Annotated in this window: 211 protein-coding genes, 4 tRNA genes, 5 pseudogenes and 3 riboswitches (2 of these 223 only partly in view); of the genes and pseudogenes, 151 read left to right on the top strand and 69 right to left on the bottom strand. The window is 45.3% G+C overall.

The window, feature by feature from the left end:
* The 22 genes and pseudogenes from QFZ81_RS29550 to QFZ81_RS29445 form a co-directional block, all read left to right on the top strand.
* A protein-coding gene (locus tag QFZ81_RS29550; RefSeq protein ID WP_307605636.1) for a glycosyltransferase crosses the window boundary here: on the top strand, window positions 1-645 show its 3' portion. It extends 345 nt beyond the left edge of the window; the window shows 645 of its 990 coding nt (coding positions 346-990); the start codon falls outside the window, past its left edge; its stop codon occupies window positions 643-645.
* Window positions 646-658: 13 nt separating this feature from the next.
* Window positions 659-1,444, top strand: a complete 786-nt coding sequence (locus QFZ81_RS29545) for a Rossmann-fold NAD(P)-binding domain-containing protein (protein ID WP_307605635.1) — start codon at window positions 659-661, stop codon at window positions 1,442-1,444.
* Complete coding sequence (locus QFZ81_RS29540; RefSeq protein ID WP_307605634.1) at window positions 1,425-2,228, top strand: sugar phosphate isomerase/epimerase family protein; 804 nt, start codon at window positions 1,425-1,427, stop codon at window positions 2,226-2,228. Before QFZ81_RS29545 ends, QFZ81_RS29540 begins: the two co-directional genes overlap by 20 nt.
* A gap of 31 nt (window positions 2,229-2,259) precedes the next feature.
* Window positions 2,260-3,051, top strand: coding sequence for a glycosyltransferase family 2 protein (locus tag QFZ81_RS29535; protein ID WP_307605633.1), 792 nt, complete (start codon window positions 2,260-2,262; stop codon window positions 3,049-3,051).
* Between the two features lie 2 nt (window positions 3,052-3,053).
* Window positions 3,054-3,797, top strand: a complete 744-nt coding sequence (locus tag QFZ81_RS29530; RefSeq protein WP_307605632.1) for a sugar phosphate nucleotidyltransferase — start codon at window positions 3,054-3,056, stop codon at window positions 3,795-3,797.
* Between the two features lie 15 nt (window positions 3,798-3,812).
* Window positions 3,813-4,358 carry a dTDP-4-dehydrorhamnose 3,5-epimerase gene (rfbC, locus tag QFZ81_RS29525; protein WP_307605631.1) on the top strand — a complete coding sequence of 182 codons (546 nt, stop codon included), beginning with the start codon at window positions 3,813-3,815 and terminating at the stop codon, window positions 4,356-4,358.
* Between the two features lie 17 nt (window positions 4,359-4,375).
* A complete protein-coding gene (galU, locus tag QFZ81_RS29520; RefSeq protein ID WP_307605630.1) occupies window positions 4,376-5,245 on the top strand; it encodes a UTP--glucose-1-phosphate uridylyltransferase GalU in 870 nt (289 codons plus the stop codon).
* 20 nt (window positions 5,246-5,265) lie between these two features.
* Window positions 5,266-6,288: a dTDP-glucose 4,6-dehydratase gene (rfbB, locus tag QFZ81_RS29515; protein ID WP_307605629.1), complete on the top strand. Its 1,023-nt coding sequence runs from the start codon at window positions 5,266-5,268 to the stop codon at window positions 6,286-6,288.
* Window positions 6,285-7,145: a dTDP-4-dehydrorhamnose reductase gene (gene rfbD / locus QFZ81_RS29510; protein WP_307605628.1), complete on the top strand. Its 861-nt coding sequence runs from the start codon at window positions 6,285-6,287 to the stop codon at window positions 7,143-7,145. The genes rfbB (QFZ81_RS29515) and rfbD (QFZ81_RS29510) overlap by 4 nt, the downstream gene beginning before the upstream one ends.
* Window positions 7,132-8,082, top strand: a complete 951-nt coding sequence (locus tag QFZ81_RS29505) for a glycosyltransferase family 2 protein (protein WP_307605627.1) — start codon at window positions 7,132-7,134, stop codon at window positions 8,080-8,082. Before rfbD (QFZ81_RS29510) ends, QFZ81_RS29505 begins: the two co-directional genes overlap by 14 nt.
* A 104-nt stretch (window positions 8,083-8,186) precedes the next feature.
* Window positions 8,187-9,053 (top strand): glycosyltransferase family 2 protein, encoded by an 867-nt coding sequence (locus QFZ81_RS29500; protein WP_307605626.1) that lies wholly within the window; start codon window positions 8,187-8,189, stop codon window positions 9,051-9,053.
* A gap of 6 nt (window positions 9,054-9,059) precedes the next feature.
* Window positions 9,060-10,467: pseudogene (locus QFZ81_RS29495) on the top strand (undecaprenyl-phosphate glucose phosphotransferase).
* 82 nt (window positions 10,468-10,549) lie between these two features.
* Complete coding sequence (locus tag QFZ81_RS29490; protein WP_307438800.1) at window positions 10,550-10,675, top strand: hypothetical protein; 126 nt, start codon at window positions 10,550-10,552, stop codon at window positions 10,673-10,675.
* Window positions 10,676-10,821: 146 nt separating this feature from the next.
* Window positions 10,822-11,367 (top strand): dTDP-4-dehydrorhamnose 3,5-epimerase, encoded by a 546-nt coding sequence (gene rfbC, locus QFZ81_RS29485; protein ID WP_307605625.1) that lies wholly within the window; start codon window positions 10,822-10,824, stop codon window positions 11,365-11,367.
* A gap of 153 nt (window positions 11,368-11,520) precedes the next feature.
* A complete protein-coding gene (locus QFZ81_RS29480) occupies window positions 11,521-12,708 on the top strand; it encodes an outer membrane lipoprotein-sorting protein (protein WP_307438804.1) in 1,188 nt (395 codons plus the stop codon).
* A gap of 121 nt (window positions 12,709-12,829) precedes the next feature.
* Window positions 12,830-13,360 (top strand): DUF6036 family nucleotidyltransferase, encoded by a 531-nt coding sequence (locus QFZ81_RS29475; protein WP_307438806.1) that lies wholly within the window; start codon window positions 12,830-12,832, stop codon window positions 13,358-13,360.
* Between the two features lie 11 nt (window positions 13,361-13,371).
* Window positions 13,372-13,830: a hypothetical protein gene (locus tag QFZ81_RS29470; protein ID WP_307605624.1), complete on the top strand. Its 459-nt coding sequence runs from the start codon at window positions 13,372-13,374 to the stop codon at window positions 13,828-13,830.
* Window positions 13,831-13,915: 85 nt separating this feature from the next.
* On the top strand, window positions 13,916-15,280 hold the full coding sequence (locus tag QFZ81_RS29465) for a YecA family protein (protein WP_307605623.1): 1,365 nt from the start codon (window positions 13,916-13,918) through the stop codon (window positions 15,278-15,280).
* 82 nt (window positions 15,281-15,362) lie between these two features.
* Window positions 15,363-16,553: an alanine racemase gene (gene alr, locus QFZ81_RS29460; RefSeq protein WP_307438815.1), complete on the top strand. Its 1,191-nt coding sequence runs from the start codon at window positions 15,363-15,365 to the stop codon at window positions 16,551-16,553.
* A gap of 232 nt (window positions 16,554-16,785) precedes the next feature.
* Window positions 16,786-17,067 carry a CopG family ribbon-helix-helix protein gene (locus QFZ81_RS29455; RefSeq protein ID WP_028553892.1) on the top strand — a complete coding sequence of 94 codons (282 nt, stop codon included), beginning with the start codon at window positions 16,786-16,788 and terminating at the stop codon, window positions 17,065-17,067.
* 3 nt (window positions 17,068-17,070) lie between these two features.
* Entirely contained in the window at window positions 17,071-17,421 is a 351-nt protein-coding gene (locus QFZ81_RS29450; RefSeq protein ID WP_028553893.1) for a type II toxin-antitoxin system PemK/MazF family toxin, read from the top strand.
* Window positions 17,422-17,556: 135 nt separating this feature from the next.
* A complete protein-coding gene (locus QFZ81_RS29445; RefSeq protein WP_307607074.1) occupies window positions 17,557-19,815 on the top strand; it encodes a Tex family protein in 2,259 nt (752 codons plus the stop codon).
* A gap of 650 nt (window positions 19,816-20,465) precedes the next feature.
* On the opposite strand, the gene QFZ81_RS29440 is transcribed toward QFZ81_RS29445, so the two are convergent.
* The 3 genes from QFZ81_RS29440 to QFZ81_RS29430 form a co-directional block, all read right to left on the bottom strand.
* Entirely contained in the window at window positions 20,466-20,972 is a 507-nt protein-coding gene (locus QFZ81_RS29440) for a hypothetical protein (RefSeq protein ID WP_307605622.1), read from the bottom strand.
* A gap of 253 nt (window positions 20,973-21,225) precedes the next feature.
* A complete protein-coding gene (cmpA, locus tag QFZ81_RS29435; protein WP_090818813.1) occupies window positions 21,226-21,390 on the bottom strand; it encodes a cortex morphogenetic protein CmpA in 165 nt (54 codons plus the stop codon).
* 119 nt (window positions 21,391-21,509) lie between these two features.
* Complete coding sequence (locus QFZ81_RS29430) at window positions 21,510-21,863, bottom strand: hydrolase/acyltransferase (RefSeq protein WP_307438824.1); 354 nt, start codon at window positions 21,861-21,863, stop codon at window positions 21,510-21,512.
* 114 nt (window positions 21,864-21,977) lie between these two features.
* On the opposite strand from QFZ81_RS29430, the gene QFZ81_RS29425 reads away from it, so the two are divergent.
* The 4 genes from QFZ81_RS29425 to QFZ81_RS29410 all read left to right on the top strand — a co-directional run bounded on the left by QFZ81_RS29425 (window position 21,978) and on the right by QFZ81_RS29410 (window position 24,540).
* A complete protein-coding gene (locus QFZ81_RS29425; RefSeq protein WP_307438826.1) occupies window positions 21,978-22,451 on the top strand; it encodes a SprT family protein in 474 nt (157 codons plus the stop codon).
* A gap of 19 nt (window positions 22,452-22,470) precedes the next feature.
* Window positions 22,471-22,546: transfer RNA gene (locus QFZ81_RS29420), tRNA-Asn, on the top strand.
* Between the two features lie 8 nt (window positions 22,547-22,554).
* Window positions 22,555-22,643 (top strand) — tRNA-Ser (locus QFZ81_RS29415).
* 154 nt (window positions 22,644-22,797) lie between these two features.
* Window positions 22,798-24,540 carry a methyl-accepting chemotaxis protein gene (locus tag QFZ81_RS29410; protein ID WP_307605621.1) on the top strand — a complete coding sequence of 581 codons (1,743 nt, stop codon included), beginning with the start codon at window positions 22,798-22,800 and terminating at the stop codon, window positions 24,538-24,540.
* Window positions 24,541-24,600: 60 nt separating this feature from the next.
* Here the strand turns inward: QFZ81_RS29410 and corA are convergent, their stop codons facing one another.
* Window positions 24,601-25,530, bottom strand: a complete 930-nt coding sequence (corA, locus tag QFZ81_RS29405; protein ID WP_307438830.1) for a magnesium/cobalt transporter CorA — start codon at window positions 25,528-25,530, stop codon at window positions 24,601-24,603.
* A gap of 149 nt (window positions 25,531-25,679) precedes the next feature.
* Between corA and QFZ81_RS29400 the strand changes: the two genes are divergently transcribed.
* Window positions 25,680-25,751 (top strand) — tRNA-Glu (locus QFZ81_RS29400).
* Window positions 25,752-25,769: 18 nt separating this feature from the next.
* Window positions 25,770-25,851: transfer RNA gene (locus QFZ81_RS29395), tRNA-Leu, on the top strand.
* Window positions 25,852-26,027: 176 nt separating this feature from the next.
* On the opposite strand, the gene QFZ81_RS29390 is transcribed toward QFZ81_RS29395, so the two are convergent.
* Complete coding sequence (locus QFZ81_RS29390) at window positions 26,028-26,981, bottom strand: carbohydrate kinase family protein (RefSeq protein WP_307605620.1); 954 nt, start codon at window positions 26,979-26,981, stop codon at window positions 26,028-26,030.
* 195 nt (window positions 26,982-27,176) lie between these two features.
* Between QFZ81_RS29390 and QFZ81_RS29385 the strand changes: the two are divergent.
* The 6 genes and pseudogenes from QFZ81_RS29385 to QFZ81_RS29360 all read left to right on the top strand — a co-directional run.
* Window positions 27,177-28,112 (top strand): annotated as a pseudogene (locus QFZ81_RS29385) (methylenetetrahydrofolate reductase); the annotation flags it as partial.
* Window positions 28,097-29,380 (top strand): adenylosuccinate synthase, encoded by a 1,284-nt coding sequence (locus QFZ81_RS29380; protein WP_307605619.1) that lies wholly within the window; start codon window positions 28,097-28,099, stop codon window positions 29,378-29,380. The pseudogene QFZ81_RS29385 and the gene QFZ81_RS29380, both read left to right, overlap by 16 nt.
* Window positions 29,381-29,399: 19 nt before the next feature.
* Entirely contained in the window at window positions 29,400-30,344 is a 945-nt protein-coding gene (locus QFZ81_RS29375; RefSeq protein WP_307438836.1) for a spermine/spermidine synthase domain-containing protein, read from the top strand.
* Window positions 30,345-30,444: 100 nt separating this feature from the next.
* Window positions 30,445-33,888 (top strand): methionine synthase, encoded by a 3,444-nt coding sequence (gene metH, locus QFZ81_RS29370; protein WP_307605618.1) that lies wholly within the window; start codon window positions 30,445-30,447, stop codon window positions 33,886-33,888.
* A gap of 226 nt (window positions 33,889-34,114) precedes the next feature.
* Window positions 34,115-34,276: riboswitch (cyclic di-AMP (ydaO/yuaA leader) on the top strand.
* A 118-nt stretch (window positions 34,277-34,394) separates the two neighbouring features.
* The gene (locus QFZ81_RS29365; RefSeq protein WP_307605617.1) at window positions 34,395-34,574 is read left to right on the top strand and encodes a hypothetical protein; all 180 of its coding nucleotides are present in this window, start codon (window positions 34,395-34,397) and stop codon (window positions 34,572-34,574) included.
* Between the two features lie 161 nt (window positions 34,575-34,735).
* Window positions 34,736-35,155: pseudogene (locus QFZ81_RS29360) on the top strand (winged helix-turn-helix domain-containing protein); the annotation flags it as partial.
* Window positions 35,156-35,216: 61 nt separating this feature from the next.
* Here the strand turns inward: QFZ81_RS29360 and QFZ81_RS29355 are convergent.
* Entirely contained in the window at window positions 35,217-35,687 is a 471-nt protein-coding gene (locus QFZ81_RS29355; protein WP_307607072.1) for a collagen-like protein, read from the bottom strand.
* 443 nt (window positions 35,688-36,130) lie between these two features.
* On the opposite strand from QFZ81_RS29355, the gene QFZ81_RS29350 reads away from it, so the two are divergent.
* From QFZ81_RS29350 to QFZ81_RS29340, 3 genes are all read left to right on the top strand, one after another.
* Window positions 36,131-37,156 carry an HD-GYP domain-containing protein gene (locus QFZ81_RS29350; RefSeq protein ID WP_307605616.1) on the top strand — a complete coding sequence of 342 codons (1,026 nt, stop codon included), beginning with the start codon at window positions 36,131-36,133 and terminating at the stop codon, window positions 37,154-37,156.
* Between the two features lie 46 nt (window positions 37,157-37,202).
* Window positions 37,203-37,541, top strand: a complete 339-nt coding sequence (locus QFZ81_RS29345; RefSeq protein WP_307605615.1) for a helix-turn-helix domain-containing protein — start codon at window positions 37,203-37,205, stop codon at window positions 37,539-37,541.
* Window positions 37,542-37,999: 458 nt separating this feature from the next.
* Window positions 38,000-41,257, top strand: a complete 3,258-nt coding sequence (locus tag QFZ81_RS29340; protein WP_307605614.1) for a glycosyl hydrolase — start codon at window positions 38,000-38,002, stop codon at window positions 41,255-41,257.
* A gap of 51 nt (window positions 41,258-41,308) precedes the next feature.
* On the opposite strand, the gene QFZ81_RS29335 is transcribed toward QFZ81_RS29340, so the two are convergent.
* Window positions 41,309-41,992 (bottom strand): hypothetical protein, encoded by a 684-nt coding sequence (locus tag QFZ81_RS29335; protein WP_307605613.1) that lies wholly within the window; start codon window positions 41,990-41,992, stop codon window positions 41,309-41,311.
* A 382-nt stretch (window positions 41,993-42,374) separates the two neighbouring features.
* Here QFZ81_RS29335 and QFZ81_RS29330 point away from each other — a divergent pair, with 382 nt between their 5' ends.
* Window positions 42,375-43,394 (top strand): LCP family protein, encoded by a 1,020-nt coding sequence (locus QFZ81_RS29330; protein ID WP_307605612.1) that lies wholly within the window; start codon window positions 42,375-42,377, stop codon window positions 43,392-43,394.
* A gap of 77 nt (window positions 43,395-43,471) precedes the next feature.
* Window positions 43,472-44,029, top strand: coding sequence for a site-specific integrase (locus QFZ81_RS29325; protein WP_307438845.1), 558 nt, complete (start codon window positions 43,472-43,474; stop codon window positions 44,027-44,029).
* A gap of 200 nt (window positions 44,030-44,229) precedes the next feature.
* Here QFZ81_RS29325 and QFZ81_RS29320 read toward each other — a convergent pair whose 3' ends face one another.
* A complete protein-coding gene (locus QFZ81_RS29320; RefSeq protein ID WP_307438846.1) occupies window positions 44,230-44,601 on the bottom strand; it encodes a helix-turn-helix domain-containing protein in 372 nt (123 codons plus the stop codon).
* Between the two features lie 178 nt (window positions 44,602-44,779).
* Here QFZ81_RS29320 and QFZ81_RS29315 point away from each other — a divergent pair, with 178 nt between their 5' ends.
* The 32 genes from QFZ81_RS29315 (at window position 44,780) to QFZ81_RS29160 (ending at window position 77,195) form a co-directional block, all read left to right on the top strand.
* On the top strand, window positions 44,780-45,214 hold the full coding sequence (locus tag QFZ81_RS29315; protein WP_307438848.1) for a hypothetical protein: 435 nt from the start codon (window positions 44,780-44,782) through the stop codon (window positions 45,212-45,214).
* 188 nt (window positions 45,215-45,402) lie between these two features.
* Window positions 45,403-47,295 (top strand): polysaccharide lyase family protein, encoded by a 1,893-nt coding sequence (locus tag QFZ81_RS29310; RefSeq protein ID WP_307605611.1) that lies wholly within the window; start codon window positions 45,403-45,405, stop codon window positions 47,293-47,295.
* An 86-nt stretch (window positions 47,296-47,381) separates the two neighbouring features.
* Window positions 47,382-48,137: a YveK family protein gene (locus tag QFZ81_RS29305; protein ID WP_307605610.1), complete on the top strand. Its 756-nt coding sequence runs from the start codon at window positions 47,382-47,384 to the stop codon at window positions 48,135-48,137.
* Window positions 48,118-48,765 carry a CpsD/CapB family tyrosine-protein kinase gene (locus tag QFZ81_RS29300; protein ID WP_307438856.1) on the top strand — a complete coding sequence of 216 codons (648 nt, stop codon included), beginning with the start codon at window positions 48,118-48,120 and terminating at the stop codon, window positions 48,763-48,765. Before QFZ81_RS29305 ends, QFZ81_RS29300 begins: the two co-directional genes overlap by 20 nt.
* Window positions 48,766-48,798: 33 nt before the next feature.
* Window positions 48,799-50,235, top strand: coding sequence for an O-antigen ligase family protein (locus QFZ81_RS29295; protein WP_307438858.1), 1,437 nt, complete (start codon window positions 48,799-48,801; stop codon window positions 50,233-50,235).
* On the top strand, window positions 50,232-51,578 hold the full coding sequence (locus QFZ81_RS29290) for a lipopolysaccharide biosynthesis protein (protein ID WP_307605609.1): 1,347 nt from the start codon (window positions 50,232-50,234) through the stop codon (window positions 51,576-51,578). Before QFZ81_RS29295 ends, QFZ81_RS29290 begins: the two co-directional genes overlap by 4 nt.
* A 64-nt stretch (window positions 51,579-51,642) precedes the next feature.
* Complete coding sequence (locus QFZ81_RS29285; protein ID WP_307438860.1) at window positions 51,643-52,446, top strand: glycosyltransferase family 2 protein; 804 nt, start codon at window positions 51,643-51,645, stop codon at window positions 52,444-52,446.
* A complete protein-coding gene (locus tag QFZ81_RS29280) occupies window positions 52,428-53,612 on the top strand; it encodes a glycosyltransferase family 4 protein (protein WP_307438862.1) in 1,185 nt (394 codons plus the stop codon). Before QFZ81_RS29285 ends, QFZ81_RS29280 begins: the two co-directional genes overlap by 19 nt.
* On the top strand, window positions 53,609-54,769 hold the full coding sequence (locus tag QFZ81_RS29275) for a glycosyltransferase family 4 protein (protein WP_307605608.1): 1,161 nt from the start codon (window positions 53,609-53,611) through the stop codon (window positions 54,767-54,769). The genes QFZ81_RS29280 and QFZ81_RS29275 overlap by 4 nt, the downstream gene beginning before the upstream one ends.
* Window positions 54,770-54,796: 27 nt before the next feature.
* Entirely contained in the window at window positions 54,797-55,927 is a 1,131-nt protein-coding gene (locus QFZ81_RS29270) for a glycosyltransferase (RefSeq protein ID WP_307438865.1), read from the top strand.
* A 20-nt stretch (window positions 55,928-55,947) separates the two neighbouring features.
* A complete protein-coding gene (locus QFZ81_RS29265; protein ID WP_307438867.1) occupies window positions 55,948-56,451 on the top strand; it encodes a serine O-acetyltransferase in 504 nt (167 codons plus the stop codon).
* Between the two features lie 73 nt (window positions 56,452-56,524).
* Entirely contained in the window at window positions 56,525-57,271 is a 747-nt protein-coding gene (locus QFZ81_RS29260; RefSeq protein ID WP_307438869.1) for a YveK family protein, read from the top strand.
* The gene (locus QFZ81_RS29255; protein ID WP_307605607.1) at window positions 57,252-57,953 is read left to right on the top strand and encodes a CpsD/CapB family tyrosine-protein kinase; all 702 of its coding nucleotides are present in this window, start codon (window positions 57,252-57,254) and stop codon (window positions 57,951-57,953) included. The genes QFZ81_RS29260 and QFZ81_RS29255 overlap by 20 nt, the downstream gene beginning before the upstream one ends.
* Before the next feature lie 221 nt (window positions 57,954-58,174).
* Window positions 58,175-58,858, top strand: a complete 684-nt coding sequence (locus tag QFZ81_RS29250) for a YveK family protein (protein ID WP_307438872.1) — start codon at window positions 58,175-58,177, stop codon at window positions 58,856-58,858.
* Between the two features lie 258 nt (window positions 58,859-59,116).
* Window positions 59,117-59,761: a sugar transferase gene (locus QFZ81_RS29245; protein WP_307449371.1), complete on the top strand. Its 645-nt coding sequence runs from the start codon at window positions 59,117-59,119 to the stop codon at window positions 59,759-59,761.
* 25 nt (window positions 59,762-59,786) lie between these two features.
* Window positions 59,787-60,695 carry a glycosyltransferase gene (locus QFZ81_RS29240; RefSeq protein WP_307605606.1) on the top strand — a complete coding sequence of 303 codons (909 nt, stop codon included), beginning with the start codon at window positions 59,787-59,789 and terminating at the stop codon, window positions 60,693-60,695.
* 4 nt (window positions 60,696-60,699) lie between these two features.
* The gene (locus QFZ81_RS29235; protein ID WP_307605605.1) at window positions 60,700-62,040 is read left to right on the top strand and encodes an O-antigen ligase family protein; all 1,341 of its coding nucleotides are present in this window, start codon (window positions 60,700-60,702) and stop codon (window positions 62,038-62,040) included.
* Window positions 62,040-62,837 carry a WecB/TagA/CpsF family glycosyltransferase gene (locus tag QFZ81_RS29230; RefSeq protein WP_307607070.1) on the top strand — a complete coding sequence of 266 codons (798 nt, stop codon included), beginning with the start codon at window positions 62,040-62,042 and terminating at the stop codon, window positions 62,835-62,837. Before QFZ81_RS29235 ends, QFZ81_RS29230 begins: the two co-directional genes overlap by 1 nt.
* The gene (locus QFZ81_RS29225; protein WP_307438878.1) at window positions 62,834-63,733 is read left to right on the top strand and encodes a glycosyltransferase; all 900 of its coding nucleotides are present in this window, start codon (window positions 62,834-62,836) and stop codon (window positions 63,731-63,733) included. Before QFZ81_RS29230 ends, QFZ81_RS29225 begins: the two co-directional genes overlap by 4 nt.
* 25 nt (window positions 63,734-63,758) lie before the next feature.
* Window positions 63,759-64,511, top strand: a complete 753-nt coding sequence (locus QFZ81_RS29220; protein ID WP_307438880.1) for a sugar phosphate nucleotidyltransferase — start codon at window positions 63,759-63,761, stop codon at window positions 64,509-64,511.
* Window positions 64,512-64,526: 15 nt separating this feature from the next.
* Window positions 64,527-65,075, top strand: coding sequence for a dTDP-4-dehydrorhamnose 3,5-epimerase (rfbC, locus tag QFZ81_RS29215; protein ID WP_307438882.1), 549 nt, complete (start codon window positions 64,527-64,529; stop codon window positions 65,073-65,075).
* A gap of 19 nt (window positions 65,076-65,094) precedes the next feature.
* Window positions 65,095-66,081 (top strand): dTDP-glucose 4,6-dehydratase, encoded by a 987-nt coding sequence (gene rfbB, locus QFZ81_RS29210; RefSeq protein ID WP_307438883.1) that lies wholly within the window; start codon window positions 65,095-65,097, stop codon window positions 66,079-66,081.
* A 52-nt stretch (window positions 66,082-66,133) separates the two neighbouring features.
* Complete coding sequence (rffA, locus tag QFZ81_RS29205) at window positions 66,134-67,312, top strand: dTDP-4-amino-4,6-dideoxygalactose transaminase (protein WP_307605604.1); 1,179 nt, start codon at window positions 66,134-66,136, stop codon at window positions 67,310-67,312.
* A gap of 16 nt (window positions 67,313-67,328) precedes the next feature.
* Window positions 67,329-68,243, top strand: a complete 915-nt coding sequence (locus QFZ81_RS29200) for a glycosyltransferase family 2 protein (protein WP_307438887.1) — start codon at window positions 67,329-67,331, stop codon at window positions 68,241-68,243.
* A gap of 26 nt (window positions 68,244-68,269) precedes the next feature.
* Window positions 68,270-69,136 carry a dTDP-4-dehydrorhamnose reductase gene (rfbD, locus tag QFZ81_RS29195; protein WP_307605603.1) on the top strand — a complete coding sequence of 289 codons (867 nt, stop codon included), beginning with the start codon at window positions 68,270-68,272 and terminating at the stop codon, window positions 69,134-69,136.
* 64 nt (window positions 69,137-69,200) lie between these two features.
* On the top strand, window positions 69,201-70,091 hold the full coding sequence (gene galU / locus QFZ81_RS29190) for a UTP--glucose-1-phosphate uridylyltransferase GalU (RefSeq protein ID WP_307438891.1): 891 nt from the start codon (window positions 69,201-69,203) through the stop codon (window positions 70,089-70,091).
* A gap of 41 nt (window positions 70,092-70,132) precedes the next feature.
* The gene (locus QFZ81_RS29185; RefSeq protein ID WP_307605602.1) at window positions 70,133-71,509 is read left to right on the top strand and encodes a lipopolysaccharide biosynthesis protein; all 1,377 of its coding nucleotides are present in this window, start codon (window positions 70,133-70,135) and stop codon (window positions 71,507-71,509) included.
* Between the two features lie 12 nt (window positions 71,510-71,521).
* The gene (locus QFZ81_RS29180) at window positions 71,522-72,904 is read left to right on the top strand and encodes a sugar phosphate nucleotidyltransferase (RefSeq protein ID WP_307605601.1); all 1,383 of its coding nucleotides are present in this window, start codon (window positions 71,522-71,524) and stop codon (window positions 72,902-72,904) included.
* A gap of 11 nt (window positions 72,905-72,915) precedes the next feature.
* A complete protein-coding gene (locus QFZ81_RS29175; RefSeq protein WP_307605600.1) occupies window positions 72,916-73,542 on the top strand; it encodes an acyltransferase in 627 nt (208 codons plus the stop codon).
* Window positions 73,543-73,557: 15 nt separating this feature from the next.
* Window positions 73,558-74,730 (top strand): NAD(P)-dependent oxidoreductase, encoded by a 1,173-nt coding sequence (locus QFZ81_RS29170; RefSeq protein ID WP_307605599.1) that lies wholly within the window; start codon window positions 73,558-73,560, stop codon window positions 74,728-74,730.
* 97 nt (window positions 74,731-74,827) lie between these two features.
* Entirely contained in the window at window positions 74,828-75,928 is a 1,101-nt protein-coding gene (locus tag QFZ81_RS29165) for a glycosyl hydrolase (protein ID WP_307605598.1), read from the top strand.
* A 25-nt stretch (window positions 75,929-75,953) separates the two neighbouring features.
* Window positions 75,954-77,195: a glycosyltransferase family 4 protein gene (locus QFZ81_RS29160; protein ID WP_307438904.1), complete on the top strand. Its 1,242-nt coding sequence runs from the start codon at window positions 75,954-75,956 to the stop codon at window positions 77,193-77,195.
* Window positions 77,196-77,650: 455 nt separating this feature from the next.
* Here QFZ81_RS29160 and QFZ81_RS29155 read toward each other — a convergent pair whose 3' ends face one another.
* Window positions 77,651-78,079 (bottom strand): DUF2621 domain-containing protein, encoded by a 429-nt coding sequence (locus tag QFZ81_RS29155; RefSeq protein WP_057305039.1) that lies wholly within the window; start codon window positions 78,077-78,079, stop codon window positions 77,651-77,653.
* A gap of 166 nt (window positions 78,080-78,245) precedes the next feature.
* Here QFZ81_RS29155 and QFZ81_RS29150 point away from each other — a divergent pair, with 166 nt between their 5' ends.
* The 4 genes from QFZ81_RS29150 to ppnP all read left to right on the top strand — a co-directional run bounded on the left by QFZ81_RS29150 (window position 78,246) and on the right by ppnP (window position 82,947).
* Window positions 78,246-79,373: a deoxyribonuclease IV gene (locus tag QFZ81_RS29150; RefSeq protein WP_307605597.1), complete on the top strand. Its 1,128-nt coding sequence runs from the start codon at window positions 78,246-78,248 to the stop codon at window positions 79,371-79,373.
* Window positions 79,374-79,439: 66 nt separating this feature from the next.
* Complete coding sequence (gene purU / locus QFZ81_RS29145) at window positions 79,440-80,339, top strand: formyltetrahydrofolate deformylase (RefSeq protein WP_307438908.1); 900 nt, start codon at window positions 79,440-79,442, stop codon at window positions 80,337-80,339.
* Between the two features lie 189 nt (window positions 80,340-80,528).
* On the top strand, window positions 80,529-82,550 hold the full coding sequence (gene tkt / locus QFZ81_RS29140; protein ID WP_307438910.1) for a transketolase: 2,022 nt from the start codon (window positions 80,529-80,531) through the stop codon (window positions 82,548-82,550).
* A gap of 79 nt (window positions 82,551-82,629) precedes the next feature.
* Entirely contained in the window at window positions 82,630-82,947 is a 318-nt protein-coding gene (gene ppnP, locus QFZ81_RS29135; protein ID WP_307605596.1) for a pyrimidine/purine nucleoside phosphorylase, read from the top strand.
* Window positions 82,948-83,032: 85 nt separating this feature from the next.
* On the opposite strand, the gene QFZ81_RS29130 is transcribed toward ppnP, so the two are convergent.
* The 3 genes from QFZ81_RS29130 to QFZ81_RS29120 all read right to left on the bottom strand — a co-directional run bounded on the left by QFZ81_RS29130 (window position 83,033) and on the right by QFZ81_RS29120 (window position 84,540).
* The gene (locus QFZ81_RS29130) at window positions 83,033-83,410 is read right to left on the bottom strand and encodes a hypothetical protein (RefSeq protein ID WP_307605595.1); all 378 of its coding nucleotides are present in this window, start codon (window positions 83,408-83,410) and stop codon (window positions 83,033-83,035) included.
* A complete protein-coding gene (locus QFZ81_RS29125; RefSeq protein WP_307438915.1) occupies window positions 83,403-83,927 on the bottom strand; it encodes an ImmA/IrrE family metallo-endopeptidase in 525 nt (174 codons plus the stop codon). The genes QFZ81_RS29130 and QFZ81_RS29125 overlap by 8 nt, the downstream gene beginning before the upstream one ends.
* A 205-nt stretch (window positions 83,928-84,132) precedes the next feature.
* Window positions 84,133-84,540 (bottom strand): helix-turn-helix domain-containing protein, encoded by a 408-nt coding sequence (locus QFZ81_RS29120; protein ID WP_307438917.1) that lies wholly within the window; start codon window positions 84,538-84,540, stop codon window positions 84,133-84,135.
* 165 nt (window positions 84,541-84,705) lie between these two features.
* On the opposite strand from QFZ81_RS29120, the gene QFZ81_RS29115 reads away from it, so the two are divergent.
* The 4 genes from QFZ81_RS29115 to QFZ81_RS29100 all read left to right on the top strand — a co-directional run bounded on the left by QFZ81_RS29115 (window position 84,706) and on the right by QFZ81_RS29100 (window position 87,513).
* Complete coding sequence (locus tag QFZ81_RS29115; protein WP_307605594.1) at window positions 84,706-85,125, top strand: ArpU family phage packaging/lysis transcriptional regulator; 420 nt, start codon at window positions 84,706-84,708, stop codon at window positions 85,123-85,125.
* A gap of 529 nt (window positions 85,126-85,654) precedes the next feature.
* Entirely contained in the window at window positions 85,655-86,479 is an 825-nt protein-coding gene (locus QFZ81_RS29110) for a minor capsid protein (RefSeq protein ID WP_307605593.1), read from the top strand.
* A 57-nt stretch (window positions 86,480-86,536) separates the two neighbouring features.
* On the top strand, window positions 86,537-86,935 hold the full coding sequence (locus QFZ81_RS29105; RefSeq protein WP_307438921.1) for a phage holin family protein: 399 nt from the start codon (window positions 86,537-86,539) through the stop codon (window positions 86,933-86,935).
* On the top strand, window positions 86,932-87,513 hold the full coding sequence (locus QFZ81_RS29100) for a glycoside hydrolase family 73 protein (protein ID WP_307605592.1): 582 nt from the start codon (window positions 86,932-86,934) through the stop codon (window positions 87,511-87,513). The genes QFZ81_RS29105 and QFZ81_RS29100 overlap by 4 nt, the downstream gene beginning before the upstream one ends.
* Before the next feature lie 323 nt (window positions 87,514-87,836).
* Here the strand turns inward: QFZ81_RS29100 and QFZ81_RS29095 are convergent, their stop codons facing one another.
* Window positions 87,837-88,502 (bottom strand): DNA-binding response regulator, encoded by a 666-nt coding sequence (locus QFZ81_RS29095; protein WP_307605591.1) that lies wholly within the window; start codon window positions 88,500-88,502, stop codon window positions 87,837-87,839.
* A gap of 93 nt (window positions 88,503-88,595) precedes the next feature.
* Entirely contained in the window at window positions 88,596-89,879 is a 1,284-nt protein-coding gene (locus QFZ81_RS29090; RefSeq protein ID WP_307605590.1) for an NAD(P)-binding domain-containing protein, read from the bottom strand.
* Between the two features lie 202 nt (window positions 89,880-90,081).
* Here QFZ81_RS29090 and QFZ81_RS29085 point away from each other — a divergent pair, with 202 nt between their 5' ends.
* From QFZ81_RS29085 to QFZ81_RS29055, 7 genes are all read left to right on the top strand, one after another.
* Window positions 90,082-91,437: a glucose-6-phosphate isomerase gene (locus QFZ81_RS29085; RefSeq protein WP_307438931.1), complete on the top strand. Its 1,356-nt coding sequence runs from the start codon at window positions 90,082-90,084 to the stop codon at window positions 91,435-91,437.
* Between the two features lie 168 nt (window positions 91,438-91,605).
* Window positions 91,606-92,247, top strand: coding sequence for a YigZ family protein (locus QFZ81_RS29080; protein ID WP_307438934.1), 642 nt, complete (start codon window positions 91,606-91,608; stop codon window positions 92,245-92,247).
* A 61-nt stretch (window positions 92,248-92,308) separates the two neighbouring features.
* A complete protein-coding gene (locus tag QFZ81_RS29075) occupies window positions 92,309-92,950 on the top strand; it encodes a TetR/AcrR family transcriptional regulator (RefSeq protein ID WP_307438936.1) in 642 nt (213 codons plus the stop codon).
* Between the two features lie 209 nt (window positions 92,951-93,159).
* Window positions 93,160-93,384, top strand: a complete 225-nt coding sequence (locus QFZ81_RS29070) for a DUF1128 domain-containing protein (protein WP_307605589.1) — start codon at window positions 93,160-93,162, stop codon at window positions 93,382-93,384.
* A gap of 190 nt (window positions 93,385-93,574) precedes the next feature.
* Window positions 93,575-93,898 carry a hypothetical protein gene (locus QFZ81_RS29065; RefSeq protein ID WP_307605588.1) on the top strand — a complete coding sequence of 108 codons (324 nt, stop codon included), beginning with the start codon at window positions 93,575-93,577 and terminating at the stop codon, window positions 93,896-93,898.
* Between the two features lie 166 nt (window positions 93,899-94,064).
* Entirely contained in the window at window positions 94,065-94,307 is a 243-nt protein-coding gene (locus tag QFZ81_RS29060; RefSeq protein WP_063860172.1) for a spore germination protein, read from the top strand.
* A 19-nt stretch (window positions 94,308-94,326) separates the two neighbouring features.
* Window positions 94,327-94,587 (top strand): hypothetical protein, encoded by a 261-nt coding sequence (locus QFZ81_RS29055; RefSeq protein ID WP_307438943.1) that lies wholly within the window; start codon window positions 94,327-94,329, stop codon window positions 94,585-94,587.
* A gap of 22 nt (window positions 94,588-94,609) precedes the next feature.
* Here the strand turns inward: QFZ81_RS29055 and QFZ81_RS29050 are convergent, their stop codons facing one another.
* The 7 genes from QFZ81_RS29050 to QFZ81_RS29020 form a co-directional block, all read right to left on the bottom strand.
* Window positions 94,610-94,945: a hypothetical protein gene (locus tag QFZ81_RS29050; RefSeq protein ID WP_307438944.1), complete on the bottom strand. Its 336-nt coding sequence runs from the start codon at window positions 94,943-94,945 to the stop codon at window positions 94,610-94,612.
* A 26-nt stretch (window positions 94,946-94,971) separates the two neighbouring features.
* A complete protein-coding gene (locus tag QFZ81_RS29045) occupies window positions 94,972-95,520 on the bottom strand; it encodes a hypothetical protein (protein ID WP_307605587.1) in 549 nt (182 codons plus the stop codon).
* Window positions 95,521-95,528: 8 nt separating this feature from the next.
* Window positions 95,529-95,747, bottom strand: coding sequence for a hypothetical protein (locus tag QFZ81_RS29040; RefSeq protein WP_047681240.1), 219 nt, complete (start codon window positions 95,745-95,747; stop codon window positions 95,529-95,531).
* A 174-nt stretch (window positions 95,748-95,921) separates the two neighbouring features.
* The gene (locus QFZ81_RS29035; protein WP_307438948.1) at window positions 95,922-96,365 is read right to left on the bottom strand and encodes an Hsp20/alpha crystallin family protein; all 444 of its coding nucleotides are present in this window, start codon (window positions 96,363-96,365) and stop codon (window positions 95,922-95,924) included.
* Window positions 96,366-96,465: 100 nt separating this feature from the next.
* On the bottom strand, window positions 96,466-96,759 hold the full coding sequence (locus QFZ81_RS29030; protein WP_029199178.1) for an alpha/beta-type small acid-soluble spore protein: 294 nt from the start codon (window positions 96,757-96,759) through the stop codon (window positions 96,466-96,468).
* A 20-nt stretch (window positions 96,760-96,779) separates the two neighbouring features.
* The gene (locus QFZ81_RS29025; RefSeq protein WP_307438952.1) at window positions 96,780-97,226 is read right to left on the bottom strand and encodes a GtrA family protein; all 447 of its coding nucleotides are present in this window, start codon (window positions 97,224-97,226) and stop codon (window positions 96,780-96,782) included.
* Window positions 97,227-97,233: 7 nt separating this feature from the next.
* Entirely contained in the window at window positions 97,234-98,256 is a 1,023-nt protein-coding gene (locus QFZ81_RS29020; protein ID WP_307438956.1) for a glycosyltransferase family 2 protein, read from the bottom strand.
* Window positions 98,257-98,462: 206 nt separating this feature from the next.
* Between QFZ81_RS29020 and QFZ81_RS29015 the strand changes: the two genes are divergently transcribed.
* Both QFZ81_RS29015 and QFZ81_RS29010 read left to right on the top strand, forming a co-directional pair.
* Complete coding sequence (locus tag QFZ81_RS29015; RefSeq protein ID WP_307605586.1) at window positions 98,463-99,728, top strand: mannosyltransferase family protein; 1,266 nt, start codon at window positions 98,463-98,465, stop codon at window positions 99,726-99,728.
* Window positions 99,729-99,865: 137 nt separating this feature from the next.
* The gene (locus QFZ81_RS29010; protein WP_307449377.1) at window positions 99,866-100,219 is read left to right on the top strand and encodes a VOC family protein; all 354 of its coding nucleotides are present in this window, start codon (window positions 99,866-99,868) and stop codon (window positions 100,217-100,219) included.
* Window positions 100,220-100,295: 76 nt separating this feature from the next.
* Here the strand turns inward: QFZ81_RS29010 and QFZ81_RS29005 are convergent, their stop codons facing one another.
* Window positions 100,296-100,910, bottom strand: coding sequence for a DUF2087 domain-containing protein (locus tag QFZ81_RS29005; RefSeq protein ID WP_307438959.1), 615 nt, complete (start codon window positions 100,908-100,910; stop codon window positions 100,296-100,298).
* A gap of 196 nt (window positions 100,911-101,106) precedes the next feature.
* On the opposite strand from QFZ81_RS29005, the gene QFZ81_RS29000 reads away from it, so the two are divergent.
* The 3 genes from QFZ81_RS29000 (at window position 101,107) to QFZ81_RS28990 (ending at window position 104,218) form a co-directional block, all read left to right on the top strand.
* The gene (locus QFZ81_RS29000) at window positions 101,107-102,645 is read left to right on the top strand and encodes a multicopper oxidase family protein (RefSeq protein ID WP_307438961.1); all 1,539 of its coding nucleotides are present in this window, start codon (window positions 101,107-101,109) and stop codon (window positions 102,643-102,645) included.
* A gap of 66 nt (window positions 102,646-102,711) precedes the next feature.
* Window positions 102,712-103,350 (top strand): futalosine hydrolase, encoded by a 639-nt coding sequence (locus tag QFZ81_RS28995; RefSeq protein WP_307438962.1) that lies wholly within the window; start codon window positions 102,712-102,714, stop codon window positions 103,348-103,350.
* A gap of 1 nt (window position 103,351) precedes the next feature.
* Complete coding sequence (locus QFZ81_RS28990; RefSeq protein ID WP_307438964.1) at window positions 103,352-104,218, top strand: 1,4-dihydroxy-6-naphtoate synthase; 867 nt, start codon at window positions 103,352-103,354, stop codon at window positions 104,216-104,218.
* 463 nt (window positions 104,219-104,681) lie between these two features.
* On the opposite strand, the gene QFZ81_RS28985 is transcribed toward QFZ81_RS28990, so the two are convergent.
* The 3 genes from QFZ81_RS28985 to QFZ81_RS28975 all read right to left on the bottom strand — a co-directional run bounded on the left by QFZ81_RS28985 (window position 104,682) and on the right by QFZ81_RS28975 (window position 107,861).
* Window positions 104,682-105,638 (bottom strand): D-2-hydroxyacid dehydrogenase, encoded by a 957-nt coding sequence (locus QFZ81_RS28985; RefSeq protein ID WP_307605585.1) that lies wholly within the window; start codon window positions 105,636-105,638, stop codon window positions 104,682-104,684.
* A gap of 22 nt (window positions 105,639-105,660) precedes the next feature.
* Window positions 105,661-106,554 (bottom strand): RluA family pseudouridine synthase, encoded by an 894-nt coding sequence (locus tag QFZ81_RS28980; RefSeq protein ID WP_307449379.1) that lies wholly within the window; start codon window positions 106,552-106,554, stop codon window positions 105,661-105,663.
* Window positions 106,555-106,823: 269 nt separating this feature from the next.
* Window positions 106,824-107,861 (bottom strand): LacI family DNA-binding transcriptional regulator, encoded by a 1,038-nt coding sequence (locus tag QFZ81_RS28975; protein WP_307438967.1) that lies wholly within the window; start codon window positions 107,859-107,861, stop codon window positions 106,824-106,826.
* Window positions 107,862-108,001: 140 nt separating this feature from the next.
* Here QFZ81_RS28975 and QFZ81_RS28970 point away from each other — a divergent pair, with 140 nt between their 5' ends.
* From QFZ81_RS28970 to QFZ81_RS28955, 4 genes are all read left to right on the top strand, one after another.
* Entirely contained in the window at window positions 108,002-109,345 is a 1,344-nt protein-coding gene (locus QFZ81_RS28970) for an FAD-dependent oxidoreductase (protein ID WP_307438968.1), read from the top strand.
* Between the two features lie 155 nt (window positions 109,346-109,500).
* Window positions 109,501-109,725, top strand: a complete 225-nt coding sequence (locus QFZ81_RS28965) for a hypothetical protein (protein ID WP_307438970.1) — start codon at window positions 109,501-109,503, stop codon at window positions 109,723-109,725.
* Between the two features lie 91 nt (window positions 109,726-109,816).
* On the top strand, window positions 109,817-111,580 hold the full coding sequence (locus QFZ81_RS28960; protein WP_307605584.1) for a B12-binding domain-containing radical SAM protein: 1,764 nt from the start codon (window positions 109,817-109,819) through the stop codon (window positions 111,578-111,580).
* 299 nt (window positions 111,581-111,879) lie between these two features.
* Window positions 111,880-113,379, top strand: a complete 1,500-nt coding sequence (locus tag QFZ81_RS28955; RefSeq protein WP_307605583.1) for an IMP dehydrogenase — start codon at window positions 111,880-111,882, stop codon at window positions 113,377-113,379.
* Between the two features lie 622 nt (window positions 113,380-114,001).
* Here the strand turns inward: QFZ81_RS28955 and QFZ81_RS28950 are convergent.
* From QFZ81_RS28950 to mnmL, 4 genes are all read right to left on the bottom strand, one after another.
* Window positions 114,002-114,967, bottom strand: a complete 966-nt coding sequence (locus QFZ81_RS28950; protein WP_307605582.1) for a type I phosphomannose isomerase catalytic subunit — start codon at window positions 114,965-114,967, stop codon at window positions 114,002-114,004.
* Between the two features lie 75 nt (window positions 114,968-115,042).
* Complete coding sequence (gene mnmM / locus QFZ81_RS28945) at window positions 115,043-115,621, bottom strand: tRNA 5-(aminomethyl)-2-thiouridylate-methyltransferase MnmM (RefSeq protein ID WP_307605581.1); 579 nt, start codon at window positions 115,619-115,621, stop codon at window positions 115,043-115,045.
* A 31-nt stretch (window positions 115,622-115,652) separates the two neighbouring features.
* Complete coding sequence (locus QFZ81_RS28940) at window positions 115,653-116,240, bottom strand: c-type cytochrome (RefSeq protein ID WP_307605580.1); 588 nt, start codon at window positions 116,238-116,240, stop codon at window positions 115,653-115,655.
* A gap of 81 nt (window positions 116,241-116,321) precedes the next feature.
* A complete protein-coding gene (gene mnmL, locus QFZ81_RS28935; RefSeq protein ID WP_307438981.1) occupies window positions 116,322-117,293 on the bottom strand; it encodes a tRNA modification radical SAM protein MnmL/YtqA in 972 nt (323 codons plus the stop codon).
* Window positions 117,294-117,442: 149 nt separating this feature from the next.
* On the opposite strand from mnmL, the gene QFZ81_RS28930 reads away from it, so the two are divergent.
* The 3 genes from QFZ81_RS28930 to trmB all read left to right on the top strand — a co-directional run bounded on the left by QFZ81_RS28930 (window position 117,443) and on the right by trmB (window position 119,086).
* The gene (locus QFZ81_RS28930; RefSeq protein WP_307605579.1) at window positions 117,443-117,946 is read left to right on the top strand and encodes a WGxxGxxG-CTERM domain-containing protein; all 504 of its coding nucleotides are present in this window, start codon (window positions 117,443-117,445) and stop codon (window positions 117,944-117,946) included.
* Between the two features lie 102 nt (window positions 117,947-118,048).
* Window positions 118,049-118,279, top strand: a complete 231-nt coding sequence (locus tag QFZ81_RS28925) for a hypothetical protein (RefSeq protein ID WP_307438985.1) — start codon at window positions 118,049-118,051, stop codon at window positions 118,277-118,279.
* A 75-nt stretch (window positions 118,280-118,354) separates the two neighbouring features.
* Window positions 118,355-119,086: a tRNA (guanosine(46)-N7)-methyltransferase TrmB gene (trmB, locus tag QFZ81_RS28920; protein WP_307438986.1), complete on the top strand. Its 732-nt coding sequence runs from the start codon at window positions 118,355-118,357 to the stop codon at window positions 119,084-119,086.
* Between the two features lie 71 nt (window positions 119,087-119,157).
* Here trmB and QFZ81_RS28915 read toward each other — a convergent pair whose 3' ends face one another.
* On the bottom strand, window positions 119,158-120,288 hold the full coding sequence (locus QFZ81_RS28915; RefSeq protein ID WP_307438988.1) for an MGDG synthase family glycosyltransferase: 1,131 nt from the start codon (window positions 120,286-120,288) through the stop codon (window positions 119,158-119,160).
* A gap of 4 nt (window positions 120,289-120,292) precedes the next feature.
* Window positions 120,293-120,820 carry a phosphatase PAP2 family protein gene (locus QFZ81_RS28910; protein WP_307438990.1) on the bottom strand — a complete coding sequence of 176 codons (528 nt, stop codon included), beginning with the start codon at window positions 120,818-120,820 and terminating at the stop codon, window positions 120,293-120,295.
* 195 nt (window positions 120,821-121,015) lie between these two features.
* Between QFZ81_RS28910 and QFZ81_RS28905 the strand changes: the two genes are divergently transcribed.
* The 5 genes from QFZ81_RS28905 to rplT all read left to right on the top strand — a co-directional run bounded on the left by QFZ81_RS28905 (window position 121,016) and on the right by rplT (window position 125,143).
* Entirely contained in the window at window positions 121,016-122,194 is a 1,179-nt protein-coding gene (locus QFZ81_RS28905; RefSeq protein WP_307605578.1) for a glycosyltransferase family 4 protein, read from the top strand.
* Window positions 122,195-122,544: 350 nt separating this feature from the next.
* Window positions 122,545-123,780 carry a glycosyltransferase family 2 protein gene (locus tag QFZ81_RS28900; RefSeq protein WP_307605577.1) on the top strand — a complete coding sequence of 412 codons (1,236 nt, stop codon included), beginning with the start codon at window positions 122,545-122,547 and terminating at the stop codon, window positions 123,778-123,780.
* A 226-nt stretch (window positions 123,781-124,006) separates the two neighbouring features.
* On the top strand, window positions 124,007-124,507 hold the full coding sequence (infC, locus tag QFZ81_RS28895) for a translation initiation factor IF-3 (RefSeq protein WP_047681158.1): 501 nt from the start codon (window positions 124,007-124,009) through the stop codon (window positions 124,505-124,507).
* 32 nt (window positions 124,508-124,539) lie between these two features.
* Window positions 124,540-124,743, top strand: a complete 204-nt coding sequence (rpmI, locus tag QFZ81_RS28890; RefSeq protein WP_171692578.1) for a 50S ribosomal protein L35 — start codon at window positions 124,540-124,542, stop codon at window positions 124,741-124,743.
* 40 nt (window positions 124,744-124,783) lie between these two features.
* Window positions 124,784-125,143: a 50S ribosomal protein L20 gene (rplT, locus tag QFZ81_RS28885; RefSeq protein ID WP_028553998.1), complete on the top strand. Its 360-nt coding sequence runs from the start codon at window positions 124,784-124,786 to the stop codon at window positions 125,141-125,143.
* Between the two features lie 64 nt (window positions 125,144-125,207).
* On the opposite strand, the gene QFZ81_RS28880 is transcribed toward rplT, so the two are convergent.
* From QFZ81_RS28880 to QFZ81_RS28870, 3 genes are read right to left on the bottom strand one after another with little or no spacing between them, the layout of a single operon-like run.
* Window positions 125,208-126,308 carry a GerAB/ArcD/ProY family transporter gene (locus tag QFZ81_RS28880; RefSeq protein ID WP_307605576.1) on the bottom strand — a complete coding sequence of 367 codons (1,101 nt, stop codon included), beginning with the start codon at window positions 126,306-126,308 and terminating at the stop codon, window positions 125,208-125,210.
* A 23-nt stretch (window positions 126,309-126,331) separates the two neighbouring features.
* Window positions 126,332-127,567 carry a Ger(x)C family spore germination protein gene (locus QFZ81_RS28875; protein ID WP_307605575.1) on the bottom strand — a complete coding sequence of 412 codons (1,236 nt, stop codon included), beginning with the start codon at window positions 127,565-127,567 and terminating at the stop codon, window positions 126,332-126,334.
* A 26-nt stretch (window positions 127,568-127,593) separates the two neighbouring features.
* The gene (locus QFZ81_RS28870) at window positions 127,594-129,120 is read right to left on the bottom strand and encodes a spore germination protein (protein WP_307439007.1); all 1,527 of its coding nucleotides are present in this window, start codon (window positions 129,118-129,120) and stop codon (window positions 127,594-127,596) included.
* Between the two features lie 517 nt (window positions 129,121-129,637).
* Here QFZ81_RS28870 and ilvB point away from each other — a divergent pair.
* From ilvB to leuB, 8 genes are all read left to right on the top strand, one after another.
* Entirely contained in the window at window positions 129,638-131,383 is a 1,746-nt protein-coding gene (gene ilvB / locus QFZ81_RS28865) for a biosynthetic-type acetolactate synthase large subunit (RefSeq protein ID WP_047681146.1), read from the top strand.
* Window positions 131,380-131,868 carry an acetolactate synthase small subunit gene (gene ilvN, locus QFZ81_RS28860; RefSeq protein WP_057305082.1) on the top strand — a complete coding sequence of 163 codons (489 nt, stop codon included), beginning with the start codon at window positions 131,380-131,382 and terminating at the stop codon, window positions 131,866-131,868. Before ilvB ends, ilvN begins: the two co-directional genes overlap by 4 nt.
* Window positions 131,869-132,022: 154 nt before the next feature.
* Entirely contained in the window at window positions 132,023-133,015 is a 993-nt protein-coding gene (gene ilvC / locus QFZ81_RS28855) for a ketol-acid reductoisomerase (RefSeq protein ID WP_047681140.1), read from the top strand.
* Between the two features lie 317 nt (window positions 133,016-133,332).
* The gene (locus QFZ81_RS28850; protein WP_307449384.1) at window positions 133,333-134,880 is read left to right on the top strand and encodes a 2-isopropylmalate synthase; all 1,548 of its coding nucleotides are present in this window, start codon (window positions 133,333-133,335) and stop codon (window positions 134,878-134,880) included.
* 96 nt (window positions 134,881-134,976) lie between these two features.
* A complete protein-coding gene (locus tag QFZ81_RS28845; RefSeq protein WP_307605574.1) occupies window positions 134,977-136,173 on the top strand; it encodes an aminotransferase-like domain-containing protein in 1,197 nt (398 codons plus the stop codon).
* Window positions 136,174-136,672: 499 nt separating this feature from the next.
* Window positions 136,673-136,963: a hypothetical protein gene (locus tag QFZ81_RS28840; protein WP_307439015.1), complete on the top strand. Its 291-nt coding sequence runs from the start codon at window positions 136,673-136,675 to the stop codon at window positions 136,961-136,963.
* Window positions 136,964-137,034: 71 nt separating this feature from the next.
* Window positions 137,035-137,880 carry a VanW family protein gene (locus QFZ81_RS28835; RefSeq protein ID WP_307439018.1) on the top strand — a complete coding sequence of 282 codons (846 nt, stop codon included), beginning with the start codon at window positions 137,035-137,037 and terminating at the stop codon, window positions 137,878-137,880.
* A gap of 166 nt (window positions 137,881-138,046) precedes the next feature.
* Window positions 138,047-139,126, top strand: a complete 1,080-nt coding sequence (leuB, locus tag QFZ81_RS28830) for a 3-isopropylmalate dehydrogenase (RefSeq protein WP_307439020.1) — start codon at window positions 138,047-138,049, stop codon at window positions 139,124-139,126.
* Between the two features lie 93 nt (window positions 139,127-139,219).
* On the opposite strand, the gene QFZ81_RS28825 is transcribed toward leuB, so the two are convergent.
* Window positions 139,220-140,023: a DUF2935 domain-containing protein gene (locus tag QFZ81_RS28825; RefSeq protein WP_307439023.1), complete on the bottom strand. Its 804-nt coding sequence runs from the start codon at window positions 140,021-140,023 to the stop codon at window positions 139,220-139,222.
* A 298-nt stretch (window positions 140,024-140,321) separates the two neighbouring features.
* Between QFZ81_RS28825 and QFZ81_RS28820 the strand changes: the two genes are divergently transcribed.
* Together QFZ81_RS28820 and QFZ81_RS28815 are read left to right on the top strand one after the other, a co-directional pair.
* Complete coding sequence (locus tag QFZ81_RS28820) at window positions 140,322-140,870, top strand: peroxiredoxin (protein ID WP_047681044.1); 549 nt, start codon at window positions 140,322-140,324, stop codon at window positions 140,868-140,870.
* Window positions 140,871-140,951: 81 nt separating this feature from the next.
* On the top strand, window positions 140,952-141,341 hold the full coding sequence (locus tag QFZ81_RS28815) for a glycine cleavage system protein H (protein WP_307605573.1): 390 nt from the start codon (window positions 140,952-140,954) through the stop codon (window positions 141,339-141,341).
* Between the two features lie 225 nt (window positions 141,342-141,566).
* Here the strand turns inward: QFZ81_RS28815 and QFZ81_RS28810 are convergent, their stop codons facing one another.
* The gene (locus QFZ81_RS28810) at window positions 141,567-142,283 is read right to left on the bottom strand and encodes a TetR/AcrR family transcriptional regulator C-terminal domain-containing protein (RefSeq protein ID WP_307439029.1); all 717 of its coding nucleotides are present in this window, start codon (window positions 142,281-142,283) and stop codon (window positions 141,567-141,569) included.
* A gap of 113 nt (window positions 142,284-142,396) precedes the next feature.
* Here QFZ81_RS28810 and QFZ81_RS28805 point away from each other — a divergent pair, with 113 nt between their 5' ends.
* A complete protein-coding gene (locus tag QFZ81_RS28805; RefSeq protein ID WP_307605572.1) occupies window positions 142,397-143,077 on the top strand; it encodes a DUF6022 family protein in 681 nt (226 codons plus the stop codon).
* Window positions 143,078-143,095: 18 nt separating this feature from the next.
* Here the strand turns inward: QFZ81_RS28805 and QFZ81_RS28800 are convergent.
* The 9 genes and pseudogenes from QFZ81_RS28800 to QFZ81_RS28760 all read right to left on the bottom strand — a co-directional run bounded on the left by QFZ81_RS28800 (window position 143,096) and on the right by QFZ81_RS28760 (window position 155,899).
* Window positions 143,096-143,734, bottom strand: a pseudogene (locus QFZ81_RS28800) (cytochrome P450).
* Window positions 143,735-143,823: 89 nt separating this feature from the next.
* Window positions 143,824-145,785 (bottom strand): glycoside hydrolase family 15 protein, encoded by a 1,962-nt coding sequence (locus tag QFZ81_RS28795; protein ID WP_307439033.1) that lies wholly within the window; start codon window positions 145,783-145,785, stop codon window positions 143,824-143,826.
* A 221-nt stretch (window positions 145,786-146,006) separates the two neighbouring features.
* Window positions 146,007-149,030 (bottom strand): 1,4-alpha-glucan branching protein domain-containing protein, encoded by a 3,024-nt coding sequence (locus tag QFZ81_RS28790; RefSeq protein ID WP_307605571.1) that lies wholly within the window; start codon window positions 149,028-149,030, stop codon window positions 146,007-146,009.
* Window positions 149,027-149,581, bottom strand: coding sequence for a DUF4912 domain-containing protein (locus tag QFZ81_RS28785; protein WP_307605570.1), 555 nt, complete (start codon window positions 149,579-149,581; stop codon window positions 149,027-149,029). Before QFZ81_RS28785 ends, QFZ81_RS28790 begins: the two co-directional genes overlap by 4 nt.
* 121 nt (window positions 149,582-149,702) lie before the next feature.
* Entirely contained in the window at window positions 149,703-149,915 is a 213-nt protein-coding gene (locus QFZ81_RS28780; protein ID WP_052228876.1) for a hypothetical protein, read from the bottom strand.
* 72 nt (window positions 149,916-149,987) lie between these two features.
* A complete protein-coding gene (locus QFZ81_RS28775; protein ID WP_307605569.1) occupies window positions 149,988-150,839 on the bottom strand; it encodes a phosphohexomutase domain-containing protein in 852 nt (283 codons plus the stop codon).
* On the bottom strand, window positions 150,766-152,397 hold the full coding sequence (locus tag QFZ81_RS28770; RefSeq protein ID WP_307605568.1) for a sugar phosphate nucleotidyltransferase: 1,632 nt from the start codon (window positions 152,395-152,397) through the stop codon (window positions 150,766-150,768). Before QFZ81_RS28770 ends, QFZ81_RS28775 begins: the two co-directional genes overlap by 74 nt.
* Before the next feature lie 118 nt (window positions 152,398-152,515).
* Complete coding sequence (locus QFZ81_RS28765) at window positions 152,516-155,383, bottom strand: 1,4-alpha-glucan branching protein domain-containing protein (protein WP_307605567.1); 2,868 nt, start codon at window positions 155,381-155,383, stop codon at window positions 152,516-152,518.
* A 9-nt stretch (window positions 155,384-155,392) separates the two neighbouring features.
* Entirely contained in the window at window positions 155,393-155,899 is a 507-nt protein-coding gene (locus tag QFZ81_RS28760) for a DUF4912 domain-containing protein (RefSeq protein WP_307605566.1), read from the bottom strand.
* A gap of 215 nt (window positions 155,900-156,114) precedes the next feature.
* Between QFZ81_RS28760 and QFZ81_RS28755 the strand changes: the two genes are divergently transcribed.
* Entirely contained in the window at window positions 156,115-156,537 is a 423-nt protein-coding gene (locus QFZ81_RS28755; RefSeq protein ID WP_307439045.1) for a hypothetical protein, read from the top strand.
* A gap of 63 nt (window positions 156,538-156,600) precedes the next feature.
* Here the strand turns inward: QFZ81_RS28755 and QFZ81_RS28750 are convergent, their stop codons facing one another.
* Window positions 156,601-157,374, bottom strand: a complete 774-nt coding sequence (locus QFZ81_RS28750) for a LytR/AlgR family response regulator transcription factor (RefSeq protein WP_307439047.1) — start codon at window positions 157,372-157,374, stop codon at window positions 156,601-156,603.
* Between the two features lie 180 nt (window positions 157,375-157,554).
* Between QFZ81_RS28750 and QFZ81_RS28745 the strand changes: the two genes are divergently transcribed.
* Entirely contained in the window at window positions 157,555-158,184 is a 630-nt protein-coding gene (locus QFZ81_RS28745; protein ID WP_307605565.1) for a hypothetical protein, read from the top strand.
* Here the strand turns inward: QFZ81_RS28745 and QFZ81_RS28740 are convergent.
* On the bottom strand, window positions 158,155-158,796 hold the full coding sequence (locus QFZ81_RS28740; RefSeq protein ID WP_307439051.1) for a helix-turn-helix domain-containing protein: 642 nt from the start codon (window positions 158,794-158,796) through the stop codon (window positions 158,155-158,157). The genes QFZ81_RS28745 and QFZ81_RS28740 overlap by 30 nt on opposite strands.
* 196 nt (window positions 158,797-158,992) lie before the next feature.
* On the opposite strand from QFZ81_RS28740, the gene sigI reads away from it, so the two are divergent.
* A complete protein-coding gene (gene sigI, locus QFZ81_RS28735; RefSeq protein WP_171693012.1) occupies window positions 158,993-159,772 on the top strand; it encodes an RNA polymerase sigma factor SigI in 780 nt (259 codons plus the stop codon).
* A gap of 29 nt (window positions 159,773-159,801) precedes the next feature.
* Window positions 159,802-161,136 carry an anti-sigma factor domain-containing protein gene (locus QFZ81_RS28730; protein ID WP_307605564.1) on the top strand — a complete coding sequence of 445 codons (1,335 nt, stop codon included), beginning with the start codon at window positions 159,802-159,804 and terminating at the stop codon, window positions 161,134-161,136.
* A gap of 101 nt (window positions 161,137-161,237) precedes the next feature.
* Here QFZ81_RS28730 and QFZ81_RS28725 read toward each other — a convergent pair whose 3' ends face one another.
* Window positions 161,238-162,398 (bottom strand): PepSY-associated TM helix domain-containing protein, encoded by a 1,161-nt coding sequence (locus tag QFZ81_RS28725; RefSeq protein WP_307605563.1) that lies wholly within the window; start codon window positions 162,396-162,398, stop codon window positions 161,238-161,240.
* Window positions 162,399-162,632: 234 nt separating this feature from the next.
* On the opposite strand from QFZ81_RS28725, the gene QFZ81_RS28720 reads away from it, so the two are divergent.
* Entirely contained in the window at window positions 162,633-163,646 is a 1,014-nt protein-coding gene (locus QFZ81_RS28720; RefSeq protein ID WP_307605562.1) for an aldo/keto reductase, read from the top strand.
* A 44-nt stretch (window positions 163,647-163,690) separates the two neighbouring features.
* Window positions 163,691-165,199 (top strand): leucyl aminopeptidase, encoded by a 1,509-nt coding sequence (locus QFZ81_RS28715; protein WP_307439062.1) that lies wholly within the window; start codon window positions 163,691-163,693, stop codon window positions 165,197-165,199.
* Between the two features lie 449 nt (window positions 165,200-165,648).
* On the opposite strand, the gene QFZ81_RS28710 is transcribed toward QFZ81_RS28715, so the two are convergent.
* The gene (locus QFZ81_RS28710) at window positions 165,649-166,206 is read right to left on the bottom strand and encodes a hypothetical protein (protein ID WP_307439064.1); all 558 of its coding nucleotides are present in this window, start codon (window positions 166,204-166,206) and stop codon (window positions 165,649-165,651) included.
* 125 nt (window positions 166,207-166,331) lie between these two features.
* Here QFZ81_RS28710 and QFZ81_RS28705 point away from each other — a divergent pair, with 125 nt between their 5' ends.
* Window positions 166,332-167,612: an MFS transporter gene (locus QFZ81_RS28705; RefSeq protein ID WP_307439066.1), complete on the top strand. Its 1,281-nt coding sequence runs from the start codon at window positions 166,332-166,334 to the stop codon at window positions 167,610-167,612.
* A complete protein-coding gene (locus QFZ81_RS28700; protein ID WP_307439067.1) occupies window positions 167,612-168,535 on the top strand; it encodes a Gfo/Idh/MocA family protein in 924 nt (307 codons plus the stop codon). Before QFZ81_RS28705 ends, QFZ81_RS28700 begins: the two co-directional genes overlap by 1 nt.
* Before the next feature lie 812 nt (window positions 168,536-169,347).
* On the opposite strand, the gene QFZ81_RS28695 is transcribed toward QFZ81_RS28700, so the two are convergent.
* From QFZ81_RS28695 to gcvT, 9 genes are all read right to left on the bottom strand, one after another.
* Window positions 169,348-174,399, bottom strand: coding sequence for an OmpL47-type beta-barrel domain-containing protein (locus QFZ81_RS28695; RefSeq protein WP_307605561.1), 5,052 nt, complete (start codon window positions 174,397-174,399; stop codon window positions 169,348-169,350).
* A 117-nt stretch (window positions 174,400-174,516) separates the two neighbouring features.
* Window positions 174,517-176,190 carry an extracellular solute-binding protein gene (locus QFZ81_RS28690; protein WP_307439071.1) on the bottom strand — a complete coding sequence of 558 codons (1,674 nt, stop codon included), beginning with the start codon at window positions 176,188-176,190 and terminating at the stop codon, window positions 174,517-174,519.
* 66 nt (window positions 176,191-176,256) lie between these two features.
* Complete coding sequence (locus tag QFZ81_RS28685) at window positions 176,257-177,132, bottom strand: carbohydrate ABC transporter permease (RefSeq protein WP_307439073.1); 876 nt, start codon at window positions 177,130-177,132, stop codon at window positions 176,257-176,259.
* An 18-nt stretch (window positions 177,133-177,150) separates the two neighbouring features.
* Complete coding sequence (locus tag QFZ81_RS28680) at window positions 177,151-178,092, bottom strand: ABC transporter permease (protein WP_307449387.1); 942 nt, start codon at window positions 178,090-178,092, stop codon at window positions 177,151-177,153.
* Window positions 178,093-178,345: 253 nt separating this feature from the next.
* Window positions 178,346-178,693 carry a helix-turn-helix transcriptional regulator gene (locus QFZ81_RS28675; RefSeq protein ID WP_307605560.1) on the bottom strand — a complete coding sequence of 116 codons (348 nt, stop codon included), beginning with the start codon at window positions 178,691-178,693 and terminating at the stop codon, window positions 178,346-178,348.
* An 80-nt stretch (window positions 178,694-178,773) separates the two neighbouring features.
* Window positions 178,774-180,585, bottom strand: coding sequence for a hypothetical protein (locus QFZ81_RS28670; protein ID WP_307605559.1), 1,812 nt, complete (start codon window positions 180,583-180,585; stop codon window positions 178,774-178,776).
* A 575-nt stretch (window positions 180,586-181,160) separates the two neighbouring features.
* Window positions 181,161-182,642, bottom strand: coding sequence for an aminomethyl-transferring glycine dehydrogenase subunit GcvPB (gene gcvPB, locus QFZ81_RS28665; protein WP_307439075.1), 1,482 nt, complete (start codon window positions 182,640-182,642; stop codon window positions 181,161-181,163).
* Complete coding sequence (gene gcvPA, locus QFZ81_RS28660) at window positions 182,639-183,994, bottom strand: aminomethyl-transferring glycine dehydrogenase subunit GcvPA (protein ID WP_307605558.1); 1,356 nt, start codon at window positions 183,992-183,994, stop codon at window positions 182,639-182,641. The genes gcvPB and gcvPA overlap by 4 nt, the downstream gene beginning before the upstream one ends.
* A gap of 34 nt (window positions 183,995-184,028) precedes the next feature.
* On the bottom strand, window positions 184,029-185,123 hold the full coding sequence (gene gcvT / locus QFZ81_RS28655; RefSeq protein WP_307439079.1) for a glycine cleavage system aminomethyltransferase GcvT: 1,095 nt from the start codon (window positions 185,121-185,123) through the stop codon (window positions 184,029-184,031).
* Between the two features lie 104 nt (window positions 185,124-185,227).
* A riboswitch (glycine riboswitch) is annotated at window positions 185,228-185,333 on the bottom strand.
* 3 nt (window positions 185,334-185,336) lie between these two features.
* A riboswitch (glycine riboswitch) is annotated at window positions 185,337-185,433 on the bottom strand.
* 196 nt (window positions 185,434-185,629) lie between these two features.
* Here gcvT and gcvH point away from each other — a divergent pair.
* The 4 genes from gcvH (at window position 185,630) to QFZ81_RS28635 (ending at window position 188,206) form a co-directional block, all read left to right on the top strand.
* Window positions 185,630-186,019: a glycine cleavage system protein GcvH gene (gene gcvH, locus QFZ81_RS28650; protein WP_307439081.1), complete on the top strand. Its 390-nt coding sequence runs from the start codon at window positions 185,630-185,632 to the stop codon at window positions 186,017-186,019.
* 127 nt (window positions 186,020-186,146) lie between these two features.
* Window positions 186,147-186,740 carry a sulfite oxidase-like oxidoreductase gene (locus tag QFZ81_RS28645; protein ID WP_307439083.1) on the top strand — a complete coding sequence of 198 codons (594 nt, stop codon included), beginning with the start codon at window positions 186,147-186,149 and terminating at the stop codon, window positions 186,738-186,740.
* Window positions 186,741-186,940: 200 nt separating this feature from the next.
* Complete coding sequence (locus QFZ81_RS28640) at window positions 186,941-187,297, top strand: YmaF family protein (RefSeq protein WP_307439085.1); 357 nt, start codon at window positions 186,941-186,943, stop codon at window positions 187,295-187,297.
* A gap of 381 nt (window positions 187,298-187,678) precedes the next feature.
* Window positions 187,679-188,206 (top strand): TetR/AcrR family transcriptional regulator, encoded by a 528-nt coding sequence (locus QFZ81_RS28635; protein WP_307607068.1) that lies wholly within the window; start codon window positions 187,679-187,681, stop codon window positions 188,204-188,206.
* A 101-nt stretch (window positions 188,207-188,307) separates the two neighbouring features.
* Here the strand turns inward: QFZ81_RS28635 and QFZ81_RS28630 are convergent, their stop codons facing one another.
* Entirely contained in the window at window positions 188,308-190,206 is a 1,899-nt protein-coding gene (locus tag QFZ81_RS28630) for a carboxypeptidase regulatory-like domain-containing protein (RefSeq protein WP_307605557.1), read from the bottom strand.
* A 169-nt stretch (window positions 190,207-190,375) separates the two neighbouring features.
* Between QFZ81_RS28630 and QFZ81_RS28625 the strand changes: the two genes are divergently transcribed.
* The 4 genes from QFZ81_RS28625 (at window position 190,376) to QFZ81_RS28610 (ending at window position 192,535) form a co-directional block, all read left to right on the top strand.
* Complete coding sequence (locus QFZ81_RS28625) at window positions 190,376-191,248, top strand: proline iminopeptidase-family hydrolase (RefSeq protein WP_307605556.1); 873 nt, start codon at window positions 190,376-190,378, stop codon at window positions 191,246-191,248.
* Window positions 191,249-191,321: 73 nt separating this feature from the next.
* Window positions 191,322-191,549: a spore germination protein gene (locus tag QFZ81_RS28620; RefSeq protein WP_307439091.1), complete on the top strand. Its 228-nt coding sequence runs from the start codon at window positions 191,322-191,324 to the stop codon at window positions 191,547-191,549.
* Window positions 191,550-191,673: 124 nt separating this feature from the next.
* Window positions 191,674-191,883 carry a hypothetical protein gene (locus tag QFZ81_RS28615; protein ID WP_307605555.1) on the top strand — a complete coding sequence of 70 codons (210 nt, stop codon included), beginning with the start codon at window positions 191,674-191,676 and terminating at the stop codon, window positions 191,881-191,883.
* Between the two features lie 151 nt (window positions 191,884-192,034).
* Entirely contained in the window at window positions 192,035-192,535 is a 501-nt protein-coding gene (locus QFZ81_RS28610) for a DinB family protein (protein ID WP_307439095.1), read from the top strand.
* 56 nt (window positions 192,536-192,591) lie between these two features.
* Here the strand turns inward: QFZ81_RS28610 and QFZ81_RS28605 are convergent, their stop codons facing one another.
* Window positions 192,592-193,023 carry a VOC family protein gene (locus QFZ81_RS28605; RefSeq protein ID WP_307439098.1) on the bottom strand — a complete coding sequence of 144 codons (432 nt, stop codon included), beginning with the start codon at window positions 193,021-193,023 and terminating at the stop codon, window positions 192,592-192,594.
* Between the two features lie 243 nt (window positions 193,024-193,266).
* Here QFZ81_RS28605 and QFZ81_RS28600 point away from each other — a divergent pair, with 243 nt between their 5' ends.
* From QFZ81_RS28600 to QFZ81_RS28560, 9 genes are all read left to right on the top strand, one after another.
* A complete protein-coding gene (locus tag QFZ81_RS28600; RefSeq protein ID WP_307605554.1) occupies window positions 193,267-195,093 on the top strand; it encodes a sensor histidine kinase in 1,827 nt (608 codons plus the stop codon).
* A complete protein-coding gene (locus QFZ81_RS28595) occupies window positions 195,071-196,702 on the top strand; it encodes a response regulator (protein ID WP_307605553.1) in 1,632 nt (543 codons plus the stop codon). The genes QFZ81_RS28600 and QFZ81_RS28595 overlap by 23 nt, the downstream gene beginning before the upstream one ends.
* 466 nt (window positions 196,703-197,168) lie before the next feature.
* Window positions 197,169-198,560: an ABC transporter substrate-binding protein gene (locus QFZ81_RS28590; RefSeq protein ID WP_307605552.1), complete on the top strand. Its 1,392-nt coding sequence runs from the start codon at window positions 197,169-197,171 to the stop codon at window positions 198,558-198,560.
* 78 nt (window positions 198,561-198,638) lie between these two features.
* Window positions 198,639-199,535: a carbohydrate ABC transporter permease gene (locus QFZ81_RS28585; protein ID WP_307605551.1), complete on the top strand. Its 897-nt coding sequence runs from the start codon at window positions 198,639-198,641 to the stop codon at window positions 199,533-199,535.
* A gap of 17 nt (window positions 199,536-199,552) precedes the next feature.
* On the top strand, window positions 199,553-200,443 hold the full coding sequence (locus QFZ81_RS28580; RefSeq protein ID WP_307439108.1) for a carbohydrate ABC transporter permease: 891 nt from the start codon (window positions 199,553-199,555) through the stop codon (window positions 200,441-200,443).
* A 17-nt stretch (window positions 200,444-200,460) separates the two neighbouring features.
* Window positions 200,461-202,584 (top strand): heparinase II/III domain-containing protein, encoded by a 2,124-nt coding sequence (locus QFZ81_RS28575; RefSeq protein ID WP_307605550.1) that lies wholly within the window; start codon window positions 200,461-200,463, stop codon window positions 202,582-202,584.
* Window positions 202,585-202,995: 411 nt separating this feature from the next.
* Window positions 202,996-204,600, top strand: coding sequence for a hypothetical protein (locus QFZ81_RS28570; protein ID WP_307605549.1), 1,605 nt, complete (start codon window positions 202,996-202,998; stop codon window positions 204,598-204,600).
* Window positions 204,582-205,409: a hypothetical protein gene (locus QFZ81_RS28565; RefSeq protein ID WP_307605548.1), complete on the top strand. Its 828-nt coding sequence runs from the start codon at window positions 204,582-204,584 to the stop codon at window positions 205,407-205,409. Before QFZ81_RS28570 ends, QFZ81_RS28565 begins: the two co-directional genes overlap by 19 nt.
* 308 nt (window positions 205,410-205,717) lie before the next feature.
* Entirely contained in the window at window positions 205,718-207,052 is a 1,335-nt protein-coding gene (locus QFZ81_RS28560; RefSeq protein WP_307605547.1) for a redoxin domain-containing protein, read from the top strand.
* A gap of 144 nt (window positions 207,053-207,196) precedes the next feature.
* On the opposite strand, the gene QFZ81_RS28555 is transcribed toward QFZ81_RS28560, so the two are convergent.
* Both QFZ81_RS28555 and QFZ81_RS28550 read right to left on the bottom strand, forming a co-directional pair.
* A complete protein-coding gene (locus tag QFZ81_RS28555; RefSeq protein ID WP_307605546.1) occupies window positions 207,197-208,183 on the bottom strand; it encodes a Gfo/Idh/MocA family protein in 987 nt (328 codons plus the stop codon).
* On the bottom strand, window positions 208,180-209,190 hold the full coding sequence (locus QFZ81_RS28550) for a Gfo/Idh/MocA family protein (RefSeq protein WP_307605545.1): 1,011 nt from the start codon (window positions 209,188-209,190) through the stop codon (window positions 208,180-208,182). Before QFZ81_RS28550 ends, QFZ81_RS28555 begins: the two co-directional genes overlap by 4 nt.
* A 117-nt stretch (window positions 209,191-209,307) precedes the next feature.
* On the opposite strand from QFZ81_RS28550, the gene QFZ81_RS28545 reads away from it, so the two are divergent.
* The 5 genes and pseudogenes from QFZ81_RS28545 (at window position 209,308) to QFZ81_RS28525 (ending at window position 213,087) form a co-directional block, all read left to right on the top strand.
* Entirely contained in the window at window positions 209,308-210,153 is an 846-nt protein-coding gene (locus QFZ81_RS28545; protein WP_307605544.1) for a helix-turn-helix domain-containing protein, read from the top strand.
* 309 nt (window positions 210,154-210,462) lie between these two features.
* Window positions 210,463-211,140 carry an L-serine ammonia-lyase, iron-sulfur-dependent subunit beta gene (gene sdaAB, locus QFZ81_RS28540; RefSeq protein WP_307449393.1) on the top strand — a complete coding sequence of 226 codons (678 nt, stop codon included), beginning with the start codon at window positions 210,463-210,465 and terminating at the stop codon, window positions 211,138-211,140.
* A pseudogene (gene sdaAA, locus QFZ81_RS28535) lies at window positions 211,141-212,029 on the top strand (L-serine ammonia-lyase, iron-sulfur-dependent, subunit alpha).
* Between the two features lie 278 nt (window positions 212,030-212,307).
* Complete coding sequence (locus tag QFZ81_RS28530) at window positions 212,308-212,607, top strand: hypothetical protein (protein WP_307605543.1); 300 nt, start codon at window positions 212,308-212,310, stop codon at window positions 212,605-212,607.
* Between the two features lie 51 nt (window positions 212,608-212,658).
* Entirely contained in the window at window positions 212,659-213,087 is a 429-nt protein-coding gene (locus tag QFZ81_RS28525; protein ID WP_307605542.1) for a C40 family peptidase, read from the top strand.
* A 51-nt stretch (window positions 213,088-213,138) separates the two neighbouring features.
* Here QFZ81_RS28525 and QFZ81_RS28520 read toward each other — a convergent pair whose 3' ends face one another.
* The 5 genes from QFZ81_RS28520 to QFZ81_RS28500 form a co-directional block, all read right to left on the bottom strand.
* Window positions 213,139-214,071, bottom strand: a complete 933-nt coding sequence (locus QFZ81_RS28520) for a TauD/TfdA dioxygenase family protein (RefSeq protein WP_307605541.1) — start codon at window positions 214,069-214,071, stop codon at window positions 213,139-213,141.
* Between the two features lie 25 nt (window positions 214,072-214,096).
* Entirely contained in the window at window positions 214,097-215,440 is a 1,344-nt protein-coding gene (locus tag QFZ81_RS28515; protein ID WP_307439131.1) for an LLM class flavin-dependent oxidoreductase, read from the bottom strand.
* A 26-nt stretch (window positions 215,441-215,466) separates the two neighbouring features.
* The gene (locus QFZ81_RS28510) at window positions 215,467-216,303 is read right to left on the bottom strand and encodes an ABC transporter permease (protein ID WP_307439133.1); all 837 of its coding nucleotides are present in this window, start codon (window positions 216,301-216,303) and stop codon (window positions 215,467-215,469) included.
* The gene (locus QFZ81_RS28505) at window positions 216,296-217,174 is read right to left on the bottom strand and encodes an ABC transporter ATP-binding protein (protein WP_307439134.1); all 879 of its coding nucleotides are present in this window, start codon (window positions 217,172-217,174) and stop codon (window positions 216,296-216,298) included. Before QFZ81_RS28505 ends, QFZ81_RS28510 begins: the two co-directional genes overlap by 8 nt.
* 62 nt (window positions 217,175-217,236) lie before the next feature.
* Entirely contained in the window at window positions 217,237-218,277 is a 1,041-nt protein-coding gene (locus QFZ81_RS28500) for an ABC transporter substrate-binding protein (protein ID WP_307605540.1), read from the bottom strand.
* A gap of 217 nt (window positions 218,278-218,494) precedes the next feature.
* Here QFZ81_RS28500 and QFZ81_RS28495 point away from each other — a divergent pair, with 217 nt between their 5' ends.
* The 6 genes from QFZ81_RS28495 (at window position 218,495) to QFZ81_RS28470 (ending at window position 227,541) form a co-directional block, all read left to right on the top strand.
* Window positions 218,495-219,682 (top strand): helix-turn-helix domain-containing protein, encoded by a 1,188-nt coding sequence (locus tag QFZ81_RS28495; protein ID WP_307605539.1) that lies wholly within the window; start codon window positions 218,495-218,497, stop codon window positions 219,680-219,682.
* A gap of 74 nt (window positions 219,683-219,756) precedes the next feature.
* Window positions 219,757-221,808, top strand: a complete 2,052-nt coding sequence (locus QFZ81_RS28490; protein WP_307605538.1) for a molybdopterin oxidoreductase family protein — start codon at window positions 219,757-219,759, stop codon at window positions 221,806-221,808.
* 47 nt (window positions 221,809-221,855) lie between these two features.
* The gene (locus tag QFZ81_RS28485) at window positions 221,856-222,101 is read left to right on the top strand and encodes a hypothetical protein (RefSeq protein ID WP_307439143.1); all 246 of its coding nucleotides are present in this window, start codon (window positions 221,856-221,858) and stop codon (window positions 222,099-222,101) included.
* Between the two features lie 636 nt (window positions 222,102-222,737).
* Window positions 222,738-222,905, top strand: coding sequence for a hypothetical protein (locus tag QFZ81_RS28480; RefSeq protein WP_307439145.1), 168 nt, complete (start codon window positions 222,738-222,740; stop codon window positions 222,903-222,905).
* A 402-nt stretch (window positions 222,906-223,307) separates the two neighbouring features.
* A complete protein-coding gene (locus QFZ81_RS28475; RefSeq protein ID WP_307605536.1) occupies window positions 223,308-226,706 on the top strand; it encodes a cadherin-like beta sandwich domain-containing protein in 3,399 nt (1,132 codons plus the stop codon).
* 127 nt (window positions 226,707-226,833) lie between these two features.
* Window positions 226,834-227,541, top strand: a complete 708-nt coding sequence (locus tag QFZ81_RS28470) for a DNA alkylation repair protein (RefSeq protein ID WP_307605535.1) — start codon at window positions 226,834-226,836, stop codon at window positions 227,539-227,541.
* An 84-nt stretch (window positions 227,542-227,625) separates the two neighbouring features.
* On the opposite strand, the gene QFZ81_RS28465 is transcribed toward QFZ81_RS28470, so the two are convergent.
* Both QFZ81_RS28465 and QFZ81_RS28460 read right to left on the bottom strand, forming a co-directional pair.
* The gene (locus QFZ81_RS28465; protein WP_307605534.1) at window positions 227,626-228,906 is read right to left on the bottom strand and encodes an aminotransferase class I/II-fold pyridoxal phosphate-dependent enzyme; all 1,281 of its coding nucleotides are present in this window, start codon (window positions 228,904-228,906) and stop codon (window positions 227,626-227,628) included.
* A 5-nt stretch (window positions 228,907-228,911) separates the two neighbouring features.
* Window positions 228,912-230,168: a cysteate synthase gene (locus QFZ81_RS28460; protein ID WP_307605533.1), complete on the bottom strand. Its 1,257-nt coding sequence runs from the start codon at window positions 230,166-230,168 to the stop codon at window positions 228,912-228,914.
* A 250-nt stretch (window positions 230,169-230,418) separates the two neighbouring features.
* On the opposite strand from QFZ81_RS28460, the gene QFZ81_RS28455 reads away from it, so the two are divergent.
* Window positions 230,419-230,686 carry the 5' end (the start) of a DUF421 domain-containing protein gene (locus tag QFZ81_RS28455; protein WP_307605532.1) on the top strand. Its footprint extends 416 nt past the window's final position, so the window shows 268 of its 684 coding nt (coding positions 1-268); its start codon is at window positions 230,419-230,421; the stop codon falls past the right edge of the window.

The following is a 230,686-nucleotide window of genomic DNA, read 5'->3' as shown; positions in this document are numbered from 1 at the left end:
ATTTCTGGAAACGATATTGTCGCTGCTTCTCCGAATACAGGCCTTTCATGGCCTTCAAAGTTATTTTATAAGCTTATTAATAATTTCTCTTATCTAAAGCTTGATTTGAAAACAGAATCAATAAGAATTGTCTCACGTCGAGCATTAAATGCTATGTTAAATTTAAAAGAAAAAGTAAGATATCGAAAAGCACTTTACGCATATACAGGATTCAAGAAGTACCTCATTGCGTATGATCCAATATACAAGGTGAAATCTGATAAATCGAAATTAAATAGAGAAAATATAAGTACAGCGTTTGATGTTATTGTATCATTCTCAAATATAGGTCTTAAAATTTCGCATTATTTGTCTATCGCTTTCTTGCTTTTTAGCTTGTTTATGGCTGGATATGCATTATATAATTATTTCTTTAACAAAAATATTGTTCAAGGCTGGACAACCTTAATGATCTTAATTAGTTTTGGATTTACCGGATTGTTCTTTATTGTAGGTATGCTTGGCGAATATATCTCGCGAATTTTAATCGAGATTCAGAATCGTCCCTTTTATACAACGAGTTCGATTGAGATGTACAAACCTGTTAAATATGTGAACCATGAAATACAGCAGGTTTATAAAGAAGCAGGAGTTGCAAAAGAATAGGGGGATCCCAAAAATGAGTACGGCATTAATTGGATTTACAGGCTTTGTAGGCAGCTCCTTAACTAGACAAACAAGTTTTGATAATTATTATAACTCCAAAAATATTGAAGATATTCGGGGTAAGAATTTTTCTTTGGTGATTTGTTGTGGTGCTCCAGCAATGAAATGGAAAGCAAATCAAGAACCTGAAAAGGATCTTGAGAACATTCAAATGCTCATGAGTCATTTAGCTGATATCGAAGCCGAAGAATTCGTGCTTATATCGACAGTTGATGTCTACAAGATTCCTGTAGGGGTTAGTGAAGAAACTCATGTTATTCTTGATGAATTGGATCCATATGGAAAACATCGCTTTATGTTAGAGGGATTTATACAAAAACAATTTGACAAACACTCAATTATACGTCTTCCGGGCCTGTTTGGAGTTGGCTTGAAGAAAAATGTCATTTACGACTTAATGCACAATAATTGTCTTCATCTTACACATCATAATAGCATTTTTCAATTTTATGACATGTCCCGACTTTGGGATGATATACAGGTAGTGAGACGTAAAGCAGTAAAGTTAGTTAATTTTTCAACCGAACCTGTTGCAACTTATGAAATCGCTCGGAATTGCTTTGATATTGAATTTACGACTATCACGGAAAAAGCGCCTGTTGTTTATGATATGAAGAGTCTGTATTCAAATTTGTTTAATTACGAAAGTAAATATATGCTGACAAAAGAACAAGTTTTTGAAGGTATACGGAACTTGATTAGATTGGAGAGCCTGCAGCATGAAACTGGCAATCTCTAATATCGCTTGGGATACTAAAGAAAATAATAAAATAGTTAATATATTAAAGGATTTTGGAGTGAAGGGCGTTGAAGTTGCTCCGACTAAAGTATGTCCCGAACCTGAGAATGCTAATTCAACATTAATTGTTGAATTTCAACAGTATTGGCAAAGCAATAATTTGGAGTTAGTGGCCATGCAGTCGTTATTGTTTGGAAAACCACATCTTTCAATATTCGGTGATAAACAAGTTGAAACTTTAGATTACCTTCAAACAATAATTGAAATGGCTTCAGCTCTGTCAACCAAAGCGCTTGTATTTGGTTCTCCTAAGAATCGAATTGTAGGAACAATGGATTCTCGTAAAGCACGTGCGAATGCTATCGAATTTTTTTATGCTTTAGGAGACAAAGCTGCTCAAAAAGGACTGTATTTTTGTATTGAAGCTAATCCAATAGCTTATGGTTGTGATTTCTTAACAGAGACTTTAGAAGCATTGAAGTTTGTACAAGAAGTCAATCATCCGGGTATGAAATTGCAGATTGATACAGGAACTATGTTTATAAATAAAGAAGAACCCCGTGATATTCTTGAAAGGTGTCTTCCTTATATCGGTCATTTTCATATTAGTGAACCACATTTAAACCTTGTCGGAAATCATGATCACACATTTATTGCTGATTGTCTAAAAGATTTAAATTATGAAGGTTGGGTTTCCATTGAAATGAAAAACAATGCACTGGAATCAGATACTATTGCAGTTAAAGCTGCTTTGGAGTTTGTAACAAAAACCTATCTTCAATAAACACTATAAAATGATAGGAGAGTTTATAGATATGCAAGTAAATTCGGAATGGGAAGTTCCTAAATATGAACTAACTGAATTTAAACCTAAAGCTCATAAATATTGCGTGTGTATTCCTGTCATTAATGAAGGCGAAAAGATTCAAAAAGAACTAAAGAGATTAAGCCATTTTGCCAGTGTTATTGATATTCTAATATTAGACGGTGGAAGTATGGATGGATCTCTGAACCATGAATTTCTCTTTTCAAAAGGGGTTAGGGCAATCTTAATAAAGAAAGATATAGGTAAGTTAAGTGCTCAACTGAGAATGGGTTTTGCTTACGCTTTATCTGAAGGTTATGAGGGAATCATAACTGTTGACGGAAACAATAAAGATAGTGTGGAATCTATTCCTCTATTTATTGAACAACTCGACAAAGGTATGGACTTCGTACAAGGTTCTCGTTATGTACCAGGGGGAAAAGAAGTTAATACTCCACTAATTCGGAAAATAGCTATCAAACTAATACATGCTCCGTACTTATCCATTATTGCTGGCTTCAAATACACGGATACCACAAATGGGTTTCGTGCTCATTCAAGAAAATTTTTAATGGACTCTAGATTAAAACCTTTTCGAAATGTATTTAGTACTTATGAATTATTAGCATATATCTCTGCAAAAGCACCTCGTTTAGGGTATAAAGTTGTTGAAATTCCTGTTGCGAGAGAATATCCAAAAGGAAAAATACCTACGAAAATTAGTCCTTTACGAGGGAATTTATTATTAATAAAAATTTTGTTTGGGCTTTTATTTGGAAAATACAATCCGAGGAGCGAATAATAATGAAGGGCATCATTCTTGCAGGTGGCACTGGTTCACGCCTTTATCCACTAACCAAAGTAACCAATAAACACTTACTTCCTGTAGGTAAGTATCCAATGATCTTTCACTCGGTAGCTAAACTAAAGCAAGCTGACATCAACGATATTCTCATCGTGACAGGTAAAGATCATATGGGTGACGTGGTAAATCTTCTTGGCAGTGGACGAGAAATGGGGGTTACATTTACTTACAAGGTACAAGATGAAGCTGGAGGAATCGCTCAAGCACTTGCCTTGGCACAACAATTTGTAGGCGATGACAAAATGGTGGTCATTCTTGGTGACAATGTATTTGAAGATAGCATTGCTCCTTTTGTAAATGGCTTTAGGACTCAACATAATGGAGCTAAGATTCTTATTCAATTGGTACAAGATCCTCAAAGATATGGTGTTCCTGAGTTGCAGGGAGACAAGATCATATCTATTGAAGAAAAGCCTAAACTTCCGAAAAGTAACTATGCAGTAACTGGAATATATATGTATGATAGCTCAGTATTTGATATTGTAAAAACGCTTAAACCTTCAGACCGCGGTGAACTAGAAATCACTGATGTTAACAATGCGTTCATCGAAAAGAATGAGCTTACTTACGATATTCTTCAAGGCTGGTGGACAGACGCAGGTACACATGCCTCTTTAGCAAAAGCTAATGAATTGTCAAAAGAATTATTGTTTGGCGAAGAATTTGGAAAACTTAAATTATAGGAGGTGCCTGCACAGATGAAAATTATTTCTACAAAGCTTGAAGGACTATATATTGTAGAGCCCGATGTCTATGAAGACAGTCGCGGCTTTTTTATGGAGAGCTATAGTGGTGCAAAGTTTGCAGAACACGGGATCGAGTTTCCGTTTGTACAAGATAATCATTCCTTATCTGTGGAAAACGGAGTTTTGCGAGGACTCCACTATCAACTGAATCCTAAAGCACAAACTAAACTTGTACGTGTAGCATCGGGTGCTATTTATGATGTTGCTGTAGACATTCGTAAAGGTTCTTCTACATTCGGACAATGGGTAGGAGTTATTTTAAGTGAGGCTAATAAGCGACAGTTGCTCGTTCCACAAGGTTTTGCTCATGGGTTTTGTACGATTGTTTCTAATACACAAGTGCTTTACAAAGTAGATGAGTATTACTCCCCTGAACACGATAGGGGCATACTTTGGAGCGATCGGGCTATTGGTATTGATTGGCCAACATCTAAACCTATTCTTTCTGATAAAGATCAAAAGCACCCGCTGCTTAAGGATGCGGAAATAAACTTTTAAAAATAGGGGAAGCTTTTATGAGGATAAAAAAAGCCATTATTCCAGCAGCTGGACTAGGAACAAGATTTCTTCCTGCAACTAAGGCAATGCCAAAAGAAATGCTTCCAATTGTAGATAAGCCAACTATCCAATATATTGTTGAAGAGGCTGTTGCTTCTGGAATCGAAGACATTATTATAGTCACTGGTAGAGGGAAAAGGGCGATCGAGGATCATTTCGATAATTATTTTGAATTAGAGCAAAATTTGTTTGATAAAGGGAAATTCGAACTTCTGGATGAAGTTCAAAAACCCTCGAAACTAGTGGATATCCATTATATTAGACAGAAGGAGCCTAAGGGGCTTGGTCATGCCATTTGGTGTGCTCGTAAGTTTATAGGAGATGAGCCCTTTGCTGTGCTTCTTGGTGATGACATCGTTGTTTCTGAAACACCTTGTTTAAAGCAAATGATTGATCTATTTGGAGATTATAATTCCTCAATCATTGGTGTAAAACAAGTTAGTGATGAGGAACGTTCGCGATATGGTATAGTTGAGGCAATGGAAATGAGTGAACGGGTTTATAGAGCAACGAAACTATTTGAAAAACCTACTAGCGATGTTACCCAATCAAAACTTGCTATTATGGGAAGATACATTCTTACTCCTAAAATCTTTGATATCTTAGAAACTACTCAAATTGGTCGTGGTGGAGAAATTCAGTTAACCGATGCGATATCTGAATTAAATCAATCCGAAAGCGTATATGCTTATGATTTTGTTGGGACAAGGTATGATGTGGGAGAAAAGTTGGGGTTTATAAAGACTACTATAGACTTTGCATTAGAGCGTCCTGACTTAAAAAATGATTTGCTTGAATATTTAAAGCAGGTTATTGCTACTAAATAAAAATAGGGAGCTATACTGACATGAAAGTACTTGTTACTGGTGGAGCCGGATTTATCGGCAGCAACTTTATACACTATATGCTGGATCATTATCCTAGCTATGAAATTATTAATCTTGATGCATTAACATATGCCGGGAATTTAGAGAACCTAACTTCCATTCAAAACAATAGCCATTATACTTTTGTTAAAGGTGATATCACAAATGCAGAGCTAGTGAACAGTTTGTTCGAACAGGGTATCGATACGGTTGTTCATTTCGCTGCGGAATCACATGTGGATCGCAGTATCTTGGAACCGGATGTTTTCGTGAAGACAAACGTACTGGGTACACAAGTTTTACTTGAGGCAGCTAGAAAATATTCCGTTAAGAAATTCGTCCATGTTTCTACGGATGAAGTCTACGGGACACTTGGTGAAACAGGTCTTTTCACAGAAGAAACTCCTTTATCTCCTAACAGTCCTTACTCAGCGAGTAAAGCAGGTTCGGATCTTCTCGTGCGCGCTTATCATGAGACATTTGGACTTCCGATTAACATTACTCGTTGTTCCAATAACTATGGACCTTTTCAGTTCCCTGAAAAGTTAATCCCATTAATGATTGCGAATGCATTGTATGATAAGTCTCTCCCAGTCTATGGAGACGGTCTTAATATTAGAGATTGGCTATATGTCGAAGATCACTGCAGCGCGATTGATCTCGTTCTACATAAGGGTATCAACGGTGAGGTTTATAATATTGGCGGTAATAATGAGAGAACGAATATTCAAATTATACAAACTATTCTTCGCGAGCTGGGTAAACCAGAATCTTTGATGCAATTCGTGAAAGATCGTCCAGGGCATGACCGTCGATACGGAATTGATGCGACGAAGATTACTGAGGAGCTTGGGTGGAAGCCGAAGCATAATTTTGAGACGGGTATTCATGAAACGATTCGTTGGTACTTGGATAATCAAGACTGGTGGAAACGAATTCAGACGGGTGAATATCAAAAATATTTTGCAGAGCAATATGGCTCACGACTTGGTGCCGGAAAATGAGAATAGTAGTTACCGGGGCTAATGGTCAACTTGGGCAAGATGTTGTAAAACTGCTAAGAGCTAAGCATGAGGTTCACGGTCTTGGGAGAGAGCAACTGGATATTACCAATGAAAGTCAATGTGTAGGGGTTCTGAATGCTTTGAAGCCAGATGTTATCATTCATAGTGCTGCGTATACTGCTGTTGACCTTGCCGAGACGGAAGAAGCAATAGCTTATCGAGACAATGCTGATGGAACTAAGAATCTTGCTGTGGCTGCAGAGAGCATAGGAGCGAAATTTTGCTATATTAGCACGGATTATGTGTTTGATGGTACAGCTATGAATGCATATAGAGAGGACGATAATACCAATCCTCAAAGTGTTTATGGGAAGTCCAAAAGAGCTGGAGAACAGCATGTAGAATCGTTATCATCTAAATATTTCATCGTGAGAACTTCTTGGGTCTATGGTATTTATGGTGCGAATTTTGTCAAAACAATGTTGAATTTGGCTCAAACCCGAGATTCCTTGAAAGTTGTAAGTGATCAATTTGGCTCACCGACTTACACCGTTGATCTTGCCGTATTCCTAGAACAGCTCGTACAGACAGAACTTTATGGCATCTATCATGCTTCAAATGTCGGAGTTTGCTCTTGGTATGATTTTGCCTGTGCGATCTTTGAGGAGAGTGGCGTGAAGATTAAGGTAGATCCTTGTACGACGGAAGAATTTCCGCGACCTGCTCCAAGACCCCGAAATTCTGCTATGGAACATGAAGCAATCCGTGCTAATGGTTTTGAGGATTTGCGACCTTGGCGTGAGGGGCTTAGAGCATTTTTGAAAGAGCTAGGAGAGAGTAAGGATGAAAACCGTTAGTGTTCACATTGTTACTTACAATAGCTCTGAACATATCGATGATTGCTTGGAAGCGGTCCTTAGGCAATCCCATCCAATTGAACAAATCGTAATGATTGATAATGCTTCTAAGGACAATACAATAGAGAAATTAGAAAAATGGTCGGAGAAGTGCATTGTTATTCAGAATTCCATGAACAATGGGTTCGCTGGAGGCCATAACCAGGCTATACGGATGACAGACACGGATTATTGTCTGATCTTGAATCCGGATGTAGTTCTTGAACCAGATTATGTTCTTAACACTATAAAATCATTAAAAAATCATTCTCAAGCTGGTAGTGCGACAGGTAAACTGCTATTCAAAGCAGATCCCACTCACATTGATAGTACGGGGCTAGTCATTAACAAGGCGCGTAGAGCCTTTGACCGCGGCGTGCATCAGCCAAGCGATCAGTTCGTGTATGCTGAAGAGGTCTTTGGTGTATCTGGTGCCGCTGCCATGTATGCTCGTGAAATGATTAATGATATTAGCTTAGATGGCGAATTTTTTGATGAGGACTTTTTTGCGTATAAAGAAGATGTGGATGTTGCTTGGCGAGCGCAGTTACTAGGCTGGAAGGCTTACTATGAGCCAACGGCTATTGCTTATCACGAACGAGGTTGGAAGGAAGGCGGTAGGAGCAGTAAGCCGCTTTTTGTCAGGAGATTATCGTATATTAATCGATATAAAATGATGGTGAAAAACGATCGAATCTCAATGGTGCTGAAGCATATCATTCCTCTGCTAGTGTATGAATGTCTCAGCATTGCTTATGCTCTTTTGCGGGAACCAAAGCTGCTTGGAGCTTGGTCCAGCTTTTTTCGCAAGTATTCAGAGCTAAGGAAAAAGCGCAGTATCATTCAAAGCAAGCAAAAAATAGTGAGTTCTGAAATCAACAGATGGTTTATAAAATAACCCAAGCAAGATTAGCTAAAAGAAGCTAGTCTTTTTTTTAATCTAAAATTTATAAACCCATGTTATAATCAATGTAATGAAATCAATATAAATGAGGTTTTGATGTGGATTTAAGTATTATTGTACTAAATTATAAAACACGCGACTTAACGTTAGCTTGTTTACAATCTGTTTTTTCGTCAGCTACATCTTACATATATGAGGTCATCTTAATCGACAATGCCTCAAATGACGGCATCATCCCTGCGGCAACTGAGCAATTCCCGCAAGTAATCTGCATCGCAAATACAGAAAACGTAGGCTTCTCCAGAGCCAACAACCAGGGGATCCTCATCGCCCAAGGCCGTTACGTCCTTCTATTGAACTCTGACACTATCGTCCAACCAGACACATTAGACGTCATGCTTCGTTTCATGGACGAGAACCCTACCGTAGGAGCCAGCGGCTGCAAAATAGTACTTCCAGACGGTTCACTCGACAAAGCATGTAAGCGGGGCTTTCCAACGCCTTCAGCGTCCTTTTACTATGCATTCGGATTCTCTAAACTATTCCCAAACACACCTCGTTTTAATCAATATCAATTGGGTTATCTTAGTCCTAATGATGCCTATCCAATTGATTCACTAGTTGGGGCTTTCATGCTAATCCGCCGCGAGGCTATTGAGCAAGTGGGGATGCTTGATGAGGAATTTTTTATGTATGGTGAAGATATAGATTGGTGTTATAGAATAAAGGAAGCGGGTTGGGTGAATTATTATTACCCTCGCACTCAAATTGTCCATCACAAAGGCGCAAGTAGTCGTAGGAAGCCTTTTAAGATCATATATGAGTTCCACAGGGCTATGATTTTGTTTCATAATAAGCATTATCGTAAGAAGTATTCCTGGCTAACGAACGCGATGGTTTATGTAGGTGTTGGCTTAAAATTCATACTCTCCTTAGCAAGAAATAAACTACGACCAGCGAGGTGATTTACATTGATTCGACAGAGTCAGGGGTTCTTGACACAACTTTATGCACTGGCCGACTTCATATGTATTCAGCTTGTGTTTTTACTGTCATGGTGGCTGAAATTTAGAAGCGGTTGGATCCCATTTGTTTCTCCTCTTCCATTCAAGCATTACATAATGTGGAGTGTAAGTTACGCGATAATAGCAATTATACTCAGTTATATGATGAACTTTTATACACCTAAAAGGAAAAAGCAGTTCTCTTATGAGGTTTTCAAAATTATCCAAGTTCACATATTCAGCTTGCTGCTGCTGTTAAGTGTTTTGTTCATTTTAAAAGAAGTCGACGTTTCACGTTCTTATCTCTTATTATTTCTAGTTAACAATATCCTTTTCATCAGTTTTTATCGTTATATGATCAAAATTTCGCTGAAACGCGTCCGTCAAAAGGGCTATAATAAGCAATTCATTCTTATTCTAGGTGCAGGCTCACTGGGCCGCCAGTTCTACACCAAGCTGAGGCAGCATCCAGAGCTAGGCTACGAAGTAGTCGGTTTCCTTGATGATTATCAGGAGAAACACGAAGTCACTTACCAGAGCTATAAGCCAATTATCGGAAAGATTGATGATCTGGAGTCCATTCTGAACGATCTCATCGTCGATGAAGTTATTATCGCTTTACCGTTAGATGCGCATCGCAAGTTTGGCAGTATTATCAATGTCTGTGAAAAAATTGGTGTCAAAACGCTTATTATACCGGACTTTTATGATTTCTTGCCGTCCCGTCCTTATTTTGATAATTTTGCTGATATGCCGCTGATTAACGTGCGTGATATCCCGCTAGACGAGTTCCGAAATCGACTTTTTAAGCGAGTTTTCGACATTATTTTCGCCAGTGTGGCTATTCTAATTACGTTACCCGTTATGATTGCATCAGTTATTGCTATTAAGTTAACTTCTCCAGGTCCAATCATTTTCAAGCAAGAGCGCGTAGGTCTAAACCGTAGACGGTTTATGATGTATAAGTTCCGCAGTATGAATGTGTTGGCAGAGAGTGCCTCCAATACGGAGTGGACGGTTGAAAATGACCCGCGGCGAACGAAGGTCGGTACCTTCCTACGCCAAACGAGTCTGGATGAGTTGCCGCAGTTTTTTAATGTGCTTTTTGGGCATATGAGTGTTGTTGGTCCAAGGCCAGAGCGTCCTTATTTCGTGGAACAATTCAAGGAAGAAGTTCCAAAGTATATGGTGAAGCATCATATTCGTCCTGGGATTTACGGGGTGGGCTCAAAGCAACGGTCTCAGAGGAGATACCTCTATCGAGGAACGAATCAAGCATGACATTTTTTATATTGAAAATTGGACTTTTCTATTCGATATTAAAATTATTTGGAGAACGATTATTAATGGTTTTATTAATAAAAATGCGTACTAAAAATTTTTTCGCGTCAACCGCATGATTCGTCAACATCTTCCCCATACTATGCATATACTAAGTATGCGGGGAGGTTATTCTTATGATCGATCATGAAGACGCTTACCAGGATGATCATTTGTCAGTTGGCAAAGGATTGATTGTTGGTGTTGTGTTCGGCTCCCTGATCTGGGCGGCCATTATTGCCAGTGTTGTGTATATGTGGTAAAACGTAATTCATAAATGAAGAGGCTCTGAGGCTATTTATAGCTCCAAGCAGTCTCTTTTTTGTTTTCAAAATGTCGAAATCTGGAAGTTAAAGTGAGACAATTCCAAATAATCATGCATACGTTAGTTACAGAGGTGATCTAGCTGATGAATGTTATTGCCACAAAACTGCCAGGATTATTTATTATTGAGCCTGATGTTCATGGGGATCATCGGGGCTTTTTTATGGAAAGTTATCATCGCGCGAAATTGGCGGAGCATGGAATAGATGTTCCTTTTGTTCAAGATAATCATTCTTTATCTGTAGAAATTGGAGTTTTGCGTGGACTTCATTATCAATTGAATCCTAAAGCACAAACGAAGCTAGTTCGGGTTGTTTCAGGCGCTATTTATGATGTGGCTGTTGATATACGTAAAAACTCGTCTACCTTCGGTGAGTGGGTGGGCGTTACTCTAAGTGCGGCTAATAAGCGCCAGCTTCTTGTTCCTCAAGGATTTGCACATGGGTTTTGTACGACTGAGCCCCAAACTCAAGTGCTATACAAGGTGGATGAGTATTACTCTCCTGTCCATGATAGGGGAATCTTATGGAGTGACCCGATTATTGCTATTGATTGGCCGACAGCTAATCCCATTTTATCGGATAAGGATCAGAAGCACCCGTTGCTTAAAGATGCGGAGATTAATTTTTAGCAGCATTCAAAAGAGCTCATTAGGGCCATTCCATTTGGAGTGGCTATTTTTGTTGCTTTATTTAGCCAAGCCCCAACTCGTCTGCATAATCGGCCAAGTCCCCTCATATGCATGTACTATGTTGATGTTAATCATGAGTGAGGGGATGATCGAATGCGCCGGGTCACATGGGTGGTAGCAGTGGTGATGTGCTTAGCATTGGTTCTCGCGGGATGCGGGATGGGCAAAAAGGATGCAGGATCTATTGTAAAGGATTTGGATCATGTGATCAGCAAGTCGGGCAGCTATCAGGCTTCAGGAAGCATGATTTTGAACACGGGGCAGCAGCCGCAGGAGTATCAGGTGGAGGTGGCTTACTCGCCGGATCATTTCTACCGTATTTCGCTTACGAATGCGGGGAAGGATGTGACGCAGATCGTACTGCGTAATGAGGAGGGCGTGTTCGTGCTGACGCCGCATCTCAAGAAGAGCTTCCGCTTCCAAAGCGATTGGCCGGAGAATCAGGGGCAGGTGTATTTGTTCCAGTCTCTTGCGAAGAGCATAATTGCCGATAAGGATCGCCAATTTACAACAGATAATGATACGTATGTGTTCGATGTTGCAGCCAATTATCAAAATGAGCAGCTGTCACGCCAGAAAATTTGGCTGAATAAGAAGACATTGGCGCCTAAACAGGTTCAGGTGTCGGATGCGAATAAGAATGTGTTGGTTCAGGTGAATTTTACGAGCTTTGAATTCGATGCTAAGTTCGACAAGGATTATTTCCAAATGGAGCGCAATATGACCAGCTGGAATTTGAAGTCTTTACCTACGATGGCTGACGTTGGCGTTACGGATGCCAATCACCCAGCAACAGGTGGTAAGTCTGTAACAGATAAGAATCTGTCAGCAACAGGCGGTCAATCCGATCAAGCTGCAGGCCAAGCTCAAGATGGGCAAAAGGCTGCAGCGACTAAAACAGGTACTGATACGACGAAGCCGACTGCCGCGGCAAGCAAAGCTCAGAGTATCGGTATTATCGAGCCGTCCTACCTGCCGAAAGAAGTGGTGAAGCAGGATATCACGGATATGAAGCTTGGTGAGGACGCAGCGGTCCTTTTGAGATACAAAGGGAAGTACAACTTCAGTCTCATCGAGGTGAGACCACAGGCCAAATCAGTGTCCTTGCAGCCGGGTACGATTGTTGATCTTGGATTCACTATCGGCGTGCTCACGGGGGATGAGAAGAAGACGCTCACTTGGACGAATGACGGCGTAGAGTTCAGATTGTCGACTGGCGATTTGCCTACGAATGAAATGATCAAAGTCGCTATGGCGACTGAGGGGCAGTCTGGGAAATAAGATGATCATAGAATCAATATAAGTCGAAAAAGGGAAGCACTGCTCGAAATGAGCAGGTGTCTTCCCTTATTTTCATTACCAATTTTGTGAAGTATAATGAGTAATAAGAGGTGATGAATGAATGGACTTATTGAATTTATTTGACAAGGATGACGGTCTAACTAAAGAAGATATTTTGAGCAGATTAGAGTTATTTGCCAAAGAGCTTCGTTCTGGAACGACCATCATCGTTATTGGCGCTGCATCCATTATTCTCACGATTGATTCATCTAGGAAAACAACGGATGTTGATATTTTAAATACGACTCGGGTGGCGAGCTATTCAAAGTACGATATTCAAATCGTTAATGAAGGTATACTTTTTCTATGTGAAGATTATCGAGATCGGTTGATATTAAAGGCGGATTTTGGAGGTATTCTAGTGTTCACATTAGGGTTACTGGATGTTGCCTTGGTTAAGCTTGGTCGAGGTTTAGATAAGGATATTGAGGATATAAAAGAAATATTAATATCAGGTGTTGTCTCAATAGAGCAATTTAAATCCAAATATAGAGAGTTTCGTTACGGTTACGGGGGAAGCTTCGAAATTTTAGACAATAACTACTTGGCAGTTGTTGGTGAAAAATACCTATCGAATGATAGGATGTTTTGAGGGGGCTAACCATGGATAAAATGTTATATTTGGATTATCTTCGTCAATATCTGAGCAGCTATGTAAGACGGATGTTTGATATGGAGCTTTCCTTGGAGAATCTAGATAAACTCTTTGAATTCAAGGGAACTGAACGTCATCAGTATCCCTTATATTTCATTTGGATGTTGCCTGAGTATACGGATTGGTACATACAGCATGATAAGCAGTCTTACATACTATTAGGCGATAATTTTGCGCAACATATGAAGGATTTATTTCCATATAATTCGTTTATTTTGACGGACTTATTGAAAGTAGTTCGATTTCCGGAACAAATTCGTTCCGAACAAAAGCTGCTTCAAGCGAAGTTGTCATTAGGTTCAAAAGTTGTACATATTCTGGAAGGAAGTCAGAAATTCCTTTGGAGTTTTATCTCTAAATTAGAAGAAGTGAAGAAGGAAATAGGTGCAACGTTAGCCAATTCTTGAACAAGAAGATTTAACCAACTCCCCATAAAGGGAGTTTTTTTGGTATAATGCAACTTTGGAGTAATTAGTTATTGGAGTGTCTTTGATGAAAACAACGAATAAATTAACAATGGAAGAACTACAACTATTTTGGGAAAATGAAACAGCCTTATTCAGTAAGTATCTTACGGAGGAAGGCAAATTAAAAGCAGAGACAGTAGCAAAGTATGTTTATAGCATACGATTTGTGACGACGGAGTATTTTGTTCGTTATGAGTTGGATTATGCACAGCTGCAGGGCGAAACGATTGTTGATTTTCTGGGTTATTTCTATATTAGCAAAATGCTGAATAGTTCGAAGTCTGATGTCGATATTTATCTTCCGGCTATCATAAAGTGGACGCAATATCTTCTGCAAGCAGCCAAGATTTCGGCTCTGCAGGGGGCTGAGGTATTAGCAGTGTGTAATTATAAGGAGTTTTTCGCTGACAGGTTTGATCAATATATGAATGCGAAAAGTGATAAGGCCATGAAAAAGTGGCTTGATTCCAATGATATCGACGCTTACTTGGCTCAGCAAAAGCCTAGATCCGCATCTGTACAGCTGAAGCCTATTGTGGTTGATAACAATCTACTTGAGCAATGGATGGATAACAAAACCGCTGTGCCTCAAATTGTTGCGGATTTCAGGGAGTTCTTGGCTTTCCTACAGGATGCTAAGAGCATCAAAGTGACGCCGGCCAGACAGCATTTGCCACGGAAGTTTTGGAAAGAGCTCGACGAGAAGCTGCAATGGAATCTTTTTCGCAAACCGACTTTGAATCAGGATCAAGAGCCCTTGTTTCAGTTCTTTTTCTATGCAGCGGAAGCATTAGGGTTGATAGCAGAGCGCAAGCAGCAGTGTGAAGTTACGAATCAGGGCGTAAGATTTCTTGCTTTATCTGATAAGGAACAGGCAGTCGTTCTATTAGATTCGCTTTGGAATAACGTTGAATGGGGAAACTTGCAGGAATCTAACGAGGGCGGTTATCCTGAAGCGATCCAGGCCTTAAGAGAGCCGATTGCGAGTGTGCTAGCAAGTTGGCCTGTTGATCACGAGCATGATGTGCAAAAAGAATGGAAGAAGAATAGGAAATCTGGGAAGCTGCTTGACACTAGTGCAGATGTTTTTCTTCATTCTGTTGTAGCTGTATTGATACGTTTTGATCTGGTCAGTGCGCAGTATTTGCCGGAGTCTGAAATCAAGTATGCTTTTCAAAGAACGCCACGTATCATGACGGTAAAAGATTCGGGTATGCGCGTTTTCCGCTATTTTGCTAATGAAAATGTTCAACCTCAGCAGAAGCCGGCGGTAGTTCGTGTCATCCATTCTACGAATGATCTAAAGGCTGTTTCTGGTAATAGTAAAATCGGACGCAATGACCCTTGCCCATGCGGGAGCGGGAAGAAATATAAGAAATGTTGTTTATAAGTCTGTAAAAGTAAGGTTGACAGTTTTTTGTGATTAGGATTAACATAGGTTTACTTGTAATGGATAAATGAGGTGAACGCTGGTGGATGCTTTTTATCGTCCCACGTGGGTAGAAATTTCGTTAGATGCACTGCGAAGCAACATTGAAGGCTTTCAAAAGGTACTGCCGGCAGGAATGAAACAGATGGCAGTCGTTAAAGCTGATGCGTACGGACACGGGGCTGTTGAAGTATCCAAAGAGGTTCTCGCCGCGGGTGTGGATTACTTGGGTGTGGCGTTTTTTGATGAAGCGTTGGAGCTAAGGAATGCAGGGATCACCGCACCAATTCTGGTACTAGGCTATACGCCTCCAGAAGGGGTTGATAGAGCGCGTGAACTCGATGTGACGATTGCTGTCTATAGTAGAGATGTTCTCGAAAAGCTTTGTTTTCAGGGGCAAATGGAAGACGAGGCGCTACAAAAGAAGCTAAAGATCCATATTAAGCTGGATACGGGCATGGGTCGACTTGGTTTGCACACGGAAGAGGATGCTATTCCATTCATTGAGCAAGCGTTGACGCTGCCGAATGTGGAAGTTGAGGGTCTATTCACGCATTACGCGAATGCAGATGAAGTAGATAAGAGCTATACGATGGAGCAATATCGCCGTTTTGAGCGAATTGTGAGCTATTTTACGGATAAAGGTGTAAAGTTTCCTTATATACATGCAGGCAACAGCGCAGCGGCCATAGATTTGCCAGGTTTGACGTATTCGATGGTTCGTTTGGGGATTTCGATGTATGGTTTGTATCCTTCCGAGGATGTGGATCAAGCGAAAATTGAATTAAAGCCGGTGCTAAGTCTCAAAACAGGGATTGTTCATCTTAAAACGCTGCCTCCAGGCTCTGGAGTTAGCTATGGAACGATTTACCACACTAAGGGCGACGAACAAATTGGGACACTGCCGATTGGCTATGCGGATGGGTATTCTCGGATGCTCTCGGGTAAAGCGGAGGTTCTTGTTCGGGGCAAAAGAGTGCCGATCGTCGGTAAAATCTGTATGGATCAATGTATGATCAATGTATCGGATGTGCCGGAAGTTCAGTCTCTGGACGAGGTTGTGGTGATTGGGGAACAAGACGGAGAGCGCATTACGGTTGAAGATGTCGCTCGTCAGCTCGGTACTGTTAACTATGAAATCATTTGTATGATTTCACATCGTGTTGCGCGTGTGTATGTGCGTGACGGCAAACGTATAGATGCAATTAATCCTCTCATGCGGCATCGCTACTAAAAGTAAAAGTAAGTGTAAAAAATTGCTGTTTCAGATTAATTTACCATTAATTTTTTCTGCTATATGGAGAGGATTTTCTAAATAGGCTATCGAATACTATGTAAGTAGGAATCTTATATCCAAGTGTGTAACATATTTGATATACTAGATGCATATATCTATTGTATAAATTGGTTTTTGGAAAGACATACTGGTAATATTGTCTTTGTATCGTTTCTGGGGGTGCGAGAGTGTGAGCAATGCGCATAATACGAAAAGGATCATGATTAGCTTGCCTGACAATCTGTTGCAAGAAGTGGACGGTATTGTCGAGAAGGAGAATTCCAATCGCAGCGAATTTATTCGCCAGGCAATGAAGCTGTATTTAATTGAACGTAAAAAGCGCAGTCTACGCGAATCCATGCAGCGTGGGTATATGGAGATGGCGAAAATAAATCTCAGCATGGCATCTGAAGCTTTTCAAGCGGAGGAAGAAGCGGACGGTACGCTTGATCGCTTAGTAAGCGGGGTGTAAGCAGTGATTGTGAAACGTGGTGATGTATTTTTCGCAGATCTTTCGCCGGTTGTAGGGTCGGAGCAGGGAGGGGTTCGTCCTGTTCTAGTGATCCAAAATGATATCGGCAACCGCTTTAGCCCAACCGTGATTGTTGCAGCGATTACAGCTCAAATCCAGAAGGCGAAGCTTCCCACGCATGTTGAAATTGACGCGGAAACGCATGGTTTCGACAGAGATTCGGTGATTCTGCTTGAACAAATCAGAACGATCGATAAGCAACGGCTAACGGACAAAATTACGCATTTGGATGAAGAAACGATGCGCAAGGTGGACGACGCTTTGCAGATTAGTGTGGGACTGATAGAATTTTGAATAGGATCAGGAACGGACGAGGGTGATTGGTTCCCTCGTTTTTTGGTTTGTATACATACATAGGAATAAAAATGAATAGAAGTGGGGGAACTGTTTGTGGCAAATACGGAAGAGTTGAAGATAAAGGCTAATGAAATGGAAGAGCAAAAGTTGAGCGAGACAGAGGGAAAGAAGACAAAGGCTAGTGAGTATGAGGAGCCAAGGGAGAAAGTACAGATCTCTGAAGAAAAGAAAGCAGAGATCCAGGAGCGTATCCTGAAGCAGATCTCTGCTGAATTGCAGCTGCCCGCAGGCAAAGTGAAGACAACGATGGGGCTGCTTGATGAGGGCAACACGATTCCATTCATCGCTCGTTACCGGAAAGAGATGACCGGGGAGCTAGATGAGAATCAGCTGCGAGATATCGAGGATCGGTTACAATACTTGCGTAACCTAGAGGATCGTAAGATCGAGGTTGTTCGTTTGATTGATGAGCAGGGCAAGTTAACGGATGAGCTGCGCAAATCGATTGAAGGCGCTGCGAAGCTGCAGGAAATCGAAGATTTGTACAGACCGTTCCGTCAAAAGCGCAAAACGAGAGCGAGCGTTGCCAAAGAGCGCGGTCTAGAGCCGCTAGCGGAATGGATCTGGAAGCAGCCTCGTCAAGGCTCGCTGGAGCAAGAAGCAGCGCGTTATGTGAACGCGGACAAGCAGGTAGGAAGCGCCGCAGAGGCGATTCAAGGCGCAATGGATATTCTTGCGGAGAATATCGCGGATGATGCTAAGATTCGAACTTGGGTGCGTAGATATACGCATGATCAGGGGATTTTACGTTCCGAGGCAAAAGATGCAAAGGCTGAATCTGTATATGAGATGTATTATGCGTATCAAGAGCCTGTTAAACGCTTGCCGCCTCACCGTATTCTCGCGATTAATCGTGGGGAGCGGGAGGAAGTTCTGAAGGTTGGCTTGGATGTTGCCGTCGATAAAATTCACGATTATATGGTTAGGCAAGTCGTAAAAGGTGATTCAGTTGTTCGCGACGTGCTTCGCTCTGTTGTCGAAGACGCTTATAAAAGGTTACTCGCACCTTCGATTGAACGCGAAGTGCGTGGTGAAATGACTGAGATGGGCGAGGAGCAAGCGATTAAGATTTTCGCGGAAAATCTGCGGAATCTGCTGCTCCAAGCCCCAGTCAAAGGGCACGTGGTGCTGGGTGTCGACCCAGCTTACCGGACAGGCTGTAAGCTGGCCGTCATTGACGACACCGGTAAAATGCTTGAAATCGCCGTCACCTACCCGACGCCACCAAATAATAAGGTGGCGGAAGCTAAGGCGAAGTTCAAGCAGTTGATCAGCAAGCACAGCGTCGAGCTGATCGTGATCGGTAATGGGACGGCTTCCCGTGAAACGGAGCAGTTTGTTGCGGAGCTGATTGCCGAGATCAAGGAGCAGAAGCTCAAGTACTTGATCGTAAGCGAAGCGGGGGCGAGCGTATACTCCGCGTCGAAGCTGGCGCAGACGGAATTCCCGGAGCTCGACGTAGCCGAGCGCAGCGCGATCTCGATCGCGCGGAGGCTGCAGGACCCGCTCGCGGAGCTTGTGAAGATCGAGCCGAAGGCCATCGGCGTCGGGCAGTACCAGCATGACGTTTCGCAGAAACGTCTGGACGAGAACTTGAAGGCCGTCGTAGAGTCGGCCGTTAACCATGTCGGCGTGGACCTGAACACGGCGTCCCCGTCCTTGCTCTCGTACGTGTCGGGCGTGAACGCGACACTGGCGAAGAACATCGTCAAGTATCGCGAGGAGAACGGCAAGTTCAGCTCCCGACAGGAGCTGTCGAAGGTTCCGCGCCTCGGCGCGAAAACCTTCGAGCAGTGTGTCGGGTTCATGCGGATTCCGGGCGGCCGCAACCCGCTCGACAACACCCCGATCCATCCGGAGTCTTACGACGTGGTGGATCGGCTGTTCAAGGAGCTGCGCCTGGAACTAGCGCAGCTTGGCTCACAGCAGCTGCTAGCGCTGCTGCAGACGCTGGAGCCAGAGGAACTGGCTCCTAAGCTGGGCGTAGGTGTCCCGACGATGCGGGACATCTTAGACAGCCTGCAGCGGCCTGGGCGAGATCCGCGGGACGAAGTCCCTGCGCCGATCTTCCGTACCGATGTGCTGCAGCTTGAAGACCTTGTGCCGGGCATGGAATTGACCGGCACGGTGCGCAACGTTATCGACTTCGGTGCCTTCGTCGATATCGGCATTAAGAACGATGGGCTGGTGCACATCTCGCAGCTCAAGAACGGCTTCGTGAAACACCCCATGGATGTGGTGTCCGTTGGGGACATCGTCCAAGTATGGGTGCTTAACGTAGACGAGAAAAAAGGTCGCGTTGGCTTGACCATGAAAAAGCCTCAGCAATAAGAATCAGCAGCAGTTGGCAGCGTTATGCTCCCAGCTGCTTTTTTTGTAGGCTTATCGCTGGGCCAATTAGAGCTTCCAAAGGCTGCTAAACCTCAAGTATCTTTGCATTTTCGATAAATAGAAGCTCCTAGGGACCCTTATTCGGGGAAAAATGGGAATATTAATAATGAAATTTACAAATAAGAGCTTGTAGAGACTTCTATTTAAATATTTTTGGTCGAAATTGCTCAAATAACAGCTTTTAGAGACTCCTATTCGGGAACGAGGGGGTTTAGAGTGGGGAGTCACTCGTACGCCCAACCCAGAGGCATTACCGTTATCAACGAATCTCCACATCATCCTTCCTTAAGTTACTCGTACGCCCACCCAAGAGGCGATACCGACATCAACCAAACTCCACATCATCCTTCCTTAAGTTACTCGACGCCAACCCAAGAGGCGTTACCAACATCAATCAATCTCCACATCATCCTTCCTTAAGTTACTCGTACGCCCACACAAGAGGCGTTTTCGACATCAACCAATCTCCACATCATCCTTCCTTAAGTTACTCATAACGCCCACCTCCGAGCGTCATCTCCATCACTTACCCGACATCATCCTCTCCAACAAGTACTCATACATACTCCCCCATATAGGGGCAAATGTGTTTATTTATGAACTCGCCCCACATCCTTTAAAGAGTAAACCATTACATTCCGCTGACCAGCTACAAGAGAGATCATGCCCTCAAGGGAAAGGCGTTTTAGCCATTCTGCTGCGATACGAATATTTACATTGCATTCTGCAGCGACATCCCGCAGTCTAATTTTGCCACTACGACGCGTGGCTATTTGTATAATAAGCTGCTTCCTTAACTCCCACTTGTTGATTTCTAGGCTGGCGAGGGGGGAGAGAGGCGGTATTTCAGCAACTGGCTTCCTCGGAAGCATCACATAAACATTATTTTTCTGAACTACACTTATCTTGCCTTGCACTAATCCCGGTTGCCTTTGAACAATATTGTTCCTGCCCTGCCGCTCTTGAACTACCGCCATCTCTCTTAAATTCCCCCGCTGAACCATCAATTCAGAACCACTCATCCAACCACCAAACCCGTGTCGCCCCAATCCAAGTTCACGCATTTTTCTTAACCAACCTCTTGTTTTACGTGGCATAATAATCGACTCCCCCTTTTTTATGTACGAAAAAAAGCACATCCGAACCGCAGAAATTCTGCGAGATCGAGTGTGCTTCACTCCGATAATCTATTACATTTATTTACAGTATAGAGGGCACATTTCAAATATGCAACCTTTTTTTAACAAATGTTTACTTTTCTCAGCAAGTAGTACGTTGTTCTGTTTTCACTATGTAAATGGACATTGCAAAAAAGCCAGCACCCGCTTCGCGCAAGTACTAGCTCTTTTATCAAAATTTACGCTTGCCCGGTCCGTCCGTCGATTGGGTGTCAGGCCACTCCTCTTGTGAGCGGCGGGTGCGGTAAAAGTACCAGCTATCATTCAGCAATCGGATTTGTCTGCGGTTTTTGTTCTGGAAGGCCCGCATTAATTGATTACAGAGCCATTGCGGCATATGCCCATCCCCTTCTTCGCCATGTAATAATAGCATATGAGGGATTGCTTCGATGGGTGCAGGTCCTTTTGATTTGTGTTACTTTTTTGCTAAGTGCTTTATAATCGCTCTCTTAAAGATTAACCCTCAAATTCCTCTTCATACCACTGTTCCAGCTGGGCTTGAAGCGCGCGAATTTCAGTTAATAAGGAAATAAGCGGATAAGACTTTTCCTGGATGCCAGCAAAGGTATTTTCCAAACGATTAATGTAATCTAAACCTTGAATTAGAGTATGCGCTGTGCCAATCAATTCCAAGTCGTCGCATTCTGCAATAACCCGTGGAAGCTGAGGGACAGAGTCAGCGGTCAATTTCTCTAATTCTTTGTGCAATCTTTGATTCAGAGCTGTCAATTGATATGAGTATGAAGATGGCATTTCAACGAATTCTACTTGTTGTTCGAACTTAAGAATGACATATCGCATTTGCGGCATAAGGGTTGTTCAAATCCTTTCTTTAGAAAGCTTTCGATCTTCTTTTCTACTTGACAGTATAGCCGTACATACGGTACAAATTCAAGTGAGAACTTGTCAAAGGAGCGAATGGGGATGGAGGATCGGGAGCTGCAGCAATGGATCGAGCAGATCTCTATGGCATCGTTTGGGAGGCCTTTTGTACATCAGGCGCGGTTTAACCGGAGATTAAGGTCGACGGGCGGGCGCTATTTTACCAAATCCCATGATATCGAAATCAGTTGGATGCAGTGGGAGACATTTGGACGAGATGAAATTGAGAAAATCATTAAGCATGAACTTTGTCATTATCATTTGCATATATTGAAGCGTGGCTACCAGCATCGCGATCATGATTTCAAAACCTTGCTGGCGCAAGTTGGAGGTACCAGGTTCTGCCGTTCGCTGCCGCGGGCTTCCCAGAAACAGTCCTATAAATACAGGTTGGAATGCGTTAATTGCAAAACCGAATACTTCCGCAAACGCAAAACGGACGTCCGGAAATATGCATGTGGAAAATGTAGGGGAAAATTGAAATCGTATACACTTGACTTACTAACGCCTTCATAATAAAATAAAACTTATTCATTCCCTGATAGCTCAGTTGGTAGAGCACTCGACTGTTAATCGAGTTGTCACAGGTTCGAGTCCTGTTCGGGGAGCCAGTATCTTTGGAGAGGTACCCAAGTGGCTATAAGGGGACCCTCTGCTAAGGGGTTAGACTGCGTAAGCGGTGCGAGGGTTCGAATCCCTCTCTCTCCGTATCCGAATTAGATGGAAATAAGCTCAATGGCATTCATGCCGTTGAGCTTATTTTTGTTAGTTAATTACATTCATTTTTAACAGTTTTCTAACATCTATTAAACTATTTTCCGTTATAATGATCAAAAATAGATTAATGACGGGGGCAAATTCTGTGGCAAAATTGTTATCTATACGTGTACGACTCCTTTTATTGCTATTAGTTCCTTCCATGCTGTATCTAGGCACAAGTGTGTTTTTACTGCAGCAAAGTAAGTCCAATACGGAAGTATTAGCTTCATCTCTTTATGAAACTACGAATAAAAGCACTTCGCTTATCTTGAATGCAGATCGCGATATGTATCAGGCGTTGACGGCTTACCAGTTGTTGGTTTCGGGAACGTTGACTGCGGAAGAGAAGACGAAACAGCTTAAAGCTTTAAAAGACAACATCGATCAAACGAATACAAGGGTTGGACAAGCGGCTGATATAATAAATGCCAAACAGTTGTTACAAACAGCGCATACAGAGACGAAGCAAACCATTGAGCAGAACATAGCTGGCTTTCATACGTCATTTGACCAATGGGCGAAAGAAGCGAATGCCGTTGTTCAGTCGTCGAGTACTGGAAAAGGGATTATTAATGATGCTAAATTAATAGCAACTTTCGAAAAAGGCCGCGAGGGCATGAATCAAATCGGTGAAATTTTGGATGCCTATGCGAAATCAAGTATTGAAGAGATCAAGGCTCAAAATGATAAAACGGCAAAAACGATCTACATATCTATCGCTATGATTATCATTTTACTCACGACAGCAGGATGGATAATTATTAGTAAAATAATGAAAACGATCAGTAGAATCGTGAAGTTAACCGGACAAGTAGCTGCAGGGGATCTTACTCACGAGCCTCAGCAAACGTACGCCAAAGACGAGCTAGGTAAAATCACAGAATCGGTAGATAGTATGGTTTCGAAAATTAAAGGTTTGATCGGCACGATCGCTCACAATACCCAATTTGTACAGGATGCCTCTAACGAGCTTTCGGATAGTTCCAAGGAATCGGCCACGGCTTCTGAGCATGTCGCAATCAGTATTCAAGAGATGACGCAGGACGTCGAAGTGCAGGCAAGAAGCAGCGCAGAAACGAGCCGAGCGATTGAGGAAATGGCCATTGGGATTCAAAGAGTGGCTGAAAATTCAGGCGTTATGGCGGAGCACTCCTCCCTAACTTCTCGTCATGCCGAGCTTGGAAATGACTTGCTTGGGAAGCTGCAGCAGCAAATTGTGAACATGTTGAAATCAGTAGAGCAGCTTTCACAAACCGTACAATCCTTAACACGCAAATCCGATGAGATTGGTCTTATTGCATCGAGCATTACAACGTTTGCGAATCAAACGAATCTGTTGTCACTGAATGCTTCCATCGAGGCAGCTAGAGCGGGTGAGCACGGCAAAGGGTTTAACGTTGTTGCGAATGAAATTCGTAAGCTTGCATCGCAATCTATCGAGTCAGCAGAGGGAATTAATCAGTTGATTCATGAGACGAGAGTAGAGATCGCCAGTGTTTCAAATTCTATGAATGCAACCAAACAGGAAGCTAGCGCGGGATCGAGCATGATGCAGGAAGTGAACCTAAGCTTCCATACCATCATGCAATCGGTGACACACATTGTGACGCAAATTCATGAGACTTCAGCGATTACCCAGCAAATGTCGGCAAGCTCCGAGGAGATTTCTGCGACAATGGATCAATCGGCATCGAGTTCAACGCATATTTTGAACAAATCCCAAGGGGTTGCTGCTGCAACAGAGGAGCAGTTAGCGATGATGCAGAATATTGCTGCTGCCTCCGAACAGCTTAGGTCCGTTGTAGATACTTTGAATGAATCTGTTTCTTACTTTAAAATGAAGTAGCTGCTAGTAGTAAAAAGGCACCTCTGTGATTGATGGTCACGGTGGAGTGCCTTTTTTTCGTTAAAACCAATGCTTACGTTTGAAGTAGTACCACATAATGCCGCTTAAGATGACCATAAGAATCCAGACATACAGATATCCATAATCCCAATTCAGTTCGGGCATATATTTGAAATTCATACCGTAAAGTCCGACGATAAAAGTCAGAGGAAGAAAGATCGTGCTAAAGATCGTTAACGTCTTCATAATCTCATTCATCCGGTCGGACTTCATGCTCATTTGGAGCTCGAGGAGTCCGGTTAGCGACTCCCGGAAAATGTCCAAAGAATCAACGACTCGTGAGATGTGGTCCATGATATCCAGGAAATAGACATCATCTTCTTCACGTGTGTAGGGGAAGGAGTGGTGCGCGATGGCGGAAAGGATAATTCGTTCCTCCACAATGACGCGGCGCAGCTGATGCATAGCCCGTTTGAGTTGGAAAACATCCTGTGCAATGCGAATCCTAGGGTTACGATACACATCCTGTTCCATGCGATCCAAGCGATCGTCAAAATGATCCGCAACGATGGAATAATCATCGACACAACGATCGAGTATCGCATGAAGAATGGCTCCTGGATGCATTAATCGATCTTCAACCTCTTGGCAGGTATGGTAAAGCTGATCTATGAAGGGGAGATTGTCCTTGTATACGGTTATCACAAAATTTGATCCGATCACGATCCCTATTTCCCATGGTTCAAGCTGCTCAGATACCGCGAAAAAGGTTAGAAAAATATGATTTTTATACGTATCCATCTTCGGTCGTTGGTTCAGCTTAATCGCATCCTCAATGAGGAGAGGGTGGCACATGAATAAGTCCCCTAGGACATGTTTGACATCGTCAGGAGAGGGGTTCTCCATTCTCACCCAAGCTACTTCGTTCGGACCGGGAACGCGTACCGTTTCCTCATGGACCGTTCCATGGGTAGATTCATAAATTAGCATGAATGACAAGCACCTCGAGTATTTTGAATTGGTCTCAGCATACCATATTTGCCCATGAGCATTCCAGATTTTGTGCTTGTCAACTACGACAGAATCTATTATAATTACAATTGTCGTCAAAATGGGCTGCAAAGCTTACAGACATTCGTGGCCCGTTGGTCAAGTGGTTAAGACACCTCCCTTTCACGGAGGTAACAGGGGTTCGAGTCCCCTACGGGTCATTTTTACTTTTATACCTCGCGGTCGTGGTGGAACGGCAGACACACCATCTTGAGGGGGTGGCGCTCACAAGGCGTGAGGGTTCAAATCCCTCCGACCGCATCCCAAGTTTATAGAAAAAACCCTTACTCTGTAAGGGTTTTTTTTCTTTTAATCTTCCAGCATACAGATACAGTTCAAGAAATCACCCTTGTTGACGAACTGTTTAGTTTTTCAAGTTTATCAATAACGAAAACAGGAGCTCGCTTTTTAGCGGCTCTTTTTTATTTTCGTTGGACTCATGAGTAATTTATAAAGAACTCATCCTCTTTTATTTTTAAGGGCAGACCCAGGCATGTGTTTTCAGTAGATTCAATGGTCCACCCGGCCACCTTAGTTCCACAAATCACCGCTTCTTTTAAAGAAAGCCCCTTTACCAATCCCATGACTGTACCTGAAAAGAAAGCATCTCCAGCTCCGCTCGAATCCACAAGTTTGACGGGAAAGACAGGTTGATACCCAACTTCTTTGGTTTGGGGATTATAGTAGACAGCCCCTTTTTCTCCTAATGTAACTACCATAGAGCCCATTCCCGTCCGATCAACAAATTGAATAAGCGACTCTAGTTTTTGAGCGATAGTTAAATTCGTGAAATTCAGCTCGAAAAATAGATCTGCTTCAAAATTGTTGCATATAAAACAATCTAAATGATCTAATAGCTCTCTATGATGTAAGATCACGTCTAAGTTACCGGGAACGCCGTAGATCGGTTTCTTTTCTTCTGCAGCTAGCTTGATGACGCTACGGGCAATTTGGAAATTAAGATCTAATTCAAGTGTGATATGGGTGGATTGCCGAATCAGATCTACTCCTTTGCTTGTAATCAACTCTTCTAAAAGAGTAAGATCCGGCATTTGGGAGATGGACCCGGCTAGATCACCTTTTTCGTCCAAGATTGCCAGCCACATGCCCATTCCCAGTTGTTTAGTTTCGATCAGATAATTGGTATTTACTTTTGACTTTTGAAGTCTGCCTATGACTTCTTTCCCAATTGCAGAGGCATCAACGGAGGAAGCAAAACATGTTGTTACATGGAGGTTTGCTAGATTTTCAGCCACATTTCTTCCTACACCACCGTGGACAAACTGAATGTTACCGAGATTTCTAGTAGATGGATGATAATTTTGCTTGGCGAATCCTTTGCAATCTATGAAAATCGTTCCTATTACTAAAACAGAAGGAGGCAGATTCATATTTTCAACCCCTTATACCATTATGGTGTGTGTTACTACTATATGTATATTCGCAATCTTCTAAATACGTAATGTGCATTCTACCAATATTCTATATTTAGGCATGATCATAGCTACTCATCCATACCATTTCGTTTCTATCACATAGAATATAGTAAATTTTAATAGAATAGGGGTGAGAAAATGAAGAAAGGTTCAGATCCTCCTAAGCAAAGGACATTACCGGAGATGGTTCAAGAACAAACGACCATTATTGTGGAATTAGATCCTCCAAGAGATCTGGATTACTCTCTTTTTTTAGAGGGGGCAATAGCGTTGAAAGAGGCTGGAGCAGATGCGGTTACCATGGCAGATAACTCGCTCGCGATGACCCGTATCAGTAATATGGCGATGGGGACACTCGTGAAAGAGCAGGTTGGGATTCGCCCACTCCTCCACGTGACTTGCCGGGACAGGAATTTGATTGCCCAACAGTCTCATATGATGGGACTCCACGCCTTGGGCATTGATCATGTACTCACAGTAACAGGTGACCCTCCGCGCTATGGTGATCTTCCGGATGCCACCTCTGTATACGATACAACTTCAATTGAAATGATACACCTGATTAAAAAGCTAAACGAGGGGACTTCATTCTCGGGTCGTCCCCTTAAAGCACGTGCGGGATTTACCGTTGGGACAGCCTTCAATCCCAATACACGGCATTTAGACAAGGCGGTTGAGAGGCTGGAGAAAAAGATTGCAGCAGGTGCGGATTATGCCATGAGTCAGCCTCTCTTCAGTCATCAACAAATCGAACAGGTCGCACAAGCTACTGCGCAGTTACCTATTCCTATCTTTATCGGGATCATGCCTTTAACCAGCTATCGGAATGCTGAATTTCTCCATCATCAAGTCCCGGGCATACGACTTTCAGATGATGTACTTGCGAAGATGGCTCGCTACCAAGGTGAAGATGCAAGAAAACAAGGAATGGAAATTGCTATGGAACTCGTGGATACCGTTTCCCGCTATTTTAAAGGTATTTATCTGATTACTCCGTTTATGCGGTATGAAATGACGGCGGAATTGACGAGGTATGTGAAGAGTAAGGACCAAGATGGAGGGATTGCTGGATGTCAACCGTCGTAGTTGTAGGAGCGCAGTGGGGGGATGAAGGTAAAGGGAAGATTACCGATTATTTAGCGGAAAAAGCGGGTGTTGTCGCCCGATATCAAGGTGGCAATAATGCCGGACATACCATCGTGTTTGCGGGAAACAAATATAAACTTCATTTAATTCCTTCCGGAATTTTTTATAAGGATAAAATTTGTGTGATTGGAAATGGCGTGGTGATTGACCCAAGGGCGCTTGTTCAAGAGATCGAGTACCTTCATAGTCACAAGATAAGTACGGATAACTTACGGATCAGCAATCGGGCACACGTCATTTTTCCTTATCATATCAAGTTAGATTCTGTCGAAGAAGATGCTAGAGGTACGAATAAGATTGGTACAACGCGCAGAGGAATTGGACCTGCGTATACGGATAAATTCGCTCGCGTGGGCATTCGCATAGCGGATCTTATGGATCCCGGGGAATTTGAACGTAAGTTAAGGCGTAATCTGGAGGAAAAGAACCGGTTGTTTGAAAAAGTCTACTTAGTAGAAGGCTTCGTGATAGAAGATATTTTAGGTGAATACTTGGCCATCGCCGAGATCCTCCGACCCTATGTGACCGATACGTCAGTTCTGCTTAACGATGCGATAGATGCTGGAAATAGAGTTTTGTTTGAAGGTGCCCAGGGAGTCATGTTAGATATCGATCATGGAACCTATCCATTCGTCACCTCTTCCAATCCGATCGCAGGAGGGGTCTGTATTGGCGCAGGTGTCGGACCAACTAAGATTCAGCAAGTGATAGGAGTAGCCAAGGCATATACAACAAGAGTAGGAGACGGTCCATTTCCGACTGAATTAAGGAATGAAATTGGAGACCACATTCGTGAAATTGGTCATGAATATGGAACAACCACAGGTCGTCCAAGACGTGTGGGGTGGTTTGACAGTGTTGTGGTCCGCCATGCTCGCCGCGTGAGTGGAGTAACTGGACTTTCTCTTCATTCGATCGATGTTTTGACTGGCATTAATCGTTTGAAAATTTGTGGGGCATATCAGTATAAAGACGAAGTCATGGAATCTTTCCCGGCTAATCTTAACATCTTAGCAGGCTGCGAGCCCATCTATGAAGAGCTCCCCGGATGGTCAGAGGACATTACAGGCGTCAAGTCATGGGAGGAACTTCCTGCCAATGCGCGTCTTTTCATAGAGAGAATCAGTTTGTTAACGGGGATTCCAGTTTCTATTTTTTCTGTTGGACCAGACCGTGATCAAACGATTGTAATGAACCAAGTATTTTAACTATAAGGGGAGGATATTCGTGATTTATAAAAAAGCGCAGATTATATCGAATAGTAAAATCAATATGTCTAAAGCAAGAGTTGCGTCCCTTCGGGATTATATATCAGAGGATGATGAGCCAGACGGGAAGTATCGCATTTTGCGCCGAATTAAGACGCGCTATCAGCGAATCGCGGTGGTTAAGCTAGCAAGTGGTAAAGTATGGGTCTATGGAGATGGCTATGTGATGTTCGGTACGACAGAGGATGACAACATGTGGGCTGAATCGATGGTCCATATACCAATGGCAGTCGCTAAGCAGAAGCAGAACATTCTGATGATCGGTGGAGGCGGAGGCATTACAACGCGTGAAGTACTCCGTTATCGAGACGTAAAAGCGATTACAGTCGTTGATATTGACTCCACCATGATGGAATTAGGCAAGAATTTGAAGCCGCTGGTGAAGTTCAATAAGGGGTCTTTGCGAAATCCTAAAGTGCGAACCGTCGTTCAGGACGGCAGGGCGTTCGTGGAGAAGAACCAGAAGAAGTGGGATGTCATCATCATCGACGTTCCAGAACCTAGCTATAAGTCTCTTGCGCTCGGCCGTCTCTACAGCAAAGAGTTTTACAGTCTCCTGAAAAAGCGCCTGGCACCAGGGGGAGCCATTACCATAGCGTGCTCCTTGATGTCAGAGATGCCAGAATTCGTCTGGAGTATAATGGCAACGCTCAAAGCAGCCGGTTTTTATGTATTGCCCTATCATTTTGATGTCATGAAGAGATATGGGGAGGACTGGGGGTTCTGCGTAGCGGCAACTAGACCGATATCAAGCTTGAAGATTTCGCTCTCAACCCGCTACCTGACCTCAGCAAGATTGAAGAGAATGTTCCACATCCCTAGCAAGTATTTACGAAAGTGGGGTAAGAGAAAAATCCAGACAGATAGTAACCGAGTGCTGGCTAGCATCCATGAACGACACTGATAACAGTTTCCCGGAAAATCAAGTCCCTGCTGTAATTTGCTAATCTTTTTGCAAATTGAAGCGGGGATGTTCTTTATCTGAAGTGAAAGGAAGATTAACGATGCAAAAACCATCTATTCAAGAACAAATGCAAAAGAAAATTTTGATCCTGGATGGCGCTATGGGGACTATGATTCAGCAGGCGAATCTTACTGCAGATGATTTTGGCGGGGAAGAGCTGGATGGATGTAATGAGGTGCTCGTCCTAACGCGTCCGGATATTATTCTGAACATCCATGAAGCTTATTTGACCGCTGGTTCCGACATGATTGAAACGAACACCTTCGGTGCGACGACAGTCGTACTCGCAGAATATGCTCTCCAACATAAATCGAGAGAAATTAATGTCGCAGCTGCGAAGCTGGCCATTCAAGCGGCAGAGAAATATTCGACACCGGAGTGGCCGCGTTATGTGGCAGGGGCTATGGGGCCTACGACCAAAACGCTCTCTGTCACAGGTGGAGTGACCTTCGAACAGTTGGAAGAAAGTTATTATGATCAGGCGGCAGCCTTGATTGAGTGCGGCGTGGATGCGCTGTTAATCGAGACGTCACAGGATACACGCAATGTTAAAGCCGCCAGCATTGGCGTACGAAGAGCCTTCGAACAGCTCGGTACCCAGCTTCCTATCATGATCTCAGGAACGATCGAACCCATGGGTACCACGTTGGCAGGCCAAAATATTGAATCGTTCTACATTTCGCTGGAGCATTTACACCCGATCTCCATTGGTCTAAACTGTGCAACGGGTCCAGAGTTTATGCGTGACCATATTCGTACGTTATCGCAAATCGCCGATTCGGCCATTAGTTGTTACCCGAATGCTGGCTTGCCCGATGAGAACGGGCATTACCATGAATCGCCGGAGTCACTGGCTAAGAAGATGGCCGGCTTTGCCGAACAAGGCTGGCTTAACATTGCCGGAGGGTGCTGTGGAACGACGCCTGCTCATATTCGCGCCCTAGCGGATACGTTGAGTCAATACTCGCCGCGCCAGAATTACTGCATTCATCCCGCTGCGGTGTCGGGGATCGAGACCATCTATATCGAAGAGGAGAATCGTCCCGTCATGGTTGGCGAAAGAACGAACATTTCCGGTTCCCGAAAGTTCAAACGTCTAATCAAAGAAGGAAAGTTCGAAGAAGGATCGGAAATTGCCAGGGCGCAGGTGAAGAATGGCGCGCACGTCATTGATATCAATTTGCAGGATACCGATATTGACGAGGCTTATGCGATGGAACATTTTTTGCAGGAAGTGGTCAAAAAAGTAAAAGCACCGCTCATGATCGACTCCACCTATGATCACATCATTGAGCTTGGTTTGAAATATTCGCAAGGAAAAGCGATCATCAACTCGATCAATCTGGAGGATAGCGAAGCCAAGTTCGCAGCGATTGTACCTTTGATCCATAAATACGGGGCAGCCGTCGTCATGATCCTCATTGATGAACGAGGCCAAGCCGTATCCAGACAAGCTAAGATCGAGGTCACGGAGCGGGCATATAACTTGTTGACTCATAAATATGGTTTGGAACCGCACGATATTATTTTTGACCCGAACATGTTCCCTGTTGGTTCTGGTGATCCGCAGTATCTCGGTTCCGCTGTGGAAACGATCGAAGGAATTAGACTGATTAAAGCCAAATATCCGGCATGTAAAACGATTCTTGGTCTTAGCAATATCTCCTTCGGTCTGCCTGATGCAGGCCGGGAAGTGTTGAACTCCGTTTACTTGTACCATTGCACCAAGGCTGGACTTGACTACGCCATCGTGAACACTGAGAAACTGGAGCGTTATGCTTCAATTCCGGAGGAAGAGCGCCGTCTTGCTGAGAATCTAATCTATCATACGAACGACGAGACATTAGCCGAGTTTGTCGCACATTTCCGGGTAAAAAAGATAGAGAAGAAAGAAAAAATATCGAACCTCTCATTGGAAGACCGCTTAGGTTCTTACGTAATCGAAGGGACGAAGGAAGGGCTCCTTCCGGACCTGGAAGAAGCCCTGAAGCTATACACTCCGCTTGAAGTCATCAATGGCCCGTTGATGAAAGGAATGGCGGAAGTGGGGCGCTTGTTTAATAACAATGAGCTTATTGTCGCTGAAGTTCTGCAGAGTGCGGAAGTCATGAAGGCGTCCGTATCCTATCTGGAACCTTTTATGGAGAAGGATCAGTCTGCGGTTAAGGGGAAAATCATTCTCGCAACGGTGAAAGGTGACGTTCATGATATCGGTAAAAATCTCGTGGAGATCATTCTCTCCAATAATGGATATAAGATTGTGAACCTTGGAATAAAGGTTCCGCCGGAGCAGATCATTGAAGCTTTTCGAAGAGAAAGGCCCGATGCCATCGGATTATCCGGCCTGCTCGTTAAATCGGCGCAGCAAATGGTTATTACCGCGCAGGATTTGCGGGGCGCAGGCATTGATGTACCGATACTGGTAGGAGGCGCTGCGCTGACCCGTAAATTCACGAAGACCCGCATTGCTCCGGAATATGAAGGCTTGGTCTTGTATGCCAAGGATGCGATGGACGGGCTGAACATTGCTAACCGGTTAAGCGATCCTGAGCAGCGGATGCGGCTCATTCAAGAGCTGAGAGAGAGCAAGGAATCGGATGTCATGGAAGCTGGCAAGAAGGAAGATCATCTGCCGAAGTTGACGCGGATTCATGCCTCTACGATTTCGAAGGACGTTCCGGTTCAAGTGCCACCAGATGTAAAGCGGCACATCATGCGAGATTATCCAATCGGCCACATTATGCCCTATGTGAACATGCAGATGCTGCTTGGCCATCATCTAGGCTTGAAAGGCAAAGTAGAGCGGCTTTTGGAAGAGAAGGATGCTAAAGCCTTAGAGCTGAAAGACACCGTGGATTCTATTCTAAATGATGCTCAGAAAAAAGGGATTATTCAAGCTCACGGAATGTATCGCTTTTTCCCTGCTCAATCTAACGGCAATGATGTCATTGTCTACGATCCGGAGGACCCAAGTAAAGCACTACACACATTTACCTTTCCAAGGCAGGAAACTGAGCCTTATTACTGCTTGGCCGATTACTTGAAATCGGTGGAAAGCGGCCAAATGGACTATGTGGGCTTCCTGCTCGTCACTGCTGGACATGGGATCAATGAGCTTGCCAAGGCGTTGCGCGAAAAAGGGGATTATCTCAAGTCGCATGCGCTGCAGGCTACTGCGCTTGAGGTTGCAGAAGGCTTCGCGGAGCGAATTCATCATATCATGCGTGATATGTGGGGACTTGCAGATAGCCCTCAGATGACGATGCAGGAGCGCTTTGGAGCGAAATATATCGGCCAGCGTTTCTCCTTTGGTTATCCTGCTTGTCCGAATCTGGAGGATCAGGCGCCGCTCTTCGCTCTGCTTACGCCAGCGGATATCGGTGTAGAACTGACGGAATCGTTTATGATGGAGCCGGAGGCCGCGGTCTCGGCTATTGTCTTTGCACATCCCGAAGCACGTTACTTTAACGTCGACAAGGTGTAAGATTCATAACTTGGGGATAGATAGCTTATAAAATAAGAGAAATAGGGTGGCCTTACACTGTTTCACATACGGCTGAAGTGAGTAAAAAGTATAAGCGGATAAGCTCGGAAACGGAGCTTATCCCTGGGGACTGACAAAGATAGGCTCGAAATCGGAGCCTATCTTTGTTTTGGACTAGGATAAGCTCCAAAACGGCTCTTATCTCTCACTGTGGATTGCGATAAGCTCCAAAACCGCGCTTAAAGTATGCAGAAACTGCGGTTAGGCTGGTATAGGCAGGTTGAGAAGTAGATTTCCGAGTTTATGGCAGAGGTGGAATTTGCCAAGGTAGGGCACTTCCAAGCCCGAGTCCGACAGCTAACCTCGTAAGCGTATTGGGAGAGAACCGCTTTCTATCGTGCCTTTCACAGTCCCGTTTATTAACGCTGCAAAGAAGCCCGAGAGTAGAGATTCTCTGCTCTTAGGCTTCTTTTTGTTGTTCAAAAATTTGAGGAGAGTGAACCCTTATGGACGGTTTGCAGTATGTTCATCAGAAACAAGAGGCATGGGGAGATAGCATTTTATGCTTTTTTTATACGGATGATATAGATTCTTTACCTCATTTTTATACGGTTCGGCGTTACAATGTTTCAGGGAAGCATTTGGTTCTGTCTGATCAAGGAGGTGTGTTATGTACAACGATGTAACAATGATTTTATTAATGGCAGTAACATTTCTAGGGTTTTGGGGATTTTTTAAATTTTGTGAAAAAGCGTGAGCTAGGCTTTCGATGAGAGTTTTATAGAAATAAACTTTTAGGAGGCAAACAATATGATTGTTATTGGACTAATTGTATTTGTCATGATTTGCTTTGGATCGCGGCGCCGACGATTATGTAACGAAGCCCTTTGGCATGGGCGAATTTATGGCACGTATGCGAGTTGCCTTGCGGCATATCGCCAAGACACAAGATGAACCCGTGTTGAAACTGGGTCATTTAGTTATTGATTTATCTCAACGTAGTGTAGAGCTGCATGATGAGAAACTCAAATTGACACCGACCGAATACGATTTGTTGAAAGTACTTGCTTTAAATGCTGGACGAGTAATGACACATAAACAATTGCTCAAACAAGTTTGGGGCGGTCAGCAGTATGAATCAGACAGCCAATACTTGAGAGTATACGTTGGTCATTTGAGGAAAAAGATTGAAGAGGATCCGACAAGACCGAAGTATATCCTTACGGAGCCTGGGATCGGATACCGCTTTGCTTGGCAGGAAGGTTGAAAAGAAAGGAAGGCTGTTATTCCCTTGATGAGAATAACAGCCTTTGTTCTTATCGATTATTTTAACAAGTAAATGAGTCAATGAAGCGCAAATCGACACCGAAATACATCCAAGAGAACCCAGTCCAACGGAAGCCTGCGATCGAATGACGTCCGACAAAAATAGGGAAATACCAGAACTGTTGACCGTTGCTGAGCCAGACATAAGTGAAATTAAACAAGCAGCGGGAAATACCTCCCGGATCTACAGCATAAGCGGAAGCACCTGCAGCTTTAAATGGCTTCTGCGGTGTATAAGCTGGAGGTGGGGAAGTGGGGGCTTGCTGCCCGCCTCCTTGCGGTTGCCCAGGGAATCCGGGTTGCCCGGGAAAGCCAGGCTGCCCAGGAAAGCCAGGTTGCCCAGGGAATCCAGGTTGCCCAGGGAATCCAGGTTGCCCAGGGAATCCGGGTTGCCCAGGGAATCCGGGTTGCCCAGGGAATCCAGGTTGCCCAGGACTTCCAGGTTGCCCTGGGAAACCTGGAAGTCCGAACATTCCGCCTAAGCCGCGCGGATCGTAAGCAGGCACCCATGCGTAAGCTTGCGGTACAGGATAGCCATACGGATAAGGAACAGCTTGCGGATATGAAGCAGGATAGGACTGTTCCGTAGTTTCAGGCTGTAATAATTCAGTTTCCAATTCACGAAGCTCTTGTTTGTTGTCTGAAGCCATTGCGTAATTTCCTCCTTAGGTAGAAGCGGATTAGTCGATACTTACTATATGCAGCAGAGTAGACGGATGTCACGGTGTGGATATGGCGTCAGTTGAACATAAAAAAAGCAGGCCAATAGTCCTACTTTTGATGATTTCTAGGAATGGAATAGGTTATTTATCCTACATCTTCCAAAAAAATATGGGATTCTGACCCATAGATTGCACTAAATTTGTCGTATATAATTGAAATTGGTTATATTTTGAAATAATTGGAGCGAGCTTTATTGAGAGAACTAGTGGGTAAGATGTTGAAATACGATGTGACAACAAGCCATGGACTTGTCTTAGTACCAAGTCAATCGGTTCTCAATCAAGAGCATTTGGAGTTGTTTCGGCAGCATCGCATTGACTTTATGGGTATCATTACGACAACCATGCATGAGCATAAGCTTGATTCTGTATCCCCGCCAGATTCTTCCCAACTCCTTGTCCAAAAAGCTTTCCAATATGCCAAGGACTTATTCGAGCGTATTCAATCGCAGAAGAAAATTCCGCTGCTGGAAATCAAGAATGATTTGATTCCTATCATTCTGCAGGCTGCTGAGAACCCCGATTTATTCCAATTATTTCAAGCTGTCAAAGCGAAAGATGAGTATACGCATCAGCACAATATTGGTGTAGGCATACTTTCAACGCTGATTGGCAAATGGTTAAATTTGGCTGACAATGAAGTGGCGTTATTATCGCTGGCAGCTACGATGCATGATGTTGGTAAGATCAAGATTTCACAAGAGATTCTTTTGAAGCCGGGGAAATTAACCTCAGAAGAGTACGACGAAATAAAGCGGCATACGATTCTAGGCTATAATATGCTTAAGGAAACGGTAGGGATTAACTACAGAGTGGCCCTAGTTGCCCTACAGCATCATGAACGGGCAGATGGCACTGGGTACCCTTTGCAATTAAAGGATAGCCAGTTGGATCGAATGAGCCGAATTGTTGCTGTTGCCGATGTCTTTCACGCGATGTCATCGAAGAGGCCTTATCACGAAATGATGCCCTTTTACGAGGTCGTAAGTCGGATGAGGAAAGGGTTTTTCGGAGAATTGGACCCCCACATTGTGTCTGTGTTTCTTACCAATACGATTAATAATTTGATCGGCAGAACAGTGAAGCTAACCGATGGCCGCTCTGGAGAGGTCGTTTATATTAACCCTACGGATGATACGAACCCACTTGTAAAGATTGAGGAGTCATTTCTAGACTTAAGTCGGGAAAGACATATCCATATAAAGGAAGTTGTTATATGAGAGATCGTTTGACAACTAATTAGACATATATAAAGGAAGTTATCGGATGACAAATAGGTTGATTACGGAACATGAAAGTTACGTAAATGTGGAGCTAACCAAGGAACCGGAGCTGGTTTTTCATCAGTTTTATGCGAATTACGGCCTTACACAGCGTGAATCGGAAATTCTTTCACTACTTGTTACCCATGGATACACTAACCGTGAGATAGCTGAAAGTTGTTCCATCAGTGAGAAGACTGTGAAAATACATCTGGCTAATATTATGAGTAAAATTGGTATTGGCTCGATGCGGAAGCTGCTTGCGATGCTTCTGCAGCAGGCTTTAACACTTTCCAATCGAACGAATGAATCAAGTAGAATAACGACAATAGGGATGAGTTAAAGACCCAAGAGAAGACTCCTGAAACAGGAATTCTTCTCTTTTTTTGGTGCGCTCGTATCTTTAGGGTTCAAGTCCCGAATGATGAAAAGTAGTAGTAGCCATAGCTTGAAAAATCCGAAGCACGACAAGCTAGTCGCTACCTATGAGCAGCTTGCAGCGCTTGATATTGTTGTATGGATGGAAGCCTCTCAAATTTTATGTTTGTTAAACCAGGAGAGCAGGTTAAGGCTGTCTTGGCAGGAATGTAGATCCAGAACTAATCCTAGCTAATCCTTCTAGTAAAGAGTGAGTGAATCTCTCAACTACTAGAGGGATTTTATTAGTTTTCTAACGATTTTTGGCGTTTTGCATGATCAATTAACGTTTTGCGTGCATAGTATATGAATGTGGCGGAATTAAAATGTGATTGATTCATATAAAAGTAAGCGATCTTATCATATTCCAGAAGGGGTGAGAAAATGATTAATCCTATTAACACAAATGCAAGCCAAAAGACAATTGATGTCTTGAATTATTTATACACCATTTCAGGTTATCAAACATTGACAGGGATCCATAATTGGCTGGAGGATCCCGATGGTTATGTGAATCAGATCTATAATCTATATGGCGATTATCCGGGGGTCTCCGGCTATGAAATGGGACCCATTGCTGACCAATCGGATGCGGTGATTGCTGCACAAAGACAGAATGTTACAAATTCAGCGAAGGCCTATTTTCAGAATGGTGGCATTGTGACAATGATGTGGCATCAAAACTACCCGCTCACTTCTTATTCTTGGTCAAATGTACAAAGGAGTACGACGGATGCAGAGTTCAACCGAATATGCACGCCCGGTACGGCGGAGTACAACTGGCTTATCTCGGAATATGATAAGGTTGCTGGATTTTTGAAACAGCTCAGAGATGCCAATGTGCCTGTATTATGGCGCCCCTATCATGAAATGAACGGTGGTTGGTTTTGGTGGGGCAAGAAGATGAACTATACGCTCCTATGGGATATTATGTATAACCGTTTTACGAATTTTCATGGACTGAATAATATCATTTGGGTGTGGAATGCCAACGCTCCTAAGAGTCCAGATATTAATCCTTACACCACTCATTTTGTGGGAACTAGTAAGTGTGACGTACTGGGGACAGATTTATATATGTTTGGAGATGAACCGTTTAAGCAGGAATATTATGATGGACTAGAAGCCATTTCTGGTGGAAAGCCGATCGGAGTTGCCGAAATCGGACAATTGTTTCCTATTACCATATTTAATACACAACCTAAATGGGCATGGTTCATGGAGTGGGGGAACTATTTATACGATTACAATACGCAAGCCCAGCGGGACGCCTTATTTACGACCTCCGTCAGCAGAACGCTGAATCGCAGCGAGGTTCATATTATCCCTACGCCACCGCCGACTCCAGATACCCAAGCCCCGTCAACGCCAACGAACTTGACCTCTCCATCCAAAACAGCGACTTCGGCTTACCTAACTTGGACGGCATCTACAGATAATATTGGTGTAACGGGTTATGAGGTTTATACCAATGAAACTATATTAACTGGAACAACTACAGTGACTAACTTCAGTGTGAATGGGTTAACAGCAAATACGTCGTACCGATTTAAAGTAAGAGCCAAAGATGCTGCTGGGAACTTTTCCGCATTTAGCACATCTTTGATTGTGACAACAGATTCGATAAACACTAACTTTGTAAGAGGTATTAATTTCGGAGGGCCTGCTGTCACGATAGAGGGCCAAAACTGGTTAGCAGGAAATAATTCCCTTATTACGTATTCGGCTAATGTAAAAACGTATATAAATTCACCGGCCATTACACCTGTTCCAGCTGTAGACAGTGCTACAAGCACTATGCTCAATTCTAATATATACGCGTCAGCAAGCGATTTTACGGTAACCCAACCGCTGCCAAACGGCAGTTACCAATTATATCTTTGGTCACTTGAGAATTATCAAGCCAATTCTCGTTCCTTCCATGTTTTTTTAGAGGGTGTACAGGTTACAACAGCTCCGATCGGTGGACTTAGTTTAAACAGTTGGGCAAAATACGGACCTTATAGTGTTACGGTGACGGATGGCATATTGAATATGGATGTTCGCCGGGTGACAGGTGATCCCGGGTTGACGGGGATGGCAATCTTATCATCAGCGGGTGCTGATACGCAAGCTCCTTCAACACCGACTAATTTAATTGTCAAATCAAAAACATCTACCTCGGTTAGTCTTTCTTGGACGGCCTCAACAGATAATGTCGGTGTTACTGGTTACGACATATATAACGGTAACACGATAGTCGGTTCAACGACAATACCCAGCTTCACTGTGACGGGATTAGTTGCAGGAACGGCCTACAGCTTTAGTGTAAGAGCTAAAGATGCTGCGGGGAATCAATCGTTAAATAGCGCTTCAATCAGCGTTACAACCTCAAAGGGGGATAGTCTAATCATGATAAATGCAGCGGACTATGGGGCGACGCCTATAGAAGTTACACCGAACTTTGATAGCACAAGCGCCTTAAATAATTCGTTGACACAAGCTGTTACTAGCGGTGTTGAGCTGTATATACCACCTGGAACCTATCGAACGACGGCATCAATAATAGCTAGCGGAAACAATGTTATGATTAGGGGAGCGGGTGGCACGGAAACGGTCATTAAGCCTGATTCTTCTGCTTACGATGCCATCGTAATAGGCAAAAACAGTGCATTTTCAAGCAGCGGGAACTTACGGGATCTAGCTGTCAAGGGTCCAACGGCAAGGCCATCTGGCTTTAAAGCAGGTGTCAAGATTGACGAGATGCGCCAATTCGAGATAAGCAACGTGACGGTTGACAATTATGATATTGGGTTCGACTTCGTCAATAATTGCTTTGGATCGATGACGAACAACCTGCGCACAGGATACGGAGTTAATGTTGGAATTAATTTACGCACAGGAACTCAAAGCGGAAACGATCTGCTGTTCATCAACAGTTGGTTGTATGGGGAAGTTGCTGCTGTCCAAATTGCAAATGATAGTGGGGGCTTCCAGTTTATCGGCGGTCAGTTCTCAAATAACCAAAATTCGGGGACAACGGTAAATGATAATCGCGGTGTAATGACCTTGGGTAAGGATTACATTTCAGGCACAATGGGCGGTGTGGCAAATGTATTTGTCCAAGGTGTCGACTTTGAAGGGCTTCGTTATTGTTGGGCTGTCCGAGGATTCGATCAAATAAGTTTGAGTATTAATTCTTGTGGCATCCAACCTTATGACGCTCCTGCCATTGGTTTTATGAAAATGACGAATGCTAAGCAGTCAAAAGTCACGTTAATGAACCAGCAAATTCGTGGACAATGGAGTGGCTCACAACTGCTTTCAGTTGCCGGACAATATGACGACTGTTCGATTCTTGAATTGAATGGGTGGATCGACGCAACAATAGCGGGAACAGCTTATGTCGGTTCTTCGATTTTGAAGCAATCGCGTATCGAAATGGGGCAATCCATTTTCCGTGCAAATAACCACAATACTCTGCAGTTGGGCAGCACACTGCTTCAGGAAAGCGGTGCCGGCAACTTGCAGGTCTCCGCCGATTGGGGGACGACGTGGAACACAATTTCTCCAACAAGTCTTATCGTTACTGCACCAAATGGAAAAAAATATACAATTGGGGTAACGAACAAAGGAGTTCTAACCGCAACTTTGATTAATTAAAAAAAGAAGGCAGAAATTCACCTGAATGTGAATTCCTGCCTTTTTTTAAATTTAACAAGTAAACGAATCAATAAAACGTAAATCAATGCCGAAATACATCCAAGAGAAACCAGTCCAGCGGAAACCTGCGATGGAAGTGGAACCTACAAAAATAGGATAATACCAGAACTGCTGACCGTTGCTGAGCCATACATAGGTGAATCTAAACAAGCAGCGCGAAATACCTCCTGGGTCTACCGCATAAACGCCTGGGGATTTAACTGGTTTTTGCGGCGTGTAGGCTGGAGGTGCAGATGTGGGAGCTTGCTGTCCGCCGCCTTGCGGTCCGCCAGGAAAGGAGGGGCCTCCTGGTCCTCCTGGTCCTCCAGGTCCTCCAGGTCCGGGAAAGCCTGGTCCCGGGAATCCCGGCTGTTGTGGAAAGCCGGGTTGTGGGAATCCCGGTTGCGGGAATCCAGGTGACATACCGCCTCCAGGAAAACCACCCCCCGGGAAGCCACCTCCCGGGAAGCCACCTCCCGGAAAACCGGGAAGTCCGAACATGCCGCCTAAGCCACCTAAGTTGCGTGGATCATATGCAGGTACCCAACCGTAAGGTTGAGGAACAGGATAGCCATAAGGGTAAGGCATAGATTGTGGATATGAAGAGGTATAGGACTGTTCAAGTTCGGGTTGTTGTGGCACTAATTCAGTATCCAAATCCAAATCGCGAAGCTCTTGTTTTTTGCTTGAAGTCATGAGTGTTATTTCCTCCTTAGGTAAAAGCGGAATAGTCGATACTTACTATATGTAGGAGGGTAGACGGATGTCACGGTGTGTAATGACTTATAGCGGGTAGGTTCTTTTCCTATACTTTCTATTAAAATAGGGGAAATCCCACTGATGCAAATAAATTTGTCGTATATAATCAAAATTTAGTATATTTTGAAATTAGCTAAAATTGAAGATTTGGTAATTCTCGCTCTCAAGGAAAGGGCTTACATTGTTCGCAAACACGAGTGCTCTCTTTTTACTTTTTCAGCACTTTCGTTTATAGGAATTTTATAAAACACTTGTTTTTGTATACATGTAATGATACGATATGTATCGTAGGAACTGAAGAAAATAAGGATGTGTTCCCATGAAGCGTTGGGGCGTATACACAGCAGGTTTTGCCTTTTTCGCATTCGTCGGTTTAGGAGGTTTTCTTTACTGGAAGTATGAGCCTAATCGTCACTTTCAGCAAATGGATGTACCCGTGTTAAGCCAACCTGTCGGAACAGTCATTGTGGAAACGGAAACGCCAGTCACGCCAGTCCATGCGTTGGAAAAAGCTCCAGAGAAAGCTCAATCAGCACCTGAACAGACGAAGAGCATCAAGACATTTAACTTATTAATTCTAGGCATTGATGCCAGAGAGGATGAGAGTTCCAGATCCGATGTAATGATGGTCATGCATATTGTTCCGTCGGAACGCAAAGTAAATATTTTAACTATACCTAGAGACACACGTGTCAACATCGAGGGAGTTGGGTATACCAAGATTAACCATGCTCATATTATTGGTGAATCGAAGGGAGGAAATGAAGAGGGAACGAAGATGGCTCTTCAAACTGTAAGTAATTTTTTGGACGTACCGATAAATTATTACATGAAGACGAACTTTAAAGGATTCGAGAGTTTTATCGATACGATTGGCGGGGTGGATGTTGAAATCGCCAATGATATCTATTTATTCCACGCGAAAAAGACTTTGACCAAAGGGATTCAGCATATCGACGGAAAGCTTGCACTCAGCTTGGCTAGAGAACGATATGCCTTCGCGGATGGAGATTTTGGGCGTCAAAGCGAACAATCGCAAATTTTGAAAAATGTCGCACAAGAATTATTAAAGCCTGAACATATCGGAGACATAGCCAATTTATTAATGAAAGTAAAGAAGGATATCTTGGATACGAATTTTAAGGACGAAGACCTCATTAGCATGGCTTGGTTGTTCAAAGGGTTGAAGGCAGATGATTTTAGGACTGGGCAAATCCCTGGACATAGTGAGACCCTAATGGATCCTCTTGTGAAAATGCCTTTATATTATTGGATTCCCGATACGGTAATGGTAAGGGAGTTAAGTGAGACTTTTTTAAAGGATAAAGGCGGTAATTAGTTTGTATGTCGACCCATGTGAATTAAGATACATTTTGTATCATTCATAAAATATAACCTAAAAAGGAGCGTTGTTGCATGCAAGTTGTACAACCTATTCGTGAGCAAGAAAAGATTGAACAAATGCAAGAGATATTAATTAGGCAGTCGCATAGAGACTGGCTCTTATTTACAATTGGCATTAATTCAGGGTTGCATTTAAGTGATTTGCTAACCTTGAGGGTTCAGGATCTGAAGGGCAAGAATAAAGTTATGATTAGAGAAGAAAAGACGGGTAAAGAGAAAACATTCATGATACACGCCAAACTGGGTGAGTCCATCTTGGAGTATGTGAAATTCATGGATGATAACGATTTTGTGTTTCCATCCCAACGTACAGGCAAACCCATTAAGCGGATCCGAGTTTATCGCATTCTGAATGAAGCGGCTAAGCAAATTGGTCTTCATGATATTGGCACACATACCTTAAGAAAAACGTTCGGATATCACTATTATCAAAAAACGAAAAATATATCTGTCCTTCGTGATCTGTTTAATCATTCGGCTCCATCGGTTACACTGCGCTACATTGGTGTTCAAACCGAAAATCAGATGGAAATCGGTCAGCAGCCAGCAATGAATAAAAAGCATGCTTGACATGATACGAAATGTATCTTAAATTAGGTGTATAGGAAAAAGATCATGGTAGAAAAGATTACATGACCTAGGAAGAGGATCGATTATGGAGAAAAAGGGACAAACCAAGCTTGATATTATGGATGTGCTAAGGCAAACAGGGTTGGATCTACATTTATTTATGCTGTGGGGCGAACGTGATTCCGAGAAGGAACCCTACTCTAATCAAGGGAACGTTCAGCCCGCACAAAGGCAATAAAGCGTCTTGCTTCATCCGGAGACAACTTTTTTCCATCAACAGTTAAAGCAAATTTCTCCATAATCTTTTCATCTGAAAGCTCTAGGTTATCCACGAAATCTCTCACTTCTTCATCAAGAATACGATCAGATTGATTCGTTCTTCCAAGCAAATAGTCTATAGATACATGAAAAAACGAAGCGATTTTATTGATAGTTGTGTAATCCGGCTCTCTACGAGAAGTCTCATAGTGTGATAGCGCGGCTCTTGAAATGCCCAGCTTATTGGCTAGATCTTCCTGGGTAAGTGCATGCTTTTCCCGCAGAAGGGCAATTCTGTCCCCGTATGTCGTCATTTTCTAGTTCCTCACATTTCCTGATGATTAGTAGTATTATTACCGCAATGTTAGACCTATTATACCAGTGTTTTACTAGATATGAAAACGAAAAATGTCGACTTCCTTTGATTTTCTTGATACATAATGTATTTTTTAGAAGGTTTTCCTTCAATTTTACGCAAAGGAAGTTGAAAAAATGGGTGATAACGTTAGGATGAAACGGAAGTTCGATCTCGATGAGGAGCAGCCCAGCTATAGTTTTATTAAGATTGTCCAAATGAAAAAGCAGAGAATGACATCTAAACATACGCCTGTAACACTGTCTGAAATCCATACCAAGGGGCTGAGTTTTCTTTCTTCTTTAAGTATTCCTATTCGTGAAGACATCATTTGGAGCTTCGAACTGCTGCTGAAAGGACTACCCTTTATGGCAGAGGGCATTATTACAGGCAAACAAGCTGTCGAACAGGGGTACTTGTATGAAGCAGCTTGGTGCGGAGGCAAAGAAATTGGGAGATATGTCCTGAAATCCTATATGGATCCACAACCTGATCTTTGCCAAGCCATCCAAAGTTACACTTATTTCTTTGAGAATGCTCCAGACAAGCAGTACATTGATATTTCTTGCTAAACCGAAGGGGCTATTCTAACAGTTTGACCATCAAAGACAATAAAGGGAGCCCTTCTTGATTACCGCTCATTAGCGTCCTCTAGAGGGGCCTCTCTAATTTAAATACCCTTGCACACGTTGTATAGGGTGGTTTGCCCATTCTTTTTATAGATAAACGGGTATTAGTTAATCGGAAAAGGAGATTTATTGTGCGAAATCGGGTTAAATGGGTTTGGATGATAAGCATATTGATGGTACCTGTGGCTTGGTTCATATTCCATGAGCATGAAAAGAAAATCCATGGGAAAGCAGCGGAGAAGAATGAGGTTATTTGGAATCTGGGGCTTGACGATAATTCTTCAAATGAGTTTAGCTCGTATCCGAAGCAGCAAACCTCCGTGGTTGCTGTACCTTCCAACTGGAGTAAGCAAAGTAATTGGAAAGCTATACCTAAGGGTATGAAGCGCGACGTTAATCCCAATATAAGGCTGGAGTTCAAGCTTGCATCTATTCCGAAGTATGGGGCAGAGCTAAGCTTTAAGATCATTCAAGCTGACAAAGCTGTGCCGCAAATGGCCGTATGGTCCAATAATACGATGGTGGGTATGCTGCAGATCGCCGGTGTGGGAAAAACCTCTCTTTCTAAAACTTACAAAGAAAGCTATCAGGTGTACATCCCTAAGGAATTTTTGCGCACAGGATTGAATGTGCTGCAGCTTTCGGCGGTGCGTTGTATGTGGTGCTCGGAAGCAGAAGATTCCTCCCTTTGGTGGGAATGGGATTACTTGAAGCTTGCGGCACTGGAAGAGCCTGCTAAGGAGCCGCTTCATGGCCGGTATGTGCAGATGGGCACGATGGTAGCCGAAGGAGACTTCGGTTATACTGTCAACGCGATTCGACATTTGCCAACGGTCTTGAAGTGGCTGGGTATAGCCTACAGCGGGAATGTCATGCGTACAGCCTTTTGGAGTGATGTGGAGCCTCATCAGTGGCAGGAGTCGGGGTTAACGTATATGCAAACCTTGAAGGATTACAACATGCGTATCGTGGCCGATTATCAAAATACAGCATTTAAGCTTACCGCCAATCAAACGCTTCCGGATGATATCAAAAGAAATATCGATCAATTTTTCCGAAAATATGGCTCGTATATAAACTACTATGAAGTGGATAATGAGCCCGGTTTGTTTAACCGCTCCAAAGCAGTCAATTTAGCCATAGCGGATTATGTAAATTCCATTAAACCGAAGCATGTCTTGACGATATCTCCTGGTTGGGCCTATTGGCCAACAGGCGGACAGCCGGATGGCTGGGAACGGGACGCTCACCAGCGGATGGAGATTGAGCAGAAAACTCAACTTACTAACGGACACAGCTACGGACTCTCGTATGCCGACGATGAGGGAGGCAGCTTTAAGGAAACCTTAAAGATTCTGAATGACGAACATGAGGGACTTGCTAAGCAAATGCTTGTCACGGAGATGGGAGCAAATGATTCACACACGGATAATCCTGACTACGGCTCCAGTCAGCCACATGCATCCGTGTTTGATCGAATTATGCGAGCACACATTGGGTTTGCTGATGTTTTTTTACAGCATGCTGCGTTCTTTCCTGAGTACGGACTCTTCCAAGATAACTTTAATTGGTCGACGCATGATCCGGTTGATACGGCGGCCTATCCTGGAATTAACCAAGAGGATTCGCGATTGAAAACGTATCGACGACTAGCATTGGCGTATGCGACGCATGGCGCACCGCTGTCTTATGACTACTTGAATGCGTCGTCAATCGCGAATAAGAAGGTGTATTTTCGTGCCGTAAACACAGCTACTCTGCCGCTCCTTCCTGCTAAAGGAGCAACCAATAAAATTTTGCTCAATTTTGTGAATTTCGAAACGTCGACCCAAACGATGTATGTGCGCGTCACGATGCCTGAGAAGGGGACCTATGAAGGGGAGCGAATAGGTGCAGGGAAGACGTTCGGATTAGCCAAAACGAACGTGCAGGAAGTATGGGCGGGGCCGGATTTGGACCTCCGGGTAGAACTTGGACCAGGGGAAGCCGTGCAATACATTTTGAACAAAAAAATAGAGAAATGATACGTTGACAAGATACAAATTGTATTGTAGATTAAGGTTACAAGATACATATCGTATCACAAAAATGATTAGAATGGGAGAAACGAATGGAAGCCAAACAGTACATAAGTGTGATCAAACGCCGCCTGTGGGTTATTATCCTGTTTGTTTTGATATCCTGCTTAACGACAGCCTTTATAAGTAAGTATGTGATTAAGCCGGTTTATCAAGCATCTGCAGAACTGATTGTAAATAAAGCTTCACAATATGCTGGCTCCGAACAGCTTAATTTTGATTCTATACGTACGAATATCCAACTCATCGAGACCTACAAGCAAATATTGAAATCGCGTGCGGTGATGGACGAAGTCATCAAGAAGCATCCGAATTTGAATTTAACAGTGAAAGAGCTTAACGAGGAAGTAAACGTCAGCTCGATCAAGGAAACACAAGTCATGACGATTAGTATGAGGGACAAAGATTACGAACATGCGGCTGCGGTTGTCAATGCAGTGGCAGACATGTTTCGCTCCAAAATCCTGACAATCATGAATGTGGATAACGTTACTATCTTAAATGAAGCACAAGAGCAATTTGTAGATCCTATCCCGGTATCACCGAATTTGAAACGTAATTTGCTCGGCAGCTTGATGATATCCCTACTGATTGCAGTTGGTATGGTCATTATGATTGAATTCTTAGATGATACGATTAAATCAGAAGAGGATATCACGAGTTACCTTGGAATAGTTACTCTCGGTTCAGTATCCGAAGTGAAGCGTAGGGATATGAATAAGCAGGAAACTCCGGCTTCTAAACAAGTGAAAGGAGGCGAGGCGTCCTATGCTGCGGCAAAATCATAGTTTCCATCTCATCACTCATGTGAATCCAAGCTCCTACATATCGGAAAATTATCGTGATATTCGAACCAATTTAACGTATTCGACATTGGATGGAGCCTGTAAAACGGTATTGGTTACCTCGGCGACAGCAGGAGAAGGGAAATCCACTGTTCTGAGCAATTTGGCTGTGGCTTACGCGCATGTTGGGAAAAAAGTATTGATGATTGATGCAGACCTTCGTAAGCCAGCCCTTCATCATATCTTCTCAAATACAAACGAGTTGGGTCTCGTACAAGCATTAGAGAACTCCGCTTTGCTGAAGCAGTCGATTAAAGAAACGATGATTCCAAACCTATATCTGCTGCCTTCCGGCCCCATTCCATTATACTCTTCCGAGCTGTTAACCAATGGGATGAGTAATTTGTTACACGAGCTCAAGACACATTTCGATCTGATTTTCATTGATTCTCCACCGGTGTTAACGGTCACAGACACGCAAATTATTGCTGCAGGCAGTGATGGCGTTATACTTGTCATTCGCAATGGAAAAATCAAACGGCAGTTAGCGAAGAAAGCAGTCGATAAGCTGAAGTTCGTGAAGGCAAATATCGTAGGATCGATATTAAACTATACGATTAGCTATGGGTAAATGCTCTTCAAATAACAGCTCTCCGGAGGATCTATGTTGTCAATAAACGTGTTTGGGAACAGAATCAATAAGCGAATAAGTGCCTTCTTCCTCTTTTGCTTTATGATGAGTGTTGCGCTGTTGATTGGTATGGGTAGCGTCTGGATTCCTTTTGAAACTGTGGTTCAAGTCAGTTTACTCTTGGCAGTCCTCTTGCCCTCCTTTCTTCTTGCTCTCTCGTCATCGTCTTGGCTGTTACCATCTATTATCGCAACGTGGGCGTTCTTACCGGAAGTTCGCCGCTTGTTTGACTGGCTGACAGGGGGCTACACTTCGATTTCTCTACTGAGTATAGCGCCATTACTTGTCAGTATGATGATGTTAATACCGATCATTCGTAAGATTCACGAACTGCCAAAGCCGGTTCAAACGACGATATTTTGGTTTGCCATTACGTGTGGATATGGACTAAGTATCGGTTTTGTGAAAAATGGTGTTGCTTCCTTGTTTGATTTAGCCGGCTACATCATTCCATTGCTAATTATCCCCTATATCTACACGTCGAAACTGGGGCAAAAAGAACGAGATAGGTGGTTATCGGCATATGCGAATATTGCCGTTATTGTTGCTTTATATGGTCTCATTCAATACTTAGTTGCACCTCCGTGGGATGTATTCTGGATGAACCATGTGGAAATGAATTCAATCGGTCGACCTGAACCGCTAAGCATTCGGGTATTCTCCACTTTGAATTCTCCAGGACCTGCTGGATTATTCTTGTCAGGCGCTCTGGCACCGATGCTGCTGGAACAGAGATGGCGCGGTTTCTTGGGGTGGTTAGGTGTTGCGCTAGTTGCCATATGCTTAGCCCTAACAATGGTGAGAGCGTCGTGGATCACCCTGGTGATTATACTTGCTACCTATATGCTGACGAACAACTCACGGCATAAATTACGCTCTATCCTGAGTCTACTCGCCTTTGGCGTCGTTATGTATGTCGTTCTTTCAAGACTGCCGGGAGCCGAAGCCATTATGGGCCGTTTCCAAAGTCTAGGCTCTGCTTCAGAGGATCAATCCTTTAATGAGCGCCTAGCATTTTCTATGAACCTTATTCCTACCCTTCTACAGAATCCTCTCGGATCTGGACTAGGGAGTATCGGTGTAGGGACTAAGCTGGAGAATGGGGGGGCATTAGGCACGTTTGGGGATTTCGACAATGGGTTTTGGGCGATTTTCTTAACCTTCGGCATCGTCTTCGGATTCTTTTTCTTCAGAGGTGTCTGGTTGGTTGCTAAGCGAGCTATTGTTGCTATGAAAAGCAAAAGTATCCCCATGAATGGTCCTCGCTTAACACTAGCTGTATTAGCTGGGGCGTTTGTTAGTCTTATTTTTTCAAATGCCTTTACTGGTCTAAATGGTGTTATTCTTTGGTTTTTGGTAGGGGCTGGTCTTGTGGGGACTTACCAGGAGAGTGATGGTGATTTGAAATGATTGGAACAACAGCCTTATACGGATCGGTCTCCCATTTCCTTAAACGAAAAGATAGCCTAGCAAGCTCTCTCAAGACGGTTGCAACTAGCATGCTTATTTTACTTATTAATATGGCGACTGGTGTTGTCTGTGCCAGGTTTTTAGGGCCGGGTGGACGCGGTGATCAATTTGTTATGATATTATGGCCTGGCTTTTTGGCTGCCATGCTGACGTTCGGATTGCCTTCTGCGCTTCTCTATCATATGAAGAAATATCCGGAGAAAGAGGGAGAGTTTTATGTAACGGCCTTGCTGCAAAGTCTGGTTCTAGGGTTGATCGCACTAGCTATCGGTATGACCTTCATCCCGATATGGTTGGACACCTACTCTTCGCAGGTTGTTCGATTTGCACAATGGTCTATGCTATTGTCACCCTTGGCGCTTATAACCCTAATGAATCAGTCAGCTCTCCAAGCGAGAGGAGAGTTTCAGTTATATGATCGCCTACGATCCGTTCCGCAAATGGTGACCTTGCTTCTGCTTTTGATCTTGGTATTGACGAATCAGATGACGGCCTTTGCTTCGTCGCTTGCCTATATGCTGCCGGTTTTCCCATTGACAATCTGGTTAATGATTCGTTTTTTACGGATTTACGGCAATCAAACAATGGAATTCATCCTCTCGTTTCGCAAACTGTTTCACTATGGACTGAGTTCGTATGGCATCGATGTCATGGGCACATTGTCCATGTATATGGATCAGGTCATCATTGTAGGCTTGTTATCCCCGTCAGACCTTGGTCTTTATGTTGTTTCTTTGAGTCTGGCACGCATGATTGGGATCCTGCAAAGCTCACTCGTTACTGTGCTTTTTCCCAAGGCAGCGGGACTTGCCAAAGAGGATGCCATCCAATTGACCCTTCGCGTGTTTCGAATCAGCAGCTTCGTTACAGTGATCGCAGCGCTTGCGGTTATGCTAATCGCTCCATACCTACTTATTCTCCTCTATGGAAAGCAATATGAAGGCGGATTGGCTGTGTTTCGACTGTTACTTGCTGAAGTCGTACTTGCAGGGGGGATTTTGGTGCTAGCGCAAGCCTTTATGGCACTAGGACGTCCTGTCATGGTTTCGCTGCTGCAGGTGATCGGACAAGGGCTCACGATTCCGCTATTATTCGTCCTAGTTCCCAAATTCGGCCTCATCGGTGCGGGTTATGCCATGCTCATTTCCTCAGTGATCCGTCTCATCTTTATTTTAAGTAACTACCCTATCACGTTAAAGGTACCTCTTCCACAGCCATTTCTAACGCGTGCCGATGTCCATTGGCTTAAAGAGAAATTACGAAAGAATACAATGTCTAACTAACATGCAAAAAGGTATGTATACAATGATACAAAAAGTATCATTTTAATATGAAAGGGGTAGGGGTATGAATAAAACAAAGAGACAGATATCCGTTGTCATCATTGCGCAAAACGAAGAACGGCGCATTGTCAAAGCTGTTCGCTCCTGTCAGCCATTTGCGGATGAGATACTTGTTGTCGATGGAGGCAGCAGTGACGCAACCGTTGAAATTTGCCAAAATATCGGCTGCAGAGTCCTAGTAAATGCGTGGCCGGGTTACGCGAAGCAGCGTAATTTCGGTGCGGATCAAGCGACGTATGATTGGGTGTTTTTTATCGATACAGACGAATTTGTTGATGATGTGCTGGCTAACTCACTTCTGGCTTGGAAGATGAGTTCTGAGCAGGACGGCGGTGCTTATGCCATTTACCGGATCGGTAATTTCCTGAACAAATGGCTGGATAAGGGGGAATATTTAACTAGGCTTTACAATAAAAAGGAAATTCGAATCAAGGAAACACTTGTCCACGAGACACCAGAGATTTCGAATGAACATGTTGTTAAGCTCGAAGGTGTATTGTGGCATGAAGGTTTTCGTAGTATCGATGATCATGTGAAGCGATTCAATATGTATACAGGGCTCGAAGCTCAGAAAGCTTACTACGAAAAGGGAAAGGCATTCCGTATTTATCCGCTGCTTTGGCGCCCGCCAGCTCGCTTTATCCAGCAATACTTCCTTCAAGGTTTATATCGCAAAGGGTTAGCTGGATTAACGGTTGCCGTCATGTGGAGCTATTATGAATATTTACGCTTCATTAAGCTGTATGAGCTCACGTTAGGTGATGAAAGAGGAAGAAAGGAATTGAAGCCATGTCCGGAAAAAGCATAAAAGTGCTTGCCACTGGAGAAGGTTGGCCGACACAGGAGGCGGGTGGACTTAACACGTACTACCAGTCAATTTGCGAAACACTAGGACTTCGGCATCACGTTGAGGCACTTGTTTGCTGTCATCGACCACCGGAGAAGGCAGCTGGCAAGCTTAAACTCTTCTCAATTGCCAGCCCGAAGGAAACGATGAGTATACGCCAGCAAGCATTCAGACAGTATGCCAAAGACCGAATGAAAAGCAATGAAGTAGATTTGGTCTATACGCACTTTGCCCCGTATGGATTAGGCCCCGCTCTAGAGGCAAAGAAAAGAAATATTCCAGTTGTCATGAGCTTCCACGGTCCATGGGCGGAAGAAATGAAGCTAGAGGGTAGCGGTGCCAAGCTGAAGTTGAAAGCCTTGGTGGCTAAACGGATTGAAATGAAAATGTATCGTACAGCAGACCGCATTATTGTGTTAAGTGGACACTTTAGAGATTTGCTGCATGAGAAATATGAGGTTCCTTTGGAGAAAATACACGTGGTCCCCGGCGCAGTGGACACGGAGAGATTTCAACCAGCGCCAAGTAAGCGGTCCGTTAGGTCTCAACTGCTGCTGCCTGAGAATCGGCTAGTTGTGCTGACCGTTCGCAGGCTCGTCCATCGCATGGGAATCATTCAACTAATTGAGGCATGGAATGAGGTCATTAAAGCTGTGCCTAACGCCTTGCTGCTCATTGGTGGTAAAGGTCCGTTAGAGGAAGAACTGAAAAGGAAGATCCAAAGCCATGGCCTAGAGAATCATATTCAACTGCTCGGTTATGTCAAAGATGAGCAGCTGCCACTCTACTACCAGGCCGCTGATCTGTTTGTAGTTCCAACCCAAGCCTTAGAGGGATTTGGTCTCATTACAGTGGAGGCGATGGCTAGCGGACTACCTGTAGCCGCTACGCCAGTAGGCGGGAACAGAGAAATTTTGGAGGGATTTCATCCGCCTTTCTTGTTCAAGGGAACCTCAAGCCATGACATGGCCGAAGGACTCATACCGATTTTGAAACATCCTGAGAGTTGGCCATCCGCTGCATCCTGCAGAGCCTATGTGTGTTCACGCTTTACATGGGGAAATACAGCCAGAGAAGTGGATCAGGTTTTCGAGCTGGCACTGCAGGATAAAGGGGTAATCGTATGATACGTGTCGCTTATCTCGATCATACCTCTCAGTGGAGCGGAGCCGAAATCGCCTTATTTCATCTGTTAACGCGAGTCAATAAACCGGTTCACCCGATTGTTTTTCTTGCTGAGGATGGCCCATTAGCAATTAAACTGCAAGAGGCAGGTATCGAGGTTCGTATCGTTCCGTTAGATGAAAAGGTTAGAAAACGAAACCGCAATAGCATCAACCTACAGCTCATTAGCTCGGCGTTCAGTATGATCAAGTACGGAAGGTTACTTGCTCGGATGCTGAAGGAGGAGCAAGTGACATGCATCCACACGAATTCGCTGAAATCAGCGATCTATGGTGCAATTGCTGCGAAACTAAGCGCACTGCCCTTGGTATGGCATATTCATGATATTGTCGCGCCGCCGTATTTGAAGTCCATCGTGGCCAAAGGGATCAAGACTTTAGCGCATTATTTGCCAGACGGAATTATCGCCAACTCGAATACGACCTTATCGTCACTGAATTTATCCCAGTCGTCACGCAGACAAAAGAATATCGTTATTTATCCCTCTTTTGCAGAACCTAGCGGTTCACCTAGCAGAGAAGTGAAGGTTTTTAAAAGCAAAAAGCACTTTACTGTGTTGCTCGTTGGGCGTCTTACGGAATGGAAAGGACAGCATGTACTCCTGACCGCTGCGGAGCGGTTTTTGCCACAGTCACACGTTCGGTTTTGGATCGCTGGAGATGCGTTGTTCGGAGAACAAGCATATAAGGACAGATTAATCCAAATGATCGAGGAAAAGAAGCTAACGAATGTGACCCTATTTGGGCATGTGAATGATGTTAGCTCCTTGATGCAGCAAGCGGATGTATTAGTACATACTTCAATTTCTCCGGAACCCTTCGGACAGGTGATCGTGGAGGGTATGGCAGCGGGTCTGCCCGTTATCGCCTCGAATGAAGGAGGTCCGCGGGAAATCGTTGTTCATAACGAAACAGGGCTGCTGATTCCACCCAACCAACCGGAAGCATTGGAGCAAGCGATTCTATGGGTCATAGATAACCCCGGAACAAGTCAGATAATGAGTGAGCAGGGCAAGAAGCGTGTACAGCAATATTTTATGATCGACAATGCTGTAGATCAAATGGTAAGGTTCTACCCTCAAGTGATTCAGAGAAGCTAGTAGTCCATCGGATAAAGGATGATTCATATGAAAGTAGCGATTGTTCATGATTATCTCATACAAATGGGTGGAGCTGAGCGGGTAGTTGACGTTATGCATACTATGTTTCCTGAGGCTCCTATATTTACCACAGCCAAAGACTCTTCTAAACTGCTGAAAGGTTTACAGGATGCAGACATTCGAACCTCATGGATGCAAAAGTTGCCAGGGATAAGCACCCATTTCAAAAATCTGCTCCCCTTATATCCGATTGCCATTCGTGATCTGGACTTCCGAGAGTTCGATGTCGTTATTAGCTCCAGCAGTGCTTTTGCCAAAGGCATTAAGGTGCCTAGAAATACGTTTCACCTCTGCTACTGCCATAACCCAATGCGCTTTGCCTGGGATTTCACCAATTATATGAAAGAAGACCCAAGCCCGGAAATGCTTAAGACGCTTCTGAAAGCCTACACGGTCTATTTACGTCATTGGGATCGTAAAACCTCAAACAGCGTAAATCAATTTATAGCGAACTCCAGCATTGTGAAGAAGCGCATTCAGCACTATTATAGCCGAGAAGCGGATATCATCTTTCCGCCAGTTGACACCTCCAGATTCATGCCTTCTTCCAAGGTTGATGATTATTATCTCATTGTGTCGAGGCTTGTCTCTTATAAAAAAATCGATTTGGCCATTCAAGCGTTTAATAAGCTGGGTTTGCCGTTGTACATTGTAGGTGAGGGTCCAGATCGTCAAAGATTAAACCAAATGGCGAATGCCAATATCCATTTTCTCGGTAGGCTGGAAGATGAGGAGGTGGGTGATCTCATGTCTCGCTGTAAAGCTTTTATTTTCCCAGGGGAAGAAGATTTCGGTATTACCCCACTAGAGGTCAATGCCGCGGGTAGACCAGTGATCGCTTATAAGGCTGGAGGCGCATTAGATACGATCGTCCCCTATACGAATGGGCTGTACTTCGAGAGGCAAAATGTTGATCAACTAATTTCAGCAATTCGAGAGGCAGAGTCTTTCGATTGGAACACTCAATCGATTAACGTATATGCTAAGAAATTTGATATCGACACATTTAAAGGTAAATTCACCGACTACTTTGAAAAGTCCTACTATCAATTTGTAACCGAAAGGGAGCAAAGAGCCGCCTACGGAGTAATTATTTGATCCATGGATGGGAGGTACATATGTCTGTTTATTTCAAGGATTTAGCTGCAAACAATTGGAAGGACCCCTTTATTTTTATGGCTATTTCCGTATACCGATTCGGCCACTGGATTTATTACAAGGTGAAAATCCCCTTGGTGAGGCAGCTGCTATGGATTTGTTATCGCATACTCGATGCGATCTTCATTCGTATTTGCTGCCATGCCCAGATTCCAGCCCAGTGTCATATTGGTTCCGGAATGCACCTACCCCACGGTTTTAATACAATTATTATCCATCAAGATGCGATTATCGGTGAACGAGTGACACTGTTTCATGCCGTGACGATTGGCGGAAGAAATCATCTTGGAACACCAGAAATTGGGGATCGTGTATTCATTGGTGCAGGTGCAAAAATATTAGGTCCGGTTAAGATTGGTCATGATGCAAGCATCGGGGCCAATGCCGTAGTGGTTAAGGATGTACCTGCACAGTCAACCGCCATAGGTGTTCCAGCAAAAAACATATTACGTGATCATGAATGAAAAGGATTGATCATATATTTTCATACACTTAATGATACGTAGTGTATCAAGGTACTTTTGAAGGAGGTAAGTTATGGAATTAATTGATATTTTACGAATCTTGCAGAAAAGGCTTATTTTTATTATTTTTTTCGTTTTGATCGTTAGTGCAGGAGCAGGCCTGTTGGGAAAAATACTCATTAAGCCAGAGTATGAGGCTAGTACCAAGTTAATTGTTAACAAGATTAATAATCAGGAAGGTGAACAAGGGCTGGATATGGCAGCTGTTACGGCCAATATTATGCTGATGGGCTCCTATAAGGAAATTATTAAGACGCCAGCCATTATGGAGAAGGTAGCCCAAGATTATCCCGCTCTTCGAATGACCGCAAAAGAATTGATTGATCGCGTGGAAGTAAGTTCTGCTAATAATTCGCAGGTCATGAGCATTACTATTGATGACCGCTCTTATGATCGTGCAGCCAGTATCGTTAACGCTGTAGCCAAAGTTTCCCAAACCGAAATACGCAAAATTATGAGTGTGGACAATATTAGTATTCTATACGAGGCGCCTCTCAACAAGACTCCGGTCTCAAAACAGATGAGCTTAAGTATCATAGTTGCAGCTAGCTTCGTGGTATCTCTCATATGCTCCATTGGGATTGCCTTTTTACTTGAGCTTCTAGATGATCGAATTCAAACGGAAGCAGATATAGAGAAAGTGCTGAGTATTCCAGCGTTAGCTGTCATCTCGCGAATCAAGAGCAAGGATCTCAAACAAGTTTCGTTAACAACAGAAAGAAAGGAAGGGGAGCACACGTATGTCAAAGCTATCCATTAAAACCTACTTATTCACACACTTAAGCCCGATGTCTCACATTGCTGAGAAGTACCGCACACTCCGAAACAATATCGCGTATTCCACAATAGGTCAAGGAGTCAAATCAATTGTAGTCACATCGGCTCTCCCTAAGGAAGGTAAGACGATTACAGCTGTTAATTTGGCTACGGCTTATGCCAATGCGGATAAGAAAGTTTTGTTAGTAGAAGGGGATCTGCGCAAGCCAACTTTTCATCTCATATTTAACTTATCAAACCGCGTCGGCTTGTCAAATATACTTAATGGAGACTATGAGCTGAGCGAAGTTATTCGTGACACCCATATTCCTCGTTTAAGCGTGATCACCTCAGGTACAAGCGAGGGGAACCCATCAGATATGTTAGCCTCAAAACAGATGGAAACGACCTTAAGGCAGCTTGAAGAGCTTTACGATGTAATTATCATTGATTCTCCTTCGGTATTTGGAGTGACGGATACCCATACACTTGCTACCCTTTGTGACGGAACACTGCTCGTTGTTAATGCGGGTAGCTTGAAGCAAGAAGTGGCGCTGGAAGCAAAGGCTATCCTGGAGAAAATTCAAGCACGCATTATTGGTGCTGTTTTGAACAATGAAAAATCGGTAAGGAAAGACTATGACTATTACTACACGAAGGGAAAAAGAAGACAATTAGCTAAATAGAGAGATTTAACCTGTCCACGTTCAACGTCTGAAACGTATACGTTTCGGTGTATTTGCCATGATTTGTTCTGTCATTTGTATGTTTGAAACAAAATGTATATTTTTTCACGAATTTGCATGATGGGCTATTGACATGATACTAAATGTATCATAAATTAAAGAAGTGGATTATGATACTAAATGTATCAAATATCCGATTGGGGGTAGAGAAGGGGTTGGCCATGAAACTGCACGATTACTTCGCCATTATCAGGAGCAATTTATGGATGGTTGTCATTATCGTAGCTGTTAGCTGTACGGCTACTACCGTGTATGGTCACTTTAAATTTCAACCTGATTATGAAGCGCACGTGATGCTAATGCTGCGCAACAATGCTTCTGACCAGCAGAAGCAGCTAACGTGGGATGCGATAAGCACGAATAATAAGCTGATAACAACATACAAAGAGATTTTGACTTCGCCCCCCATTCTGAACGAAGTTGTTCAGAGAAATCCACAATGGGAGTTAACGGCGGCCCAAGTCAGCAAGAAGTTGAAGGTTAAATCCGCTAATCAGATGCAGTTCATCTCCTTATCCGTCAAGGATAAGTCTTATAACAGAGCAGCTAGTATAGCAAATGCCGTTGCTGATGTTTTTCAGAAAAATATCGTCTCCATTATGAAGGTTGACAATGTGACGTTTGTGTATAAGGCAAATGCACAAGAGCAAGCGAAACCGATCACTTTACCGCTAGCCTTGCAAGTACTCCTCAGTTTTGTCATTTCCTTCTTGACCGGAGTCACCCTCATATTCGGATGTCATTATTTTTACGGTCGAATGAAGAAGGACCAAATCGAGCGCCTTCTCGGCGTACCTCTACTAGCCGTAACAGACACCATTAGAAGTAAAGATTACCGTCAATAAAAGGAACATGCAGTAAATGAAATAGGGTTACCTGAATTGCTCAGGTATACCTTCAGGTGAAGTCTACTACACCTTTATCCTAGTAGGCACTCGGTCATACTGTGGGCTTTTGAGCCTTAGACGTTCATCGTCGATGGTATGATGTGAGGGAGGGTTAAATGCCCAACTATGTATGTTATCTCATCGAATATAGGGGGACCTTGCATGAGCTTAGGAAATCAACGAAATGAAGCGGAAATATATTCAGATGCAAGACGAATGTTCCCGCACGTTCGTGTGAAGCATGGCTTTGAGGTTGCGTATTATTTGTTTGTAAAGCGGGCTTGTGACATTAGTTTATCACTGCTAGGTATTCTGTTCTTGCTACCTTTGTTCATTCTAGTCAGTGTCATTATCAAGCTGGAGGATCCGAAAGGGTCTATATTTTTTAAACAGATACGCATAGGCAAGAATGAGAAGCTGTTCACTATGTATAAGTTCCGTTCGATGATTACGAATGCGGAGCAGCTGCTGCCAGAGCTCATGCATAAGAATGAAGTGAGCGGTGCTATGTTTAAAATGAAAGACGATCCGAGGATTACGATTATCGGTAAAGTAATACGAAGCACAAGTATAGATGAGCTGCCTCAGCTTTGGAACGTTCTAAAAGGGGAGATGAGCCTAGTAGGGCCACGGCCGCCTTTGCCATATGAAGTTGAACAATACTCTGCATATGATAAGCAGCGCCTCCTCGTTACCCCTGGCTGCACAGGGATTTGGCAAGTGAGCGGAAGAAGCAGCTTAGGATTTCATGAAATGGTAGAGCTGGATATCCAGTATATCCGTGAAAGAAGTATTTGGTTTGATGTGAAAATTATCTTCAAAACGGTATGGATGCTGTTTGGTTCCAAACATGCATTTTAGACTTTTAAAGAAAGAAGAGGCGTGAATGGGAAAAAAATTATCAATTGTCATTTGTACATACTCGCGAGCGCCATTGCTGGAGAAAACATTGCATTCCTTACTGGATCTAGACGATATTCATCTTGCTGAGGTCATCGTGGTGGACAATAACTCAACGGACAACACCCAGCAGATTGTTCATTCTTTTATTAAAAATAGGAAAGACGCATCGAGTTTCCGATACATTTTGGAGCAAAAACAAGGTTTATCGGTGGCTAGAAACACGGGAGTGAAGGCCAGCCGCAGTGAAATCATCGCGTTCTTGGACGACGATGCGATACCTGTAAAGGGTTGGGTTACAAGCATTCTTCAAACGTTTCACACGTACTCAGAAGCCTATGCCATTGGCGGTATTATTCGTCCGAATTTCGAATCGGAACGTCCGGACTGGTTAATTAAACCTTTCGAGCTGCCTTACACGATTGTTGATTTGGGGAATGAAATGATGCTTTATCCACCTAAGCTGTATCCATTCGGAGCCAATATGGCGTTTAGGAAATCTGTGTTTGATAAGTACTTATTCCCAGAGGAGCTGGGACGCAAAGGAGCATCCCTTATTTCAGGTGAAGAGTCTTGGCTCTTCGGTCAATTCAAGAAGGAAAAATGGCAGGTTTATTACGTGCCCTCCATGGCCGTCTTCCACTTTATCCCGAAGGAACGATTGAAGAAAGAGTGGATTACCAAACGCTATTACTATCAAGGCGTGTCGTATTCATACACAAGTAAGACGTTTGCCGAGAAGGCCAAACTGATCGCAATTACTTGCGTAAAGCTGGTGTATAACTGGATGAGTTCCTTGGTTTCGTGGAGTGAAGGCGATAAACTGCTAAACCGCTGCCGCCAGGAGAGTATCAGGGGCACATTCGTAACGCTAACGACTAAAAGTGAGGGTTAATTTTATGGATAGAAAACTGGTGCTGAACAATGGGATGACATACGCGCTTCTTCCCGTGCTTATTCTCATAGGCTTAGTACTCGGTATTGCTGTGCTATACCAACCCATACTCGTCGTGATTGGTGTTTTCGGAGCGATCTTAGTAATTTTATCGTTTACTCATCCGGATAGAATCAGCAGCTTGATCATCCTTTCAACGGCATCCTCGATTCAATTCTTCATTCATCTTAGCTTAGGCGGACTTGATATTCTCTCGTTCTACAAGTTCGTCATTGTACTTTTGATCATGCCGAGCATTATCTATTACGGGATAAAGCTGAAATTCACCTATCCAATCATTGCCTTGCTGCTTTTGGTTGTGATCACGTACTTCGGCTCTGACTGGCATATGAATTTAACCAGAAGCGCGCCGATTAAAGCATTCATCGGTTTGGCCATACCATTCGTGTTCCTGCTGGTCAGATGGAAGCCGATTGCAGCCGAACGGCACATTCGGGTGATTTGTTTCATCCCATTAATAAGTATGATCATCGGTGTTTTCCTCCACTTCGCCGGCATTCAACCTCTTTATCTGGTTGAGTTCACAGGAGCCTTTCGGATGCAGGGGGCAAGTATTCCACCGCATTTGGCCATGCTGGCCTATCTCGGCGTTTTGATTGCTTTGATCGAGGTCAAGCGGAACCCAAAGCACGCAATGTTCTTTTACGTCATGGTTCTTCTGAATTTTGCCATTTTGCTTTCAACTGGTACTAGGGGGCCTTTAATTGCATCCACTGCGCTCCTTCTGTATTACTTATACGACCAGATTAAGGAGTATTTCAATGGAAAGCTCATACGCATTATTCCGCTGGGCGGGTTCTTGGTGCTTACAGTTATCTCCAGTATCTTGATGTGGGCTAATGTGAAGAAGCGTTCCTTCGAACGTACCGACGAAACTGGAATTGATCTATCGGGACGCTCGGAGGCCTGGGATTTCTTCCTTAAAGGGGTGGAGAATTCACCTTGGTTCGGTAGAGGCTTGGGGTCATCCATTGTGGCAAACGACGGCAGTATTTACGCAGGATTCGTCGTTCCCCATAACGAGTATATACGCTTTTATTTTGATACGGGGATCATTGGCGCTGTCATCCTATTTCTATCGCTGTTCATGATTTTTTATAGGGTGTACCGGGTACTAGATGTAGGAATTAAGCCCTATTATATCGGCTTTATCATTGGTTTTCTTGTGTATTCATTTTCTGATAATACCCTGTCGACCCTGCAATTTACGTTGCCATTTTGTTGGTATTTGGGTGCGTTGCACACGGTAAGTCTTTCAAAATTTGCCAAAAAAGAAGTGATATGATGGCGAAAATTCAATTATTCGGAATTCAATTTGATAATTTTGATTTTGATGATCTGCTGCAATTTATGGATACCGTCATATCCGAACGAAGGAGCACATACATTGTCACCTGCAATGTAGACCACCTGGTGAAACTCCAGAAGGACCTTCATTTTCAAGAGGTTTATGCGCAAGCCGATGTTGTCGTTGCTGATGGAATGCCAATCATCTGGGCTTCCAAAATTTTAGGGAAGCGACTCAAACAGAAGCTGTCCGGTTCTGATGTGCTTCATTATCTGGGGAACCAATTTCAACAGAAACAATATCGCTTATTCTTCCTCGGAGCAGCAGAGGGAATCGCCGAACTGGCGGCCAGCAATCTCAAAAAGAAGTTTCCGCGCATCAACGTTGTGGGTTGCTACTCTCCGACCTATGGATTTGAGAATAACGATGAGGAAAATGCACGAATTGTGCAAATGATGCAGGAAACGAAACCGGATATTGTGTTTGTCGGGGTCGGCGCACCGAAACAAGAGAAATGGATCTACAGCTATTACAAGCAGTATAACGTTCCGGTTTCCATCGGCGTAGGGGCATCCTTCGATTTCTTGTCCGGCAATATTAAGCGTGCACCGCGAATTTTCCAGCGAATAGGTCTTGAATGGTTTTGGCGTTTATGTCAAGAACCGAGGCGGCTATGGCGAAGATATCTAGTCGATGACCTCATTTATTTGAGGCTGCTGCTAAGAGAATTAAGGGCAACAAGTCGGGCAGACAAACGCAATCAAAACTTAAGTAAAGGTGGAGAAATGGAATGAGTAATAAGGGTCTTGTATCTATTGCTATACCAATTTATAACGGTGAGAAGTACATCGAAGAAACGGTGCTCAGCGTTTTAAATCAGGACTATCAAAACTTTGAACTGCTGTGCTTTATTGATGGAACCAAAGATGGTACCGCGGATATTTTACGGAAATATGAGGATCGGCTAACGATCATCGAACAGGAAAATATGGGAGCCTCCAATACACGAAACCGAGGCATTATGATGGGCAAAGGCGAGTATGTTTTGCTGCTTGACCAAGACGACGTGCTGGAGCCAACCTTCCTAAGTAAGACGGTTAATGAAATTGTGAGTAGTCAAAGCTGGGCAGTCGCGGTCAATGGAAATTTGATCGATTCGGGTAGCAATAAAATTAGAGGGATGTATCGTTTCAACAAACCGACGCTTAAATTTAAGGACCTGTGCTACCGAAATCAGCTCTATGCGACATCTCAGGTGCTTTTCAATCGCCAGAGAATAGCTGAGTTAGGTGGTTATGATTCCAAAAGAGCGGGTATCGCCGATGATTGGGATCTGAGTATACGCATTCTACAAGCCGGCGGCAGCATGGTCTTCCTCGACGAGTGTTTGATGTCTTACCGACTGCATGACAGCAATAATTCGAAGAATTTGCCTCGTATGCTAACGAGTGAGCTGAACGTGATTGAGCAAACCATCGGAGATGTCTCTTTTGCGAAGGCGATTAAAAGCTACCGGCATATGAACTTCTCTTACCGTATGGCACAAAGCAGTCACGATTTGACGACAAGCAGGGAGTCGCTCGCTCAAGCCTTAAAGCTAAATTCGAAGCTTCTCTTTAATCCACGTTACTACTATTGCTTCTTCTATATTTATTTAAAAGGATTTCGTGTACTAAAGGTTTCAGAATAATAATCATGGATGAGGTGGTTGTGCAATGAAGGGAATTATTTTGGCTGGCGGAACAGGGTCCCGTTTATATCCGCTTACGAAGGTAACGAATAAACATTTGCTGCCGGTAGGAAAGTATCCAATGATTTATCATGCGATTTATAAATTGAGAGAAGCGGATATTCGCGACATCCTGATCGTGACAGGGCGTGAGCACATGGGGGACGTCGTTAACCTACTTGGAAGCGGAGTAGAGTTTGGTGTTACATTGACCTACAAAGTACAGGATGAAGCCGGAGGTATTGCACAGGCACTGGGCTTGGCGGAAGGCTTTGCGCGGGATGATTCATCGGTGGTTATATTGGGGGATAATATTTTCTCCGATCATATCGGGTCCTTTGTGGATAACTTTGTTAAACAGGAACGCGGTGCCAAGATATTACTGCATGAGGTCGTAGACCCAGAACGCTTCGGAGTTGCCGAAATGCGTGATGGAAAGATTGTCGGTATCGAGGAGAAACCGAAAAAGGCGAAAAGCAGTTATGCGGTAACCGGCATATACATGTTTGATGAGACCGTATTTAGTATCATTAAAACACTCAAGCCTTCTGCACGGGGGGAACTGGAAATTACCGACATTAATAATGCTTACATGGAGCGTGGTCAACTTACCTATGATTTGCTAGGTGGCTGGTGGACAGATGCCGGGACGCATGACTCGCTGGTGAAGGCAAATGAGCTCTTGAAGGATAGCACGTTTGACCCTAATTTTGGCAGAAAACTAGTGCTGGTGAAATAGTGAGGGGATACAGCAATGAAGGTGAGCAAAACCAAATTAAGTGGTCTGTTTATTATTGAGCCCAATGTGGCGGAAGATCACCGTGGATTCTTTATGGAAAGCTTCAATAGGAAGAAGTTCGCCGAGCATGGTTTAAATTTCGATTTCGTACAGGATAATCATTCTTTATCCGTGAGGCCCGAAATCATAAGAGGGCTGCACTATCAGCTGCAGGAAAAAGCGCAGACGAAGCTTGTACGGGTAATCTCAGGGGCCGTTTACGATGTAGCCGTTGACATACGAAAGCATTCGCCGACCTTCGGTCAATGGGTAGGGGTTACACTCAGTGCAACGAACCGGAAGCAACTCCTTGTACCAAAAGGGTTTGCCCATGGCTTTTGCACGATGGTACCGGATACGGAAGTCTTGTATAAGGTAGACGAATACTACTCCTATGAGCATGATCGGGGTATCGCTTGGAATGATCCGACACTCGGTATAAGTTGGCCTTGCTTAAGTCCAATTTTGTCCGAGAAGGACGCGAAACATCCATGGTTGGCCGACGCAGAAAACAACTTCTTTTAGAAAATAGTAGGGGTGGAACATGAACATATTGGTAACGGGCGGAGCGGGTTTTATCGGCAGTAATTTCATAAGGTATATGCTGAGTAAGTATAGTGATTACTTTATTGTCAATCTAGATAAGCTTACTTATGCCGGAAATTTAGACAATTTAAAAGAAGTCGAGAACAGTCTGAATTACACATTTATTCGGGGAAACATTGGCAATAGAGAGCTTGTAGCGAACATCGTAGAAATGTATAACGTGGATGCTATTGTGAATTTTGCTGCTGAGTCCCATGTGGATCGCAGCATTATGGATCCGGAAGTATTCACACTAACGAATGTCTTGGGAACACAGGTACTGCTGGATGTGGCCAAAGAACTCAAAGTGAAGCGGTTTGTTCAGATTTCGACCGATGAGGTTTATGGATCATTAGAAGAAACAGGACTTTTCACTGAACAGACGCCTATTGCACCAAACAGCCCTTACTCGGCAAGTAAAGCAAGCGCTGATCTACTAGTTCAAGCGTACCACGAGACGTATGGCCTTCATACAAATATTACGAGATGCTCTAACAATTATGGACCTTTTCATTACCCTGAAAAGCTAATCCCGCTCATGATTACGAATGCTTTAGAAGATAAAAAGCTTCCTGTTTACGGAGACGGTCTTAATGTAAGAGATTGGCTGCATGTTTCGGATCATGCAGCGGCTATTGATCTTGTTCTTCATCAAGGTGAAGCAGGAGAGGTTTATAACATTGGGGGAAATAATGAACACCCCAATATCGAAATCGTCGAGCTCATCCTAGAGGCGCTCGGAAAAAGTAATTCGCTAGTCCAATTCGTGCAGGACCGCCTTGGACATGACAGACGCTACGCGATTGATGCGAGCAAGATCAGACGGGAACTGGGATGGGTACCTCAGATCAGCTTCCAGCAAGGGATCAAAGATACCATCGTATGGTACTTGGAGAACCCGCAGTGGTGGCAAGATGTAAAGGCCAGAGCATACAGTAGTATCTAGTGGAGTGGAGCAGACAATTATTAATTACTCATTGTGAGGAAGTTGGCTAAATATGAAAATACCTTTCAATAGACCTCCTGCGGTAGGGGAAATCGAGAAGCATCTCCAGCAGGTTGTGGAGAGTTTTCATCATTCAGGTGATGGACAGTATACCAAAAAATGCAACAATTGGTTTGAGACACATTTTGCTTGCGATAAAGTCTTATTGACGACCTCCTGTACGCATTCTTTGGAAATGTGTGCGATCTTATCGGATCTCAAGGGTGGCGACGAAGTTATTATGCCGTCCTATACATTCGTATCTACCGCTAATGCTTTTGTACTTCGCGGAGCTCGTATCGTGTATGTGGATATTAGGCCTGATACGATGAATATCGATGAAACGCTCATTGAGCAGGCGATCACAGAAAGAACAAAGGTTATCGTTCCTGTTCATTATGGCGGGGTGGCGTGTGAGATGGATACCATTATGCGTATTGCGAACCAATATAATCTTCTTGTGGTTGAGGACGCTGCACAAGGTGTGATGAGCACTTATAAAGGAAGAGCGCTTGGCACAATCGGTCATCTGGGCTGCTTCAGCTTCCACGAGACGAAAAATTATTCGTGCGGTGAAGGCGGAGCTATTCTAATCAATGATGAACGGTTTAAGGAACGGGCGGAAATTGTCCGCGAGAAAGGAACGAATCGTTCCCGATATTTCCGAGGAGAAATTGATAAATATTCCTGGGTAGACGTGGGCTCCTCTTACTTACCAAGCGAATTCAATGCAGCGATCCTTTATAGTCAACTTGAAATGGCTGTACCTATTAATGAAGACCGTCAGCGCAGCTGGAATCTTTATTATAACTTACTTCAGCCTTTAACCTCGGCTAAATACATCGAACTTCCGACGGTTCCGGACGAATGCGAGCATAATGCCCACATGTTTTATATTAAGGTGCAGGATTTAGAGACCCGATTAAGCTTACATACTTTTCTAATGAAAAATGGTATTACGAGTTCTTCCCATTACGGACCTCTTCATAGCTCATTATTGGGACTACAAACGGGCACTATGACTGGTTCTGATCGCTTCACGACACAGGAGAGTATGCGGCTGCTTCGCTTACCACTGTATTACGGATTAGAAGAAGTGAAGATCAGATATGTTGTTGAACAGCTGGATGTTTTCTTCGACCGCCAAACGGAGAAGTCACTTATGGTGATGGAGGACAGAATCACAGGGTAAAGGAAGGAGATTCAGCATGGAGCAAACAGCGATAGAAGCTGATCTGGTTTCTGTTATTGTACCTATCTATAATGGACAGAAATTTATTGAAACAACGGTGCGCAGTATTCTCGCGCAAGATTATAAGCCAGTTGAAATTATTATCATTAACGATGGATCTACAGATAGTTCGTCGGAAATTGTAAAGAGCATCTCCAGTGAATTGACGGTTTTGGAACAAACCAACCTCGGAGTAGCCTATGCAAGAAACAAGGGTCTAGCTTTAGCAAAAGGGAAATACGTCTTGTTTCTTGATCAAGATGATGTCATAGAACCAACCTTCTTGTCCCGGACAGTTAACGTCATTCAGCAATCGAATTGTATCGGCGTTGTCGCCAACGGCTATCTCATTGATGATGATGGCAACAAGATAAAGAAAATTTACAAGTCTAAGCGGACAAAGGTTGACCTGAAGGAAATGTGTGTCAACAATCAAATTTTCACCCCTTCTCAAGTGTTGCTAGATAAGAATAAACTTGTTCTGTCCGGCGGCTTCGATGCTGAATTAGCTGGAGATGACGGAGGTGCCGTAGCGGAAGACTGGGAATTATGGATACGACTGTTGAAGGAAGGGAATATCCTCTATCTGAATGAATTCCTCGTCAACTACCGGATTCATGCTAACAATAGCTTCAAGTATCTCGAAAAAATCCTGCGAAGCGAACTGAAAATCGTGGAACATTCCATGGCCGGTATTGGAAATCATAAAGTACTAAAGGGGTATAGATATTTATTCTATTCTTACAAAGCAGCCAAGTATAACGGAGATTGGAGTTCGGGAAGATCGGCCTTACTCAGAGCCTTGCAGTTGAATCCGCGCTTCCTCATTCATCCAAGACTATATTATTACTCCTTCTACCTAACATTTAAATACTGCAAAAGTGCTTTCTAGTGTAGGTGAGTGAGAAAGGTGACGCTATGCGCGTACTCATAACAGGAGGGAATGGGCAGGTTGGTTCGGAAGTCGTGGATCTCTTTCAACCGCATTATGATGTGCATTCCTTTAGTCGGGATGCTATGAATGTGACGAATTCAGCTCAGGTTAATGAGATCGTAGCTAAAATTCAGCCAGATGTCATTATTCATTGCGCGGCCTATACGGCAGTAGACCAGGCGGAGCAAGAGCAGGAACGCGCTTACGAGATAAATGCACTCGGCACTAGGAATGTTGCTATCGCAGCTCAGCAGTTAAGTGCCAAACTCGTTTACATTAGCACGGATTATGTGTTTGATGGCAAGAAGGAGGAGCCTTATGTGGAAGAAGACACACCGTCTCCACTAGGTGTTTATGGCAAATCAAAGCTAGCTGGTGAGATGTACGTTTCCACTTTGTGCGACAAGTATTTCGTTGTTAGAACTTCTTGGGTGTATGGGCGGTATGGAGATAACTTTGTAAAGAAGCTCCTCAAGCAGTCTCGGAAACAAAAGCAGTTCCATGTTGTTGAGGATCAGATTGGCTCACCTACCTCTGCGTTAGAGTTAGCGAGGTTTCTTTTCAAGCTGGTGGGCACAAAGAAGTACGGCTATTATCACGCGGCCAATCAAGGTGCTTGCTCGTGGTTTGAATTCGCAAAGGCGATTGTTAAATGCCGACAGCTGGAACATGTTATGGTTCTACCTTGTGTCACGGAAGTTGCCATTGGTAGGGCACAGCGACCTTCTTATTCGGTATTGGACAGTCAGAAAGCAAGGGAGTTCGGATGGGATTTGCTAGGTAACTGGCAAGATTCACTCGCTCATTTCTTGCAGCATTATCAAGAGCAGGATGACGTTAACGAAGGATAAGGGCTAGCCACACAACGAATGATACAAATCGTATCGAATAAAAAAATTATGAGGAGCCATGTCTATGAAAACAGTAAAAAAAGCAATTATCCCCGCAGCAGGGCTTGGCACGAGATTCTTACCGGCAACGAAGGCGATGCCCAAGGAAATGCTTCCGATCATTGATAAGCCTACGATTCAATACATTGTGGAGGAAGCCATTGAATCTGGCATTGAAGATATTATCATCGTTACGGGAAAAGGAAAGCGGGCTATCGAGGATCATTTTGATAACGCCTTTGAGCTGGAATATAAGTTGATGGAGGCCGGAAAGTTAGAGCTACTGAAAGAAGTGCAGCGTTCCTCCAAAGTTGAAATTCACTACATTAGACAGAAAGAACCGAAGGGGCTGGGTCACGCCATCTGGTGTGCGCGCCGCTTTATCGGGGATGAGCCTTTTGCCGTATTGCTAGGAGACGATATTGTTTCCGCTCAGGTCCCCTGCTTGAGGCAGTTGATCCAACAGTATGAGACGACTGGGGCTTCTGTCATTGGCGTTCAAACCGTACCTGATGATCAAACGTACCGCTATGGCATCGTGGATCCATTGAAGCAAAAGGGAAGGCTGTATCAGGTGAATAACTTCATCGAGAAGCCGCCGCTTGGTCAAGCCCCATCCAATTTGGCGATCATGGGTCGCTATATTCTGACACCGGAAATTTTTCAATTCCTGGAGCTGCACGAAACCGGTGCAGGTGGTGAGATCCAGCTGACGGATGCAATTCAGAAATTGAATGAAATCCAGCAGGCTTACGCCTACAATTTTGAGGGCATTCGATATGATGTCGGCGAGAAGCTTGGTTTTATTCTAACAACATTAGACTTTGGCCTCAGCAACAATGAACTGCGATATCCGCTGCTGGCTGCCATTGAATCACTGATCGAACGCGAGAAAGGGTTAAAGCTTCTGGGCTGAGACGGAACGGAATCATTTCGATAGGAGAGTTGGTGTTTCGAGTGAGCAATCCATTGGCCCTGAAAGTCAATCGAGTGGTTCCACTAATGAAGGGGTTAATGAAAGGCAAGGATACGGTGTCTACTTCAATCAGGGCACTGTTGGCGAGTATGTTCATCCTTGGATTGAACATGCTGACTGGCATCATGACGAGTCGGTTCCTCGGTCCAAGCGGACGGGGGGATCATGCAACGATGATCCTTTGGCCGCAGTTTCTAGCCTTTGTCATGACAATAGGTATGCATTCCGCTGTGGTCTACAACATGAAGAAGTATCCCGAGGACGCCGGGAAGTTGTATATATCGTCACTACTGCTAAGCTGTGCGTCCGGTATTGTCGCCTGTGCAATCGGTGTTTATTTCATTCCGATATGGCTCAGTACCTATTCCTCTCAGGTCATACAGTTCGCACAGGGGGCGATGATTATTACCCCGGTTATTTTATTAACATTTGTGAATAACGCTGTTTTACGAGCACGTAATGAATTTGCGCTATTTAATTTCGTGCGGTATTTAATGCCGATTGCAACGCTGACTATGCTGCTGTGTTTCTTGGCAGCAGGGAGGTTAACTCCTTTCACATCGGCTATCGCCTACTTGGGACCGAATGTGCCGATTGTAATTTGGTTAACGATTCGCCTGCTGCGGATATACAGGGTACAGTGGCGAGGCTCATGGGTATCTATGAAGAGGAATATTAAGTATGGTCTGGGCTCCTATGGCATTGACTTGCTCGGCAATATGAGCCTGTATGTTGATCAACTTATTGTTATCCGTTTGCTATCATCCGCTGATTTAGGATTGTATGTCGTGGCCGTTAGCCTGTCACGTATGGCAAATATTTTCTCGCAGTCCCTTTCCTTAATCTTGTTTCCTAAATCTTCCGGTTTGCCGAAGGATGAAGTCATCGCAATGACGGTTCGTGCATTTCGAGTCAGTACGTTCATTTCGATATTGGCTGCGATAGCAGCTATGCTCGTTGCACCTTATGTGTTGATTATTTTATACGGCAGTGACTTCAAAAGCGCAGTTTCCGTCTTTCGTCTTCTCATTCTGGAAGTGGTTATAACAGGGTCAAGTATGGTCATATCCCAAGCCTATATGGCGCTTGGCCGTCCAGGTATTGTAACGATGATGTACGCAGTTGGGCTAGGTGTAATGGTACCATTGCTCTTCTGGCTTGTCCCGGTTTTTGGTATTACCGGAGCGGGCATGGCGATGCTGCTGGCTGCTATTATTCGATTAGGTTTTATCCTAGTAAATTTCCCGCTGACGTTAAAAGTCCCTTTCCCGAACATTTTCAAATTCACCGAAGACATGGGATGGGTGAAGCAAATCATGCTTAGCAAGCTTAAGGGTTATAAAAATGCGACGGATTAGGATGTGGATGAAATGAAGCTTGTACTGCTCTCGGGTGGCTCTGGCAAACGCTTGTGGCCGTTATCCAATGATTCTCGATCGAAACAGTTTCTGAAAGTGCTGGATAATCCAAATGGTGATTTGGAATCCATGGTGCAGCGAGTATGGCGTCAGCTTCAGGGGCTGAAGTTAAGCGATTCAGCTTTTGTAGCCACAGGGAGATCGCAAGTGGACATTCTTCAGAACCAGCTGGGTTCCGAAGTGCGTATGGTCGTGGAGCCCGAACGTCGAGATACCTTTCCGGCAATCGCATTGGCGGCTACATACTTGTACTCAATCGAAGGGGTTAGTCTGAATGAGGTTATTACGATCGTCCCTGTTGATCCGTTTGTGGAAGCTTCCTTCTTTGAAGAAGTGACAAAGTTGGAACAAACCCTGCATGAATCCGGTGCAGATATTGCCCTTATGGGTGTTAAGCCGGCGCTTGCATCTGAGAAATATGGTTATATCGTACCGGATCAAAGTGAAGAGACGGCGTCCGAACAGACGTTTCGGAGGGTTAGCCACTTTAGGGAGAAGCCAGCACAATCGGATGCGGTAGCCTTAATCCAGCAGGGCGCACTTTGGAACTGCGGCGTGTTTGCTTTTAAGCTCGATTATCTTATTAATTTACTCTTGGAAAAGGGGCTGCCTATTCACTACGAGGAGACGCTGAAGCAGTATAGCAAACTGCCGAAAATCAGCTTTGACTACGAGGTGATCGAAAAGGCTGAACATGTTATCGTTTCCCGATATAACGGTGATTGGAAGGATTTGGGCACCTGGAATACATTAACTGAGGAGCTGACAAAGCCAGTCATGGGCAAAGGAATCATGACAGATGATTCGGTCAATACACACATTGTCAATGAACTGGATATGCCGGTGACGGTACTAGGTTTATCGAATGTCGTTGTAGCCGTAAGTCCAGATGGTATCTTAGTCACTGACAAAGCCGCCAGCCCGAGAATAAAAGAGGTTATGAAATCAGTAGATTATAGGACCATGTACGAGGAAAGACGCTGGGGTCGCTATCAAGTTGTTGACTACAGCAAGTATGGGGAAGGTAATGAAGTTTTAACGAAACGGATTTGCGTGAAAGCCGGCAAAAATTTAAGCTACCATCTGCACGAAAAGCGAAGTGAGGTTTGGACTGTTATCGCGGGTCAAGGACAACTCATTTTAAACGAAAAATCCTTTGTTCTAGGGGCCGGAGACGTGCTGAAAATACCTGAGGGGATGAGACATGGGCTGCGGGCTGTAACGGATTTGGAGTTGATCGAGGTGCAGATTGGCTCAGATTTATTTGAAGAAGATATCATTCGTCTGAGTGCAGATTGGAATGAAATTGAGAAACTAGAAATTCAAAGTATGTGAGGGATGTAATCATGCGGCTGAGCCAGGTGCATACAACGATTCGCAATAAGATAAACAAAATCCGCACACTGCTTTGGTATCGATTCATGTTTAAGAAGTTCGGGGAAAACAGCTGCGTTTCTGCACCATTTTTCCCGTACAATACGGAATTCGTTGAGTTAGGTGAACAGGTTTTTATAGCGCCTAATGTGAGGATGGAAGTGCATTACCGTATTCCGGAGGGACCCATTGGATCGCTGCGAATTGGGAATCGTGTTGTTATAGGCCAAAGGGTAAACATTTCATGCTGTGAATCATTAACGATCGGTGATGATGTTACGATTGCCGCGGGATGTTACATCTCAGACAACAATCATGGCATTAATCCGAGCGGGCCTAACTATATGGCACAGCCGTTATCCAGTGCAAGAACAGAAATAGGCTCTGGGGTATGGCTGGGTCAAAATGTTGCGATACTTGCGGGTTCAAAGATCGGCGAAAGATCCATCATTGGGGCTGGAAGCATCGTTACTGGGGAAATCCCGCCTTACAGCATCGCCGTGGGTTCACCGGCAAGGGTCATCAAGCAATACTGCTTCGTAACAAAAGTTTGGAAAAAAGTGGTACGGACTGAAGCAACATTAAAAATGACCATATAACAGGAGGAGTAAAAAATGGAGCAAAAAAGTAGAATTGGTGTTATAGGAACAGGTTTTATTTCCAAAGGATTGGTGATCGAAATTGAGAAAGCCTATGGTTTAAAGGTATCTCGCGTGCTAACTCGCCGAAATATTGACCATTGTGGAGAATATCCGCTGAATGACCGATTGACTAATTCCGTGGACGAGCTGATTGAACATTCCGATGTGATTGTTGAATGCTGCGGAGATACGATTTATGGCACGGAGACGATCCTCCGCATTATGGAAGCATCCATCCCTGTCATCACGATCAATGCCGACTTGCAGGTGACAACGGGCTCCTATTTGGCGAGTAAAGGGTTTATTACCGAGGCCGAAGGTGATCAACCGGGATGTCTGGCTGCTCTACGCGAGAATGTGTTATCGATGGGCTTTAAACCGCTTGTTTACGGAAATATCAAAGGCTTTCTTAATCTGAACCCAAGCAAAGAGGATATGCTTTACTGGGCCAAGAAACAAGGGCTCAATCTTGGTCTGCAGGTATCTTTCACCGATGGAACAAAAGTGCAGATTGAGCAAGCACTTGTTGCCAATGGCCTAGGTGCGCGAGCTGCAGTACCAGGACTTTTGGGAACGGCATGTGAGGATGTAAGAATTGGCGCTAATATTCAGGCGGAATATGCCAAAGGCTTAGGTTATCCGATCAGCGATTATATCTTGTCTCCGAAATCACCGGCTGGCGTATACATTGCTGCAGAGCATGATGACCGCCATAAGGATTATCTGAGATACTTAAAGCTGGGTGACGGTCCATTCTACACGCTGTACACAACATTCCATCTGTGCCATTTGGAAGTGGTTAAAACCATTCGCCGCGTGTTGGGTGGAGGAGGCGTTCTTCTGAATAACAGCACCAATCCGGCTGTTAGCATTGCATCGATCGCGAAGCGCCGCTTAGTACCGGGTGAAGTGATTGAACGCGGTGTAGGCAGCTTTGAAGTTAGGGGTATCGCGGTGAACATGGAAGATCATTTAAATCATGTGCCTATTGGCTTGCTAACGAATGCTGTTGTCCGCCAAACGGTCGAGGAAGGACAAATGCTTACCTTCCGTGATGTGGATATCCCAGACAGTATCGCCTTGAGTAGTTGGAAGGAAATGGAACAAAATAGACGTAAAGAAGCGTTCGATTTATCTGCTTCCTAATCTCGTATTTAACATGCATGCAGCAAGGCCTGACTTGGGTTTTCCAGGCAGGCCTTGTACACTTTATTGCCTTGGTGTAAGGGAGGAAATGATGAAAGTGCGAAGTTGGTGGAGTTCCAAGTTTAAGTACAGAATCATCGTCTTGGTTTGTATAGGCGGTTTACTCATCCATTTTCCAGCAAAGGCGATGGAAAACTACCTCTTTACAGCTTTTGAACCGGTGAATGCCAATGCTACTCCCGAGGCTAAGGAATTACTGACGTATTTGTACAGTTTGAAGGGGAAAAGCATGTTAACAGGACAGCATGACTTTCTAGAGGACCCAGATGTATTTGTTACTAAAATAAAGGCTGCAACCGGCAAAGATCCTATCGTTCATGGCTATGAGATGGGTGGGATTCTTGGACAAAATGAGACAACGTTAGAGGATCAAAGGCAAAAGGTCGTAAACAGCGCTATTGAGTGGCATAAGTCAGGCGGTATTGTCACGATGATGTACCACGCCAGCTATCCCGGAATGCAGCAGTATTGGAATAACGTACAACGGGCGACTAAGCAAGAGGAATTCGATCAAATTGTCACGGATGGCACATCCTTGAACAAGCAGTTGATCTCAGATATCGATAAAGTCGCTGTTTATTTAAAGCAACTGAAGGATGCAGGTGTTCCCGTACTATGGCGGCCTTACCACGAAATGAACGGCAATTGGTTCTGGTGGGGGAAGAAAAGCAATTATGTGCGTTTATGGAACATCATGTTTGACCGCTATGTCAATGTACATGGTTTGAACAATTTATTGTGGGTGTGGAATCCGAATGCCCCGAGCTCAGGTGTTGATCCCTATGCGAACACATATCCAGGCAGTTCAAAGGTAGATGCACTTGCCGTCGATATTTACAATAATGATTACAAGCAAAGTTACCATGATGAGTTATGGGAGCTTGGTGGAGGGAAGCCGATTGGTATTGGTGAAAATGGTGAAATGCCGAATGAGTCTATACTTTCCTCGAAGGAAAATAAATATGTCTGGTTCATGACATGGGGAGAAATGCTGGAGACCAAGAACAGTGCTTCAACTGTTCAAAGCTTGTACGGGCATCATAGCGTTATCACGAGGCATGAACATCTCATGAGGCCATCGATGATTCAACTCTTTTCCTTTTATGGCTATAAAATTATGTTCTATAAACCATCGTAAGGATTCTTATTTGGAGGGGAAATTTATGCGCATCGGAATCTTTAGCCATACGAACGTTTTTGAAGATTTTTTTGTAAAAGGCTTAGGTTTAAGTGAGGAAGATTACATTCGGTCCTATCATAACGATTTTTCTTTTGAGTATGCGAGGCTTTTGGAAAAGGACGGAATTGAAACTATTATCTATCTCTTTACGATGAGAGGTAATCAGGTACGCGAATATAAACACCAAATTGTGAACTGCAGGGTTAAATTTATTCCTGTGGGAATGCTGTACAAATGGTATGCGTCTATCCCTTTTTCGGGGCGAACACCTATGGGGAAATACGTATCCCAATTGATGGCGACGACCAACCCAATGATCAAAGATATTGTTAAGCAGGATCAGATCGACATCATATATTGCCAAGAGTATAATACGGGTCGTTTTGAACCTTTATCGAAGATCGCCAAATCTTTAAACATTCCGATTATCGGCGCCTATCATGGCGGAAGTATTCCGAAAATATTGCTCCCTATTAAGAAGCGTACTTTGCACAATGCAGCCTTTCTAACCACGCTTAATATGGATGAGACCAACAATATGCTTAAACATTTTCCTGCCTTGAAAGAGAAAATAAAACTCATCCCGAACTTTGTAAATACGAGCATGTACAAGCAATTAGATAAACATGAGGCTATGAAGTCGCTTGGGCTTGATCCTGCTCAAAGATATTTGATTTCAGTAGGCCGACTATTTGACCACCAGAAGAAACACAGCTTACTTATTCAAGCAGCGGCTCAGTTAAAAGACGTGGAAGATCTCCACATTTTCATTGCCGGAAGCGGTCCGGATGAAGCCATGCTGCGTGATTTGATTAGGCAGCATGGAGTGGAGAACAAAGTGACTCTATTAGGGAATATTCGTGACAAGAACAAATTAGTGAAATATTACAATGCCTCGGAATTTTTCGTGCTTCCATCCGCTTATGAAGGATTACCCTTAGTGATGCTGGAAGCGGGGGCGTGTGGATTACCGACAGTTGCTTATAATGTAACGGGTGTAAGAGGCTTACTCGAGGATAATAGGAATGGCATTATAGTCTATGAAAATAATCCCTATCAATTATCGCTAGCGATACGAAGGCTGCTGGATAATCCCAAACTGTGTGAAGCCTATGGGAAAGCGTCTTACGATACGGTTCAGATTGGATATACGGAGGATATTATAAAAAAGAAGCTCATTGGTATGTTTGAGGATAGCAGATCTAGACAGCAAGGCTACGCTTGAAGAAATTATCGCTTGTAATGTTACGAATTGTATCGTATAATAAAACCAATACATAATGTAACATCGTATAGCATCTTGCGACATTATAACTCTTAATGAGTATGCTTACGAAGCTAGTTTTTTATGAAAACTCTAAGGAGTGTAATTATGATCAAAACAGAAATGGTATATTGTGTTGAATGTGAATCTATAATGTCCAAAAGTAATGCCGATAAGGTATTCAAAACGGGATATTATAAGACGATTATTCCACTGTGTCATTGTAAAGATTGTGCCAACACAGAAATGAATAAAATAATTGTAGACATGTCCGCTGATTCTCAACAGTGTTATTCGGGGTATGAGGTGTCCATGTTTTTATTTGCTTCACCGTAGGCAAAAGAATGAGTGTAATGGACCGTCCTACCAACATATAAAGCCATTCCTACTTTCAGTGTAGGATTGGCTTTTTTCATTTATTGGAGTAAATGCTTATGCGCACTATAGTCAATCTGCTGCTTCTCGAGGAAGCTAGTCAAGCTCTTATAGTCGCGCCGCGGTGTTGCAAGAATGTAACCTTGAATACAGTGGTCACGCGTTACTTCACTTGCATGCGCCTCCAGGGCAACCTGTCCAATGCGAGCTGCGATGGAATGCTTGGCAATATCTCTAAAGGCTGTCGGTACAGGTGATACCAGTTGATCGAGAAATGTTTTAGAGTCCTCTGTCCATAAGTGCCGCGAACTATCCACGTAGTGATTTTGCCAATCCAGCTTCGACTTGCCATCTTCTTTGGGCAGCACCTTTAGGAACTTCCGAAACATGAAATATCCGCCAATGGACATGAACAAAAGCAGGACACATACCCAGAAAATGATGAACCACATGAAAAAATCATTTGCCATTTATTTGTCACCTCACTAGCTTGCATCAATATCTCGTAAGAATTATACCTTATTTCTAGATTTCTTGCGACAATCCTAGTAAAATAGGAAGGTAGTAAACGTAACTACTTTGGTCTTCCATACCTAAGTAGTTGCGTAGTAGACACACAAAAAGGAGTTATCCATTATGCCTAAAATTGGCTCACACGTTTCGTTCTCTGATAAAGGCTTGTTAAATGCAGCTGAAGAGGCAGTCACATACGGTTCTTCCACATTTATGATATACACAGGTGCCCCGCAAAATACGCGCCGTAAACCGATTGAGGATCAATTTGTCGAAGAAGGTAAAGCTGTGATGGAGAAGCATGCGATGAACGAAATCGTCGTACACGCTCCCTACATTATTAATCTAGGTTCTTATAAAGAAGATACCTTTGAGTTAGCCGTACGTTTCCTTCAGGAAGAAATTCGTCGGACAGACTATATTGGCGTTCGCAATATCGTTCTTCATCCCGGGGCTTACACGGACAAGGATGCGGAGTATGGCATTGCCAGAATTGCGGAAGGTCTGAACGAAGTACTTGCAGGGGTTAAAGATACGAATGTGAACATCGCACTGGAAACAATGGCTGGCAAAGGGACGGAGATTGGCCGCAGCTTTGAGGAATTAGCTGAAATTATGGAACAAGTAGAGTTTAACAACAAATTATCCGTTTGTCTGGACACTTGCCATATTCATGACGCCGGGTATGATATTGTGAACGACCTCGATGGCGTTCTGCATCATTTTGACAAAGTAATCGGTCTAGAAAAGCTTGGTGTTATTCACTTGAATGATAGTAAAAATCCTCGCGGAGCCAGCAAGGACCGTCACGCGCCGCTTGGTTCTGGTTGGATTGGCTTTGAGGCTATGAATAATATTGCCAACCATGAGAAGCTGCAGCATTTGCCTATGATTCTTGAGACTCCTTGGATTGGTAAAGAAGATAAAACGCAGCGTCCGATGTACGAAGCAGAAATTGCTCTGCTCTCTGGTAACCTCAGTGGGCGTTTTGGCAGCGAGTTCTTGGATCATGTAGAGCGAATTGACTTTTTGTTAGGCAAAAAAGAGATTCATTTCCGTGATTTCGTTCTGAATACTTGGGAATTATTGAAAAATGATGCCAAGGCAAAGAAAGCGGACGGACGTGAGCCGCTGGAGCGATTGTATGATATTCTACACGAAGAAAATCTCTTTTCTGACCTTAGCGAGGAGCAGATTAATCAACGATTGATCGTTTGGCTCGCAGGTAAAGAGATACTCAAGAAAGCTTAATATAGATTACAGCAAACTAAAAAGAAAGCTTTCATACAGAAAGTTAAAGCTATTAGGGGGATTAATATGGAACAGGGAAGTACGAATAACTCATTGCGCAGGGAGAGCGTAATGGTGAATAGGGCGAGAATGTTGATCTCTTGTCCGGATCAGCCGGGAATCGTTGCGGCAGTCTCGCAATTTTTGTTTGAATATGGTGCGAATATCGTGCAATCCGATCAATACACAATGGATCCTGAAGGCGGCATGTTTTTCATCCGGATCGAGTTCGATTTAACGGAACTTGGGAGCCGGGTTGACCAGTTGAGAAAGGATTTCTCTGTCGTTGCGGACAAGTTCTCCATGGATTGGAGCCTTTCTCTTGCCAGTCAGAAGAAGCGCATCGCTATCTTCGTATCGAAGGAAGATCATGCCTTGCTTGAGCTGCTTTGGCACTGGCGCGCGGGTGATCTTAACGCAGATATCGCGATGGTCATTAGTAACCATCCGGACATGCAGTCGCTCGTCGAGCCTTTTGGGATCCCATATCACCATATCCCGGTTACCGCGGATACGAAGGCTGAAGCCGAGCGTCGTCAGCTTGAAGTCGTTGGAGACAATATTGATGCGATCGTATTGGCTCGCTATATGCAGATCGTTTCGCCTTCTTTTATTAAACACTACGCAAACCGTATGATTAATATCCATCACTCCTTCTTGCCTGCCTTTGTCGGCGGGAAGCCTTATGCGCAAGCCCATAATCGTGGGGTAAAAATCATTGGCGCTACTGCACATTATGTGACGGATGAATTGGATGGCGGCCCGATTATTGAACAGGACGTTCAAAGGGTTAGCCACCGTGATAACGTCGAAGATTTGAAAAGAATCGGTCGGCATATTGAACGGATCGTCCTTGCTAGAGCGGTAGCATGGCATGTAGAAGATCGAATTATTGTGCATAATAACAAGACAGTTGTATTTAATTAGGCTAGATTAGGCTGTGTCCATTACTGGATGCAGCCTATTTGCTAGTAACTGCTTAGGCTGATGATGTTTTAGCGGGTTATTGTGGCAAAGCCTTAAAGCAAATGGTACAATAATGCAAGCGAGAAAAGTCACTTGTATGTACAAGTCATTGATTGACGAAAATACAGAAATATAGGAGGGAATTTTCGAATGACAGTAACAAACAAAACAATTGAACAATTAGCGGTCGACACGATCCGTACTTTGGGTATCGACGCCGTTGAGAAAGCCAAATCAGGTCACCCAGGTATGGTTATGGGGGCTGCGCCAATGGCTTACGTGCTGTGGAAGCAGCATATGAAGCATAATCCATCTAATCCTAAATGGGTCAATCGTGACCGTTTCGTGCTTTCAGCCGGCCACGGATCCATGCTGCTATACAGCCTTCTTCACCTTTGCGGATATGATCTGCCAATGGAAGAAATCAAAAACTTCCGCCAATGGGGAAGCAAAACACCAGGACATCCGGAATACGGTCATACAGCAGGTGTTGACGCGACTACGGGTCCACTTGGACAAGGTATTGGTATGGCAGTTGGTATGGCCATGGCGGAAGCTCATCTGAGAGAGACTTACAATAAAGAGAATTTCCCTGTAATCGACCACTATACATACGCAATCTGTGGTGATGGCGATATGATGGAAGGCGTTTCATCTGAAGCGGTTTCCTTGGCAGCTCACCTTAAATTGGGCAAACTAATCATGTTGTACGATTCCAATGATATCTCGCTGGATGGCGAGCTTAACATGGCATTTTCCGAGAACGTTGAGAAGCGTTTTGAAGCTTATGGCTGGCAAGTGCTGCGCGTAGAAGAGCAAAATGATCTTGCTGCAATTTCCAAAGCAATTGCTGAAGCGAAAGCTGATACAACACGCCCAACACTGATTGAAGTGAAAACGACCATCGGTTTCGGCAGCCCGAACAAAGGCGGCAAAGGCGGACACGTTGGACCTCACGGATCTCCACTTGGCGGCGAAGAAGTGAAGCTGACGAAGCAAGCTTATGGTTGGCCTGAAGAGCCGGACTTCTTAGTTCCGGACGAAGTTAGAGCGCACTATGCAGAAATTCAAAAAGAAGGCGCTGCAGCTGAACAAGCTTGGAGCAGCCTGTTGAATGACTACATTAAGGCATATCCAGAACTCGGCAACCAGTTCAGCGCGGCAGTGAGCAATGAATTGCCAGCAGGCTGGGACGCAGATCTTCCGGTTTACAGCACTTCAGACAAGCCTATGGCTACTCGTGTTGCATCCGGTAATGCGATTAATGCGATTGCACCTAAATTGCCGCAATTGATCGGCGGTTCCGCGGATCTGGCAAGCTCGAACAACACCATGATCAAAGGCGAATCCAATTACAGTGCCAGCAACTATGCAGGCCGCAATTTATGGTTTGGTGTTCGTGAGTTCGGTATGGGTACAGCGATGAACGGTATGGCTCTACATGGTGGAGTTAAAATATACGGGGCTACATTCTTCGTATTCTCTGATTACCTACGCGCATCGATTCGTCTTGCTGCTCTTATGCAGCTTCCGGTTATCTACGTTCTAACACATGACAGTATCGCTGTTGGTGAAGATGGACCGACGCATGAGCCGGTAGAGCAATTGCCTGCGCTTCGTGTCATTCCGGGTATCACTGTTATTCGCCCTGCAGACGGAAATGAAACATCAGAAGCCTGGCGTTACGCGATTTCTGAGGCTAAAGGGCCAGTTGCTCTCGTATTGACTCGCCAAAACCTGCCGATTCTCGAAGGAACTGTCCAAGGTGCGAAAGAAAACCTAAGCAAAGGCGGCTATGTTGTATCCGATGCTACAAATGGCAAGCCAGTTGCACAGATTCTGGCAACAGGCTCCGAAGTACAATTGGCTGTCGCGGCGCAAAAGCTTCTTGAAGCCGAAGGCATTAACGTTCGTGTCGTAAGCTTGCCAAGCTTGGAGCTGTTCGAGAAACAGTCCAAAGAATATAAAGACTCCGTCATTCTGCCGGAAGTGAAGAAGCGTCTAGCTGTTGAGATGGCTTACCCGCTTGGTTGGGAACGTTATGTTGGCGACCAAGGATCCATCCTTGGTATCTCTACATTTGGAGCATCCGCACCAGGGGATTTGGTTCTCAAAGAGTACGGCTTCTACCCAGAGAACGTAGCAGCTAGAGTGAAAGCTCTATTGTCTTAATTAATTGAAAGCAGCCACTGCCCACCCCCGCGTGGGCTTGGCCTTATTCTTAGTTATTTTTGAGGGGGAACTATTCATCATGTCCAGCTTTGAAAATGTAACTGTATTAACGAAAGCCAACGTTTATTTCGATGGTAAAGTGACTAGCCGCACAGTTCAATTCGCCGATGGCACCAAAAAAACACTCGGCATTTTGCTACCGGGTGAGTACGAATTCGGAACAGATGTTAAAGAAATCATGGAAATCCAAGCTGGTGAGCTGAACGTATTGCTTCCAGGCAGCAGCGAATGGATTACCATCAGTGGCCAAGGTGAATTCACTGTTCCCGCTAATACAAAATTCAAGCTCGAAGTGAAAACAGTTAGCGATTATATTTGCTCTTATATTCATGAGTAATTAAATAGGGAAGAGATATCCCTTCAGATCCCATACATCTATCGGACAAAGTGCCCGATGATGTATGGGATTTTTGCGTCTGGATTTATTTGGATGACCAGGGGTAGAGGGAGCGGATATTCATATGCAGCACTTCCTCAATATCGCTCATGCGTATCCATAGCTGTTGGATGCTTTGTAGAATATCAGTTGGAAGCGCCAAATGTCGCTGTTGAATTCTGGAGATGCTGATACCGATGCATTGGGGGTGTCCTAGATTGACGACAAGGTCATCCAGCAAAACAGTGATTCCAGCCTCTAAGTCGGGGATTTCTTCCATCTTTAGCTTCTGAAACGGAGCGTCTAATGGCACGTACATCGAAGTTTTGTTCCAATCTAGCTCGTGAGGTCGAAAATGCAGCGACATGAGAAAGGGCTGGATGCGCTCTTCATGGAAGTCATAAAAAACAGTAAGCTTAGCCATCAGAGGGCGCCCCTTTTTGCTTCAGATGCTCCAGCTTGTCCATGATAAGGCGAGTTGCATCGGACCAATTGGCTGGATTGTATTTGCTAGCTTGACTTTGTGTAAATAGCTGATATTCATGATCCATAATGCCTTGCAGGACACGTCGCTGAATTTGCTCTATGCGAGCTGCTGCAAGCCGATGGGTTACTTGAAACTCTTCGGATAGAAGGGCAATCATTTCGTTCTTTTGCTCGGGCAGCGGCAGTTTCTTAAGCATAGAAATGGGTATTGCCGCGTAGAGCTGGAAGGCCGATGCATCCTGCTCCTGCCAATCGACATAGCGATCTGGCATAATCATTTGGTTGCCGGAATGGCGAAGCACATGACATAGCTCGTGAAGGAAGTCTTCCCACTGCTCTTTGGCAGATAATCGACGGTCTACGTTGATGCTGAATTGTCCGTTATTTTCAACAGCCATGCTGCTCATATCCATCGCATAAACCCAAATATGCAGTTTAGCAGCCAAATTGGTCATGCTAAGCTGAGATGGCTCTTTGATATCATGTTGGAGATATAAAGCTTCGACCCATTGTTCCAGAGGGGTGGTTTGGTAGTGAGTGAACAGGACAAACACCTCGTTATAGGAATATATGTTCGTTTATTTAAGGTAAAGAAAAGCCCATTAGGGCTTGGCTTTATTGTAAAAGGATAAGTTCATCAAGATGGCGCTTAAGCCACTGTTACTGCTGACTATCTGGTTTGCGGGTCATCTGCTGCTCTTTGATGAAGTTCCAGAAGCGGAGCATTTCGTCCCGGCGCTCTTTGGGCGCATTTTTGAAATCTTTGAAAAATAAGCTGACTTCAGGATCATCGACTTCCACGGAACTGCTCGGTCCAAATGGTCCTTCTAGCGCCTCCTCTTCCGTTGGAGCAAATCCGGCGAGCAGTAGAAGCTCGTCCTTATCAGCACTTCTAAGCGCATCGGCTAAGGCGATAACCGTTTCCCTGGATGGATTGAAGCGGTTATTTTCTATGGAGTTAATAAACGAATAACTGACACCGGATCTTTCTCCGAGTTCTCTAAGGGAGAAATTGTTCTGCTGACGCAAATGCCGGATTCGAATGCCGAATTGCACCATATCTTTCATCGCTTCATCACCTGTTTCTATTGTAAAGGGTTGGTGGTACAAAAAACAAGAGGGTTCGGAAAGAAAGTTTTGATTTTCAAAACATTTTGTGTTGAATTTTAAAACAAGAAGACGTATGATTTGTTTAGAAATTCAAAACGACAAATTTTAGGAGATGGTCGGAGAATGGTGGAACGTATTTTACACATAGAGCAAGAACAAATTGATCGGCGGGCAACGCGCAAGCGGGTGGAAGATGTGCTCGAAACGGTTCGTATGTACCGGTTGATCGGGTATGTGCGGAAAGAGAGAGGAGCGATTACGGACTCGAATCAGGTGCTCAAGGTGAAGGAGCAGACAGCTGTGTACCAGGCAGACACGGAGGAACAACTGGGTGGTTTATGCGCTGAAGTAGAGCAAGCGTTGTTGCTGCTTGATGAACTTGAACAGGAAATGATCAGCAAACGTTATTTGCAAAGGGACAAGTTGTTCGATTTCTTGCTGTTCCATGAGCTCAATTTGAGCGAGCGTACGTATCGCCGGGTGAAGGCTAAGGCGATAGCTAAGCTGGCTTACATGCTGCGGCTAGAGGTAATACTTTCTTAATAAATAATGTTGATATGGGGCTTGGGGCTATGGGATGTAGGAAGCAAAGGTATATAAGAGTCATACAAACAGCTAAGGGATTGTGACCGTAAGTTGGCCGCTTGTTGGCAGTTCGTTAGATTGGGACCGTGGTAAGATCGTTGTGTAGAGTAGTAAGGGAGGTGATTATGCTGAACAGGGCGCATGGGATAATGTCCGGATCGAGCAGATCTAATAGGGCTGCTTACGGGACAATTGGAAGGAGTGAAACGAGTGTTAGTTAGGTCATTTAGGCAGCGACCGTTTTGAAAAAAAATGTTTTGAATTTCAAAACACTTAATACCAACACTCAACACTTTAAGACTTAGTGGTAAGCGAGAACGTTGGAGTGAAGTGCTTTAACGATGTTTTACATCGTTACGGTGGGCTCCAGCGGTGATATCGTCGCTGAGACGATATAAACCATGCTTACAAATGAGACAAAGAGGCGGAAACGACAGGATGAAGTGTTGTAACGATGTTATACACAAGAAGGAGGTGAGAGAAGCGAATGATTAACATGGCAAATCAACTAGCGTTATATCTTAAGTCCGAAGGTATGGGAGCACTCGGGAGAGACATGTTCGTGGATGGTGTTCCACATACCCCCGATGAGGCCATCTGGCTCAGTCACGTTGGTGGCAGCGCAGAGTTCAAGCTGGACGCGCCGAGTAGCTGGCGCAAGCTGAGTTTGAACGTGAGAAGCACAACGTCGGCGGGGGCGCAGGATCGCATCTGGAGCGCTATTAACAAGCTGCTCGATCCGGATGACGGTGTCATCGAAGTGGACGGGCAAATCTACACGGTGCAAATTACCGCGCTTCCTGCTGTGCAGGACAAGGATGGGGCAGGCAGGTGTCTCATGAAATCTGTCCTGATCCTTCGGCAAGTAAAGCCTGTTCTAGAAACTTGGCTGAAAGCTATATCCGTATTTACGGAAGCGGCTTTAGGCTCGCAGTGGCGTGTATACCGTGGATTCAACGGTACGTGTCGACCTAGTGTCTCATGGCAGTGTTTGAGCGTACAGAGTGCGTCGGCGTCAAGAGGTGCTTGCCAGCTTACGAAACAATTCGTTGGACAGATTGCTGCGAGGTCGGCAAATGAATATCAGTTGGCCGCTCAAATATTACTGCTGGGACTGGCTGAACAAGCTAAATTGCCAATGGGAGGCGCTGAAAGCAGGTGGTTAACGGTGATTAATTCCAGCGCAACGCTGCGCTCGGGGGATTTGTCCACGGGAATACTGACCGTTATCTTAATGGGAGCCGCTTCAGTTCCGCAAGGTACGTTATCTCTCATGGCTGGCGTACACACAGTATCACAAATTCATAATTGAGGTTTCTTAATCCCTACAGCCTCCCCAACCAATCTCAACAGAAAGGAGCAAAAACGAATGAACCAAATCGGTTTTAACCTGATTTCTGCCACGCTCGGAGGGTTCGCAACCTATGCCTTCGGCGAGTGGAACGAACTTCTTAGCCTATTTCTAATGGCGATACTCGTCGATTATGTAACGGGCATTGCCGCCTCGATGAGGGAGCAGCGTGGACTTAATAGCCAAGTTGGCTACTGGGGACTTGCCCGCAAAGGGCTGATGCTGCTCGTGATTATGCTGGCTCATCGCATGGATATTCTGATGGATACAGACCTGATGATGACGGGAGCGATTTATTTTTACTTGGCGAATGAGTTTATTTCCATTACAGAAAATTACGGACGATTAGGGCTGCCGCTGCCCAGCTTTTTGAAGCAGATGATTCAAGTGCTGCGAGGCAAGGAGGAAGGGTTATGAGCAAAGAAAGCTTTATTGATCAATTAGCTCCAGCCGCACAAGCGGATATGCGGGAGTTTGGTATTTTAGCTAGTGTCACGATCGCTCAGGCTATTCTGGAAAGTGGCTGGGGTCGATCTGCTCCCGGTAACAATTTGTTTGGGATCAAAGGAAGAGGTCAGCAGCAAGTTACGCAGGAATCCATAAAAGGCAAGTGGATACAAATTGTGGACGGCTTTCGAGTATACGACAACTGGCGCGATAGCGTTCGCGAACATTCGCTGCTGCTTGCTCACAATCCCAGATACGCAAATGTGCTACATGAAAGAGACTACAGGTGCGCTAGTCAAGAGCTGCAGTGCGCAGGTTATGCAACAGAACCGCAATACACGGACAAGCTGATTCGGATTATTGAAGGGAGCGAGCTAACTTGTTTTGATCAGATAGAGGAGAAAAGGGGGTATATGATGAGTTCTGATGATGCATATAAGATTATTAACTTCTTATCCGCTGCTTGGATGAGCACAGAGGATGTAGAAGCTAGAGTGGAGTTACACCATTTGGCTGACGAGCTTCGGAAAGCGTCTGGGCAGCAATAAGCAACAAAATTCTCAACAACGATGCGATAATCACCAGGCTGTCGGCGTAAGCTAGTAACCCTTCAGCTCGAACCAAAATAAGAGTCCCTGGGGACTCTTATTTTGGCACTTTCTCTTCACTTGAGGTAAATAGAAGCCTCCAAAGACTCTTATTTGCGTAGATATTCCAATCTGGTGCCGCTTTTTTAACAAATAGAAGTCTTTAAAAGCTTCTATTTTCACTTAAACTCTAGAATTAGCACAAATAGAAGTCCCAAAAGACTTCTATTCTGGGTTCCGTGGGAGCACCAACCAATTTTGGCCGTAACCCCCTCAATATTAGCCTAAACGAACAATTTCCGCCCTGCAGGGTCCAGAATGTAAGAGCGAATTCTCTGCTCTCCACTGGCCGGCTTTATTATCCCTTTCCTGTGCAGGCTATGAAGCCACTTTCTTGCGTGTTCAACTCGGATGCCCAGATGGTCAGCAACTACATGCGGTTTAAGCGGATCTATGGTACTTGCGGCCAGCCGAGCGATTTCTTTTTCTCGATGAGTGAGTGATATAAGTTGAGTTTGATCGCCATACCATCGCGCCATGATGTTGAGGACGACTTGTTGGCAGCGTCGCGGATGCTGGGTGATATCATCAAGTGAGAACCGAAAAACCTTCCATTCGTCCAAAACCAACTGATTCTGCCGCATCAGGTTATCCCCGAAACGAGAGCGGTCAACATCCCGAGCATGCGGACCGTAACCGTCGATCTCGAAACAAATCCGATGTGGCGGACGGAGATATACAAAGTCGACAAATCTGGTGTTGTCCTGAAAATCCCTAACTTCATATTCCGGATGAAGATGGAGAAAATGTCCAATGAGCGGCCACCAGATTTGCTGCATAAACTGTTTTTCAGCGTAGCCATATCCCTCTCTTAATCGGCGCAGACGCTCTCCTGTTCGTTTCTCCTCATGGAACCTAACGAAATTTTCATGTTCTCTAAGAAAATCCATTGCGCCAACCTCCCTGGAAATCAAAATACCGCCTCTCCCAAAAGGGAAAGACGGCATGTTCTTCACGCGTCATTTTATGTAAATTATTATCTCCTACAAAGCATACTCAATATGATCCTCAATATACTGCTCCAGCTTGATCCGCACATAAGGCGGCAAGGCGGAGAGCATGCAGCCATAACGGAAGTTACGGCCGTCAGGTTCAATGCGAATCACGCGAGCCGTGATTGGCGGAAGCTCCGCTTCCTGCGGGAAGTGGATGACGATGAACATATCCGGCGCAAGCGGGGCGGCAGAGGTGATCTGAAGTCCGCTCTCGGACAAGTCGAAGAGGGTGCCGTCGATGTTTTGGCCGGAGAAGGAACCTTCCTGCTCCCATTGGTAAATGGACAGCTTCAGGTTGATGTCCAGCTTCACGCGCGTGTTCCGGCGGCGTTCGCGGCCAGAAAGCGGCGATGCCGGCCTCTCTGCAGCAACGATAGGCTCGCTCGGTCTAATGACCTGCTGACCCATCCAGTCTTCATAACACTGAATGACGGAACTCAAGTCTTCCTCGCCTAGTCCTTTGCTTAGGCCAATCTGGAATAGGCTTGTAGCTGATTGAAGCATAGGCGTCGGCAGCTGGAACTTGCCCGTAATTTCCTGAGCAAGCTGCAGATCCTTCAGCATCAGCTTCAGGGAGAATTGATTGCTGAAATCGCGATCGATCATTTTATCGCCTTTTAGCTCAACTTGCTTGCTGTTCGCTCCGCCGAAGCGAACAATCTCTAAGAATTGAGCAGGGTTCACCCCTGCTTTAACCGCAATCGATAAGCCTTCGGCTAAGCCGGCTAAATTAATGCCCACCATCGTGTTGTGGGCAAGCTTGGCGTACGAGCCGGAACCGCTCGGCCCGAGGTAAAGTGCTTTGCTGCCAAGTGCGAGGAATACATCGTGATGCTCATCGAACACTTCTTGGCTGCCGCCGACCATGAAAGTTAGCGTGCCTGCTTCGGCAGCAGGTTTACTGCCAGTGACAGGCGCGTCGAGGAAGTCGACGAAATGTGCCGCGAGTTCCTCAGCCAGCTTTTGACTTGTTTGTGGGGCTACGGTACTGGAGTCTATAATCGTGAGTGCTGGATGAATGCCACTCAGAATGCCCTGCTCACTGTAGAACGTTTCTAATAGTGAAGCATCATTGCTAAGCATTGTAATCAGAACATCCGAGCTGCGAGCTACATCAGCAGGGGACAACCCCACTTCAGCACCAAGACGGGCCAGCTCGTCCGCTTTTTCAGCAGTCCGATTATATACAGTTACCATAAAACCTTTTTGAATAAGGTTAGCAGCCATGGGTTTGCCCATAGTGCCAAGTCCAATAAAGCCGATACGTTTCATGATCCTTCACCTCTAGATTCATTTTATCATGGTAAATATAACCTGTGAATTCTTTTATAGGGATCTTTGGTCGGAGACCAAAGTCTCTCCACTTACGCGATCGCTCATTGAATGTCATCCAATATATGATCGCTTACTTGCTTTTGGACAGGCAAATAAGTATGCTAGGAAAAGGAAAAAAATAGAGATGGAGGCGAACATAGTGAGTAAGAAACTACAATTTGATTACAGTAAAGCACTATCCTTTTTATCCCAGCATGAGGTTGATTATTTGGCGGCTCAAGTAGAGCTAGCGCATGAACAGCTGCATAACAAAACGGGTGCAGGTTCCGATTATTTAGGATGGGTTGATCTTCCTGAGAATTATAATCGTGAGGAATTTGCTCGTATTCAGGCTTCCGCTAAGCAAATTCAATCCGACTCCGAGGCGCTTGTTGTTATCGGTATCGGCGGTTCCTATTTGGGAGCACGCGCGGCGCTGGAGATGTTGTCTCATTCTTTTTATAACATTTTGCCAAAAGATAAACGTAAGACGCCTGAGATTTATTTCGTTGGAAATAACATCAGCTCTACATATGTTACGCATTTGCTTCAACTGCTTGAAGGCAAAGATTTCTCAGTAAATGTGATTTCGAAGTCCGGTACGACAACAGAGCCAGCGATTGCTTTCCGTATTTTCCGTGAATTGTTAGAGAAGAAATATGGTAAAGAAGCTGCGCGCAAACGTATCTATGCTACAACGGATCAAGAGAAGGGTGCTCTCAAAACACTCGCTACAGCAGAAGGTTACGAAACCTTTGTCATTCCAGATGATGTAGGCGGACGTTATTCGGTATTAACTGCTGTTGGTTTACTGCCAATCGCGACAGCTGGTATTGATGTGGAAGCGATTATGAAAGGCGCGGCGGATGCGCAGCATGAGTTCTCTAATCCGAAGTTGAGTGAGAATCAAGCCTATCAATACGCTGCTGTTCGAAATTCGCTCTACCGCAAAGGGAAAACGATCGAAATTCTCGTTAACTACGAGCCTTCCTTGCATTTCGTATCGGAATGGTGGAAGCAGCTGTTCGGTGAAAGCGAAGGAAAAGATTACAAAGGTATTTATCCAGCATCGGTGGACTTCTCGACGGATTTGCACTCCATGGGTCAGTTCGTTCAAGATGGCAACCGGATTCTGTTTGAAACGGTCATTCAAGTTGATCAAGTGGCTGATCATATTACAATTGGCACAGATCCTGATGATTTGGACGGACTCAACTTCCTGAGCGGGAAAACGATGGATTTCGTGAACAAGAAAGCTTTCCAAGGCACAATGCTTGCTCACACGGACGGTAACGTACCGAACCTGATCGTGACGCTGCCGGATATGACGCCATACTCCTTCGGATATATGGTGTATTTCTTCGAAAAAGCATGCGGTATCAGCGGTTACCTGATGGGTGTGAATCCATTTGACCAACCAGGCGTTGAAGCGTATAAAAAGAACATGTTTGCCCTCTTAGGCAAACCGGGTTATGAGAAGGAAAAAGCTGAGTTGGAAGCACGCTTGCAGAAGTAATTCATGAATGCCAAGCAGAGAAACGATCAATCCTATCGGATTGGTCGTTTTTTCCATTGAAAATTTCCATTATTTATGTGGTAAATTTTCTTTCTATATTGTCGAAGTCAAAGGATGTGTGTAGAATATAATGAAACAGATGTTTCCTTCTACCAAGAAAGGTCGGCTATGCTAGCACATTTCAAAACTATCCAATCGTACGGATCGTCGGAAATCATCATCAAGAAGTCGCGTTTCATCGGTCATGCCAAACCGGTAGAGTCAGAAGAAGAAGCTACCCTATTTATTGAAGCTATCAAGAAGGAACACAGGTCGGCCACACATAACTGCAGCGCTTATGTCATCGGAGAAAAGGATCAGATTCAGAAGCAATCTGATGATGGGGAACCGAGTGGTACAGCAGGAAAGCCGATTCTGGAAGTGATTAAGCATCAAGGACTTAAGAATATCGTTATCGTCGTTACCCGTTATTTCGGCGGCATTATGCTTGGCGCGGGCGGACTCATTCGGGCTTATACGGATGGAGCCGTGGTAGGCATTGAAGCAGGACTTCCAATTTATAAAGTCAATCATCAGCAAGTGTTGATTGAGGTGGATTATACGTGGTATGGCAAACTCGAGAACGAACTGAGAAGTCAGGGGATGCTCCTAGGGGACATTCAGTTTACGGATAAAGTGACTGTAGCATGTTATCCTTTGGCAGCGGCAGCGGAAGCATTTATCAACTGGGCAACAGATTTTACACAAGGTCAAGGCATTGTTATCGCAGGAGAGAACGAATACATGGTTCATAAGAGCTTGCCGGAATAGGCAGGCTTGGGGTACAAGGCACAACTAATTTCATAGAAGCTAAGGATGCGGAGGGATAGGAATGGCTAGGAAAGCAGTCGCGCAAGAGCTTAGCAGAGAACGAATACTTGCGGAAGCGCGGGAATTATTCGCAACTTTCGGCTATCGTGCTTTAACGATGCGCAGCATCGCAAAAGCAATGGGGTACAGCCATGGTGCGTTATATTACCATTTTAACGAGAAAGCTGAACTGTTTTATGCGTTAATTAAGGAAGATTTCTCCGAATTAGTACAGCGTCAGCGGGAAATGATCGTTCGTGAGCAAGGATATAGCGTGAATCTGCTTCAAAAGCTAATGATGGAGTTCGTCTGGTTTGGTTTAAACAATCCGCATCACTACGAAATGATGTTCATGATTAACGAGCCAGAGCTGCAGCAATATTCGCGTACCGAGCAAGCACAATCCATGGAAATGTTTGCTATTGTCATCCGCCAAGTGATGGCCGGGCAACCCGGATCCGAGAGCAGGAAGTTTACGCTTCCGTGGAATTTGTTTATGTCCTTACATGGCCTAATTTCGTATTGCATTCAGTTTAAACAATCCTTCGAGGAAGCGCGGAAACTGGCTGAAGAGCATATCCGTCTCATCTGTGTCAGCTTAGATTTAGATTCCTATGAACAACAGCGTCCGCTTGTGACACTTGTCAATACAGAATCTGCATAAATTCACCTAGATATACGCACGAAAAAAGCCCCTGTTTAGTTGCTTCATAGCAACCAAAACAGGGACTTTTTCATTCATTTTGGAACTATACTCAATCCGTCGTAAATGGATTTCATTTTACAACATCCAATAAGTGCTTTAGAATAACAGAAGGGGAGCTTGCTCCTTAATGTGGCACACGCGCTTAGAGGAAGGAAGAATATAAAGCTATGGATTTGAACAATTGGTCGGAAGAAAACGTGGAATATATGTTTGAAGAAATTAAGAGAAAGCTGCGAATGGCTACCGGTGGGTCGATTAAAGCCTCGAACATCAAGCAGGAAGTATATGAGGACTTGAAGGACTTGTACGACTTGGTCGTCAGCAAAAATAATTTCAGCATTAGCGAAATCGATGCGATTACCACAGAGCTTGGTAAGATTCGTAAAGCTTAAGCACTTTTATCCATAAAATTGTCGTTTTCTTGGCCTTAGGGCTGGAGATACGGCAATTTTTTTGCGTTGAACGGAGAGAGGGCAACTGCGTATTTTTACCGGAGAAGGGACAGCTATCCAAGCGATGTTACCTACACAGTCGTACACTGTAGAGCAATGTATCTCTGTTGGCTGAAGGAGGTGGACGTTCGTGGCATCCAAAATTCGTAAAGACGACGTTCGGAAATTGGTCGGGAAAAATATCGTGGCTCTTAAGAAAGACGGAACTCAAGTAACTGGTAAATTGGTGCGGATCAGCGGTAACACGTTGATTGTTGCTCCACAAAAAGGCAAAAAAGTTCAAGTCAAAGCCATTATTCCATTGGTTTTGTTTGATCTGTTAGCGATTGGTACATCACCTTTTGCTTTTGGTGGATTTGGTGGAGGATTTGGCTATGGTGGCGGCTTTGGTTATGGCGGTGGCTTTGGTGGTTATCCGTATGGTGGTGGCTTCGGTGGTCCAGGATTCTGGTAAAGGAGGACTCTTTCCCAATTAGGGAAAGGGTCTTTTTTTTATGGAACTTGAAGTTTAGGCACCATTTTGGCTCTGGATGAATAGGCTAACATACAAGTCTCCGGCCAAAGTCCCTCAAGCTGGGCAGAAGAAGCTGGAAGTTAGCCAAGTATAGGGAGTGAGCAGTGTGCCGAGTTCCATCGTTTTTAACATGATTAATATTAATAATCAGAATACGAATGCAACCATCGGGATCGGTGAGAATGCGCAATCCAGCTGGGATTCACACAGCAAAAACAATTACGGAACCGGTCAATGGATCGGTAATTCCGTCTCCGCCAATATTGTTAATTTCATCTATGACAACGACTTTATTGATTCACCAATTAATGATCAGGATTTTAAACCAGCTGTCACTAACCAAGTATAGTTGAATGGTGGGTGAAACCATGTTGAAATTACCGTGCCCACTAGATCCGCCGCTCATTGAATTCGATTCTATCCATGTTAATTCCATATCCGAGGCATCCGGTATTTTTATTGGCACCAATACACAAGTGAATTGGTCTACAAGTGGGAAAGGGAACCTCGGCCTTGGAGAAATAAACGGTGATTATAATTACGTACTTTATAATATCAACACGGTTTACGATAATGACATCATCGATGCACCTTATACCAAAGGGGACTTGATCATTGGCCGTGTATAAAAAAGAATACTCCGCAGCTGCTTCAATCAGCAGTTTGCGGAGCCTTTGTCGTATGTTCCGCCTGCGGGCTGGTGGGAGCTGAGGTGTAGCCGGATGTCTGAGCCTGGTTGGTAATCATGTCCTGCAGCCAATCGGGCGTTTCGTTATCGCCGATATTGAGCATATCAAGGAAATCGGAGTCGTTGAGCATAGAACGAGTTCCGACTAACTGATTGTTGTCGCCTTCGACAGCGCCAAAGCCTTGGACCGTTTTCTGATTGCTTTGAAAATCGGTCGGCCAATTATTGCCCATATTGATGCAGGACGCGCTTTGTACCGATCCGATGCGGATTGAGCCGATAATGAACGTTGGGGACATGAAGGAGGACACCTTGTATCACCTCTTTACGATTTGGACTGTGGTGGTGTGTATTTATAACCGGTCGAGGTTCGCTCGGTTTTCGGAGTATCAGCAGCTTGTGAAGCAGCTTCTACACCTTCAGCAGCTGTACGAGAACCGGCGGCCTTACTTTCTTTTGACACATGAGCACGTTTAAAAGCTTCATCAATCGGTACACTTTTCTCACTTGGCTTGGCACCGAAATTGTTACCTAAATTCAAAGAACCGCTCAGTTCCTTGATATCGAGTTGATCCAGCCGAAAGGTTAAGTTTTCCAAAACAGGTTGATGGATATGCAGGGTTTCTATATGTATCTTCGGGTGTTTGGCAGTAAGATCAGCTAATTCTTCTTCCAATTTGCGAAGACGCCGTTCTAATTGCTGAACATGTTGATCATGAACGGGAGACATGGCTCCTGTTTTAGCTTCTGATCTAGCTCCAAAACTAGCTTCAGATCTAGCATCAGTTCTAGCTGGGGTTGATGTTTTAGCTTTAGCTGTTCCTGTAGTTGGCTGCGTTTTGGGCGGGGACGTTTTCTTTTTTTGAAACCACATGAGTATTCTCAGCTCTTCCGTGTAGATGGTTTAACATCAAAGGTGTCGCCATCTTGGACAGTATGCTTGCCACCCAGAATAACATTATGCTCCCCGCTTATTTCCCCGAGCCCCTGATTAAGCTTCTCGGAATGACGTCTTCCGATGATCCGATTCGTACCCCTATTCACACTGGATGTTTCGGCGATTCCATCAATATGTATAGATTGAAATTGTATGCGCACCACAGTAATCCCTCCAATCCTGCATCTCCTAACGATCTCTTTTATTTATATGGGGACAAAGGGAGATTCATTTCTCTTTTTGGTAAAGATTAATTTTTGGATATGAAAAAGATTACCAACCAATCAGCCAGTAAGGCCGGTTAGAAGGTAATCTTTATTTGGTTTACAGTGTGCTCGTTACGTGAACTGTATAGGGATAACTTTCTCTCCATCCGGAGGAGCAAGCGGGATTCGAATGATGAGCAAACCGTTGTGATACTGCGCCCGCATTTGATCGGTCATAGCGTTACTGGGCAGGCGGAAAACTCTCTCAAATGCTCCAAAGAATCGCTCGGACAACCGCATTTGCTCATCGATTACTTGGTAAGGCCGAACGAGCATCCCGCGCATAAGCAGCGATTGGTCACGGAAAGAAAGCTGAATCTGCTCGGGCGAAGACAATCCGGGAACTTCAGCCACAACAACAAGTTCCTGTGGTGTCTCATACATATCAACTCTTGGCCCGGTTAGCGGGATGATACTGGCAATATCCTGCCAGAATTCGGGGCCCAGCACATCACCAGCTTGCGCCGACAGCCCTTTCCAGTCGGGCTTAGGCGTTCGGTTGCCTGGGGGATTCATCAGCCATCATCACCTGACTTCTACATAGAAAGTAGCGCTGCGAGCAGCTTGCTACTAGTTTATGTACACCCGCGGCGGAATATGGCTGTCTGTCACGAACCTATCGCTGTGGTGGCCGCTGATTCGCGAGCTGCTGCTGCGCCATTCGCACAAGCTCACGCACCATTGCCCCGCCAATTGGACCACCGACCTTGCCCGCGTCTTCCGAGCTAAGCTGTCCGTTGTAGCCTTGCTGAAGGGGAACGCCAAGCGTTCGGGCTACTTCATATTTTACGAGATCAGGTCGTTCTGGGTTGACATTATACCCCTGATTCTTCATGACTTGCGCCTTGAGCAGTCCCAGGCCGTGTTCCGATCCGGGCACGATGGCCCGGTTGCTTCTTCTTCGTGCCATTAGGCATCACCTCTTGGTGATTAGGATGCCCTAGGGTTGCTCGTACCATGAGTACGGAATGTAAAATATTTATGTCCCAAATAATTTCCAATCGTATACAAGCCATTTCCAACCAAAATGGCAGCATTGTGCAGCCAATCTGCCCGCACGGATGGCATGACAGAGCTTGCTGCTTCTGCAAGCACCCAACTTAAACCATAAGAGACGCCATAACAGCTCAAGATAACAACAGCAAATTTCCACCAACTGCTGCCGACGCTGACATTGGAACGAAACGTAAATGTACGATTCAGCGTGTAGCTTACTATAGCGCCTAGGGTATTTCCTGCGAAAGTGGAAACCCAATAATTTAGGTGAAGCAGATTAAAGAATGCAAAACTGGCTGACAGGCCAACCAACGTATTGAACAGACCGACAAGTAAGAAGCGCGCGAAGCTGCTAGTCAACAAAGCTTTTATCCGGTTCATCGTATGATCACCGTGTGGAGCTTACTTGGGTGGATGGCGTATGGACCGCTTCCTGATCTTGTCCAGTTGCTGTCAAATCTTTCTCAATGACGAAAAGCGGTCGCTGCTTCACTTCTTTATATATTTTACCTATGTATTCACCAATTAAGCCGAGAGCGAGAAGCTGAACGCCTCCAATGAACCAAACCGAAAGAATAAGCGATGTCCAACCGGTAACGTTCGCTCCGAGGATTTTGCCTACAATTGCGTATAAGCCGGCAACGACACTCAGCGCGAATAGGAGGAAACCCATCAAGGTGACGAAGCGAATAGGGGTTACACTGAACGACGTGATGCCATCGAAGGCGAATGCGAGCATTTTGCGAAGCGGATATTTGGATTCTCCGGCAAAGCGTTCTTTACGGTCGTAATAAACCTGAGTGGATGGGAAGCCAAGTAATGGCACCATACCGCGAAGAAATAAATTGACCTCTTGAAATTTCTCCAAATTTTCGAGGGTACGCTTGCTCATTAAACGGAAATCCGCATGATTGTAATGAATTTTCACACCAAGCGATGTCATTAATCTATAAAAGCCTTGAGCTGTGGCTCGCTTGAAAAACGTATCCGCTGAGCGATCCTGTCGGATGCCGTAAACGATATCGTATCCTTCGTGGAATTTGACGATAAACTCGCGAATCACATTCGTGTCATCTTGCAGATCGGCATCGATGGAAACGACGCAGTCCGAATAGATTTTGGCTTTCATAAGCCCTGCAAGCAAAGCGCTTTGATGGCCGGCATTTTTCGCAAGCTTAAGCCCAGTAATAAAGGGACTTGAGGCGTGGAAGCGTTCAATAAGTGTCCAAGTCGCATCCTTGCTGCCATCGTCGACAAACAGCACTGTGCTTGTGGTAGCAATTAGTTTATCAGAGATGAGAGTTTGTAACACATTGGTAAGTTGGAATACCGTTTCTGGAAGTACTTCTTCTTCGTTATAACAGGGGACCACAATGGTCAAAACGGGATAAACCACAATTCTCGTCTCCATTCTGAAAAGAGGATTAAAAGGTTGATATATGGATTTCATTATATCGTAATGTATGTAAAATATTAATTTTTAACGAAAATTAAACATTTTTAACAAATGAACGTCCATATTAATAAGCTCTTTACGAATCCTTAACTTGGTAAAAGAGGAGGAATCAGGTAAATTTACAGAAAAGATAAATGATGCTCGGATAGGAGAGATGGAGGATGGAACTACTGAAAGAGAAAGCGCCAAAAAGAGGAAAGGTCAATGTGATTCTATCAATTGTTTTGCTTGTCCTTATTTCTCGTGCACTCATGCTATTTACTGGATATATCGGGATGAATTTGTTCAGTAAATCTTCTCAGGTACCGGTGTATATGCAGAATGTGCCAGGCACCTTGTCCAAGTGGACGGTGAAGCTTCCTGGAGAACTAGCATCTACGGAGAAGCTGAAGTTAGAGGATTTTATCAAGTTTGATACGTATTCCTATTTAAAAATAGCCACCCAAGGTTATGATAAGTTTCGTATGGACGAACCGCATACGGCTGCGAATTGGGTGTTCTTTCCACTATTTCCGCTGCTGATTTTCTTGCTTGGTAAAATTTTTTGGTTCGAACCTGCGATAGTCGGTATGATCATTTCGAATCTATGTTTGCTTGGAGCACTGATTTATATCTATTTTATTGCCCTGCAGAGGGGACTCAGTGAACGTCAGGCGGGAACAGTCCTATTGCTAATAGTGATATACCCATCGTCGCTTTACTATACCCTACCGTACACAGAGAGTCTATTTCTGCTGCTTTCGGCAGCCTCCATCTATTATGCAGGCAGTAAAAAGTATGCAATCGCCTTTATAGCTGCTAGCTTATCCACCGTAACAAGGGTGCCTGGGTTTATCAACCTTGCTTTGGTTATGGGTACCGTGTTTATGGACGAAGGGTTCAAATGGACCTGGCGTTACCTGAAATGGTCGTTATATAGCATTTTGTCCCTTATCCCAATGGGTATTTATCTCCTACATATGAAAAGCGTCACCGGTGATTTCTTGGCACCTTTCCATGAACAGAGCTTGCACTGGTTCCGGTATACAACCATACCATTTATCAATTATTTTGGTTATTTGAAAAGGCCTTACTTCTCCACGCCAGATGGCTGGGATAACGGCTTCATTGCTTTTACCGTATCGACGGCTGTGTTTGTAGTTTTTTTGAGTTACCTCATTGTTCATTTGAAAAAGCTTTTGACAAATAAGCATGAGCTGCTATTTTTCGTTTATGGCTTGCTCCTAATCGTCATCCCATTTTCAAGTCAACCCTTATTTCTCGTAAGCGTCGTACGCTATATGATGGTGAGTATACCGCTTTATTTCTACTTAGTGAAGTTAACCGAAAAGTGGGAAAATGCCCGGATTTTCTATATGATGCTGTTTATGATTCTACAGGTTTTCGTGACGATTGGCTTTTTTAATGGGTATTATTTTGTTATCTAAACAGGGGTGAATACGAAAAGCGGCCGGAACATGAATCATCGTCCCAGCCGCTTATTACTTCATTACCATCCAAATCCGAAAGTACTAAGAACGATAACCAAGAGGATGTATAAAACGAGGACTACAGATGTGCCTGTATAAGGTACAGCAGGACCGCAACCACAACTCATGTCAATCCTTCCCTTCACTTTTGGACCGAAAAAGTTGGATTTGAAGTCGTTCGTGAAACGCCAATGGGTCCTAATTCCTTCTGGTTAGAGGTAGCGCCGCAAGGAGCGGAGTCCGCACTAGTCATTTATCCGAAGAGCATGATGAAAAATTATGCCGAACTGAAGCCTTCTGTCGTCTTTGTAACGGATAATATTCAGACGACCTACGCGAACATGAAGTCCAAAGGCGTTGAATTCGAAGGAGAACTATCAGAGATGCAGTGGGGAACTTTTGCCACATTTAAGGATGAGGATGGTAATACGTTTCTTTTAAAAGGATAAGGATTTAAAGGAAGGACGAGTTCTTAGGTCGTGTAATCGACTGGGAACCGTCCTTTTTTTACAGATCCAATCTGAATTAGGATAAATTCTCCCATTTGGCCCACATCTCCGCTGGATTGAGTTCGTATATCTCGTTCTCGCGAAACATGAACTGGTGCATAATGAATTCTCGTCGAATCGTTGCGAAATCAGGGTGGTATTTCTTAATAAATGCATTCAGTTCCTTCTCTGTGTAGGTGCGTCCTTTTTCGAGCTGCTCTACTAGATGTTCTAGGACGATAAGTTTTTTCTTGAGCTGAGCAGGGATATGCTTGAGTTTGCCATCTAAGGTTATAAAGTTTCGAATGACAGATTGCTTGAGGTTCTGATTTCGGTCTTTAAGGTCTTCATCCTTCATAGGTTCTGTATCTCCCTTCTTATTTTTGAAAATGAGATCAGCCGTCGCGGTGGCATTACTGCGAATGAAATACTCATTTAAAGTGAAGTAAATGGTGTTCTTGTCTCTACGCTCATTGATCAGACTGGCTTCGCGAAGCTTAGAGGCGTGATGGGTAATGGTTGCTGGGGTAACACCCAGTTTCTCCGCAAGAACTTGACCGTTCAGCTCTCCATCGGCTAGTAAAATGAGCATGCGTATACGTGTTGCATCGGCGAGGGCCTTGTGATAGGTAATGATTTTATCTAATTGCATGGCGGGTACACCTCCTTAGAAGAATATCTGATTTGATTAATGTCTAATTAGATACTAATTAAATTAGATGAGATTGTCAACACGATGATCCCCAATCTTAAAGAGGCAGTGGCACTGGCAAGGATTTACTAACATAATGAACAAGTTCACATTCATAAACTTACTCAGTTGATCCTAACAATGGGGAGGATTTCTTATGCCTGAGAAGATAAAGTTGCAAAAATTCGTGGATGAACTGCCTATTCCAAACACGATATCTCCCAAACTGCGAAGTTATCATAGCTCATATTACGAAGTGACCATGACGGAGTTTTCTCAGAAGCTGCACAGAGACCTCGGACCAACCCGTTTATGGGGTTATGAAGGAACATTTCCGGGTCCTACGATCGAAGTGATGAGGAATGAAACCGTGTTTGTTAAATGGATGAATGATCTACCCAACAAGCACTTTCTTCCAGTTGATACAACGATTCATGGTTCCGAAATAACGCTTCCAGAGGGTAGAAGCGTTGTACATTTACACGGTGGAAGAACGCCTGCCCATAGTGATGGTTACCCTGAAGCATGGTTTACGAGGAATTTTGAACAAACGGGACCTTTGTTTGAACGAGAGGTTTATACGTACCCGAACATTGAACGAGCCACCATGTTATGGTATCACGATCACACCGTAGGAATTACAAGATTGAACGTCTACGCGGGACTGGCGGGATTGTATCTCATTCGCGACATGCATGAACAGTCTCTTAATCTTCCAAAAGGGAAATATGAAATCCCTCTTTTAATTGTGGACCGCTCATTCAACGCAGACGGATCACTTTACTACCCCAGCAAACCTGATCAAAATGATGCTGGTCTTCCTCATCCGTCTCTTGTCCCACCTTTTGATGCGGATACGATTCTGGTAAACGGGATGGTTTATCCATTTTTGGATGTAGAGCCAAGAAAATACCGGTTTCGAATTTTAAACGCATCAAACAGTCGAATCCTTACGTTAAAATTGGAATCCAATCAGCCTTTTTATCAAATTGGTACGGATGGCGGTTTTCTTGAGACAACGATAAAAATAAATGAATTCATACTTATGAGTGCTGAGCGTGTAGATGTGATCATTGATTTTTCTCAATACTACGGTCAAACCATTGTTCTCAAAAATGTCACCAAGAGTGCAACGCCCGAAACAACAGCCGTCATGCAATTCAGAGTAACCGTTCCGTTAAAAAGTGCAGATACCAGCTCCCTTCCTTTTTATTTAGGAGGAATCAACCGACTCCAAAGAAGTATGGCAAATAGAACAAGAGATTTAACACTCATCAGAATCAAGGATCAATATGGTCGATCTTTGAATTTATTAGATGGAAAAATGTGGATGGATCGAATATCCGAAAGAATTGAACTACATACCGTTGAAGTTTGGCGAATCATCAATCTGATCGATGATGATCCTCACCCCATCCATATCCATTTGGTTGACTTTCAAATTCTTGATCGCCAGCCCTTTGATGTGTCTCATTTTCAAAAAACAGGAAACCTTATTTTCACGGGACCTCCCACTCCTCCTGATCCCTATGAAATGGGATTAAAAGATACGGTTCGGACCCCTTTTGGTTACGTTACATCCATTATTGCCCGTTTTGGACCCTTCACCGGGCGTTATGTGTGGCATTGTCACATGCTGGAGCATGAAGATTACGAAATGATGCGTCCCTTTGAGGTTTTTAAAGCACACTGGTGAAGGGGAGCATGGTCATGTAAAATAATCGTATGTAGGTTATTTTAATAAAAGGGGATAGGAACAACGATGCGCGTACTTGTAATGACGGCCGTGGCCCCTGAAAGGGATGCTGTTCAGCGCGGCCTAGGCCATGACAGCAGGTTTGAATTTGCCTTAGCTGGCGTTGGGCTTGCTGCGGCAGCAGTTAACGGAGCAATAGAGCTTGCGAAGGCTGAATATGATTTGGTTGTAATCGCCGGTATTGCCGGCGGATTTGTAGGACAAGCGGAGATAGGATCGCTTGTTGTGTCAAGCGAGATCATCGCCGCTGACCTTGGCGTGGAGCTGCTGGATGGCTTCAGCAGCTTGGACGAGCTTGGCTTCGGCTCGACGCGCGTTAGCGTTGCCGCAGATGTAGCCGAGCGAGTAACGGCGGCGTTGTTAGCCGCTGGTCTGCAGGCACAGATGGCGCCAGTGCTCACGGTGGCAACGGCCACCGGGACGGCAGCAACAGCGGCCGCGCTGGCTGCGCGTGTGCCTGGAGCCGCTGCCGAAGCCATGGAAGGCTTCGGCATTGCGACAGCTGCGCAGCAGCGCGGCGTGCCTGTGCTGGAGATCCGCGCGATCTCCAACGCGATCGGTCCTCGCGACCGTGACGCTTGGCGTATCGGTGATGCCTTGAAGGCTTTAGAAGCAGCAAGTTCAGTCCTAGCGGAGGTGCTTTAATATGAAGATCGCGTACTCACCTTGTCCGAACGATACATTTGTTTTCCATGCTTGGGCGCATGGATTAATCCCAGGTGCCCCCGAGCTGGATGTCTTATATGCCGACATCGACATTACGAACAAGCTAGCTGCCGAAGGCAGCGGGCCGGATGTCCTTAAGATCTCTTACGCAGCACTGCCTTGGGTGCTGAAGGACTACGCCCTGCTGCCCTGCGGCGGCGCCTTGGGCAGAGGCTGTGGGCCGCTGGTGCTGATGAAGAACAGTGGCACAGAGGGAACAGCGGGAATAGAGGGAACAGTGCCAGACCCGGCAATGCTCAGCGGCAGCAGGGTCGCTGTGCCGAGCGAGCGCTCGACCGCGTACTTACTGTTCCGCCTCTGGGCGGCACAGAACGTTCCGGGCGGCGTTGGCGAAATCGTGGTCATGCCGTTCCACGAGATCATGCCCGCCGTGCGGGACGGCCTCATCGATGCCGGCCTCGTCATTCATGAAGCGCGCTTCACTTACCCGTCTTACGGGTTAGCGCTTCTCACAGATCTGGGCAGTTGGTGGGAGTCGGACACCAACCTGCCGATCCCTCTGGGCGCCATTATTGCACGGCGCTCCATGGATCTTGAGGCGCTTGCGGGCTGGGCCCGCGCCTCGGTCGAATACGCGTGGGCGCATCCGGAAGCATCGCGCGACTACGTCATGGAGCACGCGCAGGAGATGGACCCGCAGGTCGCTGGGGCGCACATCGACCTTTACGTGAACGAATTCACCGCTGATCTAGGAGAGAGCGGCTATGGCGCCGTCTTGACCTTGCTCCAGCGGGCTGCGGAGGAAGGGCTTGTGCCACAAATGGATTATGCGGCATTGCTGAAATAACGCTATGAAATCGAAAAACCGCTTAAGTGCGCTAACACTTAAGCGGTCAAAATAACGAGGCTGTGGATACCCGCAGCCCGTATGGTTTTGAACGTAGAGAAGACCACCGTTTAGGGAGTGAACCCTATCACGGTGGTTTTTTCGTCCTTATAAGGCTGATTTCGTTTATGTTTGCGGGGCGCGAGAGCAGGCTAGATCAGTTGGTTTTCCCAATTCAAGCCCCGTAGCGATGTTTTTCATCGTTAAAGTGTGCATGAATAGGAAAATGAGCTTCGTTAGCGATATAAAACATGCTTAAAACTTCCGTACCCAAGTGAAATGGTCTAATCTGCTCGCTGTAGTGATGCTTTTCGTCGTTAAAGTGTGTACGAGGAGGGAATGTGCTCGGTTAGCGCTGTAAAACATCACTAAATTCACAGCACAACAGGGATACACGGAACGATTCCCAGAAGTCACTCACTCACTACCCAATCACATTCACCGGACACCCATCTAGATAAGCACATACATTACCGATCGCCGTACCCATCAGTCTAGCTCGTGCTTCTTTTGTAGCCCACGCGATATGCGGGGTAATGATCACATTTCTCGCATGCAGCAAGGGATTGTCAGGCCGTGGCGGTTCTACTGTCAGCACATCGAGCCCAGCTCCTGCTAGTCTGCCTTCGTTCAAAGCATGAGCGACATCCTCCTCGTTGAGAAGACCGCCTCGTGCTGTATTAATTAAAATAGCCGTCGGTTTCATCTGAGCTATCTTTTTAGCATCAATCAGTTGATTCGTTGCCGGTGTCAACGGACAGTGGAGACTAATAACATCAGAGCGCTGCAGCAGCTCCTCGATTTGCACCCATTCGATACCCTCAACAGGTTGAGGGATATTTCTACCGCTGCCAGTTGCGATAACCTTCATCCCCATTGCTTGCGCAATCAAAGCAGTTTGTTTGCCAATTTGCCCGAGGCCAATCAGTCCCATGGTTTGGCCAGTTAACTCGACCAGCGGAGATCGGCTGTAGCTGAAATCAATCGACCCAGACCAATCCCCACTAAGCACGCTGTCACTATGCTGCTGCACCCGATGGCAAAACTCCAATAACAAAGCAAAGACCAATTGAGCAACAGAATGCGTGCTGTAAGCAGGAACGTTAGCGACAATGATGCCACTAGCCTTGGCAGCTTGAATATCAACGATATTGAATCCGGTCGCAAGTACGCCAATATAGCGAAGCTTGGGCAGCTTATGAAGTATTTCAGCGGAAAGCGGCGTCTTATTCGTCAACACAATCTCCGCATCAGCAGCGCGCTCAACGATTTGCGACTCAGCAGTTCGATCGTAGACAACAAGATTGCCGAGTGAATCTAATCCGCTCCAGTCCAGATCGCCGGGATTTAGTGTGTAGCCATCAAGTACAACGATTTGCATCTCTTATCGCTCCCCAAGCCAATTATTTCTTCGCAGGTAACTCTTTAAATGGATTCAAAAACAACTTCGGAATATGCGTCTCAAATCGCAATAGCTGACCCGTTGTCGGATGCAAAAATGCAAGCACACGAGCATGAAGTCCAAGACGGCCGATTTCCTTCGTCTTTGAACCGTATTTCTTATCGCCAACAACGGGGTGGCCGATGTCCTGCATATGAACGCGGATTTGATTTTTGCGGCCGGTTTCGAGATTAACCTCTAACAGCGAAAAGCTCTTGTTAGATTGCAGCGTTTTATAATGAGTAACTGCGTGCTGTCCATCATTCGGATACGGAGTCGAAAACATTTTAAGCGACTTCGTATGCTCTTTGAGCCATGAGGAAATGGTCCCTTCGGGCTTTTTCACCATGCCTTCAACCAAGGCAACATAAGTGCGCTCTTTGACACTCTCCTGCCAAGTGTTCTGTAGGTGCTGTTGAGCCTCCTCGTTTTTGGCAAACATCATCACGCCGGATGTATCTCGATCCAGTCTATGTACAACGAAAATCCGAGCCTTCGGATCGTGGTTTCGAACATGTGCCGTTAGCTGACGATAGGCTGTAATCTCATTTTCTTTCGTATTTGTGGCGATAGATAATAGCCCGGCATCCTTTTGAATGACAATCACATCTTCATCTTCGTGCAAAATCGTCATGCCAGCGAGCGGAATATCTTCGACGATTTTATCTTTGTTAATGGTGACCGTTTGCTCTGGCTGCAATGGATAGTTGTAAGCTGTTACGGCTTTGCCATTCACTGCGACTTGTCCACGGGCAAGTATGGCTTTTACCGAATTCCGGCCCAAACTCGAAAGCTTTTCTATTAAAAAAGGAAGAAGCTCAGAGGACTCCTTGACGGTGTACTGGCGAGTGCTCATCTCTTGGTTTCCTTTAGTTGGAGTAGGATTTTGGCTCTGACTCTTATTTTGCTTGAATTTGGGAGTCTGGTTCTGGTTTTTATTTGGACTTTGAAACTTACCTTGCTTCTTTTGCATAAAAAAGACCTCCTATTACGATCGCTTACCTTCCGGTCAGATCATTCACCTTACAATATACCACGTTCGCAAAAGCAAATGAAACGCTGTGAGGGAAGATCCTATATAGCGCGCGATGTTCAAGGTACATCCCAAGGGAAATTACTAATCCGCTACACCTGTCCCGCCAGTTTCTGAATCGTGCTCCCCGCGAAAAATTCTCCCTGTAACCGCACATGTTCAAAGGGTAAATGCGGATTCGCAATTCGCCAAAGCATCCGATCTGCTGCGCGATAGCCGGTTTCTCGAATCGGCAGCTGCGGACGCGAGCACAGTGGAAGCATGTCACTTTGTTCATTGAGCAGTGCGACTAACGAGCATTGCTGTGGAACAGCAACCCCTAAACGGCGCAGCGTGTGATATATAGGCGCAGCTTCCTCATCGATACCGCAAATAACGGCAGTAGGCTTGTGCGTCCTATAGAGCACTCCGAAATTCTGCAGCCACCGATCTGTGCCGTCTCGTTCCGTTGCGTGTTCTTGCGGATCCGCCGCAAACCCGGCTTCTTTCATCGCCTCGCGAAAGGCCTGCCACCGGATAACGAAGCCACGTTGATCCAGGGCATCTCCTACATACATTATCTTCCGATGCCCCATTCGCACAAGTCTTCGAACAGCTTGAAAAACAGCCTCGTATACATCCCAAATCACACTATCCACCTTGGTCTCCGGCGGTGGGAAGTTCAGCAGAATGCGAGGGAGCGGAAGCTCCAACAATTTCAGCTCCAGAAGGTCCAAATTCATCCGCGGCGCAATGAACACACCTTCCGCATACATCAGCTCTTGCTCCTCAGCCCATGCTTCAAATTGCGATGGCCTTAGGTGTGGAGGAATGAGGAGAGGCTGTACTGTGTGGCCGAATTCCATGAATCTTTCGTGCAGTCCTTGCAGCAATAGTCGATTGAAGTTTAAAGACTGTTTATTTTGGACCAGCACAAACCGTCGCTTTACAACAGGATAGGGTGAGATATGATCCAACTGCAGCGTTTGTTTCTGATCTTTGGTCATATAGCCAAGCTCGCGTGCAAGCCGGAACACTTCACTTCTTGTCTGTTCGGACATTCCGGGGAGTCCACGCAGCGCTTTAGACACCGTTTGTATCGTAAGACCGAGCTCAGCGGCCAAAACATGAAGCGTAATTCGTTTGCGCATAGGTCGGTGAATTCCTCATTTCATTTACTTTGTATCTGCAATTTTAAACTAAATTTAAACTTAAAAGAAGGTTAAATTTAAACTACACTAAGGGGGAAGCAAGGAATTCAGAAGAACATAAACAAAGGGAGCGAATACAGATGAACAAAATAATAGAAGCAGATATCGTCGTTGTAGGCGGAGGTCCAGCCGGTGTCAACGCAGCCATTGCGGCAGGACGGAGCGGGGCTAAGACGGTATTGATAGAGAAATACGGCTTTATTGGCGGGATGTCAACCGCTGCGCTTGTTTATCCATGGATGACATTTCATACAACAGATGGCAAGCAAGTCATAAAAGGACTTGCGCAAGAGATAATCGACCGCCTCATAGCAATGAATGCATCCCCCGGCCATCTTCGGGACACGGTGGGCTTTGTTAATACAATTACCCCATATCACGCTGAGATTTATAAAGTGCTTGCTGTTGATATGTTGAAAGAAGCGGGTGTTAAGCTTCTATTCCATAGCTTTGTTGATCATGTAGAGACCGTCGACAACCGTATCCAGTCCGTACAATTAACGTCCAAGTCGGGTAGAATTGATGTGAAGGGCAAAGTATTTATCGATACAACAGGAGATGCGGATCTTGCTTATTTATCAGGAGCACCTTGTTTACAAGGGCGTGACGGTGATAAACTCACTCAACCGATGACGATGAAATTTCGGATGCGCGGTGTGGATTTGGCAGTCGTCAAACAGTACATGATCGACCATCCAGATGAATTTTATAAAAAGACACCGATTGATGAGCTTGCTAATCTGCCTTTGTCTGGTGTTTTGGGTTATTACAAGCACTGGAAGGAAGCGAACCTGCCGATTAATCGAGATCAGGTGCTCTTCTTCACAGGTCCTGAAGCCGACGAAGTACTGGTCAACACTACGCGTGTACAAGGGCTCGACGGGACTAATGTTGAGGATTTGACAGAAGCTGAAGAACTGGGTCGTAAGCAGGTATTGATGGTAGCAGAGTTCATGAAGAACAACCTGCCTGGCTTCGAAAAAGCCTCGATTTCATCCGTAGGCGCTCAAATCGGTATTCGTGAGACGCGCCGAATTGATGGTCAGTATGCTCTACAGGTTGACGATGTCGTGCAAGGACGCCATTTTGAAGATGTTATCGCACGCAGCGGCTATCCGATCGACATTCACGACCCATCCGGCAAAGGTGTGACTGCTGCTTGGGTCGAAGGTGACGGAGCATACGACATCCCATACCGCTGCCTGCTGCCGCAAAAAATCGAGAACCTGCTGACCGCAGGGCGCTGTATCTCAACGACGCATGAAGCACTAGCAACAACACGTCTCACTCCAAGCTGTATGGCAACAGGGCAAGCAGCCGGTTCAGCAGCAGGACTTGCTGTTAAGCATGGTATGCAACCTGCGAAAATTGATATTGCGGAGCTGCAATCTGTTCTCGTTCAAGGCGGAGCGGTGTTGAAGTAGCAAAAGGCCTTCTCAGCGAAAGCAGAGTAGCCTCCCCGCCGAATAGGGGCGGAAAAGGCGCTTAAATGCTAACAACTGTATGCCCACCTCCAAATAAGGGAACACTTCTACTTACATGCTGCAAGACTACATGTGAGAAAAGGTGGGAATTCCTTATGCTTTTATATCAGTTAACGCAATGGTTTGAAGAGCGCACCACCCTGCAAAAGGCTTTGCAAAATGGAGCAGCTGAAAGTACTGGAGAATTGCAACAAAGAATGCAAGAAGTCGAAGATCAGCTGTATTCCCATGCCGAACGCTGGAAAAATGCGATTCAGGAAGCCTCCTATTTGCAGTTTCCTTATGAGAATCCTCAGTTGGATGATGATATGGTTCTTTAGTCTTCTTGGGAGGGCTTACCTTTGTATTTCCTCGGTTTTCGTGTAGAATTAGATTGTACGAAAAACGAGAACAGAACGAGGTTTTTTGATAATGAAAGTACTTGTATCCACACTTAATGCCAAATTCATTCATACATCCTTGGCCTTACGCTATCTGAAAGCGTTCTGCGAGAAGGATTTTGACGTTGAAATTACAGAATATACGATCAAAGACCCAGTCATGAACGTCGTTTCGGACATTTACCAAAAGGCCCCGGATGTATTGGGTTTTTCTTGTTATATTTGGAACATTGAAGAAACGATTACGATTATTAAAATGATCAAAAAGATTCGGCCAGATCTCCTGATCATGCTTGGCGGCCCCGAAGTCTCCTATGATACCGAGTACTGGATGAATCGCATTCCTGAGGTCGATTTCATTGTGATGGGCGAAGGGGAAGAGACCTTCCACCAACTGCTGACGGAAATTTCAACGACTCGCAAATATCATTTTGTTTATGGACTGGCTTATCGCAAAGGCGAGGAAATCGTACTGATGCCGGGCAGACCTAAGCTGAAGCTGGACGATATCCCGTCTCCGCATCGTTTTGCAGAAGATGTGCCAAGTCTGGCTAATCGTGTTGTGTATTTCGAGACGAGCCGTGGCTGCCCTTTCTCTTGCCAATTCTGCTTGTCGAGTATTGAGGTCGGTGTGCGGTATTTTGATATGGAACGCACCAAGTCAGACCTGCTGTACTTAATTGACTCCGGCGCAAAGCTAATCAAGTTCGTGGATCGGACGTTTAATATTAAGCGTGATTATGCTATGGAAATCTTTGAGTTCCTCATTGCCAATCATCGCGGCACCGTGTTCCAGTTTGAGATTACTGCGGACATCATGCGTCCAGAAGTACTAGATTACCTAGCAGAGAATGCCCCTCCGGGTACATTCCGCTTCGAGATCGGGGTTCAATCTACGAATGACACGACCAATGATTTGGTGCAGCGCAGGCAGAATTTCTTCAAGCTGAGCCGTACGGTATCTAAGGTGAAAAATAGCTTGAAAATCGATCAGCATCTCGATCTTATTGCCGGCTTGCCGGAAGAGGATTATAATTCGTTCCGCAAAACGTTTAACGATGTCTTTGAACTAGGTCCGGAAGAATTGCAGCTTGGATTCCTGAAAATGCTGCGCGGCACGGGTATGCGCAATGACGCGCATAAATACGGCTACGTCTACATGGACCACGCGCCATATGAGATTCTCGGCAATGACATTCTGCCGTTCACTGATTTGATTCGCATCAAACGGGTGGAGGATGTTCTGGAGAAATATTGGAACGCGCACCGCATGGATCATACGGTCAAATATTTAATCGCCAAAGAATTCGCTTCTGCGTTTGATTTTTTTCAAGAGTTCGGCGACTTCTGGGAAGGCCGCGGTTGGCAGAAGATTGGGCATCAGCTCGAGGATCTGTTTACCCGTTTGCGCGACTTCCTGATGCATCGTGAAACGATAAACATGCACGTCATTGAAGCCTTGATGAAGCTGGATTATTTCCTGGGTCATAAATATAAGCCGCGCAAAATCTGGTGGGACTTCACCTTGGAGAAGTCCGAGCAGAACGCATACCTAAGGCTGCTGGCTGAGCAGCCTGAGCTCGTCAGCGGCGACTTCCAGAGCCTCCGCATCAATGAAAAAGATCTCCACAAGCACGCGATGCTTGAGGTGCTACCCTTCACTTTGCAGACGTATCTGCAGAGCGGAGAGATCGACGAAAGCAGCAAAGAGCTGCTTGTTGTTCACTTCCCGCCGGACGCGCAGCAGCCGGCCAGCTATTACACCATGCCTCTGCAGCAAGTGGCAGCCGTATAATCGAAGCCTCGCTCCCCGTACGAATAGGGAGTGGGGCTTTTTAGCTTAGCCCGGATAATATGGTTTAATCAAGATTCCGCCTTCCTATATCGAATGTATGAACGGAAATTCTGATCCGCAGGTTTGGACGATATAGCTTCATGAACCTTTTTACATCCCATCGAAGGATTTCCCTGAAAAATCCATTGACCACAGGTAAGGTTCAGTGATAAGATTGAAAAAATTTACCTATGGATCAAAAATAAATGAGAGACTTTGAGCTACGCTCAAAGATCCCTATATTAGGAGGAAATCGTAAAGTGGCTACGTATTACTTAGAACCATCCCGTACGTTTAGTGAATTTTTGTTGATTCCTAATCTTACAACGAAGGAATGTACACCGGCGAATGTGAAGCTTAAGACACCATTAGTTAAATTCAATAAAGGCGAGGAGCCTGCGATCTCGCTCAATATCCCGTTTTCATCTGCTGTCATGCAGGCCGTATCCGATCATGGAATGGCAATTGCTTTGGCGCGGAGTGGCGGGATTTCATTTATTTTTGGCTCGCAATCGATTGAAGAAGAAGCACTTATGGTGCGTAAAGTAAAAGGGTACAAGGCAGGATTTGTAGTTAGCCGCTCCAACTTAACTCCTCAGCATACGCTAAGTGATGTACTGGCGTTGAAAGAAGAAACAGGTCATTCTACGGTTGCCATTACCGACGATGGTACAGCGAATGGCAAATTGCTTGGTATTGTAACGGGGCGTGATTATCGGACAAGTCGCGACCCTCTGGATCGCCAAATCCATCATTTTATGACGCCTTTTGATAAATTGATTTATGGCAAAGCAGGAATTACTTTATCGGAAGCAAATAACTTAATTTGGGATCATAAGCTGAATTGTTTACCAATTGTGGATGAGCATCAGAAGCTCGACACTCTCGTTTTCCGCAAGGATTATGATGAGCACAAAGAAAATCCGATGGAGCTTTTAGACGGCAACAAAAGCTATATTGTTGGTGCGGGAATTAATACGAAGGATTACAAAGAGAGAGTGCCTGCGCTTGTTGAAGCGGGAGTAGACATTCTGGTCATCGATTCTTCGGACGGTTATAGCGAATGGCAGCGGGAAACGGTTCAGTATGTGAAAGAGAATTTCAATGTGAAGATCGGTGCAGGTAACGTTGTAGACCGTGAAGGGTTCCTTTATCTTGTGGAATCAGGAGCGGACTTCATTAAAGTCGGTATCGGCGGCGGATCTATCTGTATCACTCGGGAGCAAAAGGGGATTGGTCGCGGACAAGCTTCTTCCCTCATGGAAGTTGTTGAAGCTAGAGACCAATACTTCAAAGAAACAGGTACCTACATTCCTATCTGTTCCGATGGTGGTATCGTACATGACTACCATATTACATTAGCTTTAGCGATGGGTGCTGACTTTGTTATGCTGGGCCGATATTTCGCGCGTTTCGATGAGAGCCCGACTAGAAAGCTAAAAGTTGGCAACAACTTCGTGAAAGAATACTGGGGAGAAGGCTCCAATCGTGCCCGCAACTGGCAGCGTTATGATACGGGTGGCAAAAACAAGCTCCTGTTCGAGGAAGGTGTCGATTCGTACGTTCCTTATGCAGGAGGTCTGCAAGAGAACTTGGACAAGACGCTTGGCAAAATAAAGTCCACGATGTGCAACTGTGGATCATTAAGCTTGGACGAGCTGAAGAGCAAAGCGAGAATTGCGCTCGTTTCCGCAACCAGCCTTGTTGAAGGCGGAGCCCACGACGTTATTTTAAAAGAGAGCAGCTTATCCGAAGAATAATAGCTGAGAATAGGGGCTGTCTCTAAAGGGTGGGTAACACCTGAAAGACAGTTCCTCCTAACTAAACAAGCCTCCAAAACCACGATGAAATTGGTTTTGGAGGCTTGTTTTCATTTCGAGGATCGCACTCTGCTTTTTGAGAGATACTCAACTCAGCTGAGAGACGTCACTGTAACTCAACTTAACTGAGAGGAACCTCACTATAACTCAACTTTACTGAGAGAATACTTCATTTTATTTACTCTGTCTCGATTAACTGAGTTGTACATCATACAACAATGTTCCATCCTAATTCGATAAAAACGTATTAAAGTTGCATTTTGTACAACAGTTTCGACTGATTTCCAAAGAAATCAACGTATTTAGGAGAAATTGTTGCACTCTTTACAACACTTCCTACTCTCAATTGCTTATTAAGCTACAATTGTTGTATTTTATACAACAATCAAACACTTAAAGGGCGAGGGAAGGGGCAAGGGCCAAGGATAAGGCAAAGTCAATGCAAGCCAGAACAAAGCCAGAGCAGAGTCAAAACAAAGTCAAAGCAAAGTAAAAGTAAAATAAAAGTCAAAGCCAAAGGTACATTCCCTGTAAGCAATAGGATTTATCGCAAAACGTACAATTAAGGCAAGTAGCTGCGAATAACCGTCATGCTGCCTTCTAGTGCATAGCTGCCAAGATTGGCAGGAAGCAGGAAGCAGTCGCCTGGTTTCGTGGAGATGCTGCCATCGGCCCACTGGAGGGTTCCGATACCGTCTGCAATAACGAGGATGACGAAGCTTTCTGGAGAAGTGCTTAACTCCCACTTAGGTCCTACAAGACCTTTTTCCACGGTAAAGAAAGGAGATTCGGCAAGCGTTAACCAAGTACCAGCTTCACTCAAATCTGTTTTCATGCGAGTGGAGCCGGAGCCTTCATAGGCGATAACGTTTAGTGAATCTTCAAGATGAAGATCACGAGGTTTACCGTCCAACCCAGGACGATTATAATCGTACAAACGATAGGTCGTATCAGAATTTTGCTGAATCTCGGCAACTAGGACGCCAGCGCCAAGGGCATGGACTGTTCCTGCTGGGATGTAGAAAGAATCACCGGCTTCAACAGGCACTTCCTGTAAGCAGTCCAAAATGCGGTTCTCTGATATTGCTTGAGCTAAGCTTTCACGTGTAACGCCTTCTTGCATACCGTATATAATTTTGGCGCCGGGCTTGGCATCAAGGATGTACCACATCTCTGTTTTGCCGAGCTCGCCGGCAGCCAAATTCTTGTAATGATCATTCGGATGTACTTGTACGGAAAGGTCGTCTTCGCAATCCAATAACTTAATGAGTAGTGGGAAACGGCCGTTTTTTTCGGAAAATCCTTTCGTGCCGAATAATGTTTTGCCGTATTTCTCGCGAATTTCGTCTAGACCAAGGCCTGCTAATTCGCCATTAATAACCTTCGTCGTTCCATTCGGGTGATCGCCAATCATCCAGCCTTCGCCAATAGCGCCTTCTGGAAGCTGAAAACCAAACTTTTCTAGGGCTCTTCCACCCCAGACACGTTCTTTCATTTCAGGTTGAAATTGAAGCGGGTATGATTTCACAAACTATCCCTACTTTCTTCTCTAATTTCTCCTACAAAATAATGCTTATGCACTCTCTAGCATTATATCATGCGTCTATCTTTTTTCTAGAGCTAAGAGATAGGGAGCATGCTGGCTGGTATTCATGAATTGGTAACGCAGCACCTGGAAGGCTGCGAGCGGAAGGCGCTGGGCCCAGTTTTCGACGGCCGCAGCTTCTTCCGAGCCTCCATCGTGTCCGCTGTAGAGCACGATGGTCACAATACCGCCTTTGCGGAGCAGGCGGAGGGCGGCATCGAGAGCAGGAATCGTGGATTCCTGCTTCGTAATGGTTGCCGGATCGGCGCCGGGCAGGTAGCCGAGATTGAATGTGACCGCGGCGACCTTGCCGTGGCGGTCCTGCGGCACAGCCGCCTCCATGAGCGCATGGCTGCATAGGCTCATGTGCACACAAGAAGATGCGTCTGGAAGTTCTTTCTCCAGACGCATCTTTGTTTGATCCAGTGCTTGCTGCTGGATATCGAAGCCGTAAACGCTGCCGCGGGTGCCTACCAGCTTCGCTAAGAACAAGGCATCCACACCGTTTCCAAGGGTCGCGTCGACGACAGTATCGCCCGGCTGAGCCCGCTGATTAATAAGTTGATGAGCAAAACTTAGTACCGAAACAAAACCCATGCGATGAAAGCCCTCCATGCTGCTTATACGATCATTTTTTGTCTGCTAGCCATGCGGCTAGCACTTCGATTTCTTCGGATTTCAGTGCGCTTTTGAAAGGTGGCATATCGCCTTTACCTCCCATGATCTGCGCAATGATCTCATCCTTGGTTTTGTGCGAACCGACCTTCGTCAGGTTCGGCCCGAAGTCGCCTGCAAGCCCTGCCCCGTGGCAGGACATGCAGTTGTCCTTGTACAGCACCTGCGCCTGCGCTGCGGTGCTGGTGCCGCCATCCGCAGGCTTAGCGGATGGGGATGGCGCCGCGCTGGCAGGCGCAGGCGTTGCAATCGGCACCGGCTTCGCCGTAGCCGACTCTTTCACTGCTGGCGTCGCCGCTGCAGCAGTCGGCTTCGCTGTCGCCGCTGCGCTCGGCTGCGGAGTGCTGCTTGCCGCTGGCTGCAGCGTAGCGGCTGCCGGTGTTGCCGTCGCTGCAGCAACCGGCGACGGACTTACTACCACCGTTGGTGACGTTGACGGCGCCACGGTACTCACTACTACTGGTGTCGCCGGCTCCCCTCCACATCCAGCGATAACTAGCATCATCCCAACAATGGCTGCTTGAGCCCGTTTCATCATCATGATCATCCATCCCCTTTAGTCGTTCTACCTATATAAAGGAAACGGATAATAATCTATTTTGGTTTTATAATTATCTTTTCTTTAAACTTTTCCTTCGTCAGTTTTACCCTTCCAAAGTTTACCCTGCCAAGTATTTCTTTCCTTCAAAAGGCTATCAAAGGCATTCAGCACTTCCCACTTTTTGAGGCTCCACATCGGGCCAATTAGCAGATCGCGGGGAGCATCTCCTGTAAGGCGATGAACAATCATTTCCGGTGGCAGAAATTCGAGTGTATCTACGATAAGCTTCACATATTCGTCTTTTTCCAGGAATTGAAGCAAGCCAGCTTCGTATTGTTTCACCATAGGTGTTTTACGCATTAAATGAAGTAAATGGATTTTAATGCCCTGAACATCCATTTGAGCGACTGCTCGTCCGGTGTCCAGCATCATTTCGTGGGTCTCCCCAGGTAATCCATAAATAATGTGTGCACAGGTGCGGATATTATGCTTTCGAAGCTTGGCAACCGCATCCACATAGCATTGTGTGTCGTGAGCACGATTAATGAGTTCAGAGGTTGATTCGTGGACGGTTTGAAGGCCCATTTCGACCCATAGATAGGTACGTTCATTCAACTCCGCCAAGTATTCGATCACATCATCTGGTAAACAATCCGGTCTGGTCGCAATGGATAAACCTACAACGCCTGGCTGCTTTAAAATAACTTCATAATATTCCCGCAGCTCCTCAACTGGTGCATACGTATTCGTATAAGCCTGAAAGTAGCCGATGTATTGGGCTTCCGGCCATTTCTGATGCTGGAGATCACGAATCTTATTAAACTGGGTAACCAGATCATCGCGGCGGCTTCCCGCAAAATCACCCGATCCTCGCGCACTGCAAAACGTGCAGCCGCCGGTTGCGATACTGCCATCACGATTGGGACAAGTAAAACCTGCATCCAGCATGACTTTAAAAACCTTCCCGCCGAAAGCTTCACGCATTTCATAATTCCATGTATGGAAACGTTTGTCCCCCCATAATTGAGGCGACTCCTGAGTAATTGTAGACATAGGGTTGCTCCTTTCTTTCCAACCTATTGTAGCGAAATTGAAGCATGAAAGCGACCCCTGCCTTTCCAAGAAGTTCCCCGTTTAAAGGGAGCGATACGGAGCATGATAACTTTGCATAACTATTACATGCCGAAAGGGGATTTGAACAAGTGAAAAAGTTTCGTACAATTACTTTGGCGGTAGCTTTGACAACGGCATTAAGCTTTGGGGCAACTGGTGCACTGGCTATGGGAACTACAGGAACTACAGGAACAACGGGGACAGGAACTACGACAACATCGGGGTATACAGGAAGTAATTATGACGCTACGGTAGGTACTGGTACTACAGGTACTATAGGTACTACAGGTACTACAGGTACTACAGGTACTACAGGTACCTATACGGGGAGCGGTACTGGTACAGGTTCCTATTCTGGGACAGGAACGGGTACCGGCGTTATGGGTCAAATCAGTGGTTATGGCAACAATATGATGGATCGCATGAGTACTACGGGTACACACACTGGAAATTATGACACTTCATCTTATCGAACTTACGCGACTACCGCAGCAAATGGCAATCGTACGAACTGGGGATGGCTTGGCCTTTTAGGTTTGTTGGGCTTAACTGGCCTTAGAGGAAAAGACAAACGTAGAGATGATGTTAGATAAATAGATACTATAAATGCGTCTTCCAATTGGAGGACGTTTTTTTCTTTTATTAGAATGATCTGCCATTCATAAAGACCATCATCATAACGGAAGCTATTATTAATGAGACAAAAAGGAAAGCAGGTGAATGAGTTGGTTAAGATGTCCCTAGCGACCGATACGTTATCCGTCGAGTTGACCATTAAAGAAGCATTCGCTTTGAGCAGTGGCGTGAAATTCGCTGCAGACCCGAGCATATCGAAGGACGCAAGACGAAAAGTACTGCGTTCTTTGGATCAAAAGTTGTTTCCAGCCACATCGAATACGATTGATTATTATGCCCTGGAAGTGTAATTCCCTTTGATTTTTTTTCTCGAATCGTCTATGATTTGTATTCGATAGCTTGTACGTGTAGGAGGCAAAAAGTAGATGCGTTTACGGGGAAGAAAAGGAATTCGAGAAGATATAGAACGTCAAAAGGAACTCGTTGTTTTAAATGCCAAGGATTATCAAGGCAAATGGGCCGAGTTATTCGGTAACAACAACCCGATTCATGCCGAGCTTGGGATGGGCAAAGGGCGCTTCATTAGTGAAATGAGTAAGAAATATCCGAACATTAATTTCATTGGTGTTGATATGTATGACGAGTTGATTCGCAAAGCGAGCGAGAAAGCAAAGAATGCTCATGAAATCAAGACGGATGAAGAGGCGGAGTCTGCGCCAAGCATTCCGAACTTGAAGCTAATGCTTTTCAATATCGAACATATTGAGGAAGCTTTTGCTGAAGGTGAATTAGAGCGGGTTTATTTGAATTTCAGTGATCCATGGCCGAAGAAAAAGCATGCTCGTAGACGTTTAACACATCCGGGCTTTGTTGAAAAATATCAGCAAATATTAAATGCGAACGGCGAGATTCATTTGAAAACCGATTCGCAATCATTGTTCGAATTCTCGCTTAATTCTTTTGCAGATATGGGACTGAGAATGCGAAATATTTCCTTAAATCTGCATGTGGATGGGATTCATCCTGACCATGTTATGACAGAATACGAAACGAAGTTTGCAGGACAAGGCATGAACATTCATCGCTGTGAAGTGGTAATTGGCGAAAATGTGCTTGCTTCTCATCTGGAGCAGTTAAACAAAGCTAAATCAGAATAGGTCTATACACAAAAAAAGCTAATCCCCCACTGCATAATGGTAGGAATTGGCTTTTTTCTATTTTACTCGAATCAACCAAGCAATTGCATAATAACCTCTGAGCAATCGGCTGAAGGCAGGTACATCTTCTTTTTATGATAATTAGAAACGCGCTTAGCCTCCACATCGGTATACCGGCTAGCCAACATCGATAACCAGTTCGCAATTGTATCTGCAGATCGGATCGGCTCGCCAAAGCCAAGCTGTGTAAAATAGTGGACATTCTCTTCTTCCTGACCCGGTATCGGATCATAGAACAGCATGGGAATTGACTTCGCAAGCCCTTCCGAGCAGGTCATACCCCCAGGCTTCGTAACGAGCAAATCGGAAGCTTCCATCAGCTTGCCAATTTCTTGGGTGAAACCAAGCAAATGAATATTGGGATGCTGATAACGGGCGTCCATCGCCAGCTTTGCTAATGCTTTCTCATTATTGCCTAAGCAAAATATGAATTGGATCCGATCTCTCCATGCTATCAGGTGCTCACTGAGCGAATCGCCGCCGATTAATCCCCAGCCGCCTCCCATAACTAGTACGGTAGGCAGAGATGCCAGCTCGAATTGTTGTCGAATCATCGCTTTATCGTGGGCAACACGAAAGCTTGGATGAACTGGAATTCCTGTGATTTCGACTTGGGCTGCCGTAATACCGCGGCCCAGCAGTTTATTTTTGACGTCTTCTGTCGAAACCATATATTTATTTACTTCTCTACTGACCCAAGTCCCATGGACATCGTAGTCCGTAATGACCGTGCATAGCGGGATGTCTAAGCCAGCTCTTTTCAATCTAGATACCACAACACTGGGAAAAGGATGTGTGCAGACAATAGCTTGAGGAGCCCACTGCTGGATAATGGCCGCTGTCTGTGCATAAAAAATGCGATGTAAGGCCAATTGCGTCAAGCGGTTGAGCGATTTTTTATATTGAGAGCGGTACAATCGGCCGTAAAGCTTGGGCTGAGAGGTTAGTGTCTTTTTGTAAGCATGGATGATCCAAGGTGCTAAGGTCGGGTGCAGGAATGAGCCTAATTCTAAAACACGTGTTTCGATTGTAGAACAACGCTGCTCTAAGTTTACGGCAAGTGCATAAGCCGCTTGCGTATGTCCGGCTCCGAAGCCTTCTGAAAGAATAAGAACCCGTTTTTTAACATGCAAGACATTCATTCGTTTACCCCCAGATAGCTACTGTCACTAGAGAAGCCGTCGTTCCAATTAAACATCCAACGATACAATCGGAAGGATAGTGCAGCCCTAGGTAGATACGTGATATACCAACGATTAATGCGAGCGGTATGAGGATAAGTCCAAGAGCAGGTACGGCTGTAACAAAAGGGAAAATGATCGAGAAGATGGCAGTTGTGTGCCCGGAAGGAAAGGAATGATCCGTCAGCGGGTTTTTATAAGTAATGGTTTGAGGGTGTACCAGGTAAGGCCTAAGTCTTGGGTATTTCTTTTTAATAATAGCAACTGGAATATGACTGATGGTTAAGGCAAGGAGAGCTTGGATACCTGCAGTACGCAGTGGGTCTTGCCCGAACAATGCAAAGCATAAGGATATCGCAATGGAGGCTGTGGCCCCGCCTAAATGTGTTATTTTATTAAAGAAATGATCTAGGAAGAAGTGCTGGATACGTTGATTCACAAAGTGGAATACGCGTGTTTCATGATGCTGAAGCCAGTGTACGACCCTGCTCATGAGTAGTAGCCTCCTTCGCTGCTTGGATACTTTCTTAAGTCTTATTATAAAGAAGATTTATTAAAGGAAGATTAACGCAGTAATAAATTTCAAGAAATTCAATTTAACGTTCATCTGATCTCCCGATAACAATCCTGTGCTAGCATGATGTGAAATAAGGGAATTGAAGGTAAATAGTAAAAGGGGCTGATAAGGTTGAGAGTTGCCTTATTTACAGATACATTCCTGCCAGATGTAAATGGAGTTGCCAAGACACTTGGCAGATGGACGCGGTTTTTGGAATCCAAAGATGTGGCTTGTAAAGTGTTTGCTCCTACTAGTATGACAGAAGGTGACAACGATCCGTTCCGTGTAGAACGTTTTTACAGTATTCCCTTTTTATTGTACCCCGAATGTCGCTTAGCTATCCCAAATCCTCTCAATGTTCGCAAATCTCTCCATGCCTTTCAGCCTACAATCATTCATTGTGCAACCCCTTTCAATTTGGGACTTTTTGGCTTACACCATGCTCGCAAACACAAAATACCATTAGTTGCGTCCTACCATACTCACTTCGACCAATACTTGAGTCATTATAAAATCCCTTGGGTGGAGCCTACGCTCTGGAAATACATGCAATGGTTTCACCAAAGCTGTCAGAAGGTGTATGTGCCTTCTAAGTCTACCTTGCAGCATCTGCATGCCAAAGGGTTAAGCAATCTAGAGATTTGGAGCCGCGGTGTCGATGCGGAACGATTCCAGCCAATTGTCGATCGAAAGTCAGTACTCGGGACATATGGCGTAGATCCTGCAAAGTTCGTTATGCTTTATGTCGGGCGTTTAGCCCCTGAGAAGAGTGTAGAGGTCGCACTAGACAGTTTTACTGCACTGCCAGCTGCGATCAGAGATGATTGTCGTCTAATTATTGCTGGTGACGGACCGTCTGCCGGAGTGTTACGCGAATGTTATGGAGGGGCACCGGGAGTTACTTTTACCGGTTTCGTTCAAGGGACACAGCTAGCTGAGCTTTATGCGGCTGCAGATGTGTTTCTTTTTCCTTCGGCGATAGAGACTTTCGGCAATGTTGTTCTGGAGTCAATGGCTTCTGGGACTACGGTGATTGGAGCTGCTGCTGGCGGGGTACAAGATACTATTGAGCATGAAGTGACGGGATTACTCTGTCCTTCTGGCGATATAGCTGCTTTCACACAAGCCATCGTAAGATTGTATGAATCACAGGAGACTCGTCACAGACTTGCCATTGCGGGTAGGGAGTTTGCCCTGCGTCAATCTTGGGAACACATATTTAACGAATTGTTGACCAGCTATGAGGAAGTAGTCTATAGGACTTCGGCCAATCAGTCCCACATGCATGCAACCCGTATGATCCGTTAACAGGGGCAGATGAGCAAAAGTTGTCAGGGAGAGCTCAGGTGAATTATAATAAACCCCGTATCACATGGGGGACGGCTAGTTCGTCTAAATGGTGAACTTTTGGTACACAATAAAATGAAAAACGTTGAAAACAGGACTTTAACGATCTGATTTCAAGCACATGCTGCATAGTCTGTGCGCGTTCCGCTCAAATCTCAGAGAAATGGCTTATATTCGTCATTGTGAACTTTGACAAATGAGTGGAAAGAGAGGAAAATCAAGAACGGTTATTCACATGGTACATAAAACTGCGCATACGCGTATAAAAAGATAGCTTGTGTGCATAAACAAAAAAAGGGGGACTTTGCTTCATGCTTGACAATATTATGCTTACCTTTCAAATTGGCTTGGCCTTGGTCGGTGCATATCAGTTGTTTTTGACTTTTTTCGGATGGTACCGTCCCAGAAACAAACAGAAATTTGCTCCCCAGAAATCGTTTGCCGTATTGGTTGCCGCTCATAATGAGGAGCAGGTCGTTGGTGCATTGATCGAGAATCTGAAGGCTTTGGATTACCCCAAAGAGCTTTATGACATCTTCGTGATTTGTGATAACTGTACAGACAATACAGCGGATATTGCACGCAGTCATGGTGTTAATGCCATGGAACGCCATAACCCGAACCTGAGAGGGAAAGGTTACGCGATCGAATGGATGCTGAAAGAGCTTTGGAAACGGGAGCGTCAGTACGACGCCATTGTCATGTTTGATGCCGACAATCTTTCCAGCCCGGATTACTTGATTCACATGAACAATGATCTTTGCTCCGGTTCTAGAGTTATTCAGGCTTACCTGGACAGCAAGAACCCGAATGATTCCTGGGTTACTGGCTCCTATGCAATCTCCTATTACTTTGCAAACCGCTTCTGGCAAATGCCCCGTACGAATTTAGGGCTTGCTAACTACTTGGGTGGCACAGGAATGTGCTTTGAATCCAAGCTGCTTAAACAGATCGGATGGGGAGCTACCAGCCTTGTTGAGGATCTGGAGTTTTCGATGCGCTGTATCAAACTCGGTATTCGACCGACTTACAACTACGAAGCGATTGTTTACGATGAGAAGCCACTAACGTTTAAAGTATCTGCCAAACAGCGTTTACGCTGGATGCAAGGACACTTTGATGTGGCCAAGCGTTATTTCTTCCCTCTATTGTGGCAAGGTATCAAAGAGGGCAGTTGGACGAAGATTGACGCGGCTATCTACTCTGCTAACGTATATAATTTCTTTTTCGGTGCGATTATCTCCGTGCTGCTATGGATTAAATCCGTGACTCCGGGCTGGTCGGACGCGCCTATGCTTGCCGACATCAATCCTGTTTTCTTTAACACCGTAAGCATAGCGATTTATGTGCTGCTGCCTATTTCCATGTTAGTTGAGAAGGCTCCTGGCAAGGTATATAAATATTTAATTCTTTATCCAGTGTTTATGCTTTCTTGGTGGCCAATTACGTTCTATGCGTTCTTCACGCAAAACAACAAACAATGGAGCCATACGGAGCATACCCGTGTTATTCGTCTAGACGAAATGAAAAGTAAACAAGTGAGTTGACTTTCTCTGGATGAGATGATATTATATTTCAAGTAAAAGCAGAAGCGCCCGCTTCTCACCTGACCGACGCAGTTGGCTGGTTTGAATGAATCGTCATGAATGTACAATAGGTTTGCATGAACCTGTTATTGATGAAGATGTGGGCCACTGCGCCCGCATCTTTTTTATATTGTTAGAGAGAGCGTTACATACTTTTTGGAGGTGGAATACTATTAGCAAAGACCATATGATTAATGATGAGATTCGTGTGAAGGAAGTACGCCTGATTGGGGCGGACGGAGAACAACTCGGCATCACGCCGATTCGCGAAGCTCTTCAAATCGCACTTGACGCGAATTTGGATTTGGTAAATGTGGCACCGACGGCTAAGCCGCCAGTATGCCGCATTATGGATTACGGTAAATTCCGTTATGAAACACAGAAGAAAGAAAAAGAAGCTCGCAAGAACCAGAAAATCGTGGATATCAAAGAAATTCGCTTAAGCGCGACTATCGATGAGCACGACTTCCAAACGAAGCTTCGCAATGCCGTAAAGTTTCTTGGCGAAGGCGATAAAGTGAAAGCCAGTGTCAGGTTCCGTGGTCGTGAAATAGCGCACTCGGAGATTGGCCGTAGAGTACTTGAACGTTTAGCTACTGAAACAGCTGACATTTCCTCACAGGAGCGCGCTCCTAAGCTTGAGGGAAGAAGCATGATCATGATCTTAACGCCGAAAGTCACTACCTAGGCGTTATACTAAATTAGGAGGAACAAAACACCATGCCGAAAATGAAAACACACAGCAGCTTGAAAGGCCGTTTCAAAATTACTGGCACAGGCAAAGTGATGAGATACAAACAAGGTAAAAATCACTTGCTTTCCGGTAAATCTTCACGTACTAAACGTGTTCTTGGAACAAACCCAGTTATGGCTCCAGGCGATGTACGTCGTCTGAAACAACAACTTTCTAACATTAAAGGTTAATATTCGAACATTATTTATACATCCCAGGAGGTAGTTAACAATGGCAAGAGTCAAGGGCGGATTTATTCGCGCTCACCGTCGTAAGAAAATTTTGAAACTAGCAAAAGGTTATTTCGGTTCCAAACATCGCTTATTTAAAACAGCTAAAGAACAAGTAATGAAATCTTTAGTGTATGCTTACCGTGACCGTCGTCAAACGAAACGTAACTTCCGCAGACTGTGGATTACACGTATCAATGCAGGCGCTCGTCAAAACGGCTTGAGCTACAGCAAATTGATGCACGGCCTGAAATTGGCTGGTATCGAAGTTAACCGTAAAATCTTGGCTGATCTAGCTGTGAATGATTCCAAAGCGTTCAACGATTTGGCAACAGCTGCAAAAGCAAAAGTAAACGCGTAATAGCGTTCTTAGAAGCCTGTTCCCTTTAGGGAGCAGGCTTCTTTTTGCATGAAATGGACGAGATTTAAGCGTTGGATGGTGTTTCTGATCGACGATGTTTACGAAACAGTACAACGAAGAACATCAACAGCGGGATAACAACTTGAAAGACAGGGAAAAACTTTACACTAACATTCAAGCCAAGCCACACGTGATAGGTATAGTTCGGTTCTATAAAAGATGTGATAAAAATAATAAAACCCACATAGAAAATCCACAGGCGTCTACTTGTTCTGCTCGATAATCGGGTACATGCATAAACGGCCCCCCAGTAGAAAGCGGTCATTTTCACAAATAAACCCATAAATAAAAGCAAGGTGACCATAACATCTAGTCGCTCTAGAATATCACCAACCTGTATTAACTGAACTGCCTGCAAAAAAGGCAAGGTACTATTTGCAACAAGGGTTGTCCCAAGCACCATCAAGTTTAATATATTCATCAAAATTAAAAAAGCGGCAACGCTGAGATAAGATAGTATACTGATTCGCTTAATCTTTTGCTTCTCAGACAATAGGTGCCATACCATGAAAAAAAGCACCATTTGTCCAAATGGAAACGATATAATGTCAGGGAACGCGGCTTTGATAACCGGACCAAGTCCATTATCAAGAATAGGTAACAGGTTGTCTTTGTGGAGGATTCCAGAAATCAAAATCAATAATATCAATGCTCCATAGCTTACGAAAATAAGCGGTAACAGGGCCTCATTCACTCTGGAGAATGTTTCGATACCCATGGCAACCGCGTAAGTAGCAAGTAATACAATAATAAGCATAGTCACGTATTGGGGTGTCGAGCTTAGCAGTGTTAAATTCGTTATTTCTCCAAAATCACGGACGTTTCTCATGGATTCGTAGGCAAAATAAAGGGCAAAGAGGATCCCAATCCCTGTTCCTATTTTGGTCCCGAAACACAGTTTTAAGAGCCCGATCAGACATTCTTCTGGTGCTATTCGTTGTATATACAAAAACATGATTAATAAAAGCAAACCCGCTGCAGCGGCGAATAGCATGGCAAGCCAAGAATCCTGCTTAGCGCCGCTGCCTAATGCAAATAAAGGTGTACTACCTATTTCAAAAAGAATGATCGTGACGGCTAGTTGGTAATTGCTGATGCGCTCCATAGCAAGCCTCCTTCCATAACTTACTATTCGTGGTCATGCAGTAGTTGATTAAAAGGCTTATTACTCATTCCTATTCGGTCAATTTTAATATGAACACTGGGCTCTAATTGGAGGGTAGGAAATTGTTCTTCCCAGTCGTTCTTTATTTTCTTCCATACCTTAGAATATTTTCTGTGAATCACATCTGCAAAACCAAATACATCCGTATTTTTCTCGATAGCAGATTGAAAGGCTTTGATCATTAAGTTTTTAACTTCCTCATTCGCAATGTCTTCCGTGGCTTTAATACCCTTTATCTTTGAGAGGTCGTCATTGCAGCCATTCTCAATAAGAACACCAGCAGCATGTACTTCCACTTTCATTATCCATTGCCCGTCATTTGCAAGGATTGGCTTCAATTTGCTTGTCGCTTTGGTGATTCGAATCGCCGATTTATGATCTTTGCTGCGTTTGGAACAGCCAAAATGCAAAACGGTCTGTTTAATTGAGTCCCGGATCCAATTAATTCCGTATCCTTCATCGGATGTAAACCAGCCAACGAGCTTATCCTGTTTGAAAATACCAAGTCTGCCCAATTTTAATTTGTTTGCAGATGTAGTTTTCTTTAATTCAGCAATAGAAGCGTTAGGGCCAACGCCAGTGCCAGAAATGATCACTTCAGGAATCAATGTATAGGAAGAGTCACTCGTCATTCCCATCATGACATTTTGAATCATCATTTGATTTAAATTAGAGCCGTTTTTTTCTTCATTGCGAATCATATTACGAACGGCAGCTCCAGGCAGCTTCTCAATGGACGCAACTTGCTCCAGGATTCTTCTTCCTTCCCCATTCGTTACTAATACGCTGACAGTCTCTCGAGCATCCGAATTGCGCAAATAGATTTCCATGAGCTGGGAAATGCCGTGCTTTGCCGCCTGTTCACCAATGACAACAATTCGATTATGGGCAAAAAACAAAGCACGCGGCATTTCCAAACTTGATTTTTGAACTGCACCTCGAAGGGTACCGCCGCTCGTAGAGAATACGCTGACAGGTGCTTGCTGGCCGGCATTTCCACCCATGCTTTGACTCGAAATCGATTGTGGAATGACGATCTGATAAGAAACAGTCCAGTCTTTCCCGTTCCAATCAATGGCTGTTGCTGCTGTAATTCCGAGTTGATTTAACTCGATCCGATCCCAGCATCCGGATAGCAGTAGGCATAAGAAGATGCTTGTCAGTAAGCGAAGCCAACCGTGAAGGAAGTTTTTTCCCATTCACATAGCACCTCCTTAATGGCATATCAGGGATTATCCCTCTTTGGTGGAGACTTCTTCATGTTCGGTGCTTGTCTGGTGTAGTTTTTGCTTAAGGGGCGACCAGCCATTTTGGCCCAAGGAACTCGGATGAGAATATCTCTAAACTTTGGTAAAGCTAAAGGGGCAATAGGCGTTAGATAAGGGACTCCGAAAGAAAGGAGAGAGGCCAAATGGATCAAGATGGCCATGCATCCTGCCATGATCCCGAACAAGCCAAATGTGCCAGCTAGCAGCATAAGGATGAATCGGATTAATCGGGCAGCTATTCCCATATTTAACGCCGGCGTAACGAAATTGGAGATGGCCGTGAAGGAAACGACAATGACCATAGCTGCCGAAACAAGACCAGCTTGCACAGCAGCTTGCCCCAGTACGAGTGCACCAACGATGGATATGGCTGAACCGATGACACGGGGCATTCGTATGCCAGCTTCCCGAAGAACCTCGAATGTAATTTCCATCAGGAAAGCTTCCACAATAGCGGGGAAAGGGACGCCTTCCCGCTGTGCAGCCAGGCTGATCAGCAGGGTTGTCGGCAGCATCTCTTGATGAAAGGTTGTGACGGCAATATAGCAGGACGGGAGCAGCATGGAAACAAAAAAAGACATATAGCGAATACAGCGGACGAAAGTAGCAATATCAAAACGTTGATAATAATCTTCACTCGATTGTAGAAATCTAAAAAAGGTTACCGGAGCAAGGAGGACGAAAGGAGTTCCATCGACGATTATGGCGACTTGTCCTTCCAGAAGGCCGGCTGCTACGGCATCTGGCCTCTCTGAGTTCATAATAGTAGGGAAGGGGGTGTAGGTTCTATCCTCAATGAATCCTTCAATGTACCCGCTCTCAAGGATGCTGTCGACGTCAATCCTGTCTAGGCGATTCTTAACTTCCTGAACGACCTGATCTTCAGCAATTCCATCCAAATAGGTGATGACGACTTCAGTTTGCGTATATCGACCTAATCGCAGGCTAATAAACCGAAGATCGGGGGATTTAATTTTCCTCCGCAGCAAGGAGGTGTTGGTTCGCAAGTCTTCTGTAAAGCTTTCTTTCGGACCTCTTACAACGGTTTGTGTTTGAGGCTCCTCTACGGCACGCTTGTCCCACCCTGTTGTACCGGCGATTAATGCTTCATTGTAGCCGTCAGCAATAATGGCGGTGTTGCCGTCCAAGAGAGCTGCCAAGAGGTCTACGCCTTCAATCGTAGCGGTCAAATTACTAATGGTTAAAGCTTGTCTCAATAAGTCATGAAAACAGATTTCTTGGTTCCAGTAAAACTGGGTTTCTTGAGAGCTTAGAAGGGGCTTGATAATATGCTCATTAACCGCTTCCGATTTAACGAGACCATCTATGTACACAAGAGCAATCGCATTGGTATCGGGAAAGATGCCAATATCCATACGGCGAATGATGACATCAGAACTTGTCCCAAGCCTTTGCAGGAGCTGTTCAATATTCTCTTGCAGGTCTGTTGAAAGCGGGAAAGGGATTGGCAGGGACGATTTCATCAGTAGCCCCCTATTTTCCTAGATTGGTATTATCTTCTCTCTCATGATTTTGTTTTATTCAGTTTTGACTATTGACTATTCTTCAGGGGATGCATATAATAATCTCTAAATCATATTATATATGGTGATCTACACTAACGAATCGGCTATGAAGAGGAAGAAGTAATAAGGGCACTTATGCGCAGAGAGCGTTGGACTTGCTGAAACCATCGCCTTAATCCCTTACGTACGAAGTCACCTCGGAGCTGTTTTCCTGAAACATGCGGCACAGCCGTAGGTAATAGGGGGAATCGGAAGAGCACACGTTATCGTGCTGAGGGTATTGTTCTTCATGAACATACCTGCTAAGGCTATGGGCTGTGAGGCGCGTAGCAAATTTGGGTGGTACCACGGAAGCTTGAACCCCTTTCGTCCCGTTTACACGTTACGTGCGTGTATGGGATGAATAGGGGTTTTTCTTATTGTCTAAGAAAGCTCGATGATTTACATGAACTTACTTTTTGAGAGGAGGATCACAATGAATGTTCAAACTGAACCAAAGAGGTCAAAAGAAGAATTGATTGAGAAGCTTATGAAGCCGGACCTGATTACAGGCTCCGAAATTCTACTAAGAAGCTTATTGCTGGAGGGTGTGGATTGCGTCTTTGGATATCCGGGCGGCGCTGTTTTGTACATCTACGATGCTATGCATGGTTTTGATGATTTTAACCACTTATTGACTAGACATGAGCAAGGCGCTATTCACGCAGCTGATGGATATGCGCGTTCCACAGGCAAAGTTGGCGTATGTATCGCAACTTCCGGACCGGGGGCAACGAACCTCGTCACAGGAATAGCTACAGCATATATGGATTCCGTTCCGTTAGTCGTCATTACAGGTAACGTTGCTACAAACTTCATTGGTACGGATGCTTTCCAAGAGGCTGATATTACCGGTATTACAATGCCGATTACGAAGCACAGCTACTTGGTTAGAGACGTAAACGATCTACCACGCATCATTCATGAAGCGTTCCATATAGCGAACTCAGGTCGTAAAGGTCCGGTTCTCATTGACATACCAAAGGATGTCTCCGCTCATAAAACGATATTTAAACCCGTAACGGATGTAAGTATCCGCGGTTATAACCCAACGGTGCAACCGAATAAACTGCAAGTGGATAAGCTGATCAAAGCTATCGAAGAAGCAGAGCGTCCGGTCATTATTGCAGGCGGCGGTGTCGTATACGCAGACGCATCCAAAGAATTAATCGAGTTTGTCAATAAAACACAGATTCCGGTTGCAACGACCTTGCTCGGATTAAGCGGCTTCCCAAGCGCGCATGAGCTATGGCTCGGAATGCCAGGGATGCACGGGACGTTTACAGCGAACACAGCCATTCAGAATGCGGATCTCTTGATTTCTATCGGTTCCCGATTCGATGACCGCGTGACGATGAATTTGAACGGCTTTGCTCCAAAAGTGAAGAAAATCGCTCATATTGACGTTGATCCTGCGGAAATTGGCAAGAACGTGAAGACCGATATCCCATGTGTTGGCGATGTGAAAGCTGTTCTGGAATATGCGAACACCAAAGCAAAGCCTGCGAAGAGCGGAGCGTGGATTACTGAGCTTCAGGAAAGCAAAGAGAAGTTCCCGCTGAAATACGGCAATACCGAGACGGAATTGAAGCCACAATTCGTTATCGAAATGATTAGTGAGACGACGAAAGGCGAAGCGATTATTACAACAGACGTTGGACAGCATCAGATGTGGGCTGCGCAATTCTATCGTTTCAAAAACCCGCGTTCCTTGGTTACTTCCGGTGGTCTTGGTACAATGGGCTTCGGCTTCCCATCAGCAATTGGTGCTCAAATGGGGAACCCTGATAAACTCGTTGTTTCCATTAATGGCGACGGCGGCGTTCAAATGTGTGCGCAAGAGCTTGCGATCTGTGCGATTAACAACATTCCGGTGAAGGTTGTTATTATTAACAACCAAGTGTTGGGCATGGTTCGTCAATGGCAGGAGATCATTTATGATAACCGCTATAGCCACATTGATTTGGCTGGCAGCCCAGATTTCGTGAAACTGGCTGAAGCTTACGGCGTAAAAGGCTTGCGTGCCACGACGAAGGAAGAAGCAAGAAGAGCATGGCAGGAAGCACTCGATACTCCGGGTCCTGTCGTTATTGATTTCGTCGTGCCAAAAGGAGAGAATGTGTTCCCAATGGTTAAAGCGGGCGATACAATTAGTGACATGTTAATGGGGGATTCGGAATGACAACAAAACATACAGTTTCCGTACTCGTAAACAATCAGCCTGGTGTCCTGCAGCGTGTATCCGGTTTGTTCGGACGCAGAGGCTTCAATATTGAAAGCATCACCGTAGGGGAGTCCGAAGAACTCGGACTTTCTCGAATGGTTATCGTCACCACAGGGGACGATAACACGCTTGAGCAAATTTCCAAGCAATTGTATAAGTTGATTGATGTCATTAAAGTCATCGACCTAAGCTCGAACCCAATGGTTGCTAGAGAGCTTGCACTCATTAAAGTAAATGCAGAACCGATTATGCGTCCGGAAATACTCGGTATTGTTGAGACATTCCGCGCAGCGGTTGTAGATATTGGGCCAGCCTCGATTATCGTGCAAGTTGTTGGAGATTCAGATAAAATAGATGCTATGGTCGAATTACTTCGTCCTTATGGCATCCGTGAGCTTTCCCGCACGGGAGTTACAGCGATGATTCGCGGTTCAGTCAAATAAGAAACAAGCAGTTGTTTTGGACATTGAGGTAAAGCCTCCTTGAGTGGGGCTTTCAGCGGTGTACTCTTTAGCGCTTGAAAAGGGTAAATCGTTGAAACACCCACTCAAGGGGTAGACAATACGGATTCATCATATTAAAGGAGGATTTATTCGAATGGCAGTTACTACTTACTATGAAAAAGATGCAGACTTAGCGGTACTTAAAGGTAAAACGATTGCAGTTGTTGGTTATGGTTCCCAAGGACACGCACAAGCACAAAACTTGCGTGACAGCGGATTGAACGTTATTATCGGACTTCGTGAAGGTCGTTCATGGAACTCTGCAAAAAATGATGGTTTCGAAGTTGTATCCGTTGAAGAAGCAGCAAGACGCGCTGACGTGATCCAAATTTTGATGCCGGATGAAACACAAGCTCGCGTTTACCGTGAGTCCATTCAACCGAACATGAAAAAAGGCGCAGCGATCATGTTCTCCCATGGTTTCAACATCCATTTCGGACAAATCGTAGCTCCTGAAGGTACAGATGTATTCTTAGTAGCTCCTAAATCCCCAGGTCACATGGTACGTCGTACGTATGTTGAAGGCTTTGGCGTTCCTGGCTTGATCGCAATCGAGAAAGACGCTACTGGCAACGCAAAAGCAATCGGTCTTGCTTATGCAAAAGGTATTGGCTGTACACGTGCAGGCGTTATCGAAACTTCTTTCCGTGAAGAAACAGAAACCGATTTGTTCGGTGAGCAAGCTGTTCTTTGTGGCGGTGCTTCTGAACTGGTTAAAGCAGGTTTCGAAACATTGGTTGAAGCTGGTTATGCACCTGAAATGGCTTACTTCGAGTGTCTACATGAGCTGAAATTGATCGTTGATATGATGTATGAAGGCGGACTGGCTTCCATGCGCAGCTCCATCTCCAACACAGCTGAATACGGTGACTATGTAACTGGACCACGTATTATCACAGCTGAAACGAAAAAAGCAATGAAAGCTGTTCTTACTGATATTCAACAAGGTAAATTCGCTCGTGACTTCATCTTGGAAAACCAATCCAACTTTGCTTTCATGAACGCAACTCGCCGCAATGAAGCAGAGCACCCAATCGAAGTGGTTGGTAAAGAACTGCGCGAAATGATGCACTGGATCAAAAAGTAATCAAAAGTACTAATTTATAGCAATACCTTCCACAGGGAGTGATTGAGGAGAATTTCCCAATCACTCCCTGTGAATACTATAAAGACGAGTAAAGGTGTGTCTTTTAAAACTACGAAGAACAGCCTAGTGCAGGGCTCAGTGTTTGCTGGAGAAGCGTAGCGTTCGTATTTGAAAACGTGTCCCTACCTTTTGTTTATTCAGATGAGGGGACATGTTTTCAAGAAACGATCGGAAGTAAATGCTGAAGACCGGAACGGTCATTGGGCTCTGCTTCATAGGTTTAATAGAACAACAAAAATCTCTTAGGAGGTGACATGGTGCGCAAAATTTACATCTTTGATACAACGCTCAGAGACGGAGAGCAGTCGCCGGGTGTGAACTTGAACACACAGGAAAAGGTTGAGATCGCGCTGCAGCTTGAGAAGCTAGGCGTTGATCGTATGGAGGCTGGTTTCCCGGCCGCATCGCCAGGTGATTTGGCTGGTGTGAATGCCGTTGCGAGAGCCGTCAGGAATGCCTCTGTTATCGGATTGTCCCGCTCGAAGGAGAGTGACATCGAGGCCGTTCGTGAGGCGCTACAGGGCGCTCAGGACCCGTGTATTCATCTATTCTTAGCGACGTCTCCTATTCATCGCCAGCATAAGCTGAAGATGGAGAAACACCAAGTGCTTGAGACAGCTGAAGCAGCGATTAAATATGCGAAGAAGTATTTCAGCAAAATCGAGTTTTCACTCGAAGATGCTGGTCGTACCGAGCTGGATTTCATCGCGGAAGTAACAGCAATGGCTATTCGCGCTGGCGCGTCCGTCGTGAATATTCCGGATACAGTCGGATTTATGACGCCATACGATTACGGTAATATTTTCAAAATGCTGAAGGAAACCGTGCCAGGCATTGAGAAGATTCAGCTGAGCGCGCACTGCCATGACGACCTCGGAATGGCTACGGCTAACGCGCTAGCGGCGGTAATCAATGGTGCTGATCAAATCGAAGGCACCATCAACGGCATCGGCGAGAGAGCGGGCAACACCTCGATCGAGGAAGTTGTAATGGCGCTCGAGACGCGCCAGGACTTCTACCAAGCGAAAACTTCGCTTGTGCTGAAAGAGATCTACCGCACCAGCCGTTTGGTCAGCAAGCTGACCGGCATGGTGGTGCCAGGCAATAAGGCGATCGTCGGCGCTAACGCGTTCGCCCATGAGTCTGGCATCCATCAGGATGGGATGCTCAAAGAGAAAACGACTTACGAGATTATTTCCCCTGAGACCATCGGGGTCAAGGAAAGTAAGCTCGTGATGGGTAAACACTCCGGACGCCATGCGTTCCGTGAGAAGCTAATTGATCTCGGCTATGACCTCGGAGACGAGCAAGTGAACGCGGCTTTTGCCAAGTTCAAAGATTTGGCAGATCGCAAGAAGCAGGTAGAAGACGAAGATATTCGTGCATTGATCGAAGAGAAACTGATCGAGACGCCGGAAATTTTTGCGCTAGGCACGCTTCAGGTTGCTTATGGTAACCAGATGACACCAACGGCAACGGTTCATGTTCGCTTCCAGGACGGAACCGAAGTGGCGGAAAGTGCAGTTGGCAACGGCTCAGTTGACGCGATTTATAATGCGATCGATAAAGCAACGAAGGAAGACGTCGAGCTGGATGACTACTCCATCAAATCCGTATCTCACGGGAAAGATGCATTAGGTGAAGTTCACGTTGTTCTTAAGCAGAATGATGTGTCCGTTCAAGGTCGCGGTATTTCTACGGATATTCTGGAAGCAAGCGCCAAAGCGTATTTGGACGCTGTGAACAGGCTCATTGATAAACGCAAAACCCCAACAAGCAACAGAAGCAACGTTACGTTGATTTAATAACCTTGAGTCCACGGCACCACCCAGATAAGCACCTCACCTCCAAGCATAGCGAGGAGGGGTGCTTTCTATAAATGCGAAAGGATGCGTCCATTTATGAAATATCGATTTTCTAAATCGCTTGAAGGTTTCTCATCCTCGGCGGTAAGAGAAATTCTCAAGCTGACACAAGGCAGTTCGATTATTTCTTTTGCCGGCGGATTACCTGCTGAAGAGTTTTTTCCTTTGGACGCGGTTGCTGAAGCGTTTCAAAGAGTAATTGGCGGCGGGAAGTCAGCGCTCCAGTATGGTTTGACCGAGGGCTACAAGCCACTTCGTGAATCCTTATGCAAGCGGATGGCTGCTAAGAATATGCAAGTAACGCCTGACGAGATGCTGCTGACGACGGGTTCTCAGCAAGCGATTGATCTTCTTACGCGTGTTTATATTGATGAAGGCGATGTCATTCTTGTTGAAAGCCCAACTTATTTGGCGGCGATTCAAGTATTTCAAGCCAAAGGCGCTAAGATTTATTCGGTTGATAGCGATAATGACGGTATGATTCTTGAAGATCTATCGGCCAAAATTGCAAAGCACAATCCGAAGATGGTTTATGTCATTCCGACCTTCTCCAACCCAGCAGGCCGGGCATGGAGCTTGGAGCGTCGTCAAGGCTTATTAGATATTTGCCGCGGCGCTGAAGTGCTTATTCTGGAAGATGATCCGTATGGAGAAATTCAGTTTGACGAAAATGAAACCTATCCAACGATCTTTTCCCTAGGCGGTAAAGCGGAAGGTGGCAATGTCGTTTACACCAGCACCTTCTCCAAAACCGTCGCGCCTGCGTTCCGAACAGGATGGGTAATGGGCGACGAAACCATTATTCGCCAAATTGCTCGTTTTAAGCAATCTGCGGATCTGCACTCCAGCACGATTGATCAGCAAACGCTGTATCATTTGCTTGAGCACTTTGATCTCGACGCACATATCTCCTTAATTCGTGAGCAATATCTGGATCGGATGAAATTCATGTCAGGCCTATTGAAGGATTTAAACTGGCCTGGACTGAAATGGGAAGAGCCGAAGGGCGGCATGTTCATCTGGGTGGAGCTGCCAGCGCATATTCGTGCAGAAGATCTGCTGAAAATCGCGGTAAAAGAAGGCGTAGCCTTTGTTCCAGGATCCACATTTTACGCCGAAAATCCACAATACAACACAATGCGCCTGAATTACACACATACGGATCGTACGAACACGATTCTCGGTATGCAGAAATTAGCTAAGGCTATGGAATCATATCTACAAAATGCATAAAAGATAGCACACGCACCCTCATGCAAATTGGTCGTCCAAGATCATCGGCATGGGGTGCTTTTTTGCGATCTATATTGGAAATACAGAATAGAAAGAGCCGCCTAACCCAAGAAATCTTCACTGGGATTTGGCGGCTTGTTATTCGTTCCGATTCATTCATCCAATCTTGCTTTACATTAAGGGTCTTGAATCGGGATCAGTTAACTATGCTCAATTGAGGTTACTGGATGAATGAATCCATATTCGCTGTTAAGTGATGTTGTAAAAAGTGCAACAGCCTTTGGGCGTGTGAATTGTTGTACAAAATACAACTTGCTGCTTCGGGAAGTCACCACAGGGTAGAATTCCCATAGAAGCACCAGTAAAGTTGGCGCGCTAAAAGTGATCATCCGTCCGAAGAAACCAATAGAGATGGGATTCTCAGTAAGACGTTTTTCATCTAGAAAATCATCGGATCATTGACATGGAATATATTTCAAATTATGATAAAAGGAGGACGATGGAAAGGATTGGTGACTTCATGTTGATACAGATTTCCAATTATTTGTTCATGGGTTCTTTATTATTGCTTATTGTAACTTGTATTGCAAAAGGTGCATTGAGCCAGGGGTTTACTAGTGTAACTGGTTTGGGTGGCAATAGCGGGTCAGTCACTGATTTGAATATGGAACATAATCAAAAGAAACATTTTCAATTTCAAGATTCATTGGTTGGTAGGATCGTTAATTCTTATTTCTTTTGGATTTCTGTTTTTGGTATTATCATTTCCATGGTTATTTCAAAACTCTAAGATTATTAAAAGCCGCTAAGCCAGTTATTGAACTACTACTGGCATTGGCGGCTTTTTGCTCAAAAAGATCGATGAAATTGTCTGTTGTTGAAGGAGGCTTTTCTTTGCTTAAACCAATCAACCGAAGCCGAGCAAGAATATTTCTTGGTAAAAAAGTGTATCGACTTAAAAGGTATCTTCAATGGTATTTGGATGGGAAGACCTATGCCAAAGCGAAGCAAGCGGAGCCTCTCCCTTATCTCCTATTTTCACATAAAACCCCACTCCTTAGACAGCTGAAGGATGTAGATATGTGGCTTCAGCACAATAAAGTGATTAATCTAAGGATAGCAGCCAAGCAGTTAAACGGTGTCATTGTGAAGCCAGGTGAAACATTCTCCTATTGGCGGTTAATTGGCAGCACGACCAGGCGTAAAGGTTATCTGGACGGTATGGTGCTTTTTCATGGGCAGGTACAGGCAGGTGTCGGAGGTGGGTTATGCCAGCTTTCGAATTTAATCTACTGGATGACACTGCATACGCCACTTACCGTAACGGAAAGGTATCGCCACAGCTATGACGTATTTCCGGATACGGGAAGAAGTCAGCCTTTTGGAAGTGGAGCAACTTGTTTCTACAATTATTTAGACTTGCAAATTCTTAATGAGACAACAGAGGAATTCCAACTCGTTATCCGGGTCACGGATACTCATTTGGTTGGGGAGTGGCGTGCTGTTAGGCCAGCCATGCATACCTATGAAATTTATGAGAACAAACATTGGATTACGCGCGAATACTGGGGCGGCTATGTTCGTCACAATGAGATACATCGCAGAGTGCTGAACTTGGAAGGTGAAATCGTTGGTGATGAATGGGTGACTGAGAATCATGCCATCATGATGTATGAGCCCTTGTTAGAAGCGGGGGTGAATTACTAATATGCAAGTGAGGGATTCTATTTTCTCGATTATAGGTGATACCTATAAATACGATAGCTTTTATATCTAAAGAAGAGGGGCTACTTATGATACAATGTTAGCAGTATATAACGATAGTAAATGCTTTCAATAGCAGGTTTACTAATCTAAGGAGTGAATGGCAGTCATGGCAGATGTGAAGAAAATCGCTGTAATCGCTGGAGACGGAATTGGTCCAGAAGTCGTTGCAGAAGCGGAAAAAGTATTAAAACGTACCGAAGAATTGTTCGGTTATCAATTTGAAACAGAGCATGCCTTGTTCGGCGGTATTGCGATTGATGAGAAAGGCACGCCACTTCCGGAAGAAACGTTGAAAGTTTGCCAATCGGCAGACGCAGTACTTCTAGGAGCTGTTGGCGGACCGAAATGGGATAACAACTCCAAAGAGCTTCGTCCTGAAACGGGCCTGCTCGGCATTCGTAAAGCGCTTGGACTGTTCTCGAACATTCGTCCAGCTTTCATCTTTGACTGCTTGAAAGAAGCTTCCACGTTGAAGCCTGAAGTGCTGGAAGGAACGGATTTGATCGTAGTTCGTGAATTGACTGGCGGGATCTACTTCGGTGAGAAATTCCGTCGTGAAACAGCTAATGGTCAAGAAGCTGTCGATACTTGTGCTTATAATGTTACTGAAATCGAGCGTATTGCTCGTCAAGCGTTTGAAATCGCACAAACGCGTCGCAAGAAGCTTGCTTCTGTAGACAAAGCGAACGTTCTGGAAACTTCCCGTCTATGGCGCGAAACCGTGAACCGCATTGCGGTTGATTATCCGGATGTTGAGCTAGAGCACGTGCTTGTTGATAACTGTGCGATGCAATTGCTGCGCCGCCCGTCCAGCTTCGATGTCATCGTGACTGAAAACATGTTCGGCGACATTCTGAGTGATGAAGCAGCCATGTTGACAGGTTCCATCGGTATGTTGGCATCCGCTTCTCTTGGCGAAGGCAGCTTCGGCTTGTACGAGCCGGTACATGGCTCCGCTCCGGATATTGCAGGTCAAGGTATCTCCAATCCAATCGCAACAATCCTTTCCGTTGCTTTGATGTTCCGTTTGACATTCGGTTACCACGAAGCAGCGGATTCCATCGAGCGTGCGGTGAAAGAAGTGCTGGATGCGGGTCACCGTACAGGCGACATCGCTGTTGACAAGAGCAAAGCTATCGGTACTCTTGCAATGGGCCAACTGATCGTAGACGCTATGCGTAAATAATAAAAAAAGCTTGCCAGACGAGGCCGTAGAGGCTTCGGAGGGCGAGCTTTTTTTGTAGAAATGAAGAAATAATAAGGCAAACATTTGGTGAGTCTAGTTTGCAGCTTTTTTTCTTGTTAGGCTTGCTTCAAACATATCAATGATAAATAGGAATCGTTCTGCCTCACGAAACACATGGTCAGCAAGTAAAGGATGAATGATACTTTTTATACGACAAGCTTCGATTAATTCCCTTGCTGTTTTTTTGAAATCTCGGAGAGAAACAACAGAAACCCGATTCTGATCAAGGAATTGGTCGAGAAGCGGCTCCGTTTGGGATTGAGGACGCATTCCGCTTAAATCAATGGCTTGAAAGAGCAGTTGGTCAAAATCTTGACTAAAGTTTCGAGCTTGTTCAACTAGCTGTCGTTCGGACGGATCAAGGAGATGTCCGATGAACTTCGCATGGTCAGCCATTATTCTCAAAAAGAAAACATTTTCATCAATGATCGCATCGGGCAGAGGTTCTAATCGACCAGCATTCAATTCCTCTAAGCGATTTCTAAAATAATTGGCCTCTCTGCTGATATGATCAACTAATAAAGGGAAATTGTTACCGCCTGGAAGTTTACATTGGATGATGAGACCCAAAACTCTTCTTTTAAAAGCCCATATATGGGTTGCGGCTAAGTGTACTTCCATGTTAAAGCGTTTGATTTGTTCAGGATCAGTTAACTCGTTAAATGAATGGGATTTGCCTTCTATTTGTTCAAAAGTATGATAAAAATGATCGGCTTCTTGGATTAATTGCGTATCCTCACACCGAAATCCCAGCTTCAGAAATAAAGAATGCTCTTTCATAATTCGTGACCAGAATCGTATCTCATCCAATGAACGACTAACGAACTCATTTGACAATTCCGACACTCTCCTCCAGAAGTAGTCTAATACCCTATGTATAATCTTCGTGGGAGGAGCTTATGCAGATGTTGTGAAAAAAGGACAACGAATGACTTTAATAGTTCCGCATAATTTTTGGTTAGGGAAGGAGCAGGGCATCCAAAAACGTACTTAGGGAAGCGAAATCGTTCATGTACATCAGGACTTCATATATTATAATAATTATTATGTAGTATCTGATCTAATTATTGACTTTCATCTAGTCGGATGTTACCATTTTATACGAATAAGATAGATTTGAGGAGGAATCATACCCATGGCAGAGCGTTTAGTTGGTAAACAAGCTCCAGATTTTACAATGGAGACCGCTACAGGTGACGGTAAAGAATTTGGTAAAGTTTCTTTGTCTGATTACAAAGGAAAATGGTTAGTATTATTCTTCTACCCATTGGACTTCACATTCGTTTGTCCAACAGAAATCACAGCACTTAGTCATGCAGCTGCTCAATTCAAAGAATTGGACACTGAGATCCTTGGTGTTTCCATCGACAGCATCCACACGCACAAAGCTTGGATCAATACGCCAATCAACGATAATGGTCTTGGCAAATTGGAATTCCCACTTGCTGCTGACATCACGAAATCCGTAGCTCGTGACTACGGCGTTCTGATCGAAGAAGAAGGTATCGCGCTTCGCGGTCTGTTCATCATCGATCCAGAAGGCGAATTGAAATACGAAGTTGTTAACCACAACGACGTAGGCCGCAGCGTAGAAGAAACGCTTCGTGTGCTTCAAGCGCTTCAATCCGGCGGATTGTGCCCAATGAACTGGAAACCAGGCGACAAAAATCTGGTTGTAAAATAAGCTTTTGAATACATAGAGAAGCTCCTCTGGTTGGCATGCGAATGCGAGCAGGGGAGCTTTTCTTCATGAAGGAGAGTTGGCATGACTGTTCCCACGAATTTGAAATATACAAGAGATCACTACTGGGTTCGACTGGACGGGGAAAAAGCTGTTGTCGGATTAACGGAGTACGGCATCAGCGAGCTGGGTATGATTGTTTTTATCGAGCTCCCAGATCAGGATACTCATGTGAGAAAAGGGGAATTCATTGGCTCTGTTGAGACTGCGGCAGATGACGAACACGATCTGCTAGCCCCTTTATCCGGTAAAATAACATCAGTCAATCGGCTGCTGGAAAGAGCGGTGATGCTGGTTCTCGAATCCCCCTATGATAAGGGCTGGCTATTTACGATTCAGTTGAGTCAAGATTCTGAGCTGGAGCAGCTATTGGAAGAGGATACTTATGTACAGGAGTTTTCGCTGGAAGACTGAAAAAGAAGGACGTAAGCCTCACTGAAGTGAGTTCTTACGTCCTTTTTTCAATCGCTGAAAAGGTAGACGCTTCCATAAAAATTTTTGGTATGATGATAGGTGATAGAACTATGAACTGTCCAACAGGGAGGAAATGTGAAAAAACCAACAAAGCTGCCCAAATTGTACGTTAAGCGGCAGTTCCGGACTTTACGCGTCCGGAACTGCCGCATTTGTATTCAATATCTAGTGTTGGCCGCTTGCAAGCTTATCAACGAAACCAGCAAGCAGCACATCCAACCCGAACGAAAACTCATCCTCCCAGTTCACAGAAGTCGTATAAGCGGCTAGGCGGATAAAGTGGGGATATCGCTCCTTGGGTAATGCCTCAATCTCTTTGTATCTTGTCTCCGATTCTTCCTGGTTTTCCTCCGAAAACTTCGCGCGATCCCTCAATCGGCATTCTTCTTCGACAAAGCCGTAGATGAAGTTCTTGAGCATGGCTGCAAGCCACGGCACTTGGACATCCTTAAATCCAGCTTCGACGAGCGCCCGAAACAGAAATTCGATATGTGCCAAACGGTTGGGGCTTGCCGCATGCGTCGCGTTCATGATGTGCACGGCGTCTGGGTATTGCAGCAGACTTAGGCGGAAGCTCATCGACCACAGGCGCAGCTGCATTTTCCAATCCAAAGCGGTATCGGGAAAATCAATCTTGGTGCTGATCTCTTCTGCCAAGAGATGAAGCAGCTGTTCTTTGTCCTTCACATGGTAGTACAAAGATGAGGCTTTCACGCCTAGTGAGTCGGCGATTTTGCGCATGCTGATGCCATCCAAGCCCTCGACTTTAAGCAGTTTCAGCATGATCCCGACAATGCGGGCACGATCGAGAGGCGTGTGAAGCGGCTCACTCCGATTCGTGTCCTCATCTGTCGTTAAGGGATGAATTCGTCTTCTTGCCATGTCAGATCACCTTCCATTTTATCTCTTGACAAGTATAGCACAATAGTTTAATCTAACGGTATTATATTGTTATTTATCACTGTTAGATTAAATGATAAGAGGAGCGTATAAACATGCAAACGACCACTATTGAATCCATTGCCCGTACCGCCGGGGATATTTTATCCCATGCGTGGAAAGCAGTCTACGACGAGGAGAAGGATGAACTGACCGAGATGTTCAAGAAGTTCGGCGATCGCGCCTATGGCGCGTGGATTCAACAATTTATGGCGCCGGTTGCAGAGCGGCTTACCGCTGATGGTTTCATCATCAGGGGCGGATTTAACTTAAAGGATTCCATTGAGAACTGGGGACCGCCTGAAGAACGGGAACGCTGCGTTTGGTATGTCGTAAAGACAGCGGAAGGTGAAGAGGTGGGTACGTTGGTGCTGCAGGTCTATCATTCGCACCGCTCGTTCTTCATGCCAAGAGCACCGCGACTGCTGGCACTTGAAGTTACGGATCGGGAAGCCATTATCGCCGCACTCTCGGATGCTTCAACCCGAATCCGCTGGGATTTAAGGGAGGAACGAATGCCTCAGCCGCAATTACAATCCTTCCCAAGTCAGCGGTTCGAGTACGCGACAGATACTTCAATCGGAGATGGACTAAAGCCTGCAGCAGACGGTCAGCTATACAGCTGGAATTTGGACGATGCGCTGGGCCATTGGGGGCGGTATGGATGGGAACTTGTATCCGTCGTTCCAGCTGGAGGCAAAGTGATTGCGTACTTCAAACGCCCGCTGAATGACTAAGGGCTCTGTATACAACTTCTATGATTTCCGCAAAATAATAGGCATCTGTTTGATTCCAAACATCACCCAACTGTCGATCCTCTCCAACACATGGGAGCGATCGAGGTGGAACTCTGGGAATCGATGAAGCAGCGTTTGAATAGCAATTTTACTTTCCAAACGAGCTAATTGCGCTCCTAAGCAGAAGTGAATTCCGTGACCAAAAGCAAGATGGGGATTGGGATTCCGGTGGATGTCGAAGATGTCCGGGCGCTCGAATATGTCTTCGTCATGATTGGCCGAGCCAATCCAGATGTTGACCATTTGTCCGGGAGTTAGAGTTTGCCCGCGTAGAACCGTTGTCTTTTTTACGGTTCAAATCATCGTTTGAACAGGTGAACAATAACGAAGAACTTCCTCAAGAGCCTGTGGAACCAAGGAGCGATCCGCTAAAAGCTGCTCTTTGACATCTGGATGGCTATCGATGAGGAGCAGTGCCGAGGCAATTAGGTTCGTTGTGGTTTCATTTCCTGCAACAAGCAGCAGGATGCAGAAGCCGATCACTTCCAGATCGCTTAATTGTTCACCATCTGCCTTCGCGCGGAGAAGACGACTAATCAGATCATCCTGCGGTTCAAGCCGTCTCTGATCCGCTATAGAGGTAAAATAGACACTCATCTCTCTGTTCTCAAAATGAAATGAAAAAAACCTCCCGGAATGAACAAGTGTTCAAATCCATGGGAGGTTAAAATACGTTAAAGCTTTTTTCACTTGGTAAGCTGTTTATATTTGTTCAAGTACTTCACGACGGTCAGCACATAAGTGGCGTGCGACCAAGTAAGTGGAGCAACGGATACCGGTTCACCTGTGAAAGGATCTAATTGTTCCGATAGAACGCCGCTTTCCATTGCGTGTTTGACGACCCATTCAAGCGTTTGGCGCGGTGCTTCGAGATCCGCCAGTGTCTTGGCATACTCGATTTCCCATTCGGCTATCCACAATGTACAGATGATCCAAGGATTACCTGGCACGTTCTCAATATCCGTGGAGCGTTGGAAGTAATAGTCGTGATGATAACGAGCGGAACCTCCAACTTCGGTTTTGATCATGAGTCCAGCTTTGTTGGCTTTCATCGTGCTCACCACACGATCATCGTCAGCAGGCAGAACGCCGAATTCAAAGATACCGTAAACGGAGCTTTCGAGCGTCATATCTTTTACCCATTCGCCATCTTCCATGTACAAGCCGCGAACGAATCTTTGTTCTCCCTCGTCCCACAGATGCTTGAGGATACCGGATTTGATTTTCTCCGCTGTATGCTTGTAACGATTGCTTCGCTCTTCATCCCCGAACAGGTTGCTGAAGTTGGAAGCGGCAATAAGTCCGCCATAAACCGCTGAAGCTGTAAACGTAAATATACCGTAACGTTCTTCCCACAGATCATAACTTGGCTTCGGCAGGTTCAATTCCTGATCAATGTAAGTGGACATGAATCTGGCCGCTCTGCGAATGAGATTGCGATAGAGGGATTGGGCGAATTCGAGGCTTCCATTTTTCTGGAAATCCTGCCAAAGGGCGTATAACACAAGGGCAGTCTCATCTTCTTGAATAGGAAGCTGTACCCGTCCGGAATGAATGTATGGATGCCAACTGGAGCCTACGGTGCCGTCCGGATTGTATTTATGATGCAAGTAACCTTCGGGTGACAGCACATTCGCACAGAAGTTAAAGAAAGGAATAATCATTCCTTGGTAGCCAGCCATGGACATGGAATAAGCAATTAAAGCACCGTCTCGAGGCCACATATAACTGTAATGATCGCGGTTGCTTTGCATAATATCGGAATCGTTCGCAGCAATGATCGCGCCGTTTACATCCGTTTGGGTCCTAACTAGCAGTAGACTTTGTTTGAAAAGTCGTTGGACTTCGAGCGGCAGATCGCCGTAATCGCGCTCAATTTTGTTTGCCCATCTTTGCCAGTACACGGTTACGCGGTCAAGGAGTTTACTGGGGTGGCTGTCTTTGACATAGGCATCGAGCTTCTTGACTTCCTCCAGCGTTTTGCCAGCACCCATCCAATAATAGAGCGTTTGGTTAGCATTCGGTGGTACGAAGAGTCGAAAAGAAATGGTACTATCGACAGAGCCTTGAGCAATGGCATTGCCCATCAAATGCCCATCTTCCGCGTCGCGCCAAGTTCCCTCGGCATTATAAAACCTTTTGACACCTGTAGAGTATTGATAAATGCCATCGGTTCCTGTACTGCCGTTAAACATAAAATATCTGTCTTTCTTATAATGGAATACCGTATTATTCGCTGGATAGTATGCGGCTGTATCCCCAACTTCTGTCTCATTAATGAGCAAGTCTTGATTGAAGAACATCCTTATTTCGCGAACGGTACTATTGTGATTCGTAATTTGGATGCGTTTGAGGTAAATATCCTCGCGCTGATGAACCCCGTCATTCATGAGCAGAGTGACACCAAGACCGGGATGCGTAGCTGTCACTTCGGTGACGAGCGAATCCTCCACATAGGCAAGTTTAAATTGCCATTCAGGGGCATTCAGCCAGGCGAAGGAACCATCCACCCATATACCAACACGGCATTGATAACCGCCAATATGGTTAAGCTGGCCTACGAAAGGATAATACAGATCTCGCATGTAGGAATGCTGATCGAGGTTAATAAGAAATTTTCCGTTTCCGATGACCAGATGTCTAGGCAATAAAATCACTTCCCCACTCTTTTGTTTGATCGCGCGATTCAGAACCCGTCCTTGAGGTATCCAGCTTGGGATATCGCGTCCTCGTTTCGCTAGTAACTAGGACATAGTAGCACAGGGCTTGCCAATAGGTTACCTAATTATTACCAAGGAATCAATGATTGTTTGAAAAAAATCTGAAAATTCCCACTGGTCACGCTTACATACTGGCATAGTTATCCATATTATTTCATTATTTCCTTCTGGTTGGGGAATATACCTGATCTCTGTTGGTGAAGGAGAATCAATTTTTCATAAGCTTCCGTTGTCAACGTGCTGATTTGGTCCCAATGAAAGGTCTCGCTGACTCTGCTCAAAGCGGCCGCAGCGAGTTCGGTTGCGTCGTCAGGCTTTTCTAAAAATTGGGCAATCTGAAAAGCTAGTGCATTTGCATCGCCCGGGGGCACTTTGCAACCGTTAATGCCATGATCGACAATCTCAGCAAGACCTCCCGTATCCGATACGATGAGTGGTGTACCGCTTGCCATTGCTTCCAAGGCTACAAGACCAAATGGCTCATAGAGGCTTGGAATTACACAAAGCTCCGCGGAAAGCAAAAGCTGACTTTTGTCGGCCTCATCTAGGAATCCTGTAAAGCTGAGCCGGTCACTTAACGGAGCAGCCAGTCTCTCTAATGCTTCAAGCTCAGGTCCTGTACCCGCGATAATCAGCTTAGTTTCGGGGTAACGTTTAAGAACAAGCCTCATGGCGGCTATGAGGATATGCACGCCCTTTTCATAAACAAGCCTCCCGAGGAAGGCAATAATTCGATTCTGTTCATCACCACTATAAAGAGCATTAGAAAGAAGCGGATTAACAGTTTCAAGGGAATTAGCAGATGCACGAAAAGGAATAACACCATTAGGTATATGAGTCGTTTTATGGATAGGTACATGAAATAGGCGAATGACTTCTTCCTGCATATAAAGGCTGCAGACAACGAGCTGATCGGCTTCGTCGGCTAACTTATTTTCTAATGCATGTATCCGTTGTTGTACCGGGGTATCCAGCTTCCCTTGATTTCGGCCATACTCGGTAGCATGGATCGTTGCAAGGAGCGGGAGTTGAAGCGCATTTTTGGATTCTTTGGCTGCATAAAAGACAAGCCAATCATGAGCATGAATGATATCGAATTGCATGCCTTGTAAAGTTAAGCGGTGGATGGCATCGGTGAAAGCCATATTCATTTGAAAGACCCAATCCAAGAAGTGAGTGGCTCCAGTGGACTGGAGAACCTCTACACGATGAATATGCACCCCATCAGACCGCTCATAGGGAAGGCAATCGGGAGCAAGACACGTAATGACATGAACGTCATGGCCGAAGGCAGCAAGATGCTTAGATAAGTCGTAAACAGCTCTGGCGAGACCACCGATTACACGCGGCGGGTATTCCCATGCGAGCATAAGAATACGCAGAGGTGTGGACTTGCCATCGGATGAGAATTTGAATGAAGTACTATCCAAAGAGCTATTCAAACTTATTGAAGGGCTAGTTTGGAAAAGACGGTAATGGAGCTCCGGTAGAAAGGGGGATCTCCGTTCTAAGGAAAACACGAATTCGGACAGCTCTTTGTCTGAAGCTGCTGCTTCTAGCCCGTTAAGTAATTTATGAAAATGGGATAAATGCGTTTCTATGCGGTTAGCCGCATAGGTGGTTACCGTTTCCGCATCTAGGATGAACGTCCAGTCGCTGCTTTGCGCGAGCATAAGCTCTCTCGCGGCTTGGTCCAGTGCACGCTGCTGCATCTTCGTGAGCAGCTCGGGGTTCAGGTGCTTTTGCGCAGCAAGCACCATACGATCCTCCGCCGCGTGCAGCAGCGGATGTACCCACTGGCTGCGCGGCTGCAGCCAGACCTCGGCGTAGCCGCCGCGGCCCCAGCTCGACACGGGAAGCTTAGCTTCCGTGGTCGGCGCATGGGCGGCGGCATAGCCGCCTAACGTAGTCGTGTCCACGACTACGCCCTCAAGGCTGCGCGCGGCAGCGAGCCCGCGCAGCACAGCCTCAAGCCACTGGTGGCCTTCGTACCACCAGTGCCCGAACAGCTCGGCATCGTATGGACATACGATGACTGGCGGTTCCGCCGGCCGCGCTTCGCGGTCGCCGGCGGCCAAAGCTAACGCCTCGCGCTCCTCAGCGAGGCGGCGAAGCTGCGCCACCCGGCTAGCGACGAAATGCTCAGCATCCTGCTGAGCTTTCTGAGCGGCCCGCGCCGGGTGGTAGGGCGCTTTGGCGTCACCTGCGGCTGCGCCGGTGACGCTGTAGTACTTGAAGCCCGTATGTATGCGTGCGCCGTCCGGCAGCACATAGGGCTTCAAGTACTCCCATTCGGCCCCGCCGTCTTGGCCGAGGTCGTAGCCGATATCGCGATAATACTCGCGATAATTGGCATCGCTCGGGTACCCGACTTCGGCGCTCCATACCTGAGCGCCGGCTTCGAGGTCCCGAGCAAAGGCGCAGGCGCCGCTTTGCGTACGCAGCGGCGTCCCCGCTGTGCCCTGCATCTGCGGCGTTACCACAGCCTGCGCGTACGCATGGGCGTCCACTACGAAGTAGCGAAGGCCAAGTGCCTGCAGGTGGGGCTCCACCGCAGGCGTATAGCCGCACTCCGGCAGCCAGATGCCAGCCGGAGCGGACCCGAAATGCCGCCGGAATTCCATGACGGCGGCTTCAAGCTGCGCGCGTATCGCGGCGTCGTTCTTGACTAGCGGCAAGAACGCATGCGTCGCGGCGCACGTTATTAATTCTAAGCAGCCAGTGCTTCTTAGGCTGCGGAACTTACCAATCAGATCGCCCCGAAGGCGATCGTACAAAGCCATAAGCCGATGATACTGGTCGGCATAGAGCTTCGCCGTAGGACCGAAGTCGGCATGACCCCACAGACGAATAACTTCTCGCTGAGCCAGTTCACACAGCGAGGTCAGATGCCTGCGAAGCCTCATCTTTAAACGTGAATCCTCGAGCATGGCAAGCAGCGTCGGGGACAATGACAATGTGAGATGGAAGGGCACTTCATCTTCAAGAAGCCGTTCTATCATTTCGATCAAAGGAAGATAGCTATCGACAACGGCTTCGAAGAACCATCGCTCTTCTAGGGTGATGTTCTCCTCCTCATGTCGAACATAGGGGATATGGGCATGTAAAAGCAAGGCAACGAAACCTTGTACATTGGAGCTGGTGTTCGCGTTGGCGTTTGTGTTTGTGCTCAATCAGTATCGCCTCCAGATTCCGTATCTGCTGAGTATGCGGTCTTCGGTGAATACACCGAATAGGCAGAGAAATGCTCATTAGCTTCAGGCGTCATTCGCTGAAAGGAAACGGCAATAGGCCGGTATGTAACTAGTTGATCATTCATCTGGTGAGAAGGAAATTCTTGATTTGTATCTATGGGGGGAGTCTGAATCGTATTGGAACGCAGAAGCGGGAGAAACTGCCCCTGTTCATTCACAATGCCAAGATCCGCGAAGTAACTTTGGCCTGGGTGAAACCCGCTCAGAAAGCATGATTCTCCATGGGGAAGTAGAAGTTCTGAGACACTGTCAGCTTGGTGGCTATCTATTGGTAGATCGGTTACATGATAAAATCGCAATGTAGGCTGAAGCGCCTGCCAGTCTGTATCGAAATGTTCCTGTACCATGTTCTTTTTTCTTCCAGAGAGCTTCCAGTAGGCAAACAGAACAGTCGGGGACTGGATTAGCAAATGAAGTGTATCCCGATCCATAGGATCAACAGGGAGTGCTTGGATAGGTATCGGACTCACCTTTTCTCAGGGTAGTTATGGAAAATAAGCTGCAAGGATCTTGAGCAACATTGTAGCATATGCACCATACAAACGAAAAATCTCCACCTTATCTAAAAGGGGGAGATCACATGTATATCCTTTACTTGGTTGGATTTTGCCCTTCCATGTACCGGTTTTCCGTAAGTCTCATTAAGGAATCGTACCGATTCACCGAAGAAAATATCAAAAGGTATTCATCCTGTTTGACATTGGTATAAGATGCTTTGAAACCGGTATGATATTGCACGGTCATGCTCGAGGATTGATCGTCATACTGCACAAAAGCGATCTGTCTAGAAACGCTTGGAATCATATTCACGCCGCTCTCCCCTTCATCGTAGACTTCGGATACCACGTATCGGATACATCAATACTATAAATATGCTTACCCAAGTGCGTTTAGAATGTGTCCACGATAGGAATGGACAAGCCGCTCAGCAAGCTCAGGATCCGCCGATTGCGCTACGAGCTGAAAGACAGGATCATCGGCATCAGGCAGCAGCAGGACCGACCCATTCTCATGATAAAACTTAATTCCATCGATTAGATCAGCAGGTACATCTTTCGTCCGTTCCATCATGCTCCGCATAACCTCTCCTTTGGAATCCCAAGGACAATCAACACGATCACGAAGAAGATGAAAGCTTGGAAACAAGGAAAGCAGATCCGAGAGCGGAATGCCGGTTCTTTCCAAATGGAGAATCACCAGGCCAATGGCAAAGAGAGAATCGAACAAGGGATGAATCCTCGCTTCTTGTGTAGCTTCCATGATGGCTCGTGACCATTCCTTCGTACGAACGATCTTCCCGCCAAGCCCCTCGGCCATGCTTTCTAGAAGCTGGGGTGCACTGACGGGAGCACCAATGGTTGCTCCTGGACGGCTGTGCAGGTAACAAAGATAGAGGAAAACGGTTTGTAAGTCGCTGTCTATGAGCACGCCTTTTTCCGTTATTAACTGCATAGTTCGTCCATCATCGTGAACACGTAAACCGAGACTCGCACCAGATAGTGGGATAAAGACATGAAGCGGGTCCTGCATACTTGTAGATGTAACATGGATAGCTTCAAGCCCCAATTTTTCGAAAAATGGAACAATGAAAGGCTGCAGCCAAGAACTCGCTTCAATGACGATGCGAAGAGGGGATGCAAACTGATGATCACGTTCATATGCGATTTCTTGGGCCAAAGCATGTATATAAGTTTGGCAACCAGTGTACTTCTTCTTTGTAACTGCCAATCTGCTTCATAGAGGCCCGTCCATAATCTTCTTGCCAAAAGCTGTTTTCCACTTTACGCTCTGCTGATTTCGGAATAGGCAGTCCTTCAGCGTCCAAACAGACAAGACTGCAGACATCGTTCTCTTTGCCGGACCATTCGAGATGGATTCCACCGGCAGCACCCAAATGACGAATAGCAAAGGTAGACGCAGGTGCAAAACAATCCCCCAAATCGATGACATGGGTTCCGACGGACTGCAGACTAGCTGTCAGTGTACGCTTTAATAAACGAGTGAACGTATGGGGGGCACAGCTTACCATGAGCGTTTTGCCGGAGGCCAAAGTTGCTCCATATGCTGTGGCGAATTTAGTGACTAATTCCGGTGTTAAATCTAGATTAGGAATACCACTTACACCGCTTGTCTTGAATAACGTTTTGGTTGCGTTATCTCCCCAAATATAGGAGGTATGAAGCCGTGTCTTATCACGAATTTGTTTATGGGGCCAAATTTTAACGTTGGGTTCAATGCGGCTTTTCGCACCGATGACCACATGGTTGCCGACAACCGAGCCATCCCCCAAATAGGATGCCTCTTTACAAATAATCCGACTAGTCAGTGTGGAACCGGCCAATTCGTTGTGCTCAGCAATATGGTTATGGTCCCACAGCACACTTCGCGTTAATTTGCTCCCTTTGGAGAGTCGATTATTTTGCCCAATGATGCAGTATTCGCCGATTTCTACTTCGTCTTCCAGCCTGCTCCCTTTCCCAATAAAAGCAGGTCCGATCACACGGGCGGTAGCACTCGTTTCTACATCATCCGCGATGTAGACACCGGGGCGGATCTGTGTTCCGTGAATATCGAGCTTCACTTTCCCATCGAGCATGTCAAACTGGGTTTGACGATATTGCTGCAGGTTGCCAATATCCGTCCAATATCCAGAGCTGATATATCCATAGAGCCCTTTGTTTTCTTCGAGCAAGGCAGGGAAAAACTGCTGACTGAAATCAAATTCTTGCCCCAGTGGTATGCGTTCCAGCATCTCAGGCTCCAAAATATAAATACCTGTATTTACCGTGTCACTGAACACTTCACCCCAGCTTGGTTTTTCTAGAAAACGAGTAATTTGCCCCTCTTTATTGGTGATAACAACACCATATTCCAAAGGATGGCTGACACGAGTTAGGATTAACGTAGCTTTAGCTTGCTTTTCTTTGTGAAAAGCGAGTGCTTGCTTCAAATCAAAATCAGTTAATGCATCCCCGCTGATAACAATAAAAGTATCGTCGAGAAACTCGTGCGCATGTTTGACACTCCCAGCTGTACCTAGGGGACTTGTTTCTTCAAAATAATGGAGATTAACGCCAAAAGCTTGTCCGCTGCCAAAATAGTCGCGTATCACTTCAGGTTTATATTGCATAGTGATTGCTATGTCATGAATGCCGTGATTTTGGAGCAATTCAATGATATAGGCCATGCAGGGCCTACCGAGAAGAGGCACCATGGGCTTGGGGAGATGACAAGTAAGGGGACGAAGCCGCGTTCCTTTGCCTCCGGCCATAATGACAGCCTTCATTGTGGTACCTCCTTAGAGTTTTGCTTTAGCAAAACTAGCATCGTAAGCATTAGCTCTGAGTTTTCGTAGAAAACTTGGTTTTCCCGTAATTGTTGTAGGTAAAGTGAACGTCAATCAGCTATTTGTATGATTTCTCACCAAATACTTCACCTTGAGGGGTTGCTTTAACCTGCATGGCAGGTTGATAGTGGGTAAGCTTCTGGTACTCATTCTGGATATTTTGAGCGATATGGCTCCATTGGTAGTGCTGTTGAAGCAGTTGGTAGGCGCTATCAGCCATCTTGGCAGCCTGCTTTGGCTGCAGCAGCATATCCGTAATGTGCCAAGCTAATGAATCGACATGACCTGGGAGAGCCTTATAGCCGTCCACACCATGCCTAATTATTTCAGCTAAACCGCCTGTATCGGAGAGGACCAGAGGTTTCCGGTGGGCCATGGCTTCCAGCGCTACGATACCGAAGGGCTCGTACAAGCTCGGAATCACACAAACATCTGTAGATTGATAAAGCTGAGTGCGATAAGCATCATCAACAAAGCCGGTAAACAAGACGCGATCTCCTAAAAAGGCTGCCTGGGAGCGAAGCTCACTTTCCATAGGCCCAGAGCCAGCGATAATGAGCTTAGCCTGCGGGACTTGTGAAATGATTTTCGGCAGAGCTTCCAGCAGGATTTGAATGCCTTTTTCATAAACAAGCCTTCCAATGAAGAAAATGACCTTGTCTTGCTTTGCCACGAAATCAGGTCGATTCATCGTCTCTATGTTTGGTTTTTGAATCCGAATTCCATTCGGATGTACACTCACTTTATCGGATGGAAGATTAAATATACGTCCTACTTCCTCTTTCATATAAGAGCTGCAGACAAAAACACGATTAGCCTCATAAGTCAGCTGCCACTCCAAATGATGAATCTTACGCTGCAGGTCGGAGTATAGATTTCCTTGATTTCTGCCCCATTCTGTAGCGTGAATCGTGGCTATTAAAGGGATGCTGTAGCTTGCCTTTATTTCTCTTGCTGTATGAGCAACCATCCAATCATGCGCATGCAAAAGGTCGATTCGCCCGCCATTTTCTTTCCATCTAACAAGATGATCAGTCATGGCAAGATTCATTTCGAACGTCCAGTGGTAAAAGTGAGTATCACCGGAATGGTTAACAGGGAGTCTATGTACATAAACGCCATTCATCTTCTCAAAACTCGGCGCACCATCGTAGGAGGTTGTGATGATATGTACGATCTCTTCGCGAGCGACAAGAGCTTCTGATAGCTCATGGACTGCTCTAGATAAGCCGCCGACATGTTTGGGCGGGTATTCCCAAGCAAGCATGAATACGTTCGGACGGTGTTTAGTTTCCTCCAGTAATGTTTCCCATTCCTTCAAGCTTGGAATAATAGGGATAGGGGAGAGCTGCTGTATGCTTACGTAATCTTGAAATTGGATATCTGGAAAGCAGTTGTCTTTCTCCTCTAAATCGGTAAATAGTACCTCGTCAACCTGTTCCCGATCCACCTGATCGCAAAGATGGTGGAAGCAGCCTAGATGATCCTTCGTTCGGCGAATGGCATGGTCGACGTCGCTCAGTGCGTCCATCATGAACGCCCAATCACTGCTTTGAGCTAGCATGAATTCTCTTGCAGCTTGATTCAAAGCCCGTTTCAGAACACTGGCGCTTAATTTACCATGGCGAGAGAGATGCTGATGTTTTGTTGCGAGCTCGATCATACGTTCTTCGGCTTGATGCAGATGACGATAAATCCAGTCGTTATGTCCCTGCAGCCATATTTCGGCGGAGTGATTACGTCCCCAACTAGATTCGTTCAAATTTCCGACAGCGGCTAGTGGATATTCCTCTAGATATTCACTAGGTGTAATCATCTTAATCGTTTGCTGATCAAGAAACATTTTGCGGCAAAGCAGCTCAAGAAAGTTCGGACCTTCATACCACCAATGTCCAAATAGCTCCGCATCATATGGTGATACGATGACGGGTTTGCGGTCCAGCCAGCGTTCCCAGTGAGCAGCCTGCTTCTGGCGATTTGCCAGGAAATGATCCGCATGTTCAGCTGCTTTTTCTAGGGCCCGCTCTGGTTGATAAGGCTCCTTGTGGCTGCCTTTGCCTGTGTTGCGGTAATATTTAAACCCTGTTGCCGGATCAATGTCGCTGTAGTATTCACGGTAGTTGAAGTCTTCTGGGTAGCCGTTTTCGGCACTCCTTACTTGACTGGTGGAATCCGGATCCAGAGGAAAGGCAGTTACCCCATAGGGGGTCATGAGCGGAGCAGCCAAGTCTCGAGCCGGCTGCGGTGAAGCGAAAGCGACTGCTGTGGAATCAGTGAAGAAATATTGGATCCCAGCCTGCTTCAAAATGCGATCAATACCAGGCGTATAGCCACATTCAGGTAACCAGATGCCGCGAGGCTTTTGATCGAAATAACGTTCATAATCCCGAACAGCCGTCATAATCTGTGCTTTTATTGCCTCTTCTGTTTTCATTAGAGGAAGAAATCCATGCGTAGCGGCCGATGTAACAATTTCAATACGGCCTAAATCTTGATAGTGTTTGAATGTCGCAATGACATTTCCTTTGCAGCTTTCATATAGCGTAAGAAGATCACGGAATCGTTCTGCATAATGTGCGGCCAGAGGGAGGAGAGAAGGCTTGTTTTGTAACCGAACCCGTTCCTTATCTGCTAGCCCAATAAGCTTACTAAGGTAAGCGTGATATTTGTCTTGCCAGTATGGTTTGCTAAACAGGGACAAGATAGTCGGAGTTATGGAGAAGGTCAAGCGGAAATCTATCTTATCACTTGTTAGACGATTCATGACTTCAATTAGGGGTAAATACGTTTCCGTCATGGCTTCGTAGAACCATTGTTCTTCCAAATTGTCATTCTGATCCTGATGACGAATATAGGGAAGATGAGCATGCAGCATGAGAACCAAATATCCCTTGAGCTCTGGCTTCGGTTTGATGCGATTGATCAAGAGATAACGTCACCTCACATAGGGAGAGTAGGCTTGTATATTTTCAAAAAAATATGGTTTGATTCGATTGTAGACACGTTCGGCATGGGCTTCTAGTACAACCGTTTGCATCGGTTCTCCCCATTTGGTTTCGGTATCGTTAGGTGTGACGACGCTATTGGAACGAAGAAGAGGAATGAACTCGCGCTCCCAGGTGTAAGTGCCAATATCTACAAGGTAGGTACGGCCTGCACCTAGATGATGAAGATACCAATTGTTAGCTTCAGACGTCGTTGTTACATCCCAGTATCCATGTGCATTACTGCCATTGAAATATAAGCTGTTAACATCGTACAAACGTATCACTTTGGGCATTGATGCATAGTCGCATTCAAAATGCTGAGAAACAAGCCATCTCCGCCTATCGCTAATTTCCCAATAAACATAGAGCGAATGTGCATCCACGATCATAAGATGGAGTATGTCCTTGTTATACCGATCGGGAACCTCGAACCCTGCGGTAGGTAATGCCTTCAAGGTGAATTCCTCTTTTCTAATGCTATTTACTACCTTATCACTCTAAAAGCATTCGCTTTTCCAAAGAAAAATATGCGTAGATTGTTAAAATCTAGCTGTCCTAAAAAAAAGGAATTTCAAACTTTTCTGGCGAATATATTGGACTAATCCGGGTTAAGAAGTTTATGCTTACGATGCAAGCTTTCCTAACGGAAAGCTCTAAGGGAGGGTTTTTCATGAGTTTTTGTTGTGGAGCCAGTATGATTGGAACGAAAGGTACCTTGAAGCACATTCGTACACAAATTCACAATGTGCCCATTCTTTTTTGCCCGGTCTGTCATCGCATTGAAGTTCACTATCTGGTGGAGAACGAATACGAAATACTAGCGGAATATGCTCACGGAGACGGTGCTCCTGAGGTTGATTTTACGGAATATGTAGATGGTAAGGATCATCTATTGCATGATAATTGTGTCAACCATGAGGGCGAAGAGCCTTTAGATATAGTACGCAGTCAAATTGATATGGCCCTTGATCTGCTTGGGGTCGCGAAATCTATTGGCGATAATGAATGGGAAGATCAGCTTAAGAAACGATTGAAAATGCTGAGTGTACGCCGGGATAAACTGAAAAACAAAAAAACCTCCAAGCATTCGTAGAGGTTTCCTTGATAAAGCCACCCCTTGTTCCTAGCTGAAAAGGGGTGGCTATTTTTTTATTATTTATTGAAGTTCAAGCAGAAGCTTCGCAAAATCCTTCTGTAAATTCCTGCTTAGTGGAACCTTAACAGGCGTATGATTCAAATGAATTAGAAATCTTCTCGAAGTGGGGAATCCACTTTCTTTCACATACGATACCACATGGCGCAAATTGACTAGAAAACCTTTGAATGGACTGAACATATGAGGGGAGCTCTGGGCCAGTATATCCGTTAAATTCGTACTGGATTCCATATGTGCTCCATTCATGAGATGGATTCTGGTCAAACGCTTATCTTCTTTCTCAATGAAGAGAATGGAGTCTTCGGATATCGGCAGCTCTGATTTTTGATTTTTGACAGTAATCCACGTTGTAGTTCTAGGCTTCGGTGCTTGTACTAATTGACTGCGTTCTAGTTGAATCTCCGCAATGGCCTTCCGAATAGCCGCTTGAAACTTTGGCAGCATCACTGGCTTGGATAGAAAGTAGAGGGATCCTAGATCATGAAAGCTCGTTAAAACATGGTCAATATTCGTCGTTCCGCTAACCATAATGACTTTTTGCTGATATCCAGCGCTTCGCAAGGATTGTACCATCGTGATGCCATCTAAATTCCCTTCCAATCCAATGTCCACTAGCAAAATGTCAGGCTGAAGCTGATCGTATAATTGTATAAATTGTTCGCCTTCAGAAACGATTGAGATGACTCTTAACCCGCATTGTTGGCTATAGCTTTCGAGTAATTTACCTGCCCAATAGTTATCTTCCACGATGGCCACTGTGAAACGGTGTCCCATACGTTCATCGCACTCCAATCCTCTCACCCATGGGCCCTATGCATCCTGTCAACTTATGCTCAGAAACAGCCAACTTAGTCCACTTTGAAGGCAAAAGAACGGTTATCTTGTATAGTTCTAGGTGTGGATTCAAATAGGTAGGCCGCTTAAGAGCAGGCATAGAAATGAGGGAACGTGTAGTTGTTTACATGGGTGAAATTTATCCTAACCTGTATTGATTTTGTACCTATGATTTTATTCGCATTATTACTATTCAGACAAAGAGTGAAACCGTATTGGATACAAATAACGCTCGCTGCACTCGCAGGAACGATGGTTGCTTATTTCGACAATTGGCCTTTATTATACGTTTGTATTATTTGTACACTGCTTATGATGGTTTGGAAATTTAGCCTTGTACCGACTTTAATCATAGCATTATCCGGGTATATTCTGTCGGTCATCGTATCTACGATTGTCCTCTTTTGTTGTGATTTAACCGATCTCGCTGCTTATACAGATATCAAGGATGACTCGTTAACGACTAATTTGATATTACTTTTGACCGTTATGGCGAAATGCGGCATACTTCTTGCCATTCATAAACAACGGCTCGGATTTACTTTTCTATCAAATTATACAAGAATACCGCTGACTAGAGAAAATGCTGGTTTCTATCTCTTTATTGTTGTTGTTATTATTGGAATCACATACCGTCATTCCTATCCGGATAGCGTGCTAAGCGCGCTGATGCCGATCCAAATGCTAGGTATGGCAACTGTTCTCTTCATCTATGTCATGCTAGGTAAGGAACTTGGCTTTCAAAGATGAATGCCGGGGGCTAGATTCAGCTTCCACAACAAACCCTGTATTGCGAGCCTCACATTCAAGAAGAGTCTGGTGATATTTCTTTTGCGGCATAGCGGCAATGGTGACACTAGGACCTTCTTCATAATCATTAAAATAAAGTTTGCCTTCTGAGGGGGCATACTTTTTTATTTTGTTCAGATTGACGAAAAGATGCATGTCCAATTTCACAAAATGGTGATCCGTTAATGCTTCTATGAAACTCGTGAACGCCACAAGAGATTCAACGTTCTCTTCCATGATGCCATCAGGCGAAACATATTGTATCGATTTAATACCAAACTCAACATACCATACATTATCTAAATGGATTTGAAAAGAAGTTTGCGAAGACGAGGCTTCTTCTAAATATCCTGCTTTTATGAGTAAATCTGTGTAAGGGTATTGGTATGCTTGTGATAGCTTTCTCAAGGTGTCAGGGGATGGCTTGATGACATCATTCGTGGTACGATTACGTCCGAGCTCTAGATCCCTAATATAGGCATGAGACAAGCCGCTTTTACTTGCAACTTTACGCAAGGACAATTTACCTCGTAACGTCTCGAGAAACTTACCAAAGTGATTGCCGGGTTCCAAATGAAACACCTCCCATCCCTTAATTGTAAAGGATTCAATGTTAAATTGAAACCGTACTTTAGGTTTTATTTGCCATTAGGTGCCCAATTGGACATCTATGGTATAATAAATTTACTTTTTATTTCAGATTACATGCAATTGTACCCCCCGAATTGTTATACATAGGGACGAAACTACTATACTGTGAGGTGGAACGGTGCTACTGGTACTATTCAAAAAGTTTCTTGGAAAGAAGGAATCCCAGGGACAAAGTGAACCGCATGCCTCTTCCCTTGAGGTTACCATACATCAAATTCAAGCAGGAGACCTACGACTTAGGAATCAATTTATTGCTGACTACCAGCCCTATGTGGCTAAAGTTACAAGTAGGTTCTGCAAGCGATATATCGACCCCGCACGAGATGACGAATTCAGTATCGCTTTAGCAGCGTTTAATGAAGCAATTAATCAGTATTCTTCCGTTATGGGAAGGTCTTTCCTAGGCTTCGCAGAAACGGTCATGCGGAGGAGATTAATTGATTTCTTACGCAAAGAACAACGTTTCAAAGGACAGATTCCTTACAGCTCTTTCGATCAAGAAGATGATGAAGATAACCTACTCAATCCAATTGAGGTTCATCAAGCTATCGAAGCTTATGAAAAGCAAAAGGGACTTGAAGAACGGCGAAGTGAAATTATTGATTTTAGCCGATGTTTAAGTGATTTTGATATCGATTTCTCTGAATTGACAGAAGCATCCCCTAAACACGACGATTCCAGGCAAATGCTGTTCGGTATCGGCCGCACGCTAGCACAGGATGCAGAGCTTATGCGTACTCTTCTGACGAAACGGCAGCTGCCGATTAAAGAGCTGCTGGAGCAAGTTCAGGTTTCCAGAAAAACATTGGAGCGAAACCGTAAGTATTTGATTGCGATAGCTCTCATCTTTAACGGACCCTACCCTTACTTGCGAGATTATTTACATATTCGAGAATGAGGAAAGCATAAAGAAAGGAAGAACAGCGCATGAACAAGGGAATCGTAATGGAATTAAGCGACAGCTCCATTATTGTCATGAATCCAGAGGGTCGGTTCGATAAGCTTCCGAGGGGAACGCGGAATTGTGAAGTTGGGGAAGAGATACTATACGCACCTGTGAAGCGGCGTATGCGTGTACCGCAAATGGCTATTGCATCGGGACTGGCGGCGGCAATCGTACTATGCTTTGTCTTAGTATCAACGTTGACAGGAACCGTTCCAGGCGGCCAAGTGGTTGCCTACGTAACCATAGATATCAATCCTAGTGTAGAAATAGGAATTGATAATGATGAAGTAGTTCAGGATTTAATTGGGTTAAATTCAGATGGCAATGACTTAATTCAAACGTTAGTCTATAAGGGGAAGTCGTTAGAAGCTGTCACATCCGATATTTTAGACAAAGCCGAGCAGGGAGCACTTGCTAGAGGTGAAGCAGATATCATCATCAGCTCAACGATTGTAGAACAAAAAACGGATGTGAATGATCAGGCGATTGCTACAAAGCTGAAAGCTCAGGTCAGTAAGCATATAGAGCAGACCCATCCGGATCAAATTAAAAATTATGAAGTGACTGCGTTCGCCGCCCCGCAAGAAGTAAGACAAGAGGCGAAGGCCAGCGGTGTATCGGCAGGGAAGTACGCGATATATTTGAATGCGGTAGACAATGGTGCGAAAGTATCTCTCGATGACATCAAAACGGTGTCAATTCATCAACTCGCGAAGGATAACGGCGGGATTGATAAACTGGTAAAGCCGGATAAGCCGATCGATAAATCGTCTCTGCAAAGGTTAATCGCAGATGAAAAATCCGGAAAGCTCAGCGAGAAAATTCAACAAATTCAGGACGAGAAATCGGCCAATGACAAGAATAACGATAAAAATGATAAGAACGATAAAAATAACAATGGTAAGAACGGTAATAATGGCAAGGCTACGGTGAAACCAACACCAACACCGTCTTCGAAGAATGACAAGAACGACAAGAATGACAATAATAATAAGAATGATAAGAACGACAAGAACGATAGAAATGGCAACGATCGTAATAATGACAACAAATCAACGCCAAAGCCGAACCGTTCGAATGATGACAATGAGGATGATTCTAAGAAAGAATCATCCTCAAAGCCTAGAGCGACATCAACGCCGAAACCTACTGTAAAGCCCTCCAGTAAGCCAACAAGCTCAAGCAAACCGACGGATAAGCCATCTGCTAAGCCAACGCAGAAACCGAAATCAGAAAATGATAGAAGCACCGTTTTCCCTTGGAGTTGGAGTGATCGGAACAACGATTCAAAGAACAACGATAATAAAAGGGATTAGTAAGAATTAAAAGAATAGAAATGTACATAAGCACCCAAGATAAACACCCCAGGCATACTTCACTTTTACGTGAAGCTATGCCTGGGGTGTTCATGTATGTTTTATTCGGCAGAGCTCATCAAAGGAACCATTGTTGTTGGAGGAGATTCTTTGATGCGGGAAGAGCTTTTACTTCTGCGGCGCGCTCTAGCTTTGAATTGCCAAATGACCAACCCTGTAATCATGAGGAACAAGGGCATCATGCCCATAAGGAAGCTCGCGATTATTACAGATTCACCACCCCAAGTTGCGAAATGCAAACCTCTTTTCCAAGCGCTGTAAAACGCCATTGGAGCATTTGGATTAGTTTTACCTAAAATTTCACCCGTGTAGGGGTCTTCATAGACCGTAACATTGCTGGAGCCACTCGGACTGTAACCTTCTTTCATCGCTAACTGATATGTTTGATCAGACTTTGTGGGTAGTTGGACTCGGAGCAGCTTAAGGTTAGGAAACCGTTCTTGCGCATTTTGAACGATGGTGTCAAGAGAAAGCGGTGAACCGTTCATGTTTGTGGTTTTGCTCCAAGAGGCAGCTGCTTCGGTTTTGGTCGACATCCCCAACCATCCAAACACATATTTATCAAGTTGATAAGCCGTGCCTGTGAGGGCGAATACGAGAAGGAATGGAATGGTTACTATACCGACTGTTTTATGTAGACCAAGATTGAGGGCAAGCTTACCTTTGTTTCGAATAATTCGGAAACCAAGAGCGAATTTGCGAAGGCCGGGCCACCATAGATAAGCACCTGTGACTAGAATGATGATGAGACCGATACCCATGAAGCCGGCGACAATGGAAGCATTAGCTTTACCAAGTACATCCTGAGCAAGTAAATAACGGTGTATTTGTAGAACCTTCGTAAAGAAAATATTTCTACTAGGTCCTACAGGCCCAAGTACATGGGCGGAACCTGGATCAACGTAAACATTTTGAGTCGAAGCTTTGCCATTCGCGTCTTTGGTTAGTCTTACATGATAAAGACCATCTTCTGTCGGAAGCTCGATTCGATCCATTTTGAACCCTGGAAAAGCTTGCTCCACACCCTGCTGAACGTCGAGTAATGAGGCATGACCTGGCGTAGGCTGATAAAGCTGTGGATGTATCCATTTCTCTACATCATTTTCAATGACAAGCAGACTGCCTGTCGTACAGATGACAACAATGAATAAGCCTAGAAGTAAACTTACCCAAAGATGAATTTGTAAGAATAATTTACGCATAATAGCCCCTTCCATAACTGAGAATGATTATCAAAATCATGAGTCTGTTTAGAATGATAATGATTATCACTTTCATTGTCAATACATTTATTGCTAGTCAAGTGCGATTGCTGTCATTGAATATCATGATAGCGTCTATAAACGCCTATTGCATGGAAAGTAGGACCGAGTTGTATTACAATAGTTGCAAGCGCAATTATGAATGATTTTCTTAGTTGGAAGGGAGATTTTGGCTTGAGATATTCGACTTTCGGTAAATCCGGCTACAACGTTTCATCACTTGGATTTGGTGCTATGAATCTTCCAAGTGTACCTCTAGAACAAGCAAGAGAAGCATTGAACTACGCCTTGGATCATGGCATTAATTATATTGATACTGCAGCAGCATACCGGAACAGCGAGGAAATTATCGGCGAGTGTATCTCCCATCGCAGACAGGAGTATTTCTTAGCGACGAAGACAGGGGCACGTGATTACGAAACGGCGAAAGCGGAAATTGAGCGAAGCTTGGTTCGTATGAAAACAGACCATGTAGATTTACTGCAAATTCACTACGTGAATTATGTGAGCGAGTTTAAGAAAGCGATGGATATTGGCGGAGCCTATGAAGCTGCTCTTGAGGCTCAGCGGGAAGGGAAAGTGCGATTTATCGGCATTTCCGGACACCGTCCAGATTTACTAACGAAATGGATTGCCAAAGGGCAATTTTCGCAGATTTTGTTTCATCTCAATTTGGCGCAGCCGTTTGCACTTGATGAGCTGATCCCAAAAGCGACAGAGATGGATTTAATGAAAGTGGCGATGAAGCCTTTGTCCGGCGGGTTTATTCAACCGGTTGACCGTGCGATCCGCTATCCTTACAGTCAAGACGTGCATGTTACGATCTCAGGGATGGTGAGCATCAAGGAAGTACAAGAAAACTTGGCTGCGCAGGAGCAGGAAGTAGGAGCCGAGGAGCGCAAGGAGCTGGAGAAATTGGCTATAGAGCTGGGTCAACACGATTGCAGACGCTGCAATTATTGTTCATGCCCGCTCGAAATCTCAATTCCGGACGTGATGATTGCGAGTAGATTTAGAGAGAAATTCGGATTGCTGCCGAAGGGCGACGGATTTTTCCAAAGACAAAAGGATAGAATAGTAGGCTGTGCAGACCATGATCCTTGCAAAGAGAAACCGCTTTGCGAAGAGAAGTGTCCTTACCAGCTGCCCATGCAGTCAGTGGTGCAGAAGGCCGCATCTTTTTATTAATTGGAGTGACAATAGAAACTACTTGAAATTAAGGAGAATTACCTATGTTTGCTAAAATTACGGATGTAACGACGGGCGTTTTTACGTCATTGATGGATAATGAAACGGGGGCAGACGCAATCCTCGTCTGCCTAAGTGAAGCTGAGCTGCGCCAGGACAATGTCCTGGGACTACCGCAGCTTGATCAGGCCCTTGAGCGCATGTGCGCAAAGGGTCTATTCACTGGCGCCTCAGGCGAGCTCGAGGCGCTGCCGACCCACGGGCTGCTGCCGTACGCGTACGTGTTCGTTGCGGGGCTCGGCCCCGCAGCGTCACGCGATACGCTGCGCGCAGCCGCGGTGTTTGCAGCGCGTAAGGCACTCGCGTTGCAGTTCGAACGCTTGGCGCTGAAGCTGCCAAGCGGGTTCGACAGCCGGTCAGCCGCCTCGGCGCTGACCGAAGGGCTGCTCCTCGGTACGTACCGCATCGCGGCGTACCGCAAGACCGAGCATGCGCGCGCGGAGCTGCGCCAGGCGGTACTGCTCACAGAAGCTGCTGCGGATGCAGCGCTTCTGGAAGGGGCGATCGCAGCCGCTGAGGCGGTTGCGGAGGGCACGAACTATGCCCGGGATCTCACGAACCTCCCGGGCAATAAGCTCATTCCGGCTTCCATCGCAGAGGAAGCCGTTCGGCTCGCCCAGCACTACGGCTTCGCCTGCGAAGTGCTGGACGAGCACGAGATTGCCGCCCGCGGGATGGGCGGGCTTACCGCGGTTGGCGCAGGCAGCGTCAACCCGCCGCGCATGATCACCCTACAGTATAAGGGTGATCCAGATTCCGCCGACGTGCTGGGCCTCGTCGGCAAGGGCGTGACCTTCGATACCGGCGGGATCTCGATGAAGAAGCCCGACGGCATGGAAGAAATGATCAGCGATATGGGCGGAGCCGCTACACTGCTCGGTGCCCTGCACGTCGTCGGTCAACTGAAGCCGAAGGTGAATCTGGTCGTGGTTATCCCTGCGGCGGAGAACATGACGTCTGGCTCTGCGTATCGCCCTGGAGATATCGTGACGATGCTAAGCGGACATTCCGTGGAAGTATTAAATACAGATGCGGAAGGCCGCATTATATTGGCCGATGGCTTGACCTACGCCAAGCAGCTGGGAGCGAATCGCCTGATTGATGTTGCAACATTAACAGGGGCCATCTTAATCTGCTTCGCCGATGTCGCGACTGGCGCTGTGACGAACGATGACGAGTTTCTGAAACCGCTGCTCCAAGCAGCTTCGGCGGCTGGAGAAAAAGTATGGCAGCTGCCAAACTATCCGGAATATCGTGCCATGCTGAAGAGTGATGTCGCCGATGTTAAGAATGCGACTTCATCCGATCGCTGGGCAGGAGCCATTACAGCAGGTCTGTTCATCGGCTACTTCGCCGAAGAAACGCCTTGGATCCATCTGGATACAGGCGGCACAGCTTGGCTATGGTCGGCCAAAGGCATCGAACCTAAGGGTGCAACAGGTGTCATGGTTCGTACTTTAGCGGCTTATTTGTGTGAGGACGAACTTAACTAGTTTTTATGGCCGTGATGAGCAGGATCAGATTAGGATGCTTCTGAGGCGGTTTTTGAAAAACGCTACTAATTGCTCCCACGCCATATGAAATAAATAGCAGCCTTTAGGAGCTCTTATTTGACCCAAAAAAGCTTGTATGCAGCAAATAGAAGACCCTAAAGGCTCCTATATACTGGAGAATTGTAGAATTCGGCATCATACGGGGGAAATAGAAGTCTCAAAAGCCTCTTATTTGGCGATTTTTACGCGATTTTCTCTCAATAACAGCCTCTGGAGACTCCTAATGGGAAGCATCACTTGCACAAGCTCCCCAACCATGAGCTTAACCTTTGGGTTTATCCAACATCACCACAAAAAAATCACCCGTCATCAAGCTATTGTCATTCTACCATGAAGTATAATGGTTGAATGGCGTAATAGCTCAAGGCAGGGTGATTTTTTTAATCTTCCTAGGCGCCAATACTTTGTCCAGCTGCAGCTGGCTGATTAACAGGCCTTTGAAGCAATTCATTCACGTCGGACATCCGAATGACCAGACGATTGATTTCATTGGTCGTATAAGAGAGATGCTCGGTGCGCTGTTCAAGCTGTGTTAAGGAAATGCCGATCCAATTTTTCTTGCGTCGATGTAGGAATAGATCATATTTTAACACCGTCATGGTGGCGGCGAGAGGATCTGGCTTGATATAGACATCTTTCATGATATCTTCCATGTTGAAAAAGAGCTTCCCGCGCTTCCATCTTACATACCCTGGTTCAAACAAGATAACAAGAAAATCAGAATCAGCCTTGTCCTTGTTCTCCATTGTAATCAATCTTACAGCACCTTTAGCTTGATTCGGCTTAATGAACTGATTTGATCGAATATCGGGAAGAAAAGGAACGATGAGAAGCGGACATACGCTGGCGATATACAAATAAATGGTTGACTGAAACATGAGAGAGAGTACAATGAAAGTCAAAAAGAGTAATAAGCTTGTGATAAGACCAAAATGGTTTGGTTTCATAATATTTGGGTGATCCCGCCTGACATGATAGATTAGGTAGTCAGTCCTATTTTACCATAAGCGCCCTATAGTTTGTAAACTTTAAGATCAGTCATCCATCATAAGAATTACATCAGGAGGCGAGTATGGCAATGAAGATTGCGGATTATTTACGAAAACCTAGAAAAAAAGCATCCTCCTACCGAAAAAGTCTGCTCATCGCAACGTTGGAGGGGTTTCCGGCCGTTATAATATTTCAGCTCCTTGGCGGTCCGTTTCTAACGGGTTATTTGCTTTATTTAGGAGCAACTTCAACCGAAATTGGTTTGGTGTTGGCCATTACAACTGTCGTCAATATCATTCAAATTGGGATGGCTGTGGTCATGCAAAAATTCAGAAACCGCAAACGGATGCTGCTTATATTTGCTTCCTCACACCGATTGCTTTGGACCTCAGTGGGCTTGATTCCTTTTTTATTTCCCAAAGATCTGTGGGTTGTCATGTATATTGTGCTTTATACGGCTGCTCATTTGGGAAATGCCGCGGGTGGAATCGTTTGGACCTCACTGATTAGTGATGCGGTGCCGGGTCCGGTTCGAGGACGATATTTTGGACTTCGCAACACGATATTAGGCGGGGTAAGTTCTCTAGCTCTTTTCATTGGCGGACAAATTTTGGATCGTTATCCAGGCGGGCAAGGATTTAACTATTTATTTATCATATGCAGCGTTTGTGTGGTCTTAAATATACTGGCCTTCGGTTTATATCCGAATCCACCCTTCGAGCCATCTACGGAAACGAATCCGGTAGGGATGATTGGGAAGCCGTTGAAGGATCGTGCTTTTCTTAAAGCGATTCTCTTTTTGGCTGTGTTTTTATTCGTGCAAGGGGTAACCGTGCCGCTTTTCTCTTATGTCATGCTCAAGCTGATGAAAATTAATTATGAAACAGTCTCGTTAATTACGGTCGTTCATACCATGGTCATGATGGCCAGTTACTATGTATGGGGCAATCTGAATGTGCGTTATACGGCTCAAACCTTGCTGCTATGGTCCTTACCGATCATTGCGCTTGCTTGTTTATTATGGGGAGCAATTGCTTTCATTCCAGCCATTGTTGTTCTGTATGCCGTTCATATCGTTCTTGGCATTGGGCTTGGTGGGTTTAATCAAATGGTGTTCACGTTTACGATTGGCGACACACCGAAGAGCGAACGTCCGATGTATATTGCCACATATTCGGCTTTCACCGGCTTTGCCGCTTTCTTGGGACCTATTTTTGGCGGAAAAGTATATGCCCTGATTACGGATGCCCCGATGTGGGTGCAAATATATGGTGTTTCTACGGTGGTTGGTGCTGTTTTACTTGTACTTGGACTGTTGGTTGGACGTATGGTGCTGGGAAAACAAATGAGGAGTGAAGCCTAGTGACGAAGAAAAGAATTGGATTAATTGGTCTAGGTGATATCGCACAAAAAGTGTATCTGCCTCTTTTATCGGTAAACGAACAAGTGGATATCGTAGGCATCATGAGCTCCACTCCGGCGACGGTAGAACGGATGAAGGCAAAGTATCGCATTCCTTATGGGACAACGAACTTAGATGAGCTTCTTGCACAAGGGCTGGATGCTGTTTTCGTACATAGTCCGACATCAACCCATTACGATTTGGCTATGAAAAGTATAGAGCAAGGTGTGGCTGTTTATGTAGATAAACCGTTGTCCTACGATTGGGCACAGTCCGCCGAGATGGCTTCTTATGCGGAGCGAAAAGGCGTTTTGCTGGCAGCGGGGTTTAACCGCAGGTTTGCTCCTCTTTATATGGAGGCTAAGCAATGGCTGCAGGAGGCAGGCGGCTTCGATTGGTGTTCAGCCGTTAAGCACCGCATCAAACAGCAAGGACATAGCGCCAAAGAGACGTTGTATGATGACCTGATTCACATGCTGGACCTTTTGCTGTGGCTTGGAGAGAGCCCGTATGAAGTGAGTACATACAACCAACAAGTCGATGAAGAAGGCAAACTGCTCCATGCTTCAGGGACGTTGACATTCGGTTCTTCTCTAGGCAATTACAGTATGGTTAGACTTGCAGGTGTTGATTTAGAAAAAGTTGAGCTGCACGGCAGCGGCCGATCGGTAGAAGTAACGAACCTAGAGTCAGCCGTTTTTTATGAAAAAGGCGCCGCCCCACGCGTTCGCTCTTTTGGGAGCTGGGACACGGTGCTTGAAAGAAGGGGCTTTGCTGGTGTTGTTCAGCATTTCCTGGACAGTTTGGACAATCCGAATGCATGCAGCATCCGTGGAGATCTTGTTCTAGAGTCACATCAATTAGTGGAACGCTTGTCCGAGTAAACAGGGTGCCAAACGAAGATTCAAGACATAAATTCGTTTAAAAAGATGTGGCGGAACGTCGATTCGTTATTTTATAATAAAGTATAAAATTCAGAGGGCAGGGTCCCGTTCTAAGTTCTAAGTGTGGCGGTTAGCTTGGAGGCTAAGCGCCCACCACTGATTTTGCGCACAAAAATTGTGCGCAAAGGCGGCAGATTCGTCGCCACCGGACGCTAGCGCACAAAAATTGTGCGCAAAGGCGGCAGATTCGTCGCCACCGGACGCTAGCGCACAAAAATTGTGCGCAAGGGCGGCAGATCTGTCGCCACCGGACGCTAGCGCACAAAAATTGTGCGCAAGGGCGGCAGATTCGTCGCCACCGGACGCTAGCGCACAAAAATTGTGCGCAAAGGCGGCAGATTCGTCGCCACCGGACGCTAGCGCACAAAGATTGTGCGCAAGGAGCGCTCAAGGTAGTCCTTCTTTCAAAAAGTTTTGCTTAACTTGAAGTAAATTATCCATTATCAGGTTGTGAAGCACACGCCGCTTGTCCGAAAGTTCATTTCTGGAGCAAGCGGCTATTTTAGGAAACCTACGCCAGAAATCAAATTTGGGGAACATGAGTGCGTTATTTCGGCAAAATGAACGATCCAGAGGCAAAAACAGTGAAATAACGCGTCTTGTTCCTCTTCCGCATGATTTCGGGGTTTTTCGTCCAAATAGGACATCGACGTTCCCCTAGGAAAATTTTGGTGCGCTAGCATGGTACAGAAAACGGTAAAGGGGCATCTCATCCAAAAGTGACTTTGGATGAGATACCCCTTTTTTACTATTTACTTCCCTAATTTTTGCTGCAGATATAAAATGGCATCCCGAAGCAGCTTGGCGGTATTACTATCCGTATACTTGCCATCTTTGATGACAGCATCAAAGATAGTCGGATCTTTAAGCTGACTTTGGTTTAGCAGTTTCTGAAGCTGAGTAACTTTGTTCTGAAAGCTGTTATAAGTGCTTTGATTTGGGAAATATCCTAAATTCCATAATAAACGGAGCAGATCGTCCAAATGATCGAGATCCATGATCACCTTCAATACAAAGGTACGTACGATCGTATTACCCGCGTTATCGGTTGCCGTTACTTCTATCGTATGCTGACCTAACCACAAGCTAAGCGGTTGGAGGTTAATGTTAGGGCTAACAACGGCACCGTCCAGTTTAACCAGAGATGTGGCCACTCCACTTAAAGCATCTGTGATACCAACATTCAGTACAATCGGATCCGTCCAAAATACAGTTAAAGGACCGGCAATGTTGATTTCAGGAGCTTGCGGATCGTAGCGTACCTCCGCAGAATGACTAGCTTCCTGATTGCCTGCCGCATCAACACTGTAATAGTGTATCGTGTTCACACCGTAGGTGCTTACCGTAACCGAGGTTCCGGCAGTGGCTGTTCCCCCATCTAGCATGTAAAAGGTCTGTTGTACACCGCTCAAAGTATCGTATGCCGCTAATGTGACAGTTTGCGGTGTTCGCTGCCACCCCTCTAATGATGTGTGCGTGGTGGAAGGAGCCGTTTTATCGATGCCAATAATCAAATCTTTGGGCACTTCTTCGTTATTCGCCACATCAATCGAGCGGTATTGGATTTGATGCACCCCTTCATCGGTGAAGGTGACCGGCTGAGCTGTGACAAGATGCCATGTTCCACCTTGAATTCGGTACTCCGTTTGTTTGATTCCAACGCCAACAGTCGGATGCACGGCTGTAAACGTAACATGCACATCTTGTTTGTTGAATGTGCCTGCCCCAGTTGCCCCATCCGCTGTCGCTGTTGTCACAGGAGGGGTGACATCTCGCTTCTTCACCTGGAAAGTCATCTCCTTGGTGTTGTTCGTGCGATCCATCTCAGTGAATCGTCCGATATCATTGATATTGACGCTTAACTGGTAGGTGGCTTCTCCATTAGGCACTTCCCAATACCCATTTTCACCGCCTGCGTTCGTATAAAGTGTTGCACTGCCGCCTACCGGGATGGATTGATTATACGTATCCGTATAGCCAAACGAGCCGCCGTTCAATCCAAACACGGCACCAGTTATTTTGCCGGCTGGGGTTGGGAGAATACCGACATTTTTCACCGTGACATAGAATCGAATTCCCGTTTGCCCGGCATACGGATCTGCTGGATCCGTTCCAAGATCTGTTACGATAAGATCGGGGCCTGGCGTTAAGGGTTGGCGTTCCAAACTCAAAAACTCGAATGATTGATGGATGATCCGGCCGTTTTTAGCGACAACTTTGATGATATGGTTTTCCATAGGGAGACCGGTCTTTTCGAAAACAACCTTCTTCGCGCCTTGTGTGTTCGCTGTTTTCAAATCCACAGTTGCTTGCAGGACATCATCGATATAAACATCTGCCTCGCCTAAAGTAGACTCAATATCGGAATACCAACGGATACCCGTACCCTTAAAGCCCATAGCTGTGTAATCGCCAGGCGATGTCGTTTCATGGAAATTTGCTCCATTGGCGCCGAGAGCGAAGGTAGGGGCGGAATAATACATATTCGTACTGGAATGAATGACATTCGTCCAAAGTGCTTGCGGTGTTTCATCCAAGATGCCTTCTTTCAGCTCGAACCAATCGAAGAAGGCGAACACATTATCGCTGCTCTTGACGATGGACAGGACAAGGTTGCTTATGTCCGCAGGCATCATGACGTTATATTCGACTGTTGTATAGACGTTTGGCTCCGTTCCCGGCAGATCAAGGGCCCGTATCAGCTGATTATCGATAACGAGATTCACCTTTTTGTTCGCGGCTGAACTATATTTAAGCTTAAGAATATAATTGGTATTTGCTTTTACAGGTGCCTTGAGCATATTCATCCGCCCTTGTGTAAAGTACATGCCGACGAATGTGCCATGATGGGTCACTCCTTCCAGTTCCGTTTGCTCTGCTTCAACATGCAAAGCTCCCGTAGACGTAGTGGTAAAAGGAGATACCGGTAATGATAAGGAAGAAATGGCTAAAGGGTCGCTCGGTACGGATTCGTTGCCCGAATCATCATAAGCGATCAGTGTATACAAGTGTGCGCTTTCCGGTCTAACATCTTGGTGTGAATAACGAGTTACGGCTTTCGGCAGCTTAGCGAGCAGTACGCCGTTATCATAGAGCTTATATCCGGCTACTTCGGCATTATCCGTAGAAGGCTGCCAAGTCAGCTTGATTTGTTTGTATGAAACGGCCCGTGCTTGCAGCGTAGGCTTGCTTGGTGCTGAATGTTCTAACGTGGTCAAAATGTATTGGACGGCTTCGCCCGGTTGAAGTGTCTCTGATAACTGCGCGCCCGAAGCAGCGTCAATGGTCGTAAAACTGCGTGCAGCCGCATACGTGCTGCCTGCGCCAAAGCGTTCTGCCGCATACTGGGCGTTATTAGGCAGCGTGACGTGGACGTTCATCGTGACCGGTGTCGTTTCAAAATTAACAAAATTGAGCAGAATTTTATTGGATTTTGCTCCGCTACTGCTCACACCAAGGCTTGACGTATCCACCGCGCGGAAATAAGCTTTTTTCCCGGCAAGCTCATTCTGATTTGTAAACACATAAGGGAGCGGTTTGCCATGCGTACTGTAGGCTAACGCTAAACGGCGGAAAACCTTCAAACGCGTTTCATCGGGATCGCTCGTGTTGATCCACGCTTCGGCATCGTCAGCGGATTTCATCTCGATGTCTTCTTTGAGCAAACTGTACTCTCGGAAGTAAGCCGCATGCTGCATGATGTAATCGAGATAGCCGATGGTACTGCGCGTTTCCCTATCAAAGATAGAGGCAAAACGATGCGTGAACGTATCGTAACGGTTATTGTCGGTATGAAAATCATTAGCTCCCGTTTCACTCATCATCATCGGCTTTGCCATTCCGTCACCCTGATACTCAGGGAAAGTCTTTAACGTCTCAACGACTGCGCCTCCCTCACCACTCGAAATCCCGCTTAAGGTATAGCTGTGACCGTTCGTCATATCGGTATAGTCTTCAATCTGTCTGCGGTAGGCAGGATCACGCTCCCAGCCATCGGGAATTCCTTTGGAGGGCCAGTAAGCCCAGCCTGGAGAAACCGCTTTCAACCAAGGGTTTAGCAAAGGCTTCTGCTCACTAACATACTTAGCAAGAGCCAAATCGGCGGCAAAGGCATTGTTGAACACGCCGGGTTCATTATCAAGCTCCAAGTATTCGAACAAATCCCCATTTTCCGCAATGAGATTGTTGTAGTACTCTTTAAGCTTCTCTGGGACGACTCCCGACGAAAGCTCAGGGTCCTTGATATAGGTTCCGAATGGCAGCAGCACCGGTGCCAAATTCAAATCGCGTAAAGCAGTCAGCCATTCCCGTGAGAATTGACTGGAACGAATGACGTTCCCGCTGTAGGCGAGTCCCAGCCACTTCGTTACTTCCATCGTTTGCAGATCGCGGTCTTTCAACACATGAGAGACAAGCGCTGTTCCAAGATGGGTATATCTCCCGTGAATCGGCTCCACAGCTGGAGCCCCTAATGCCTCAAGTTTGGCATAATCCCATTCAAACCAATGATATTCATCACCTTCAGTTCCAGCATACAAGCCTCGATCCAATGACAGCTTCAGTTCATTAGTTCCAACCTTCAGCATTTCCTTAGGAATATAAAGCTCATAGGTTTCTTTGAATTTCCGAGTCGTATTCCCGCCGTTCAAGCCGACGATTTGGATTAAACCGGCCATCGTATCATTTGAAAATACAGCTAGTTGCGGAACGGATACATACGCATCCAAGCTCCTGAAGCTGAATTGTACGCCATGCTCCGGGATCGCAGGCAAGTTGTAAGTAATAACCATAGAACCGTTGCGGCTAAGCTTCAGTCCTTTAGATACCGAACTCCAATCTGTGCGAGTGGCCCAGTCGGAAGGAAGGCTGAAGGACTCAATGGGTGTTGATTTATAATCGCTAAATTCAGTCGAAAGCTGATTATCAAGCCCGATTTTCCAAAGCATTGTATAAACCGGCGCAGGCTGTTCCACGGTAGTTAGCGTGTAAAAAGCGGTTGAATACAGAATCTTTCCGGCAGGCTGAGCTGACGTTTCTTTCAACCGAACCTGTATTTGTCCCGTCGTGTAATTGATATTGTCCAGTTGAAGCGGGTTCGTTGTTACGGTTTGCCACGTGTAACCGCGATCTGTGCTGTATTCATAGGCAGCCACATCCAAGAAACCGGGAATGGGTGTCCATCCGAATGTATTTGCTGTATCGTCCTGCACGGGGTTAGTTGGCGCATCAGGCAGCACATAAGGTGTCAGGTAAGTGCCAGGTATCACCTGTTGGGCTATTCCCGGCCCTTGCCAGGCGACAGCCAAATTGTCATTAGAGGTGTTTTCTTTGTGCAGCGCCTCGATGTAATATCTTTTCCCGCTGGATAGCGGAATGACCACAGATTTCTGAGTTGGGGATTTACCCCACTCTCTGGGCTTGGCGAAGACGGTATTAGATGCTATCTTCTCTTTGTGCGCAGGATCGCCATCCGGACTCAGCCATAACTCGGAGCTGTCATCCGCTGCAATCCAGAAGGTGTAGCCTCCGCTGACTGGCGGCGTTAGAAAACCATAAACGCGAGAACCATAGAGATCCCCCGTATTGTTCGGTGTCTCGAAGTTAGCGAGTAACCTCGAACCCGACGGAGGAGTCTTTAATGGAATCTGTTCTACTTTCCCACCAGGAACATTGTTCCAGTAGTCTTGGGTAATACCTGTTCCCGCAGCAAAAGCACGATACGCTGGAAAGAGCGGGAGCAGTGAGACAATGATTGCCGACAGAAGGATTGAAACAAGGAGTTTTGACTTGTGTAGGGATCTCATAATTACCTCCAGATGACTGAGATTATCAATAGGATTCCCTAATCCTATCCGGGGTCCACGTCATGTGTAGACGGCGCTCCGATCCATCTAATATTGGAGCGCCGCTCCTCCTTTGTTCTATTTCAACTCTTTCTGAGACTGTTCAGCGAATTTGTACAGATCATCGATACTAAAAGCCTTGGTCTTATTATTCTCATACCATTTGGTGTAATAATCGTCGACTTGTTTGCCGCCTGCTTTTTCCCATACATCCTTGGCATCCTTCACAGCTTGCTGTGCGGTATAGCCAGTGCCGCCTACCAAGGCTTTCAACCAAATGTCGCCTTTATCGATGTTGTTGGATTTACTTGTGCTTTTGACAATCGCTTGCAGATCATCAGGCAAGACCGGTAAGAAGTCATAGCCGAGCGAAGGAATAGGACGATCTTTATTAATATAGATTTCTTTGGATTTGAGATTGATATCGAGCAGTTCTTTCTGGGTTGGCACTTCTGGGCGCAAGTTCACCAGATACACTTCCGCACATTTGCCCAGCAGCAAATCAGATCTCATCATATTCAGATCGTCGGTGTACAGTTCCTTCTTATTTTTCTCAGTATCGATAGGCTGCAAACAGCCATTCGAGCCTTTTTGCGAATGTGTACCCTCAATACCGTTTTTTAGCAGGCTTGCATGTTGGGGATCCACCATCCAGTCAATATATTGCATAATTGCTTTCGGATCCTTCGCTTTGGCATTGACGACACCGACCATTTGCACGGGTGTGCTGATAATCGGGCTGAACTGCCCGAATTGGCTCTTCGGTAAAGCCATAGGAATGACCTTAGCCGTAGGGTTGTTCTTCTTCAAAGTTTCATAGTTCGAAATGGTAAACCATGCACTGTCGATCGCGAAAATCCCTAATTTTCCGTTCATGAAATCTTGGATGCCTTTTTGTCCGTTTTTATCCGTGAGAAAATCCTTATCGACTAATCCGTCGTCAAACAAACGCTTCTGGAATTCTACAGATGCCTGGAGGCGTTCCCAATCATGTACAAATGTACCGTTTTGCTCAGCCCAATCGATCGAACGTCCGAAGATGTGGCTGATCACGGAGAAGCCGACGCCGCTCAGGTTGATACCGAACGTATCTTTTTTACCGTTGCCGTCCGGATCCTGGTTCACGAATGCTTTGGCTACGTTATACAATTCTTCGGTCGTCGTCGGAACAGGGAGGTTCAGCTTCTGGAGCCAGTCCTCACGGATTAAGAGACGATGATGCGGGGCCACGACATTCAAACGCCCGATTTCATACAACTTGCCGTCTTCCTTCGTACCAATCTTGCGCAGCAGCGGATATTTCTCCAGGATTTGCTTGTAGTTTGTGCTGTATTTGTCAATCATCTCATCGACCGGCATCAGCAGCTTCTGCGAATACCAGCTGTTCCTGTAGTTGGCATCATACTCCAGAATCAAATCCGGTGCGCTTCCAGAGGCAAGCAAGGCATTAAATTTCGGGAACGATTCCCAGCGGGGAACGGGTGTGTATTTAACATCGACAGGACCGTTCTTGTTGATCCACTCCACCCAACGGTTTTTATCCCAGTTGCCTTCTTCTGGAGGAATATTGCCCCGATCATAGACGGAAACGTTAATCGCTCCTCTTTTAGCAGGTTCGGCTGCTGGGGTCGCATTCGGACTTGACGAAGCCCCTGGATCGTTGACTTTAGCTGTGGAGCAGCCTGCCAATACTGCGATTAAAGCTAGTGTGGACAGTAGAGCTTTTCGATGACCCCTGCGTAACATAGACATGGATGTACCCCCCTTAGATAATTCGTTTCCTAAAACAGCTCAAGTTAATTTGTGTTGCCCTTCGTGTTATCCTTTAATCGCGCCGATCATGACCCCTTTAACAAAATACTTCTGCAAAAATGGATAAACAATCAGCATAGGCACAATGAGTACGATCACGCCGGCCGCTTTGATGGATTCTGGTGTCATTTGCTGCAAATCATCCGGTCTTACGGAATTAAGCTCTTGAAGAATCGATTGGCTGGCGACCATCTGTTGAATCATAACCGCCAAATTCATTCGTGTGCTGTCATTGATAAACATAAGTACGTGTAAGAATGAATTCCAATATCCGACGCCATAGAATAAAGTCAACGTAGCCAAGACTGGCATGGATAAAGGGAGAATAATCTGGGTGAGAAGTCTCCATTCTCCACAGCCATCCATGCGTGCTGCCTCTTCAAGCTCTTCCGGCACATTCATAAAGAAGGTCCGAAGCACAAGCATATTGAACGCGCTGATCAGTCCCGGCATCCATATGGCACCGTAAGTATCTAGTAAGCCGAGACTTTTCACGATCAGGAACAGAGGAATTAACGGTGTTCCGAACAGCATGGTAAATACGATAGCCAGTGTAAAAAAGCGACGGGCATAGAAATATTTCTTGGCTAACGGATAAGCCGCCATGATTGTAAACCACATGCTTAGTACAACGCCTACAACGGTAATTACGACACTATTACCAAAGGCTTTGACCAAATTCGTGCCAACATATAAGGCTTTGTACGCTTCTACAGTCCAGCCTTGCGGCCACAGGGTTACATGCCCTGATACAATCGCCTGATAGCTGCTCAGAGATAAAGATACGATATGCATCAAAGGAAGAACGCAGCTTAGAGCTGCAAGGCCAAGGAACATATAATTGATCGTGTAAAAGATTTTCTCATCCCATGTTGGTTTCATGATGGGGAGGCTCCTTTCTTACCACAGTCCTTGATCGAATTTACGGGCAAGTTGATTCGCAAGGACGACGAAGAAGAAGCCGACCAGAGATTCAAACAACCCGACCGCCGTCGTTAAACTGAACTGTCCTCCCTGGACACCCACGATAAAGATATAGGTGCTGATGACATTCGAGACATCCGAAACGGCTGCATTTTGGAGCGTGTACACATGGTCAAACCCGACTTCCATGACATTACCCATACTCAGAATCAGCATGAGAATAATCGTGCTGCGAATGCCGGGCAGCGTGACATGCCAGATCTGCTTCCATTTAGATGCACCATCGATGCTGGCCGCTTCATACAGATGCGTATCGATCGAGGTAAGAGCAGCCAGATAAATAATCGCTCCCCATCCGGCTTCCTTCCAAATCCCAGATCCGAGGAAGATAGCAATCCAGCTATGCTCCTGATACAAGAAGGCAGTGGTGTGACCCGTCCATAGCTCCAACAGCTTGTTAACAATACCGGATTGCTGAGAGAATATCGTAACGATAATGCCTCCGACAATGACCCATGAGAAGAAGTGAGGAATATAGATTAGCGTCTGCACAATCCTTTTGAAACGCATGGCGCGAACTTCATTCAGTAGGATGGCAATGATAATCGGAAATGGAAATCCAGCGACAATGCTTAATAAGCTCAATGTGACGGTGTTGCGGATGATGGTCAGCGTCTGGGGTTGGGTGAAAAGGGCCTTGAAATACTTTAGGCCAACCCATGGGCTTCCCCATATGCCATCCATCAAGTTATAGTTTTTGAAGGCAATTATATTTCCTAATATTGGAAAATATCTAAAGATAATAAAGTAAGCGATAACCGGTACAAACATAATCAACAGCGGCATATTTTGCTTGAAACGACGACGGGGCTGCAGCGACTTGGCGGCATGGCGGGTAAATCTTCGTGTAGTAATCATAGGGGCTGATTGAATGTTGTCTAGCGGTGTATGTGGCATCGTGTGTCACCTCCTTTAGCGTAAAAATCGAACCATCTTTTGCACCCTTGCCGTCGATGGAATCAATGTACCTCAGAGGTGCAAACATTCTCAATATACATGAATTAGCGAATAAACTCTTTTGAAACCCCTTGCTGTACAAGGCTTTAGTGGATTTGATGCAGAGGTGAATAAACAACAATTAACGATATACTTTTCTTGAAAAATGGCATGATTACTCTTGCTTCCGATAATCGCCGGGCGTGACGCCCGTATACTTCTTGAAGGCGCGTATAAACGAAATAGCATGCGTGTATCCAACCTTGCCACCGATGTCCTGGACGGAGTCACGGCTGCTCTGGAGCAGCTTTTTCGCTTGTTCCATCCGGATCTTAACGAGATAATCAACGAATTTTTCGCCAAACTCCTCTTTGAATGCGCGGCTGACATGCGAGGCATGAAGCTGAAACTGCTCGCTTAGCGAGGTAAGCGACAACTCCGGATCTGCATAATGGGTCTCCACGTAGGTGCGAATCTGGTTCATGACGGCATGTGTGCTTCTGTCTTCACGAATACCAGCCATCCGCTGCGATACTTCTTCTAACTTGTGAAACCACTCTGCATATAATTCTTCGATCGTATCGAACTGTTCAATGACGTCGTTCAGCTGGGGCAGCGTGATTTGCCATAACTCCCCTGCAGCTCGGCTGAGAGCTCCATCATCTCCCGGTGTAAATGATAAACTAAATAATTCATGAGATTGCGGATCTCATCGTATGAAAATAACCCGACTTTTAATTCAGTGAAAATTTGCTCCAAGGCCGGCTTCCATCCCTTGTCCCCCAAGCGAAACGACTGAGCCAGTGATTTGACCAGAGGCAAGTGCTTATACATTTCCTTCTCTGCGGACGCTTCAGATTCCCAATGATACAAGACTCGATTCGTTCCTAAAGTCGATTTAAAGCGAAGAACATGGATGGCCGCTTCGTAGGAATGTACTAGCTCTTGAACTTGTCCAACCACATGTCCGACACCAAGCGTAATGCGGAAATGCAGATGCTGCTCGACCCATGAGCGAACATTTTCGCACAGATTGGCTGCGAGCTTCTCGCTGTTTTTGACATTCTCATCGGCAAATATCACAACACTAAGCCTGTGTGTAGCCGTCCATTCCGCCCATACAGTGAGGCCAAGCGGTTCAGCAGTTTCATAAACAACACGGCTTAGTACAAATTTCAGCAGTTCTTGATCCTTTTGAGAGAACATTCGGCATACTTCCATATACTTATCCATCTCGATGACCGCCGCAGCAAGCTGACCGAAGCTAGAAGGCAATTGCAGCCGATTCATCTCGGATTTCCAGTCTTCATAATCGACCGCCCGGCTGCCTTCCAGCCATTCTTTGAAAAAGTGCCGCCGTCGGAATACAATATCTTCCTCATGCTGCTTCTCATAGCGGCTGGATAACTCCATGAGATTGCCTATGGCTCGATCAATATACTGGAATTCGTCTTGTTTCTTGCCCTCGACTCCCATTGATTTTAGTTCGGAATAAGCATGGATACGGGACATAATCAACTTAATCGGCCGATAATTTCGATGTGTCACATAGGTTATCCAGACCCCGCCAAGGACAACCATAACTAGTCCCAATCCGATCCATACATAAGAGAATACAGAGGTGAAGGTAAATAAATAGTCATCGTTGAGACCGCTGCGGTATTCCCAGTTTGTATAATTGGAATGGATTCGAGTAAGCTCGGACCCTCTTTTCCTAGATCCTACTGCTCCATCTGCATTTCCGGATGCCATCAGCTGTTTGCCTTCGGGATCGTATACTTCGATAAAGCTGATCTTTGAATTGGACATGTCACCGACCATTCTTCCAATAGAATCCATGCTGATATTGACAACGACGATGCCTTTTTGCCCGGATAACAGAGGAATCTTTCGAACTAAAGAAATGACAACTTTACGTTGATCCATTTCAGCAAATTCTTTAAAGATCCGCTGATTCGTCAGCTGATATTGAGAAGGGCTCTTCATCATCTCTTCTATGAACACTTCATCGCCGAAACGGTCTGCCGTTATCATCGTGTTTGGACTAATGACCATTTGATCAGAAACCCGGTAAAAATAAACCGAATCAATAAACTTGTTGTAATTCATCATCCCCCGAATCAACTCGGTGACTTCATAAGCGGAGTAATAGGGATTTCCCTCAAACTTGTTGTCAAAAAACTGGTCAATCCGATTGTTTGTTTGCAGTTCCTTGATCACATATTCGTCAATCGTTTTCAAGGCATAGTCAACCGACTGCATGATATGTAAGGCATACGTTTTATTTGCATTTTCAGCTTCTTTTTTGGACAGTTGGCTGATCGAAAGAATAATAAGCACAATAAGCACGGAAGTGATCATGAAAAATACAGGCAAATAGGAAAACAAAAGCCGATAAAACCATGGTTTGGTCATAAAAACGCTCCTCTAACTAATCCATATGCAATGAAATAACAGTTCTGCCGCGTTCGTGTTGCGACCGTTCACTGTCGTACGTTATATGCAAAATATTCAGGGATCATGCTTGTATAAGTGAATATGCTCGATACTGGCATTTCTATATATTTCACCTTACAGGCACTATCCCTTTGGTTCAGGATAAGCTTGGTGAGGGGAGTTAGTCGTAATTGAGAGTTTCTATGAGCACTATCCCCTTGGTTCATGTTCGAGGAAGTTTTGGAGGTAATTTTGTAGACTGCTCAGAAACATGTTTCAGAAAGGACTGAATGGGAACGAAAGGAGAAGAAAAAGCTAATTGAAATCAATTGAATCATAAACTGGATAAAAATGGAACCCCCCACCAAAACCATTCCAGAAAGATATGATCCTGCCCCACCCCCGGCAATGAACTATATACATTAATAATAAAGCACTGCGAAACCTTTTTCTCTTTCTTTCTGGGTAAAGGGATAGTGCAAATAGGAGAATAAATAAAAACCCGCCAGTTCAGCTGAAACAGCTTGAATGGCGGGTATGTGTATCTTGGTTATTTATCCGCAAGTACAGTTCAGGACAGGCTTGCGGGCAGCAAGCGCTTCGTCCATACGGCTGACGACGGTGGTATAAGGAGCGTTTTTGACGAGATCCGGGTTTTCTTCGACTTCTTTGGAGATGGCGATCATGGAGTCAATGAATTCGTCCAAGGTTTGTTTGCTTTCGGTTTCTGTTGGCTCGATCATGATGCATTCTTCAACGCTGAGCGGGAAGTAGATCGTTGGCGGGTGGTAGCCGAAATCGAGTAATCTTTTGGCAATGTCGAGTGTACGTACACCGAGCTTCTTCTGGCGGTTGCCAGAAAGCACGAATTCGTGCTTACAGAAGCGGGGGTGAGGCACATCAAAGTATGGTGTCAGTCTAGCAAGCATATAGTTTGCATTTAAGACGGCATACTCGGATACTTTACGTAAGCCTTCTGGACCGAGTGTACGAATATAGGTGTACGCGCGGACGAGGATGCCGAAGTTGCCGTAGAAGCCTTTGACGCGGCCGATCGTTTGCGGGTAGTTATAGTCGAAATAAAAGCTGCCGTCTTCGCGCTTCGCGACGAGTGGAGTCGGTAAGAAAGGGATCAGCTTTTCTTTGACGCCAACGGGGCCTGCTCCAGGTCCGCCTCCGCCGTGCGGGGTGCTCATGGTTTTGTGCAGATTGAGATGAACGACGTCGAAGCCCATGTCGCCGGGGCGAGTGATGCCCATAATGGCGTTAGCGTTAGCGCCGTCATAATAGAGCAGTCCGCCTGCGGCATGTACGATCTCAGCGATTTCGACGATTTGTTCTTCGAACAAGCCGAGTGTATTCGGATTCGTTAGCATTAACGCTGCGGTATCGGGACCAACGGCTTTGCGAAGCTCATCGAGATTCACGAGGCCGCGCTCGTTGGATTTGATGGTTATGGTTTCGAAACCGGCAACCGTCGCGCTGGCAGGGTTAGTGCCGTGAGCGGAGTCGGGACAGATGACTTTGGTCCGCTTCTCGCCGCGGCTCTCGTGGTAGGAACGGATCATCATCAGTCCGGTCCATTCGCCATGAGCGCCAGCCGCAGGCTGTAGGGTTACGCGGTCCATGCCGGTGATGGCTTCAAGGTCATTTTGGAGATTGTAGAGCAGCTCCATCGCGCCTTGCAGCGATTCTTCCGGTTGGTACGGATGTATTTTGGCGAAGCCAGGGAAGCGGGCTACGTCTTCGTTGATTTTTGGGTTGTATTTCATCGTACACGAACCGAGCGGATAGAAGCCGTTGTCGATACCAAAGTTGCGGCGCGAAAGCGCCGTATAGTGACGGATGACGTCTACTTCATACACTTCTGGCAGGTCGGGTTCGTCCTGACGCCCAAACTTGGCTGGCAGGAGATCGATCAAATTGACTTCTGGCACATCTGATTCAGGCAGTGAATAGGCGACACGACCAGGGTGGCTCATTTCAAAGATGAGCGCTTTGCCGTCTGATTTCACGTTCACGTTGTTTTCGCTCATACGAGTTCCTCCAGTGCAGCTGCGAAGGCATCGATATCTTCGCGCGTTCTTTGCTCAGTGACGGCAATAAGCATATGGCCGGCGAGCTCGGGGTAGTCGCGGCCGAGGTCGTAGCCGCCGATGATGTTCTTCTGCAGGAGCTTACTGTTCAGCTCCTGCACGTTCGTGCCGTCAGGTAGCTTGACGGCAAATTCATTGAAGAAGCTGCCTGCGAATGGCAGCGAGAATTGAGTAGACGCGGCTAGACGGTTCGCCGCGTAGTGGGCTTTTTGGACGTTGAGCTTGCCAACGTCCTGGATGCCCTGCTTGCCCATCGTGGACAAGTACACGGATGCGCAAAGCGCGAGAAGCGCTTGGTTGGAGCAAATGTTCGACGTGGCTTTCTCACGTCGAATGTGCTGCTCCCGCGCTTGGAGCGTAAGGACGAAACCGCGTTTGCCATCGCGGTCAACGGTTTGGCCCACGATGCGCCCAGGCATGCGGCGCATCCAGCTTTCAGCGACGGCGAAGTAGCCGCACGTCGGCCCGCCCAGCGCAGCTGGGATGCCGAGCGGCTGGCAGTCGCCGACGACGATGTCAGCGCCGAGCTTGCCCGGCGCCTCGAGCAGCCCGAGCGTGAGCGGATTCGCGCTCACGACGAGCAGTGCGCCCGCGCCGTGCGCGAGGGGCTCTGCGGCCCCGATATCCTCCAAGCAGCCGAAGAAATTCGGCGATTGGAGGATGACGGCAGCCGCGTCATCGCTGAGCTTGGAAGTGAGGTCCTCGAAGTCGGTCACGCCCTCTGGCGTGAGATCGATCTCGACCACTTCCAAGTTCAGCCCGCGGGCGGTCGTGCGCAAGATAGCGCGCGCTTCCGGGTGCACCGCGCGCGAGACGAGCAGACGGTTGCGCTTCGTTGCTCCGCTAGCCAGGGCGCCGGCTTCAGCCAGCGCCGTTGCGCCATCGTACATCGAGGCGTTCGCTACGGCCATGCCGGTGAGCTCACAGATGTACGACTGAAACTCGAAAATCGCCTGCAGTTCGCCTTGGCTGATTTCCGGTTGATAGGGCGTATACGCTGTATAGAACTCTGAGCGCGAGATGACATGATTGATCACCACCGGAAGGTGATGATCGTAGATGCCAGCGCCGAGGAAGCTGGCATACTGGTCAAAGTCGGCGTTACGACCCGCCAGACCGCGCATATAGCGCAGCAGTCCTTGCTCATCCAGCGCCTTCGATACGTTCAGTTCGCCTTGAAAGCGAACCTTCTGCGGTATATCTTGAAACATCTCCTCCATGGATAAGATGCCGATGGTCTCCAGCATTTCTTTCTGATCCTGCTCCGTAATGGGCAAATAGCGGTGCTTCATGATGGCGGCTTGCTCCTCTCTTGTGACGAATGGCTTACGGTTTTCTTTTGTAAAAAGGGGTGGCAACGACTTTAGCTTTGACCTGCGCCCCTCTAATTTCCACATTCAATTCCGTACCCACCGTACTGTAAGCGGAATCGATTAAAGCCAAGCCCACATTCGTTTTGAAAGTAGGAGATTGTGTCCCCGTGGTGACTTCCCCGATCTGTTGACCATCCTTATTGAAAACGGCATAATGCGGGCGCGGAATGCCGCGTTCGACCATTTCGATGCCAACGAGCTTGCGAGGTGTACCGTTTGCCTTTTGCTCAGCGATCACGTCACGACCTATGAAATCTCCCTTATCCAGCTTCACAAAAAACGAAAGTCCAGCCTCAAGCGGTGTAATATCTTTGGAGAGCTCTTGGCCGTAAAGGGGGAGACGAGCTTCGAAACGGAGCGTATCGCGAGCGCCTAAGCCAACTGGTACAAGACTGAGATTTTGATCGGCACTCAGCAACAGGTTCCAGAGCTTTATCGCATCGTCCTTGTCAACATACAGCTCAAATCCATCTTCCCCCGTGTAGCCTGTGCGCGAAACGAGTGCCTGAATTCCCGAAACTTCCACATCTTGAAGGAAGCGGAATGATTTTAAGGATTGAATCGGTGCGTCTGTAACTTTAGCAAGGATCTGTTCCGCATGAGGACCTTGGAGGGCTAGCATGGCCGTTTCGTCAGAAACATTGGTCAATTCAACGCTTCCTGTGAGGTTCTGCTGCATCCATTCCACATCTTTATCGATATTCGATGCATTGATAACCAGCATGTAGTTATTATCCCCAAGCTTGTAAACGAGTAGATCGTCTACAACGCCACCAGTGGGATAACACATAAGGCTATATTGGCATTGACCTGCTTCCAGCTTGGACACATCATTCGTTGTTATTTTTTGCAGAAAAGGGAGGGCGTCCTCTCCGCTTACTCGGACTTCCCCCATATGGGACACATCAAAAAGCCCGGCCTGCTGCCTGACAGCGTCGTGCTCTTTTTGAATACCGGCGAACTGCACCGGCAACTCCCAGCCTCCAAAGTCAATGACTCGCGCTCCATGCTCCGCATAAATCGGGAAGAGCGGTGTTCGTTTTAGCATGCTCGTAACCTCACCTTCGATTGTTGACATTGCTATTTTGCCCGAAATATAAGCCAGAAAATGCAAAAAAGAGCAAAAAGTATGCAACACAAACATACCTTTTGCCCTGTCCTTTTTACCTGAGAGTTACCTCGATGGACTTTGGGGTCCGCCAAGTTTCCCCTTGGGTGTTCGTTTACCCGTTGATTGCGGTAACGAAGCTCTCCAGAGTTGCGTCCGATACAGGTCCTTTTGCCTGAGAGATTCACCACTTTGGGCTTACTCCTTCGGCGCCGCGAGCTTTCCCTGCGGTCTCTCCCTATACCATCATTCGCCAATATTCAATTTGTTTTATAGTATTATTATGTGCCTTAATTGGTGTGAATTGTCAACTGCAACTTTTGAATAGTGAGACTTGCCGTCTTAGTTCAGCTGTGTTGGTAAAATTTACTGAGACCACCTTGACTTTGATGTTCCCATTAGATTAAGCTAAAAGCAAAATTTGCTGGTAAGCGAGGCGTTAAACGATGAGTGAAGTACAAGCCAATTTGTTATACACCAAAGAGCATGAGTGGGTAGAGAAGCTGTCGGATACTGTGGTTCGCATAGGCATTACTGATTTTGCCCAAGATCAATTGGGGGATATTGTGTTTGTGGAGCTTCCTAAAGTCGGAACATCCGTTACCGCGAATGAAAGCATTGGCAGTGTGGAATCAGTTAAAACGGTTTCGGATATTTTTTCGCCTGTTTCGGGCAAAGTAACTGCAATCAATAGTTCATTGGAAGGTTCACCTGAGTTGGTGAACAGTGCACCATTCAGTGAGGGTTGGATGGTTGAAGTCGAAGTTACAGGTGCTGAAGCGTTGGAAGGCTTACTTACGCCAGCAGAATATGCATCTTACATCGGTAACGACTAATAAAGAAAGACTTTGGTCCAGCCAAAAATCCCGAATAAGGAGAGACTTTGGTTCCAACCAAAGGTCCCTAATAAGGAGAGACTTTGGTCCCAACCAAAGGTCCCTATATATGGATGGAGGTTTTCTCATGTTATTTGGGCAAAAGCCGCAGGAGCAGAATGACCGTGTTCCCCCTGGCCAAACGCTGACACAAGGCTGGCCTGTGCTTCATTACGGGTCAGTGCCTTATTATAATGATATGAGCAAATGGAATCTGCGTGTCTTTGGCTTGGTTGAGGAAGAGTTCCAGATTTCGTACAAAGACTTCATGGCTCTTCCGCGCAAAGAGTTCGCAAACGACATTCACTGCGTAACCACGTGGTCCAAGCTGGACAATGTGTGGGAAGGCATCGCTGTTTCTGAACTAATGAGCAAAGTGAAGCTGAAGCCGGAAGCCACGCATGTCATGCTGCACGCTGAGCATGGCTGGACGACGAATCTTCCGCTCGAGGACTTCCTCCGTGAGACGTCTTTTCTGGGCATCAGGCACAATGGCGAACTGCTGACGCCTGACCACGGGGCTCCGGTTCGCATGGTTGTGCCGCATCTTTACTTCTGGAAAAGCGCAAAGTGGTTGCGCGGCATCGAGTTTATGCCGAAGGATAAGCCGGGCTTTTGGGAGCGAAATGGTTACCATATGTATGGTGACCCCTTCAAGGAGCAGAGATACGATTTCGATTAAAAACTTAATAGCTATAGGCATGTTGATGTTGCAACATGCCTATTTGTTTTTTCTCAACCAACGGGCAATTCAGTTCAATGATATCAGTGTAAACTCATAAAAATTTAATATTAGAACCGTTGAAAGTTACCTAGCACTTTTCTCTGTTTCCCTTAATAGGATGTTGTGAAATCACATCATCATAAGGAGGCATGCAGCGGATGCAGAAGAAAAAGGCTACAATAATGAAAAAAACAACACAATTAGCACAGAGGCACGTTCATGAATTTGAAGGTAGTACGAAACTGGCTGAAGAAGGCGATGATCGACATAATCATCGCTTTGCTGGTGTTACAGGGCAAGCGATTCGGGTAGGAACAAGTCATGTCCACGAAATTGATCTTACGAAAACGGATTTCATAAATCATTTTCATAATCTGAAAAGGATTAGAACGGGACCGGCAATTTCAGTCGGAAATGGCAAACACGTACATTTTGTTACAGGCCAAACCACCTTAAATGATGGTCATGTTCACCGTTTTAATTTTGCGACATTGATTCAAGCACCTCTTGTTTAAGGAACAAATGCTTAAGAGCAAAGATAAGATTTTGATTAATATCTAAAAGGTTCGAGGCAGGTTGCTATTGCAACTTGCCTATTTGTGGCGCAGCACTATGTTGAAGCATATAAAATGGGGAACCAACTCAAGTTGGCTCTCCATTTTTGCGTCAATAGCTGATTTTTTAATTGCGATTATCAACTTCCCACCGATCGTATTACTTTATCTTTCACGCTATCCATACAATACGCGATTGCTTAAGCAATTCGTTTATATGACCGTAAAGCGGTAGTGGCCTCACTCCCGAAATGAAAGATTGCAAAATAAATTCCAGTAAGTTAATATAAGATTAGTAATTGATCAATCACTAATGAATGTAACTTAAAGGTGGAATGAATGATGACCAAGAATTCTCCAACCTCAGTCAATCGACGAGTAGATATTGTATCCGCGGCAATCGAAGTATTTGCTGAAATTGGTTATTACCGTGCAACGACAGCAAAAGTTGCGGAACGCGCACAAATTTCTCAGCCTTATGTGTTCCGGTTTTTTTCAACGAAAGAAGCACTGCTGCAAGAAGCACTCGAAGTGTCTTGGACACGAATTCTTGAGGCTTTTCGCACGGTTATCGAGACCGTTAGTCCTGATAAGCTAGAGAAAGAACTGGTAGAAGCTTATATTCATATTATGAAATCTTACCAAAATGAAACACTGCTGCAAATGCAAGCTCAAACGATTAAAGAGGATATGATCGTACAGGTTATGCAGAAGGGATATCGGGATGTTCAGCAGGTGGTGCTAGAAGCTTTTAAGCGGGCAGGTTTCGAGAAACCTCATGATAGAACCATGATTTTTCTTGCTAGAGGGATGTTGTGCAATATTTCAATGGCGCTGTCTTTACCAGAATTAATGCTTATGGATGAATAAGCTGATTCTGGCTTATTTTAAAGTAAGTGATCAATCGATCTCTTGTTGACGAAAAATGAAGTGCAAACTGGCAACAGTAGGCACTTCATTTTATGTTTCTATTACGGTAGGCCAGGGACTGTAAGGGTAGCCGAACGATAGCCTACATCAGATTCTCCGTACATGACCTTGAAAATTACGTTTACACTCTGTGATGTTGCACCCAAAGTAATGATCCCGGAGTTTGAAATTTTCAAAATATCATTGCTGCTCTCAATAGAAACTGTATAACCTGCTGGTACGACTGGCAGAGTCAACAGCGTCTGTCCTATAGACGAATTAGTAATGACCATTGTAGCTGCAATGTACTGCGCAGAACGCTCAAGCGTGAAGTCGCGGAAAGCAGGTGAGCTGTTATCAACCAAAGGCGGATAAATTTGAGTGCTGTAGTCACTGGATCTATAAGCGGACAGTGTATGCGAACCCGCGTTTAAATTTTTAAAATGGTAGAATCCATTTATATCGGCTGTTGTGGTTCCGAAAGTAGCTCCGCTTAATGTTACTGTTGCTCCGAATACCGGTGCATGATTCTCACCTTTTACAAATCCGAAAATGTCTCCGTAATTAACCTGCTTCACATTCGTCCATGTCAGTGAATGATTGGTCGGAACATCCGCTTGTATAAACACGTCAGCGTCGCTGATGATCGTGACCGGACGTGATGGAATTACAAGCGATTGAGACGATAAACCAAGGATGGATTTATAGATATAGATTGTACTGACTGTAGAATCTATTAGTGCTGCATTAAGCCTTTCCACGTTTCCTGTCTCTGTCTGTCCAGAACCGCCAATAAAGGCAACTTGGTTATTCGGCTCATCCATTTTATCTGAAATAAGGAATGAGTATGAAGAATACGAGCGTTTAACAGGTCCGGAATAGCCGCCGAGATTAACGTTAAATTGATTGACATTTGCGCCAACCGCATACGCCAATTCTGAATCGGAGGACACGGGGGCAGTGCTTAAAGTCAGGAAAGAACGATTCGTTACATGCGCTGAGGCTGTATCCATTAAATAGTTGAGGGTGGCATCCAAATAACCCGGTTTACTCATCTTCCAAGAGAAATACATGTCCTGTATCGCATTGGTAAATATAAACATTCCATCCGTTCCAGAGGTGACAGTAGTTCTCAGCCCGTTGCTCATCTCCATCGTAATCTCAGCCCCTGATAGAGGATTATAGCGAGAATCCGTTATAATCCCTGAAACCGTTACAAACTGCACACCCATTACATCCGTTACTTGATTTATTCCTTCTTTAACGTTGACGACAAAACCGCCCATTCCATAGGAGGAAGTCGTAAAAAAGCTGCGGGTTCCAACCGGAACGTTCGGAAATACAAATCGTCCTTGACTGTCCGTCACTGTTGGAGGCAGCACCTCAGAGGCAGCGCCGCCCGTGTTGATTTTAACGGAAACACCTGCTAACGGAACCATGTTAGCGGCGTATACGGTTCCTGTCACAGTGCCCGTAGGTAAGGTGACTTGAATCGGCTGTGATAAGTTTGTCACCTCTCCCGATAAAATAGTAAATGGTGTTGAGTCTGACTCATATACGGCCGCGGTAACCGTGTTACCGGTGGATGCTTCCATATCGGAAATGGTGAAGCGGCCATGTTCATTAGTTAATGCTGCTTTAGTAGACTCTTTTAAATTCACAGCAACGAGGTTCATCGGTTCGCCGATTTGGTCAACAACAAGCCCCGTAACCGTACCTGTGGATACATAATTCGGAATACTTACAGGAGATATTTGTCTAACCATCGTCTTGACATCCAAGCTATTGCTCACTCCGTCATCATTTATGTCAGTAACTCCATAAGTGTTGATGTACGTAACGATGTCATCTAGATGAATTCCGTTGCCGTCAGAGTCAAAGGGTACTGCAGCTTGGACGGCCGAGCTCCATAATACGCCTAACAAAGTTAAGCTAATGAGACTTAATTTTAACTTTTTCAATTCTTCACATCCTTACCAAAAATAAATAGGTACGATCCCCCAAATTTTATTTCGCTATAAATCGACAAATTCCTGTATTTTTTTGAATTTGAATTTTTTGATATACTCGGGGGAGATTAATCAATTTTAACGGCCAGAAAAATGGGGAAATAAAGTGGAGGAAAGTAATTTGAAACAAATTGAAGGCTATATAGACGTCCCCGGAGGCAGGGTTTGGTATACGCGAATTGGTGAAGGCAATAAAACGCCTCTTGTTGTCCTTCACGGTGGACCTGGTAATACACATGATCCGCTAAAATCTGTTCTTCACGTCTTGGCTGACGAGAGGCCAGTCATTTTCTATGATCAGCTTGGTTCTGGGAATTCAGATAGACCAACGGATCCATTATTGTGGAGAACGGAACGGTTCATCGATGAGTTAATAGGCATTAGGGAAGCGCTCGATTTGAAAGAGGTTCATCTTTTGGGCCATTCGTGGGGAACCATGCTGGCAGCGTCCTACTTAATAGACCGCAAGCCTTTGGGTGTTCGCAGCGTTATTTTATCAAGTCCATGTCTCAGTGCGGAGCGTTGGAAAAAAGATGCGGACCATTTCTTGGCTAATTTACCTGAGGATGTTCAACTCACTATTAAGCGTAATGAGGAACAAGCTACAACGGATTCAGAAGAGTATCAAACAGCCATGGAAGAATACTACAAGAGGCATGTGTGCAGACTGGACCCTCTGCCTTCAATCATTGCTGAGAGCCGTGCAAAAGCCAATAAAGACGTTTATATGACGATGTGGGGACCTTCTGAATTCAGTCCGCAAGGCAACCTGAAAACATACGATTGCACACCACAGCTCCATGAAATCCAAATACCCACGCTCTTCGTTTGTGGGCGTTATGACGAAGCTTCTCCAGAGTCGACCCATTATTATCAATCTCTTGTCCCGGCGTCTGAGCTTCATGTCTTCGAACATAGCTCTCATGTGAGTTACTTAGAAGAAACCCATGAATATGTTAGGATTGTCCGTGGTTTTTTGAGTAAAGAGGAGTGAATTAGCAGCTTGAGGTGACAATTAGGCAGAAGTGCACATACAATGTCCTAGGGTTGGGAGGGGTGTTTGAAGAATGCCTTCAATTGTTAATGGTGCCATCAAGATCAACAGTGTCGCCTCGGGTTCAAATGTCCAGATTGGAGATACTTTCGTTATTTATCTCTCAAGTAATTCGAAAATCTTCTCAGGGGCAAACTCATTTTCCCCTGGGGATAGTTTTGGAAGTGTCCAGAGTGTTCTAAATGGCAGCTCCAATACCATAGATCCGGATATTGTCGATACGCCCAATACGAATATTTAAATGAGATCACTTCCACATATTGGATGAGCGTTCTGACTATGAAGACGGTCATAAAGAGTTATATCGGTTCGAAAGTTATACGAGGATCAAACGATATTACTTACCATATAGGGGATAGTACATCTTGCTTAGACTAAAGGCGATTCGTTTAAAGAAGAGAAATGTAGTGTGGCTCATCCCGGTAATGATTCTTGGAACTGGTGCTTTTCCAGATATTCTGGACAGCGGTTGGTGGAATGCGTTAGGCATTATTCTTTTTTTGATTATCATCGTTGTATGTGGCTGGGATTGGTTTCAAGTTGCTCAGGAACAACGCGAACGCGAACAAATGTGAACCGAAGATCCAGCGCTTTGACTGTATGAGAAAAACCCCAACATGGGGTTTTTATTATTTATACCCTGACATAATGCTGTCAGGGTATTTGCAGTATGATAAAGGTAACACTTGAAGTTACGCAAGAACAGTAGATAAGGAGACGATATCTATGACTCATCCCGCACTAGAAATGTACGATTACCACGTATGGGCGAACCAAACCATGCTGAATCGATTAAAAGAACTTCCACAGGACGTATACAATAAGGAGATTCAAAGCGTTTTTCCTTCGATATCGAAGGCGATTGCTCATATTTACCTGGTGGATGCGTGCTGGTTAGACATTATTTCCGGTAAAAGCATGAAGGAAGCAATGGCCGATTCAGCCCAATTGACTGCTGGCGTGGAGTCAAAAGGCATTGAGGAAATGGAGAAGATGTACGTCCAGATATCAGAGCGGTTTAAGACGTTTTTGAACCAACAGGAAAATATGGAAAAGAGGATTATGGTCGATAACCCATATGCGGGACAGCGTGATACCAGCTTATCTGAAATGGTTCTGCAGGTCGTCAATCACGCAACTTATCACCGCGGTAATATTACGGCTATGCTGCGTCAAATGGGGCATGCATCTGTGATGACCGAGTATGCGCTTTATTGGTACTCCTAAACATAAAACGGCTCTGTCGCAGTGGATGCGAACAGGGCCGTTTTGAGCTAATAGCCTTAATTCATGGATTTTCCTTCAGTGAAAATTTGGAATGTTATACCGAACTTGTCGGTTACCTCTCCAAAAGCAGGGCTAAAAAAAGTCTCTTGGAGCGGCATCTTTACTTGACCGCCTTGCTGCAAGGCTTCATAAAACTGTTTTGATTTTTCCGCGTCTTTGGTTGTAATACAGATTGTAACGTTATCGCCCTTTTGAAGGGGTTTACCCGGAAATGTATCGGAAAACATAAGGTTGGATTCACCAACTTGCAGCATCGCGTGTCCCACGAGTTCCTTGGCTTCTGCCGGTAATGGAAAATCAGGGTTCGCTGGCATCTCACCGAAAGATTGAGTAAAAAGAACTTTGGCTTCTAATGCTTTTTCGTAAAATTGAATAGCTTCCTTTGCAGTACCGTCCATTACTAGATAAGGGGTTAATCTCACTGACATTATTATTGCCTCCTTGGTTTTCACACTAAAATAGGTTACCTCTTATTATTACCATATTTCCGCCAAAAAATAAAGAACATATGTTTGTATTTACGAAAGTTTTACGATTTCATCTGCATCTCGATAAAGTTGCCCTCCTTCATGATTTTCCCTCATGTCGAAAATAAGCGTCCTATACTATAATAAAATAGATGAAGTCCGTAAGTCCGTATTCTCACAACACGAAAGGTGATGGAGACACCAATGAACAAGTCTCGAATGTGGTCGCCCATTCAAAAAATATTCCATTCGTTCTCATTAAAACAAAGAATATGGCTTACCTTTGTCGTTCTGATCACCTTAGGTCTTATGGCAACGGGCAGTATTGCGTATTTGATAGCTTCAAAGGAGATTCAGCGTAATGCCCTGCAGTCTAGTCAAGATACCGTTAATCAGTCGGCGCAAATCGTGAATGAACGGTTGAAGAACATTGGTATTGCTATAAGAGCGCTGATGTTCAGCGATGCCTTCAAACAATTAATGAAAGATGTACAAGCTAATGATAGATCTAGCTACTATAAGTCATTAACCTCATTGCAGTATGTCTTTTCCCAGGTAAAATTCAACGATTCTATGATTGATAGCATTCTGATTGCCACACCGATCGGGGATTTTTATCCGACCTCCAGTGTGAGGAACACGGCGAATTCATTTTATAAATCGGAGATGTATGAGCACTTCAAGCAATTGAATCGTGGTTTCTGGAGTCCAGGTCATGTCGATCCATTTTTTACTGGCAAGCAAAGGGTGATATCACTCGTTACAGAAGGCGTAGGCGAAGACTCTTTTTTGGTTTATGAACCGACCAATGTATACGTCGTAGTAAATGTGAAAGAAGATGACCTGCGGGATCTCTTTATGGAAAACTTAACCAAAACGAACAAACAATATTATTTCATTGATGCCAAAGGAGAAGATGTGAATTACGCGGATAGGACGAGTACAGACCATTTCATCCAAAAGCCCGCATTTTTTGAGCAATTGAGCGATCAAATGAAAGGTTCTTTTTTCTACACGAATGATAAAAAGGACTATTTAATTAATTATTCACGACTGGAAGTAAAGGACGATTGGATGATTGTCAGTGTTCAAGCGAAGTATGACCTGTTGGCCAAATTAAATGGGATTAAAAGAGCGACTACCTATGTGATTATTGGCTTTATTATTTTATCGCTATTCATAACGAATAATTTAACCTATCTGCTTTTAAAACCGCTGTACAGACTTCAAAAGTTGATGAAGCGAGTAGAAGAGAATGATCTTTCTGTTCGTTTTGAAAGCGTTTATAAGGATGAGGTATCCCAGGTAGGATTCCGTTTTAACCGGATGCTGGATGAAATCAAACAGCTGATTGAAGACGTGAAGAACCGTGAGCGTGATAAACGGAAGGCTGAAATTAAAGCGCTATCGGCCCAGATGGACCCTCATTTTTTCTATAATACGTTGAATACCATTTACTGCAAATCGGTTTTGGGCGAAAACGACGACGTAAACGAAATGATACTGGCTTTATCGCAAATGTTTCAATTAAGCCTTAGCGGTGGGCGCGATCTGATTACATTGGGGGATGAATTGGAGCATGTTCGTCAGTATTTGGCCATTCAGCAAAGGTCCTATGAGAATTTGTTCGTGTGCCAATTCGAGGTGGAACCGGAGCTGCTCACATGCTTGGTGCCGAAGATTATGATTCAACCACTCGTTGAAAACTGCATTTTACACGGATTTAAAGATATGACTTCGGGTGGGGGCATTCTGATAAGCGCTCGAGCCGAAGAGGACTGGCTGCATATAACGGTGGAAGACAACGGGCATGGGCTAGTGCCTGAGAAGCTCCTTCAGGGTATTGTTCACCCGACAACGTCCAAGCATGGCTACGCGCTGCGCAATATTTATACCCGTTTACAGTTGTATTTTGGCGGTCAACAGCGAATGGAGATTACCAATAACGACTTAGGGGGAGCACGGATTGAACTATGGATCCCTAGCTATGAAGGAGAGGAAGACTTCCATGAACATGAACCGACTGGTTAAATTATGTGTCGTTGATGATATCCGAAGCGTTGTGGACATGATTACGAAGAAGATCCCTTGGCACGAGCACGGCATCGAAATTGCGGGAAGCGCAACGAATGGTGAGGAAGGGTTGTCTGTCATTCGTGAAAGCTTGCCGGATATTATTCTAACCGATATTCGGATGCCTAAGATGGACGGATTAGAGATGACACGCAGTATATTAGAAGTGCTGCCTAACAGTAAGGTCATTATTTTAAGTGCTTATACGGATTTTGATTATGCACAAAAAGCCATTCAATATGGCGCGCTTGATTATGTGAAAAAACCTTTCTCTGTCGACCAAATCGTGAAAGCCGTTGTGAAAGCCAAAGAAGTATGGGAGCAGGAAAATCTTAGCCGCACACACGTGCTTGGGCTTCAGAAGAAGATCAAAGAAAGTATGCCAGCCCTGCGGCAGGAATACTTATCTCTACTCGTCCATCATCAAACCAGTGAAGCGGAATTGGCAAGATTATCAGACTTCCTGGACATTAATGAGTTGAATCCTCCCTTTGCGGTGATGACGATCCAGATCGATCAGTTCACGGACAAATACGGCGAGGTCCCTGTTAAGGAGCTTGAGCTTGCGCGGTTCTCTCTGCAAAATATCGTGGAGGAGACGATTTCTTTCTACACGACGGCTGTCGTGTTCAGGGAAGCGTTTAATCGATACATTTGCATTTTGAATATGGAGTCGGACGAGCCTCTGGTTGAAATTGCGGATCATTGCTGTGCGAATATCGCGAGACATACCAAGTTCACGATTTCAATTGGCATCGGTCAGAGAGTAAGTGCGGTGCAGGAGCTTCCGAAAAGCTATCAACAATCGTTAAGCGCATTGTCTTATCACTTCTATACAGGCGGCAATGGTGCGTTCAGTTACAACGCCGATTCGCCAGAGCTCCCCGTGGAGTGGATTTATACCGAGGATAGCGAAAATGAGTTTCTGTTCGCTTTCCGTTCAGGTAATCTCGATAAATGTGTGGAGTGGGCGAAGGGCATTTTCAACGAGATGGGCAAAGCGTCTGTCTTACCTGAGCCTGGTGTCGTCGAACGTTTGCTGCAAGGACTGGTGCTACGGATGTTGCGGGTTCTATTGGAAAAATTTCCTCGGGTGAGTATGGTCGATTTCGAGTCGAAAGTCCATGAAATTAGAGGTGAGAGCGGTGCGGATCTGCAAGAGTATCGAGAATGGTTTGTTCAATTGTGCGATATCGGCTGCCGCATGATTAATCAGGAGAGAGCGAGCGAGTCGCAGAAAATCATCTATCGCTCTGCGGAGTACATCAAATCGAATCTTCATTTGGATTTGACCTTGGAACATTGTGCGAAACAGGCTAACTTAAGCTGGGGATATTATTCGAATTTGTTCAAGAAGGTGACCGGAACTGCCTTCCAGCAGTTCGTTACCATAGCGAAGATAGAACGGGCGAAATCAATGCTCATTGAAGACTACCAAGTGCAGGAAATCGCGCAGCAGCTCGGTTATGAGCATAGGCGGTATTTCAGTGAAGTATTCAAGAAACAAACAGGCCTGACGCCGACTGAATTTAAAGATATGTCTCTGGGCAAGTCCTCGAAGCCGTGAGGGCTTGCCTTTTTTTAGTGCTCCAGAATAAGCGCGTTTTACGCGCTTATTCTGCATTGACGCGCGGGATGATCTGCCGAGAAGTCGATTTCCGGCTTCTCGGACTCATTGGCGAGCTTCGGCTCGCAGAGCTCTCGCTGTAAGCGCGTTTTTCGCGCTTATTTGCTCGAGCGCTTTAGAATAAGCGCGTTTTACGCGCTTATTCTGCATTGACGCGCGGGATGATCTGCCGAGAAGTCGATTTCCGGCTTCTCGGACTCAGTTGGCGAGCTTCGGCTCGCAGAGCTCCCGCTGTAAGCGCGTTTTTTGTGATTTTTATGGAATACAGTAAAATGTAGAAATATCTGCCCTTGTTCATGAGTTGACCTCATTATCAGAATGAACGAATTCTTTTAGTATAAAAAGTGTAAACAAAAGCAATTCCAGTACGATACAAAGTGTTCGCATACAAAAGGGAGGATTACAAATGGTAAAAAGAATTGGGACGGTCACTTTAAGCGTTTTACTGGCAGGCAGTTTGGCAGCATGCGGCAGCAACAATGCGGCAACTAGCCCGGCAGCATCCACCAAGGCATCTGAACAACCTGCTAGCTCAGCTCCTGTGAAGAAAGATAAGACGAAGCTTACTTATTGGACGGGTGACCGTCATGATATGGATTATATTAAAGGTGTTGTGCAGAAGTTTAACGAAACGAATGGCGAGAACATTGAAGTCGAAATGGTTGTGAAGACGGAAGATTTCAACCAAGCGATTGATTTGGCCTTCGCTTCCGGACAGGCACCTGATATCATCCGCGTGAAGGAAAACACGATCCAACCTTTTGCGCAAAAAGGATACTTGAAGCCAATTGATTCCTATTTAGATGATGCGATTAAGAAGAAATTCCCAGTCATTGATGATTTCAACCGGATTGATGGGAAAATGTACAGCTTACCGAACTATGGTTCAACACTGAGACTTGTTTACAATAAAGAGCTTTTTGCCAAAGCGGGCATTGCTGCTCCTCCGAAAACATTGAAAGAAATGGTCGAGGATGCGAAGAAAATTACGGCTGTAGGTAAAGCTTCCGGCTCTTATGGTTTTGCTCAAAACTTCAAAAGCCCGGAAAGCGCACTAGGTCGTTCGGCAAGAGTCATTGCTGAAGCGAGCGGTTACGGCGGACTTGGCTTTGATTTCAAAACCGCGAAGTTTGATTTCACAGGATTCAAAGATGTTATTTCATCGTTCAAACAGATGGTAGATGACGGCAGTACGCTGCCAGGTATGGAATCGCTGGATATTGACCCGCTGCGTGCGCAATTCGCAGAAGGCAAAATCGGGATGTACATTTCATTCTCATCGGAACCAGGCGTGTATGCGAATCAGTTTCCAGCCAAAATCGAATGGGCAGCTGCACCGGTTCCAACGATCGATGGCACGATTAAAGGCGCTACCTCCTTCTTGGGCGGGCAATGGTTAGCCTTAAGCAACACAACCAAAAATGCAGACAAAGCTTGGAAGTTCATGGCGTACATGTATAATGACGAAGTTTTGAAAACGTATCATGAAAAAGGCTTCGGTCTATCCATGGTGCCATCGGTTTCTTCCGTAGCAAAGAAACCGGAAATCAAAGGTATTGATGGCTTCCTTCCAGTTGGAAACGACGGCACTTGGCCGTTGCAACCTACCGTAACTGTTGAAGGTATGAAAAAAGATGATGCTTTTTTCAAATACATGATCAGTGGTGGGAACTTGGATCAAATTATTCAAGATCTGAACAAGCGCTACAATGATGCTCTCGATAAAGCTGTAGCTAAAGGCTCAGTGAAGGTGCAGCCTAATCCAAGCTTCGATCCGATGAAGCTGATGATGAAATAATAGCTATTGATACGGCGAGAGTGGAGTGAATAGCTCCACTCTCGCTCTCTAAGTATAGATATTACAGGAGGGAACGGGATGAACAGGACACGCCAGATTGGGTTTTCATATTTATTTTTATTTCCAAGTTTTCTACTGACCATGGTGCTGGGCGTCTATCCGATTGCTTGGGCTATTCGATATATGTTTTATGACTACAAAGGGTTCGGGGAAGCGTCATTTATTGGGTTTGATAATTTCAGGAGGCTTTGGCAGGACACGGAGTATTGGCACTCAGTCTTGAATACATTCATTTATGCAGGCGGTAAATTAATCATAACTTTGCCATTATGCTTGGTTCTAGCCGTTATTCTGAATCAAAAGCTGCGCGGCCGCAATTGGCTGAGAGCCATCTATTTCATGCCGACAATTATAAGTTCATCTGTCATGGCTGTCGTATTTTTCATTATTTTCAACTCCTATAACGGCATTCTCAATCAATATTTGCTGAAGTTTAACATCATCTCCGAAAGAATCGATTGGCTCGGTCCCAAAAACGCCCTGTTTACGACGATCATCATCGCTGTATGGGGTGCGGTAGGCAACTACATGCTGCTGTTCCTTGCCGGTCTTCAAAATATCCCGAACGATGTGTATGAAAGCTCGTCGCTGGACGGCGCCAATAAATGGCAGCAATTCTGGTACTTAACCATTCCAATGTTAGGGCCAGTGCTGCAAATCGTGATCATGCTGGCCATTATTAATTCGCTTAAAGGGTACGAGAGCATTATGGTGTTGACCGAAGGCGGCCCGGTAGGAAAGACGGAAGTGATGTATTTGTACGTGTATAAGCTTTTCTTTCCGACACCTTCAGGGACACTTGTGGACCAACAATTCGGCTACGGAAGTGCCGTTGGATTCGTTACAGCCGTCATTGTAGGCATCATCACACTAGCTTATCACGCGATGTCTAGACGTCTGAACAATCTTCAATGAGGGAGGATGCTGGGAAAATGGAAGTTACTGAAACGTTATCGAATGTACGGATAAATAAACAAACCCAGCCATTTTCATTTGCGAGAATAGGCGGGAGAGTACTGCTCTGGATCTTTTTACTGGTAACAGCCTTACTGATTGTGTTTCCTATTGTTGTGACTTTTCTTGGCTCCTTTATGTCCAATATCGAGATTACGAAAGGCGGGAAGATTTTCCCATCCTCCTGGCAATTCGTGAATTACAAAGAAGCTTGGGTGCAAGCCAATTTCGCTCGGTTTACATGGAATAGTCTATTTCTGAGCGGAGCAACAACGATAGGTACACTGATCGTAGCATCGATGGCCGCTTATGTAGTTGACCGGATTAAATTCCCGGGCAAAGCCATTTTCGTCGCGATTCAGGCATCTACCATGTTCATATCGATAGGCGCTGTTGTCATCCGACCACAATTTGAGCTTATGGTCAAGCTCCACCTGCACACGAATTTATGGGGTGTCGTCCTCATTCTGGTGAGTGGCCACGCGTATATTTTCTTTATTTTACTGAGCTTTTTACAAGGTATTTCCCGGGAATTAGATGAGGCTGCGCGTATAGATGGCTGCTCGAACGGCGGGATATTTTGGCGAATTATTTTACCTTTGATGCGTCCGGGATTGGGTGTAGGGGCACTGTTTACTTTTTGCGGAGCTTGGAATGAATATTTACGTCCATTAGTATTTACGATGACAAATCCCAAGCTGCAAACATTAACCGTTGGATTATCCTATCTTCGGTATGGGGCATCGGCTGCGGTTCAAACGCATTATATGCTGGCAGGAGCTTGTTTATCGATCTTACCGCTGCTTGTCGTGTATATGATCGCGAATAAATCGTTTATGCAGATGACAGCTGGTTCACTGAAAGGCTAAGAGGGGCAGACACTAATATGGATAAAAAACGTCAAGAGCAACTCCGCACAAACGCGGGTAAACCAGAGTTTAGTGAAGCGATGGCTTTCCTGCGGCAAGAAGTGGATGAGGCATCGCTGATTACTTATGAGATCAAGTCGGATGAGCAGGGGCAGTGGACGCATTATTATCATTGTCATGAGGATGGCACTCGATTGACATTTAATTGGGATACGCCACTTAACCATCGTTGCCCAACATGCAGCAAGGAATGTACGGGTGAACCTTTCGATTCCGCATGGACGTCGATTGCGCATTCGAAGATCGGTCGCGCGGTTTACCATATTGCTTTGTTGTACGCCATAGAACCCGATAAGCATCACTTAGATGTGGTGAAATCCTATCTAATGACTTATGCGAGTCATTATGGTACGTATCGTATCCATGGTGATATTCCGTATAACGGTCCAGGTAAATTGTTTGCCCAAACGCTGGATGAAGCTCATTGGATCACGGATCTTGCTCTGGGATTTGATGTCATTAAAGAGCATTTAACGCCTCAAGAAGTGGCTCACATTGGCAGTGGCTTGCTTAAGCCGTGTGCACGGTTTCTAATTGAACACAAAGAAAAGCAAATTCATAATCACTCCGTGTTGATTACATCGGCAATAGCCTCTATTGGCTTGCTACTTCATGATAACGAGATAATGCAGTTGGGACTCGAAGGAGAATACGGCCTGCTGGATCAAATCAGTCGCGGGATTTTTGAGGACGGTTTATGGTACGAAGGCAATGTTCAATATCACTTCTACGCATTCAAATCGATGCTGCATTATGCGTTGATTGCGGAAGGCACGGAGTGGGAGCTTTGGCATCACAAGGCTTTGAAAAGCATGTTTGATTTCCCGCTGTATCTCCTGTTACCAAATGGCGTCATGCCGATACTTAACGATGCGGGTCCGGGTGACCATATGGGCACCTATGCCCCTTATTATGAAATTGCTTTGGATATTTACGGGAATGACATGTACCGTTCACTCCTGCATACGGCCTATGGAACGGAGTGGGCAGATCAGCAATTTACTGGGGTGAACCACGTTAAAAGGGATTCCGTATATGCCTTGATGTTTGGTCAGGAGCTGAGTACTTCGAATGACGAGAGGGGCGTTTCCCTATGGGATACAGCTCATCATACCCGGTCCTTAACGTCTAGCGGCTTGACCAAATTGGTGAATGCAAAAGGGTGGCAGGTTATCCTCAAGCATAGCCGGTTCGGCGGTGAGCACGATCATATGGACCGGCTTGGGTTATCCGTTGTGCGCGGAACGGTTCCTTTGTTGATCGACCCGGGTACAACGGCTTACGGCATCCCGGCGCACTATGGTTGGTTTAAACATACTTATTCGCATAATACGGTAAGTCTGAACGGGGCCGATCAGCCACCACGTGATGGGCGGATTGTTCAGCTCGTTGAGGAGAACTGGGGCGTATGGGCGGAGACGGCTGTTGATTGGCTGTCTGAGGATTACCAGATGAAAGAGAGAATCATCCTGCCTCGTGAGCTTAGCCCATGGGATGATAAGGCCTTTAAGGGCGCTGTTATCCGAAGAATTAACGTGCTTATGGGGGATCAGCTATTGGATATCGTTAGCGTAACTGTTCCTGATACACGAGAAGTTCATCTGACGAATCATTTTAGCGGTAAAATGAGACAGGATTCTCTTGTCCGGTGGGAGTCGACGGATGAGCAGCTTAGTAGGCTTGACCAGAAATGGCTGAAAGACAAAAAAAAGCTGGTCTCAGATGAGCGTTCATTCTGCTATGAGATGCAAACAGGAATGTTAGATCAGCAAATCTGGTGTTCGAAGACGTCGGATATATTCACAGCGTTATCGCCGGATAATCCACTGACTGTGGACCGAACATCACTGATTCAACGAGTCACCGTTGAGGGTAAAGTCCTGTTTGTGCAGGTGCTTAGTTATGACCCGGATCATGGAGAACGATTGAAAGCTGCCAACTCGGCTGATCTTGTTGTTGTTGAGCTGCAAGACGATACGTATCGGATTGAGTTGCAAACGCTGGAAGATCAGCCTGTTTTTTCTGTGGATTTAAGCGGAGGGAAGGCTACGCTCAGCAAGATGGATAAAGAAAGACAATAATCGATTGCATCGCCAAATGTCCTAAGTCGAGGCTATAGCAATTGAAGTTATCAAGACATTGGAAGTATGTTGTTGTAAAAAGTGCAACAATTGCGTCTCTATCATGCTTTTCTCCCTGTTTTGTTGCATAAACTACAACATTTCGGACCCGAAACAGGCCATTTTTCCATAAATAGGCCAAAATGTTGTACAAACTGCAACTCCAACATGCAAAATGGGCCTTGGGAGTGGGAAATGTTGCAGAAAATACAACTTCGACATCCTCTGACGCTGACACCCATCTACTTCTACTTTTCCTACTTCTAGCTTAGCCTCGGCCGCTGAACAACTTTTCAACCGGAATTTAGAGTTTCCAGTTTCCTATCCAAAATTAACAATAAAGCCCCTTGTCGGGTAAAGGTGTGAATGATTATGCGAAATCGATTATCATTTCTTAGTCTTTGGTCGATCAATGACGCTCTAAATCTGGAAGAACTGAAAGCTGGGCTCGATGAGCTTCGTCTTGCAGGAGTAGAGGGCGTCATTTTTCATCCGAGATTTTATCCGAATACGCCCGTTTATATGAGTGAATCGTATTTGAACATCATATCTGACTTAATTATCTACGCGAAGACTACGGGGATGATCTTCTGGATTTATGATGAAAATGGTTGGCCTTCCGGTACGGCAGGCGGTGAAGTCATGAAGAGACTTCCGAATTCAACATGTAATTGGGTCGAATGGGTTTCAGATCAGGACGAGCATGGAGGCCGAATCGCGTTTGGCTCGAAATTGGCGGTCTCCTCCTTAGATCCGGTAGCCACGTACACATTTATTGATATCACTTATGATGGTTATCGCAAAGGGTTATCCGCTGAAGCGTTCGACTATGTGACTGGCTTCTTCTCTGACGAGGTTGCATTTCTCGATGGGCATGGCATCACGGTCAAAACAGGCGCAATTCCTTGGGATGATCGGTTCGCGCAGCAATATGAAGCGAAATACGGGGAAGCGCTGCTTCCTTTATTGTCGCTTCTGTTTATCGAAGGAGAAGGCTATGAGCGCTTCCGTGTCCGCTACTGGGAGCTGTTGACAGACGCGATCCTTGCAGGTTTCTATCATCCAGTGGCAGATTGGTGCGAAACCTATGGCAAGAAATTTACAGCTCATCTTAAAGCGGAGGAAAGTCCATTCTTTCAGCTCTCTTATAGTGGCTCTTGCTTTCAGGTGCTAAAAGCGGTTGAAACGCCGGCCATCGATGCTTTGGAGCGTTACCCAGGGAACAATTACTATCCACGGATCGTTCACTCTGTTGCTATGCAGCAGGGACGGAGTGCTTCTCTCGTTGAAGCCATGGGCGGTAGCGGTTGGGGTGTTTCCCCTGAATCCTTCACGAATTATGTCATGTGGCTGGCGAGTCACGGTATTGAGCAATTCGTGCTTCATTTAAATCAACTAAAGCTGAATACGAAAGCCATTCAAGACTGGCCGCCGTCTATGCCCAGCCATGTTACGTGGAAAGATGCCTTTCCAGCGCTGCTGGCATCGCTCCAAGATCAAGCAGCGTTGCTGCCTGATTTGAAGGCGAAACCAGATGTCTTGATCGTTACGCCAACTCGCGGCATTATGGCAACTTTCGACCCAAAAGACACAATGCAAATGAATGAACACGATGGCTCCAACATTCCGAGATCAGCCTCCGGTATCATCAATGAGAAGCTGCTGGCGCTAGTGGAAGCTTGTTATGCGTCTGGGATTCATTACGAATTATCCGAGGAGCGGGTGATCGAGGAAGATGGTATCCTCATGAATGGCACTCTACGGATCGGGAAGCGTGACTATGATCATGTGCTAGTGGCTGATGGCTGCAGAGGAACGATACGGGGATGGAGGATAAGCTGCGCTCAGCAGGCATCCTTATTTATGGTTCGGACAACTGGCAAGAGCTGTTGCCAAGTAGTAGAGTACCTGAGGTGTCGAGCGAAAAGGAAGGTTCTCGTCCGCTGCAGACACCTTGGATGGTTCAACCACCACTGAGAAATCAAATCTATGTAGAGTTTCAAGATCAGCTAGATGGTAAATTAACGGCAGAATTGTCCTTGGAACAGCCGGTGAAGATCAGCGGTATGTCGCTCTTTTTACGCGATCTGGTGCAGGAGGTTCGGATTAACGGACAAATGCTTACGATCGTTCCTCAGCATGGCGGTTTTGAAGTCAATGTGCCAGAGATTGTTTTTGCCATAGCAAGCAAGCTTACCATTGGGGTTTCTCCGCTAGAGGGAGGGGAAGGTTGTCCAATTGCTTTTCTGCGCGGCCAATTTGCAGTAATCAGTCAAGATGAGCCGGTGGAAAAGGATGAACATCAGTGGATGCTGAAGGGAGCATTTAAGCTAGTTCCCATGCCCGCATCTATTGACGGGGCTAACCTCATTTCAGCCGGTTTTCCGTTTGCTGGCTTACCGATCACCGTGAGCAAAACGATTCAGATGGATGAAAAAGGCATCACGACCTTGCAGTTAACTGATGTTAAGGCCGCTGCAGCGCATGTTTGGTTGGCGGGTGAAGAGCTGGGATGGTGCTGGGGACCAGACTTTCAAGTTCCGATTCCGAAGGGGCTGACTGCAGGTTCTTACGAACTAAAGGTTAATCTTTATCCCAGCACATTCAACATGTATGGCCCGCATCGCCACATCGACGGAGATCGATACTTGACTAGTCCTGACCAATATAAAGGAATCAAAAATTTTGCAGATCGCGCGGATGCTCCAGAGCTAACCAAGGTGATAGAGTCGCATTTCGTCAAATGGGGCATTTCGGGTGATGTGCGGCTTATCCATCAGAAATGAGTATGATAATATGACGATTGCAGATCCAAACTCGTATCTGGCCGATAGGGTGGAGGCGTGCAAACGCCACTGGCCTGATAACCAAACGATAATCTAACGGATGTATTGACACAGCGAGAATATCCAATTCAAAGAGGGAATCTACTGATAGAACGAGAAAATGACCCGCTAAGGCTGTTGGCCTATAAGTGGGTCATTTTTTGTCGAATATATAAACTTTTTATCCGAAATAATGTAGCATTTCCACTGGTTTTCAGCTAGACTGAAGGAAGCTATTTACGAATATCATGTTAAATTGGGGTGGCAGCATGGCTAAAAAAGGTTTATCAATAGGGAAAAAGGCAGCATCATTTCGACTAGATTCTACACAAGGTATTAAAGGACTGGAAGATTTCAAGGGCAAGCCGCTAGTTATTATTTTCTTGCGTGGAACATGGTGCCATAATTGCCAGAAACAGATGCCAGAGTTAAATGAGTATTATGAACGTTTTTTGGAAAAGGGCATCAATCTCATTGCAATCGCTGGACAAAAGCTAGCCAACATCAAAGATTATGTGAACGCCAACGGCATCAAATTCCCCATTCTTTCGGACGAAACGAGAGAAGTCATAAAGTCTTATGAGGTTTTCACACCAATTAAATGGGACTCATTCCGAATTGCGATTCCAAGCACTTATATTATTGATGAGCATCAAACCATTCGCTATTCCTATATTGGTGAGAACCAAGCGGACCGACCAACTGCGAAGGAAATTTTAGAAGTGATTGATACCCTTTCTATTGTCTCTGATCAAGATAACTCGATTCAAGAGGAGCTTCCAGTTTTCTTAGCGAATATGAAATCCGCCCTTCAACACGTGAATACTTCTGCTGCCTATGTGACGAAGAGTATAGAGAACAATTTACATAATATTGAAGGACTTAAGAAAGCTTCTCTAGGTAATTATGAGCAATTAGAGGAGTTTGTGAGCGATTATGAGAAAAAGTCTGAGGAATTAAACCAGTATAGTCATCAGCTGAACACAACATCCAATGAATTCATGGATATTCAACAGTTGAATCAACAACTTAGTCATAACATTCAAACGACACGCGGATTGATGGATGAATTAATTAGTATGACTCTTGTCGTTAATGAGATGAGTGAGGTCATCTCCAAAATTTCCCGACAAACCAAAATTCTAGCGCTAAATGCATCCATTGAAGCTGCTCGTGCAGGCGAGCATGGCAAAGGCTTCGCCGTTGTCGCCCAGGAAGTGAGCAAACTGGCTCATGGAACGGAGGAGTCGGCAGGTAACATCACAGCGCAGCTGCAAGCGATTGATGAGAAAATTAATGAAAGCTTCTCGTCTTTCTCTACGTTTGAAGAAACGATGAATACGGTTAGAGAACGAATTTCCGTAAACTCAGCCCATATCCTTACCATATCGGATGGAGTTAAAGTGATCGCCAATGACACGCTGCAGCTAGGTACCGAACTGAATCACATCAAGGATAGCCAGCACCAAGCGCAAATTGATCTGAGTGAAATTCAAGAAGTTGAAACGACGATAAATAGTGAAGTAAGTGAGATCTTACAGGATATGCACTATCATGTGGATCAATTGAATGCTTTGGATGAGAGAACGAAAAAGACGAAATAATGATCTCCAGAATAATCGGAAAACCTTTTCATGTACGCATTCTAGCGTATTTTGAAATGTGCATAGGCCTTTCTTGATGGCAATGTCATCAAGAAAGGCCTATGTTTACTTTCCCTTGTTTCTATGCCTGTTCGGATTTAAGCCTTATAACAAAACGGGCTGCCCCAGTTCCACGGATTTGTAACCCGCTAAGGCGACAGCGGTTGAACGTAATCCATCTTCGCCGGTGATCGGCACCTGTTCGCCATTCAGCAGCGCATGAACGAATGATCTTATCAAGTAATCATCCATGGAGTCACCCCAGAAATTCCATACGCCCTTTCCATTTTCCATACTATATAGCTCGTTTTTTTGAGCAAAACCATCAATCGAAATGGTGCCTTTCGTACCGATGATCGTCATCGTCACATCTCCCCAGGTAGGGAATGACGGGTTCCGCGACCAGCTTGTGTCTAAGACGCCAAACACCCCACTTACGAACTTGACATGAATCATACCAGCATCATCGATATCCAGATTATCGTTAAATAAAGTGGCTGAATATGCGTATACTTCTTTCACTTCGGATTTGGTAATCCAATTCATCAAGTCCATGACGTGTACGGTATGGTCCAACAAAGCTCCGCCACCGGATAACTCCGATTGGAGGAACCAACCTGAAGGAAGTGAACCGCGATTGGTACCCTTAATGGCTACGATATCGCCGATCTCTCCCTGTTCGACCGCTTCCTTCGCTTTAATAACCGAAGCCAAATACCGGCATGGAAAAGCAGTCATAAGCTGAACTCCGTTTTCCTTACAAGCGGAAATCATGGCTTCCATTTCGGAGACGGAAATGCCAAGCGGCTTTTCGCATAGCACGTGTTTACCGGATCTTGCAGCCGCTATCGTTATCTCTGCGTGATGGGCATTTTCTGAGCAAATGACAACTGCGTCAAGATCTGTAGCGAGCAAATCCTTATAATTTTCATAATATTGCAAGCCATAATTGGTTGTTACTTCCTCAACTCGGCCTTTGATTTCGTCTGCGATACCAACGATTTCGACATTCGACATGGCCCTGAGCGAATTCAAATAAGAGTATGCATGGCCGTGCGCAAAACTGATCATACCTACTTTTAATTTCTTCATGCTGTCTCCTCCCCGAGCTTTGAGCTCAGCTGCAGTTGAACAGACTTTCCTGTCCGTACCGATTCCAGCGCAGCCATTGTAATTTCCAACGCTTTATAAGCATCACTAGCCGTTACGATGGATTCGCTTCCATCTCGAATGCATTGAATGAAATGAGCTATCTCCAAGTCATAGGGGCTAGAGAATCCTGGGCTTTGTGGAACTTCTGCGAAACGTCTGTCTTCTGAATCGGAAGGGGCCTTGCAGATTTGCAGAGAACTGCTTTTTTGGCTGTCGCTGCGTATGATGCCTTTGCTGCCCGCAATTTCCACGGCGGTTTGGAAGGGGCCTTGATATCCCCAAAATGCTTCCAGATTGGCAACTGCTCCATTTTCAAAAAGAAGAGTGACCAGAGCGTAGTCGATGTCATTTACGCGTTGATTCAAGCCATATACCGACTTAACTTCACCGACCGCCCAACGTAAAAAGTCAATATCGTGTATCATGAGATCGGCAATGACGCCGCCGCTTTTATCCGCTTCGTAGAACCAAGGTCTGAGATTCCCAGGATGTGAGCCTATCCGTTTGGCATGAACTACGCCGACTCGGCCTAACTTCCCCTCATCGATGGCTTGTTTCATTTGCACATATTCGGGAAAAAAACGAACAACGTGTCCGACAAAAAGACGAACGCCATTTTGTTCGCAGCATTGGATCATAGCTTCTGCATCTTCTAAATTAAGCGCGAGCGGTTTTTCGCAAATCACATGTTTTCCGGCTTCTGCCGCTTTCAACGTATATTCTTTATGTAAGAAGCTTGGCAATGTCACACTGACGACATCGAAATCAGTCTCTTCCAGCATGGCTTCAAAGGAATTAAAAGCAGGTGCACCTGATTTCGTGGATAGTTCTTGGGCTAGCTCGATATCAATATCGCAGACGCCAACTAGCTTCACATCAGGCATGTTAACGTAACTGAGGGCGTGTACATTTCCCATCCCCCCGCAACCGACAATGGCTACTTTCATGCAAACTCACTCCTCACTTTGATGTATAATTACTTCTAACTAAGTTATATCATATGCGTATTACTGGTTACCGTATATGCGTAAGAGCCGATCCCCTATCAAAATGCGTCGTTATGTATGAAGGTGTGGAGATTTACACAGTCGGGAAAAGAACAGAAAGATGTGAATCCCTGGCATTACCATAAAGAGGTTGAGTTCATTTTGGTTGAAGAAGGGACTCACGAAATTCAGACGCCTAATCACATCTACTCGCTTAATGCCGGGGATGTGGTGGTTATCGGTTCTTCCCAACTGCACAGAGGGCGAAAGATCAGCGACCAGGATCTCGTCTACATCGTGCTGCACATAGATCTTCAGCCTTATTTCGACCCGGCTATGATGATGTATTATAGGCATTTTTTGGAAATATTTCATCCTTTAGAAGAATTGAATTACATTTTCCGGGAAAACGAACAGGTGAAGAAGGAAATTGGCATGATCATCAAGGATACACATAGTGAGGTTATGGAGAAAAATAAAGGCTATGAAATCGCAGTCAGCATGCATATCAAGCATCTGCTCTTGCTGCTGCTTCGCTATGACAACCGGGAGTTGCTAACGACGCATGTCAATGTGGATGCCGATGCTGATATCATTCGATCGCTTGTAGCTTATGTGGACGACCATTTGACAGAGAAAATAGATATGGGAGCGGTGAGTCAAATCGCCGGTATGAGTTATTCTTATTTCTCGAAATATTTCAAAAAAAAGATGGGATCATCGTTTACCGATTACGTCAATCAAAAGCGTATTTCCAAAGCAGAGCGTATGCTCATTACCGAAACCCGTAGTGTGGGCGAAATTGCCGAATCTGTTGGGATAGAGAATATGGCCCATTTCTACGAGTTGTTTAAACGATTCAAAGGATGTACACCTAAACAATATCTTCGCAAAATGAGTGTGGACAGCCAAATCGTTACATAAATTCGGTTAGTGAATCGCTCCGAGGGAGAGATCGCTTTTTCATATATAAAGGTTGTTGAATATGTTACTATGATGAAAGACTCAGCCTTTGAATATAAAGGAGCCTACATCATGATTACCGTGACTGGTATCAAATTCATCAAGTCATTTTAAAAGACCCAACGATTATCGTTCTTTTTGGTAAATTGCAGGTCAATAACCGAATGAAGCAGTGGGAATATAAGGACACATTGAAGACTTGTCTTTATTGTATTCGCTTCATACAATGGGAGTAAAGGTAACAACACTATAGGTTAGGAGAGCTGCATGATGCGTTTTAAAGATGTGTTTTCGATCATCGGACCATCTATGATCGGTCCATCAAGCTCTCATACCGCAGGAGCGGTCCGGCTGGGTCGTGTCGCCAGACAACTGCTTGGCGAACAGCCGAAGAAGGTTGAAATCACACTATACGGTTCTTTCGCGGATACCTACCGGGGACATGGAACCGATTTGGCGCTCATTGGCGGTCTACTGGATTATGAAACCGATGATCCGCGTATTCCTACTGCTGCTGAAGAGGCTGAAGCGCTTGGAGTGGAGATTGCCTTCCTTACAAGTAAAGATAAAGCTGATCATCCCAACACCGTTCGATTCCTTCTTTCATCCGATACACGGGAATTGAGTATGACGGGAGCATCGATCGGCGGAGGCAATGTTGAGATTGTTAATGTGAATCAATTTGATGTGAAATTTACTGCGGTATATCCTACGCTAGTTATTTCCCATCATGATCGTCCAGGGATGATTGCAGATATTACCGCCATATTGGGGCGCAGCGAAATCAATATTGGTTTCATGGATTTGGATCGGAAAGGCCGCGATCGGGAAGCGATGACAGTCATCGAAACGGATGTATCGATTCCGGATTCGCTTATACAAGAGCTTAAGGATTTAAGTATGATATACGAAATAAAAAAAGTGGACCTCGCAGAAAGAGGCGAATAAATGAGATTCCGGACATTGAAACAATTAACGGAAGTATGTGCTTCCGAAGGATTAACCATTGCAGAAGTCATGCTTGCTGATCAAAGCCAAGAATCGGGTAAATCGCCTGAGTATGTCTTTGAAAAGATGCGGGCGTATTACCAAATCATGAAAGAAGCCGTCGCCAAAGGGATTGACAGAAGATACAACATCCCGAAGCGGGTTGACGGGGAAAGACGCTCAACGTGTTGCGAACTATATGACAACGACAGAAGCGTCTTTAGGCGAAGAAGCCTGCAAAGCGATGGCGTATGCACTCGCCGTTTCAGAAGTTAACGCTTCCATGGGACGAATCATCGCCACGCCGACGGCTGGCTCCTGCGGGATTATTCCAGGTGTTTTCATCAGCAGTCAGCAGCGATTTGGATGGGATGACGACCATATGGTCAATGGCTTGTTAAGCGCTGGCGCCATCGGTTATGTCATCGCCAACAACTCCTTCGTCTCCGGTGCAGAAGGTGGATGCCAGGCTGAAGTTGGGTCCGCCATTGGTATGGCAGCAGGTGCGCTCGTGGAGCTTCGCGGCGGTACGCCTGAACAGGCGATGCACGCAGTGGGGCTTGCGCTGAAGAACACCTTGGGGCTCATATGCGACCCCGTTGGCGGTTTGGTTGAGATTCCATGTATTGTCCGTAATGGTTTTGGGGCGGTTAATGCCATGGCAGCAGCCGATATGGCTTTGGCCGGTGTCAGATCCGTCATCCCTTCGGATGAAGTCGTTCAAGTGATGTATGAAGTAGGTACAGCAATGCCAGAGAAACACCGGGAGACAGCCAAAGGTGGCTTAGCTCAGACACCGACAGGCCAACAAATCATGAAAGAGCTGAATCTGGGTAAGAAGCAGCGGTAGTAATCAAGTCTGTGGGTGAGGTTCACCTGCGGTTTTTTTTTGTGTTGAAAATGTGGATTTCGGTCTTTGTGGATTAACTCCGTAACAATGAAAAACATGCTTAGAGTCGCTGGATTCACCCCATCTGACAAGGGATGCTACTGAGACGATGTTTTTATTGTTTTTTATCGTTAAATTGTTGGAACCCTGTAATCAGATACATGTTGTAGGCTTTTTTCATGTTTGTTTTTACAAAAATTTGGCATCCTAACAGCATCACATGACAAGGGGTTTATTGGATGACTTTGATGATGCGGAAAATCGTCTTTAGTTTGTTGCTGGCCAGCACATTTTCTATACTTAGCGGATGCTCCCAGAAATCAAAAATTGAGCAGCAGGGTATTAAGGAACATTCGAACCTTGCCATAGAGCGTGAGACCGATAATAGAATGTCGGACTGGAATTTAACGAGCAGCGATGCGGAGCTGTATATAGGGGATTTGGGGGTAGATCAGCTCTATACAAGCAACCAGGTGAGGAGCTTGGAGACTGGGAGTGCGAAGCAGGCACTCTTACCTAACGGCTTTCCCTTGATTTAGGCATTCCCCAATCCCTCCATCGTCCCCAAACAAGGAAGCTATGTAGAGAACTTGATAGATACGGCCATCAGTTACCTGGGGACACCTTATGTATATGGTTCTAACAGATTGGAGCCCTCTTCGTTTGACTGCTCTGATTTCACACGTTGGGTGTATTTGTATGCACTCGGGATGGATTTGCCTTGGGATGCCAAAAATCAGGCCGCCTACGTAGATGCCTTGTCTAAACGCAAGTACCGTGATATAAGCAAGGCGCGGCGGGGAGATTTATTGTTCTTTACGAGTTTTCGAGGCAATCGGGCAGCGGATTATGCAGGGCTGGATGCTTCACAGAAGCCCATTAGTCATATGGGAATTTATTTAGGAGATGGGAAGATCATTCATTCGGCTTCAAAGAAAACAGGCGGGGTTCGGATCGATCAGATTTTTGAAAAGCATTTGCAGTACCGCTTTATATTGGGCGGCGGGATACTGGATTAGCAAACAAATGACCCACTACAAGGCCAATTAGCCTTGTAGTGGGTTATTTATTTAAGCACTCGTTTTGGTTAACGACTCGGATGGCTGTTTGATACGTGTTACACTTTGTCGGCCATCGATACCCACTGGAATATCGCCGTCTACAGTGACTCGGCGCACAATCCGATGCTGGTCACCGTAATCGTTGATCGCATAGTGCTGCGTTGCGCGATTGTCCCAGATCACGACATCTCCGGCAGACCAGCGCCAACGAACCGTATTTTCAAGCTTAGTAATATGCCCCTGAAGTAGAGACAATAGTTGGGCAGAATCTGCGGAAGAAAGGCCCAGGATTTTCTTCACGAAATGGCCAAGCACAAGGGTGCGTTCACCCGTCTCGGGATGCACACGAACGATCGGATGCTCGGTTTCATACACCGTGGAAGCAAATACTTCCCGATGATGACGCTCTTTCTCGGGAGAGACTACAGGACGCTGCGCGGCATAATCGTAGTCGTTGCTGTGCAGTGCCCATAGCTGATCAACAAGGGTACGCAGCTCAGAGGGGAGGTGCTCATAAGCGGCAGCGGTATTCGCCCAAACCGTGTCACCGCCAGAAGCGGGTACCACGACAGCACGGAGAACAGAGGCCTGCGGGTAAGCATCGACGAAGGTCACATCAGTATGCCAAGAATCGGCCCGCCCGCCATGAGCGGAATCAAGTTCAAGAACGTAATCAGTGCCGGTTTTAATTGGCACCGTCGGATGAGCAACAGGATCACCAAGCAGGCGAGCAAAAGCCTCCTGTCCCGCGTCATCCAGCTGATGCTGATCACGAATGAAAATGACTTTATGCTGCAATAACGCCTCGCGGATCGTCTTAACCGTCTGAGTATCCAGATCAGCGTTAAGGCTCACCCCTTTTATTTCTGCGCCAATTCTGCCTGCAATCGGAAGCACCTCAATGTGACCGGGAGTTACCTTAACTTGTTCATTTGTACTCATACGAATTACCTCCATTAAATTATATTTATGCGCCTCCAACGGCAGCAGTCGCATACTGATTAGCAGGTCGGGACAAGCCCAAATGTCCCCGCAGGGTAGTTCCTGAATATTCCGTGCGGAACAATCCTCTTCGCTGCAGCTCCGGTATGACGAACTGTGCGAATTCTTCCAATCCGGCAGGTAAATAAGGCGGCATCACATTAAAGCCGTCACTGCCCCCGTGTAAGAACCATTCTTCAAGCTGGTCGGCAATTTGGATAGGTGTACCAGCAAACGTACGATGACCACGTCCGCCTGCGAGACGATGAAGAAGGCCGCGAATGGTTAAATTGTCGCGCTTTGCTAAATCAGCGACCAGCTGGAAGCGGCTTTTATTCCCATTGATGTCGGACAAGCTTGGCAGCTCCGGCAGCGGTCCATCCAACGGATATGAGAATAAATCAATGTTCATCATATTGGACAACTGATTCAGCCCATATTCCGGAACGGTTAATTCGTTTAATTCTTGCTCTTTTTCTTTGGCTTCTGATTCGGTTCGACCGATAATAGGGCAGATGCCCGGTAAGATTTTCAACTGCTCAGGAGATCGGCCATACTTGGCAAGTCTTGATTTTACATCTGAATAAAACTGTTGGGCCTCTACAAGTGTTTGCTGAGCAGTGAATATGGCCTCCGCATATTGAGCGGCGAATTCTTTGCCAGATTCGGAAGAACCGGCTTGAACAAGCACAGGATATCCCTGTGGAGACCTTGGTATATTTAGTGGTCCGCGTACTTTGAAGGTGTCGCCGACATGATTGATTTCCCGGACTTTACTTCGATCTGCGAAGGTACCTGATTCTCGATCAATGATCAGGGCTTCATCTTCCCAGCTGTCCCACAGACTGGTCGTTACGTCTAGAAATTCTTTGGCCCGTTCATAGCGCTTGCTGTGCTCCAAATGGTCATCTTTACTGAAATTGCTAGCCTCAAATGAGCTACCGGAAGTGACGATATTCCAGCCTGCTCGACCTTTGCTTATGTGATCCAACGAGGCAAATTTGCGGGCAACATGAAAGGGTTCATTATACGTTGTAGAGACGGTGCCGATAAGTCCGATATGATCAGTTACCGAGGCTAAGGCAGAAAGCAAAGTGAAGGGTTCAAGCCCAACAAACGCGCCATGCTTAATGTTTTGACTGACCGCCAATCCATCTGCCAAGAAGAGGGAGTCGAATTTAGCCTGTTCTGCAATTTGCGCAATCCGTTGAAAATAACGAATATCCGTAATATTCTCCGGCTCTGTGTTCTTATGTCTCCATGATGCTTCATGATGTCCCGTATTCATGATGAATACATTTAAATGCAGTTGTCTTTTCTCTTTGCTCATGATCACTCACGCACCCTTTTATTTTTTTACTCACTGTAGGTTTGCTTCCAGCCTGTTAATCTCTTCTCCAGCGTAACGAGTAGGTAATTAATGATTAAACCAATAACCGAAATAGAGATAATGCCTGCGTACATATTCGTGATTTGAAAGCTGAACTGTGTGTATTGAATTAAGTAACCGAGACCGGACTTCGCACCGACCATCTCAGCGGCAACGAGCACTAGAATAGAGCCGGCTCCAGCCTGCCGAATGCCTACGAAAATAGTCGGAGTTGCAGCGGGGATAATCACTTTGCGAAATAAGCTGACTGGCGATAAACCCATCGAACGAGCTGACTTGATCAAAAGTGGATCGACATTTTTGACGCCGCTAATGGTGTTCAGTAGAAGCGGGAAAGTGCAGGCATACAGCACGATGGCAATCTTCGAGGTTTCACCCAGACCGAGCAAAAGAATGAAAACCGGCAGTATGGCAAGTGCGGCCGTATTTCGCAATAATTCGAGCAAGGGATTGAGATACTCCGATACGGGCTTCCACCAACCGATGGCGAGGCCAAGAGGGATGCTGATGAGGATTGCCAGCGTAAATCCGCTCAAAGAACGCGATAAGCTGGCTATTGTATGCTCGGTAAGATCACCCGCCAGCAGCAACTGCCACCAAGCAGCCGCTATTTCGGAAATCGGAGGGAAGAACGTTCGATCAACGAGACCTACACGAGGCGCCACTTCCCATACGAATAGCAAGGCAACGATGACAATAGCATTTTTGAACAGTTTTCTGAGCTTCGCTAAGGACCATAGGGCGACATCAAAGCTTTCTTTTTCACGAAGAACCAGGGCTTTCCCCGCATTCACACTAGCCATTACTCACGCCCCCTTTTAACGCAGATTTATTGTGCTCAAAGCCATCCAAGCTCTTGGCTATTTCTTGCTGCTGGGCTCTTGTTACTTCGTCTTTAAGCAAATCCCACACCTCGTGGCGCAGCTTGACGAAGTCAGGATGAGATCGCAAATCTTCTTCACTTCTACGTGATTCAAAAGGGATATCAATGACTTTCTTGATTCTCCCTGGACGAGAGGTCATTACAGCGACACGCTGGCCTAAGTAAACCGCTTCTTCAATGCCATGCGTGATGAAAATAATCGTTTTTTTCGTAGCCTCCCAAATACGCAGCAATTCGCTTTGCAGGGTTTCACGTGTTTGCGCATCAAGCGCAGCGAAGGGTTCATCCATCAGCAGCACTTCGGGATCGTAGGCCAAGCTTCTGGCGATCGCAACCCGCTGTTTCATGCCTCCTGAAATCTCATGGGGATAACGGTTTTCGAAGCCGGCAAGCCCAACTAGATGAATAAACTCTAGGGCTATTTTGCGGCGTTCTTTGCGACCCACCCCTTTGGCTTCGAGGCCAAACTCCACATTCGCAAGCGTCGTCTTCCACGGGAAAAGCGCATACTGCTGAAACACGATACCGCGATCTAGATTCGGTCCTGTAATGGCCTTGCCGTCTAACAAAATCTGCCCGCTGCTTGGCTTCGTTAAACCCGCAAGTAAGTCGAGCAATGTTGATTTGCCGCAGCCGCTAGGGCCGACGATGACCATGAACTCGCCCTTCTTCACCTCCAAATTGATATCCTTTAGGGCGGAAATAGGCTGTGAATCTTCTTTCAAATGCCCTAGGTTTCTTTGGATTCGAAACGATTTCTGCACATGCTGAATGCTTATTTTAGCTGTCATTTGCAGCACCTCCATAACGGTTTCACAAGTCTGAACCAGGCTTCATAAGCCAGATACTTCATCTACTTCTTCTCATTTACAAAAGGATTGAATTCATTCGTGTACAGTTCTTTGATCTTCAATTGCCCTTCTTTAAGGACGCCTTCGTTCTCCAGCCAATGGATCCAAGTATCGAATTCCTTGTCAGAGATCAAGCCGCCTTTACCGGCAACACCGGTGCTTTTCCAAAACTTCACAGTAGAAGTATCTTCTTTTCTGCCTCGGGCGTTAATGATTTTCTCATAACGAGCAACGACTTCATCCCGCGGTGTTATGCGAGCCCACTCAATAGCTTTGGCGGTTGCCTCAACAAATTTACGCGAGGCATTCGGATTCGCTTTGATGAATTTATCAGTCAGCACGTAACTGCCAGCACTAAAGGTGCCAAACAGATCGATATCCTTAAACAAAGGGTGAATGCCTCCGCGCTCCAGCGCTTTGTCACGCAGCACGCCGCCTAGTGTGGCTACATCGATTTGTTCTGCGCGCAGCGTCTGTTCCGTCGTGACCGGCGGTACGACAACTAGCGTTACTTGCTTAATCTCCTCCGTCGTTAGGCCGGCTCTGTGCAAGTATTCCTTAATGACGAATTCATGGTGAGCTCCTAGTGTATTCACTGCAATCTTTTTGCCAATTAAGTCCTTTGCAGATTTGATCGGGCTGCCATCTAAAACGTAATATCCCGTCCACGTATTCTCATCGACACCATAGTAAGCAATAACTGGCTTAATCGGAGCTTTGGCAGATATCAATTTCACGATAGCCCCATTAAAAGCTCCGCCAAAGTCGGTATCCCCCGTAACGACGGCTTGAATATCTTGAGGACCACTAATCGTATTGCCGATAAATTTCAGCTTCAAAGGAGCTAAGTACCCCAGATCATCAGCTAATTCTGGAAAAGTAACGGAGCCAACACCTCCTTGATAACGAAGCTCAGTGACTTCAGGTGCGCCGCCGCTCGCAGATGCAGTCGCTTCTGTTTTGCCGCAGGCTGTCAATAGTAAAGAGGAAGCAAGAAGTAATACGATGGCTGTCGTGCAGCCTTTTTTAGCAAAATGAGTCATGTTCATATCCCCCTAACGATAATTTGCTTTCGTTGATTTCTAACCAAGTTATCTCCAGAGGTCTGGTCGTAAATTGCATAATTCCTATAGACTTACTATGAATATATTTCTATAATGAAATATAATCTCAGCCCACCCAACTGTCAATGAATTGGAAACACATGAACATGAATGACGATGAATGACCATCTTAACCCCGGCAGGAGGCGCGATGACCATGACCAACCAGCGATTCAACCTCATTTCTTTGCATGATGCGATCGATTTGCTTGGTGTAAGCCGATCCACCTTTGACAGATGGCGTAAATTAAAGCAGCTGCCTTTTGTGAAAATAGGGAAAGAAATCTTAATTGATAAGAATGAACTGGAGCAGTGGGTTCGTCTTCACTCTTTTAGCATACAGAATCCGCCATTTGCCTCAGGTGCAGCAACAACTGTCACTTCTCAGGAGCTATCGACGATAACGGTTGGTTATCAGAGCGGAACGGCCCATATGTGGACAGCACTCATCATGAAAGAGCTTGGCTGGTTGGAGGAAGAGCTCATCTTAGTCAATCCTAGCCGTTCTGTGCATGTAAAATGGTTGGATGCAGCTAATGGAACGTTGCTGCTGCAAGGATTGATTGGGGGCAGCATCCAGATTGCTTCCTTGGGAGACTATCCGATTGCACTTAGTCAATCACTGAGTCAGACGCTGCCTGCATTTCGCCCTATTCTACTGGCCTTTGACGGCAAAACCTCCGGTGGGCAAGGGATTTCACTCGTTATGCGCAAAGGGCTGGAGATCAACGATATTTCGGAGATCTGTCAATGGCCGCTTTCATCGGCAGCGCAATCGAGTGCGGGTTATCGTTTATCGAAGCTGCTTCAATCGCTTGGAGGTCATGAGAATCATTTTGAACATAAAGAAATGGATGAATGCATGGCGGGGATCGTGAAGCGGAAGCTTGCCGGAAGTGTCATGTGGGAGCCGTATATTAGCTTGGCTCAATACCACGGCGTAGGTCAGGTGCTTTTTCCAGAGGGAATAGGGGAGAATTATTTGACGGGAATTGTTGCGGATGAGAATTGGGCGCGACATCATGAAGGAGACGCAGTTGCTTACTTAAAAGCACATGTTCGGGTCCATACGTTTATCCGCAATAATCCTCATGCAGCTGCCGAGCTTATTTCCCGAGCCAAAGGAATTCCTCCAGAAATTACAGCACGCATAATCGCTAAAGTTAGATGGGATGCTGCTTTTTATTCGAAAGATATGAACGCTCTACAGCAGCTATCAGTTCCATTATCCCAAAAAATTTGTTTCAAAGGTGAATATTTACAACAAGCCATTAAGGCATTAAAGCTGCCTCTAGTGAGCTGCGATCCGTTGGAAGGGGATTGGGCTGTGGAGCAGTTGTACTAATTGCAAAGAGGCTTTCGCTTCGCTTCATTTCGGTATATAGTAAAAAAGAATTGAAGTGTTGAAAGGAGTGCCGAATGCTTACAACGATGCGTGATGAACAAAATGGTATTTTCCCAGCCGTATGCTCACTGGATTGTCCAGATCAATGCGGCCTGCTGCTTCATAAAGAAGCTGGAAAGATCGTTAAAATAGAGGGAGACCCGAATCACCCGGTAACACAAGGGGCTATTTGCAATAAAGTCCGGAACATGACGGCACGTATATATGATGATAAAAGGCTGCAGTATCCCATGAAGCGCGTGGGTCCTAAGGGTGAAGGCAGTCAGTTTGAAAGGATTACTTGGGAAGAAGCGATCGAAACCATTACAAGTCGGTGGAAAAAACTAATCGAAGATGAAGGCACAGAATCTATCTTGCCTTACAGCTTTTATGGCAACATGGGTCGGATTGGGACGGAAGGGATGGATCGTCGCTTTTTTAATCGGATGGGAGCAAGCCGACTGCTTTATTCCATCTGCGAATCAGCAGGAACAGAAGGCTACAAGTATACAATGGGAGGCAGCTTCGGGACAGATCCAGAGGATACGGTTCATGCCAAGCTGATTATCATGTGGGGCATTAATGCTGTGAGCACGAATATGCATCAGGTTATGTTGGCTGAGAAAGCCCGTAAGAATGGTGCGCAAATTATCGTGATTGACGCTCATAAGAACCAAACAGGCCGCTGGGCGGACTGGTTTATTCCGATTTTGCCAGGAACAGACGCTGCCCTTGCTCTCGGAATCATGCATATCTTGTTCGATGAGAATTTGGTAGATGAAGCGTTTATGCAGCAATATACCGCTGGGCATGAGGAGCTAAGGGAGCATGTGCGTCAATATGATCCTTCTGTGGTATCTACAATAACGGGCGTACCTGCCCGAGACATTTACCGCTTAGCTCGTTTATACGGTCAGACTTCGCCATCTTTTATTCGAATTGGGAATGGCATTCAGCATCATGATAACGGTGGTATGTGTGTGCGGACCATAGCCTGCCTGCCAGCGTTAACGGGACAGTGGCTGCATAAAGGCGGCGGTGCGATTAAAGGAAATGGCAGCTACTTAGAGCACAATATTCCGGCTTTACAGCGACCTGATTTGCGGGAGAAGGAAGCTCGTCAAATTAATATGAATTTGCTCGGGAGCGCCTTGCTGGAGCTCGATCCGCCAATTCGTTCGCTTTATGTGTACAATTCCAACCCAGCGTTAGTTGCTCCTCATGCGAATAAGGTGAGGGAGGGACTTCAGCGGGAGGAGCTGTTTACCGTGGTTCATGACCTGTTTCTGACCGAAACAGCGAAGTTCGCGGATATTGTGCTTCCAGCAACGTCTTCCTTTGAAAATACGGACTTTTACCGCTCCTATTGGCATCAATATGTGCACCTTCAGCTTCCCGTCACAGCTCCTTATGGAGAAAGCAAAGCGAATGTGGATGTGTTTCGTTTGTTGGCGGCGGGGATGGGCTACGAGGATGAAGCTTTGCGGGATAGCGATGAAGCTTTGATTCGCCAGGCTTTGGATCATCCTGGAAACCCAGCTCTGAATAACATATCGTACGAAACACTACTGGAAAAACAGTTTATCAAGGCGGATGTTAAGCCCTTGTTCCCTGGGGAATTAAAGACACCAAGCGGGAAGATCGAGCTTTATTCTCATGAGATGGAGAGCAAAGGTTTCCCGCCACTTCCGACATATACGCCACTAGTGGATGAAGGTGACCTGCCATTCTTGTTCGTTCCGGCACCGAATCATAACTTCTTGAATTCGACGTTTGCGCATAATGAGAAGCATATCCGAATGGAAAAAATGCCGAAGCTTCATATGAATGAGGCGGATGCTTCCGCATTAGGCTTGGTCAGTGGTGATGTTGCCCGTGTATGGAATGATCGCGGAGAGTGCGAATTAGTCGTAGCGGCTGGCTCGGATGTGCTGCGAGGCGTGGTTGTAAGCCAAGGACTTTGGGCGGATTTGCCGGGGAACAAAGCATTGGTTAACGCGCTCACGCCAGACCGGGTAGCCGATATGGGCGGCGGTGCTACGTTCTTCTCAGGGCGTGTGCGGGTGGAGAAGCGCGAAGTAAACTGAACCCTTGGGCGCCTCGCCGCATAAGGTACTTTAGGAGGTGATGACCTATGTCCTTACAGCATAAAGCGTATGCCTGGATCGGAAGCCCAGTAGGTGTATCCCTAATGGACGGGACTGGTGTTTCTGGTATTCTGTGCAGTATTCAAGAGGGGTCTATTTACGTAATCGAATATTTATATCACACCCAATTTGCTACCAAACATTATGCATTCAATCAAATTCGAGATATTCTACCGTTCCCGCAATGCACCCAGCCTCAACCGCCTGTGTATCAACCGAAACCTTTATATTAGTTTAAAAAAGAATATTAGTTAAAAAAGTTTCCAAATGCCGATCCCCATGGATCGGTTTTCTTTTTTGCTGCCTTGGACAATCCATCCTTTGGATTGAAAAGTGAACTGCTGCACGTTTAAATTTAGTTTCTCGATAACTCACCCTGTTGTTCCAGGACCATCCAATTAGGTCACACGCAGAGTATTATATCACTTAGAGCAGTTAGCTAGGTGTACTTGGACAGGTACCTGGACTCAGAGGAAGGGTGACAGGTACAGAAAAACAAGGATGAAGATGGTGCGAAAGTGGAGCGAGACGTTTGAAAAAGACTTCTCAACTGTCGAGAGTAGGTAAGTTAGTGGGTTTGCGGCTTGAGAAGGCAGAAAAGGCAGTCTCGGAGGCCCGAATGGAGCGAAGGTGGAGCGAGACGTCTGAAAAAGACTTCCCAACTGTCGAGAGTAGGTAAGTTAGCGGGTTTGCGGGCTTGAGAAGGCAGAAAAGGCTATCTCAGAGGCCCGGTTGGAACGAAAGTGGAGCGAGACGTCTGAAAAAGACTTCTCAACTGCTGAGAGCAGGCAAGTTAGCGGGTTTGCAGCCTGAGAGGGTAGAAAAGGCTGTCTCGGAGGCCCGAATGGAGCGAAAGTGGAGCGAGACGTTTGAAAAAGACTTCTCAACTGTCGAGAGTAGGTAAGTTAGCGGGTTTGCGGCTTGAGAAGGCAGAAAAGGCTGTCTCGGAGGCCCGAATGGAGCGAAAGTGGCACAAGACGTCTGAAAAGGACTTCTTAGTTGCTGAGAGTAGGCAAGTTAGCGGGTTTGCAGCCTGAGAGGGTAGAAAAGGCTGTCTCGGAGGCCCAGTTGGAGCGAAAGTGGAGCGAGACGTCTGAAAAAGACTTCTCAACCGCTGAGAGTAGGTAAGTTAGCGGGTTTGCAGCCTGAGAGGGTAGAAAAGGCTGTCTCGGAGGCCCAGTTGGAGCGAAAGTGGAGCAAGACGTCTGAAAAAGACTTCTCATCTGCTGAGAGCACGCTGTCCGAGGCTAGACTGCACTTTTTGCCTATCGCTGCCTGATGCTTGCTGCCTAAGATAGCCAAATCCCAATAATACCCCTCTAAGACCTAAATAAATGACAATAAAATTAGCTTGAAAGAGAGTATGATGAGGGTCACAAGGCATCTGTATGCGCTTACATAAATATTCAAACATTAAACAGAATAAGGAGCTTGTTGACATGAAAATTCATCTTGTTCAAAGAAAGTTAGCCATGATGTTAATGATTTCAATGGTTTTCTCATTATTCCTCATCCCTTCGCCAGGAAAGGCGACTGATGTTGAGGTGGATGTGGCTGCTTTGCTGCCTACAGCGGATGCGGCTATCGCTATGGACACTACGAATACAGCGATTGCCAATACTAACTTTGATACCAAAACGAGCTCAACAACGGGTATATACAACATCTTGTCCAGCAGCACTGTCAAAAGACAGGCCTACTATAAATTTAACGTGGCTGCGGTTTCGGACAGTGCATACAAGTATTATTTGCAGGTATCTGCAAAACGGGGGAGCGGTGCAAATGACGTGGACACAGCTTTACAAGTGTTCGCTCAGAACGATATTACATGGCAGGAAGCAGCAATTACTTGGAATACAGCGCCCCAAACGGATCTGGCTCAATTAGCTAAGTTAGGGCAAATCACGGTCACTCAGCCTAATACGATATCCAAGCCGGCTCTATATACGGTAGACGTAACTAATTATGTAAGACAGCATTTATCGGATGGTGCAGTATCCTTCGTTGTCGGTGATTCACAAGGCTTAGGCAGATCGGTTAATGTGTATTCCAAAGAAACGACGGCAACCAATCCTAAGCCGCAGTTGGTGGTGAAACGAGTGGTACAAGGTGATAATACACCGCCTACTTGGCCATCAAACGCTGTCTTAAAGTCAAGCAATCTGGGAACGGATTTTGTCCAATTAACCTGGCCAGCAGCTACAGATGATACCTTAGTAACCAACTATTTGGTCTATCAAAATGACTCCGTTCTTTCTACCGTTTATGGGAGTACTTATTATAACGTCGAAGGATTAACACCAAATACGAGTTATACCTATAAGATCATCGCTGGAGACGCGGCTGGAAACTACTCCACAACTCCGTTGATCTACAGCGCGACAACGTTAACTTCTCCTGTTACTCCCCTACAGGTTGTGGAAGTTAATGCTAGCAGCAGCGATGGAAATGTAGAGAGCAATACGCTCGATAACAATCTATACAGCCGCTGGTCCGCTTCAGGTGATGGTCAATATGTGATGTTTGACTTGGGGCAAACGAGGAGTATCGGGTACGTGGGCATAGCTTTTTATAAAGGAGATCAACGCTCTACCCTTATAGATATTCAGACTTCAAATGATGCTATTTCATGGTCGAATGTGTTTAGTGGCAGCAGCCGCGCGAGTACGGTTAACATGCAGGCATTTGATTTCCCGGATATCAATGCTCGTTTCCTAAGAATTGTAGGACATGGCAACTCGGATGGCAGCACCTTTACCAGCTTAACGGAAGTGATGATTTACGCACCTTTTTTATCAGGAGATACACCGGTTGCCATTGTTCCGAATATTACACCTACGGCTCCCCCAGGGACAGTTCCTTTCACGAAGGCTGGCTTGACGAAACCAGATGGTTCCGAGCACCCTATGCATACACCTAACGCTGTAACGGGAAAAACGATTAATGTGGTAGATTATGGCGCCGACCCAGCGGATAATGAACAAGATGACCGGATAGCTATTCAAAATGCCATCAACGCTGCCGCTTTCGGCGATGAAGTCTTTTTACCGAATGGTGTGTATAATTTGAAAACATCGCCTGACGGGTTTATTAACATAAAACTCAAATCCGGAGTGAATGTAAGAGGAGAAAGCCAAACTGGCACGCTATTGAAATCAAGTATTGACGACGTCAAGAATAGTTCAGTCTTGAAGTCATCCAATCAACACGATATTATCGTTTCGAACCTGACAGTAACCTCAACTTGGAATCGTACATTTTCCTTAGAGCATGCTACGAATAATCCAGATGCCGGGGGACCCGACAGTATGATTGCCATAGCGAACTATGGTGAGAATCCGTCCTATAACGTGACCATTGATCAGGTTACTGTTGAAAGGTTTAGACGGATGGCGATTCGGATTGAGAACAGCCATGATGTCGTAGTTCGCGGCAGTACGTTCCGCAATGCAACCGATCTCGGTGGCGGCGGAGCAGGTTATGGAACTTCCATTCAAGGAATGCCGAAGGTCGATAGGCTTGGTTTTGATAATGATACGTATTGGAATGTGGTGGAAAATTCTACGTTCGAAGGGCCATATTTGCGTCATGGTTCCCTCATCCAAAATGTAGCGCACAATAACGTTCTGAGAAATAATCTCTATACCAATACCAAATTGGATGCTATTGATCTTCATGGTGAGCTGGAGTACCTGAACGAAGTTCACGGCAATACGATCGAAAACATTTTTACCGGCGGGGGCATAGGTCTTGGAAATACAGGCGGTACAGCGCCAAGCAACCATAGTAAAACGGGTCCTAATAACTACATTCATGACAACCTAATTCGAAACTCACGTGAAGGCATAGTCGTTTCGATGGGTACTCCGGATACATTGATCGAGCACAACACAATTGAAAACACGATAACTGTCAATAATGGCGTTGGGATCAACATTTTAAACGGACCAGGTACTCGGATTATTAATAATCTAATTCGCAATAATACAGCGGGCAATTACTGGGGAATTCTGCTCGAACACGACAACGGTGACCAAAATGCCAATAGTGTAGGACAGGGAGACCCTCAAAACGTACAAATTACAGGGAATACGTTAACAGGAAATACGAATGGGATTCAGCTGCAGGCAGGCTCAAATATTACGGTCAGTAAGAATTTCTTAAACAATATTGGAACCAATTATGAAAAGGCAGCTGGTGTGACGGCTACGGAAATATGGCCTTCGACCGACAACGCGTTAAGCAGTTTGACGATAAGTACAGGTACATTAAGTCCTGCATTTGATGCAGCTGTAACCGAATATACGTCAAGTGTGTCTAATGAGATAGCTCAAATCAGCATCCATCCAACGGCAGCAGACAGTCAAGCGAAGATAACGGTGAACGGAGCATTAGTTATAAGTGGAGAGGTTTCCAGTGACATTCAGCTAAATGTGGGCGAAAATAGGATCGACATTGTTATTACCGCCGAAGATCATTCTGCAAAGACATATCAACTGACAGTAACTCGGCTGTTATCAAACAATGCGAATCTAAGCAGCTTGACGATTAGTGAAGGAACATTAAGTCCGGGATTCGGAGCGAACGTAACAGCATACACGGTATCAGTGTCAAATGGAACCAGTAAGATCACCGTCACGCCAACTGTTGCAGACAGCCGAGCAAAGGTAACGGCTAATGGTGCATTAGTTGTAAGTGGAGCAGCACCTGAAGTTATTCACTTGAAAAAGGGTGAGAACACGATTGATATTCAGGTGACAGCTGAGGATACCTCCACTAAAACATACAAGCTCATTGTGATGAGAGGCAGCGACAAGGATAGAGACAAGGACAAATAAAGCACTGAACAAGAGTCGGCGGGGTCTTCCCTCCCGACTCTTTACATTGTACGAAAGGCGAAGGAAGTTCACATCAAGATCGACCCTATGATACAATACGGAAAAATGAATGTTGAGTGGTGAATCTATGACATTTGAAGAGGTAATGAATAATCTAGAGGAGCTTGGAAGCGAGCAAACGAAGAAAACGTTTCTTCGGCATGGTGCGCAGGAGCCTTTTTTCGGAGTAAAAGTAGGCGATCTGAAGAAGTTGGTCAAATTCGTCAAAAAAGATCGTGAGCTAGTCCTCACTCTTTACAATTCAGGCAATACGGATGCGATGTACTTGGCCGGACTTTCCGTTGATCCAAAAACAATGACGAAGCAAGAACTTCAGAATTGGGCGAAGCAAGCCTATTGGTATATGCTCACCGAATATACGGTAGCGGGCGTGGCTGCAGAAAGCAGCAGCGCGCTTGAATTGGCACGGGAATGGCTGCAATCTCCCGATGAATTAATTGCCACATGTGGATGGAGCACTTATGCCAACTATATTAGTATCACACCAGATGAGAAGCTCGATCTTCATGAAATTGCGCAGCTGTTGGAGCAAGTGAGAACAACGATTCATGCGGAAAGAAATCGCGTTAGATATACAATGAACACCTTCGTTATTACGGTGGGTGCGTATTGTGTTCCTCTATTTGAAGCTGCGATGGAAGTAGCTAATGAGATTGGCAAGGTTCATGTTGACGTCGGTCAAACGGCTTGTAAAGTGCCACTCGCGAGTGAATATATTCATAAAATAGAATCGATGGGCCGAGTAGGGAAGAAGAAGATGACGTGTATTTGTTAATATGCTAAAAAGCTATGACTGAAACGGCAGCGAAAGATGCCGTTTTTAGTCATAGCCTTGTCGTAACGAAAGTTGAGTTGAGTATTAGTCATTGGAATAAATGCGGTCAACGGCTTCTAAATGAATATCCAACTGCAGAGAGTATTCATCACGCAGTTGTTTGAATATCTCAATCGTAAACGCAATTTGTTCATTTGTGTGTGAAGCTGTGGGAATAATTCGGAACATAATTAATTCTTTTGGAATGACAGGATACATCACACATTGTAAAAAGACCCCATGATCCCTTAAAAATTTAACCCAATATTTACCTACAGCCAGATCTCCTCCAGGAACATATACCGAAATAATCGGAGAGGCTGTTTGGGCTACATAGTAACCAAGGTTTCTTAATCCGTTTGATAGCAATTCGGACACTTCAAACAATCTTTCCCGCCTGACGTGGCCCTCTTGGACTAGCTCGAGGGTTTTTCTTAAACTCTTTACATACACCATTGGCAAGCTTTTCGCAAAGATTTGGGTTCTTGCATTATAATGAATCCAATCTACCACTTCTTTTTTAGCTGCTGAAAAGCCGCCAATGGCCGTAAACGCCTTTGCAAATGTCGATAAATAAATGTCTACCTTGTCCTGAACCCCGAAATGCTCAGCAGCCCCTCTGCCATGCGCCCCCATCACACCAAAGCCATGAGCATCATCAACGAATAATCTGGCTTCATACTTGTCCTTGAGCTCACAAATTCGATCCAGTTTGGCCAGATCTCCCGTCATACCGTAGACCCCTTCTGTTAACACGAGGACTCCTTTTTTTCTTGTTTTGTTCACTGTCTGTAACAGCTTCTCGAGACTATCCATATCGTTATGCCGAAAAACTCTCAAATTTCTTGGGTCGGATACAGCCAAACGGGCTGCGTCGATAATAGAAGCATGACACAATTTGTCCATCACGATAATGTCGTCTTTACCTACCAATGAAGCAATCGTTCCAATAATACCCAAGTAACCAAAGTTAAATAAAACGGAGGACTCCTTCTGCGCGTAGGCAGCCAACTCCTCTTCCAATGCTATGTGCTCATGGGTATTACCGCTCACCATTCTACATCCCATGGGGCCGCTTACCCCCCATTCCATAGCGGTTTCCACAGCAACTTGCTTTATTTCATTATTGTCAGCCAGTCCAAGGTAATTATTCGTCGCCCACATGACTTTGTCGTTTCCTTCAAAACGCATAACTGTTCCCGGAACCGATTCTAATACGGGAGAAACAAAATAATTGTCCCCGGCTACTCTGAAATCACCGAAATAACCTTCATTGGTTTGGCACTTGTCAAAAATATCCGTGTATTGTTGCATCGTTTTTTGCATGAGGTTTACTCCTTCTCGATTAAGGCTTGAATTTTTTTATACATAAGATCAGTGGCAAATTGCTGACGACCAATCGATACGTCTGGTTTTATTCGATTTATGCCAAAGTCCCTCTTAATGTTTTTATAGCCGCCACCTGTAATATTTAGTAGGATCGATGACTGCTTGGCAACACTTCCACTGTTTATATTCTTGATAAGCGCCGCAACGGCAGCTCCCGATTCTGGCAAGATATCACAGCCTTCCAGCTTTTCGAATAATGCGCACGCCTCTTTAATCTCCCGGTTGGTGACGCCGAATACATTTCCTTCCGATTTCGTCAGTGCGTCGTATAAGCCTCCAGCCAACCCATAGGGAGGATTTCGATTCGAAAGCACTTTAGCACAGATTTTGCCGATCTGGTACTTCGCATGCTCTTCCTCGATATCTACAGTTCTTATGCGTTGTTTCCAAGCGTCGGCAATAGGTGTAAAAGGGATGTTTTGACTCAGATGCAATTTCATCATTTTGTATCTATAATCTCCACTCTCCACCAATCGCAAATTTGCTTCATATGCCGCAATGGCACCGGCTCCACTACCTATCGCCTGATAGTAGTAGTCTGGAATTTCGCCCATCATCGAAATGGCTGATAGAACGGTTACACCTAACCCATCACGTTTGGCTACATTTCTTGTCCCGCCTGAGTTTTGGAACCCATCCATCGTACTAATCAAATCACTTAATTTAATGGCATCGGAATAATCACAATCTCCGTCGGCTGAAATAACTTTCACACAGTGATTCACCCTGGTAGTTGACCAAAGACGGGTAAGAAGTTTATTAGGAACTACGAGTACAAGAGGCAATTGATTCTCTGAGCATACCTTCATGTACGCTCTTGCCGTATTTCCAGCTGATGCTACAACAAGCGTTTTGCCCAGTTCCCATGGAAACCTGGAACACACCGTGTAGGCCTCACATTCCTTGAAGGTACCCGTTGTCATATCGGCATTACGTTCTTTCCAATAGCCATTGAATGTAATGTGTAATTTCGATAACCCTAGGTAGGACGCCAATTTTGTACTTCGGTAGGTTGAAGGTAAACTGGAACCTTGCAGAATACGACGGATTGGAAGCCAATCTGAATATTGATATAAACCCGGGTGATGATTAATGTTTAGTTTCTTATTCAAATAGATCGTTCTAAGGAGCGAAGGTTCTTCAATTGCACGGTTATGAAATACAAGACCGTCATCATCGATTTCCATTCCTGTTGCCATACACCTTAATTTTTCGTGATTTTTTATCATGGGCATTATCATCGTTTGGTCGACATCCTTTTATGCTCGTAGAATCGATGTGAGAGCGTTTACATTATAGTGGAATAGCCCTTTGGATAGAAATGTTTTTAGGTATTTTTGGAATAATATTTACAGTAATATTTTACCACTCGCCTTAACCCTGTCAAGTAAATATAGTATAATGAAAACCTTGAATATGTGGAACTGAATTAAATCGGGAGAGATGATTATGGATACTAACATGTATGTAAGCATAGCCGTAAAATTGGTTGTTGCTTTGGTTGGACTACTAATCATGACACGGCTTCTGGGAAAGAAAGAGATTTCTCAGCTTACGGCGTTTGATTTTGTCTCCTCCTTAATGCTCAGTGAGTTAGTTGGAAATACGATTTATGATGACAATGTTCATCTCAGCCATCTCGTTTTCGCACTTGTGATCTGGACACTGCTTGCACTTGGCCTCGAGAAGTTTATATGGACCGTCCCTTGTATTTCTC

This window comes from Paenibacillus sp. V4I9 (assembly GCF_030817295.1).
Classification (GTDB): Bacteria; Bacillota; Bacilli; order Paenibacillales; family NBRC-103111; genus Paenibacillus_E.
This window is presented reverse-complemented; position numbering and strand designations above follow the sequence as displayed.

What these genes read in the sequence shown, in the direction of transcription:
- QFZ81_RS29545 (WP_307605635.1), top strand. Translation starts at nt 659, where the DNA reads ATGAGTACGGCATTAATTGGATTTACAGGCTTTGTAGGCAGCTCCTTA.
- QFZ81_RS29540 (WP_307605634.1), top strand. Translation starts at nt 1,425, where the DNA reads ATGAAACTGGCAATCTCTAATATCGCTTGGGATACTAAAGAAAATAAT.
- QFZ81_RS29535 (WP_307605633.1), top strand. Translation starts at nt 2,260, where the DNA reads ATGCAAGTAAATTCGGAATGGGAAGTTCCTAAATATGAACTAACTGAA.
- QFZ81_RS29530 (WP_307605632.1), top strand. Translation starts at nt 3,054, where the DNA reads ATGAAGGGCATCATTCTTGCAGGTGGCACTGGTTCACGCCTTTATCCA.
- rfbC (WP_307605631.1), top strand. Translation starts at nt 3,813, where the DNA reads ATGAAAATTATTTCTACAAAGCTTGAAGGACTATATATTGTAGAGCCC.
- galU (WP_307605630.1), top strand. Translation starts at nt 4,376, where the DNA reads ATGAGGATAAAAAAAGCCATTATTCCAGCAGCTGGACTAGGAACAAGA.
- rfbB (WP_307605629.1), top strand. Translation starts at nt 5,266, where the DNA reads ATGAAAGTACTTGTTACTGGTGGAGCCGGATTTATCGGCAGCAACTTT.
- rfbD (WP_307605628.1), top strand. Translation starts at nt 6,285, where the DNA reads ATGAGAATAGTAGTTACCGGGGCTAATGGTCAACTTGGGCAAGATGTT.
- QFZ81_RS29505 (WP_307605627.1), top strand. Translation starts at nt 7,132, where the DNA reads ATGAAAACCGTTAGTGTTCACATTGTTACTTACAATAGCTCTGAACAT.
- QFZ81_RS29490 (WP_307438800.1), top strand. Translation starts at nt 10,550, where the DNA reads ATGATCGATCATGAAGACGCTTACCAGGATGATCATTTGTCAGTTGGC.
- rfbC (WP_307605625.1), top strand. Translation starts at nt 10,822, where the DNA reads ATGAATGTTATTGCCACAAAACTGCCAGGATTATTTATTATTGAGCCT.
- QFZ81_RS29480 (WP_307438804.1), top strand. Translation starts at nt 11,521, where the DNA reads ATGCGCCGGGTCACATGGGTGGTAGCAGTGGTGATGTGCTTAGCATTG.
- QFZ81_RS29475 (WP_307438806.1), top strand. Translation starts at nt 12,830, where the DNA reads ATGGACTTATTGAATTTATTTGACAAGGATGACGGTCTAACTAAAGAA.
- QFZ81_RS29470 (WP_307605624.1), top strand. Translation starts at nt 13,372, where the DNA reads ATGGATAAAATGTTATATTTGGATTATCTTCGTCAATATCTGAGCAGC.
- QFZ81_RS29465 (WP_307605623.1), top strand. Translation starts at nt 13,916, where the DNA reads ATGAAAACAACGAATAAATTAACAATGGAAGAACTACAACTATTTTGG.
- QFZ81_RS29445 (WP_307607074.1), top strand. Translation starts at nt 17,557, where the DNA reads ATGGAAGAGCAAAAGTTGAGCGAGACAGAGGGAAAGAAGACAAAGGCT.
- QFZ81_RS29440 (WP_307605622.1), bottom strand. Translation starts at nt 20,972, where the DNA reads ATGCCACGTAAAACAAGAGGTTGGTTAAGAAAAATGCGTGAACTTGGA.
- cmpA (WP_090818813.1), bottom strand. Translation starts at nt 21,390, where the DNA reads ATGCCGCAATGGCTCTGTAATCAATTAATGCGGGCCTTCCAGAACAAA.
- QFZ81_RS29430 (WP_307438824.1), bottom strand. Translation starts at nt 21,863, where the DNA reads ATGCCGCAAATGCGATATGTCATTCTTAAGTTCGAACAACAAGTAGAA.
- QFZ81_RS29425 (WP_307438826.1), top strand. Translation starts at nt 21,978, where the DNA reads ATGGAGGATCGGGAGCTGCAGCAATGGATCGAGCAGATCTCTATGGCA.
- corA (WP_307438830.1), bottom strand. Translation starts at nt 25,530, where the DNA reads ATGCTAATTTATGAATCTACCCATGGAACGGTCCATGAGGAAACGGTA.
- QFZ81_RS29390 (WP_307605620.1), bottom strand. Translation starts at nt 26,981, where the DNA reads ATGAATCTGCCTCCTTCTGTTTTAGTAATAGGAACGATTTTCATAGAT.
- QFZ81_RS29380 (WP_307605619.1), top strand. Translation starts at nt 28,097, where the DNA reads ATGTCAACCGTCGTAGTTGTAGGAGCGCAGTGGGGGGATGAAGGTAAA.
- metH (WP_307605618.1), top strand. Translation starts at nt 30,445, where the DNA reads ATGCAAAAACCATCTATTCAAGAACAAATGCAAAAGAAAATTTTGATC.
- QFZ81_RS29365 (WP_307605617.1), top strand. Translation starts at nt 34,395, where the DNA reads ATGGACGGTTTGCAGTATGTTCATCAGAAACAAGAGGCATGGGGAGAT.
- QFZ81_RS29355 (WP_307607072.1), bottom strand. Translation starts at nt 35,687, where the DNA reads ATGTTCGGACTTCCAGGTTTCCCAGGGCAACCTGGAAGTCCTGGGCAA.
- QFZ81_RS29345 (WP_307605615.1), top strand. Translation starts at nt 37,203, where the DNA reads ATGACAAATAGGTTGATTACGGAACATGAAAGTTACGTAAATGTGGAG.
- QFZ81_RS29340 (WP_307605614.1), top strand. Translation starts at nt 38,000, where the DNA reads ATGATTAATCCTATTAACACAAATGCAAGCCAAAAGACAATTGATGTC.
- QFZ81_RS29335 (WP_307605613.1), bottom strand. Translation starts at nt 41,992, where the DNA reads ATGACTTCAAGCAAAAAACAAGAGCTTCGCGATTTGGATTTGGATACT.
- QFZ81_RS29330 (WP_307605612.1), top strand. Translation starts at nt 42,375, where the DNA reads ATGAAGCGTTGGGGCGTATACACAGCAGGTTTTGCCTTTTTCGCATTC.
- QFZ81_RS29325 (WP_307438845.1), top strand. Translation starts at nt 43,472, where the DNA reads ATGCAAGTTGTACAACCTATTCGTGAGCAAGAAAAGATTGAACAAATG.
- QFZ81_RS29320 (WP_307438846.1), bottom strand. Translation starts at nt 44,601, where the DNA reads ATGACGACATACGGGGACAGAATTGCCCTTCTGCGGGAAAAGCATGCA.
- QFZ81_RS29315 (WP_307438848.1), top strand. Translation starts at nt 44,780, where the DNA reads ATGGGTGATAACGTTAGGATGAAACGGAAGTTCGATCTCGATGAGGAG.
- QFZ81_RS29305 (WP_307605610.1), top strand. Translation starts at nt 47,382, where the DNA reads ATGGAAGCCAAACAGTACATAAGTGTGATCAAACGCCGCCTGTGGGTT.
- QFZ81_RS29300 (WP_307438856.1), top strand. Translation starts at nt 48,118, where the DNA reads ATGCTGCGGCAAAATCATAGTTTCCATCTCATCACTCATGTGAATCCA.
- QFZ81_RS29295 (WP_307438858.1), top strand. Translation starts at nt 48,799, where the DNA reads ATGTTGTCAATAAACGTGTTTGGGAACAGAATCAATAAGCGAATAAGT.
- QFZ81_RS29290 (WP_307605609.1), top strand. Translation starts at nt 50,232, where the DNA reads ATGATTGGAACAACAGCCTTATACGGATCGGTCTCCCATTTCCTTAAA.
- QFZ81_RS29285 (WP_307438860.1), top strand. Translation starts at nt 51,643, where the DNA reads ATGAATAAAACAAAGAGACAGATATCCGTTGTCATCATTGCGCAAAAC.
- QFZ81_RS29280 (WP_307438862.1), top strand. Translation starts at nt 52,428, where the DNA reads ATGTCCGGAAAAAGCATAAAAGTGCTTGCCACTGGAGAAGGTTGGCCG.
- QFZ81_RS29275 (WP_307605608.1), top strand. Translation starts at nt 53,609, where the DNA reads ATGATACGTGTCGCTTATCTCGATCATACCTCTCAGTGGAGCGGAGCC.
- QFZ81_RS29270 (WP_307438865.1), top strand. Translation starts at nt 54,797, where the DNA reads ATGAAAGTAGCGATTGTTCATGATTATCTCATACAAATGGGTGGAGCT.
- QFZ81_RS29265 (WP_307438867.1), top strand. Translation starts at nt 55,948, where the DNA reads ATGTCTGTTTATTTCAAGGATTTAGCTGCAAACAATTGGAAGGACCCC.
- QFZ81_RS29260 (WP_307438869.1), top strand. Translation starts at nt 56,525, where the DNA reads ATGGAATTAATTGATATTTTACGAATCTTGCAGAAAAGGCTTATTTTT.
- QFZ81_RS29255 (WP_307605607.1), top strand. Translation starts at nt 57,252, where the DNA reads ATGTCAAAGCTATCCATTAAAACCTACTTATTCACACACTTAAGCCCG.
- QFZ81_RS29250 (WP_307438872.1), top strand. Translation starts at nt 58,175, where the DNA reads ATGAAACTGCACGATTACTTCGCCATTATCAGGAGCAATTTATGGATG.
- QFZ81_RS29245 (WP_307449371.1), top strand. Translation starts at nt 59,117, where the DNA reads ATGTTCCCGCACGTTCGTGTGAAGCATGGCTTTGAGGTTGCGTATTAT.
- QFZ81_RS29240 (WP_307605606.1), top strand. Translation starts at nt 59,787, where the DNA reads ATGGGAAAAAAATTATCAATTGTCATTTGTACATACTCGCGAGCGCCA.
- QFZ81_RS29235 (WP_307605605.1), top strand. Translation starts at nt 60,700, where the DNA reads ATGGATAGAAAACTGGTGCTGAACAATGGGATGACATACGCGCTTCTT.
- QFZ81_RS29230 (WP_307607070.1), top strand. Translation starts at nt 62,040, where the DNA reads ATGGCGAAAATTCAATTATTCGGAATTCAATTTGATAATTTTGATTTT.
- QFZ81_RS29225 (WP_307438878.1), top strand. Translation starts at nt 62,834, where the DNA reads ATGAGTAATAAGGGTCTTGTATCTATTGCTATACCAATTTATAACGGT.
- QFZ81_RS29220 (WP_307438880.1), top strand. Translation starts at nt 63,759, where the DNA reads ATGAAGGGAATTATTTTGGCTGGCGGAACAGGGTCCCGTTTATATCCG.
- rfbC (WP_307438882.1), top strand. Translation starts at nt 64,527, where the DNA reads ATGAAGGTGAGCAAAACCAAATTAAGTGGTCTGTTTATTATTGAGCCC.
- rfbB (WP_307438883.1), top strand. Translation starts at nt 65,095, where the DNA reads ATGAACATATTGGTAACGGGCGGAGCGGGTTTTATCGGCAGTAATTTC.
- rffA (WP_307605604.1), top strand. Translation starts at nt 66,134, where the DNA reads ATGAAAATACCTTTCAATAGACCTCCTGCGGTAGGGGAAATCGAGAAG.
- QFZ81_RS29200 (WP_307438887.1), top strand. Translation starts at nt 67,329, where the DNA reads ATGGAGCAAACAGCGATAGAAGCTGATCTGGTTTCTGTTATTGTACCT.
- rfbD (WP_307605603.1), top strand. Translation starts at nt 68,270, where the DNA reads ATGCGCGTACTCATAACAGGAGGGAATGGGCAGGTTGGTTCGGAAGTC.
- galU (WP_307438891.1), top strand. Translation starts at nt 69,201, where the DNA reads ATGAAAACAGTAAAAAAAGCAATTATCCCCGCAGCAGGGCTTGGCACG.
- QFZ81_RS29180 (WP_307605601.1), top strand. Translation starts at nt 71,522, where the DNA reads ATGAAGCTTGTACTGCTCTCGGGTGGCTCTGGCAAACGCTTGTGGCCG.
- QFZ81_RS29175 (WP_307605600.1), top strand. Translation starts at nt 72,916, where the DNA reads ATGCGGCTGAGCCAGGTGCATACAACGATTCGCAATAAGATAAACAAA.
- QFZ81_RS29170 (WP_307605599.1), top strand. Translation starts at nt 73,558, where the DNA reads ATGGAGCAAAAAAGTAGAATTGGTGTTATAGGAACAGGTTTTATTTCC.
- QFZ81_RS29160 (WP_307438904.1), top strand. Translation starts at nt 75,954, where the DNA reads ATGCGCATCGGAATCTTTAGCCATACGAACGTTTTTGAAGATTTTTTT.
- QFZ81_RS29155 (WP_057305039.1), bottom strand. Translation starts at nt 78,079, where the DNA reads ATGGCAAATGATTTTTTCATGTGGTTCATCATTTTCTGGGTATGTGTC.
- QFZ81_RS29150 (WP_307605597.1), top strand. Translation starts at nt 78,246, where the DNA reads ATGCCTAAAATTGGCTCACACGTTTCGTTCTCTGATAAAGGCTTGTTA.
- purU (WP_307438908.1), top strand. Translation starts at nt 79,440, where the DNA reads ATGGAACAGGGAAGTACGAATAACTCATTGCGCAGGGAGAGCGTAATG.
- tkt (WP_307438910.1), top strand. Translation starts at nt 80,529, where the DNA reads ATGACAGTAACAAACAAAACAATTGAACAATTAGCGGTCGACACGATC.
- ppnP (WP_307605596.1), top strand. Translation starts at nt 82,630, where the DNA reads ATGTCCAGCTTTGAAAATGTAACTGTATTAACGAAAGCCAACGTTTAT.
- QFZ81_RS29130 (WP_307605595.1), bottom strand. Translation starts at nt 83,410, where the DNA reads ATGGCTAAGCTTACTGTTTTTTATGACTTCCATGAAGAGCGCATCCAG.
- QFZ81_RS29125 (WP_307438915.1), bottom strand. Translation starts at nt 83,927, where the DNA reads ATGACCAATTTGGCTGCTAAACTGCATATTTGGGTTTATGCGATGGAT.
- QFZ81_RS29120 (WP_307438917.1), bottom strand. Translation starts at nt 84,540, where the DNA reads ATGAAAGATATGGTGCAATTCGGCATTCGAATCCGGCATTTGCGTCAG.
- QFZ81_RS29115 (WP_307605594.1), top strand. Translation starts at nt 84,706, where the DNA reads ATGGTGGAACGTATTTTACACATAGAGCAAGAACAAATTGATCGGCGG.
- QFZ81_RS29110 (WP_307605593.1), top strand. Translation starts at nt 85,655, where the DNA reads ATGATTAACATGGCAAATCAACTAGCGTTATATCTTAAGTCCGAAGGT.
- QFZ81_RS29105 (WP_307438921.1), top strand. Translation starts at nt 86,537, where the DNA reads ATGAACCAAATCGGTTTTAACCTGATTTCTGCCACGCTCGGAGGGTTC.
- QFZ81_RS29100 (WP_307605592.1), top strand. Translation starts at nt 86,932, where the DNA reads ATGAGCAAAGAAAGCTTTATTGATCAATTAGCTCCAGCCGCACAAGCG.
- QFZ81_RS29095 (WP_307605591.1), bottom strand. Translation starts at nt 88,502, where the DNA reads ATGGATTTTCTTAGAGAACATGAAAATTTCGTTAGGTTCCATGAGGAG.
- QFZ81_RS29090 (WP_307605590.1), bottom strand. Translation starts at nt 89,879, where the DNA reads ATGAAACGTATCGGCTTTATTGGACTTGGCACTATGGGCAAACCCATG.
- QFZ81_RS29080 (WP_307438934.1), top strand. Translation starts at nt 91,606, where the DNA reads ATGCTAGCACATTTCAAAACTATCCAATCGTACGGATCGTCGGAAATC.
- QFZ81_RS29075 (WP_307438936.1), top strand. Translation starts at nt 92,309, where the DNA reads ATGGCTAGGAAAGCAGTCGCGCAAGAGCTTAGCAGAGAACGAATACTT.
- QFZ81_RS29070 (WP_307605589.1), top strand. Translation starts at nt 93,160, where the DNA reads ATGGATTTGAACAATTGGTCGGAAGAAAACGTGGAATATATGTTTGAA.
- QFZ81_RS29055 (WP_307438943.1), top strand. Translation starts at nt 94,327, where the DNA reads ATGTTGAAATTACCGTGCCCACTAGATCCGCCGCTCATTGAATTCGAT.
- QFZ81_RS29050 (WP_307438944.1), bottom strand. Translation starts at nt 94,945, where the DNA reads ATGTCCCCAACGTTCATTATCGGCTCAATCCGCATCGGATCGGTACAA.
- QFZ81_RS29045 (WP_307605587.1), bottom strand. Translation starts at nt 95,520, where the DNA reads ATGTGGTTTCAAAAAAAGAAAACGTCCCCGCCCAAAACGCAGCCAACT.
- QFZ81_RS29035 (WP_307438948.1), bottom strand. Translation starts at nt 96,365, where the DNA reads ATGAATCCCCCAGGCAACCGAACGCCTAAGCCCGACTGGAAAGGGCTG.
- QFZ81_RS29030 (WP_029199178.1), bottom strand. Translation starts at nt 96,759, where the DNA reads ATGGCACGAAGAAGAAGCAACCGGGCCATCGTGCCCGGATCGGAACAC.
- QFZ81_RS29025 (WP_307438952.1), bottom strand. Translation starts at nt 97,226, where the DNA reads ATGAACCGGATAAAAGCTTTGTTGACTAGCAGCTTCGCGCGCTTCTTA.
- QFZ81_RS29020 (WP_307438956.1), bottom strand. Translation starts at nt 98,256, where the DNA reads ATGGAGACGAGAATTGTGGTTTATCCCGTTTTGACCATTGTGGTCCCC.
- QFZ81_RS29015 (WP_307605586.1), top strand. Translation starts at nt 98,463, where the DNA reads ATGGAACTACTGAAAGAGAAAGCGCCAAAAAGAGGAAAGGTCAATGTG.
- QFZ81_RS29005 (WP_307438959.1), bottom strand. Translation starts at nt 100,910, where the DNA reads ATGCAATTAGATAAAATCATTACCTATCACAAGGCCCTCGCCGATGCA.
- QFZ81_RS29000 (WP_307438961.1), top strand. Translation starts at nt 101,107, where the DNA reads ATGCCTGAGAAGATAAAGTTGCAAAAATTCGTGGATGAACTGCCTATT.
- QFZ81_RS28995 (WP_307438962.1), top strand. Translation starts at nt 102,712, where the DNA reads ATGCGCGTACTTGTAATGACGGCCGTGGCCCCTGAAAGGGATGCTGTT.
- QFZ81_RS28990 (WP_307438964.1), top strand. Translation starts at nt 103,352, where the DNA reads ATGAAGATCGCGTACTCACCTTGTCCGAACGATACATTTGTTTTCCAT.
- QFZ81_RS28985 (WP_307605585.1), bottom strand. Translation starts at nt 105,638, where the DNA reads ATGCAAATCGTTGTACTTGATGGCTACACACTAAATCCCGGCGATCTG.
- QFZ81_RS28980 (WP_307449379.1), bottom strand. Translation starts at nt 106,554, where the DNA reads ATGAGCACTCGCCAGTACACCGTCAAGGAGTCCTCTGAGCTTCTTCCT.
- QFZ81_RS28975 (WP_307438967.1), bottom strand. Translation starts at nt 107,861, where the DNA reads ATGCGCAAACGAATTACGCTTCATGTTTTGGCCGCTGAGCTCGGTCTT.
- QFZ81_RS28970 (WP_307438968.1), top strand. Translation starts at nt 108,002, where the DNA reads ATGAACAAAATAATAGAAGCAGATATCGTCGTTGTAGGCGGAGGTCCA.
- QFZ81_RS28965 (WP_307438970.1), top strand. Translation starts at nt 109,501, where the DNA reads ATGCTTTTATATCAGTTAACGCAATGGTTTGAAGAGCGCACCACCCTG.
- QFZ81_RS28960 (WP_307605584.1), top strand. Translation starts at nt 109,817, where the DNA reads ATGAAAGTACTTGTATCCACACTTAATGCCAAATTCATTCATACATCC.
- mnmM (WP_307605581.1), bottom strand. Translation starts at nt 115,621, where the DNA reads ATGGGTTTTGTTTCGGTACTAAGTTTTGCTCATCAACTTATTAATCAG.
- QFZ81_RS28940 (WP_307605580.1), bottom strand. Translation starts at nt 116,240, where the DNA reads ATGATGATGAAACGGGCTCAAGCAGCCATTGTTGGGATGATGCTAGTT.
- mnmL (WP_307438981.1), bottom strand. Translation starts at nt 117,293, where the DNA reads ATGTCTACAATTACTCAGGAGTCGCCTCAATTATGGGGGGACAAACGT.
- QFZ81_RS28925 (WP_307438985.1), top strand. Translation starts at nt 118,049, where the DNA reads ATGAGACAAAAAGGAAAGCAGGTGAATGAGTTGGTTAAGATGTCCCTA.
- trmB (WP_307438986.1), top strand. Translation starts at nt 118,355, where the DNA reads ATGCGTTTACGGGGAAGAAAAGGAATTCGAGAAGATATAGAACGTCAA.
- QFZ81_RS28915 (WP_307438988.1), bottom strand. Translation starts at nt 120,288, where the DNA reads ATGAATGTCTTGCATGTTAAAAAACGGGTTCTTATTCTTTCAGAAGGC.
- QFZ81_RS28910 (WP_307438990.1), bottom strand. Translation starts at nt 120,820, where the DNA reads ATGAGCAGGGTCGTACACTGGCTTCAGCATCATGAAACACGCGTATTC.
- QFZ81_RS28900 (WP_307605577.1), top strand. Translation starts at nt 122,545, where the DNA reads ATGCTTGACAATATTATGCTTACCTTTCAAATTGGCTTGGCCTTGGTC.
- infC (WP_047681158.1), top strand. Translation starts at nt 124,007, where the DNA reads ATGATTAATGATGAGATTCGTGTGAAGGAAGTACGCCTGATTGGGGCG.
- rpmI (WP_171692578.1), top strand. Translation starts at nt 124,540, where the DNA reads ATGCCGAAAATGAAAACACACAGCAGCTTGAAAGGCCGTTTCAAAATT.
- rplT (WP_028553998.1), top strand. Translation starts at nt 124,784, where the DNA reads ATGGCAAGAGTCAAGGGCGGATTTATTCGCGCTCACCGTCGTAAGAAA.
- QFZ81_RS28880 (WP_307605576.1), bottom strand. Translation starts at nt 126,308, where the DNA reads ATGGAGCGCATCAGCAATTACCAACTAGCCGTCACGATCATTCTTTTT.
- QFZ81_RS28875 (WP_307605575.1), bottom strand. Translation starts at nt 127,567, where the DNA reads ATGGGAAAAAACTTCCTTCACGGTTGGCTTCGCTTACTGACAAGCATC.
- QFZ81_RS28870 (WP_307439007.1), bottom strand. Translation starts at nt 129,120, where the DNA reads ATGAAATCGTCCCTGCCAATCCCTTTCCCGCTTTCAACAGACCTGCAA.
- ilvB (WP_047681146.1), top strand. Translation starts at nt 129,638, where the DNA reads ATGAATGTTCAAACTGAACCAAAGAGGTCAAAAGAAGAATTGATTGAG.
- ilvN (WP_057305082.1), top strand. Translation starts at nt 131,380, where the DNA reads ATGACAACAAAACATACAGTTTCCGTACTCGTAAACAATCAGCCTGGT.
- ilvC (WP_047681140.1), top strand. Translation starts at nt 132,023, where the DNA reads ATGGCAGTTACTACTTACTATGAAAAAGATGCAGACTTAGCGGTACTT.
- QFZ81_RS28845 (WP_307605574.1), top strand. Translation starts at nt 134,977, where the DNA reads ATGAAATATCGATTTTCTAAATCGCTTGAAGGTTTCTCATCCTCGGCG.
- QFZ81_RS28840 (WP_307439015.1), top strand. Translation starts at nt 136,673, where the DNA reads ATGGAAAGGATTGGTGACTTCATGTTGATACAGATTTCCAATTATTTG.
- QFZ81_RS28835 (WP_307439018.1), top strand. Translation starts at nt 137,035, where the DNA reads ATGAAATTGTCTGTTGTTGAAGGAGGCTTTTCTTTGCTTAAACCAATC.
- leuB (WP_307439020.1), top strand. Translation starts at nt 138,047, where the DNA reads ATGGCAGATGTGAAGAAAATCGCTGTAATCGCTGGAGACGGAATTGGT.
- QFZ81_RS28820 (WP_047681044.1), top strand. Translation starts at nt 140,322, where the DNA reads ATGGCAGAGCGTTTAGTTGGTAAACAAGCTCCAGATTTTACAATGGAG.
- QFZ81_RS28815 (WP_307605573.1), top strand. Translation starts at nt 140,952, where the DNA reads ATGACTGTTCCCACGAATTTGAAATATACAAGAGATCACTACTGGGTT.
- QFZ81_RS28810 (WP_307439029.1), bottom strand. Translation starts at nt 142,283, where the DNA reads ATGGCAAGAAGACGAATTCATCCCTTAACGACAGATGAGGACACGAAT.
- QFZ81_RS28805 (WP_307605572.1), top strand. Translation starts at nt 142,397, where the DNA reads ATGCAAACGACCACTATTGAATCCATTGCCCGTACCGCCGGGGATATT.
- QFZ81_RS28780 (WP_052228876.1), bottom strand. Translation starts at nt 149,915, where the DNA reads ATGATTCCAAGCGTTTCTAGACAGATCGCTTTTGTGCAGTATGACGAT.
- QFZ81_RS28770 (WP_307605568.1), bottom strand. Translation starts at nt 152,397, where the DNA reads ATGAAGGCTGTCATTATGGCCGGAGGCAAAGGAACGCGGCTTCGTCCC.
- QFZ81_RS28755 (WP_307439045.1), top strand. Translation starts at nt 156,115, where the DNA reads ATGAGTTTTTGTTGTGGAGCCAGTATGATTGGAACGAAAGGTACCTTG.
- QFZ81_RS28750 (WP_307439047.1), bottom strand. Translation starts at nt 157,374, where the DNA reads ATGGGACACCGTTTCACAGTGGCCATCGTGGAAGATAACTATTGGGCA.
- QFZ81_RS28730 (WP_307605564.1), top strand. Translation starts at nt 159,802, where the DNA reads ATGAACAAGGGAATCGTAATGGAATTAAGCGACAGCTCCATTATTGTC.
- QFZ81_RS28725 (WP_307605563.1), bottom strand. Translation starts at nt 162,398, where the DNA reads ATGCGTAAATTATTCTTACAAATTCATCTTTGGGTAAGTTTACTTCTA.
- QFZ81_RS28715 (WP_307439062.1), top strand. Translation starts at nt 163,691, where the DNA reads ATGTTTGCTAAAATTACGGATGTAACGACGGGCGTTTTTACGTCATTG.
- QFZ81_RS28710 (WP_307439064.1), bottom strand. Translation starts at nt 166,206, where the DNA reads ATGAAACCAAACCATTTTGGTCTTATCACAAGCTTATTACTCTTTTTG.
- QFZ81_RS28705 (WP_307439066.1), top strand. Translation starts at nt 166,332, where the DNA reads ATGGCAATGAAGATTGCGGATTATTTACGAAAACCTAGAAAAAAAGCA.
- QFZ81_RS28695 (WP_307605561.1), bottom strand. Translation starts at nt 174,399, where the DNA reads ATGAGATCCCTACACAAGTCAAAACTCCTTGTTTCAATCCTTCTGTCG.
- QFZ81_RS28690 (WP_307439071.1), bottom strand. Translation starts at nt 176,190, where the DNA reads ATGTCTATGTTACGCAGGGGTCATCGAAAAGCTCTACTGTCCACACTA.
- QFZ81_RS28685 (WP_307439073.1), bottom strand. Translation starts at nt 177,132, where the DNA reads ATGAAACCAACATGGGATGAGAAAATCTTTTACACGATCAATTATATG.
- QFZ81_RS28680 (WP_307449387.1), bottom strand. Translation starts at nt 178,092, where the DNA reads ATGATTACTACACGAAGATTTACCCGCCATGCCGCCAAGTCGCTGCAG.
- QFZ81_RS28675 (WP_307605560.1), bottom strand. Translation starts at nt 178,693, where the DNA reads ATGGCTGGTATTCGTGAAGACAGAAGCACACATGCCGTCATGAACCAG.
- QFZ81_RS28670 (WP_307605559.1), bottom strand. Translation starts at nt 180,585, where the DNA reads ATGACCAAACCATGGTTTTATCGGCTTTTGTTTTCCTATTTGCCTGTA.
- gcvPB (WP_307439075.1), bottom strand. Translation starts at nt 182,642, where the DNA reads ATGAGCGAAAACAACGTGAACGTGAAATCAGACGGCAAAGCGCTCATC.
- gcvPA (WP_307605558.1), bottom strand. Translation starts at nt 183,994, where the DNA reads ATGAAGCACCGCTATTTGCCCATTACGGAGCAGGATCAGAAAGAAATG.
- gcvT (WP_307439079.1), bottom strand. Translation starts at nt 185,123, where the DNA reads ATGCTAAAACGAACACCGCTCTTCCCGATTTATGCGGAGCATGGAGCG.
- gcvH (WP_307439081.1), top strand. Translation starts at nt 185,630, where the DNA reads ATGAGTGAAGTACAAGCCAATTTGTTATACACCAAAGAGCATGAGTGG.
- QFZ81_RS28645 (WP_307439083.1), top strand. Translation starts at nt 186,147, where the DNA reads ATGTTATTTGGGCAAAAGCCGCAGGAGCAGAATGACCGTGTTCCCCCT.
- QFZ81_RS28640 (WP_307439085.1), top strand. Translation starts at nt 186,941, where the DNA reads ATGCAGAAGAAAAAGGCTACAATAATGAAAAAAACAACACAATTAGCA.
- QFZ81_RS28635 (WP_307607068.1), top strand. Translation starts at nt 187,679, where the DNA reads ATGACCAAGAATTCTCCAACCTCAGTCAATCGACGAGTAGATATTGTA.
- QFZ81_RS28620 (WP_307439091.1), top strand. Translation starts at nt 191,322, where the DNA reads ATGCCTTCAATTGTTAATGGTGCCATCAAGATCAACAGTGTCGCCTCG.
- QFZ81_RS28610 (WP_307439095.1), top strand. Translation starts at nt 192,035, where the DNA reads ATGACTCATCCCGCACTAGAAATGTACGATTACCACGTATGGGCGAAC.
- QFZ81_RS28605 (WP_307439098.1), bottom strand. Translation starts at nt 193,023, where the DNA reads ATGTCAGTGAGATTAACCCCTTATCTAGTAATGGACGGTACTGCAAAG.
- QFZ81_RS28600 (WP_307605554.1), top strand. Translation starts at nt 193,267, where the DNA reads ATGAACAAGTCTCGAATGTGGTCGCCCATTCAAAAAATATTCCATTCG.
- QFZ81_RS28595 (WP_307605553.1), top strand. Translation starts at nt 195,071, where the DNA reads ATGAACATGAACCGACTGGTTAAATTATGTGTCGTTGATGATATCCGA.
- QFZ81_RS28590 (WP_307605552.1), top strand. Translation starts at nt 197,169, where the DNA reads ATGGTAAAAAGAATTGGGACGGTCACTTTAAGCGTTTTACTGGCAGGC.
- QFZ81_RS28585 (WP_307605551.1), top strand. Translation starts at nt 198,639, where the DNA reads ATGAACAGGACACGCCAGATTGGGTTTTCATATTTATTTTTATTTCCA.
- QFZ81_RS28580 (WP_307439108.1), top strand. Translation starts at nt 199,553, where the DNA reads ATGGAAGTTACTGAAACGTTATCGAATGTACGGATAAATAAACAAACC.
- QFZ81_RS28575 (WP_307605550.1), top strand. Translation starts at nt 200,461, where the DNA reads ATGGATAAAAAACGTCAAGAGCAACTCCGCACAAACGCGGGTAAACCA.
- QFZ81_RS28570 (WP_307605549.1), top strand. Translation starts at nt 202,996, where the DNA reads ATGCGAAATCGATTATCATTTCTTAGTCTTTGGTCGATCAATGACGCT.
- QFZ81_RS28565 (WP_307605548.1), top strand. Translation starts at nt 204,582, where the DNA reads ATGGTTCAACCACCACTGAGAAATCAAATCTATGTAGAGTTTCAAGAT.
- QFZ81_RS28560 (WP_307605547.1), top strand. Translation starts at nt 205,718, where the DNA reads ATGGCTAAAAAAGGTTTATCAATAGGGAAAAAGGCAGCATCATTTCGA.
- QFZ81_RS28555 (WP_307605546.1), bottom strand. Translation starts at nt 208,183, where the DNA reads ATGAAGAAATTAAAAGTAGGTATGATCAGTTTTGCGCACGGCCATGCA.
- QFZ81_RS28550 (WP_307605545.1), bottom strand. Translation starts at nt 209,190, where the DNA reads ATGAAAGTAGCCATTGTCGGTTGCGGGGGGATGGGAAATGTACACGCC.
- QFZ81_RS28545 (WP_307605544.1), top strand. Translation starts at nt 209,308, where the DNA reads ATGAAGGTGTGGAGATTTACACAGTCGGGAAAAGAACAGAAAGATGTG.
- sdaAB (WP_307449393.1), top strand. Translation starts at nt 210,463, where the DNA reads ATGCGTTTTAAAGATGTGTTTTCGATCATCGGACCATCTATGATCGGT.
- QFZ81_RS28530 (WP_307605543.1), top strand. Translation starts at nt 212,308, where the DNA reads ATGACTTTGATGATGCGGAAAATCGTCTTTAGTTTGTTGCTGGCCAGC.
- QFZ81_RS28520 (WP_307605541.1), bottom strand. Translation starts at nt 214,071, where the DNA reads ATGAGTACAAATGAACAAGTTAAGGTAACTCCCGGTCACATTGAGGTG.
- QFZ81_RS28515 (WP_307439131.1), bottom strand. Translation starts at nt 215,440, where the DNA reads ATGAGCAAAGAGAAAAGACAACTGCATTTAAATGTATTCATCATGAAT.
- QFZ81_RS28510 (WP_307439133.1), bottom strand. Translation starts at nt 216,303, where the DNA reads ATGGCTAGTGTGAATGCGGGGAAAGCCCTGGTTCTTCGTGAAAAAGAA.
- QFZ81_RS28505 (WP_307439134.1), bottom strand. Translation starts at nt 217,174, where the DNA reads ATGACAGCTAAAATAAGCATTCAGCATGTGCAGAAATCGTTTCGAATC.
- QFZ81_RS28500 (WP_307605540.1), bottom strand. Translation starts at nt 218,277, where the DNA reads ATGACTCATTTTGCTAAAAAAGGCTGCACGACAGCCATCGTATTACTT.
- QFZ81_RS28495 (WP_307605539.1), top strand. Translation starts at nt 218,495, where the DNA reads ATGACCAACCAGCGATTCAACCTCATTTCTTTGCATGATGCGATCGAT.
- QFZ81_RS28490 (WP_307605538.1), top strand. Translation starts at nt 219,757, where the DNA reads ATGCTTACAACGATGCGTGATGAACAAAATGGTATTTTCCCAGCCGTA.
- QFZ81_RS28485 (WP_307439143.1), top strand. Translation starts at nt 221,856, where the DNA reads ATGTCCTTACAGCATAAAGCGTATGCCTGGATCGGAAGCCCAGTAGGT.
- QFZ81_RS28475 (WP_307605536.1), top strand. Translation starts at nt 223,308, where the DNA reads ATGAAAATTCATCTTGTTCAAAGAAAGTTAGCCATGATGTTAATGATT.
- QFZ81_RS28470 (WP_307605535.1), top strand. Translation starts at nt 226,834, where the DNA reads ATGACATTTGAAGAGGTAATGAATAATCTAGAGGAGCTTGGAAGCGAG.
- QFZ81_RS28465 (WP_307605534.1), bottom strand. Translation starts at nt 228,906, where the DNA reads ATGCAAAAAACGATGCAACAATACACGGATATTTTTGACAAGTGCCAA.
- QFZ81_RS28460 (WP_307605533.1), bottom strand. Translation starts at nt 230,168, where the DNA reads ATGGCAACAGGAATGGAAATCGATGATGACGGTCTTGTATTTCATAAC.